Consider the following 196,239-nt stretch of genomic DNA (forward strand, 5'->3'; position numbering starts at 1 on the left):
CCAGCAGGCGCTGAATAAATCGCTGATGAAAATTGCCCCGGGCGAGAAAGAGGTCATCGACCTCGTGGATTACCTGCTCACCAGTTGCTACGTCACCGGCAGAACCTTTGCCGTGGACGGCGGCCGACCGCTGCGCTAGTGAAAGCGGCTCCAGAAGAAAATTAACACCCAGGCGCTGAGCCCCCAGCAGACCACCGCCCCGCCCAGCGCCAGGGGAAGACGCAGAAAACCGGTGAAATACCACAGCGAAAGCAGGTAGAGAAAATACGGGATGATTGACCACATGCCAAACACGATGGTCGTGCGTAACGCTTCCGTGCCGCGTTCAGACGCCACAATATAGTGGGCAATGAGTGCAAAGGTCGGGAAGAGAGGGATCAGCCCGGCAATATAGTAGTTTTTCGTTTTTGCCAGAATGCCAATCAGCAACACCACCAGCGCACCCAGCGCGGCTTTGATCACCAGAGCCATCGTTTTCCTTATAATAATCAACTCACCCTTTGGGCCAGAATAACGGAACCGGCGTTAATTTTGAAAGATTAATGGAAGGTTAAGGTTTCGCGGTGTATGTTGGCTTTTTTCACGAAAACAGACGCTGTATGAATAAGATTGTTTATGTTGAAGACGAACCCGAAGTCGGGCAGCTGATCGCCGCCTATCTGGGTAAACATGATATGGACGTCATTGTTGAACCTCGTGGCGATCGTGCCGAAGAGGTGGTCGTCCGTGAAAACCCGGATCTGGTGCTGCTGGATATCATGTTGCCGGGCAAAGACGGCATGACGCTCTGCCGCGACCTGCGCGCCCGGTGGGAGGGCCCTATCGTCCTGCTCACCTCACTGGACAGCGATATGAACCATATTTTGTCGCTGGAGATGGGTGCCAATGATTACATTCTGAAAACCACACCGCCTGCCGTCCTGCTCGCTCGCCTGCGCCTCCATTTACGCCAGCACGCCAGCATCGAACGCGAAGCACCGGCGCCGTCTCTGACGCCGCACAAAGCGATGCGCTTCGGTACGCTGTCTATTGATCCGATTAACCGTCAGGTGCTGCTCTCTGGCGAGCTTATCGCCCTTTCCACCGCAGATTTTGACCTGCTGTGGGAGCTGGCAACGCATGCCGGGCAGATCATGGATCGTGACGCGCTGCTGAAAAACCTGCGTGGCGTAAGCTATGACGGAATGGACCGCAGCGTGGACGTGGCGATTTCGCGTCTGCGCAAAAAACTGCAGGATAACGCCACCGAGCCCTACCGCATTAAAACCGTGCGTAACAAGGGCTATCTGTTTGCCCCACATGCGTGGGAAACCTGATCGCCGGACAGGATAACCTGCGCGAAATAAAGGCATTATGCGAGAATGCCCTTCTTTCGCGCGTTTATTTTTACGTTTGCGCAACAATTAACTTGCTAAGCACGCAAACTATTCCATAATTACCTTCTCGACTCTCCTTTCTTCAGCTCGCCCCGCTCTTGCGATTGTTTTACTCATTTTCGCCGTGAAGCTTTCACGACATCTCTCCAATAAATCTTGAAATGAGGATTTAAGCTCATGAATTATGTATAGCTACGGTCAGGTAGAAGCGATAAAAACCAATCTTGAGTGGATTGTTAATCAGGCAACCCTGAACCACGCCTCCCCCTCACGCACCGATCAAAAAGCGCTCTTTGACCTGCTGGAACTCATCCAGTCTTACGAAATACTGCTGGATCTCATCAGCGAATACGGAACGGATGTGATTGATACGCACATTGCAGAAGGCCTGGCCGTGACGGAAAAATTCATCGCCAAGGTAAAAAACAGCGCGAAAGCCGTCTAACACGCTCGACAGACGTGAAAAACGCGAAGGGTTTTCATGTATATTCTGCACATAGCGTTTTTGCGGTGAGATCCAATGAAAAAGCTGTTTGTGCAGTTTTATCTTTTACTGTTTGTCTGCTTCCTGGTGATGACCATGCTGGTCGGCCTGGTCTATAAATTTACCGCCGAACGCGCGGGCAGGCAGTCTCTGGACGACCTGATGAAAAGCTCGCTCTATCTGATGCGCAGCGAGCTGAGAGAGATCCCGCCACACGACTGGGCGAAAACCCTGAAAGAGCTGGATCTCAATCTGTCATTCGATTTACGCATCGAGCCGTTGAAAGATTTCGATCTGGACCCGCCCGCCATGCAGCGTCTGCGCGACGGGGATATCGTCGCGCTGGATGAGAAATACACTTTTATCCAGCGAATTCCGCGCAGCCATTACGTGCTGGCCGTCGGGCCGGTGCCCTATCTCTATTATCTGCATCAGATGCGCCTGCTGGACATGGCGCTGATGGCCTTTATCGCCATTTCACTCGCGTTTCCGGTTTTTATCTGGATGCGCCCGCACTGGCAGGACATGCTGAAACTCGAATCCGCCGCACAGCGTTTTGGCGAGGGGCATTTTACAGAGCGTATTCACTTCGTCAGCGGTTCCAGCTTTGAACGTCTGGGCGTGGCCTTTAACCAGATGGCCGATAACATCAATGCCCTTATCGCCAGCAAGAAACAGCTGATCGACGGAATTGCGCACGAGCTGCGCACGCCGCTGGTACGCCTGCGCTATCGTCTGGAGATGAGCGAGAACCTGACGGAAGCAGAGTCTCAGGCGCTTAACCGCGACATTGGCCAGCTTGAGGCGCTGATTGAGGAGCTGCTGACCTACGCGCGCCTCGATCGCCCGCAAAACGAGCTGAACCTCAGCACGCCGGATCTGCCCGCCTGGCTGCAAACCCACATTGACGACGTTCAGAGCGTGAACCCGCAGCGCACGCTGTTGACGCGCGTCACGCCGGGTGACTACGGCGCGCTCGATATGCGCCTGATGGAGCGCGTGCTGGACAACCTGATGAACAACGCCATGCGCTACAGCGAAAGTACGCTGCAGATTGGGCTGGATCTGCAGGGCAATCAGGCCCGCCTGACGGTAGAGGATGACGGACCGGGGATTGCCCCGGAAGCACGCGAAACCGTGTTTGAACCGTTTGTCCGCCTCGATCCCAGCCGCGATCGCGCCACCGGCGGATGCGGTCTGGGGCTAGCAATCGTCCACTCTATCGCGCAGGCGATGGGCGGCACGGTGCATTGCGAAGAGAGCGAGCTCGGCGGCGCGCGCTTCTGCTTTAGCTGGCCGGTGTACCATAACATCGCCCTTCCCGTCCCTGCCTGACTTCAACCGCACGCTGGCCTGACCCGGCGTGCTGTGCTATATGATAAGTATGTTGTAACTAATGAGAGTGCTTATGGCGACCTACGATCTTATCGAACGGCTGAACAGCACGTTTCGGGAAATAGAACATGAGCTGCTGGCCCTGACAGAACGTTTGCAGACCTGCCGCCTGCTGGCCGCGCGCGTCTTTACCCTGCCCGAGGTGGCCAAAGGGGCCGAGCACGATCCGCTGGACACCATCGACGTGAAGCAGCACATCGGCAAGGCCGCACTGGAGCTGGCGATGAAGCACTATCGCCATCTTTTTATCCAGCAGCAGTCTGAACAGCGCAGCAGCAAGGCGGCCGTACGGCTGCCGGGCGTGATCTGTCTGCAAACCGATGCAGTAGCGCGCGAGGCGCTGGAAAGCCAGATTGCCCATATCAACAGTCTGAAAGCGGCATTTGAGAAAATCGTTACCGAAGAGTCGGGCCTGGCCCCCGCCGCCCGGTTTGAGTGGGTGCACCGTCAGCTTCCGGGGTTAATTACCCTGAATGCCTATCGCACGCTGACGGTTCTGCGCCATCCCGCCACGCTGCGCTTCGGCTGGGCGAATAAGCACATCATTAAAAACTTCACCCGGGATGAAATTCTGGCGCAGCTGGAAAAGAGCCTGAAGACGCCGCGCACCGTCGCGCCGTGGTCGCGTGAGCAGTGGATCGAGCGCCTGGAGCAGGAGTACCACAGCATCGCCTCGCTGCCAGCTGATACGCGCCTCAAAATTAAGCGCCCGGTGAAGGTGCAGCCTATCGCCCGCGTCTGGTATTCCGGCCAGCAAAAACAGGTGCAGTATGCCTGTCCAACGCCGCTGATTGCGCTTTATGATGCCGACCAGGGGGCTATCGTGCCGGATATTGGTGAGTTGCTGAATTACGATGCTGAAAATGTCCAGCACCGTTACCGACCTCAGGCGCAGCCGCTTCAGCTCATTATTCCGCGACTGCACCTGTACGTGGCGAGTTGATTATTTCAGACTGCCAACCATCGCCTCAGGGCGCACCCAGGCATCAAACTCCGCCTCCGTCAGATAGCCCAGCGCCAGGGCGGAGGCTTTCAGCGTCAGCCCCTCCTTATGCGCTTTTTTGGCGATTTCGGCGGCTTTGTCGTAGCCGATATGGGTATTGAGCGCGGTGACCAGCATCAGCGACTCATTTAACAGCTGGCTGATGCGCTCGCGGTTTGGCTCGATCCCCACCGCGCAGTGTTCGTTAAAGCTCTCCATGCCGTCCGCCAGCAGACGAATCGATTGCAGAACGTTGTGGATCACCATCGGGCGATAGACGTTCAGCTCGAAGTTGCCGGATGCACCGCCCAGGTTGACGGCCACGTCGTTGCCCAGTACCTGACAGCAGAGCATGGTCATGGCTTCGCACTGGGTCGGGTTGACTTTACCCGGCATAATGGAGCTGCCCGGCTCGTTTTCCGGAATGCTGATTTCACCGATGCCGCAGCGCGGGCCCGAGGCCAGCCAGCGCACGTCGTTGGCGATTTTCATTAGCGACGCCGCCAGCCCTTTCAGCGCGCCGTGGGTGTGGACCAGCGCATCGCAGGTCGCCAGCGCTTCGAATTTGTTGGGCGCCGTGACGAACGGCTGTCCGGTTATGGCCGCAAGCTCCTCCGCCACGCGCACCGCATACTCCGGATGGGTGTTTAACCCGGTGCCGACCGCCGTGCCGCCGAGCGCCAGCTCCGCCAGGTGCGGCAGGCTGTTTTCAATATGCTTCAGGTTATGTTCCAGCATCGCCACCCAGCCGGAAATCTCCTGGCCGAGCGTCAGCGGCGTGGCGTCCTGCAGGTGCGTACGGCCAATTTTGACGATATCGCGGAAGGCCTGCGCTTTCTCGTTGAGCGTGGATTTGAGGACGTTGAGCTGGGGGATAAGCTGCTCGCGGATAGCAATCACCGCCGCCACGTGCATGGCCGTGGGGAAGACGTCGTTAGAACTCTGGCTCTTGTTGACGTCATCGTTCGGGTGAACCTTGCGCTCCATGCCGCGCACGCCGCCCAGCAGTTCGCTGGCCCGGTTCGCCAGCACTTCGTTCATGTTCATGTTGCTCTGGGTGCCGGAACCGGTCTGCCAGATGGCGAGCGGAAATTCGTCGGGATGCTTGCCCGCCAGCACTTCGTCGGCGGCATTTATGATGGCGGTGGCCTTGTCTGCCGCCAGCAGGCCTAAATCCTGGTTCACTTTCGCGGCTGCGCGTTTGGTGAGCGCCAGCGCCTGAATCAGCGAGACGGGCATTTTTTCGGTCGAAATACGGAAGTGCTCCAGCGAACGCTGGGTTTGCGCGCCCCATAGCTTGTCGGCCGGGACGTCGATGGCGCCCATCGAGTCTTTCTCATGGCGTACCGTGGTCATTACTTTCTCCTTGATAACACTGTCGGGATTGCTCACATGCTTAAGGGGTAAGTATTGATGACTTCTGAGAAACGGTATGGCGCTTTGTGCGCTCTTTTTGGTGTCGGGTGGCGGCTTCGCCTTACCCGACCTACGAGAATGTAGGCCGGGTAAGCGTCAGCGCCACCCGGCATTTTCTTCAGACTACTTCACACACGCCGAACACTGAGAGGACTGGATCTGCTTGAAGAAGTCGTTGCCTTTGTCATCCACGAGGATAAACGCCGGGAAGTCTTCCACCTCAATTTTCCAGATCGCTTCCATGCCCAGTTCCGGGTATTCCACGCACTCCAGGCTCTTGATGCTGCCCTGCGCCAGCACCGCTGCCGGGCCGCCGATGCTGCCGAGGTAGAAGCCGCCGTGCTTGTGGCAGGCGTCCGTTACCTGCTGGCTGCGGTTGCCTTTCGCCAGCATGATCATGCTGCCGCCGTTAGCCTGCAGCTGGTCGACGTACGAGTCCATACGGCCCGCCGTGGTTGGGCCTAATGAGCCAGAGGCATAGCCTTCAGGCGTTTTCGCCGGGCCCGCGTAGTAGATCGGGTGATCTTTTATGTACTGCGGCAACCCTTCGCCGTTGTCCAGACGCTCTTTCAGCTTCGCGTGCGCAATGTCGCGGCCCACGATAATCGTGCCGTTCAGGGAGAGACGGGTCGAGACCGGATACTGAGACAGCTGCGCCAGGATCTCTTTCATCGGACGGTTCAGATCCACGCGAACCGCTTCCCCCTCGCCCGCTTTACGCAGTTCTTCCGGGATGTATTTGCCCGGGTTGTTTTCCAGCTTTTCGATCCAGATGCCGTCGCGGTTGATCTTGGCCTTGATGTTGCGATCCGCAGAGCAGGAGACGCCCATCCCGACCGGACAGGATGCACCGTGACGCGGCAGACGGATCACGCGCACGTCGTGGGCGAAGTATTTACCGCCAAACTGCGCGCCGAGCCCCAGATTGCGCGCTTCTTCCAGCAGCTCCTGCTCAAGCTGCACGTCGCGGAACGCCTGCCCGTGCTCGTTACCTTCGGTTGGCAGGCCGTCGTAGTATTTGGTTGAGGCCAGCTTCACGGTCTTCAGCGTGCTTTCCGCCGAGGTACCGCCAATCACAAACGCGATATGGTACGGCGGGCACGCCGCGGTGCCGAGGGTGCGCATCTTCTCAACCAGGTAGTTCTTCAGCTTGCCCGGGGTGAGCAGCGCTTTGGTCTCCTGATAGAGATAGGTTTTGTTGGCCGAACCGCCGCCTTTGGCGATGCAGAGGAATTTGTACTCGTCACCGTCGACGCTATAGAGATCGATCTGTGCAGGCAGGTTAGTGCCGGTGTTGACCTCTTTGTACATGTCCAGCGCCGCGTTTTGCGAGTAGCGCAGGTTGTCTTCGGTGTAGGTGTTATATACGCCGTGCGCCAGCGCCGCTTCATCGCCGCCGCCGGTCCAGACGCGCTGGCCTTTTTTACCGACGATGATCGCCGTACCGGTATCCTGGCAGGTAGGCAGAATGCCTTTCGCCGCGATATCGGAGTTACGCAGGAACTGCAGGGCAACGTACTTGTCGTTTTCGCTGGCTTCCGGGTCGCTCAGAATATCGGCCACCTGCTGCTGGTGCGCAGGACGGAGCATAAACGAGGCGTCGTGGAAAGCATGCTGCGCCAGCAGCGTCAGCGCCTGCGGATCCACCTTGAGGATCTCTTGTCCTTCAAACTCAGAGACGGAGACGTGATCGCGGGTTAACAGGTAATACTCGGTCTGATCCTTACTGAGGGGGAAAGGATCCTGATAATGGAAGGGTTTATTCGACATTGGTCTCTCACTTACTGCTTCGGTCTGTTTATTCAGGGCAGATGTTCCGCTGCCCGGCTTAAAAGCGAGTCAGCTTATCCTACACAATTTTTTAACAAAAACTGAGACTAGTACGACTTTTTACATCCACAGGTTACTTCCATGTGGTTTATTGCTTTAATACCCGGAGTTTATTCCACATTTGAATCAGGGCTTGATAATGCAAAAACTCATTAACTCAGTGCAAAACTACGCCTGGGGAAGTAAAACTGCGTTAACGGATCTCTACGGTATCGCGAACCCGAACAACCTGCCGATGGCAGAACTGTGGATGGGGGCGCACCCGAAGAGCAGCTCAAAAATTGAAGACGCCAGCGGCCAGGCACGCAGCCTGCGTGACGTAATTGACGCCGATAAAGCCGCGCTGCTGGGCGACAAGGTGGCTCAGCGCTTTGGCGAACTGCCGTTCCTGTTTAAAGTACTGTGCGCTGACCAGCCGCTCTCCATCCAGGTTCATCCGAACAAGCAAGCGTCTGAAATCGGCTTTGCGAAAGAGAACGCGGCGGGTATTCCGTTAGACGCCGCCGAGCGTAACTACAAAGATCCTAACCACAAGCCGGAGCTGGTGTTCGCGCTGACGCCGTTCCTGGCGATGAACGCGTTCCGCGAATTTTCAGAGATTATCTCCCTGCTGCAGCCGGTCGCGGGTGCCAATAACGCTATCGCGCATTTCCTTGAAAACCCGAACGCTGAGGCGCTAAGCCAGCTGTTTGCCAGCCTGCTGAACATGCAGGGTGAAGAGAAATCCCACGCCCTGGCGGTGCTGAAAGCCGCCCTGGACAGCCAGCAAGGTGAACCGTGGGAGACCATCCGTCTTATTGCGCAGTTCTATCCGGACGACAGCGGCCTGTTCTCCCCTCTGCTGCTGAACGTGGTGAAGCTGAATCCGGGTGAAGCAATGTTCCTGTTCGCGGAAACCCCGCACGCCTATCTGCAGGGCGTGGCGCTGGAGGTGATGGCCAACTCTGACAACGTGCTGCGCGCGGGCCTGACGCCGAAATACATCGACATCCCCGAGCTGGTTGCCAACGTCAAGTTCGTGGCGAAACCTGCCGCGGAGCTGCTGACTCAGCCGGTGAAAAACGGCGCAGAGCTGGACTTCCCGATTCCGGTTGAGGATTTTGCTTTCTCCCTGCACGACCTGAGCCAGACAGAAACGACCATCGCACAGGAAAGTGCGGCGATCCTGTTCTGCGTGGAAGGCGAAGCGACGCTGCACAAAGGCGAACAGCGTCTGGTGCTTAAGCCCGGTGAATCAGCATTCGTTGCAGCCAATGAGTCTCCGGTTAGCGTAAGCGGCACCGGTCGACTGGCGCGCGTTTTCAATAAGCTTTAAGCACTTACTGAATTTTTTAACAACTCTTGCTAAGCTAGTTGCAGGCTTAATATCTCCAGGCGGTTTTTACCGCCTGGTTTCATTTTAGGGATAGTCGCAATGAAAAAATCGGTCGTAGCGGTAGGAGTGATTGTAGCGTTAGGCGTGGTCTGGACGGGTGCCTCCTGGTTTACCGGGAAACAGCTGGAAGGACGCCTGGCTGAGATGGTGGCGCAGGCTAACGGAGAGATTAAGCGCAGCGCGCCGGAAGCGGGCCTTGAGCTGAGCTACCAGAATTATCAGCGCGGCGTGTTTACCAGCCGTATGCAGGTTGTGGTGAAGCCGGTTGCCGGTACGGAAAACGGCTGGCTGAAACCGGGTCAGAGCGTGGTGCTGGATGAAGTGGTCAGCCACGGTCCCTTCCCGCTGGCGCAGCTAAAGTCGTTTAACCTGATCCCGTCAATGGCGTCCGTTCACACGGTCCTGGTGAATAACGACGTCACCAAACCGCTGTTCGACCTGGCAAAAAATACCTCACCTTTCGAAATCGACACCCGCATCAGCTATGCCGGTGACACCAGTTCCGATATCGCGCTGAAAGCGCTGAACTACGAGAAAGAGAATGAGAAAGTCGCCTTTAGCGGTGGTCACTTCAAACTTGACGCGGACCGCGACGGGAACGTGTTCTCCCTGACGGGTGAAGCGGAAAGTGGCCTGGTCAACGCCGTGAACGAATACAATCAAAAAGTTCAGCTCACCTTCAACAACCTGAAGGCCGACGGCAACAGCCGCATGACCGATTTTAAAGAGCGTATCGGCGATCAGAAACTGTCTCTCGATAAAGTCGCCATTGCGGTTGAAGGCAAAGAGATGGCCGTGCTGGAAGGCATGGACGTCAACGGCAAATCCGACGTGTCCAAAGACGGTAAGAGCATCAATACCCAGCTGGATTACACGCTGAAGAGCCTGAAAGTGCAGAATCAGGATCTGGGCACCGGCAAACTGTCGCTGAAGATCGGCAATATCGACGGCCAGGCGTGGCACGAATTTAGCCAGAAATACAGCAAAGAGAGCCAGGCGCTGCTGACCGATGCCGCGCTGCAGCAGAACCCGGAAGTCTACCAGCAGCAGGCGATGGCAGTGCTGTTCAACAACCTGCCGATCCTGCTGAAAGGCGAGCCGGTGATCACCGTTGCGCCGCTGAGCTGGAAAAACAGCAAAGGTGAAACCAGCTTCAACCTGTCTCTGTTCCTGAAGGATCCGGCCACCGCCACGGGTGAACCGCAGACGCTGGCGCAGGAAGTGGATCGCAGCGTGAAGTCGCTCGACAGCAAGCTGACCATCCCGATGGATATGGCGACCGAGTTTATGACCCAGATTGCGAAGCTGGAAGGCTACGGCGAAGAAGACGCCGGCAAGCTGGCGAACCAGCAGGTGAAAGGTCTGGCGGCCATGGGCCAGATGTTCCGCATCACGAAGGTGGACAACAACACGATTTCCACCAGCCTGCAGTACGCCAACGGCCAGGTCACGCTCAACGGCGACAAAATGCCGCTGGAGGATTTTGTCGGCATGTTTGGCATGCCTGCTCTGGGGATGCCGGAACCGGCTGAACCGGCAGCGCCAGCCGAACCGGCGGCACCGCAGCAGTAAACGTCAAAACCCCTCGCATGAGGGGTTTTTTATTGCCGGGTGGCGCTGACGCTTACCCGGCCTACGATTCCGGGCCGTTGTAGGCCCCCGCAAGCGCAGCGCCGCCGGGCGATATTATTTCACCGTCACTAACCGCGCCGCCACAATCTGGTGCCCGGCCTGAACGTCCGTATTGTCGATGCGCTGCATGATCCTGTCCGCCAGGGTGTAGCCCATCTCCCGCGCTGGGGTCGTGGCCCAGACGATCGGCAGATCGTCGAGCGCGTTTTCACCGACGTCGGCGAACGCCCCCAGCGCCACCTGGTGGCCGAAGAAGGTTTCAACACCCCCTTCACCGCTCTGACGCCCGGCGCGGATCAGGCCAAACCAGGCGCCCATGGCGATCACATCGTTATAGCAAATGACGGCGCTGATGGTCGGGCTGCTGCGCAGTAGCGCGCCTATCGCTTCCGCCGCCATCTTCTGGCTGGACTCACACTCAACAACCCACTCGCTGTGGAACGGCAGGCCGTATTTAATCAGCGTCGCGCAGTAGCCGCCGACCCGTTCGGCGCGGGTCAGGGACGAACTTTTGCCGCCCAGCCAGGCAATGCGCTGATGGCCGCGACGAATAAGATGCTCGGTCAGCATTTGCGCCGCCTGCATGTTATCCGGGCGCAGCGTATCGGCTTCATCGAGGTAGCTGGCGCGTGAAGCAAACACCAGCGGCACGCCTTTTTCAGCGGCACGCTCGCACAGCTCGCTGCCCACGCCCGACGCCCCGGCGACGATCACCCCGTCCACACCCTGATTCAGCAGCATATCGAGCCGGGAAAGCAGCTGATCGGCCTCGCGACCGCCGTGAAGCAGAAAGACCATCCGCCCCTGCGCTTCAAGCGCTTCGGTTAAGCCGGCGGTCAGCTCCGCATAAAAAGGTGACGTCAGGTCACGGACAATCAGGCCAATCACCCCGCTTTGCCCGCCGCGCAGCGCCGACGCCTGACGGTTTCGCACAAAGCCCAACTGCTCAACCGCCTCGTTTACCCGCTGACCGGTCGCGGGAGAGATGCGTCCTTTGCCGCTGAGTACCAGAGAAACGGTGCTGACGGAAACCCCCGCCGCCAGCGCGACATCGTTGATGGTGACTTTTTTCGCTACAGCCATGTGTTGGCGTGACTCCCTGAAAAATGAGATCGGTAAAACGTTTTATCAATACGTTATCTTTATACTACCAGTCAAAGCCTGAGAATGTGATTTAGCGCGCACTAAACTTTGATAAAACGTTTTATCTTCTCGCAGCATTGAAGCAGACAAACTGATTTTAACAATAAAGGAGTCGTTTTATGACGGCGAAAGCAGCACAAAAAATATCGCTGTGGGAATTTTTCCAGCAACTGGGTAAAACCTTTATGCTGCCCGTGGCGCTTCTCTCGTTCTGCGGGATCATGCTCGGGATCGGCAGTTCGCTCAGCAGTAAAGACGTCATCACGCTGATCCCCTTCCTCGGCGCGCCCGTGCTGCAGGCGATCTTTATCTGGATGAGTAAAGTCGGCTCCTTTGCCTTCAGTTTCCTGCCCGTGATGTTCTGTATTGCAATCCCGCTGGGCCTGGCCCGCGAGAACAAAGGCGTCGCGGCGTTTGCCGGTTTTGTGGGCTACGCGGTGATGAACCTGGCGGTTAACTTCTGGCTGACCGCGAAAGGCATACTGCCGACCACCGACGCTGCCGTGCTGAAGGCCAACAACATTCAGAGCGTGATTGGTATTCAGTCCATCGACACCGGGATCCTCGGGGCGGTGATCGCCGGGGTAATTATCTGGATGCTGCACGAGCGCTTCCACAATATCCGCCTGCCGGATGCCCTGGCTTTCTTCGGCGGCACCCGCTTTGTCCCGATCGTGACCCTGGTCGTTATGGGTCTGTTTGGTCTGATTATTCCGCTGATTTGGCCAGTTTTCGCTATGGGCATCAACGGCATTGGCCGCATCATTAACGGCGCGGGAGATTTTGGTCCGATGATCTTCGGCACCGGCGAGCGTCTGCTGCTGCCGTTTGGCCTGCAGCATATCCTGGTGGCCCTGATTCGCTTCACCGAAGCGGGCGGCACCATGGAGGTGTGCGGTCACGACGTGAGCGGCGCGCTGACTATCTTCCAGGCGCAGCTGAGCTGCCCGACGACACACGGCTTCTCCGAAAGCGCAACCCGCTTCCTGTCTCAGGGTAAAATGCCTGCCTTCCTCGGCGGCCTGCCGGGTGCTGCGCTGGCAATGTACCACTGCGCGCGCCCGGAAAACCGTCATAAAATTAAAGGCCTGCTGATTTCCGGCGTGATCGCCTGCGTCGTGGGCGGTACCACCGAGCCTATCGAGTTCCTGTTCCTGTTCGTCGCACCGGTGCTGTACCTCATCCATGCGGTGCTGACCGGTCTGGGTTTCACCGTGATGGCGGTGCTGGGCGTCACCATCGGCAACACTGACGGCAACGTGATCGACTTCGTGGTGTTCGGGATCCTGCACGGCCTGTCGACTAAGTGGTATCTGGTCCCGGTCGTGGCGGCAATCTGGTTTGCGGTGTACTACGGGATCTTCCGCTTCGCCATCACCCGCTTTAACCTGAAAACGCCAGGACGCGATATCGATACGGCCACCAGCGTTGAACAGGCGGTTGCCGGTACCGTGGGCAAATCCGGCTATAACACCCCTGCCATTCTGGCGGCGCTGGGCGGTGCGGATAACATCACCTCGCTGGATAACTGCATTACCCGCCTGCGTTTGTCGGTGGCGGATATGTCAAAAGTGGATACTAACGCCCTCAAGGCCAACCGGGCCATCGGCGTGGTACAGTTAAACCAGCACAATTTGCAGGTGGTTATCGGCCCGCAGGTACAGTCAGTGAAAGATGAACTGGCGACCCTGATGCGAACAGTAGAAGCCTGATGCCTCAGCCCCCTCACCATGAGGGGGTTTTACGTTAAGGATTAAAGCATGTTTGATTTCTCAACCGTCGTGGATCGACACGGCACCTGGTGTACGCAGTGGGACTATGTCGCCGACCGCTTTGGCGCGGCGGATCTGCTGCCCTTCACCATCTCGGATATGGATTTCGCCACCGCCCCCTGCATAACCGACGCGCTGCAACAGCGCATTCATCACGGCGTGTTTGGCTATAGCCGCTGGAAAAACGACGCGTTTCTCGCCGCCGTCGCGCACTGGTTCCAGCAGCGCTTTAACACCCGAATTGATACCGAAAGCGTGGTTTATGGCCCCTCCGTCATCTACATGGTCTCGGAACTGATTCGCCTCTGGTCAAAACCCGACGACGGCGTGGTGGTTCACACCCCGGCATACGATGCCTTTTACAAAGCCATAGAGGGAAACGGGCGTCGTGTTGTGGCGGTTGAAATGGAAAAACAGGCCGCTGGCTGGCAGGGCAATATGGCAGCCCTGGAAGCGGCGCTGGCGAAACCGGAAAACAAAATTTTGCTGCTGTGCAGCCCGCAGAATCCGACCGGCAAGGTCTGGACGCGGGATGAATTGACGCAGATGGCGGAACTCTGCGAGCGCTATGACGTGGCGGTTATCAGCGATGAAATCCATATGGACATGGTGTGGGGAGAACATCGTCACACGCCGTGGACCGCAGTGGCGCGGAGCAAATGGGCGCTTCTGACCTCCGGTTCGAAAAGCTTTAACATTCCGGCGCTGACGGGGGCTTATGGCCTGATCGGCGATGAAGAGAGCCGTAACGGCTATCTCAGCGCGTTAAAAGGTCGGGACGGGCTCTCTTCCCCTTCCGTGCTGGCGCTAACGGCACATATCGCCGCCTATCAGCAAGGGGGGCCGTGGTTGGATGCCCTGCGGGGTTATCTGGAAGACAATCTGTTGTATATCGCTCAGGAAGTAAACCGCGCTTTTCCGAAACTCAACTGGCAGCCGCCGGAAGCGACCTATCTTGCCTGGATCGATCTGCGTCCGCTGAACATTGACGATCGGGCGCTGCAAAAAGTGCTGATCGAGCAGCAAAAGGTCGCCATCATGCCGGGATATACCTATGGAAAAGAGGGAAATGGCTTCGTACGCCTGAATGCAGGCTGCCCGCGCAGCAAGCTCGAGCAAGGGGTTCAACGCCTGATTGCCGGCATTAATACGCTTCTGTAATCAATTTGCGCAACGGAATATTCCCTTGCGCAAATAGCTTTTTACCCCGTTTTGTTTTTATAATATGGCGCACTTTAACCAGAAAAGAGTGCGACCATGATTGATACACGCCTGCCTTTAACTGATATTCATCGTCACCTTGACGGTAACATTCGTGCCCAAACCATCCTCGATCTTGGCCGCCAGTTCAATTTAACGCTTCCTGCTCAGACCCTTGAGTCCCTGATCCCTCACGTGCAGGTGACCTCTAATGAACCGGACCTGGTCAGCTTCCTGAGCAAACTCGACTGGGGCGTGAAAATGCTGGCGTCGCTGGATGCCTGCCGCCGCGTGGCGTTTGAGAACATCGAAGATGCCGCCCGCAACGGCCTGCACTACGTCGAGCTGCGCTTCTCGCCGGGCTACATGGCGATGACCCACAACCTGCCCGTTGCAGGCGTCGTGGAAGCCGTCATTGAAGGCGTCCGCGAAGGGTGTAAAACCTTCGACGTTCAGGCTCGCCTGATCGGCATCATGAGCCGTACCTTCGGTGAAGCCGCCTGCCTGCAGGAGCTGGAAGCGCTGCTGGCCCATCGCGATGCCATCACCGCCGTCGATCTCGCCGGTGATGAACTGGGCTTCCCGGGCAGCCTGTTCCTCTCCCACTTCAACCGCGCGCGCGATGCCGGCTGGCACATTACCGTGCACGCGGGTGAAGCGGCTGGCCCGGAAAGCATCTGGCAGGCCATCCGCGAGCTGGGCGCCGAACGTATCGGTCACGGCGTGAAGGCGGTAGAAGACCGCGCCCTGATGGATTTCCTGGCGGAGCAGCGTATCGGGATTGAGTCGTGCCTGACGTCTAACATTCAGACCAGCACCGTAGCATCGCTGTCGCAGCACCCGCTGAAAACCTTCCTCGAGCACGGCGTGCTGGCCTCGCTGAACACGGACGATCCGGCGGTTCAGGGCGTGGATATCATCCACGAGTACAACATCGCCGCACCGCAGGCGGGATTGAGCCGCGAGCAGATCCGTCAGGCGCAGATCAACGGGCTGGAGATCGCCTTCCTGACGCCTGCAGAGAAGCAGGCGCTGAAAGATAAAGTGGCTCGCGGTTAACACCGTTGCCGGGTGGCGCTGACGCTTACCCGGCCTACAAAATATTAAAAAACTATGCCAGACAGAGCGTCGCGCGATGTTTGGCAGATTCGATCCCCAGCTCAATCAGCTCCATAATCTGTATTGCCTGGCTGGCCGGAACCGGATTCTCTCCCGTGCCGTTCAGCGCATCGCGGATAGCGGCATAATACGCCGGATAGTTACCCGGTATCGTCAGCAAGGTCTCCTCGACCAGCTCCTCGCCTTCCACCCGCGTGACGACGCCGTCGCGCATATCATAGCCCCAGTCTTCCTGCGGCAGACGCTCACCGTTTTTCAGCCTGTCTTCCTGCGGATCGAGACCAAACTTCACGTAGCTGCCGCGCGTGCCGTGAATAATGTAACGGGCAGATTCTGCCGCCGCGACCATCGTCCCGTGCAGCACAATTCGCCGCTGCGGGTAACTGAGCACCGCGTGGAAGTAATCGGTCGTCTGCGCACCGGGCCTGAGCTGGGCCAGATCGACCGTCATGCTCACCGGCAGGCCAAACAGATTGACGGCCTGATCCAGCAGATGCGGGGCTAAATCATACCAGATACCGCTGCCAGGACCGGCCTGCTCGCGCCAGCGGTTTCGTACCTGCGGGCGAAAGCGGTCAAAGTGCGACTCAAAAAAGAGGATCTCCCCTAACGTACCTTCACTGAGAAGCCGTTTTACCGTCAGAAAATCACTGTCCCAGCGGCGGTTATGGAACACCGACAGCAGCCTGCCCAGACTCTTTGCCAGCGCATCCAGCTCGCGAGCCTGTGACAGTGTCACAGTAAAGGGCTTATCGACAACCACATGCTTCCCGGCTTCCAGCACGGCCTTTGCCAGCGGAAAGTGGGTATCGTTCGGCGTGGGAATGACGATTAAATCAATGTTTGGATCGTTGAAAAGATGTTTTGGCTCGGAGACAACCGGCACAGAAGGCCAGTCTGCATGGACTTTAGCAGCGTCGCTGCTGGATACCGCCGCCAGCGCCATCCCCGGCGTCCCGGCTATCAGAGGCGCATGAAACGTTTTGCTCGCGTACCCGTAACCAATAAGCCCAACGCGGATATTATCACTCATAGTGTCATCCTCTTTTAAGTCGTTCTTATTTCACACTGGCTAGTCTGGCATTATCACGGATTAATAATGTGCCGTATGACGTAAAATAGCAGGTTATACGGATTGTTTTTGTTACATAGTATTAACCTACTGATTTTGTTTAAGGGAACCGTTCCCAAAGCCCTTGCCGTCAGGGAAACGTCGCTGTAACATTTGCGCCCTGTCTTTATGGATAAAGTACAATTACACATCATGACGTCAATTATTAATCGAATCATTGAATTAGCGGGATGGATTGTCCTTGGGGTGTCGGTCATTTTGCTGGGCGTTGCCAGCCATATCGATAACTACCAGCCGCCGGAGCCTGTCACCGTCGCTCAACCTAAGTAACCGGTTACTGCAATAAAGAGTGACATAATATGTCAGTTACTTATTGCCAGCCCTGGTGAACACGGTTAACCTTCTCTTCCAGGCATCGTCTGATGCCTGAATTTCAGCAAAGAAAACTCCTAATTTCGTCGCGTTACCTGAGTGGGCTGTTTACGTCTTTATTAATCCGTTTATTATTCGAACGAATTACCTTAACTGGTATTACTCACTTTTATATGGAAACTTATTAATATGACAGTTCAGGACTATTTATTAAAATTTCGCAAGATCAATTCGCTTGAGAGCCTGGAAAAACTGTTTGACCATCTGAACTACACCCTGTCGGATAATCAGGAAATCATTAATATGTATCGCGCCGCTGACCATCGCCGTGCGGAGCTGGTCTCCGGTGGCCGTTTGTTCAACGTCGGCGAAGTGCCAAAGTCCGTGTGGCGTTACGTTTTATAAGAAAGTAGCCATCCGCGCGAAATGTTATATACTCTCCGCCCTGCCAACTGGCTGTACAACATTTCGCGCAGATTATGGGAGAGTTCATGACCGCAACGCCTGGAGAACGCATTGGAGGCTGGTTAATCGCCCCACTGGCATGGCTGCTGGTTGCCTTATTAAGCGCATCACTTGCGCTGCTGCTTTATACCACCGCACTGATTACCCCTCACGCCATTCAGACCCTGTTGTCGCAAAGCGTGCTTAATATTGCTTTGTGGTTTGTGTCGTTCGTTTTCGCGATTGGGATGTGGTACTACACGCTGTGGCTGACCATCGCCTTCTTTAAGCGCCGTAAGAATGTGCCTAAGCACTACATTATCTGGCTGCTGGTTTCGGTCCTGCTGGCGGTGAAGGCGTTTGCTTTTTCGCCCGTTTCAGACGCGCTGGCCGTTCGTCAGCTGCTTTTCCCGTTGCTGGCCGCGGCGCTGCTGGTGCCCTACTTCAAGCGTTCGACGCGGGTGAAAAACACCTTCGTGAACCCGTAATAACCCTACAGATAACCTGTTGTCGCCTGCCTGGGTTTGTCCGATAATAGGCGGCTTTTTTATTTCAGGCTAAATAATGACCGATTACTTACTGCTCTTTGTCGGCACCGTGCTGGTTAACAACTTCGTTCTGGTGAAGTTCCTTGGCCTGTGCCCGTTTATGGGCGTTTCCAAAAAGCTGGAAACGGCAATGGGTATGGGGCTGGCGACGACCTTCGTCATGACGCTGGCGTCCATCTGCACGTGGTGGATTGATACCTGGATCCTCATCCCGCTGGGGTTAACCTATCTCCGTACGCTGGCCTTTATTCTGGTTATCGCGGTGGTGGTGCAGTTTACCGAAATGGTGGTGCGCAAAACCAGCCCGGCGCTCTATCGCCTGCTGGGCATCTTCCTGCCGCTGATCACCACTAACTGCGCCGTTCTCGGCGTGGCGCTGCTGAACATCAACCTGGGTCATAACTTTATGCAATCGGCGCTGTATGGTTTTTCTGCGGCTGTCGGTTTCTCTTTGGTCATGGTGCTGTTTGCCTCTATTCGCGAGCGCCTGGCAGCAGCGGATATTCCTGCGCCCTTCCGCGGTAACGCGATTGCGCTGGTCACCGCCGGTTTAATGTCTCTGGCCTTTATGGGCTTTAGTGGTCTGGTGAAGTTGTAATGAATGCTATCTGGATTGCCATCGCCTCTATCAGCGTCCTGGGGTTGGTGTTTGGCCTTATCCTGGGTTACGCCTCCCGCCGTTTCGCGGTAGAGGACGATCCCGTTGTTGAGAAAATTGATGAGCTTCTGCCGCAAAGCCAGTGCGGGCAGTGTGGCTACCCGGGCTGCCGCCCTTACGCTGAAGCGGTAGGCATCCAGGGCGAAAAAATTAACCGCTGCGCCCCCGGCGGCGAAGCAGTCATGCTGAAAATTGCCGCCCTGCTTAACGTTGATCCGCAGCCGGTTGATGGCGACGCGGACGTGCAGGATCCGGTCCGCGCGCTGGCCGTGATCGACGAAGCGAACTGCATCGGCTGTACCAAATGTATTCAGGCCTGCCCGGTCGACGCCATTGTTGGCGCCACGCGCGCCATGCACACCGTGGTGGCGGACCTGTGCACCGGCTGTAACCTCTGCGTAGCCCCCTGCCCGACGCAATGTATCGAGCTGCGCCCGGTTGAAACGACTACCGAAAGCTGGAAATGGGATCTTCAAACCATTCCGGTTCGCAATATTCCTGTGGAACAACATGCTTAAGTTATTTTCTGCTTTCAGAAAAGAGAAGATTTGGGACTTTGACGGGGGTATTCACCCACCGGAGATGAAAACCCAGTCTAACGGCACGCCGCTGCGTCAAATACCGCTGGCGACCCGTTTCGTCATGCCGCTCAAGCAGCACATTGGCGCGGAGGGTGAGCTGTGCGTGAAAGAAGGCGATACGGTTCTTCGCGGCCAGCCGCTGACCTTTGGTCGCGGACGTATGCTGCCGGTGCACGCCCCCACCTCCGGTAAGGTGGTCGCTATCGCGCCTCATACGGTGGCGCATCCGTCAGCGCTCGCAGAGCTGAGCGTGATTATTGAAGCCGACGGCGAAGACCGCTGGATCGACCGCGATGGCTGGAGCGACTACCGCTCCCGCAGCCGCGAGGCGCTTATCGAACGCATTCATCAGTTCGGCGTTGCTGGCCTGGGTGGCGCAGGCTTCCCGACCGGCGTCAAGCTGCGCGGCGGTGGCGAGAACATTCAGACGCTGATTATCAACGCCGCCGAATGCGAACCGTACATCACCGCCGACGATCGTCTGATGCAGGACTGTGCCGCCCAGGTGGTGGAAGGCATCCGCATCCTTGCGCACATTCTGCAGCCGCGAGAAGTGCTGATCGGTATCGAAGACAATAAACCACAGGCTATCTCAATGCTGCGCGCCGTGCTGGCGGGAAGTCACGATATTAGCCTGCGCGTTATCCCGACCAAATACCCCTCTGGCGGTGCTAAACAGCTGACGCAAATTCTCACCGGTAAGCAGGTTCCGCACGGCGGACGCTCTTCAGATATCGGCGTGCTGATGCAGAACGTCGGGACCGCGTACGCCGTGAAGCGCGCGGTGATCGACGGCGAGCCGCTGACCGAACGCGTGGTAACGCTGACCGGGGAAGCGGTCTCTCGTCCGGGCAACGTCTGGGCGCGTCTGGGTACGCCGGTGCGTCACCTGCTGGAGCAGGCTGAGTTTTGCCCGTCAAGCGACCAGATGGTGATCATGGGCGGCCCGCTGATGGGCTTTACCCTGCCGTGGCTCGATGTGCCGGTAGTCAAAATCACCAACTGCCTGCTCGCCCCTTCCCCGACCGAGATGGGTGAAGAGCAGGAAGAAAAAGGCTGTATTCGCTGCAGCGCCTGTGCCGACGCCTGCCCGGCGGATCTGCTTCCGCAGCAGCTGTACTGGTACAGCAAAGGCCAGCTGCACGACAAGGCGACAGCCCATAACCTGGCCGACTGCATCGAATGCGGCGCCTGCGCCTGGGTCTGCCCTAGCAACATTCCTCTGGTGCAGTATTTCCGCCAGGAGAAGGCGGAAATTTATGCCATCTCCATGGAAGAAAAACGCGCGGCGGAAGCCAAGGCACGCTTTGAAGCGCGCCAGGCACGACTGGAGCGTGAAAAAATCGCCCGTCAGGAGCGCCATAAGCAGGCCGCCGTTCAGCCCGGCGAGAAAGATCAGGATGCGATTAACGCCGCACTGGCCCGCGTTCGCGAGAAAAAAGCGACCGCGGCGCAGCCTGTGGTGATCCCGGCTGGCGAGAAGCCGGACAACAGCGAAGCCATTGCGGCGCGTGAAGTGCGTAAAGCTCAGGCTCGCGCCCGTCAGGCTGAAAAAGCGCAAACGGTCCAGACGGATGCTGAGATCGACCCGCGTAAAGCGGCCGTTGAAGCGGCAATAGCCCGTGCCAAAGCGCGCAAAGCCGGCGAGCAGAACGTGGTGGTTGAGCAGGAAGCGGTCGACCCTCGCAAAGCGGCCGTTGAGGCAGCGATTGCCCGTGCCAAAGCCCGCAAAGCGGCGCAGCAGACGCCAACCGCAGAACCCGACGCGCCGGTCGATCCGCGTAAAGCCGCCGTCGAAGCGGCGATTGCCCGCGCTAAAGCACGCAAAGCGGCGCAGCAGGATGAGCAGCCGCAGGCCGCCAACGATGACCCGCGCAAAGCCGCCGTCGCCGCCGCCATTGCGCGCGTTCAGGCAAAGAAAGCCGCACAGCAAGCAGTTAACGAGGATTAAATGGTTTTCAGAATCGCAAGCTCCCCTTACACCCACAATCAGCGCCAGACATCGCGCATTATGATGCTGGTCTGCCTGGCGGCGCTGCCGGGCATTGCCGTTCAGTGCTGGTTTTTCGGCTGGGGAACCCTGTTCCAGATAATCCTGGGCTGTGCCAGCGCCTTAGCGGCGGAAGCCCTTGTCCTTAAGCTGCGCAAGGCGGCGGTCTCCCGCATTCTGGCTGATAACTCCGCGCTGCTGACCGGGCTGCTGCTGGCGATCAGTATCCCGCCGTTTGCTCCATGGTGGATGGTGGTCCTCGGCACCGTGTTTGCCGTGATCATTGCCAAACAGCTGTATGGTGGACTGGGCCATAACCCGTTTAACCCGGCGATGATTGGCTACGTGGTGCTGCTGATCTCCTTCCCGGTACAGATGACCAGCTGGCTGCCACCGCACGAGATTGCGGCCACGGTTCCGGGCTTCATGGATGCTCTGCACGTGATCTTTACCGGCCATACGGCGCTCGGTGCGGATATGAACGCGCTGCGTATGGGCGTGGACGGGATCAGCCAGGCGACGCCGCTTGATACCTTTAAAACGTCCCTGCATGCCGGACACAGCGTTGAGCAGATCATGAAATCCGCCATCTACAGCGGCGTACTGGCGGGTGCCGGCTGGCAGTGGGTCAACCTGGCGTATCTGCTGGGCGGCCTGTTCCTGCTGCAGCAGAAAGCCATCCGCTGGCATATTCCGGTCAGCTTCCTCGTGACGCTGGCGGTCTGCGCCACGCTGGGCTGGGTATTCTCTCCTGAATCACTGGCCAGCCCGCAGCTGCACCTGCTCTCCGGGGCGACCATGCTGGGTGCCTTCTTTATCCTGACGGATCCGGTGACGGCCTCAACGACTAACCGCGGGCGCCTGATCTTCGGCGCGCTGGCAGGCCTGCTGGTCTGGCTCATCCGCAGCTTTGGCGGGTACCCGGACGGCGTGGCTTTTGCCGTCCTGCTTGCCAACATTACCGTTCCGCTCATCGACTATTACACGCGTCCGCGCGTGTACGGCCATCGCTAAGGGTCTCGCCATGTTCAAAACGATGCAAAAACACGGCGTCACGCTGGCTGTCTTCGCCGCGGTCCTGACAGGGCTTACGGCGCTGGTAAATGCGCTGACCAAAACGACCATTGAAGAACAGGCCTCGAAGCAGCAAAAGGCCCTGTTCGATCAGGTGATCCCGTCCGACTTCTACGATAACGACCTGCAAAAAAGCTGCTTCGTGGTAGACGCGCCGCAGCTTGGGAAAGGCCCGCACCGCCTCTTCATTGCCCGCAAAGGGGATAAACCGGTCGGCGCGGTGATGGAAGCGACGGCGCCTGACGGCTATTCCGGTGCCATTCAGCTGCTTGTGGGCAGCGATTTCTCCGGCACCATACTGGGCACCCGCGTGACGGAACACCATGAAACGCCGGGTCTTGGCGATAAAATTGAAACCCGTCTGAGCGACTGGATTTTGCACTTTGCCGGTAAAGTGATCCATGGTGAAGATGACACCGCGTTTGCGGTGAAGAAAGATGGCGGCGAGTTTGACCAGTTCACCGGGGCGACCATCACCCCACGTGCGGTGGTGAATGCCGTAAAACGAGCCGGGCTATACGCTGAAACGCTGCCCGCGCAAATCAACAATCTTCCGGCCTGTGAGGAGTAATCATGAGCCAGGTTAAAGAGGTTATTGTCCAGGGGTTGTGGAAAAACAACTCCGCGCTGGTACAGCTTCTGGGCATGTGCCCACTGCTGGCGGTGACATCCACCGCCACCAACGCGCTCGGTCTGGGTCTGGCAACCACGCTGGTATTGACCCTGACCAACCTCTCCATCTCTGCCCTGCGCCGCTGGACGCCGTCGGAAATTCGTATTCCTATTTACGTCATGATCATTGCGTCGGTGGTCAGTATTGTTCAGATGCTGATTAACGCCTACGCGTTTGGTCTGTACCAGTCGCTCGGGATCTTCATTCCCCTTATCGTCACCAACTGTATCGTGGTCGGGCGTGCGGAAGCCTTTGCGGTGAAAAACAGTCCGGCCATGTCGGCGCTGGACGGTTTTTCTATTGGCATGGGTGCCACCTGCGCCATGTTCGTGCTGGGCTCGCTGCGCGAGATCCTCGGCAACGGTACGCTGTTCGACGGCGCTGATGCGCTGCTGGGCGGCTGGGCCAAAGCGCTGCGTATTGAAGTATTTCACACCGATACGCCATTCCTGCTGGCGATGCTGCCGCCTGGCGCGTTTATTGGTCTTGGCATGATGCTGGCGATAAAATACCTGATTGACGAGAAACGTAAGCGCCGCGCGGCTGAGCGCAGCGTTCTGGAAGGGACACCCGAGAAGGCCTCATGAATAAAGAAAAGCGCATTGCGATCCTGACCCGTCTGCGGGACGAGAACCCGCACCCGACGACGGAGCTGAATTTTACCTCCCCGTTTGAGCTGCTGATCGCCGTGTTGCTCTCTGCACAGGCTACCGACGTGAGCGTCAATAAAGCCACCGCCCTGCTCTATCCGGTCGCCAATACGCCGAAGGCCATGCTGGAGCTGGGCGTGGAAGGCGTGAAGTCCTATATCAAAACCATCGGCCTGTTTAACAGCAAAGCCGAGAACGTCATCAAGACCTGCCGAATTTTGCTGGAGCAGCACGGAGGCGAAGTGCCGGAAGACCGCGCTGCGCTGGAAGCCTTGCCGGGCGTGGGTCGTAAAACCGCGAACGTAGTACTCAATACCGCGTTTGGCTGGCCCACTATCGCCGTAGATACGCATATCTTTCGCGTGTCTAACCGGACCAACTTCGCGCCGGGAAAAAATGTCGAGCAGGTCGAAGAGAAGCTGCTGAAAGTGGTTCCGGCAGAATTTAAGGTTGATTGCCATCACTGGCTGATTCTGCACGGTCGTTACACATGTATTGCCCGTAAGCCTCGCTGCGGCTCCTGCATTATTGAAGATCTCTGCGAATACAAAGAAAAAGTGTACCCCTGAGGCATCTCAATCCCCTGACTAAAGAAGGGCTTTCAAACGCTCTTCTTTTGACCGTTATTTGTCCGCCTTTCGTTTCGCCTCACCTGTCACTTATTCGGCTCTTTAACGCTGAAACAGGTTAATACTTTTTTCATAGCCGAAAATTTCTATACATCTGTGATCGCGATCACCCTGATAACTTCATGTTGTATTTTTGTTGTCAAAATCGACCTAAACCCTTTATCTGACAAGACACTCCTCTTTCTTTGCCGACGATAAGACCAGCTATTTTTCAGAATATGGGCTATATCACTGCCACAAGCGGCAAATAGCAGAACATATCGCCAACAGCCCGTACTGACCGGTGATTACCAGTCGAAAAAACTACCTTTACTCAGCGTATGAAATTTAACGCTGAATAACATTTGCATGAACCGACGATTATACCATTCAGGATATATGTAACAGATTATTACAAACGTATTGCCAGATGGGGCAGGATAGTGAACATTACCCGCCGTTTCTCCTCCCAATATAACTATAAGGCGTATGGACTACGGCCATCACGCTATGAACACCCCCGTTAATATGGGATGTAAAAAAAGAGGTATATGTGTCGACTGCAAACAATAAACCAACAGATGAAAGCGTGAGTCTGAACGCTTTTAAACAACCTAAAGCGTTCTATCTCATCTTCTCTATCGAGTTATGGGAGCGTTTTGGTTACTACGGCCTGCAAGGGATCATGGCGGTTTACCTGGTGAAACAGCTGGGTATGTCCGAAGCCGATTCCATCACGCTGTTCTCCTCCTTCAGTGCTCTGGTGTACGGTCTGGTCGCTATCGGCGGCTGGCTGGGCGATAAAGTCCTCGGAACTAAACGTGTCATCATGCTGGGCGCCATTGTTCTGGCGATTGGCTATGGACTGGTAGCATGGTCAGGGCATGATGCCGCTGTCGTGTATATGGGCATGGCCACGATCGCCGTGGGTAACGGTCTGTTCAAAGCGAACCCGTCTTCCCTGCTCTCTACCTGCTACAGCAAAGATGACCCGCGTCTGGACGGTGCATTTACCATGTACTACATGTCCATCAACATCGGTTCGTTCTTCTCGATGCTGGCAACCCCATGGCTCGCAGCGAAATTCGGCTGGAGCGTGGCGTTTGCACTGAGCTTCGTCGGTATGCTGATCACCGTGGTGAACTTCCTGTTCTGCCGCAGCTGGGTTAAAAACTACGGTTCAAAACCAGACTTCGAGCCTGTGCATATGGGCAAACTGCTGGCGACCATCGTAGGCGTTGTGGTCCTGGCGGCCATCGCTACCTGGCTGCTGCACAACCAGGGTATCGCACGTGCCGTTCTGGGCGTTGTGGCGCTGGGTATCGTGGTTATCTTCGCGAAAGAAGCATTCGCTATGCAGGGTGCTGCCCGTCGTAAGATGATCGTGGCCTTCATTCTGATGCTGGAAGCGATTATCTTCTTCGTGCTGTACAGCCAGATGCCAACCTCTCTGAACTTCTTCGCCATTCGTAACGTTGAGCACTCTATTCTGGGCATCGCGTTCGAACCGGAGCAGTATCAGGCACTGAACCCGTTCTGGATCATGATTGGTAGCCCGATTCTGGCCGCGATCTATAACAAGATGGGCGACCGTCTGCCAATGCCGCACAAGTTTGCTATCGGTATGGTGCTGTGTTCCGGCGCGTTCCTGGTACTGCCGCTGGGTACCAAATTTGCTACCGACGCCGGTATCGTATCCGTTAACTGGCTGATCCTGAGCTACGCGCTGCAGTCTATCGGCGAACTGATGATCTCTGGTCTGGGTCTGGCAATGGTTGCACAGCTGGTTCCGCAGCGTCTGATGGGCTTCATTATGGGTAGCTGGTTCCTGACCACTGCCGGTGCAGCAATTATCGCCGGTAAGATTGCGAACCTGATGGCCGTGCCGGAAAACGTCACTGACCCACTGGTTTCCCTGAACGTCTACGGTACCGTGTTCATGCAGATTGGTATCGCGACTGCCGTTATTGCCGCTCTGATGCTGCTGACCGCACCGAAACTGAATCGCATGACTCAGGACGACGACAAGACCGCTAAGGCGACCAAAACCGCTACTGCGTGAAATCCGTGAGAAACGACTGACCAGAAGCCGCTAATTGATTAGCGGCTTTTTTTTTATCCGTTTGCGCACTAACATAGCTGAAACCTCAGCGAAAAGGAGTTACCGATGAAACTGTTCTACAAACCGGGCGCGTGCTCTCTTGCTTCCCATATCACCCTGCGCGAGAGCGGCAAAGATTTCACGCTGGATGGCGTTGATCTGATGAAAAAACGTCTGGAAAACGGCGATGATTTTCTTGCCATTAACCCGAAAGGACAGGTTCCGGCGCTCCTGCTGGATGACGGTACCCTGCTGACCGAAGGCGTGGCGATTATGCAGTTCCTGGCCGATAGCGTGCCCGATCGCCAGCTGCTGGCCCCGGTCAGTACCATTTCTCGCTATAAAACGCTGGAATGGCTGAACTACATTGCCACCGAGCTGCACAAAGGCTTTACGCCGCTGTTCCGCCCGGATACGCCGGAAGAGTTTAAGCCGACCCTGCGCGCCCTGCTGGAGAAAAAGCTGCAGTACGTTAACGAATCGCTGAAAGACGAACAGTGGATTGGCGGCTCACGCTTCACGATCGCTGATGCGTATCTGTTCACCGTGCTGCGCTGGGCACGTGCGGTTAAGCTGAATCTGGAAGGGTTAGACCACATTGCATCGTATATGAAACGCGTGGCTGAACGTCCTGCGGTGGCTGCAGCGCTGAAAGCGGAAGGTCTTAACTAATATCGCCGGCGGCACTGCGCTGGCACGGGCCTACGGGTTTTGTAGGCCGGGTAAGCGCAGCGCCACCCGGCATCGTTTAAAGCTGGGTTGCGCTGAAATAGTGCTCCGGCTTCGCGATACGATCCTGTGCCGCGACCACCTGCAGTTCATATTCCTGCATCTCTTTCGTCGCAATCATAATTTCGTACACCGCTGCCGTAACGTGCTCCAGCGCGTCCCTCACCGTTGCACCCTGAAGCAGTTTCACCAGCAGCAGCCCGCTGGTCACATCGCCCACGCCCACCGGCTGACGCGGGCCAAAATCCACCAGCGGACGGCTGATATGCCAGGCATCATCCTTCGTCACCAGCAGCATCTCAAAGCGATCCTGGCTTAGCCCTGCGCGCGCGAGGTGTTTTACCAGCACAACCTCAGGCCCCTGCGCGATCAGCTCGCGTGACGCGCTTACGGCCTCTTCTACGCTGTTAACCGGATGCTCGCAGAGAATTTCCAGTTCGACCAGGTTTGGCGCAATGATATCGCTGGCGGGCAGCGCGTGCCGGACGTGGAATTCTGCCACGCCTGGCGCCACGATACAGCCTTTTTCCGGATGGCCCATGACGGGGTCGCAGAAGTATTTTGCCGACGGGTTGGCAGCCTTTACCTGACGCACGATGCCGAGGATATGTTCCCCCTGCTCCGCTGAACCAAGATAACCGCTCAATACGGCGTCACAGCGCTTGAGCTGGTCGATATCGGCAATGCCCTGCACAACCTCGGTGAGGTGCGAAGGCGGCATCACGCAGCCGGTCCATTTTCCATACTGCGTGTGGTTAGAGAACTGAACGGTATTGAGGGGCCAGACGTTGACGCCGAGGCGGCGCATCGGGAATTCCGCAGCGCTGTTGCCAGCATGTCCAAAAACAACGTGGGACTGAATGGCGAGGATGTTCTTCATTTTATGCTTACCCAACCCTGAAAAAACAAAAGGGGCGTGGTTTCCCACGCCCCTCGAGACTGTTAATTATTTCCAGCAGACAAGGCAGTAGTTTTTCTTACCGCGACGCAGCAGGGTGTAGCGGCCATACAGACGGTCGCCATCAACAAAGGTGTATTCCGGGTCAGCCTGCTTTTCACCGTTGATGGTGATCGCGTTTGAGGCGATGGTTTTACGCGCCTGACCGCGGGAAGGCTGGAGCTCAGAGTCCACGAGCGCCTGCATCAGGTCAGCCCCTTTCTCCATCTCAACCATTGGCACGCCGTCCTGCGCCAGCTGTTCGAAGTCCGCTTCGCTCAGATCGCTCAGGGTACCGTTGAACAGGCTTGCGGTAATGCGTTTTGCCGCAGCCAGACCTTCTTCACCGTGAACCAGTTTGGTCACTTCATCTGCCAGCACGTACTGCGCGCGTGGCGCTTTACCGCTGTTCTTGTCTTCTTCTTCCAGCGCATTGATGTCTTCAATATCCATAAAGGTGAAGAACTTCAGGAAGCGATAAACATCGGCATCCGCCGTGTTGATCCAGAACTGGTAGAATTTGTACGGGCTGGTTTTCTTCGGATCGAGCCATACCGCGCCGCCTTCGGTTTTACCAAATTTGGTACCGTCAGCTTTGGTAATCAGCGGAACGGTCAGACCAAAGACCTGATTCTGGTGCAGGCGACGGGTCAGGTCGATACCGGAGGTGATATTACCCCACTGGTCAGAACCGCCAATCTGTAGGGAAACACCGTGCAGTTTGTTCAGGCAGGCAAAGTCATACCCCTGCAGCAGGTTGTAGGAGAACTCGGTAAAGGAGATACCCTGGTCGTCACGGTTCAGACGCTGCTTCACGGCCTCTTTGTTAATCATCTGGTTAACAGAGAAGTGCTTGCCGATGTCGCGCAGGAAGGTCAGCACGTTCATGCTGCCAAACCAGTCGTAGTTGTTCGCGGCAATCGCGGCGTTATCGCCACAGTTGAAGTCGAGGAACGGTGCAACCTGTTTGCGGATCTTATCGACCCACTCCTGCACGGTATCTTCGGTGTTCAGTTTACGCTCAGCGGCTTTGAAGCTTGGGTCACCAATCAGACCGGTCGCGCCGCCCACCAGGGCAACAGGCTTATGGCCCGCCATCTGGAAGCGTTTCAGGCATAACAATGGAACAAGATGCCCCAAATGCAAGCTGTCAGCGGTGGGATCGAAGCCGCAATAGAGCGCGATCGGGCCTTGCGCCAGTCGCTCTGCTAACGCTTCCTCGTCCGTCACCTGGGCCACGAGGCCCCGCTCTTGCAATTGTTTAATCAAGTTACTGCTTGCCATCAAATTCTCCATGTATAAACGACTGCACCTTTGCCGGTACACGACTTTTCGCCTGATGCGAAAGGACCATAGAATAAAGCGCAAGCGCGGTGTGCGCTAGCGCTTAAATCAACAAATTTCGGGGATTACGGCGCCAGTCTGTCGATTTTCCAGCCGCCATTCTCGCGCTGGTATAAAAAGCGGTCGTGCAGGCGATGTTCGCCCCCCTGCCAGAATTCGATTTGCTCAATCGGGATGCGGAAACCACCCCAGAAGCTCGGCAGCGGGATTTCACCCTGCTGGAACTTCTGCTTCAGCTCGAGAAATTTACTTTCCAGCACGCCGCGGGCGGAAATGCGGCTGGACTGTTTTGATACCCAGGCGCCAATCTGGCTGTCACGCGGACGACTGTGGAAATACTTCACCACTTCCAGCGTCGAGAGACGTTCCGCTTTGCCGGTCACCATCACCTGACGTTCCAGCATGTGCCACGGGAACAGCAGGCTGATACGCGGATTGTTTTCCAGATGATGCGCTTTGCGGCTGCCAAGGTTGGTATAGAACACCAGCCCTTTCTCGTCATAATGCTTGAGCAATACGATACGCTGATACGGTTGACCGTTTTCATCTACCGTTGCGACAACCATCGCCGTTGGGTCGGCAAGTTTCGCTTCGCAGGCCTGTTTCAGCCAGCGTTCAAAAAGCACGAGGGGTTCAGCGGGAAGATCCTGGCGACGCAGGCCGCCTTTGGTGTATTCACGGCGCAGATGCGCAATTTGCTGCAGTTCGTCGTTATCTGACATGGCGTTAGCTGACATTGAGAGTGGGTGGCGCTATTGTGCGCCGCCCCTGTAAAAATCTCAACGCTTCGGATTTTCGAGCTGGCAATTGTTCAGCACAATACGGTCGCGTTTGTAGACCGTGGCGCTGTCGCCTTTCGACCAGAAGACATAGATACCGTCGGTGTAGCGTGCGCCCGAGGCCGAAATGCCCTGCTTCAGCGTCAGCAATTTATTGTCGTAAACAAAACTGGCTTCCTGGCGCGGATTGTTCAGCTTCACGGTCAGCGGTTTTTCGTCGCAGCGATACTCCAGGGTATCGGTCTGCATGCGCTCAACGAGCTGGTTGTAGACGCTGCATCCTGACAGCAGCAAAGGGGCGGCAATAAGAAGAAGTTTTTTCATGGGCATATTCCGAAGACTATCCTGGTCCTGGAGGGCATGGCTGCCCCCCTGTTTCGTTCCATTCTAACGACGACGCGCCGCGCTGAATTTCAGTTAACTCTGATTATGACGCGGATTTGCCGGGAAAATCGCCCCTAGCACGCTCGCCTCGCGCGCGCCGGTTACCGACGGTAAATTGCCCGGCAGCCCGGCAACGGTGCGCCAGGCAAGCCAGGCAAAGGCCAGCGCCTCCATATCATCCCCGCTGATGCCGGCCTCATCGGTCGTCGACACTTCGGTACCCGGCAGCAGCCCGGCAAGACGCGCCATCACCAGCGGGTTACGGCTTCCCCCGCCGCACACCAGCAGGCGTTCACATCCGCCGCTAAGCAGCACCTGTTCAGAAATCGACACGGCCGTAAGCTCGGCAAGCGTCGCCTGAACATCCTGCGGCGCGAGCGCCGGGAATGACGCCAGCTGGCGCTCAAGCCAGCCAAAGTTGAAGTATTCACGCCCCGTGCTTTTCGGTGCCGGTAAGGCAAAATAAGGATCGCTCAGCATGGACTGCAGCAGCGGGAGAATCACCTTACCCTCACTCGCCCACTCCGCGTTTTTATCATACGGTTGACCGCACTGACGCCAGATCCAGGCATCCATTAACATATTGCCCGGGCCGGTATCGTAGCCCCGGACCGGCTGCCCCGGAATAAGCATCGACAGATTGGCGATCCCACCAATGTTGAGCACCATACGCCGTTCTGAAGGGTGCGCCAGTAGTGCCTGATGAAACGCGGGCACCAGCGGTGCGCCCTGTCCGCCAAGGGCAATATCGCGACGACGGAAATCGCCGACCACCGTGACGCCCGTTTTCGCCACAATCTGGTTGTTATCGCCGATTTGCAGGGTGTGCGGGGCATCGCCGATGGGTTCATGCCAGACCGTTTGTCCGTGACACCCGATGGCCACCACATCCTGCGGACGAAGATGTTCTTTTTGCATCAAAGCCTGCACCGCATCCGCAAACAGCGCCCCCAGGCGGACATCCAGCTGTCCAAGCTGCGAAAGGGTCAGCTGCTGCCCCTGACAGATACTGAGAATATCCTCTTTCAGTGAAATGGGGATTGGCCAGGTCAGGCTCGCCTGCTGCGCCACCATGTTCTCATCAATGGCGGCCAGAACGACATCTACCCCATCCAGACTGGTGCCTGACATCACACCAATGTAGCGACCCGATTTCATGCGCTTTCCTTACGTTGCGTGGGCTAAGGATATCCACTCAACCATAAACGGCGTCGCTTTGCCATCCGGCAATAATATTTTTTAACAATGTCAGACGGGTAGCGTGGGCGGATCCTGTTTATGTCTCGTTAAGTCAAATTCAAGTACAATTTTCCTATTGTTAGTGCAAAGATATGAACGATGGCCCTTTATGCCATATAATTTAGCCATAACGGATGCCCCCCATCGGGCGTTTTTGGTGAACAGGAGATTCAAATGATTTTACGTGTACTGGGCGTTTCGCTGATTGGTTTAACTCTGGCTGGCTGTGTGAATGACAGTTCACTTTCTGGCGACGTTTATAGCGCTTCTGAAGCGAAACAGGTTCAGAACGTGACTTACGGTACCGTTGTTAACGCACGCCCTGTACAGATTCAGGGTGGTGATGAAAACAACGTGATGGGCGCCATCGGCGGTGCCGTTCTGGGTGGTTTCCTGGGTAATACCGTCGGCGGCGGTACGGGCCGTTCTCTGGCAACAGCCGCAGGCGCAGTGGCCGGTGGTGTAGCAGGCCAGGGTGTTCAGGGTGCGATGAACAAAACTCAGGGCGTCGAGCTGGAAATTCGTAAAGACGACGGCAGCACCATTATGGTTGTTCAGAAACAAGGCAGCACACGCTTCTCCGCAGGTCAGCGCGTTGTGCTGGCAAGCAACGGAAGCCAGGTGACCGTTTCTCCACGTTAATTAAAAATGGATGTGGCCATTGGGCCACATCCATTTACAATATACATCACTTATACGAATATTTTTACAAAATATATTCGCCCCACAAATATTTAATCTCATCGTATATTGTCTCCGCGCAAAGTATTTATTGGATTACTTGCTTAGACTCTTCGCAATTACCTCTTCATAATTTATTTCTCATTTTGTAAAAACTTATATGCTTGCGAATAGTCGTTGTCTAAAAGGTCGTTATATCTCGTTCTGTTTCGGTTGCCTTGTCGTCATCGGAATATTACAAGCTCTCTTTTCAAAAGTGGTTGAATGGGTTCCCTCCTTCTCGCCTCTTTTGTTCCCTACGCTCACCATTTTTTTACTCGTGTTTCACCTGTTTATTGCCTGCTTTATGGCAATGAAATACTGGTGTGATAAGCGGCGGCTCTATCTGGTTGCGATCACCTTTGCCTTTGCCGGTTCGGCACTGTTGATGGTCGGAACGCTGTCCAGCTTTCCAGCATGGCTGAACCTCTATCAGTTCAACGTCGTGAACTACAACGATGCGATGATCTACTTTATGTTCCGCCACTTTTTAATGGCGGTGTTGTTCATCGTTGCGGCAATACTCTATCCTACGCGCGATTTCCCCTTTTCACGGTTGGCGCATATCTCAATTGTGAGCGGGGCGTTTCTCTTTACCGCCTGCGTTGTGGGACTGGCCTGGATATATTCCAGTCACTCGCCCTTGTTATCCATTGACCTGGTTGATAACGAAACCCGTCAGTTTATGGTGCTCTGGAGCCAATGCATAAATATTTCTTTAATTGTCTTCTGGGTGGTTTCATTAGTAACGCTGATGTTTGTCACGCGCGTGCGCAATTTATTCTGGGTAGGCGGAAATTTCCTGTGCGTTTGCTATATCGTCACGCTCGCCATGCTGTTAGTAGGCGGACATGCTGAAGATATATCGTGGTATCGCGCCCGGCTATTTGAAACCGTCGCTACGCTGATGATTATTTTTGTACTGCTCTACGACGTCTTCATGCTGTACCGTGATTCCCATTTAAAATATCAGCAGTCATATCAAAATTCGATTCGCGATCCGCTTACGCGCCTTTATAACCGTAGCTATTTTTATGAATCGTTAAACCAGGCGCTGGACATGGCGAAACCCAGCCGCCCAGTTTCGGTTATCGTCAGCGATCTCGACCGCTTCAAGCGTATCAACGATAACTATGGCCACCTTCAGGGAGACAAAGTCTTACAGTTTGTCGCCAATCTGCTGATGGATTCCGTACGCCCGCAGGACATCGCGGCTCGAATCGGCGGTGAGGAGTTTGTGCTGATGCTGGCCAACACCTCTTCAGATGCAGCCCACCAGGTGGCGGAACGCATTCGGTTGAAGCTAAGCAGCTTTGATAAAACCAGCAGCGGAGGGCAGCTACCTGAGCCGATTACCATCAGCATGGGAGTATTTACGGCGACGTCATCGTCCGTGACCGCAGAAGCGTGCGTGGAGAGTGCCGACAAGGCGATGTATGAGGCGAAGGAGACAGGCCGTAATCGAGTGGTGGTCTTTAAGTAAAAAAAGGCCTTGCTGTTGCAAGGCCTTAGTGTTGATCAGTCGCGAGACTGTAGCTCATGGATGTTTTGCTCAAGGCGAGCAATGAGGCTAATGAGCATTTCCAGCTCCGCCGGTGAAACGCCTGAAAGGATTTCACCGCGCGTTTTGGTAATCACAGCTTCCATTTCAGTAATGATAGGCGCCGCTTTCTCAGTGAGTTTTATCCGCTTGGCGCGACGATCGCTGGCGCAGGTTTGTCGGGAGATCAGCCCCTTCTCTTCCAGCTGGTCAAGCGTGCGCACCAGTGACGGTTGCTCAATGCCTATCGCTTTTGCCAGTTGAATTTGCGACTGGTCGGGCGGCAGCTGATGAATGTTGTGCAGCGTGACCCAATGCGTCTGCGTCAATTCCAGAGGTTTCAGGCGATGGTCAATCAGAGCACGCCAGACGCGTACCAACCTTGCCAGATCAGAACCTAATGGCGATTCCAATTTCATCTCCTTATAATTAGCTTGCTAAGTTATTATACTGATTTTAGAATAGTGTGCAGCATTTGTAATGGCAAAACAAATGCAATACTGCATTCATCTAACTCAAAAGTATGACTTACACTGAATTGTGATGCTTCTTCATACTCAGACAAGCCAACACGGCATTCTGTTCACTGCAAAGGATCTCTGCTCGTGACCTTTTTTCATCGCTCAGAGGGTTTACCCCTCCAGGACCTGATCTTCGGTGCGTCAGTCTACTTTCCCCCTCTGTTTAAGGCCGTGCTGGTGGGCTTTATTCTCTGGCTCATCGCGCATCGCCTGCTTCGCGACTGGATGTATTCCGGCGAAATCTGGCATCCCATGCTGATGGATCTTTCCCTGTTTGCCCTCTGTGTATGCCTGGGCCTTGCTGTTCTGATCGTGTGGTGACTATGCCCCTGAAAACGCTGAAGTACTTTTCCACCCTGTTTGTTCTGGTCCTTGCGCTGGTTGCCGGATGGTGGCTATGGAATTATTACATGCAGTCACCCTGGACGCGTGACGGTAAGATTCGCGCTGAGCAGGTCAGCATTACCCCGCAGGTATCGGGAAGCATTACGTCGCTGCTGGTTAAGGATAACCAGTACGTTAAAAAGGGAGAGGTTTTATTCCGAATCGACGACACGCCGTACCATATCGCGATTCTGAATGCCCAGGCGCAGCTGGCAAAAGCCCAGTCTGATCTGGCAAAGGCCAACAACGAGGCCAACCGCCGCCGTCACCTGTCGCAAAACTACATCTCCGCGGAAGATTTAGACACCGCCAACCTCAACGTTAAGGCGATGCAGGCGAGCGTCAACGTGGCTGAGGCGACGCTGAAGCAGGCGCAGTGGGAGCTGACCCAAACCGTGATTACCGCCCCTGTCGATGGATGGGTGACCAACCTTTCCGCCCGCGTGGGTAACTATGCCACCACGGGACAGCCCGTTTTTGCCCTGGTCGACAGCCACTCCTTCTACGTAGTGGGCTACTTCGAAGAGACCAAGCTTCGGCATATTCGCGAGGGATCGCCAGCAGCGATTACGCTGTACAGCGGCCCGCAAAGGTTACAGGGTCACGTATCCAGCATTGGTCGCGCCATTTACGACCAAAGCGTTGAAACAGATTCTGGCCTGGTGCCGGATATCAAGCCGAACGTCCCCTGGGTGCGTCTCGCTCAACGCGTGCCTGTTCGCGTGGAGTTTGACCATTTACCGCAGGGCATCACGCTGGTATCCGGCACCACCTGCACTGTCTCCATCGGAACCCCTTAATGAAGCTGCAGGCGCTCTCCTGGCAAAACTCGCCGTGGATGAAAGCGACGCGTCCTCAGTGGCGCTACGCGCTGCGTAACGGCATTGCCATGTGTCTGGCGCTGACCGTCGCCTATTACCTGAACCTGGATGAGCCGTACTGGGCGATGACCTCTGCCGCAGTGGTGAGTTTTCCCACCGTTGGTGGGGTGATCAGTAAAAGCCTTGGGCGTATCGCCGGCAGCCTGCTGGGTGCCACGGCGGCGTTAATTATCGCCGGCCACACTCTGAACGACCCATGGCTGTTCCTGCTGAGCATGGCGGCATGGCTGGGATGCTGTACCTGGGCCTGCGCCCATTTCACCAACAACGTCGCCTACGCTTTCCAGCTGGCGGGCTATACCGCCGCCATTATTGCCTTCCCGGTGGTGAATGTGCTCGATACCACCGAGCTGTGGGATATTGCACAGGCGCGCGTCTGCGAAGTGATTGTCGGGATCCTCTGCGGCGGATTTATGATGATGATCCTCCCCAGCACTTCCGACGGCACCGCACTCATCACCGCCCTTAAAACCATGCACACCCGGCTGCTTGAACACGCGAGCCTGCTGTGGCAACCGGATACCAGCGATGAGATCCGTCTCGCCCATGAAAAGGTGATAGGACAGATCCTGACAATGAATCTGCTGCGTATTCAGGCGTTCTGGAGCCACTACCGCTTTCGCCGTCAGAACACCCTGCTTAACTATTTGCTGCACCAGCAGCTGCGCATGACCAGCGCCATCTCCAGCCTGCGCCGGATGCTGCTCAACTGGCCAACGCCGCCGGAAAACACGCGCGCGGTGATTGAAACGCTGCTCGCGACCCTTGCGCGCCCGGATGCAGACATCTACACGGTCGCGCGAATAATCGCCCCGCTCGCCCCGGTGGATGAATATGATTATCGCCATCGCGCCTTCTGGCAGCGGTTGAATTACTTTTGCCGCCTCTACCTGCGCAGCAGCCGCTGGATTAACGCGGTAGAGAACGCCACCCCGGTTACGGAGTTCAACGTTCCCGGGAGCCCGGCTCTCGCCCGCCATACTGACTACCTGGAGGCGCTGTGGAGCGGTTTTCGCACCTTTTGCGCGCTGATGCTGGTGGGCGCGTGGAGTATCACCACGCAGTGGGAGTCCGGTACGGCGGCCCTGACGCTCGCCGCCATCAGCTGCGTGCTTTACTCCGTCGCGGCCTCGCCGTTTAACTCGCTGACGCTCCTGCTGCGCACCCTGGTGCTGCTGTCGCTGTTCAGTTTTGTGGTGAAGTTTGGCCTGATGGTGCAGATAAGCGATCTCTGGCAGTTCCTGCTGTTCCTCTTTCCGCTGTTGACCACCATGCAGCTACTCAAGCTGCAGATGCCGAAGCTGGCGGGACTGTGGGGACAGCTGATTGTCTTTATGGGCTCGTTTATCTCCGTGACGAATCCACCGGTGTACGATTACGCCGATTTTCTCAATGACAACCTCGCAAAGATCCTCGGCGTGGGGCTGGCGTGGCTGGCCTTCGCGGTGCTGCGTCCCGGCTCCGATGCCCGCAAAAGCCGCAGGCATATCCGGGAGTTACGCCGGGGGTTTGTCGATCAGCTCAGCCGCAAACCGCATCTTCGTGAGAGTGAATATGAATCGCTGGTTTATCATCACGTCAGCCAGCTCAATAACAGCCAGGACGCGCTTTCCCGGCGCTGGCTGCTGCGCTGGGGCGTGGTGCTGCTGAACTGCTCGCACGTGGTCTGGCAGCTTCGCGGGTGGGAAACGCGTTCCGACCCGCTGTCGCAGGTGCGTGACGTTTGCATCTCCCTGCTGCGCGATGTCATGAGCGAACGCGGGGTCCAGCAGCGGCCGCTGGAAGCCACGCTGAATGAACTGCAGCGGATCTGCGATACGCTTGCACGACATCATCTCCCCGCCGCCCGCGATTTGGCCTCGATAATCTGGCGGCTACACTGCTCGCTGTCGCAGCTGGAACAGGCACCACCGCCGGGTACGATTGGGGATCAGATCACGCCGCAGGCATAACGCGCCCCGCCGCCGCCAAGCGGTTTAGGCTGATCGGACATATTGTCGCCGCCGACGTGGATCATCAGCGCTTTGCCTTTCACCTCATCCAGCTTTTTCAGACGCGGCGCGACAACGGGATCGGTGGCTTTACCGTCGTTATTGACCACCAGCACGGGCAGATCGCCCAGATGTCCCATGCCTTCCGGGCCCTCATGCTTGCCGGAGTGCTGCGGGTCAAGGTGACCGCCTGCCGCTTCCGCAGCCGACGGTTTCCCCTCTTTTAACGCGGGCTGGCAGCTTCCTTTGGCGTGAACATGAAAACCATGCTCACCGGGCGGGAGTGCTTTAAGATTCGGGGCGAATTCCAGTCCTTTATCGGTTTCCGTGATTTTCACCGTACCGATGGACTGACCCACACCCTGAGAGGTGACGAGATTCATTTCCACTTCGTCGCTGGCTGCCTGCGCCCCTGCGCAAACAACCAGCGCGACCATTGCCAGAGCAAAACGCTTCATATGACCTCCGCTGGTTATTTTTTGCCCCTTAAGTGTATACCAGGGGCAAAGATTTCACCGGAAAGTCATCTTCTGGCGGTTTATGGCACGTCGTAACCCAGCGCAGCCTTGCGGATGCGGAACCACTGCTGGCGGGTCATCTGCAGCTCTTCAGCGGCCAGTGCAGAACGCACGCGTTCAATTTTGCCAGAACCAATAATCGGCAGCGGTTTTGACGGCAGACGCAGGATCCAGGCGTAAACCACCTGTTCGATGCTCTCCGCGTTCAGCTCGCGGGCGATGGTGTCCAGCTCGTTACGCAGCGGCTGGAATTCATCATCATTGAACAGGCGTCCGCCTCCCAGGCATGACCAGGCCATCGGGCGAATGCGCAGCTGCTGCAGCTGGTCGAGCGTACCGTCCAGCAGCAGCGGCTGGTGTACCGGGGAGATCTCCACCTGGTTGGTGGCCAGGGTAAACGGCAGACGAGACTGAAGCAGTGCAAACTGCGCCGGGGTAAAGTTGGAAACGCCAAAGTGACGCACTTTGCCGCTCTGATGCAGGTTCAGGAAGGCTTCTGCCACCTCATCGGCATCCATGAGCGGGTCCGGACGATGGATTAACAGCAGGTCGATACGGTCGGTCGCCAGATTGACCAGCGACTGCTCAGCGCTCTTGATGATATGCGCGCTGTCGGTGATGTAATGCCCAAGGGCGTGTTCCGGTTTTGCCGTGGTGGCAATCCCGCACTTCGTGACGATCTCCATGCGGTCGCGGAGTGCCGGAACCAGCTTGAGCGCCTCGCCGAATGCGGCTTCACACTGATAGCCACCGTAAATATCCGCATGGTCGACCGTGGTAACGCCCAGATCGATATGCTCTTCAATAAAGCTCGCCAGCTGGAGGGGGGACATATTCCAGTCCATCAGGCGCCAGTAGCCCATCACAAAACGGGAGAATTCTGGCCCCTGGGGGGCAAGGGTAATTCGCTGAACCATAACATTTTCCTCAAGGACGTGATGTCATGAGTATACGCAATTACCGTGTTAAAAAAGTGAAGGTTGCTGGGGTTCTTCGGTCTCACCGGCTTTGTTTGCGCGTATTTTGCGCAGAAGACGCTGACGGCAGAGGCGTAACACCTCCTGCTTTTGCGTGTCGCTAAAGTTTTGCCAGTTAAAACGCTCGTCGCGGGTACGCATGCACCCGCGGCAATATCCGCGTTCATCCACCTGACAAATCCCCCGGCACGGGCTCTGGATGGGGAAAAACTCCAGCTGCTCTGCCACACTCACCTCCGGATAACCACTCTCACCTACAGTGAAGACGCTAAACGCGCCACGTGCAAGGCCCATACCACAGATTTGTGGCATTAAGGTTTCACTAATCTTCCTTCTTTATACTCGGCCCATCATGACAATGACAGGTTTACCGATCGATGTGGTTAATCAAAAAGTTACAATGTAACGACATTAAATTTACTCTGGGCTGTGCACTCTTTTTTACGTTGATTAATGGGCTGTTTATCCAGCGCAGCTGGGCCATTATTGCCCCTGCGCACCTGCACGACATCCTCTTTGCCGCGTCCGTACCGCTGGTGCTGTTTTGCGGCTGGGTGATTGTCTTTAGCCTGCTGAATATCCCCTATATCCGTAAGCCGCTGCTGATCGTCTTAACGGTCGGATGCGCCGCGGCCACCTACTTTATGTACACCTACGGCGCGGTGATCGATCAGAATATGATTGTGAACGTGTTCGAAACCAACTCTCAGGAAGCGACAGCCCTGGTGACCCCGCAGATGATTCTGTGGATTGTTATCGCAGGCCTCGTTCCCTCCGTGGTGCTGGCGTTGACCCGCATTCGTACCGGGAAATGGTGGTATGCCCTGCTGACGCGCGTCGCCGCGATGCTCGGTGCCCTGCTGGTGATTATCCTGATTGCGGCGCTGTTTTATAAAGATTACGCGTCGCTGTTTCGCAACAACAAAAGCATCGTCAAAATGGTGACCCCGGCCAACTATGTCAGCGCCGTGGTGAAGTACAGCAAAATGCGCTGGTTTGCAGGCGATCAAACGCTGGTGCGCATTGGCGAAGATGCCCATAAAGGACCGTTGATTACCGGCCAGCAAAAGAAAACCGTTCTGGTGCTGGTCGTTGGGGAAGCCTCTCGCGCGGCGAACTACTCCCTGAATGGTTACAATCGTGAAACGAACCCGGAGCTGAAAAAGCAGGATGTGATTAACTTCCCGCAGGCCTCCTCTTGCGGCACCGAAACCGCCGTTTCCGTTCCGTGCATGTTCTCGGGCATGACGCGCAGCAAATACGATGCCGACCTGGCTCACCATCAGGAAGGTCTGCTCGATGTGCTGAAGCATGCGGGGATCAACCTGCTCTGGCGCGACAACGACGGCGGCTGTAAAGGCGCCTGCGATCGCGTGCCGCATACCGATATGACGCAGTGGAATCTGGATCAGTTCTGCAAAGACAAATCCTGTATTGATGATGTGAATTTCTACCGTCTGGACAACGTGCTGGATGGTCTGAAGCAGGACACGGTGCTGGTTATCCACCTGATGGGGAGCCACGGTCCGGCATACTATCGCCGTTACCCGGACAATTTCCGTAAATTTACCCCAACCTGCGACACCAATGAAATTCAGGATTGCGACCATCAGGCGCTGATGAATACCTATGACAACACCATCCTGTATACCGACAGCATGGTCAGCAAAACCATTGATGCGCTGAAAGCGCGCCAGGCAAGCATGAACACCGCCCTGATTTATCTCTCGGATCACGGTGAGTCACTGGGTGAAAGCGGCATTTATCTGCACGGTACGCCGTACATGCTGGCGCCGGAGCAGCAAACGCACATTCCGTTTATGTTCTGGCTGTCACCCGACTACGCGAAAAACTTTGGCATCAATGAACAGTGTTTACGCGACCACGCTGCAAAAAATGCGGTTTCCCAGGACAATTTGTTCTCGACCGTACTGGGTATGATGGACGTGAAATCAAACGTTTATCAACAGCAGCTGGATATTCTGAGCGCATGTCGGCAATAAACTCGCTTGCATTAGACCGAACGGTCTATTAGAGTGCGGCCATGAGCAGAAATACTGAACACGATACCCGCGATCATCTCCTGGCAACCGGCGAGCGTCTTTGCATGCATCGCGGGTTTACCGGTATGGGGTTGAGCGAGTTATTAAAAACCGCTGAGGTACCGAAGGGGTCGTTTTATCACTACTTCCGGTCCAAAGAAGCCTTTGGCGTGGCAATGCTGGAGCGTCATTACGCGGGCTACCACCAGCGTCTGGCGACCCATTTTGCGTCGGGTGAAGGAAACTATCGGGATCGTGTTCTGAACTACTATCAGGAAACGCTGAACCAGTTCTGTCAGCAGGGCATTATCAGCGGATGCCTGACGGTCAAGCTGTCTGCCGAGGTGTGCGATCTTTCCGAAGATATGCGCTCGGCGATGGATAAGGGTGCCCGCGGCGTGATCGCCCTGCTGGCCCAGGCGCTGGAAAAAGGCCGCGACGAAAAAACGCTGGCCTTTACCGGCGACCCCTTAATGCAGTCTCAGGTGCTCTATTCCCTGTGGTTAGGGGCCAATCTGCAGGCAAAAATTTCGCGCAGTGCCTTGCCGCTGGAAAGCGCGCTGGCACATGTGAAAAACAGCATTACTGCGCCTGGCGTATAACGGGCGCTTTTTATTTACTTTATTACTAGTCGACTGGTCTACTCAGGAGTCTTTATGTCAGCTGAAAAACTGTTTACCCCATTGAAAGTGGGTGCCGTCACGGCGCCAAACCGCGTGTTCATGGCTCCGCTGACCCGTCTGCGCAGTATTGAGCCGGGTGACATCCCCACTCCATTGATGGGCGAATACTACCGTCAACGCGCAAGCTCTGGCCTGATCATCACGGAAGCCACGCAGATCTCTGCTCAGGCGAAGGGTTACGCCGGTGCGCCGGGCCTCCATAGCCCGGAACAGATCGCGGCATGGCAGAAAATCACCGCGGGCGTTCACGCTGAAGAGGGTCGTATTGCGGTCCAGTTGTGGCATACCGGTCGTATCTCACACAGCAGCATCCAGCCTGGCGGTCAGGCACCGGTCTCCGCGTCGGCCCTGAGCGCCAATACCCGTACGTCCCTGCGCGATGAAAACGGCAATGCGATCCGCGTGGATACCTCTATGCCACGCGCGCTGGAGCTGGACGAAATCCCGGGGATTGTTAACGACTTCCGACAGGCCGTGGCCAACGCCCGTGAAGCCGGTTTTGATCTGATTGAGCTGCACTCCGCGCATGGCTATCTGCTGCACCAGTTCCTGTCACCGTCGTCAAACCATCGCACCGATCAGTACGGCGGCAGCGTCGAAAACCGCGCCCGTCTGGTGCTGGAAGTGGTGGATGCGGTATGCAAGGAGTGGAGCCCGGACCGTATCGGCATTCGCGTTTCCCCAATCGGGTCTTTCCAGAACGTCGACAACGGCCCGAACGAGGAAGCGGACGCGCTCTATCTGATTGACGAGCTGGCCAAGCGCGGTATTGCCTATCTGCACATGTCCGAGCCTGACTGGGCTGGCGGTAAGCCTTACACTGAAGCCTTCCGCCAGAAAGTGCGCGAGCGCTTCCACGGCGTGATCATCGGTGCAGGTGCTTATACGCCTGAGAAAGCCGAAGATCTGATCAATAAAGGGCTGATCGATGCCGTCGCGTTTGGCCGCGACTACATCGCCAACCCGGATCTGGTTGCTCGTCTGCAGAAAAAAGCGGCACTCAACCCGCAGCGTCCGGAAAGCTTCTACGGCGGCGGCGCGGAAGGCTACACCGACTACCCTTCTCTGTAATCTCGCCATTGTTCATTGATAGCGGCGACACTTCGCCGCTATACTAAAACATCGTTTCTGTTCAAAAAGCTTTTTTATTCCATTGGTTAATGAGGAAATTATGCGCCTACTTCACACCATGCTGCGCGTTGGCGACCTGCAACGTTCAATCGATTTCTACACTAACGTCCTGGGCATGAAGCTGCTGCGCACCAGCGAAAACCCGGAATACAAATACTCGCTGGCATTCGTGGGTTACGGCCCGGAAACGGATGAAGCGGTGATCGAGCTGACCTACAACTGGGGCGTTGACAGCTATGAGCTGGGCACGGCCTACGGCCATATCGCGCTGGAAGTGGACAACGCGGCCGACGCGTGCGAACGCATTCGCAAAAATGGCGGTAACGTTACGCGCGAAGCGGGCCCGGTAAAAGGCGGCACCACCGTGATTGCGTTTGTGGAAGATCCGGACGGTTACAAAATCGAGCTGATTGAAGCCAAAGACGCCGGTCGCGGTCTGGGCAACTGATCCCTCAGGGCGCAACGTGCGCCCGTAGTTTTACTGCATCACCCCGCAAAATTTGCCATAATGCGCTCTGCTTTTTCCCCATGTAAGAGACCCTGATGTCCGATAACGCTCAATTTAGCGGTCTGTGCGACCGTTTTCGTGGTTTTTATCCCGTTGTCATTGATGTAGAAACAGCCGGATTTAACGCTAAAACCGATGCGCTGCTCGAAATTGCCGCCATCACGCTGAAGATGGATGAACAGGGCTGGCTTACACCGGACACCACGCTGCATTTCCACGTTGAACCTTTCGAAGGGGCAAACTTACAGCCGGAAGCGCTGGCGTTTAACGGTATCGATCCGCATAACCCGCTGCGCGGTGCCGTCAGTGAATATGATGCGCTGCACGCCATTTTTAAAATGGTGCGCAAAGGCATGAAGGAGAGCAACTGCAGCCGCGCCATTATGGTGGCTCATAACGCCACCTTCGATCACAGCTTTACCATGGCCGCCGCCGAGCGGGCCGCGCTCAAGCGCAACCCCTTCCACCCGTTTGTGACCTTCGATACCGCCGCGCTGAGCGGCCTGGCGCTGGGACAAACGGTGTTATCAAAGGCCTGTATTACGGCTGGCATTCCGTTCGACGGCACGCAGGCGCACTCCGCGCTGTATGACACGGAGCGTACCGCAGAGCTGTTCTGTGAGATCGTCAACCGCTGGAAGCGTCTGGGCGGCTGGCCGCTGCCGATGGATGATGAGGCCGAGCGCCAATCGTAGGTCGGGTAAGCGCAGCGGCACCCGACAAAAAAAAAGCGACCACATAGCAGGTCGCTTTTTTATTTCCGCAGAAAGTTACTCTGCGTCCGGCTCTTCCGTTTTGTACTTCGCCGCGGTTTCTTTGATCAGCTGCTGCAGTTCGCCGCGCTGATACATTTCAATCAGGATATCGCAGCCGCCAACCAGTTCACCGTCAACCCACAGCTGTGGGAAGGTCGGCCAGTTCGCGTACTTAGGCAGCTCAGCGCGGATGTCCGGGTTCTGCAGGATATCAACGTAAGCAAAACGCTCACCACAGGCAGACAGCGCCTGAACCGCTTGCGCGGAGAAGCCGCAGCTTGGCAGCTTTGGAGAACCTTTCATATACAGCAGAATCGGGTTTTCAGCGATCTGGCGCTGGATTTTTTCAATAGTGGTGCTCATGTCTTGCTTCCTTTAACTTCTGTTACGGCATTCGTCTGACATTGTAGCGGTTCAGACTGGCATCGGAAAATAACATTTTTGTCACGTATAGACATTCTACTCCGAGTGATGAAAAGTTGCATTGCAAATGGTGTTTACCCCTGCGTCAGTCAGGGTTTTGCTTAGGGAATGGGCAAATGTACGACAGAACGATGAATTTTTTTGCACTTGCTAACGAAACAGGATTAGAGATTGAAAAATGGTATTAACTTTCTGGCTTTTTATGGATTAGAATCGACGGGCTTTGTAAATCACACGCGGGTATTATTGATGACCTGCATTTATCAGGGGACTGCCCAGTGGCGCGGATAAATAAAATCTCGATCACGCTCTGTGCTTTACTGTTTACTTCACTCACCTTCACGCCAGTGGCAAACGCCTCTCAGCAGGCGCGGCATTCTGCTGTACAAAAAAACCATCTGGTGAAAGCCACAGAACGTAAGAAAAAAACCACCGCTAAGAACGACAAGAAAAAGACAAACACACAGACTAAAAAAACTGCTTCCAGCAAGACGAAAACCACCTCTTCCCGCACAGCCCACACCGTCAAAAGTAAAGCTTCGCAAACCGCCGCTAACCTCGTGACTGAAAAATGCATCGCGCGTAAAGGCCATAAGGCGAAATGCACCAAGGTCACAAAAATAGCGGAAGTGCATAAAGTGCGCGTCCAGAAAGCGCAAAAAACCGCAATGAACAAGCTGATGGGGCAGATTGGCAAACCGTATCACTGGGGCGGGACTTCGCCACGTACCGGTTTTGACTGCAGCGGCCTCGTCTATTACGCCTATAAAGATCTGGTCAAGTTCCGCATTCCGCGCACCGCCAACGAGATGTACCACCTGCGCGATGCTTCCCCGGTCAACCGAGGAGAGCTGGAGAACGGCGATCTGGTCTTCTTCCGCACGCAGGGTCGCGGGACGGCTGACCACGTTGGCGTCTATGTCGGCAACGGAAAATTCATCCAGTCACCGCGTAGCGGCCAGGATATTCAGATCACCTCGCTCAGTGAAGACTACTGGGTGCGCCATTACGTCGGCGCGCGTCGCGTGATGACGCCGAAAACCATTCGCTAACCCCTGCCCTGCCACACCCGTGGCAGGGTAAGTTCCTCTTTTGCATACCCTTTCAATTTGCTATCCTGTCCTTGTTGTCTGTGTGGTTATTGACAACACAAAATACAATAAGGAGAGAAGCAATGTCGTTCGAATTACCTGCACTACCGTATGCAAAAGACGCCCTGGCCCCGCACATTTCTGCGGAAACCCTGGAATATCACTACGGCAAGCATCACCAGACGTACGTCACCAACCTCAACAACCTTATCAAGGGCACCGATTTTGAAGGCAAAACGCTGGAAGAGATCGTCCGCAGTTCTGAGGGTGGTGTATTCAACAACGCCGCTCAGGTGTGGAACCACACCTTCTACTGGCACTGCCTGGCGCCGAATGCCGGTGGCGAACCTGCCGGTGAACTGGCTACCGCCATCAACGCCGCCTTTGGCAGCTTCGCGGAATTCAAAGCGAAATTCACCGATGCCGCCATCAAGAACTTCGGTTCAGGCTGGACGTGGCTGGTCAAAGAGGCGGATGGCAAACTGGCTATCGTGTCTACCTCTAACGCAGGCACCCCGCTGACCACCAGCGCGAAGCCGCTGATGACCGTGGACGTATGGGAACACGCTTACTACATCGATTACCGTAACGCGCGCCCTAACTACCTGGAGCACTTCTGGGCACTGGTTAACTGGGACTTTGTGGCGAAGAACTTCACCGCGTAAGAGACACGCAGAAGGGTTCGCCCTTCTGCGTTTTTGGTTTATTCCGCAGCGCAGGCTGCTTCTGGCTGTTTACGACCCGACATCATCACCAGCAGCAGACCGAGCGCGGCAATAATCGCCCCCATCACCGGCACAAAACTGTACCCCAGCCCACCGGAAATCACGGCCCCACCGGCCGCCGCACCGAGCGCATTGCCCAGGTTGAAAGCACCAATATTGACCGAGGATGAGAGGCCCGGCGCTTCATGCGCGACACGCATCACGCGCATCTGCAGCGGTGGCACCACCGCGAACGTTGCAGCCCCCCAGACGACCATTGCGATCGCAGCACCAAACTCGTTGCGCGCCAGCCACGGAATGGCGATCATGATAACAATCAGCAGGGTTAAGAAGCCCTTCAGCGTTCCGCTCACGGAACGGTCGGCAAATTTCCCGCCGAGATAGTTGCCAATCGAGAAGCCCACGCCAATCAGCACCAGCATCGCGGTCACAAAGAGAGGCGTTGCGTGGGTGATGTCATGCAGCACAGGTGAAATATAGGTGTAGAGGGTAAACATCGCCCCTGCCCCCAGCACGGTGGTCAGCAGCGCAGAGAGCACCTGCGGGCGCATCAGCACCGCCAGCTCCTTACGCACTTCCGGACGTTCTCCGGCATTGCCCTTTGGCAGGGAGAAGAACAAGGCCACCATCGCGACCACGCCCAGTCCGGCCGTCGCCAGGAAGGACATCCGCCAGCCAATGACCTCGCCCAGCCAGGTTGCCGCAGGAACGCCGCCGATGTTAGCGATGGTCAGGCCCATAAACATGGTGGCTACGGCGCTGGCCTGCTTGTGTTTCGGCACCACGCTTGCCGCCACAACCGACCCCAGCCCAAAGAACGCGCCGTGGTTAAGGCTGGTCAGAATACGGGACAGCATCAACGTGGTGTAGTCCGGCGAAATGGCCGAAAGCACGTTGCCGAGGGTGAAAATCGCCATCAGGAAAATCAGCGCATTGCGGCGCGCGCGGTGTGAAAGAAGAAGCGTCATCAGCGGCGCCCCCACCATCACGCCAATGGCGTAGGCGCTGATTAACATGCCGGCCGCAGGGATCGAGACGTCCACGCCGCGGGCGATAACGGGCAGTAACCCCATCGGGGAAAATTCAGTGGTGCCAATCCCAAAAGCGCCAATCGCCAGGGCCAGCAGGGGAAAATTGATTTTCATGCGTCAACTCCGGATGCCGTGTCATGTGGTGACACAGAACAAAGAAGCGGAAAGCATGACATCAATCACAAAAAATGAGAAGTTAACAAAATGGCAAAAGATTTTTGCCTTAGGAGTAACAATCGGGGGGAGCGGGAGGGAGAAGTCTCTCCCTCCGCGTAAATCAGTGCAGCGCGGCCGTCAGACCCGCCGCGACAATCAGAGCCAGCACAACCACGGTGGTGAACAGCGAAAACTTCAGATCGGAACTCATCAATTTTTCTCCTTTTAATCCCCCCACGAAAAGTGAGCCTGCTCATTTTTGCATAATTTACGTCAAAAATCTTCCTGGATTTAGGCTGATAAACACTTTACCTCTTCCCCTTTTCATCAAGATAGGACAAAATTCCACGCTAAATTTATTAGCGTACCGGCCATTGACCCCCTCCTGACGTCCCGTGTCGTTTTCCCGGCGTGCCGCAATTCAAGATTGCGTGATAAGGGTGAGAGAAGGCAAACGTTTACCTTCAAGTTTTTCAGGAGTTTAGGATATGGTCTGGAGTGACATTTAATGGCAACAATTAAAGACGTAGCAAAACGCGCAAACGTTTCCACTACAACCGTATCACATGTAATTAACAAAACCCGCTTCGTGGCGGAAGAGACGCGCAACGCCGTCTGGGCAGCGATCAAAGAGCTGCACTATTCGCCAAGTGCGGTTGCGCGCAGCCTCAAGGTTAATCACACCAAATCCATTGGATTGCTGGCCACCAGCAGTGAAGCGGCCTATTTTGCCGAGATCATTGAAGCGGTAGAGAAGAACTGCTTCCAGAAAGGCTATACCCTGATTCTGGGCAACGCATGGAACAGCATAGAAAAACAGCGTGCCTACCTGTCGATGATGGCGCAGAAGCGCGTGGATGGCCTGCTGGTGATGTGTTCCGAGTACCCGGAATCCGTGCTGTCGATGCTCGAAGAGTATCGCCATATCCCCATGGTGGTCATGGACTGGGGTGAAGCGCGCGCGGACTTCACCGACTCCGTTATCGACAACGCCTTCGAAGGCGGTTACATGGCGGGTCGTTACCTGATCGAACGCGGTCACCGCGAGATTGGCGTGATCCCCGGTCCGCTGGAGCGTAACACCGGCGCGGGCCGTCTGGCCGGTTTTATGAAAGCGATGGAAGAAGCGCTCATCACCGTGCCGGAAAACTGGATCGTGCAGGGCGACTTTGAGCCGGAATCAGGCTACCGCGCGATGCAGCAGATCGTTTCCCAGCAGCACCGCCCGACCGCCGTTTTCTGCGGCGGTGACATCATGGCCATGGGCGCACTCTGCGCCGCCGATGAACTGGGTCTGCGTGTACCGCAGGATATTTCCGTGATCGGGTATGACAACGTGCGTAACGCGCGCTTCTTCACCCCGGCGCTGACAACCATTCACCAGCCAAAAGATTCGCTGGGCGAAACGGCCTTCAATATGCTGTTGGACAGGATCGTCAACAAGCGCGAAGAGTCGCAGTCCATTGAAGTTCACCCGCGCCTGATTGAACGCCGTTCCGTTGCGGACGGTCCGTTCCGCGACTACCGTCGTTAATCCCTTTACGGGGCCAGCTACGCTGGCTCCCGTAACCATTCCCGGTTTAGGGTTTCGCTGTCTCCCAGATAATCCAGCAGCCAGGCCATGGCGGGCGAGACATCATTTTGTTGCCAGGTCAGGCAGCAGGCCGCGTCCGGGAACGGATTCTCCAGCGTCAGTTCAACCCATTCTCCGGTATCGATGCGCGGACGCGCAAAATGAGCGGGCACCATCGCGACGCACAGCCCGGCGCTGAGGCACGTCGCCGATGATTCCCAGTCAGGAGCCACCACCCGCCGCTGGTTATCCAGAAGCCAGGTGATACGCTTGGGCAATGAACGCGACGTATCCTCCAGCACCAGAGACGGCCAGTTGCGCAGCGTATCGTCGCTCAGCGGACCTTCCATCGCTGCCAGAGGATGATCGCTGGCCACCACGCATTTCCAGCTCAGCATCCCCATGTCGCGAAAGGCGTAACGTCCCCCGACCGGGATCGCCTGCGTCGCGCCAATCGCCATCTCCGCCCTGCCGTCCGCCAGCGCATCCCAGACGCCGTTGAACACCTCCTGCGAGACCCGTAGCTCGACGTCAGAGAAATGACGATAGAAATCCACGATCATTTGTCGGGTGCGTTCCGGCTTCACGATGTTATCTACCGCGATGGCGAGATGCCCCCGCCAGCCGTTGGCGATCTGCTGACACTGTTCGCGGGTGATCTGCATTTTTTTGATAACAGAACGCCCTTCTTTCAAAAACCATGCTCCGGCGGGCGTTAATTCCACGTCGCGATGCCGCCGTTCAAACAGCGGAACCGCCAGCCACTCCTCAAGCTGACGCACCGTGTAGCTGATGGCCGAAGGGACGCGGTGCAACTCCTGCGCTGCACCGCTAAAGCTGCCGTTACGCGCAACAGCATCGACCACTTCAAGAGAATAATCTGACCACATTTTCTGCCTGCAAAAAATTTGAATGCACCCGCCAAATATTAGCGTTTCACAAGCCGCTTTGCACTCCCTACACTCTGCGCCAACGTACACCTGCCTCCTCAGGAGAATAAAAGAATGCAACCCAGGAAAGGATTTTTAGTCTGGCTCGGCGGCTTAAGCGTGCTGGGCTTTTTGGCCACCGACATGTACCTGCCCGCGTTTGCCGCGATGCAGGAAGACCTGCAAACCCCTGCCGCGGCCATCAGCGCCAGCCTGAGCCTGTTCCTTGCCGGTTTTGCTTTCGCGCAGCTGCTCTGGGGACCGCTCTCGGATCGCTTCGGCCGTAAACCGGTGCTGCTGCTGGGTCTGGCCATTTTTGCCGTGGGCTGCCTGGGGATGCTGTGGGTGCGCGATGCTACCTTGCTGCTGGTGCTGCGCTTCGTTCAGGCCGTGGGCGTCTGTGCTGCGGCGGTGACCTGGCAGGCGCTGGTGACCGACTACTACCCGGCTAACCGCACAAACCGTATTTTCGCCACCATTATGCCGCTGGTGGGCCTCTCCCCTGCCCTGGCTCCGCTGCTGGGCAGCTGGATCCTCGCGCACTTTGACTGGCAGGCCATTTTTGCCACGCTGTTTGCCATCACGCTGGTGCTGATGCTGCCGGCGTTTGCCCTTAAACCCGCGCATAAAAAAGAGGCGCATGCCGACGCGACGCCGATTACCTTCACCTCCCTGCTGAGCGCCAAGGCGTATCGCGGGAATGTCCTGATTTATGCCGCCTGTTCGGCCAGCTTCTTCGCGTGGCTCACCGGCTCGCCGTTTATTCTGCACGATATGGGCTACAGCCCGGCGGCCATCGGTCTGAGCTATGTTCCGCAGACCATCGCGTTCCTGGTGGGCGGGTACGGCTGCCGCGCGGCGCTGCAAAAATGGGAAGGTCAGCAGATGCTGCCATGGCTGCTGGTGCTCTATGCGCTGAGCGTCATCGGTACCTGGGCCGTCGGGTTTATTCCGGGCGCGGGCCTGGCTGAAATTTTGATTCCCTTCTGCGTGATGGCCGTGGCGAACGGGGCGATTTACCCGATCGTGGTGGCACAGGCGTTACGTCCGTTCCCGCAGGCGACAGGCCGCGCCGCCGCGCTGCAAAATACCCTGCAGCTGGGTCTGTGCTTCCTGGCAAGCCTGGTGGTCTCGGCGCTGATTGCGACGCCGCTTTTGACCACCACCAGCGTGATGCTGGTCACCGTTGCGCTGGCGGTATTGGGTTACCGCATGCAGGCGTCCGCGCAGCGTGAGCAGGATAGCGGTGCGCAGGTGGAAACCTCGCATGCCTGATTGCGCCAGAAATCATGTTACATTTCAGTGATTAGGTTGCTAACAATTTTCTATTGAATCACCAAATTTTGAGGCCTATACTAAATTTGGTTCGATTAAATACGATAAATATTAAGTGTTAACGGGAGCCGGAGTGCTCCCGTTTTACCATGGAAGGCATTTCGGCAAGGGTTATCTCCCTTCCTCTGTTCTACGTCGGATACTAGCCTCGCGGTATTTACCGTGAGATTTCTCACAAACCAAAAAAAGCGTCTACGCTGTTTGAAGGTTCTGATCACATCAGGGTGATGGAGAAGCTATGAGTTCATCGTGTATAGAAGAAGTCAGCGTTCCGGACGACAACTGGTCCCGGATCGTCAGTGAACTGTTAGGTCGAGCAGGCATCACTATCAACGGATCTTCGCCATCCGATCCCCAGGTTAAACATCCCGACTTTTTTAAACGCGTGTTGCGGGAAGGGTCGTTAGGCCTGGGAGAAAGTTATATGGACGGCTGGTGGGAATGTGAACGGCTGGATATCTTTTTTGCCAGCGTGTTGCGTGCCGGTCTGGAAAATCAACTCCCCCGCAATCTGAAAGACACCCTGCGTGTCGCCTCTGCCCGACTGTTTAACTTGCAAAGTAAAAAACGCGCCTGGATCGTCGGCAAAGAACATTACGATCTCGGCAACGACCTGTTCAGCCGCATGCTGGACCCTTTCATGCAATATTCCTGCGCCTACTGGAAAGACGCGTCGACGCTTGAGGAAGCACAGCAGGCCAAGCTGCGCCTGATCAGCGAGAAGCTGCAGCTACAGCCCGGCATGCGCGTGCTGGATATCGGCTGCGGCTGGGGCGGGCTGGCGTATTTTATGGCGAAGCACTACGGCGTCAGCGTGGTCGGCGTGACGATCTCAGCGGAACAGCAAAAAATGGCGCGGGAGCGCTGTCAGGGTCTTGACGTGGATATCCGGCTGCAGGACTACCGTGACCTGAACGAGCAGTTCGACCGGATCGTTTCCGTCGGCATGTTCGAGCACGTGGGGCCAAAAAACTACGACACCTACTTTGAGGTGGTGGATCGTAATTTGAAACCGGACGGCCTCTTCCTGCTGCACACCATCGGCTCTAAGCGGACCGACAACAACGTTGACCCGTGGATCAATAAATATATCTTTCCGAATGGCTGTTTACCGTCCGTTCGCCAGATTGCCAATGCCAGTGAATCCCATTTCGTGATGGAAGACTGGCATAACTTTGGCGCGGACTACGACACCACCTTAATGGCATGGCATGAACGTTTCCAGAAAGCCTGGCCCGAGATTGCGGACAACTATTCAGAACGATTTAAACGGATGTTTAGCTATTATCTGAATGCCTGCGCGGGGGCGTTTCGCGCACGGGATATTCAGCTCTGGCAGGTGGTATTCAGCCGGGGGATTGAACACGGACTGCGTGTCGCACGCTAAAAAAATAACCCCGGATAGCCGGGGTTATTTTTTATTCTTCTTCTGCGGTCTTTATTATTGCGGCTTCTTTTGCTGCCAGCACGCGCTCCACCGTATCAACCACGGCCTGGGTTTGCGGATCGATTTCGATATTCACGCGATGCCCCAATTTTTTCGCGCCCAGCGTGGTGCGCTGCAGCGTTTCAGGAATTAAATGCACGCAAAAACGCGTTGGCGTCACTTCTCCCACCGTCAGGCTAATCCCGTCAATGCCAATAAATCCTTTATAGAGGATGTATTTCATTAATGACGGGTCCTGCATTTTAAACCAGATTTGACGGTTATTTTCCGAGGTCACGATTTTCGCCACTTCGGCAGTGGTCATGATGTGCCCGGACATCAAATGGCCGCCAATCTCATCGCTGAACTTCGCCGCGCGCTCAACGTTGACGGTATCGCCTACCACCAGCTCGCCCAGGTTAGTGATCCGCAGCGTCTCTTTCATTAAATCAAAGCTAATCTGGTTGCCGTTAATTTCGGTCACGGTCAGGCAGCAGCCGTTATGGGCAATCGAGGCACCGGTTTCGATGCCCTCAAGCATATATTCCGGCAGCTCAACAACATGAGTACGGAAATTAGGTTTTTCATCAATGGACACCACTTTGGCAGTGCCCTGCACAATACCAGTAAACATGCTTACAACTCCTGTTTTTTCCGAACGGTGATGACACCGTTTAATCCCTCCACAATAACAGTTGGAAAAACAGGTTGCCAGCGGAGCGCATTTTCTGGCGATTTTTTCACTAGATAAATAGCTAAAGCCCGCTACAATAGCTGGCACCCCCCTGCATTTTCTTCTTGCTGCCCGTTTCGGCGGCTTTTTTAGTCTCTCATATAACTACAAAATAAAGGTGTTCACGTGCAGAAGTACATGAATGAAGCGCGCCAGTTATTGGCACTGGCTATACCCGTGATCGTCGCGCAGGTGGCCCAGACCGCAATGGGATTTGTGGATACGGTAATGGCAGGTGGCTACAGCGCCACCGACATGGCGGCCGTTGCTATCGGCACGTCAATCTGGCTTCCGGCCATCCTGTTCGGCCACGGTCTGCTGCTCGCGCTCACGCCTGTTATCGCTCAGCTCAATGGCTCGGGGCGCCGCGAGCGCATTGCCCATCAGGTCCGCCAGGGTTTCTGGCTGGCCGGGTTTGTCTCTGTGCTGATCATGGTCGTGCTCTGGAACGCGGGCCATATCATTCGCGCTATGCATAACATTGACCCGGCCCTGGCGGACAAAGCCGTGGGCTATCTGCGCGCCCTGCTCTGGGGGGCGCCTGGATATCTCTTCTTCCAGGTGGCGCGTAACCAGTGTGAAGGTCTGGCGAAAACCAAGCCCGGCATGGTGATGGGCTTTATCGGGTTGCTGGTCAACATTCCCGTTAACTATGTTTTTATTTACGGTCATTTCGGGATGCCGGAGCTGGGCGGTGTCGGCTGCGGCGTGGCGACGGCCGCCGTTTACTGGGTCATGTTCTTCTCAATGCTTACCTTCGTGAAGCGCGCCCGCTCCATGCGCGATATTCGTAACGAGAACAGATTCAGCACGCCGGACTGGAACATCATGACGCGCCTGGTGCAGTTAGGGTTGCCGATTGCCCTTGCGCTGTTCTTTGAGGTGACCCTGTTTGCCGTGGTCGCCCTGCTGGTCTCCCCGCTGGGCATTGTGAACGTCGCCGGGCACCAGATTGCGCTCAACTTCAGCTCCCTGATGTTTGTCCTGCCGATGTCGCTGGCCGCAGCAGTGACGATTCGCGTGGGCTTCCGCCTGGGGCAAGGCTCGACGCTCGATGCGCAAACCGCCGCGCGCACCGGACTGGGCGTCGGCGTCTGCATGGCCATTTGCACGGCGCTTTTTACCGTGGCGCTGCGCGAGCAGATTGCCTTGCTCTACAACGACAATCCGGAAGTCGTCGCGCTGGCCTCGCACCTGATGCTGCTGGCCGCGATTTACCAGATTTCGGACTCCATCCAGGTGATTGGCAGCGGGGTGCTGCGCGGCTATAAAGACACGCGTTCCATTTTCTTTATCACCTTCATCGCCTACTGGGTGCTGGGTCTGCCGTGTGGGTATATTCTGGCCCTGACCGACCTGGTGGTTGACCGCATGGGACCGGCGGGGTTCTGGATGGGCTTTATCATCGGCCTGACGTCGGCGGCAATTATGATGATGTTGCGCATGCGCTTCCTGCAGCGCCAGCCATCAACGATCATTTTGCAACGCGCTGCACGTTAAATACGCAGTAGCCGCCCCCCGGCGGCTACTTTCTCTTCACTTTGCGCGGTAATACAGCAATCGCGTGAAATCAGAGAGAAAATTGCATTTTCCCTCTTGCCACCTCGGTGCTGTGCCGCTAATATTCGTCCCCGTTGTCACCGACAACACGTTGCGTTCATAGCTCAGTTGGTTAGAGCACCACCTTGACATGGTGGGGGTCGTTGGTTCGAGTCCAATTGAACGCACCATTCTGCGTCCGTAGCTCAGTTGGTTAGAGCACCACCTTGACATGGTGGGGGTCGGTGGTTCGAGTCCACTCGGACGCACCATTTCAGTCCTGAAATGGTGCAAATTCTCCTCAGTTACCCTGAATTTTCTTAATCCCTTATTTTCATCATTATTCTCCTGCTACGCTTTTCCTATGGAAAGAAACACAGGAAACGTGTTGATGAAGAAGATCGCGATTATCGGCTCCGGCCCCACGGGAATTTACACCTTTTATCATCTGCTTAATAACAATACCCCACTCTCCGTTTCCGTCTTTGAACAGGCCGATGAAGCTGGCGTGGGCATGCCCTATAACGATGACGATAATTCCCGGCTGATGCTGGCGAACATTGCGAGCATTGAAATCCCGCCCATTTTTATGACCTACCTCGACTGGCTTAAGGAGCAAAGCGACGACCATCTGGCGCGTTTTAAAGTTGATAAAGCCAGCCTGCACGATCGGCAGTTCCTGCCCAGGCTCCTGTTGGGAGAGTATTTTCGCGACAGCTTTCGTTCAATCGTAAAAGAGGCGAAAAAGCTGGGGTTCCAGGTTGAGGTCCATGAATCCGCGAAGATAACGGACATCAACCCTTCGACAACCGGCGTGACGATTTCGGTCAATGACCGCACATTAGCGGATAAATTCGACCTGGCGGTTATTGCCACCGGCCACGTCTGGCCAGAGGAGGATGAAGCCACGCGCACGTTCTTCCCAAGCCCGTGGTCCGGCCTGATGGACGCCCGCATTCCCCCTTGCCGCGTGGGCATTATGGGCACCTCGTTGAGCGGTCTGGACGCGGCTATGGCGGTGGTGATGCAGCACGGCGAGTTTCGTGACGGTAAATTCATCCTCGACAGCGGCAGCGAAGGGTTAAACATTACGCTGATGTCCCGGACGGGCATTCTGCCGGAAGCCGATTTTTACTGCCCCATCCCTTATGAACCGCTGTCGGTATTGACCGAATTCGTAGTGGAAAGCGAGATAGCCAAAGGACCGGATGGCCTGCTTGACCGAGTCTTTGCCCTGATGGTGAAAGAGCTTGAACTCGCCGACCCGGCGTGGTGCGAGAAAATGTCTCTGCATACGCTGAATGCGGACACCATTCGTGAGGCCTGGTTTGAGGATCGTAAGCGCCACGGGCCCTTTACCTGGGCGGAAGAGAATCTCAACGAGGTTGAACGCAATAAACGCGAACGGCGCACCGTGGCCTGGCGCTATACCGTCCTTCGACTGCATGAGGTGGTTCAGGAGATTGTGCCCCACCTCAACGAAGAGGACAGAGAGCGCTTTAAGCAGGGCCTCGCCCGCGTGTTTATCGACAACTATGCCGCCATCCCGCCGCAGTCTATCCGCAGGCTGCTTGCGCTTCGCGAGGCCGGCATCATTAGCGTGGCGGCGCTCGGCGATGATTACACGCTTGATGCCGGCAGCGATCGGACAGTCATCACCACACAAGAGACCGTTTATCGTTTCGACGTCTTTATTGATGCGCGCGGGCAAAAGCCGCTTAAAACAAACGATCTGCCTTTCCCATCGCTGCGCAGACAGCTTGAGGAGACGGGCGATGAGATCCCCGACATCGGCGAGGATTACACGTTAAAAGCGCCAGAAACGGTTCGTGGGCGCATCGCCTTCGGTGCAATACCGTGGCTGATGCACGATCGTCCCTTCGTTCAGGGGCTGGCAGAGTGTGCGGAGATTGCAGAAGCGATGGCGAAGGCGGCTGAAAAACCGGCCTCAGGTATACGGCGTCGGTTACCGTACGTGGAGAACTGACAGGGCTTCCATGCCCTGCAACGCGAGATTATTCGAAGAACACTTCCGGGTTTTCCGACAGCGAGACGAAGGTTTTCGTCGCTTTATCCAGGGCGAGAATTTTGCCGCTTTCAATGTCGTATACCCAGCCGTGCAGGCGAAGCGAGTTATTACGCAGGCCCACCGCGACGGACGGGTGGGTCTTGATGTTGCTGAGCTGCGCAAAGACGTTTTCCTGCACCATCGCATTCACTTTATCGATCGGCTTATCCCAGCTTTTTTTCTCTACCACGGCTTTTGCCGCGTCGGAATAGCGCAGCCAGTGCGATACAGCAGGCATCGGCTCCAGGTTCGCGTTATCGGCAATCGCCTTCATCGCGCCGCAGTTGGAGTGGCCGCAGATCACGATGTCGGTCACGCCCAGCGCCACTACCGCGTACTCGATAGTGGCAGAGACGCCGCCTGGCTCCGGCCCGAACGGTGGAACAATGTTGCCAGCATTACGAATAACAAAGAGTTGTCCCGGCTCTTGCTGGGTGACCAGTTCAGGGACCAGACGGCTGTCGGAGCAGGAGATAAACAGCGCTTTGGGATTCTGGCTGGACGCTAAACTGCGAAAGAGCTCTTTACGTTGCGGGAAAATCTCTTTTTGAAAGCTGAGAAAACCTTCAATGATATGTTGCATAGCAATTTCTCTTTTATCTGTTTTCGTTTAGGCATGATCGAGATCACACTCGCAAAGTTTACCCACCGTGCTTCACTTGAGACAAGCAATATATTTCTGGCCCGACCGCTGCACGATGTCATCGGCGTTTGCCGGAATGTTCTGCCCTTCGAACGCGCCGTAAAGACGGGCGAACGATTTTCCCGCCAGGCGCCGGGTAACGTCCTCAACCGTACGGGCAGGCAGCGGAAGCATATTCGGGTAGCTCCACATGAACGACACGGCCTCTTTCCCTGGGGTCACCTGCAAAATGTCTCCCGCCAGTAAAACGCCCTCGCCCTCCTGCCAGTGCAGTACCGTTCCGCCCGCAAAATGCCCGCCGAGACGCAGCAGCGTAACCGACGGTACTATCTCCAGCGCATCGCCCTCCCAGAAATGAATCGCCGGGCTGTCGCGCATCACCCATTCGCTATCGCTCACGTGCAGATAGACCGGCGCGTCGAAAGCCGCGGCCCACTCCTGCATCGTGGTGTAATAGTGCGGATGCGAAATCGCAATCGCGCGAAGGCCGCCGAGTGCGGCGATGAGCGTTTGGGTTGCAGGATCAAGGTTGGCGATGCAGTCCCAGAGAATGTTACCGTGGGGGGTACGCAGGAGGAGTGCCCGCTGGTTAATGGCAAAAGCGGGTACCGTCTTGATACTGAATAACTGCGGCTCCAGCTGCTGCCATTTGTTGGCGTGTGTCGCCGTTACCGTCGCGTAATCGATCCACGCCTGGCCGCTGGCCGGAACATACTGACGTTCATCCTCGCAAATGGCACATCTCTCCGGCGTTCCCTCATAGGAAGTACCGCAGGTTCTACAGAGTGTAATCATGAGCGCTCCTCAGTGATAAAGCACTGAGTATGGCAGGGATTATCCTTATGTGCTGCGAGGTACATTGCTGGCGTTTTTTACCCTATACTGTGCCAGTATCAAAAACCGAACAGAGCAGGTGCAACATGGAAATTGATCTCGATAACTTAGTTTTTAACGGTCTGGATGAAGCGGAAGAGCGAAACGCAGAACGTCTGGACGATGCGGATAAAAAAGCGCAGGCGATTATTGCCGACGACGACTGCGGCGACGCCTGCAAGATCTGATAAAAAAGCACCGGAAAACCGGTGCTTTTTTCATTGCGGGGAAGATTACAGCTCAGGCGTCTTTTTAAACCCCGTTAGCATCAGAACCAGGCTTTCTGATGAAGACGCCGGTTCGAACTGGTAATGATTCCCCTGGCGGTCACCGCCGATATACCACGAGATTTCGGTTTTTCCTTCCGCCAGCGCCTTGCGCACGGCTTTGTCCACGTTCACCATCCGGTATTCACGAGAATGGTTCAGATAGAGCACTGCGTCGGAGCGATACTTACAGGCCGGACGCGAGGCCCATCTTACGGTAGCAGGATCCCAGTCATTGCTGGCCGGATAGAAGAAGATCTGATCGGCACCGTTAGTTTCCACTTTGCCGCCATAAATCCGCACGCGGTACGTAAACTGCGAAGGATCCTGCCCGGCAGGCAGAGGGGGAATGTGGAACTTCACCAGCGACAGCGTTTCGCTGTTTTTCGTGCGCCCCCCGTTCTGCCAGTTATCCTGCACCAGTAAAACCTGCGGTTCGGGCTGGGAGAGGTCTGGCTCCAGGCTGCTGAGCCAGACGTTGGCCTTCGCTCTGGAATAACCATACGGGACGGTGGTGCCACAATCTAACCCGCGGTTCATGCACAGGTCAGTCATAAAGCGCGCGGCGTCTTCCGTCCAGCCGTTCATAAAATCTGCATGCGCCGTATACAGGCTACCCCACCGCTCTTCTCGCTCATCGCCGTGCATGATGGGGTCCATGGAGAGCTGCACTTTGCTGGTATCAAGCGAGCTAATCGTCGGGAGTACGTAAGCAATGTTCATGTTCACGGTGGGAATTTTCACCGGGAAGGTGGACGGGCACTGCCCCTTGACGTCGTAGGTGGCGTTAATCAGACCATGGGCAGGCTTCAGGTTCACTCCATCCCAGCAGTTAGGAAACTGAATGCCGATATTAAACTGCACGGCATCGTTCGCCTTGCGCAAGCCGCAGACCTCACCGGTTTTGGTGGTGTAACCCTTGCCGTTGGCACATAAAAAGGTGATATGTGGATTCGGCGCACTACCGTGATGGTCGCCCGCCAGCAGCGACAGCCCCGCCGGGAAAGGGTGTAGCGGCCAGGCGTCCACGTTCGATGCCTGATAATAGGTTTTTTGATACGCCGGTTTGACGACCGTGCCGTCAGGCAGGCGAAGCGAAGGTGCCCAGTAGGCAGAGCTGTCGGCTTTGTTATCGCAGGTGGTCTTTTCATCCCGGCGCAGGGATTCACGGCTGGAGTCAGCATCCGTTTGCACGTTGCCGAAGAAGTCGTGCAGCATGGCCTCGTTGGGCATGCCGTACATCATAATGGCGTCATCGCCAAGGGTATGGGAATAGCCGCAAACAACATGCGCCTGCGGTGCGGCGTGTGCCGCATGAATTGTGAAAAGTAGCGCAGGGACAGAAAGCGCGCGTGTTAACGTGGTCCGTTTCATCATTTTCTCCATGACTGAAAGGACACATTGGTAACAAAAGCGGGCTAATTAACCGAATGATTCAGAGCGTACTTTTCCGTCTTTTGAGGCTTTACAGACGTCACGCACACCTCATTCCAGTACGTTTCGCGCGTGCGGCGCAGTTCAGCGTGGCGTTTTATCATGGAACCACTCCGGGTCAATGTTGGCAACGTCTACGCCATACAGGCTGGCGACAGGCAGTATCGACTCAAGAACACGTTGCGCGCTGTTCTCAGCATTCGCTGGTCGGGTCGCAAAAAACCGCCGTAACGTGCTGATCCATTTTTTCATCGTTTTACCCTCTCTCGCCGTATCTGCCTTCAGTTAAGCACCCCACTCCCGTGCAGGGGAAATACCAAAATCCACTGTCGATGTGCAGGATCTGCAAATAGCGCCCCGTCCTTTTCACGCTTCATTAACACCTTGTTCACTAATGCTTTTTTGCTCATAGCAAAGAACGATTTCTTATTTGGCGATAGCTTTCCCTTATGGGAGCGTAACGGGGTAAAACAAAAACAACGGGATGGCGTATGACTATGGCAGCAAAAATGAAAGGGTTTAAAAAACGGACGCTGGTTCTGGGCGTAGTGGCAGCCTGGGGCCTGTTTTCAGCGCAGGCGCAGGCCGATCAGCTGGCGGATATCAAGGCAGCAGGGGTGGTGAAAGTCGCCACGTTTGATGCCAACCCGCCGTTTGGCTCGATTGATGCCAAAACGCATGAGATCGTGGGTTACGACGTGGACTTTGCCAAAGCGCTGGCAACATCGCTCGGCGTGAAGCTTGAACTGGTTGCCACCAATCCGGCCAACCGCATTCCGCTGCTGCAGTCCGGCAAAGCCGACCTGATTGTGGCGGATATCACCATCACGCCGGAACGCGCGCAGGTGATTGATTTCTCGACGCCTTACTTCGTTACCGGCCAGCAGTTCCTCGTTCCGGCGAAATCTCCGGACAAGCTCGATGACTACAGCCGGGCGCGCATTGGCGCGGTCAAAGGCACGACGGGCGAGCAGGCGCTGCACCAGCGCTTCCCGCAGTCCCGCGTCCTCTCTTATGACGATATTCCGCTGGCGCTGACCGCGCTGCGCAACGGCAACGTACAGGCCATCACTCAGGACAGCACCATTCTGGCCGGTCTGCTGGCGCAGGCGCCGGATAAAGCCAACTTCAAAATCCTGCCCGACCTGCTGAGCAAAGAAGAGATTGGCGTCGGGGTGAAAAAAGGTGAAACGGCGCTGCTGAAAGCCGTCAACGATGAGCTGGTCAATCTCGAGAAGAACGGCCAGGCGGCTAAAATCTACGACGTCTGGTTTGGTCCAGGCACCCCAGCCCCACAGCCTCGCGCCTTTAAAATAGAAGCTAAGTAATATGCTCTCAGGTTTATTTTCCCACTCCGCGGCCGGTGCCGCGGATTTTTCACATCTGGAACAGGCCAGCGTCGAGTTTCGCCACGTGGACAAACGCTACGGTGACCATCAGGTTTTGAACGACATTAACCTCACTATCACGCCCGGTGAAGTGGTTGCCATCCTCGGCCCGTCGGGTTCCGGTAAATCCACCCTGATTCGTCTTATCAACCAGCTTGAACCCCTGAGCGGCGGGGAGATCCTGGTCGACAACAAGCCTACCGGCAGGCTCTCCGGTAGCGGGCTGCGCCAGCTGCGAAGCCGCGTGGGGTTTGTGTTTCAGCAGTTCAATCTTTATGCCCACCTCACCGCCAGCCAGAACATCACCCTGGCGCTTGAGCACGTCCACGGCTGGAAGCCGCTGCCCGCTCAGGCGCGCGCGCTGGCCCTGCTGGAGAAAGTCGGGATGCTGGAAAAAGCCCACCATTACCCGGCTGAGCTTTCCGGTGGACAGCAGCAGCGGGTGGCGATTGCCCGCGCCCTGGCCTCGTCACCGCAAATCATTCTCTTTGACGAGCCGACGTCGGCACTCGATCCCGAGATGATTGGTGAAGTGCTGTTTGTGATGAAAGCCCTCGCCCACAGCGGGATCACGATGATCGTGGTGACCCACGAGATGCAGTTTGCCCGGGAAATCGCCGACCGGATTGTCTTTATCGACGGCGGGCAAATTCTGGAAACCGCGCCGCCGGCGCAGTTTTTCAGCCAGCCATCGCATCCGCGCGCGCAGCGGTTCCTGCAAAAGGTGCTGGACCCGCTGCATCAGGAGCATCTGTAATGCCCGCGCTCGACTGGCAGGGAGTACTGGCCGGACAGCCTCTGCAGTGGATACTTTCCGGATTTCTCACCACCCTGTGGGTGACGCTGGCGGGGATCGCGCTGGCCAGCCTGCTCGCACTGCTCTTTATGCTCCTGCGCCTTTCAGGCGGACGCGTCGGGAAAGCGATCGTCAGCGGCTGGGTATCGCTGTTTCGCAATACGCCGCTGCTGGTGCAGCTGCTGTTCTGGTATTTTGCCGCCTGGAACGGGCTGCCGCAGGCGTTTCGCGACGCGGTCAACGCCGATCACAGCTGGTCCATTCTGCCCGGCGACGTCTGGTGGTTTACGCCCGAATTTTTATGTTCTGCCTGGGGGCTGGGCGTATTTACCTCGGCGTTTTTAATCGAAGAAGTGGAATCTGGCTTGCGGTCTGTGTCAGCCGGGCAACGGGAGGCGGCGCTCGCCCAGGGTTTCTCTACGTGGCGCGTGTTTCGCTACATCCTGCTGCCGCAGGGGCTGGCTAACGCCTGGCAGCCGGTTGTGGGACAGTATCTCAACCTGATGAAGCTCTCCTCGCTCGCCAGCGGGATTGGCTTCGCCGAGCTCACCTATCAGGTCAGGCAGATCGAAAGCTATAACGCGCACGCGCTGGAGGCATTTACCCTCGGTACCGCACTCTATCTCCTGACCGGTCTGGTCATGGGAATGGTGCTGGTTCGCCTTGGGCCGCAGGCGAAACGTAAACGTCCGATCGTCGCTACCGCAGGGAGTGAAAAACATGATTGCCGGACTTAATGTCATCACCGATAACCTCGATTATCTGCTGTGGGGACGCGCGGCAGCCGGTGAACCGGGGGGCGTGTTGCTCTCGCTGATGATGGCGACTGGAGCAGCCGTTATCGCCCTGCCCGCGGGGATTGCGCTCGCGTGCCTGGCCTGGCGCTTTACCGGGCTCGTGCGCAAAGCCCTCTTTTTATGGGCAGAGCTGATTCGCGGGATCCCGCTCATCTTCGTGATTTTCTGGATGTGGTATCTCCTGCCGCTCATCACCGGGGGCGATCTGCCGGGAGCGCTGACCGTCACGCTGGCGCTGGCCTGGTTTACGGCGGCCACCGTGATGCACTCGGTGCTGGCCGGGCTGAGCGCGCTGCCGACCGGGCAGTACGAAGCCGCGCTGTCACAGGGATTCAGCACGCAGCAAACCCTGAGGCGCGTGCTGCTGCCGCAGGCGCTGGGGAATATTTTGCCGTCTCTGGTGGGGATTTTTATCAGCCTGCTGAAGGATACGTCGCTGGCGTTTATCGTGAACGTCCCGGAGCTGACCACGGTGGCGGGACAGGTCAACAACCGGGTGCAAATCTACCCGGCGGCCATTTTTATCTTTACGGGCGTGGTCTATTACCTGCTCTGCTGCTCGCTTGAGCAGCTTGCGAAGCGCTGGCGCCTTACCCGGCCAGCGCTTTAACCACCGTTTCCATCGCTTCGGTTGTCAATTCACTGCGTTTCACGCGCTGGTTCGCCAGCGCGGTACGCAGAACACCGGCAATGACAATATGCTTTGGCTCCTGCCCTAAATCACGCATCTCAAGCACCACCTTTCCGACCACCCGGCACATCTCCTGGTACAGCGCTTCATCTTTGGTCACGTTACCCATCGTCATCACTCCATTGCCTGTTAAACGTTGAGCTTAAATGATTCTCCTGCCGGATACAAAAAAGAAGCCCGGCGAGAGACTCGCCGGGCTTCATCTGTAAAATCAGTCAATTAGTTGTTTACTGGAATGACCGCGCCTTTGTACTTGGTGCGGATCCAGTCCTGAATCTCTTTCGAGTGCAGCACGTTCACCAGCGCGACGATGTCTTTCTTCTTCTCGTCACCGCGATGCACGGTAATGATGTTAGCGTACGGGTTGTTTTCACCGCTCTCTACCGCAATCGGGTCATGAACCGGATCCAGACCGGCGTCAATCGCGTAGTTGGCGTTAATCACCACCGCGTCGCCTTCGTTATTGTTGTACATCTGCGGCAGCAGAGACGCTTCCACGTTAGGCGTAAACTTCAGTTTTTTCGGGTTCTCGACGATGTCGCTGATGCGCGCGGTGACTTTATCGATGCCCGGCTTCAGCTTGATCACGCCCTCTTTCTCGAAGATGGAAAGAATACGCCCCTCTTCCGAAACCGCGTCACGCATGATGATCTTGCCACCTTCCGGCAGGTCTTTCAGCGACTTGTATTTTTTGGAGTAGATGCCGATTGGCTCAATGTGGATCGCGCCCGCACTGACAAAATCGTAGTCTTTATCGCCCGCATGATCTTTCAGCACGCTGTTCAGGTAAGGAATGTGCTGGAAATAGTTCGCGTCGATGTCATGACCCGCCAGCGCGGTGTTCGGCAGAATGTAGTCCTGGAACGGTTTAATCTCCAGGTCGATACCCTGCTTCGCCAGAATCGGCTTTGCCTGCTCCAGAATTTCCGCATGCGGCGTGTTGGACGCGCCCACGGTCAGGGTGTCGGCCCAGGAGGCGAAGCTCAGGGCGCTCAGGGTTGCTGCGGCGATCAGTGTCAGTGTCTTTTTCATGATGTGGTTCCTGTGTGTTGTTGTTACCCTAAATAGTTCGAGCCACAGGAAGGCGGCAAGTGAGTGAATCCCCAGGAGCTTACATACAGTAAGTGACTGGGGTGAACGAATGCAGCCAACGCGCCTGAGGCTCGAAATATGACGGGTATTAGCGTTTATCTAACAGTGAAGTAATGACATCGCCGCAGAACTGGATAATGAAAACGATGATCAGAATGGTCACCGTTGCCACCAGCGTGACGTCACCATGGTTGCGCTGGAATCCTTCCAGATAAGCCAGATTTCCCAAACCACCGGCGCCAATCACCCCCGCCATGGCGCTGTAGCTCACCAGCGCAATCAGCGTCACCGTAATACCCGATACCAGTGCAGGTGATGATTCCGGCAGTAAAACCCGAAATACGAGCGTGCTCAGTCGTGCACCCATCGAGCGCGTCGCTTCAATCACGCCTTTATCCACTTCACGCAGGGCGATCTCCACCAGGCGTGCGTAGAACGGTGCGGCCCCCACAATCAGGGCCGGCAGCGCCGCGTTGGCGCCAAGAATGGTGCCGACAACGGTCTTGGTGAACGGGATCAGCAGCACAATCAAAATGATGAACGGAATCGAGCGGAACACGTTCACCACAATCGAAATGACGCTATACACCGTGCGGTTGTGGAACAGTCCGCCGCGCGCGGTTAAAAACAGCGCCAGACCCAGCACGATGCCCAGGACGAAAGTTGCCACGCCGGACAGCGCGGTCATGTACAGCGTCTCCAGCGTCGCCGCCCAGAGCTGATCCCACTTGAGATGCGGAAAGAGATTCTCAGCCATGTTTAATCACCTCGCCTTCAATATCGCTGTGCTGCAGGTCGGCGAGGATATTGTTCAGTTGTTCATCAGATGCCACGACGTGCACCCAGAGCTGACCAAACACGCCGTGAGCGGTTTGGGTCATTTTTCCGTGCAGAATGTTAAACGGCAGGCCGTAGCGCAGCGTGAGCTCACCCACAATCGGTTTATGCGTGCTGTGCCCGGTAAAGGTCAGCCTGATGACCGTCCCTTCCAGTTCGTTTGCCAGTTCGGTATTGAACGTTTCTTCTTCAGCGTACTGGCTCACCTGACGGACAAACTGCTGCGTAATCGGCTGCTGCGGATGGGAAAAGACGCTCAGCACGTCGCCCTCTTCCACCACTTTACCGTTCTCCATCACCGCCACGCGGTCGCAGATTTTGCGCACCACGTGCATCTCGTGCGTGATCAGCACGATGGTCAGCCTGAAACGACGGTTAATATCCAGCAGCAGATCGAGGATCTGATCGGTGGTCTGCGGGTCAAGCGCGGAGGTGGCTTCATCGCAGAGCAGCACATCCGGGCGATTAGCCAGCGCACGAGCAATGCCCACGCGCTGCTTTTGCCCACCGCTCAGCTGTGATGGGTAGGCATGCTCGCGACCTTTCAGGCCAACGAGTTCAATAAGCTCGGCCACGCGGGCCTTAATGTCGGCTTTCGGTACGCCGGCAATTTGCATCGAGAACGCAATATTCTCGCTGACCGTGCGCGACCACAGCAGGTTGAAGTGCTGAAACACCATGCTGATCTTCAGACGCGCCTGGCGCAGGGCTTCACCTTTTGCGGCAGAAATGTTCTGCCCGTTAATGGTTACGCTGCCGCTGCTCGGTTTTTCCAGACCATTCAGCAAGCGAATAAGCGTACTTTTACCTGCGCCGCTGTAACCGATGATCCCGTATATTTGTCCCTGTGCTATCGTCAAATTGACATTATCAACGGCCGTGAGCGCCACCTTTCCGTTGTCAAAAACCTTCGAAATATTGCTGAGAACTATCATTCTTATTCGTTATCCGTGCCGCCCGTGGCGGTTTAGCAGTATGGATGTCCAAACGATAGTAAACAGGCGTTATCAGCTTTTAAATGAACAAAAAAGAATGTGTTATAACTTTGGGGAATAAATAGCGGATTTACCGGGTGGGAAGCATTTAGATGAATTTCAGCAATGATTATCTGCCTGATGTATATCTGCTGGCTGACACCCTGCAAAAACGCTCATTTTTGCAGCATTTTATGCGGATATAGCCATCCTCACATCCAGACAACTTTACGTCTTGCTGTCCTGACATCCAAAAACATCATTTATATTCCTTTCTGTTCTAAAAAGCAGTGAATGGTTCTTTCTTGAGAAAATTTCACCGCCCTATCATCCCGTCATGACATCCAGAAAGGAAAACATCATGACGATTTATCACTCCGTCACTGAACTGATTGGTCGTACCCCGCTGATCCAGCTGCATAAGCTTGATACCGGTCCCTGCTCGCTCTTTCTGAAGCTGGAAAACCAAAATCCGGGCGGGTCGATTAAGGATCGCGTTGCGCTGTCGATGATTAACGAAGCGGAACGTACCGGTAAGCTGCAGCCTGGCGGCACGATAATTGAAGCCACGGCGGGCAATACCGGTCTCGGCCTGGCCCTGATTGCCGCCCAGAAAGGCTACTCGCTAATCCTGGTGGTGCCGGACAAAATGAGCCGCGAGAAGATTTTCCACCTGCGCGCGCTGGGTGCCCAGGTGGTGCTGACCCGCTCCGACGTCAACAAAGGCCATCCTGCCTATTACCAGGATTACGCCCAGCGTCTGGCGAACGAACTGCCGGGCGCGTTTTACATCGACCAGTTCAACAACGAAGCCAACCCGCTGGCGCACCGCACCACCACGGCGCCAGAACTGTATGAACAGCTTGACGGCAGGATCGACGCCATCGTCGTGGGCGTCGGCTCAGGCGGCACGCTGGGCGGCCTGCAGGCGTGGTTCGCCGAGCACTCTCCGCACACGGAATTTGTCCTGGCTGACCCGGCCGGATCCGTTCTCGCCGACCAGGTGGAAACCGGACGCTACCACGACGCGGGCTCCTGGCTGGTTGAGGGAATTGGCGAAGACTTTATTCCTCCGCTGGCCCACATTGAAGGGGTGAATCGCGCCTGGCGCATCACCGACCGCGAAGCGTTCACCACCGCGCGCGAGCTGCTGAAAACGGAAGGCATTCTGGCGGGCTCCTCCAGCGGCACGCTGCTGGCGGCCGCGCTGAAGTATTGCCAGGCGCAGGCCACGCCGAAGCGCGTGGTGACCTTCGCCTGCGACAGCGGCAATAAATATCTCTCGAAGATGTTTAACGACGACTGGATGCGACAGCAGGGGCTCATCACGCGTCCTCAGGCCGGCGATCTCTCCGACTACATCGCCCTGCGCCACGACGAAGGTGCCACCGTCACCGCCGCCCCGGACGACACGCTCTCCACCGTGCTGGCGCGCATGCGTCTGTATGACATCTCCCAGCTGCCGGTGCTGGAGAACGGCAAGGTGGTGGGCATTATCGACGAGTGGGATCTCCTGCGGCATATCGGCGGCGACGGCGATCGCTTCGCGCTGCCGGTGACGGCAGCCATGACGCGTCAGGTCGAGTTCCTTGACAAGCACGCGCCGGAAAGCGCCCTGCACGCCATCTTCGACCGCGGCCTGGTGGCCGTCATTAATGACAACGACCGTTTTCTCGGTCTGATTACGCGCAGCGACGTTCTGACCGCCTGGCGCAACCGTCTACAGCAATAAAGGAATCAATGATGAAAAATCTGGCCACCCTCAGCGTCCACAGCGGCGAATTTAACGACCAGCACGGCGCCGTCATGCCGCCGATTTACGCCACCTCGACGTTTGCGCAACCCGCGCCCGGGGAGCATACCGGCTATGAGTACTCCCGCAGCGGCAACCCCACCCGCCATGCGCTGGAAACCGCCATCGCCGAACTGGAAGGCGGCACGCGCGGCTACGCCTTCGCTTCCGGTCTGGCGGCCATCTCCACGGTGCTCGAACTGCTGGATAAAGACAGCCATATTGTCGCCATTGATGACGTATACGGCGGGACGTACCGCCTGATTGAAAACGTGCGCAAGCGCAGCACCGGGCTGCAGGTCAGCTGGGTCAAACCGGACGACCTGGCCGGGCTCGAGGCCGCCATTCGCCCGGAAACGCGTATGGTCTGGGTCGAAACGCCAACCAACCCGCTGCTGAAGCTGGCCGATCTGGCGGCCATCGCGGCGATCGCCCGTCGCCATAACGTCATCAGCGTGGCGGATAACACCTTCGCGTCGCCGGTGATCCACCGTCCGCTGGAGTCCGGGTTCGATATCGTGGTGCACTCGGCCACTAAATACCTTAACGGCCACTCTGACGTCGTCGCCGGGCTGGCGGTGGTGGGCGATAACAAGGCGCTGGCGGACAAGCTCGGCTATCTGCAAAACGCGGTGGGCGGCGTTCTGGATCCGTTCAGCAGCTTCCTGACGCTGCGCGGTATTCGCACGCTCGCGCTGAGGGTCGAAAAGCACAGCACCAACGCGCTGGCGATTGCGCAATGGCTGGAGCAGCATCCGCTGGTCGAAAACGTGTACTATCCAGGACTGGAATCGCATCCGCAGTACCAGCTTGCCCGCACGCAGATGGCGCTGCCCGGTGGCATGATTTCCGTCGTGGTAAAAGGCGATGCGCAACGCGCCACCGAGGTGATTCGCAACCTGAAGTTGTTCACCCTTGCGGAAAGCCTGGGCGGCGTGGAAAGTCTGGTGAGCCAGCCTTACAGCATGACCCACGCCTCAATTCCGCTTGAGCAACGTCTGGCGAACGGCATTGTGCCGCAGCTGATACGCCTGTCGGTGGGGATTGAAGATCCTAAAGACCTGATTGCCGACCTCAGCCAGGCGCTGCAAAAATAAGCAAAGTGCGGCAGGTCCCTCACCTGCCGCGATAAGTTGTCATCATGGCTTAACGCCTTGATAACAATATTCTGTGAAACAGCACAGATTATTTCTGAAACACCGTTTCCATTTTCCTTTTATCTTAAAATCAGCGTATAATGCGCGCCTAATCCCTGGTGAATGGTTTCAGCGCTTGGAATACAAAAAACAACGTACAACTTCTCCTCTCCTTCGTTGGGCTGTCACTCAGGCACACTTTCTTCTGCACGCTCATTTGATGTCTCCTATCCTTAGTGCGTGTCATATACTCTTTTGCAACACAGGTTTGACTCCGCGGCGGTGCGCCCCCGGAGCGAGATTTCCATATCCTTCCCAACTTAAAGACTAAGACTGTCATGAAAAAGACGAAAATTGTTTGTACTATCGGCCCGAAAACCGAATCTGAAGAGATGCTGAGCAAAATGCTGGACGCCGGCATGAACGTGATGCGTCTGAACTTCTCCCACGGTGACTACGCAGAGCACGGCCAGCGCATCCAGAACTTGCGCAACGTGATGAGCAAGACCGGTAAAAAAGCGGCCATCCTGCTGGATACCAAAGGTCCAGAAATCCGTACCATCAAACTGGAAGGCGGTAACGACGTCTCTCTGAAAGCGGGCCAGACCTTCACCTTCACCACCGACAAATCCGTCGTCGGCAACAGCGAAATCGTTGCAGTGACCTACGAAGGCTTCACCAGCGATCTGTCCGTTGGTAACACCGTGCTGGTCGACGATGGCCTGATCGGTATGGAAGTCACCGCTATCGAAGGCAACAAAGTTATCTGTAAAGTGCTGAACAACGGCGACCTGGGCGAAAACAAAGGCGTTAACCTGCCGGGCGTCTCCATCGCGCTGCCAGCCCTGGCTGAAAAAGACAAACAGGACCTGATCTTCGGCTGCGAGCAAGGCGTTGACTTCGTCGCGGCCTCCTTCATCCGTAAGCGTTCCGACGTGGTTGAAATCCGTGAGCACCTGAAAGCACACGGCGGCGAGAAGATCCAGATCATCTCCAAAATCGAAAACCAGGAAGGCCTGAACAACTTCGACGAAATCCTCGAAGCGTCTGACGGCATCATGGTTGCACGTGGTGACCTGGGCGTTGAAATCCCGGTTGAAGAAGTGATCTTCGCGCAGAAGATGATGATCGAGAAGTGTGTGCGCGCGCGTAAAGTGGTTATCACCGCCACGCAGATGCTGGACTCCATGATCAAAAACCCACGCCCAACCCGCGCTGAAGCAGGCGACGTGGCAAACGCCATTCTCGACGGTACTGACGCAGTAATGCTGTCCGGTGAATCCGCGAAAGGTAAATACCCGCTGGAAGCGGTCGGCATCATGGCGACCATCTGTGAACGTACTGACCGCGTGATGACCAGCCGTCTGGACTTCAACAACGACAGCCGCAAGCTGCGTATCACCGAAGCAGTATGCCGCGGTGCGGTAGAAACTGCTGAGAAACTGGAAGCACCACTGATTGTGGTTGCTACTCAGGGCGGTAAATCTGCGCGCGCCGTGCGTAAATACTTCCCGGATGCGACCATCCTGGCCCTGACCACCAACGAAACCACTGCTCGTCAGCTGGTGCTGAGCAAAGGCGTCGTTGCGCACCTGGTTAAAGAGATCGCCTCTACTGACGATTTCTACATTCAGGGTAAAGCACTGGCTCTGGAAAGCGGTCTGGCACAGAAAGGCGACGTTGTGGTCATGGTTTCTGGCGCCCTGGTACCAAGCGGCACCACCAATACCGCATCTGTTCACGTGCTGTAATAATTCCCGAACGAATTAATTTGGATAAAAAGCGCCCATTGGGCGCTTTTTTTATTCCCGGCATTAGCCAAACGCATTCAAAATGCAAATCGGGTTTTTCTATTTAATTGCGAATTATCTAAGATGAATCCGATGATAAATGCCTTTTTTTCCTTAGATTTTTGCCTGAAAAGGGCTGATTCGGTGCTTCTTTGAGCGAACGATCAAAAATAGGTGTATTCCCATCAAAAAAATATTCTCAACCCAAAAAACTTTGTGTAATACTTGTAACGCTACATGGAGATTAACTCAATCTAGAGGGTATTAATAATGAATCGTACTAAACTGGTACTGGGCGCGGTAATCCTGGGTTCTACTCTGCTGGCTGGTTGCTCCAGCAACGCTAAAATCGATCAGCTGTCTTCTGACGTTCAGACTCTGAACGCTAAAGTTGACCAGCTGAGCAACGACGTGAACGCAATGCGTTCCGACGTTCAGGCTGCTAAAGACGACGCAGCTCGCGCTAACCAGCGTCTGGACAACCAGGCTACTAAATACCGTAAGTAATAGTACCTGTTAATAAAATGGCGCACATTGTGCGCCATTTTTTTTGCCTGCGTCAAACGCCTACTGCGTCACCCTCTCCCCTTCATCTTCCGCCACCGCAGCAGACACCCGGCTGTTCTGCACCGACAACACGCTATTGCTGGCTGACGGGCCGCTACCGGACGACACGATAACCGGGATCCCGGCACGACGTGACAGCGCTTTATCAATCAGCGCCTTATCGCTTCCTGCCTGAGAAACAAAGGCCGCAAAGTCGGCGGAATGGGTAATGGGCGAGACCTGCGGATTTTCCCCTTCTACCTGCGCCAGCGGACGGTGGACCTCAATATAGCGTTTACCATCCGGCTCCACGGAGAACTTCACGGGTTCATTGATAATCTGCACCCGCGTGCCCACCCGCACCTGTTCGAACAGCGCCTTAATGTCCGGGGCGTTCATCCGCATACAGCCAGAGCTGACACGCAGGCCAACGCTGTCCGGCGCGCTGGTGCCATGAATGAGATATTCCCCATTCCCCACGCCTAAACGCAGTGCGAAGCGTCCTAGTGGGTTATTTGGCCCGGCAGGGACCACCGGAGGCAGTTTAATGCCCTGCTCCAGAGAACGTGCTCGTATGCCCGGCGTGGGTGTCCAGGTGGGATTCGGGATCTTCTGGCTCACCCGCGTGGTCGTCACCGGCGTTTCCAGCCCCAGCTGACCAATGCCCAGAGGATAAACCTGAACAATATTTTGCCCCGGCGGGAAGTAGTAGAGCCGAAGCTCAGCAAGATTCACCACAATCCCCTCGCGGGGCGTATCCGGCAACAGCATTTGCGACGGAATGGTAATCACGGTGCCCGGCGCAGGGTTTACCGGCGCAATGGTATTGTTGGTTTCCAGGAGCACCTGCGCCGCCGTATTAAACCGGCGGGCGATGGTCTGCAGCTTATTATCCCCTTCCTGTATCGTGTAGGTTTGATTTTGCCCAATCAGACGACTGCCTGCGGGCGGCAACGGATAGTCCATCGCGCGGGCCGAATGAAGGGCGCCGAGCGAACTGAGGAGTAATAGAGTAATGAGAGACGCGCGCTTCATGCTGAGATTCCTTATTCACTGACAGAACGCCAGAAAGCTGAAAAACCAGCGAGGCGGGAACCACCTCGCGAAACAGAATGAATGCTGTTCTGTAAGTCTAGCTAAGGATTGCAGCTTTGGCGCGAATGGCGCGAATCATCGCTTCCAGTCCCTGTGAACGGGACGGGGTGAGGTGTTGGGTTAAGGCCATTTTTTCAAACCACGGACGAACATCGAACGCGACGATATCCTGCGCCGACATCTGCTGGTAAAGGCTAAAGACGACCGCAATAAGCCCTTTTACAATGGCGGCATCGCTGTCGCCGCGCAATTCGATCGTGCCGTCATCCGACTGCGCCATCACAATCCACACCTGGCTCTGGCAGCCCTGAATACTGTTCTCCGGGCTGTGCGCCTCTTCACCGAGCGGCGGCAAACGCTGTCCCAGCTCGATGATATAGAGATACTTCTCTTCCCAGTTTGCGCAACGCGAGAAGTTGCGCAGTAATTTATCTTTGTCCGGCAGCTCTGCCATCTTTCGCCTCTCCGTTAGCCCAGCAGCTGATGAATGCGCTTCAGCCCCGCCACCAGCCTGTCGACCTCTTCCGTCGTGTTGTACATCACCAGCGATGCGCGGCACATTGCCGGTACCTGGTAAAACGCCATCAGCGGCATGGCGCAGTGGTGCCCGGTGCGGACCGCCACGCCGTAGTTATCGAGGAAACTGCCCACGTCATAGGCGTGGTGTTTCCCAAGATTAAACGCGATTACCCCTTGCCGATCGGCAGGCCCGTAGAGGGTTAAATCCGGCACGCTGGCAAGCTCTGCAAGCGCGTAGTGCATCAGCAGCTGTTCATACTCCTGAATGCTTTCAAGGCCGATCGCGGAAACGTAGGAAACCGCGGCCCCCAGCCCGATAATGCCCCCGGTGTTGGGCGTGCCCGCCTCAAAACGCCACGGGGCGCGCGCGTAGGTTGTGCCTTCCGTCAGGCTGACGGTGGCGATCATCGACCCGCCCCCTTCCCACGGCGGCATCGCCTGCAGGATCTCTTCTTTCACATACAGCACGCCAATCCCGGTCGGCCCGTAGAGCTTGTGGCCTGAAAAGACGTAGAAATCACAGTCCAGCGCCTGGACGTCAACCGCGTGGTGCATCACCGCCTGCGCGCCGTCAATCAGGACCTTTGCGCCCGCCTGATGGGCCTTGTCGACGATCTCCGCCACCGGGTTTTCGGTCCCCAGCACGTTGGAGACCTGGGTAACCGCCACCAGCCGCGTGCGGTCGTCCAGCAAGAGGTCAAGCTGCTCAAGCTGAAGCGTCCCGTCAGCGTTTAGCGGGATCACCCGCAGCTGCGCCCCTACGCGCTCGCAGAGCATCTGCCACGGCACGATATTGGCGTGGTGCTCCATCTGGGTGATGATGATGTTATCCCCCGCGTGGACCTGCGCGTTGCCCCAGCTGTTAGCAACAAGGTTGATCCCTTCGGTGGTCCCGCGAACAAAGACCAGTTCTTCCGGCGAGCGGGCGTTAAGGAAGGCAGCAAGCTGCGTACGCACGTTTTCCATACGCTGGGTCGCCTCGGCGCTCAGGGTATGGATACCGCGATGTACGGCGGCATAGCCGTGGCGATAGAACTCGGCTTCGGCATCCACCACCTGATTAGGCTTCTGCGCGCTGGCCGCGCTGTCCAGGTAGGCCAGCGGCAGACCGTTTACTTCACGGGTCAGAACCGGGAAATCTGCCCGTACTTTTTCGACGGGAAAACTCATGCTTCGCCTCCAGGCAGGCGCTGACCGATCCGATCCAGCACCTGCAGTTTTAACTGACCATCGTGCAGCGCTTCCGTCAGTTCGGCGGCAAACGCGTAGATAATCATTTTCTGCGCCGCCTGCTGGTCGATGCCGCGCGAGCGCAGGTAGAACATCTGCTCGTCGTCGATTCGCCCGACCGTCGCACCGTGGCTGCATTTCACGTCGTCGGCGTAGATCTCCAGCTGCGGCTTGGTGTCCACCTCTGCAAGGCGACCTAACAGCAGATTGTTGTTGGTCATCTGCCCGTCGGTTTTAATGGCGTGCTGCGCCACGTTAATCAGGCCGTTAAACACCGCACGCCCTTTATCACTCACGATGGTTTTATGCAGCTGGCGGCTGTTGCAGTAGCCTTTGTTGTGTTCCAGCCAGGTGCGCGTGTCACACACTTCTGATTTAACCGGCATCGCCAGGCTGTTGATGCGCAGCGTGGTGTTTTCACCGTTAAGCTGCGTGCTGGTGTTGTGGCGCAGCACCGCCCCGCCGAGCAGGAAGCTGTGGCTGTACGCGGCGGCATCCTGTCCCAGGACAATGTCGTTATGGGCAAAGTGGTGGCTCTGCGCATTCTCAAACGCCAGCTTGATGTGGTGTAGCTGGGCATTCGCCGCCACGTTCATCGTCAGTCGCGACCCGGTAAAGTGACGTGTCTCATTGAGGCTGACGTAGTGTTCGATGACCGTGGCCTCCGCCCCCTCTGCCAGCTCAAGATGGTGGCGATAGTGCGCGGTATTGATTTCGGCGCCGTCCAGACCCTGAGTGATGTGCATCAGCAGCAGCGGTTTGGCCGGGCGCTGGTTACGCTTCACGCCGATATGCGTCACGCTGCGGGCCAGGCTTTCGGTCAGGTGGAGAAATACTTCCGGCTGAACCGGGGCGTTCAGGCGCTGGCGATCGTCGTTTATCTCAATCTCAAATCCGCTCTCCTGGAGCGTGTCGCTCAGCTCAGGGCGGAACTGACCGTCGACAAACACCAGGCGCACGGCACCCACGCCCACAGCCAGCGCGTCGCGCTGCGCAGGCGTGAGATCCGCCAGACGGGTAACAAACTCAGCGTTCAGCAAGCTATCGAGCGGGGTGTATTTCCAGTTCTCATGCTTGCGCGTCGGCAGGCCAAGACGCAGCATCTGCTGCAGATGCTGCTGCGCCTGCTCGGAGCGCGTATTACCCTGCGCCTCAAACAGCCGGTGCCACTGCTGGAGCGCATTACTGCTGTTCGGTAAGCCAGCCATAACCCTGCTCCTCCAGTTGTTTAACCAGCGTAAAATCACCGGATTTCACAATGCGCCCCTGGTAAAGCACGTGGACGTAATCCGGCTTGATGTAGTCCAGAATGCGCTGGTAGTGGGTGACGATAATAAACGAGCGCTTGCCGTCGCGCAGGGCGTTCACCCCGTCGGCGACAATCTTCAGGGCGTCAATATCCAGACCGGAGTCGGTCTCATCCAGAATGCACAGCTCGGGCTCCAGCACCGCCATCTGCAGAATGTCGTTACGCTTTTTCTCACCGCCGGAAAAACCGACGTTCACCGAGCGGGTCAGCAGATCTTCCGGCATTTTCAGCAGCTTGATTTTCTCTTCCATTAAATCCTGGAAGTCGAAGCGGTCGAGCGCCTCCAGCCCCCGGTATTTCCGCACCGCGTTGAGCGCGGTTTGCAGGAAGAACTGGTTGCTGACGCCGGGGATTTCTACCGGATACTGGAAGGCCATAAAGATGCCCTCGCCCGCGCGGTTTTCCGGCGACATCTCCAGCAGATCTTTGCCGTTAAATTCGACCGAGCCGTGGGTCACCTCATAATCTTCGCGTCCCGCCAGCGTCGCAGAAAGCGTACTTTTCCCGGAACCGTTCGGCCCCATGATGGCGTGGACTTCGCCCGGCTTGACGTCAAAATTGAGGCCACGCAGGATGGCTTTATCTTCTACGCTGACCTGTAAATCTTTAATGCTTAACATGTGCTTTCCTTAACCGACGCTGTGTTCAAGACTAATGGCGAGGAGTTTCTGGGCTTCAACGGCAAATTCCAGCGGCAGTTCAGAGAACACGTCCTTACAGAAGCCGTTTACGATCATCGAGATGGCATCCTCTTCGCTGATCCCGCGCTGCAGGCAGTAGAAGAGCTGATCTTCCCCAATCCGTGACGTGGTCGCCTCGTGCTCCAGCTGGGCCGTGTTATTACGGCATTCGACGTATGGGAAGGTATGCGCCCCGCAGTCAGCGCCAATCAGCATCGAGTCACACTGGGTGAAGTTTCGCGCATTGGTCGCCGTCGGCATGATTTTCACCAGCCCGCGATAGCTGTTCTGGCTGTGTCCGGCGGAAATCCCTTTCGAGATGATGGTCGATCTGGTGTTTTTACCAATGTGGATCATCTTGGTGCCGGTGTCCGCCTGCTGATGGCCGCTGGTGAGCGCCACCGAGTAAAACTCGCCGATGGAGTTATCCCCGCGCAGGATGCAGCTCGGGTATTTCCAGGTGATGGCCGAGCCGGTTTCGGACTGGGTCCACGACATCTTGCTGTTTTCGCCTTCGCACAGCGCACGCTTGGTCACGAAGTTCAGGATGCCGCCGGTATTGCCGTCGCCCGGGAACCAGTTTTGCACCGTCGAGTATTTCACCTCGGCGTCTTTATGGATGATGACCTCCACCACCGCCGCGTGCAGCTGATAGCTGTCGCGCACAGGAGCGGAACACCCTTCGATGTAGCTGACGTAGCTGCCTTCATCCGCGACCAGAATGGTACGTTCGAACTGGCCGGTTTTTTCGGCATTGATGCGGAAATAGGTGGAAAGCTCCATCGGACAGCGCACGCCTTTCGGCACGTAAATAAAGGTGCCGTCCGAGGCCACCGCCGCGTTAAGCGCCGCAAAGAAGTTGTCGTTAGAGGGCACCACGGTTCCGATGTACTTTTTCACCAGTTCAGGATGATCGTGAATCGCTTCGCCGAAGGAGCAGAAAATGATCCCCTGCTCTGCCAGCTTCTCGCGGTAGGTGGTGGCCACCGAGACCGAGTCAAAGATAGCGTCCACCGCCACCTCTTTCCCTTCGCGCACCGGTACGCCCAGCTGGTCAAACGCCTCTTCTACCTCTTTGCTGAGGAAACTGTTCTCCGCGCCGGTTTGCTGCACCGCGCCGGGCTGCGAGGCGCAGGTGTCATCGCAGCTGCCGCAGGAGGGCGCGGAGTAGTAGCTGTAGTCCTGATAGTTCAGCTTGTCATAATGCGCTTTCAGCCAGTGCGGCTCTTCCATCTCCAGCCAGGCGCGGTAGGCGCTCAGGCGAAACTCCAGCATCCACTCGGGCTCGTTACGTTTCGCCGAGATCGCCCGCACGACATCTTCATTGATGCCTTTTGCCAGCTCATCGGTCTGCAGCTGCGTGAAGAACCCCTCTTTATAGTTGAGGTGCCCGCCGCTCCAGGTATTTACTTCACTCGTTGCTTCAGTATTACGAGACATAGTTCCGCCTATACCCCAAAGCTTTCGCCGCAGCCGCATTCGTTCTGGGCTTTCGGGTTATGAAATTTGAATAACTGATTTAAGCCTTCGCGGACGTAGTCCACTTCGGTGCCATCGATAAAGGGCATGGCCTGCAGCGCGACGTACAGTTTTGCGCCGTCGGTCTCAAACACCAGGTCATCTTTCTCGGGTTCGGTGACGGTATCAAGCACGTAACCGAAACCTGCGCAGCCGGTCTGTTTGACACCTAAACGCACGCCGAGGATCTCGGGCTTTTTCGCCACCAGCTCGTGAATATGTGCCGCCGCCGCTGGCGTGAGCGTTAACCCGCGCCAGGCAAAATCGGCAGGATTAAAGGTTTCTGAATGCAGTTCCATAGGTCCACCTCATCTGATAAGCCATCAGGGCATAACACCATGTTAGTGATAACGATTATCACTTCAACCCTCTGTCAGCAGGGGCATTCGGCTAAACCGCCCTTTTTGCCTACTTTTATTAAGCATAGACCCTGTTACAAGATGCAGGCAGGATGGATTTAATTGTTCAATGCATTGATTAATAATGCATTTCGTTGTGGCATTCGGGCAGGAGAGGAGAAACGTAAAATATGCATTGGAAATGCCTATTTTTGAGATAGCTTTTGCATGGAAAGTGACAAAAATAAAAAAAGGCCCTCAAGGCCTCTTACACTTAATGATGAAATGAGACAGCAAACCCCTGTTCACGCCAGTGGTCGAGCTGTTCCTGCTGTCGAGGCGTTGGCGATTTCCCCGTCCAGACGAAGATTTTTTGCCCCGGGAACAGTTCAGGACGCGGCGAATCAATCGGTTCTGCCAGGACGTCAATGTGCCAGCCCTTCTGCGCTAAGCGCGCGGCTTCGAGCCACAGATGGGTGCGGTCATCGCACTCCCAGCCGATCAGGAGAGCGTCTTTACCGGCTTTCTTACGGGACTCCGCCAGGCTTGCAATCGCGAATTCAATCAGGACTCCGTCTAACAGGCTCGCCATGTGCCGCACGGTATTTTGGTCCTGGTTCATCCGCTGACGGACGGGAGAAATGATATTGTCAATCAGGTAATCTATCGGGTGATCGCGGCGGAACTCGCCAATTTTGGCGCGCAGCTTTGCCGGGCTGGCGTAGCGCAGAACGGTCATCATCTCTTCCTGGAACGAGACCCAGTTGCCCTGAGTCAACACTTCCTTGTTTTCCAGCAAGGCTTTTACTTTCCCGACCGAAACGCCGCTCTTCATCAGGCGTTTGATCTCTTCTATACGCAGGATATCTTCATCGTCAAACTGACGATGGCCCCCTTCGCTGCGCTGCGGCTTCAACAATCCATAACGGCGCTGCCAGGCACGCAGCGTAACGGGGTTGATACCGCATCGTTCGGCCACTTCGCCGATACTGTAATAGGCCATTAACTCCCTCACGCTCAGAACTTCCATACCTAACTGCACCAACCTTATCAGATTGTACAAACCATTTGTATAACTAAGACCGCATTTTGAACGGGTGAATGGCTTACCACCCCATCCACCTGTTAATACATTGTTGTATAAAATTTACCGTTCGTACAGTAACGTCTGCCAGATTGTGTACAGCTTTATCACAATTCGAACTTTTTCTCCGGCCAGGCAATGGCTGGAATCCCGCCGTGCCGGGGGCTGGCAAAAAGATGCCCCTGGAACTGGGAAATTCCCGCAGATTCCAGCCACATCCACTCTTCTGCCTTCTCTACCCCCACCGCGCAGAACTGGATTTCAAGCGAGGAACAGCATTTGATGATCGCCTGAATGATGGCCTGTCGGGGGCCACTTTTATGCACGTTCGCGACCAGATCGCGATTAATCTTAATTCTGTCAGGCTGGAAGTGGGCCAGCAGCTGCAGCCCGGCAAAACCGGCACCAAAGTGATCGATCGTCACGCTGATACCCGCGCTTTTTAACTGCCTGACCGAATCCGTGAATTCATCAAAACGGGAAATGGCTTCGCTCTCGGTGAACTCCACCACGATTTGCTCAGGTACAAAACCGTTTGCTTCAATCGCGGTGAGCAGAAAATCCACGGCGTTGGGAATGTTAACCAGCGTCATAGGCAGCAGGTTCAGGGATAACGTCTGGTCCTGTAACCCCAGCGCGCTGGCCATAGACAGAGCCACCTGCTTGCTCTGCAAATCAGAGGTGTACACTTCCTCCTGCGGAAGGCTGGCGAAATAGGCCCCCGGCGAGTCGCCGGACGGGGTGCGGAGAAGCGCCTCCCAGGAGACAACCTGCTGCATAAATGGATCGACTATCGGCTGGAACGCGAAGCTGCAATCCGCCCCCTTCGCGACCACCTCAGGCTGCGCGGACAAGCGCGTTTCTTCGCGAACGAATTCCCATGAGTCCGCAGGCGGCAGTTCAAAATAGTTCGCTTTTTCCGTGGCCTCGACAAAGGTGCGGAAAAACTGCAGAGGGCGATCGTTATAGGCCAGCTGGTAGCGTGTCGTCCCCTTATTAAGTATCTGCTGCAGCACCTCGTCCCGGTCGAAGTGGCGCAAATCAAAAAGCTCCATACCCACGTTGCCAAAACGCCGGACAGGGCCGTGATCGCGCATCAACTCGACTACGTTATGGTGGCGCGGGTCGTTGCAGATCTGCTCATAGATAGCCGAAACGTGCTCCACCGGCCCTTCAAGCAGTTGAAAAAAATGTGTGCCGTTAAACAGCAGGATCCCCGTGACATTGGATTGCCGATTTTTACGATTTGCAGCAGCGACCATTGCTTCCAGCGCTTTCACTGGAACGTCCTCGCAGATATGACTGCGGTAAATGATGGTTGTGAGCATGCTATTCCTGGGGGGTTAGGGTTTTGGCCACAAAAGACGTGGGGAATGTTTATTTATAGCACATTAATTGCCTGACAAATAATTTACATCTCAACCATTTACGGCAGTTAATGAGACCGTTTGACTCGGCTGTACAACTTACCAGCACATGCGCTTTTTGTACAATATATCCTGCACTCTACCCCCATCACAACGTCAACCCAACGCAATGAAAAATAAATGATTTATAAGATATATCGAAAAAAAATCTAAAAATCTGTACATTTTAGATGTACAGATTTGGAAATTGTGTATACCTTAAATGTAACGTTACTGATTACAAAATTTTACAGGAGCGAAACATGCAGCAGAAAGGTTACGTCGCAGATTCCGCAGCAGCAATCGCACAGTACTTCGAAAAAGCCGCGCTTCCGACCCAACAGGAAACGCTGGGCCAGGTGGTTGTTGAAATTCTCAGCGACGGGCGAAACCTTAATCGCAAATCGCTTTGTACAAAATTGCTCAGCCGCCTCGAAAAGGCCGATGGGCCGGAAGAGGAAGAGCATTACCACATGCTGCTTGGTCTGCTCTTCGAACGGTAAGGATATGAATCGCAGTAACGCAGACCGACTGATAGACCAGCTTATCGGTGAAGCCGTTCTCTCTCTTCTGAAAGAGCGGGGGCCGGTGACAACAGAAGGCTTGCTACAGCGTCTGCGGGTCATGAAAGAACATGAAAAGGATCCCCAGCGGCGGGAGACACTTGCGATGGTGATTGCCGAGATCGGCTCAAACAGCATCGCCTTTACACGTCGCAGAACCGCGCAAGGACGAACAAAAAGAGAGGGATCTCTCAATGATAACCGAGACAATGTAGTGCCGTTATTTGGAAGTGGAAAACCGTCCGATCCCAAAAAAATACATTGACTGCAATTTAACAGCTACGGTGAGAACAAATGAGACAAAATATTCAGCTTCAACCCGAATATCACTCTGCTTTTTTAGACAGTGCGCTGGCGGAGTATTTCCGCCATGCAGGCGATCGTTTTGCTGAAGAGTCCGCTATTTTTTCTACTGCAGTACGCTGTGTTCTGGCCTCCGAAGGTCATCTTTCCAATAAAGCGATCATCCTCTGGCTCATTCAGACGCTGGAATCCACCAACGACGTGGTTCAGGCCGATGTGATTCGTAAGACGCTGGAAATCGTGGTGGGTTACACCATGGACGATCTCTGAGTTCCTGCCCGCCGCGCCCCCTAACGTGTCATCGTCAAAACTGACGATCGGCCTGACGATGACACGCGCCCTCCCCCATAACACCCTGTAATTCACGCAAAGCCAACCTGGCACGCTTTCTGCTTATCTCCGCATACGGGACTGGTTTTTCCAGTCAACTTTGCTTCATTTCTTAACAGGTCTGTTATTGATGAAAAAGATCGCCAGCGTCTGCCCGTACTGCGGTGCAGGCTGTAAATTGAACCTTGTCGTTGAAAATAACCGTATCATCCGTGCCGAAGCGGCAGAGGGGGTCACAAACCAGGGCACCTTATGTCTGAAAGGGTTTTACGGCTGGGACTTCCTCAACGACACCCGTCTTCTCACCCCCCGCCTTACCCAGCCCATGATCCGCTACCGCAAAGGCGAAGCCTTCACCCCCGTTACCTGGGAAGAGGCGATCCGCTACACCGCCCACAGGCTCAGCAGCATTAAAGCGCAGCATGGGCCGCGGTCGATCATGACCACCGGCTCCTCTCGCGGCACCGGCAATGAAACCAACTACGTGATGCAAAAGTTTGCCCGCGCGGTGCTGAACACCAACAACGTGGACTGCTGCGCGCGCGTCTGTCATGGCCCGTCCGTGGCGGGTTTACAGGAAACGCTCGGCAACGGCGCGATGAGCAACTCCATTAATGATATTGAAAACTCAAAATGCCTGCTGGTGTTTGGCTATAACTGCGCGGACTCCCACCCTATCGTTGCCCGCCGCGTGCTGAAAGCGCGTGAAAACGGCGCAAAAATTATCGTCTGCGATCCGCGCCGTATTGAAACGGCGCGTATTGCCGACCAATATCTTCAGCTGAAAAACGGCAGCAACATGGCGCTGGTGAACGCCTTTGGCTATGTGCTGCTGGAAGAGGATCTGTACGACAAAAGCTACGTGGCGCGCTTTACGGAAGGGCTTGAGGCCTACCGGCAAACGGTAAAAGACTATGCGCCTGAGAAGGTCGAACATCTTACCGGCATCCCCGCCCGTGATGTCCGCCAGGCGATGCGCACCTTTGCGGCGGCTCCTTCCGCTACCGTGATGTGGGGAATGGGCGTGACCCAGTTTGGTCAGGCCGTTGATGTGGTCAAAGGGCTGTCCAGCCTGGCGCTGCTGACCGGGAATCTCGGTCGCCCCGCCGTCGGCGTCGGGCCGGTGCGCGGTCAGAACAACGTCCAGGGTGCCTGCGATATGGGCGTCCTGCCGAATATGTTCCCCGGCTATCAGGATGTGACCGACCCGGCGGTCCGGCAGAAGTTCGCCGATGCCTGGGGAATTGATGTCAATAAAATGGACGATCGCGTCGGGACGCGCATTACCGAAGTGCCGCATCTTGCGCTGGAAGGCAAGGTCAAAGCCTATTACATCATGGGAGAAGATCCGCTCCAGACGGAAGCCGATCTCGGCCTGGTGCGCAGCGGTTTTGAGGCACTCGAGTTTGTCGTGGTTCAGGACATCTTTATGACCAAAACGGCAGAGGTGGCGGACGTTCTGCTTCCGGCTACCTCATGGGGTGAACACGGCGGCGTCTTTACCTGTGCCGATCGCGGCTTCCAGCGTTTTGGCAAAGCCATTGAAGCCAGCGGCAACGTGAAGCGCGACTGGGAGATCATCAGCCTGCTCGCCACCGAGATGGGCTACCCGATGCATTATGACTCCAACCAGCAGATCTGGGACGAGATGCGCGAGCTGTGCCCGCTCTTCTACGGCGTGACGTATGAAAAAATGGGCGAGATGGGTCACGTTCAATGGCCGTGCCCGACGCTGGATCATCCCGGTACGCCGTACCTGTACAAAGATAATCAGTTTGATACCCCAACCGGTAAAGGGCAGCTCTTTGCCGCACCGTGGCGCGCGCCGGCGGAAACTCCGGATGCGGATTTCCCGCTGGTGCTCTGTACGGTCCGCGAGGTGGGCCACTACTCCTGCCGCTCCATGACCGGGAACTGCGCCGCGCTGCAAAGCCTGGCCGACGAGCCGGGCCGGGTGCAAATGAACCCTGCCGATGCGGACAAGCTGGGCATTACCGACGGACAGCTGGTCTGGGTGCGCTCCCGCCGGGGGAAAGTAATTTCCCGCGCCAGCATCAGCGAGCGCATCAACGCCGGGGCCGTTTATATGACCTATCAGTGGTGGATTGGCGCCTGCAACGAGCTAACCCAGGATAACCTCGATCCCATCTCCAAAACCCCGGAAACGAAGTACTGCGCGGTGCAGCTGGAGGCGATTGAGGACCAGCGCTGGGCGGAGGACTATGCCGCGTCGGCGTATCAGTCCATGAAGTCGCGGCTGATAAGTGCGGCGAACGTCTGAGGAAAATGCCGGGTGCCGTAACCGCCACCCGGCAATCGCGTACGGAATCATGCAATAACAAGCAACTCGCTTACCCGTCCCAAAGAGAAGCGCTATAATTAGCCAGGTTTTTTTTAAGGCTGTCGGCAACCATGTCCCTTCCAGAAAAGTCTCAGCGGGGTTCTCCCCACGCGCAAGCGCTTATTTCACACCTGTTACCTGATTGCACAACGCGACATACCGCCCGCGGCGAGCGGCTGGACCTGCAGGTCAATGGTCAGGGCATGTGCTATTTAATTCTTGAAGGAACCATCGCCGTCTACAGAAGAAGCGATAACATGATGCTGTCTACGGCCCGTAGCCCTGCTGTTTTCGGCCTCGCTAACCTCACTGATATCTATTTTAGTGATTATCTTAAGACCGTCAGCCCGTGCCTGATCGGGACGATCACCACAGAAAGGGTGAATGCCATTATTAAAGAGAAGGCGCTTTGGGGACTGCTCTCTCAACAGCTCATGTATGTGTATAGCCGTCTCTATAACAACGTGATGCCGCAGGGCGCGCCGACGGCGTATGAGATGATTCGCCAGCAGTTAATGAAGCTGACGGAGGAAGAGGAGGGTTATCGGCTCAGCGTGACGGCGGAAAAGTATATCAGGGAGAAAACCCACCTCTCCCGCAGCGGCGTGATGCGCATTCTGGCGGATTTGAAAACCGGCGGATTTATCGAAATGGAAGAAGGCAGGCTTATCAAAATCAACAAGCTCCCCGCTAAATACTGAATCTCAGGCACAAAAAAGACCGCAGTTGCGGCCTTTTCAACATTACTCTCTCAATGGACGTGAACGCCCAACCGCCAGGCAAAGTAGATCTCTTCTTTCAGCTCATTCGAAGAGAGCGCCAGCAAATCTGTAAATTCCAGCTCAAGCTGTTTCAGCTTTTTCAGGTACTGCGCCGGGGACAGATTGCTCTTATCGCGACGTAAATATTCAATTGCCAGCTGTGTTGGGGTTATTTCAGTATCCATGATGTCCTCGCTTATGTACAAAACCTGACCAGTATATCACAACCCACTGGCTAGTTTTTGACCAAAGGCAAAACATCCGAAAACTTTACACAACCGCTGTCGTCAACCTTGAAGAGCAGCACAGGCGATCCTGCTCGTCGAGAATGTCAATCTGCCACACCTGGTGGCGACTACCGGCGTGCAGCGCGCGGCACACGCCGCGCACGCGCCCGCTGCGTACCGAGCGGATATGATTAGCATTCACCTCGAGTCCGACCACCTTCTGCTCCCCTTCGGTACAGAGATATCCCGCCACCGAGCCCAGGGTTTCGGCCAGCACGACGGACGCCCCGCCGTGCAATAAACCAAACGGCTGGTGGGTGCGACGATCGACAGGCATGGTGGCCTCAATGTCATCGTCGCCAATGCGGGTGAACTGGATATCCAGCAGCCCCACCATATTCCCCTCGCCCATGGTGTTCAGCGCCTGCAGCGTCACGGCACGTTTCCAGATCATCCAATTATCTCCAGTAAAGCCTGCAATGGGTGGCGTACGCCGTTACCCTCTACCCGTTTCACCTGGCTGCGGCAGGAGTATCCCGTCGCCAGACAGCGGTTTCGCGGCAAGCGCTGCATCGCCTGATGCCAGGACAGCTCATAAATGCCGAGCGAGTTGGCGTGGTTTTTCACTTCGTGTCCGTACGTGCCGGCCATGCCGCAGCAGCCCACACTAACGCTCTCCAGCTTCGCGCCGAAGCGGGCAAAGACGGACGCCCACTGCGCGGGGGCACCAGGCAGCGCGGTCACTTCCGTGCAGTGTCCGAACAGATACCACGGCTCACCGCTGACGTCCTGAACCGCTTTGTCTTCCAGGGCCGTCGGCAGCCACTCGTGCACCAGCATGACGTGGAAATCACCGCGCTTATCGCCCAGCGTCTGCCTGTATTCATCGCGGTAGCACAGCACCAGCGCCGGGTCGACGCCGACCATCGGTATCCCGAGTTGCGCCACGCGGTTTAAGAAGTCAGATGTTTTCTGCGCGGTCTTCGCAAAGCGCGTCAGGAAGCCTTTAATGTGCTGCGCCTTGCCGTTGGGCGAGAACGGCAGCACAACCGGCTGATAGCCCAGCTTTTCCGACAGGCGGATAAAGTCCGCAACCACCTGGGCATCGTAGTAGCTGGTAAACGGATCCTGCACCACCAGCACCACCTTCGCTTTTTGCTCAGGCGTGAGCGCCTCCAGCTGCTCCAGGGTCATGTTCGCCGAACGATGCCCGACGAGCTGGCGCTGCAGAGACGGCACCGACAGCAGCGGCAGATCGACCATGCCGATATGCTTTTCGGAAAGCTTGCGCACCAGCGGCTGGTTGATAAAGAAGTTGAAGGTCTTCGGCGCGCGCGCCATCAGCGGCGCATAGCTCTCTACCGTCGCCACCAGATGGTCGCGCACCGGACGCAGATAGCGCGTGTGGTAAAGCTGCAGGAAGCGCGAGCGGAATTCCGGGACGTCGATTTTAATCGGGCACTGGGTCGAGCAGGCTTTACAGGCCAGACAGCCGGACATTGCCTCTTTCACCTCATGGGAGAAATCATACTCGCCCTTGTTGGCATGCCAGCTGTTGCGGGTGCGCTCAATCAGCGAGCGCAGGCTGGCCCGTTTTTCCGGCAGCTCCTGCTCCAGCTTCAGGGGATCGACGCCACGGTCCGCCAGCAGACGCAGCCACTCGCGCACCAGCGTCGCCCGCCCTTTCGGCGAATGAATGCGGTTGCTGGTGATTTTCATCGACGGGCACATCGGGCTTTTCACGTCAAAGTTAAAGCACAGGCCGTTGCCGTTGCACTCCATCGCGCCGCGCCAGGAGGAGCGCACCGCAATCGGGATCTGTCTGTCGTAGGTGCCGCGCTTGACGGCATCCACCTGCAGCATGGGGGCGTCCACGCCTTCTGGCGGGCAGATTTTACCCGGGTTGAGGCGGTTATGCGGGTCGAAAGCCGCTTTCACCTTGCGCAGCTCCGCATAGAGCTGTTCGCCGAAGAACGCCGGGCTGTATTCTGCGCGGAACCCTTTTCCGTGCTCGCCCCACAGCAGACCGCCGTATTTAGCGGTTAAGGCCACCACGTCGTCGGAGATCTGCTTCATCAGGATCTCCTGCTGAGGGTCGCACATATCCAGCGCCGGACGCACGTGCAGCACCCCGGCATCGACGTGACCAAACATGCCGTAGCTCAGGCCGTGGCTGTCCAGCAGGGCGCGAAACTCGACGATATAATCCGCCAGATGCTCAGGCGGCACGCAGGTATCTTCGGCGAAGGGAATCGGCTTCGCCGCCCCTTTCGCATTGCCGAGCAGACCCACGGCTTTTTTACGCATCGCATAGATACGCTCAATCCCGGCCAGATCGTTACAGAGTTGCCAGCCGATCACGCCGCCTTCGCCCTGCGAAATCAGCTCATCCAGCCGCTGGCAGAGCGTGGTGACCTGGCTCTCAATCAGCTCCGCGTCGTCGCCAGCAAATTCCACGATGTTAAGACCGAGCATCTCTTTGTCCGGCACGTCGGTAATGAGATCGCTGACGGAGTGCCAGACAATATCTTCCCGGGCCAGGTTGAGCACTTTGGAGTCGACCGTCTCAACCGACAGCGCTTTCGCCTCCACCATAAACGGCGCATTGCGCAGCGCGGAGTCGAAAGAGTCATATTTGACGTTCACCAGACGACGCACCTTCGGCAGGCGGGTGATATCCAGCCGCGCCTCGGTGATAAACGCCAGCGTCCCTTCGGAACCGGTGAGCACGCGGGTTAAATCGAACTGGGTCAGGTCGTCGTTAAAGACGTGGCGCAGGTCGTAGCCCGTTAAGAAGCGGTTCAGTTTGGGGAATTTGTCGAGAATAAGCTGGCGGTTGTCGCGGCAGCGCTCCAGCACGGTACGGTAGATGCGTCCGCTGGCGGTGTTATCTTTCCCCAGCGTTTCCGCCAGTTCGACCGGCATCGGCTGCGTATCGAGAATATCGCCGCCCAGCAGAACCGCACGCACGCCCAGCACGTGATCGGAGGTTTTGCCGTAGACCAGCGAGCCCTGACCGGAGGCATCCGTGTTGATCATCCCGCCGAGGGTCGCGCGGTTACTGGTGGAAAGTTCCGGGGCAAAAAAGTAGCCGTAAGGCTTGAGGTACTGGTTAAGCTGATCTTTGATAACGCCCGCTTCGACCCGCACCCACCCCTCTTCCGGGTTGATCTCAATGATGCGGTTCATATAGCGCGACATATCAACAATGATGCCCTGGTTCAGCGCCTGACCGTTGGTCCCGGTGCCGCCGCCGCGCGGCGTAAAGACCAGCGAGGCAAAGCGCTCCTGCGTGGCGAGTCGGGCAATCAGCGCCACGTCGGCCGTAGAACGAGGGAAAACGACGGCATCGGGAAGAAGCTGGTAAATACTGTTATCGGTTGCCATCGTCAGCCTGTCGGCATAGTTCGTGGCGGTATCACCTGTAAAACCCTGTTGCTCCAGTGCCTGCAAAAAATTAAGCACCAGCTGAACGACGCCGGGTGCCTGGGAAATCTGTGGGATCATGACTGTCGACCCTAATTAGAGTAATGTGAAATCGTTTGCGTTGTGTCCGGAAAGTTTTATCACATTTTTTTCTTATGTGCTTCGTAGAATTACGGGCAAAATCCGCCTGTCAAAAACCGCTGAGATCATTAATGATTAAAGAGATGCGGTTTTCCGTTCCCGCCAGCCGCGCTGGCGTTCTTTTAAGGAAAGTTTCATTTATGGTCAATCTTCGCCAGCCCAGGGATGTTGCGCAAATTTTGCTGTCGGTGCTGTTCCTGGCCCTCATGATCATTGCGTGTCTGTGGATTGTTCAACCCTTTATTCTTGGCTTCGCCTGGGCCGCGACCGTTGTCGTTGCCACGTGGCCTCTGCTGCTGCGCTTGCAGAAGCTGCTGTTCGGCCGCCGCGGGTTAGCGGTGCTGGTCATGACGCTGCTGCTGTTCCTGCTGTTTATTATTCCCATTGCGCTGCTGGTAAACAGTCTCGTCGACTCCAGCGGCCCGGTGATCCGCGCCGTGACCAGCGGCGATCTCACGCTGCCGGATCTCGCCTGGCTGAACAGCATTCCGGTCGTGGGCGCCAAGCTCTACAGCGGCTGGCACAGCCTGCTGGAGATGGGCGGCAGTGCGCTGATGGCAAAAGTGCGCCCGTATATTGGCACCACCACCACCTGGTTTGTGGGTCAGGCGGCGCATATTGGCCGCTTTATGATGCACTGTACCCTGATGCTGCTCTTCAGCGCCCTGCTTTACTGGCGCGGTGAGCAGGTGGCTTTGGGCGTTCGTCACTTTGCCACCCGCCTGGCGGGCAAACGCGGTGACGCGGCGGTACTGCTGGCGGCGCAGGCCGTACGCGCGGTGGCGCTGGGCGTGGTGGTCACCGCGCTGGTGCAGGCGGTGCTGGGCGGTATTGGTCTGGCGATTTCCGGCGTACCGTATGCCACGATATTCACCGTTGTCATGCTAATGACCTGTCTTGCACAACTGGGGCCGCTGCTGGTGCTGGTGCCCTGCATTATCTGGCTCTACTGGACGGGAGATACCACGTGGGGAACGGTGCTGCTGGTCTGGAGCTGCGTGGTCGGCACCATGGATAACGTCATTCGCCCGATTCTCATCCGTATGGGCGCCGACCTGCCGCTGATCCTGATCCTCTCCGGGGTGATTGGCGGCTTGATTGCCTTCGGCATGATTGGCCTGTTTATCGGCCCGGTGCTGCTCGCCGTTACCTGGCGTCTGTTCTCCGCCTGGGTGCATGAAATTCCGCCGCCGGGAACCGACCCGGACATGATTTTGAGCGAACTGGAAGAGCTGGAAGAGAAGAACACGCATTAAGTTTTTGCCGGGTGGCGCTAACGCTTACCCGGCCTACATTCCCCCACCCAATACTTTAATGCTGCTAAAGTATTTATTCGTTGCACACTGGTCAGACCCGCAATTTCTGCACTCAATCTGCTCATAACCTCAAGAAATCTTTATATCTCTTTAACTATTGAGACGAATCCGATCGACGCTAAAAGCGGACATGCCTACTATTAGCACACGGTTATAAATCAACACCTTGATTTATAAGCATGGAAATCCCCTGAGTGAAACAACGAATTGCTGTGTGTAGTCTTTGCCCATCTCCCACGATGGGCTTTTTTTTATCCTGACTACGCGCGCGTAACCTCACAGGTACTGAGCATCCGCCACTCGGCAGGCAGCACCCGCGTTTCCCCGGTCACATTGACCGTCACCACCTGGCGGATATCCGCCGACGATGCGCCAACCTGCAGTTCAAACTCGCCCGGCTCAACGATGCGTTTCCCGTCGCGACGGGTGAAGTTGAACATCTCCACCGGCAGCGTAAAGCTGAGCGTGGCGGTTTGGCCCGGCGAGAGCGTGACGCGCTGGAAGGCCTTCAGCTCCTGGAGCGGCCGAACCTGGGTGGCGACCTTATCCCTGACGTAAACCTGCACCACCTCGCTGCCGCTGCGCTCTCCGGTATTGGTGATATCCACGCTCAGCGTCACCTCGCCGTCGACCGGCACGCTGCTTGCAGCGACGCGGGCAGCATTCCAGCGAAACGTCGTCCAGCCGAGGCCGAAGCCAAACGGATAACGTGAACCGAAGTGGAACGCAAACGGCGTGCCGCCGCTTTTGAGCTTGTGATTGTAGTAATACGGCATGGCCCCGGCGCTTTTCGGCACGCTCACCACCAGACGCCCCTGCGGCTCTGCACGTCCCGTTAACACGTCCGCAATGGCCCAGCCCCCTTCCTGCCCCGGTGCCCACGCCACGATCAGCGCGGCCACCTTGTCCTCCAGGCCCTGAAGAGTGTAAGGACGCCCGCCGGTCATCACGACAATCACCGGTTTGCCCGTCGCCACCAGCGCCTCCAGCAGCTGCTGCTGAACACCCGGCAGATTCAGGGAATCGGTGTCGGAACCTTCCCCCACGGTACCGCTCTGGAACAGCCCGGCGAGATCGCCCACGCAGGCCACCACCACGTCACTCTCCTGCGCGGCGTTGACCGCCTCGGGGATAAGGGCGGTACATTGCGACACCGGAGACTGCTGCATCGGTTTACCGCCGCTGTCGCCCGGGAAGACCGGCGCACCCGCCATCCGTTTCTCAATGATGTAACACCCTTTGGCGTAACGGACCTGAGACGCGCCGAGGTAGTGCTCCAGCGCCGCGCGCGGGGTCGTCACCTGCGAGGTCTCCTCCACCATATCGCTGATGATCAGATGCACCGGAAAGCTGTAGCCGCTGAGCAACGCCAGCGGATCGTCTGCCGTCGGCCCCACCAGCGCCACGCGGGGCTGACCGCCGAGCGGTAAAATACCGTTGTTTTCCAGCAGCGTGACCGATTTTGTCGCCACCTCCCGCGCCACCTGGCGGGTCATCTCATTTTGCAGATCGATGCCGTTTTCATCGGCATACGGGTTCTCAAACAGGCCGAGACGGAATTTTTCGGTCAGCACACGGCACACAATCTCATCCACTTTCGCCATAGAGATCAGCCCGCGCTCTACCGCTTCCGCCAGATGCCGCGCGCAGTCATCTTTCGGCAGCTCGACGTCCAGCCCGGCGTTGAAGGCCAGCGCGGCGGATTCGGCCGCATCGTGGGAAATGCCGTGATGCTGGTGCAGCAGGCTGACGCCGCCGTAATCCGCGACAATAATCCCGTCGAAGCCCCACTGTTCGCGCAGGACGGTGGTCAGCAGGAAGCTGTCGCTGTGCCCCGGCTGATTGTCGATATCGTGGTAGGCGGGCATGACCGAACCGGCGTTTGCCAGCTTAACCGCCATTTCAAACGGCAGCAGGAAGGTGTCGTTCAGTTCGCTAAAACCCAGATGTACCGGCGCATGGTTGCGCGCTCCTTCGCTGAACGAGTGGCCCACGTAGTGCTTGAGCGTCGCCAGCAGGTCGCGCTTGTCGCCCTGCAAGCCCTTCACGTAGGCGGTCGCCATCACCCCCACCAGCCACGGATCTTCCCCGAAGGTCTCTTCGGTTCGCCCCCAGCGCACGTCGCGGGAAACGTCCAGCACCGGCGCCAGCCCCTGCAGACAGCCGACGGATCGCGCCTCTTTGCCAATCTGCTCTGCCGCGCGCTGCACCAGTTCCGGATCCCAGGTCGAACCGTAGTTCAGCGACGACGGGAACAGCGTGGCGTCTTTGCACAGCAGCCCCACCAGGCACTCTTCATGGAACAGGGCCGGAATGCCGAGGCGCGTCTCCTCCATCATCAAGCGCTGCAGGCGGTTAGCGGCGCGCACGCCGGTTTTCGCGTCAACGATATGGGTACCCAGCGGACGGGTGAGCTGCCCGACGCCCAACTTCAGCCGTTCGCTCAGCGCGGCCTGCTCGCTCACGCCGGCGAATTCGTCGCTGAGGTCGCTGCGCTCGCGGTGGTTGCCGTTTTCATCGAGGATCAGCCAGTACGCATGCATCTGGGCGAACTTCTCTTCCGGGGTCATACGCGCCAGTAAATCGGCGACGCGCTCGTGCACGGGACGTCCCGCGTCCTTATAGATAGCTGTCATGTTTTACTCCTGTAGTGCGGAAGGGGTTGCCGGGCTGAGCGGCCCTGCTTCGGGTCTCACCTCACGCTTGCTGGCCAGCTCCCGGGCGATGGAATCCACCAGCCGACTGTTAAGCTTGTAGATTGAAAGCAGCGCGACCATGCAGAGGAACAGCGCGCAAGGGATAAGGGTGAACAGGGCGTTGATCGTAGAGAGCACGTGCGGCGCCTGGGCTGCCTGTCCCGGGGCGTAATCCACCATGCCAAGCACCCAGCCGACGACCGCCCCACCCAGCGCCAGCCCAAATTTGATGGCAAACAGCGCGGTAGAGAAAACCAGCCCGTCCAGGCGGCGGCCGCTGCGATGCTCTTCGTAGTCGACCACATCGGAGAACATGGTCCACTGCAGCGGCGTGGTGAGGTTTTGCACAAAGCTAAAGACAATGTTGAGGCCAAAAATCAGCCACACCTGCGAAGGCGGCAGGAAGAAAATCAGCGCCCCGAAAATGACGAAGGAAATAATGGTCCACTGGTAGGCGCGGACGCGGTCAAATTTCCCCAGCAGCCGTTCAGATAATAGTGCGCCGCTTAAGGAGGCGACCATTCCGGAAACAATAAAGGCAAAAACCAGCTCCGGGCGCAACAGCACGTAGTTCACGTAATACATCGTGGCGGAACCGCGCGTTACCACCGCCGTTAACAGCAAAATATTAAACAGGAACACAATGCGCCACTGGCTGTTTCCGGCCAGCAGTTTTAAATCGGTGAGCATCGAGCCGGAAGTATCACTGCGCGGAGAATAACGCTCGCGGGTCATCAGGAAGCAGCAGAAAAACAGCACAATGCCCAGCAGCCCCATCAGGCTCATGGCGTAGAAATAGCCTTTCTGCACGTTGCCCTGTCCTAACAGTGAGACCAGCGGCAGGGCAATCACCGTCACAATCAATCCGCCGATAAACGACAGGCCAAAGCGCCACGACTGCAGGGAGTGACGCTCGCGGGGATCCAGCGTCAGCGCACCGGGCATAGCGCAGTAAGGCACGTTAATCGCGGAGTAAATCAGGCTTAAGATCGCGTAGGTCAGGCAGGCATAAACGATTTTCGCCGTCGGCCCCACGTCCGGTACATAGAAGGTGATGAGGCAGCTTACGCCAAACGGAATGGCAAACCACAGCAGCCAGGGACGGAAACGGCCGTGGCGCGTTTGAGTGCGATCCACCAGCGCGCCAATGCACGGGTCGACAAACGCATCGACCACGCGCACCACTAAAAACATGGTGCCCATGATTGCGGCGGGCAGCCCAAAAACGTCCGTATAGAAATAGGCGAGAAATAACGTTGCCGTTTGCCAGACCAGCGCGCTGGCCATATCACCTAAGCCATAACCTATTTTATCTTTGGTACGCAATACAGAGGAGAGTGTCATTGTTATTTGCCTTTTTATCAGGTTAAAACGTATTTCAACCAGTTGCGCATCATCTGAAGGGAAATGCGCATGTAAGGCTCAAGTATTAGCAACGGTTTGCGCGCTAACAATTGTCTAAATTGACAGGCAAATTATGATATTTAGTTTTTTACTTTATTTGTGATGGGGAGCATATTCGGGCGGAAATAAAAAAGGCGAGGAATAATATCCTCGCCTTTTCGGGTCAGCGTGGCGTTACTTGTTCAGTTCCGCCAGGCTCAGCCAGGTTTGCACCACGGTGTCCGGGTTCAGGGACAGGCTATCGATCCCCTCCTCCATCAGCCAGGCGGCAAAGTCTTCATGGTCGGATGGCCCCTGACCACAAATCCCGACGTATTTGCCCTGCTTCTTCGCCGCGCGGATGGACAGGGAGAGCAATGCTTTCACCGCCTCGTTGCGCTCGTCGAACAGCTCGGAGACCACGCCGGAGTCGCGGTCCAGACCCAGCGTCAGCTGCGTCATGTCGTTCGAGCCGATAGAGAAGCCGTCGAAGTGCTCCAGGAACTGCTCGGCCAGCAGGGCGTTGGACGGGATTTCGCACATCATGATGATCTTCAGCCCGTTCTCGCCGCGCTTCAAACCCTGACGCGCCAGCTCGTCCACCACCGCTTTCGCCTGATCCACGGTACGCACAAACGGGATCATGATTTCGACGTTGGTCAGCCCCATGTCGTTGCGCACGCGCTTCACCGCCTCACATTCCAGCGCGAAGCAGTCGCGGAAGCTGTCGGACACGTAGCGTCCGGCCCCGCGGAAGCCCAGCATCGGGTTCTCTTCTTCCGGCTCGTAGCGCTCGCCGCCGACCAGGTTGGCGTATTCGTTAGACTTAAAGTCAGACAGGCGCACAATCACGCGTTTCGGATAGAAAGCGGCACCCAGCGTGGCGATCCCTTCGGTCAGACGGCCGACGTAGAACTCTTTCGGCGAGTCGTAGCCTTTCATCATCTCGCGGATTTCGTTCTGCAGCTTCGGCTCCTGGTCGTCAAACTCCAGCAGCGCACGCGGGTGAACGCCGATCATACGGTTGATGATAAATTCCAGACGCGCCAGGCCTACGCCTTCGTTCGGCAGGCAGGCGAAGTCAAACGCGCGGTCCGGGTTACCGACGTTCATCATGATCTTCAGCGGCAGGTCCGGCATGGTATCCACGCTGGAGCTCTTCACGCTGAAGTCGAGAATATCGGCATACACGTAGCCGGTATCACCTTCGGCACAGGAGACGGTCACGTTCTGCCCGTCCTTCATGCGCTCGGTGGCGTCACCGCAGCCGACAACCGCAGGAATCCCCAGCTCGCGGGCGATGATCGCCGCGTGACAGGTACGGCCGCCGCGGTTGGTGACGATAGCCGCCGCTTTCTTCATGATCGGTTCCCAGTCTGGGTCGGTCATGTCGGTCACCAGCACGTCGCCCGGCTCAATACGGTTCATCTCGCTGATGTCGTGGATCACCTTCACCGGACCGGCACCGATGCGGTGACCGATGGCACGGCCTTCCGCCACGATTTTGCCCTGGGCGTGCAGCGTGTAACGCTCCATCACCTGGCCGCGTGAGCGAACGGTTTCCGGACGCGCCTGCACGATAAACAGCTTGCCGGTGTTCCCGTCTTTCGCCCATTCGATATCCATCGGACGGCCGTAGTGTTTTTCAATCTGCACCGCCTGCTTCGCCAGCTCCTGCACTTCGGCGTCGGTCAGGGAGAAGCGGTCGCGCTGCTCCTGCGGTACATCTTCAATTTTGACCTGCTTGCCATGCTCCTGGGTCGGGGCATAGATCATGCGGATTTTTTTCGAGCCCATGGTGCGGCGCACCACCGCCGGGCGGCCAGCGGCCAGCGTAGGCTTGTGAACGTAGAATTCGTCAGGGTTTACCGCACCCTGCACGACCATCTCACCCAGCCCCCACGCGGAGGTGATGAACACCACCTGGTCGAAGCCGGATTCAGTATCAATGGAGAACATCACGCCGGATGAGCCCACGTCCGAACGCACCATGCGCTGCACGCCAGCGGAGAGCGCCACGCCGCGATGGTCGTAGCCCTGGTGCACGCGATAGGAGATGGCGCGGTCGTTGAACAGGGAAGCAAACACGTGCTTCACCGCCACCAGCACCGCATCGTAACCCTGGACGTTCAGGAAGGTTTCCTGCTGACCGGCAAACGAGGCGTCCGGCATGTCTTCTGCGGTGGCAGAGGAGCGCACGGCAAAGGAGGCCTGCGCATCGTCAGCGGAGAGCTGGTTGTACGCGTCGTGAATGGCTTTTTCCAGTTCCGGCTGGAAAGGTGTGTCGATAATCCACTGGCGGATCTGCGCCCCGGCTTTCGCAAGCTCGGTCACGTCATCAATATCCGTTTTATCCAGCAGGTCGTAAATGCGCTGGTTAACACCGCTCTGGTCTAAAAACAGGTTAAAGGCATCGGCGGTGGTGGCAAACCCGTTCGGTACGGAGACACCCATACCCGACAGGTTTGTAATCATTTCACCCAGGGAGGCATTTTTGCCCCCAACTCTGTCTACATCATTCATGCCGAGTTGGTTATACCAAAGCACCAGCGGTGACGAGCCATTGTTGGACATCGAAACAATCCTTTTGTGATATTTGATCGGAGTAAGAAACACCTGACTACGTATTTATACTGGCATAATTATTTCCGCTAAAAAAACGGTGAATCGTGTAAGCAATTTAAATTTTCAACTTTTCGGATACTTTCCCATCAACGATTAACCCGATGATTCCTCTATATTCAGCCAGAAACCCCAAAAATAAAGTCGCTATTTGAAAAATGAAATCCACTTTTCAGGAAAATCAAAAACAGCGTTTCATTCATAATTAGGATAAGTTCTTTGCTGTGTAAATTACTTTTTTAATTTATGCTTTCAGACAATTACGTCTGATATTCAGGGTGGATAAAATGGATAGTGCTGTCGATCGTCACGTTTTTTATATTTCTGATGGTACGGCGATCACCGCCGAGGTGCTGGGCCACGCGGTGATGTCGCAGTTTCCCGTATCGATCAACAGCATCACGCTGCCGTTTGTCGAAAATGAGAGCCGCGCCAAAGCGGTGAAGGACCAGATCGACGCCATTTACCAGCAGACCGGCGTTCGCCCGCTGGTGTTCTACTCCATCGTGATCCCCGAGATCCGCGCCATCATTCTGCAGAGTGAAGGCTTCTGCCAGGATATCGTGCAGGCGCTGGTGGCTCCGCTGCAAAGCGAGCTGAAGCTCGACCCAACGCCTATCGCCCACCGAACCCACGGGCTGAACCCCGGCAACCTGACCAAGTACGATGCCCGTATCGCCGCCATCGATTACACCCTCGCGCACGACGACGGCATCTCGCTGCGTAATCTCGACCAGGCGCAGGTTATCCTGCTTGGCGTGTCGCGCTGCGGCAAAACGCCGACCAGCCTTTACCTGGCGATGCAGTTCGGCATTCGCGCCGCCAACTACCCGTTCATCGCTGACGATATGGATAACCTGGTGCTGCCCGCCGCCCTGAAGCCGCTGCAGCACAAGCTGTTCGGGCTGACCATTAATCCGGAGCGCCTTGCCGCCATCCGCGAAGAGCGCCGCGAGAACAGCCGCTACGCCTCCATGCGCCAGTGCCGGATGGAGGTCTCCGAAGTGGAAGCCCTGTACCGCAAAAATCAGATCCCGTGGCTGAACAGCACCAACTACTCTGTGGAAGAAATTGCCACCAAAATTCTCGACATCATGGGGCTTAATCGCCGCATGTACTAATATGCTAGTACATTAGCTCAGATTCAGGTATCATCATCGGCAACCACGGGGCGGTGTCGCCCCGAACTTGAAATCAGCAGGGATTGGTTTAAGGTGATGCCCATCACTTCCCGGTAGTCTGCCGATGAAGCAAAAATTTTCTGAGACATTCCATGAATAAAACCGATGAACTCCGCACTGCGCGCATTGACAGCCTGGTCACGCCGGCTGAACTGGCCCAGCGGCATCCTGTTTCCGCGGCCGTTGCGGAACACGTGACGGCCTCCCGCCGCCGCATTGAAAAAATCCTCAATGGTGAAGACAAGCGTCTTATGGTAGTGATTGGTCCCTGCTCCATCCACGATCTGGATGCCGCGATGGATTATGCAAAACGGCTTCAGGGCCTGCGGGATAAGTACCAGCATCGCCTTGAGATTGTGATGCGAACCTACTTTGAAAAACCGCGGACCGTGGTGGGCTGGAAAGGACTGATTTCCGACCCTGACCTCAACGGCAGCTATCGCGTGAACCACGGCATCGAGCTGGCGCGGAAGCTGCTTTTGCAGGTCAACGAGCTGGGCGTGCCGACCGCCACCGAGTTTCTTGATATGGTGACCGGGCAGTTTATCGCCGATCTGATCAGCTGGGGCGCGATTGGCGCACGCACCACCGAGAGCCAAATCCACCGCGAGATGGCCTCCGCCCTCTCCTGTCCGGTCGGCTTTAAAAACGGGACCGATGGCAATACGCGTATTGCGGTTGATGCCATCCGCGCGGCCCGTGCCAGCCACATGTTCCTGTCGCCGGACAAGAGCGGTCACATGACCATCTACCAGACCAGCGGTAACCCGTACGGGCATATCATTATGCGCGGCGGGAAGAAGCCCAATTATCATGCACAAGATATTGCGGCGGCCTGTGAAACGCTGGCGGAATTCGACCTGCCGGAACATCTGGTGGTGGACTTCAGCCACGGCAACTGCCAGAAGCAGCATCGCCGCCAGCTGGACGTCTGCGATGAGATCTGCCAGCAGATCCGCAGCGGTTCAACCGCCGTTGCAGGGATTATGGCGGAGAGCTTTATCAAAGAAGGCACGCAGAAAATCGTTGCTGGCCAGCAGATGGTGTACGGCCAGTCGATCACCGACCCGTGCCTGAGCTGGGAAGACAGCGAGCTGCTGCTGGAGAAGCTGGCTGCAGCCGTGGACACGCGCTTTTAACATCCTGCCGGGGGGCGGCTTCGCCTTACCCGGCCTACGATTCTTGCCGTTGTAGGCCCGGTAAGGCGAAGCCGCCACCGGGCTTTTCATTGCACAATATTGATCCTCTCACCCTTTTTTCACAAAAACGCTTGCCGTAAATTTGCAGTTTATTGATAATGATTATCATTGTTACATTGATTGTTATTTATAAACATTATGTCACGTACGGATAACAGCGCGGCAACGCCAGCAAAAACAGACACAGCACCAGCCCCTACCGAGCGTCGAATTGACAGCAAAACCCTGCTCGGCGATGCGGGGCGGGTCATTATCGAGCATGACGGCCAGCGCTATCTGCTGCGCCAGACCCATGCCGGAAAACTGATCCTCACAAAATAAACCAAAAACTTCGCCAGCCACCCAGGTGATCCCCAGGCAGCCAGCGCTTTCGATTCTTTATGGAGAGTTGCTATGCCACACCTGCCTTCCGCGTCTTTACGCCCGTCACTTCTGGCGCTGGCGATTGTCAGCACCCTGCCGGGCGTCGCGTTTGCTGCCGCAGATGAAATGACCGTCACCGCCACGGGCAACGCCCGCAGCGCCTTTGAAGCCCCCATGATGGTGAGCGTGATTGATGCCACCGCCCCGGAGAAACAAACCGCCAGCTCGGCGGCCGACCTGCTGCGTAACGTTCCCGGCCTGATGCTGGACGGCACCGGGCGCACCAACGGGCAGGACGTGAACCTGCGCGGCTACGATCGTCGCGGCGTGCTGGTGCTGGTTGACGGCGTGCGTCAGGGCACCGACACCGGCCACCTGAACAGCACGTTCCTCGATCCGGCGCTGATTAAACGTATTGAAGTGGTTCGCGGCCCGTCGGCCCTGCTGTACGGCAGCGGCGCGCTGGGCGGCGTGATTTCCTATGACACCGTTGATGCAAAAGACCTGCTGGAAACGGGTAAAAACAGCGGTTATCGTGTGTTTGGTACGGGGGCGACAGGCGATCACAGTCTTGGCATGGGGGCCAGCGCCTATGGCCGCACCGACACGCTGGACGGTCTGGTGGCCTGGTCCAGCCGGGATCGCGGTGATATCCGCCAGAGCGACGGAGCAACCGCCCCTAACGACGAGTCCATCAATAACATGCTGGCGAAAGGCAGCTGGAAAATCGACCCGGCCCAGACCCTGAGCGGCGCCCTGCGCTACTACAACAACGATGCTCAGGAACCAAAAAACCCGCAAACCACTGGGGCGGACAGCAGTAACCCGATGACCGATCGCTCCACCATCCAGCGTGACGCGCAGGTGGGCTACCGCATCGCCCCGGAAGGTAACGACTGGCTGAACGCCGACGCGAAGGTCTACTGGTCCGAAGCGCGCATTAATGCCCAGAATATCGACAACAGCGGTGAGTTCCGCAAGCAGACCACCAAAGGCGGCAAGGTGGAAAACCGCACCCGCCTGTTCAGCGACACGTTTGCAGCACATCTGCTGACCTACGGTGGGGAATACTACCGTCAGGAGCAGCATCCGGGCGGCGCGACCACCGGCTTCCCGGAGGCGAAAATCGACTTCAGCTCCGGCTGGCTGCAGGACGAAATCACCCTGCGCGATCTGCCGGTCACCCTGCTGGGCGGTACGCGCTATGACAACTACCGCGGCAGCAGCAATGGCTACGACGACGTGGATGCCGATAAATGGTCCTCCCGCGCCGGGTTGACCGTCAGCCCGACCGACTGGCTGATGCTGTTTGGCTCATACGCGCAGGCGTTCCGCGCGCCCACCATGGGCGAGATGTACAACGACGCCAAACACTTCTCTATTGGCCGCTTCTATACCAACTACTGGGTGCCAAACCCGAACCTGCGCCCGGAAACCAACGAAACGCAGGAGTTTGGGTTCGGTCTGCGCTTTGACGATCTGCTGCTTGCCAACGATGCGCTGGAGTTTAAAGCCAGCTATTTCGATACCAAAGCTAAAGACTATATCTCCACCACCGTCAATTTTGCCGCCGCGACCACCATGTCTTATAACGTTCCGAACGCCAAAATCTGGGGCTGGGACATGATGGCAAAATACTCTGCCGACCTCTTCAACCTCGACCTGGCCTATAACCGCACGCGCGGGAAAGACACCGATACGGGCGAGTACATCTCCAGCATCAACCCGGATACCGTCACCAGCAAGCTGGACATTCCGGTGGCGCAGAGCGGTTTTTCCGTCGGCTGGATTGGCACCTTTGTCGATCGCTCAACGCATATCAGCAGCAGCTACAGCAAGCAGCCGGGCTACGCGGTCAATGACTTCTACGTCAGCTATAAGGGTCAGGAGCAGCTCAAAGGCGTGACCACGACGCTGGTGCTCGGCAACGCCTTTGACAAAGAATACTGGTCACCTCAGGGCATTCCGCAGGACGGCCGTAACGGCAAGATTTTCGTAAGCTATCAGTGGTAATTCCCGTCGGGGCAACTCTTCAGAAGGATAAGAAAATGAATCACTACACGCGCTGGCTTGAGCTGAAAGAAGACAATCCGGGTAAGTACGCGCGCGACATCGCAGGGTTAATGAACATCAGCGAAGCAGAGCTGACCTTTGCCCGCGTGGGTCACGACGCCTGGCGACTGCGCGGTGAAATCCGCGAGATCCTGGGCGCGCTGGAAGCGGTGGGCGAAACCAAATGCATCTGCCGCAACAACTACGCCGTTCACGAGCAGGTCGGAAGCTTCACCAACCAGCACCTGAACGGCCATGCCGGGCTGGTGCTGAACCCGCGCGCGCTGGATCTGCGCCTGTTCCTCAACCAGTGGGCAAGCGCGTTTCACATCAGTGAAGCCACCGCCCGCGGCGAGCGGCAGAGCATTCAGTTCTTCGACCATCAGGGCGATGCCCTGCTGAAGGTCTACGCCACGGACAACACCGACCTTTCCGCCTGGGGCGACGTGCTGACCCGTTTTATCTTTGCCGATAATCCATCGCTGGCGTTGAAGAAGCCCGATATGCCTGCTCACGCGGAAAATGCGCAAGCTGCGCTCGTGGACAACGAGTGGCGCGCCATGACCGACGTGCACCAGTTCTTCAGCATCCTCAAACGCCATAACCTCAGCCGCCAGCAGGCGTTTCGCCTGGTGGGGGACGATCTGGCCTGTCGGGTAGAGAACAGCGCGCTGGCGCAGCTGCTGGAGACGGCGCGCCGGGACGGCAATGAAATCATGGTCTTCGTCGGCAACCGCGGCTGCGTACAGATTTTCACCGGCGCGGTGGAAAAGCTGGCGCCGATGAAAGGCTGGCTGAACATCTTCAACTCAACCTTTACCCTGCACCTGCTTGAAGACGCCATTGCGGAGACGTGGGTCACGCGCAAACCAACCGCTGACGGGCACGTCACCAGCCTGGAGCTGTTTGCCGCCGACGGGACGCAAATCGCCCAGCTGTACGGCCAGCGCACCGAAGGCGAGCCGGAGCAAAGCCAGTGGCGCAGCCAGATAGACGCCCTGACGGCGAAAGGGCTGGCCGCATGAAACGGTGGCTTGTCCTGTTCAGCGCCCTGCCCCTACTGGCGTTTGCTGCGCCGCAGGAGAAAATCGTCACGCTCGGCGGCGACGTCACCGAGATTGTCTACGCCCTCGGCGCGGCGTCTTCCCTGGTGGCCCGCGACAGCACCAGCCAGTGGCCGCAGGCGGCGAACGTGCTGCCGGACGTGGGCTATCTGCGTCAGCTCAACGCCGAAGGGATCTTGTCCATGCGCCCCACGCTGGTGCTGGCCAGCGCCCAGGCGCAGCCCTCTCTGGCGCTAAAGCAGGTTGAGCAAAGCCACGTCCGGGTTATCGCGGTTCCAGCCGCTAACGATTTGAGCGTCATCGACGAAAAAGTGCGGATCGTGGCGGAAGCGACGCATCGCGAGGCCGAGGGGGAAGCCCTGCGCGGCAAGCTGCGTCAGGCGCTGTCAACCCTGCCCACATCGCCGCTCAACAAGCGGGTGCTGTTTATTCTCAACCACGGCGGGATGACCGCGATGGCTGCCGGACAACAGACCGGAGCGGACGCGGCCATTCGCGCGGCGGGGCTGCAGAATGCGATGCAGGGGTTCACCCGCTATCAGCCGCTGTCTCAGGAAGGGGTGATTGCCAGCCGGCCCGATCTGGTGGTGATTTCGCAGGACGGCATCAACGCCCTGGGCGGGGAAGCGAATCTGTGGACGCTGCCCGGGCTGGCGCAAACCCCGGCAGGACGTAATAAGCAGGTGCTGGCGATGGATGATATGGCGCTGCTGGGCTTTAGCGTGCGAACGCCGGAAGCCATCCGGCAGCTGCGGGCCAAAGCGGAGCAACTGCCCTGATGTCCCGGCGAGTCGCCTTGTCATTGTGGATGCTGTCCGCGCTGCTGGTCGTCACGACGCTGACGGCCAGCGGTATTGGCGCGCTGCGCCTGCCGGTCAGCCTGCTGTGGAATGGCACCGACGAGGCCCTGCGTCAGATCTGGCTGACGATCCGCCTGCCACGCGTGCTGCTGGCGCTGGCGATCGGCGGTTCACTGGCGCTCGCGGGCTGCGTGATGCAGGGGCTGTTCCGCAACCCGCTGGCGGACCCGGGCCTGCTCGGCATCAGCAGCGGCGCGGCACTTGCCGTCGCGCTGTGGGTGGTGCTTCCGCTCTCGCTGCCTGCACTGGTGATGCTGTATGCCCCGATGCTGGCGGCGTTTCTCGGCGCGCTGGCCGCCACCTTCGTGATTTTCCTGCTCAGCCGTCAGCGTGACGCTTCCCTGTCGCGCCTGCTGCTAGTGGGCATTGCCATCAACGCCCTGTGCGGTGCGGCCGTCGGCGTGCTGTCATGGCTCAGCAATGATGCCCAGCTTCGCCAGCTTTCACTCTGGGGAATGGGCAGCCTTGGCCAGGCGCAGTGGTCGACGCTGCTGGCCGTCGCGTCGCTGATGATCCCCACCGTGCTGGTTATCTGGCGTCTGGCAGGGCCCCTCAACCTGCTGCAGCTGGGCGATGAAGAGGCGCACTATCTCGGCGTGGAGGTGGCCGCCGTGCAGCGGATCCTGCTGCTGTGCAGCGCCCTGCTGGTGGCTGCCGCCGTTGCGATCAGCGGCGTGATCGGTTTTGTTGGCCTGGTGGTGCCGCACCTGGTGCGCATGTGGCTGGGAGCCGACCATCGGGCCACGCTCCCCGGCTCGGTGCTGGCCGGTGCGCTGCTCCTGCTGATGGCCGACACGCTGGCGCGCAGCGTGGTCGCTCCGGCGGAAATGCCGGTTGGCTTATTGACCAGCCTTCTCGGCGCGCCGTGGTTCCTGTGGCTGATGTTTCGTCGTGGAGGTGCGCATGGCTGAACGCTATTGTGCAGAAAACCTTGTTTTTCGCGCCGGGCAACGCACGCTGATTAACGACGTGTCGCTGACCTTATCTCAGGGCGAGCTGGTGGCGTTGATTGGCCCCAACGGCGCCGGGAAATCGACGCTGTTGCGACTGCTTACCGGCTATCTTAAACCTGCTGGGGGACGGTGCAGCCTGGCGGGCACACCGCTTGCGGCCTGGAAACCGGAAAGGCTCTCCCGCTACCGGGCGGTGATGCGCCAGAGCACGCAGATCGGATTTGACTGGCCGGTTGAGGCGGTGGTCGGTATGGGGCGTGCGCCCTGGACCCGCACGCCAGAAGCGTCGGTGATCGAGGAGGTGATGGCCATCACCGGCTGTTTACCGCTGGCGGGCAGGCAGTTTGCTGCGCTCTCCGGCGGCGAGCAGCAGCGCGTTCAGCTCGCCCGCGCGCTGGCTCAGCTCTGGTGCGACGGGGCGCCGCGCGGCTGGCTGTTTCTTGATGAACCGACGTCCGCGCTGGATCTCTATCACCAGCAGCATCTGCTGCGCCTGCTGAAATCCCTGACCAGCCGGGGACATCTGCACGTGTGCGCGGTGCTGCACGACCTCAACCTGGCAGCGCTGTGGGCGGATCGCATCCTGCTCCTGCACAGCGGCAGGATCGTGTCCCAGGGAGAACCGGAAACCGTTTTGCAGGCCGATGCGCTGGCGCGCTGGTACGGCGCACAGGTTCACGTCGGCAGGCATCCCGCTCACGCCGTGCCGCAGGTGTTTCTCGTCCCCTGACCGGGCCGGATTCTGACGACGCCGACTCCGGCCAGACACTAGCTTGAGCAACTGACCTCCAGCCGCTTGCCCCACTCAGGCGGGCGGCTGACGTAATCATCATCCCGGTCGGCAAACGGCGTGCGCAACGCCACGTGCAAACGGTGTAACTCGTCGTACTCGCCCTGCTCGGCCTGCTCAATCGCCCGCTGCGCCAGCCAGTTGCGCAACACCATCGCAGGGTTCGTAGCGTTCATCTGCGCCTGGCGGGTCGCATCATCCACCTGCTCCTGCTGCAGCCGCGCGCGGTACGATGCAAACCAGTCGTCAAACGCCTGTCTGTCAATAAACTCATCGCGCAGCGGCGAGGCGGCACTGTGCTGCTCCGTCTGGCCCAGCATCCGGAAGGTGCGCGTGTAATCGCTGCCCTCGCGCGCCATCAGGGCAAACAGGCCATTGAGGATGTCGTTATCGCCCTTCTCCTGCGTGACTAGCCCCAGCTTGTTGCGCATCAGCGAGCCATACTCTCGCAGTAAGATCGCCTGATAGCTGTCGAGCGCATCATTCAGGGCATCAACGTCGATGAACGGCGACAGGGTTTGCGCAAGCCGCTGCAGGTTCCACAGGCCCACCGCGGGCTGATTGTCAAAACTGTAGCGCCCCTGATAGTCGGAGTGGTTACAGATGTACCCTGGCTGATAATCATCCAGGAAACCAAACGGGCCGTAGTCAAAGGTCAACCCGAGAAGCGACATGTTGTCCGTATTCATGACGCCATGGGCAAAACCTACCGTTTGCCAGCGGGCAATCAGGGCTGCGGTACGGGCCACTACGTCCCTGAACCAGAGAACGTATTGATCCGCGTCGTCCTGCAACTGCGCCCAGTGGTGACGAATGGCAAAGTCAGCCAGCTGGCGCACCTTGTCCGGCTCGCGGCGATAGTAAAAGTGCTCAAAATGACCGAAGCGCAAATGGCTTTGCGCAATGCGCATCAGCATTGCGCCCTTTTCCACGGTTTCGCGCGCAACCGGCGTGTCGCTGGTCACGATCGACAGCGCACGGGTGGTGGGGATACCCAGGGCATGCATCGCTTCGGAGCCCAGGCATTCCCGAATCGTTGAACGCAGAACCGCACGCCCGTCGCCCATCCGCGAATAGGGCGTCAGGCCCGCACCTTTCAGGTGCCAGTCAACCGTCTCCCCGTTGGGAAGCTGTTGTTCACCGAGCAGGATCCCCCTGCCGTCGCCCAGTTGCCCAGCCCAGACGCCAAACTGATGTCCGCTATAGACCTGGGCCAGGGGTTGCATCCCGGCGAGCAGCGTTTCGCCTCCCCAGACGCCAGCGCTCCCTGAACGCTGAAACAGCTCAGGCGGAATGGCCAGTTCTTCTGCCAGCCGATCGTTATGCCAGATAAGGCGTGAATTTTGTAACGGTGTGGGTTTGAGTGCGGTATAAAATCCCGGCAACTCGTCATGCCAGTGAGCAGTAAAAGACAGGGTCATAAGTCCTCCTGCTTTTAGTGTAGAGGGTTTACCCGGACTTAAACACGGGCGAAAGCAAGGGTTATCGCTGCTGAACCAGCGTAGTGACGTGTTCCGCCGAGACGGCAGGCCAGAGTGTTCCCTGCATGGCGCCAAAATTAAAGGACAACACGCGCTGCAACAGACCGTGGTCGTCAATGCCCGAGACAATCACAGACTGGCAGTGTGGCGTGATTTGCCAGAGGATGGCGCGCATAAATGGCTCAAAAGAGAGCTCTGAAGCACGCTGCTGAATGAAGCCTTTATCGAGAATAACCCGTTTAAATAATCCATCGTAGACCGCCTTGAGCGATGCAGCGCCTGCACCAAAGTTTGCCAGCACCAATGGGAAATGGATTGCCATTCTCGCCAGCTGAAGATCGTCCTTTCCGTTATTTAAACCTGGATAATTCTCATTAACAGTAAACTCAAGAAACGGATAACGCTCAAGAATTGAAACAGCGTTTCCATTACTTAATAAAAATTCAACTATTGCAGGTGTAATATTGATCCATGCAATTAACTGATGCTGAATAAAAAACAGTTTGCAGGTATCAAGCAATTGCAGTTTTTCGTTAAACAGCGCTAACTCTTCAGCCGCTGAAAGTCGTGGGATAACAAGCTCAGTGGGGATCCGCACATCGCTGTCGACGCCAGTAAAGTTAACCAGAATTTCTAAACCTTTAAGCTCCCCTGCGCTATTACGGGCAGGCAAAAGCAGCAGTTCAGACTGGTAAGCATTATCTAGCGTAATTATCATTGCACTCGCCCCGCATTAAAGATGAGAGAGGACATCCTGGAGCAATTGCCGACACAATTCCACTGTCTTGATTTTAATAAGATTAATTTCATTAGTTCCGTATTAATTTTCAGATTTTTCCCTGAATCTAAAATAATCTTATCCTGGTTGCAAAATAATAGCCAGTTTTAGATAAAACAGATACATGAGGGATTCGCTAATTTTAGGTAAATTTAACTTTAATCATCTTATTTGAGAAAAAACGGCATGTTTATTCGCTGCCATGCCGTCATAAGAGAGGTATACGACGAAGATTATATACGTCGTGCCTGCCAGAAATTTTTACGCCAGTAAACATTATCAAGAGAAGAGCGCATCACGCCGCGGCTCGTCGAGGCGTGAATGAACTGGTTGTCAGTATCATAAATGCCCACATGAAGTCCGCTTTCCCCCGATCCGGTTTTGAAGAAAACCAGGTCCCCGGGCAGGAGGTCGTCTTTATCAATTTCCGTGCCGATTTCTGCCTGTTTACGCGTTTCACGCGGCAGCTGTAAATCAAACTTGTCGCGAAACGTCATCAGAACGAAGCCGGAGCAATCTACACCGCCACGGCTCATGCCGCCGTAGCGATAAGGCGTGCCGCGCCAGTTGCTCAGCTGATCGTTGAGGCTGGCAATGACGGTGATCGAATCTGAAAGCCGTGGGTTAGGCGGCGGTGCACGATGGCTACTGCATCCCGCAAGAAAAAGTGCGGCCATCAGGAGAAACCAGAATCGCATTTTCAGACGAATCCTCTGCTTTTTTTGTTCTTTTCGTAATTTAGCGTGCAATTGCGCTCACAGGCAAGAAACGCTTACTCCTGCCCGGTCGAAATCAGCATCTTATGGCCCTCAATATCCAGCCTGCGGAACGACATGTTGTACGCGCGGGCAAGATTGGGCGGCGTAAGAACCTGATCCCGCGTACCGCTGGCGATCATCTTCCCCTGCGACAGCAGCCACACCCGGTGGGCATGACGCAAGGTGTGGTTGAGGTCATGACTGCTCATCACCACGGCGATGCCTTTTCGGCTGAGCGCACTTAACAGCGTATCCAGGGCCGCCTGCTGCGCCACATCCAGACCGCTCATCGGTTCATCGAGAAGCAGCATCCGCCCATGAGGATTACCGGCCGGGTGGATCTGAACAATGACAGCCGCCAGACGCACCCGCTGCCATTCGCCGCCGGATAGCTGGCTGACATGCCGGGAGAGTTTATCCTCCAGCCCCAGCGCCGCGGCCACGTCCGTCAGCAGTGCCGTAGAATGTTTGTCGTGCAAATGCAGCATCAGATAGTGCCAGACCGGCATCGCAAAGGGGGGCACCTGCTGCTGCACGAGATAGCTGCGCCGATGCGCCAGCGAGACCGGCGACCACTCGGCCAGCGTATGCTCCAGCAACATTATCTGCCCTTCTCCGGCAGTCATGCCTGCCATCCGTGCCAGCAGCGTGCTCTTTCCTGCGCCGTTTGGCCCGACAAGATGCAGGATTTCTCCCGCATTGACGGCGCCGGTTATCGGCTCCAGACGTCCCTTCTCGGCAACGTCCGTGAGCTGCATCAGCAGCGACATTATTTCGCCAGCGCCAGCTTGATCGATTCCATGACGATCGGATCTTCAGGGGTCATATCCGGTGAAAAACGCTGTACGACCTGGCCGTCGCGACCTATCAGGAATTTTTCAAAGTTCCACAGAATATCGTCCGGATAAAGCGGCGCGCGGCCTTTGCTGGCCATGCGTTCATAAAAACCGCTGCCTTCCGGCGCGACGGCTTTCGGTGCGGCAGCGATCAGCTTCGCATACAGCGGATGGCGGTCTTCACCGTTGACATCGATTTTGCTGAACAGCGGGAACGTTACGCCGTAGGTAGTGCTGCAGAAGGTTTTAATCTCCTCTTCGCTGCCCGGCTCCTGCCCCAGGAACTGGTTGCAGGGGAAGCCCAGCACGGTAAAACCGTCTTTCTCCCAGGCCTTCTGAATGTTTTCCAGCTGCTCGTACTGCGGCGTCAGGCCGCATTTGGATGCCACGTTGACGATCAGCAACACATTGCCTTTGTAGCCTTCCAGCGTGGTTTTATCGCCATCAATGGTGGTCACTTCAGTATTCAGGATATCTGACTGCATAGCATTTCCTCAGGTTGTCGATTTAACGTCCAGCTTTTAATAGTAGCCAGATAAAGACCGGCGCGCCCAGCGTGGCGGTCACCACGCCAATGGGCAGCTCTGCGGCCGTCAGGGCAAGCCTGGCGATGATGTCGGCCACCAGCAGCGTGACGGCCCCGGCAACCGCCGAGGCCGGAAGCAAGGTTCGATGGTCCGTGATTCCGCACAGTCGGAGCATATGCGGAATCACCAGACCGATAAAGCCAATCGCGCCCGCCAGAGCCACGCTGACGCCGACCAGCCAGCCAATGGCGATGACCAGCACATTACGCCAGAACCCAATCGGCATGCCCAGCTGGCGGGCTGAGGTTTCACCCAGCGCGAGCATATTCAACGGCTGCGCCTGCAGGGCAGCCCACACGATGACCGGCACCAGCAGCGCCATCAGCCAGCCCTGCTGCCAGTCGACGCCGCCAAAGCCGCCCATCATCCAGTACATGAGCTGCCGAAGGTCAAAAGAGGTCGAGAAGTAGACCGCCCAGGTCATCAGCGCGCTACAGATGATCCCCAGCGCCACGCCGGCAAGCAGCAGACGGCTGGTCGATAAGTGCCGTCTGGCAAAACGAAGAAGGATGAGCGTTATCAGTAATGCGCCAAGGATCGCGCTCAGGCTAATGCTCCAGCCGGAGAGTTCTCCTCCGCCCAGCATCACCGCTGCAATCAGCCCCACGCCCGCACCGTTAGACACGCCGAGCAGCCCGGGCTCCGCCAGAGGATTCTCAAACAACGCCTGCATAATGGTGCCGCACAGCGCCAGCGCGGCCCCCACCAGCATCACCGCGACGGTACGCGGCAGACGAATTTGCCAGACGAAGAGCTGTCCGTCAGGCCCCCACCAGCTTGCGGGCCCTATCCACCGGTCACCGGCGCAGAGGCTAACGCCTGCGGCGACAATGAGCAGCAGCACCAGAATAAGCAGGTGACGCCGATCGGAACGGTGCTGGAGATGGACATAATCAAGCATGTTTACGGTTTTCGTAGCGAGAGATGTAATTGATTTTACGGCGGGTTTGCCTGAGAGCGCAAAGAAAAAAGGCCGCGTGGGCGGCCTTTTTAGTTAGTTCATATTACTCTGCTTTGGGCGTTGCGTTTTCGACACGGCTTTTTAACTTCTGGCCGGGTCTGAAGGTCACCACGCGGCGGGCTGTAATGGGAATATCTTCCCCCGTCTTCGGGTTGCGGCCCGGACGTTGGTTTTTATCTCGCAAATCAAAATTGCCAAAGCCGGAGAGTTTTACCTGCTCACCATTTTCCAGAGCACGACGGATCTCTTCGAAAAACAGCTCTACCAGCTCTTTGGCATCCCGTTTGCTAAGCCCAAGCTTATCAAACAGATATTCTGACATTTCAGCTTTTGTAAGCGCCATAGGTTCAATCCCTCAATGATGCCTGGAATCGCTCTTTTAATGCCTCTACACATTTGGCGACGGTAGCGGCAATCTCCTCTTCTTCGAGTGTACGGCTGGTATCCTGAAGGATCAGGCTGATAGCCAGGCTCTTAAAGCCCTCTGCTACGCCCTTGCCGCGGTACACGTCAAATAAGTTTACGCCAACTACCTGATTTACGCCAACTTTCTTACATTCGGCCAAAATATCTGCTGCGGGCACATTTTCCGCGACCACAACCGCGATATCACGGCGGTTTGCCGGGAAGCGGGAGACGTCCTGAGCCTGAGGAATCACGCGGTCTGCCACCGGGTTCCATTCCAGCTCAAACACGATGGTACGGCCATTCAGGTCCAGTTTACGCTCCAGCTCAGGGTGAACAACCCCAATAAAACCAATGCGTTTGCCGTCTAAATAGAGGGCAGCGCTCTGGCCTGGATGCAGGGCCGGGATGGCTTCTGCGCGGAATTCAATTTCAGATAATTTACCGGTCAGATCCAGAATCGCTTCCAGATCGCCCTTCATATCGTAGAAATCAACCGTGCCTTTTGCCAGGTCCCAGTGTTCTTCATAACGGTTACCGCTGATGGCGCCAGCCAGCATGAGATCCTGACGGATGCCTAAATTTGCCTGATTATCCGGTACAAAGCGCAAACCGCTTTCGAAAATTCGCACGCGGTTTTGCTGGCGATTCTGGTTATAAACGATAGTGCCCAGCAGGCCCGTCCACAGGGACAGACGCATCGCGGACATTTCGCTGGAGATTGGGCTTGGCAGGATCAGCGCTTCCTGACCCGGGTGGATCAGCTGCTGCAGCTTTGGATCAACAAAGCTGTAGGTGATCACTTCCTGATAGCCTTTGTCGTTCAGCATGGTTTTTACACGCTTCAGGGACAGGTCGGCTTCACGGTGGGTGCCCATCACCAGACCTGCCTGTACCGGCTCGTCAGGGATGTTGTTGTAGCCATAAACACGGGCCACTTCTTCCACCAGATCTTCTTCAATTTCCATGTCGAAACGCCATGACGGCGCAACGGCTTTCCACTCGTCCTGGCCTTCGGTTACGTCGCAACCCAGACGCTTCAGAATATCGGTCACCTGCGCGTCGGCAACGTGGTGCCCAATCAGGCGATCCAGCTTGCTGCGACGCAGGGTGATGGTCGCACGCTTCGGCAGCGTGGCTTCGTTGGTGACGTCGATAACCGGGCCCGCTTCGCCGCCGCAGATGTCGATCAGCAGGCGAGTCGCACGCTCCATCGCTTTGTATTGCAGCGCAGGATCCACGCCGCGCTCGTAGCGGTGGGACGCATCGGTGTGCAGGCCGTGACGGCGTGCGCGACCGGTGATGGAAAGCGGGCTGAAGAACGCGCACTCCAGCAGGACGTTTTGCGTTTCGTCGTTGACGCCCGAATGCTCGCCTCCGAAGATACCGCCCATTGCCAGCGCTTTGCTGTGGTCAGCAATCACCAGGGTGTCGGCGTTCAGTTTCGCTTCGGTGCCGTCCAGCAGAACCAGGGTTTCGCCCTCTTTCGCCATGCGCACCACAATACCGCCTTCAATACGATCTTTATCGAAGGCGTGCATTGGCTGGCCCAGTTCCAGCAGAACGTAGTTAGTCACGTCAACCACGGCGTCGATAGAGCGGATACCGCAGCGGCGCAGCTTCTCTTTCATCCACAGCGGGGTTGGCGCTTTCACGTTGATACCTTTCACCACGCGACCGAGATAGCGCGGGCAGGCATCCGCAGCGTCAACCTGGATAGGCAGCACGTCACTGATGGTCGCTTCAACCGGGGCAATCTCCGGCGCGTTCAGCTCGGTCTGGTTCAGCACGGCAACGTCGCGCGCCACGCCGATGATCCCTAAGCAGTCAGCGCGGTTTGGCGTGACGCTAATTTCGATGGTGTTGTCATCAAGCTTCAGGTATTCGCGGATGTCGGTGCCGATTGGCGCATCCAGCGGCAGCTCAATGATGCCGTTGTGATCGTCGGAAATACCCAGCTCGGAGAAGGAACACAGCATGCCTTCAGACGGCTCGCCGCGCAGCTTAGCCGCTTTGATTTTGAAATCGCCCGGCAGTACCGCACCGACGGTCGCCACGGCCACTTTCAGCCCCTGGCGGCAGTTTGGCGCACCGCAGACGATATCCAGCAGACGGTCGCCGCCTACGTTTACTTTTGTTACGCGCAGTTTGTCCGCGTTAGGGTGCTGGCCGCACTCTACCACTTCGCCGACGACCACGCCGTTGAATGCCCCTGAAACCGGCTCAACGCCGTCCACTTCCAGACCTGCCATGGTAATCTGGTTAGAAAGCGCGTCGCTGTCCAGCGTGGTGTTCACCCACTCGCGTAACCACAGTTCACTGAATTTCATTGTTCTGTCCTGCCCTTATTTAAACTGTTTGAGGAAACGCAGATCGTTTTCGAAGAATGCACGTAAGTCGGTGACGCCATAGCGCAGCATGGTCAGACGCTCCATGCCCATACCGAAGGCGAAGCCGGAGTAAACTTCCGGATCGATACCCACGTTGCGCAGGACGTTTGGATGCACCATGCCGCAGCCCAGCACTTCCAGCCATTTGCCGTTTTTGCCCATCACGTCAACTTCCGCAGACGGTTCGGTGAACGGGAAGTAGGACGGACGGAAACGAACCTGCAGATCTTCCTCAAAGAAGTTGTTCAGGAAATCGTGCAGCGTGCCTTTCAGGTTGGTGAAGCTGATGTTTTTATCAACAATCAGACCTTCCATCTGGTGGAACATTGGGGTGTGGGTCTGATCGTAGTCGTTACGATAGACGCGGCCCGGCGCGATAATACGGATTGGCGGCGCCTGATCCTTCATGGTACGGATCTGAACGCCAGAGGTCTGGGTACGCAGCAGACGCGTCGCGTCGAACCAGAAAGTGTCGTGGTCAGCGCGTGCCGGATGATGGCCAGGAATGTTCAGAGCATCGAAGTTGTGGTAATCATCTTCAATTTCCGGGCCAGTCGCCACGGTAAAGCCGAGCTCACCGAAGAAACTTTCAATGCGATCGATGGTGCGGGTAACCGGGTGCAGACCGCCGTTCTCGATGCGGCGACCCGGCAGAGAAACGTCGATCGTCTCTGCGGCCAGACGCGCATTCAGCACCGCGCTTTCCAGCTCGGCTTTGCGTGCGTTCAGCGCCTGCTGTACCTGCTCTTTGGCTTCGTTAATCACCGCCCCCGCTGCCGGGCGCTCTTCTGGCGGCAGCTCACGCAGGGTTGTCATTTGAAGGGTCAGGTGCCCTTTCTTCCCAAGATATTCGACGCGGACATTGTCTAACGCGGCAACATCTGAGGCCTGATTAATGGCGGCTGTTGCACTGGCAACCAGCTCTGCGAGATGTGACATGATTTTCCTCATTATGTCGGTGCAGACACCGATTTGGTGGAGTTATTCTCTCAAATTCAGGCACAAAAAAAGCCTCCATCGGGAGGCTTATCTGGCGCTGTTTTTCGTTTCATCTTTCACGCGCTAGCCTCCTGAAGTCAGGTGCTAAAGTAAAAGAAGAAGCGGAAAATAGCAGCATTCATGCTTGCGTTACCTTGTTGGGTAAAAACCGTTGAGACCTTATTGAAAAGCCTGCACGGGTAAATGTCAATCTTCTTACAGGGTTATATGAAAAGAGGGAGCCAGGCCCCCTCTCTCAACTGGCTTATGCCAGTGCTGCTTTCGCTTTTTCGACCAGAGCGGTGAACGCTACTTTGTCGAATACTGCGATGTCAGCCAGGATCTTACGGTCGATTTCAACAGAGGCTTTTTTCAGGCCGTTGATGAATTTGCTGTAAGAAATACCGTTCTGACGTGCTGCTGCGTTGATACGCGCAATCCACAGTTGACGGAACTGACGCTTACGCTGACGACGGTCACGGTAAGCGTACTGACCTGCTTTGATAACAGCCTGGAAGGCAACGCGGTATACGCGTGAACGCGCACCGTAGTAGCCTTTAGCTTGTTTCAAAATTTTCTTGTGACGTGCACGTGCAATTACACCACGTTTTACGCGAGCCATGTGTGCTCTCCTGTATCTATTCTAAGTTAAAAAAGTTAAACGAAACGACTTATGCGTACGGCAGGCACGCGATGACCAGGCCCAGATCGCCTTTAGAAACCATGGCTTTTGGACGCAGGTGACGTTTACGCTTGGTAGCTTTCTTAGTCAGAATGTGACGCAGGTTAGCGTGCTTGTGCTTAAAACCACCTTTACCGGTTTTTTTGAAGCGCTTAGCAGCACCGCGTACGGTCTTAATTTTTGGCATTTTAATAACTTCCACTTCGCATTGTTAAATAAACGAAACATAGGCGAACAAAACCTATGAAACCCGAAGGCTCCACAGATTTTGCTGCTTGAAGGCCTTACTGTTTCTTCTTAGGAGCGAGCACCATGATCATCTGGCGGCCTTCGATCTTCGTAGGGAAGGATTCGACTACTGCCAGTTCACTCAGATCGTCACGGACACGGTTAAGCACTTCCATACCAATCTGTTGGTGGGCCATCTCACGACCGCGGAAACGCAGTGTGATCTTGGCCTTATCGCCATCTTCCAGAAAGCGAATCAGGCTGCGGAGTTTTACCTGATAATCGCCATCGTCGGTACCAGGACGGAATTTGATTTCCTTAACCTGGATAACTTTTTGCTTCTTCTTCTGTTCCTTAGAAGACTTACTCTTTTCATAAAGGAACTTGCCGTAGTCCATGATACGACAAACTGGCGGTTCGGCGTTAGGGCTGATTTCAACTAAATCTACTCCAGCTTCTTCAGCCTTTTCGATTGCTTCTCTCAGACTCACAATCCCCAGCTGCTCGCCTTCCAGACCTGTTAAGCGAACTTCCTGGGCGCGAATCTCGCCATTGATACGATTCGGACGTGCCGTTTGAACTCGTTTTCCGCCTTTAATACCTTATTCCTCCAGTTGTTGAAGACTGCGGCTGCGAATCTCTTGTTGCAGCTTCTCAATCACTTCACTTACGTCCAGGCTGCCCAGGTCTTTACCACGGCGGGTGCGAACGGCAACTTTGCCGGCTTCCACCTCTTTATCACCACAGACCAACATATACGGGACACGACGTAAAGTGTGCTCGCGGATTTTAAAGCCAATCTTCTCATTTCTCAAGTCTGCTTTTACGCGAATGCCCGCATTTTGTAGTTTCTGCGTCAATTCTTTAACGTAATCTGCCTGAGAATCGGTAATGTTCATCACCACCACCTGCACCGGCGCAAGCCAGGTTGGGAAGAAGCCGGCGAACTCTTCGGTCAGGATGCCGATGAAGCGCTCCAGAGAACCGAGAATGGCGCGGTGAATCATTACCGGCACCTGACGCTCGTTGTCTTCGCCAACATAAGAGGCGCTTAAACGCTGCGGCAGGGAGAAGTCCAGCTGTACAGTACCGCACTGCCATGCGCGATCGAGGCAGTCATACAGGGTAAATTCAATTTTCGGACCGTAGAATGCGCCCTCGCCCAGCTGGTATTCGAACGGAATGCCGTTCTCTTCCAGCGCCACGGCGAGATCCGCTTCTGCGCGATCCCAGGTCTCATCGCTACCGATACGTTTTTCCGGACGCGTTGAGAGTTTGACCACGATCTTCTCGAAGCCAAAGGTGCTGTACATATCGTAGACCATACGAATACAGGCGTTAACTTCGTCACGGACCTGATCTTCGGTACAGAAGATATGCGCATCATCCTGCGTAAAGCCACGCACGCGCATCAGACCGTGCAGCGCACCTGATGGCTCGTTACGGTGGCAGCTACCGAACTCCGCCATACGCAGCGGCAGGTCACGGTAGGATTTCAGACCCTGATTGAAGATCTGAACGTGGCCCGGGCAGTTCATTGGCTTGATGCAGTATTCACGGTTCTCAGAGGAGGTGGTGAACATCGCATCCTTGTAGTTGTCCCAGTGACCGGTTTTTTCCCACAGCACACGGTCCATCATGAACGGGCCTTTCACTTCCTGATACTGGTACTCTTTCAGCTTGGAGCGTACGAAGGTTTCCAGTTCACGGAAGATGGTCCAGCCGTCGTTATGCCAGAACACCATACCCGGCGCTTCTTCCTGCATGTGGTACAGGTCAAGCTGCTTGCCGATTTTACGGTGGTCACGCTTCGCCGCCTCTTCCAGACGCAGCAGGTAAGCGTTCAGGGCTTTTTTATCGGCCCATGCGGTACCATAGATACGCTGCAACATCTTGTTGTTGCTGTCGCCGCGCCAGTAGGCGCCTGCGATCTTCATCAGCTTAAAGTGATGACAGAAGCGCATGTTCGGCACGTGCGGTCCACGGCACATGTCGACGTATTCTTCGTGATGGTACAAGCCAGGCTTGTCATCATGCGAAATGTTTTCGTCAAGAATCGAGACTTTATAGCTCTCGCCGCGCTTCACGAAGGTTTCACGCGCTTCGTGCCAGCTGACTTTCTTCTTGATGACGTCATAGTTCGTTTCGGCGAGCTCGTGCATACGTTTTTCGAGCGCGTCGATATCTTCCTGAGTCAGGGTATGGTCAAGGTCAACGTCGTAGTAGAAACCATTATCGATAACCGGACCGATCGCCATTTTGGTGTTTGGCCACAGCTGTTTGATGGCATGGCCCAACAGGTGCGCGCAGGAGTGACGAATGATCTCCAGACCTTCTTCATCTTTTGCGGTGATGATGGCCAGTGTCGCATCGTTTTCGATCAGATCGGAGGCATCCACCAGCTCACCGTTGACACGGCCGGCGATGGTCGCTTTCGCGAGACCAGGACCGATGTCCAGGGCAACATCCATTGGGCTAACAGCGCGGTCGAAATGGCGTTGGCTGCCATCAGGAAGAGTAATTACAGGCATTTTATATCCTTATTTGCAGTGATGCCCCACACATAAGAGCATATACAAAGAAAATAATCGTGATTTGACAATAGATTACGACACCATCTGACCAACAATCGTCAAATTGGTTCGTCATCATTCACCTGCCGGAAAATCAGACAACGCCGGATATACGGCAAGCCTTGCAATGTTAACACTAACAAAAGGGAGATTGCACCCTCTGCTGGCAGATTGATGTGCTGGCACTTTCGCATGAATTTGCAGGTTGCATATTCCCGGCGCTCGCAATTTAGAAATGCAGGGCTACTCTTGAACAGGTCTTTAAACCCAAAGGTGCATACCATGAACGTATCCAGTAGAACGGTTGTGATATTGAACATCCTTTCCGCCACAGGTTTATTGTTGATTCTCGCCGAACGATTCCACTGGTTCTGAACCGCCCCCTACGCTGGCATAACCCAATCGTTCCTGCGAAGGGGCATATTCAGGCCCTGTTTGGTAGACTGTGGATATCAACGAACAAGGATTAGGTTATGCCAACAAAACGATTTGCCGTAAAACACTGGAAAATGGTGCTGGTGCTGATTGCCATCTGCGGCGCAATGCTGTTACTCCGTTGGGCGGCGATGATTTGGGGTTAGGGGCGAGTACAGCTCATCAGAAGGGACGTCACAAGATCAGAGAGAATAAACGGGCCGACATGATCATCGGCCCGTCTTTATTACATTCTATAACCCAGTGAAACCGTGGTTCTGCGGTCGGTATGATCCGGTGCAGACTCTGGTGGTGAAGAGTTCCAGGTCACGTTGTAGGCGACTTTCAGACCAAAGTGTTCGTTGATGGCCACGTTGAGCGCCGTCTCAGAGTTCAGCGTCGTGTCGTCGGCACCAAATACAGAAACACCCTGTGTAAATTTGGTGTTATCAGTCATCTGCCAGGCATAGGTACCAGAAGCGTAACCGAGCGGTTGGGTTTTGGTATCGCCATTGGTGTACTCATCATAACGCACACCGGGACCGAATTCAAAACGGAGGCTGTGTACCGGACCGTTCAGGAACTGACGACCATAACCCGCCGTGAACACGTCACGCTGGCGATAACCATTGTAACGGTCGGTTAACCAGCTTGCCTGACCAAACAGGTAGTCATAGTCGGTCATGTTGTAACGGCTACGTCCGCCTACCGCATATTTCTCGGAAGAACGTTCGTCATTAGCGGACGTATTGCTGGCATTACCCCACAGAGACCAGGCGGTGGTATTACCGTACCAGGTGAGCGTACTGTCCGCCGTCAGAGAAGAGCTTTTGGTGTTACCGGATTGTGCCAGGTACCCCGCGTTCAGGTTACCTTCAAACGGTTTTTTCGCGGTGGAGGGATCGTCCATGACAGTAAAAACGGAATCATCGGCGGTCGCGTTCATAGCCGCAAACACGCCACCCGCCAGCATCAGTGCAGCGGGCACTGTCTTTAAAAGCTTCATTTTATTAAGGAGTCCGTACAACAAAAAAAGAGACCACACGGTCCCGGAATCTTTCTTGAGGATCAATGACAAGGCGTCCAGAGAAAGGTAACAAATTATAAAAAGCCGCAAATAACATAGCAATGTTTTCTTATTTCATTTTTTGAATAAGAACGATCCCAAAAAGCGTTTTATTTTATATGTCTCCGGCCTCACTTTTATTCACTATTCATATTTAAAATCATACTGTTATTTACATTGCCTTCCTGACAAATGGTGCCAGACTAAAAGGAACCCATGCTAAAAGGAGGTAATGATGGTTTCTATCTACACCCTGACGCTCTCCCCTTCCCTTGATTCCGCCACCCTGACGCCGCAGATTTATCCGGAAGGTAAATTGCGCTGTAGCGCCCCGGTCTTTGAGCCCGGCGGTGGCGGTATCAACGTGGCGCGCGCCATTACCCACCTCGGCGGCAAAGCCACGGCCATTTTCCCCGCAGGCGGTGCTACCGGTGAACACCTGGTCTCCCTGCTTGCAGATGAACAGGTGGCCGTAGAGACCGTCGAGGCGAAAGACTGGACGCGGCAAAACCTGCATGTCCACGTGGAATCCAGCGGCGAGCAGTACCGGTTTGTCATGCCGGGCGCGAAACTCACCGATGACGAGTTTCGTCAGCTTGAAGAGAAAGTGCTGACGATAGAAAGCGGCGCGCTGCTGGTGGTCAGCGGCAGCCTGCCGCCCGGCGTCAGTACGGAAAAATTAACCGCGCTGATTCAGGCGGCGCAGCAACGCGGTATCCGCTGCATCGTCGACAGCAGCGGCGAGGCTCTGCAGGCGGCCTTAGTGCCGGGCAATCTTGAGCTGGTCAAACCCAACCAGAAAGAGTTAAGCGCGCTGGTCAACCGAGACTTGACGCAGCCTGACGATGTGCGCACCGCCGCGCAGGAGCTGGTACGCAGCGGCAAAGCGCGACGCGTGGTGGTTTCCCTCGGTCCGCAGGGGGCGCTGGCCGTCGATGAAACGTCGTCCGTTCAGGTTGTTCCACCGCCGATGAAGAGCCAGAGCACGGTTGGCGCGGGTGACAGCATGGTGGGCGCGATGACGCTTAAGCTTGCGCAGGGCGCGTCACTGCTGGAGATGACGCGCTACGGCGTGGCGGCGGGTAGCGCCGCCACCATCAACCAGGGCACGCGCCTCTGTTCGCTGGCCGATACGCAAAAAATCGTCGATTACCTGTCCCGAAATTAACGTCTGTTCCCCTTCATCTGCATGGAGGGGAACGTCATCCCCGAGTCGCCAAACGCAAACTATCGACTATGCTAAGAAAACTTCCATGATAACAATGAGGTGAATTATGAGCAGTGGTGACATCACTCGTTATGTCGTAACCGTCAACCTTCATGAAGCATCGCTTACCGAGCTAAATGAGCTCAACAATGCCTTCACCCGGGCTAATTTTCTCCTCACCCTGACGGATGACGAAGGCAATATTCATGATTTAGGCACTCTGGCATTTGGCCTGATCGGCGCGCTGAATAAAGAAGAGGTCCATGCGCTGGCCGCCAGCCTGGTGGAAAGTGTGACCAACAAGCCAGCCGAAATTGACGTCGACACCTGGGAAAGCTGGCAGAAAAAAGAACAATAAGTGCCCTGTATGAAATTAAACCGCTCAGGTGTGCGTTAGTTCGTATTTTTTTACCGCAATAATGCGCTAACTTTATGATCTGGCAGACAACATGGGAGAGTCAACATGTGGCAGGCTATCAGTCATCTTTTAAGTGAGCAGCTGGGTGAAGGTGAAATTGAACTGCGTAACGAACTGCCAGGCGGAGAGATCCACGCCGCGTGGCATTTACGCTACGCAGGGCGCGATCTCTTCGTAAAATGCGATGAACGTGAGTTGCTTCCGATATTTACCGCCGAAGCCGATCAGCTGGAGCTGTTGTCGCGCAGTAAAACGGTGACGGTCCCGCAGGTTCTGGCCGTCGGTAGCGACCGCGATTACAGTTTTCTGGTCATGGAATATCTCCCCGCCCGTCCGCTGGATGCCCATAACGCTTTCATTCTTGGCCAGCAGCTAGCGCGCCTCCATCAGTGGAGCGACCAGCCGCAGTTTGGCCTGGATTTTGACAACGATCTCTCCACCACGCCACAGCCCAATGCCTGGCAGCGCCGCTGGTCGACGTTTTTTGCCGAGCAGCGCATTGGCTGGCAGCTAGAGCTTGCCGCCGAAAAAGGGCTGGAATTTGGCAATATTGATGCCATCGTCGAGCACGTGCAGCAGCGTCTGGCCTCTCACCAGCCTCAGGCGTCTCTGCTCCACGGTGATTTGTGGTCCGATAACTGCGCGCTGGGGCCCAACGGCCCCTATATCTTCGACCCGGCCTGCTACTGGGGTGACCGAGAGTGTGACCTTGCCATGCTGCCGCTGCACCCGGAACAACCGCCGCAGATATACGACGGATATCAGTCGGTTTCTCCCCTGCCGCCCGGCTTCCTCGATCGTCAACCGGTGTATCAGCTTTATACGCTGATGAACCGCGCCATACTTTTTGGTGGGGAACACCTGGTTAACGCCCAGCGAGCGCTTGAGCGCATGCTTGCCGCCTGAGACGCGAACGGGTGGCTTTGCCGCCACCCGTATCGGTTACAGAAAACCGAGCAGTGAGAAGAAGAAGTATCCTGCCACAATGATAATCACGGGAAGGATATAGAGCGGAAAAATTTGCAGGAAAATGGTGTGACGCGGCACAACAATGCGGGATTCAATCTGCTCCCGGCTCATGCCTTCCGGGCCTTTGGCCTGTTCCAGAATGAGCTGGTCCTCAACGCCCTCGCGTAAGAAGCGCGTCTGACGGCTCATTCGCGCGCCAGAGGCCTGCAGCGCCAGCGCAACAAAGATCAGGGCGTAGATCACCCAAAAGCCGATATTCAGCTGATGCTGAAAATCCGGGGTCGGTGAGTTAAACCAGAAGACATTCAAGAATGGCGTATTAAAACGCATCATCTCAATCATCACATGCGCAAAATCAAGCATAACTGCATTGATACCCGGCTGTTTTTCGCTGTGATCGTACATAAATTTGAGTACAGAAATCAGCGTAGAAATGACGGCAGGAATAAAAATCACCCAGCCAGCAATACGTTTTAAGACCGCAATGCGTCCAGCTTGTTGATACGTCATCAGTTCCTCTTCATAAAGACGCGTTATTTGTGCCTAAGTCTACCTGCTGGTCATCAATTTCGCCCGCTCTTTAAAAGCAATATGCTAAATTGCAGAGTGTGCTTAGCACTTATCGTCTGTCGAACACCCTGGATAAGGAGACGTTGTGATGTCGACACCGCGCCAAATTCTTGCCGCAATTTTTGACATGGATGGATTACTGATCGATTCCGAACCGTTGTGGGATCGCGCCGAACTGGAGGTCATGGCCAGCCTGGGCGTGGACATCAGCCGCCGTAATGAACTTCCCGATACGCTGGGCCTGCGCATCGATATGGTGGTTGACCTGTGGTTTGCCCAACAGCCGTGGGCTGGACCGGGTCGTGATGAAGTGACCGCGCGCATTATCAGCCGCGCCATTTCGCTGGTAGAAGAGAGCAAGCCGCTGCTGCCCGGCGTACGTGAGGCCGTCGCGCTGTGTAAAGCCCAGGGACTGAAGGTCGGCCTGGCCTCGGCGTCACCGCTGCATATGCTGGAAAAAGTGCTCATCATGTTTGAACTGCGCGACAGTTTCGACGCGCTGGCGTCCGCTGAGAAATTGCCTTACAGCAAGCCGCACCCGCAGGTCTATCTCGACTGTGCCGCTAAGCTCGGCGTGGATCCCCTCAACTGCGTTGCGCTGGAAGATTCCGTTAACGGCATGATAGCGTCTAAAGCCGCGCGGATGCGCTCCATTGTGGTGCCTGCGGAAGAAGGCCGCCACGATCCCCGGTTTGCCCTTGCCGATGTGAAGCTGATTTCACTGGCAGAACTCACGGCGCATCACCTCCGGGGCGGTTAAGACCCTCCTGCAGTTTGTGACAAACAGTTACACCGTCACCTCTTCCGCCTACTGTATAAAAACCCTATACTGTATGAATTGACAGTTTTATGGGTTTTATCATGACGGCGGAAGGCCACCTGCTTTTTTCTATCGCGTGCGCAGTATTTGCCAAAAACGCTGAACTCACCCCCGTGCTGGCACAGGGGGACTGGTGGCATATCGTCCCTTCCGCCGTATTGACCTGTCTGCTGCCCGACATCGATCACCCCAAGTCGTTCCTCGGACAGCGCCTGAAGTGGGTATCGAAACCCATCGCCCGCGCGTTCGGCCACCGGGGGTTTACGCACAGCCTGCTGGCCGTGTTTGGCCTGCTGACGCTTTTCTATTTAAAAGTGCCCGAAAGCTGGATCGTCCCCGCCGATGCCATTCAGGGGATGGTGCTGGGCTATCTGAGCCATATTCTGGCCGATATGCTGACGCCTGCGGGCGTACCGCTGCTGTGGCCCTGCCGCTGGCGGTTCCGTTTTCCCATCCTCGCACCGCAGAAAGGGAACCAGCTTGAGCGCGTCTTGTGCATGGCGCTGTTTGCTTACGCCGTCTGGATGCCGCAAACGTTGCCCGAAAACAGTGCAGTCCGCTGGTCTTCCCAGATGATTAATTCGCTACAATTTCAGTTCAATCGCTTTATTCACCACCAGATTGAACAGTAAACCAACAAAACTATCCCATTTGTCATAACCCATTCCATTTGGATATAAGCGCGACATCACACTTCTGCTAACCTTCCGCCAACAGGATCGGTAAAAACCGACCCGATAATAAATCAGGAGAACGGGGATGAATTTTCCACTCATCGCGAACGTCGTTGTGTTCGCTGTATTGCTATTGCTTCTCGCGCAGGCGCGCCATAAACAGTGGAGCCTCGCGAAAAAGGTGCTGGTTGGTCTGGCCATGGGTGTCGTATTTGGTCTGGCATTACAGGCTATTTATGGCTCCGATAATCCAGTACTGAAAGATTCCATTCAGTGGTTCAACATTGTCGGTAACGGCTATGTTCAGCTGCTGCAGATGATCGTTATGCCGCTGGTATTCGCCTCTATTCTGAGCGCCGTTGCCCGCCTGCATAACGCGACCCAGTTGGGAAAAATCAGTTTCCTGACCATTGGTACGCTACTGTTCACCACGCTGATTGCCGCGCTGGTGGGTGTGCTGGTCACTAACCTGTTTGGCCTGACCGCAGAAGGTCTGGTTCAGGGGACCGCTGAAACGGCGCGTCTGACCGCAATTCAGACCAACTATGTGGGTAAAGTGGCTGACCTGACCGTGCCGCAGATGGTGCTCTCCTTCATTCCGAAGAACCCGTTTGCTGACCTGACCGGTGCGAGCCCAACCTCCATCATCAGCGTGGTTATTTTCGCCGCGTTCCTGGGCGTGGCGGCGCTGAAGCTGCTGAAAGACGATGCGCCAAAAGGCGAACGCGTGCTGACCGCGATTGATACCCTGCAAAGCTGGGTGATGAAGCTGGTTCGTCTGGTTATGCAGCTCACCCCTTACGGCGTGCTGGCGCTGATGACCAAAGTGGTTGCCGGCTCTAACCTGCAGGACATCATTAAGCTGGGCAGCTTCGTTGTCGCCTCTTACCTGGGCCTTGGCATTATGTTTGTGGTGCACGGCATCCTGCTGGGCGTGAACGGCGTCAGCCCGCTGAAGTACTTCCGTAAGGTCTGGCCGGTACTGACCTTTGCCTTCACCAGCCGTTCCAGCGCCGCGTCTATCCCGCTGAACGTTGAAGCGCAAACCCGTCGTCTGGGCGTGCCTGAATCCATCGCCAGCTTCTCTGCCTCCTTTGGTGCCACCATTGGTCAGAACGGCTGTGCGGGTCTGTACCCGGCGATGCTGGCGGTAATGGTTGCTCCTACAGTCGGCATCAACCCGCTGGATCCGGTCTGGATCGCCACGCTGGTCGGGATTGTCACCGTAAGCTCCGCAGGCGTTGCGGGTGTTGGCGGCGGCGCAACCTTCGCCGCGCTGATTGTGCTGCCTGCGCTGGGTCTGCCCGTGACGCTGGTCGCCCTGCTGATCTCCGTTGAGCCGCTGATCGACATGGGTCGTACCGCGCTGAACGTGAGCGGCTCCATGACCGCCGGTACGCTGACCAGCCAGTGGCTGAAGCAGACCGACAAAGCGATTCTGGAAAGTGAAGACGACGCCGAACTGGCGCACCGCTAAACAAGTTAGAAATAAAAAAACCGCCTGATGGCGGTTTTTTTATGGCTGTTATTCTTCAACCTCTTCATCCTGGCGGATTTGCATCGCCCACCGCTGTGCGGACTCCGGCACCGTAAAGGTGGGAGAGCGACGGAAATGCTCGCCGACCAGCACAAAGGCCACGTATTTCCCCCGTAACTGCCACACATCGCGAAAGCCCTCCACTTTCAGGGCATGGTCTGGCGGCGCGGGCTCAACGCGGGGCACATAGCTAATAACCTGGCGGTTTTGTTGACGAAGAGGTTTCATAAGCAACGGATTCACTAAAGCAAATTCTTGAAGCAGGAAAATTCTATGATAGCCGATCCTGCTGCCTTCCGTCGCGCTCCGAGTGGGTGAGATGGCTCCTTTCGCTAATCACGGCATATGAAAACTCTTAGTTCGCGAACCATGCCGCGACATTGTTCTATCCTTAATAGGGTTTTTAGCAATGGATAAAGGAGAAGCGTGCAATGTCGAACAAAGATAAAACACATCAATCACCCATTCATGGCACTGAAGAATCTCAACCGGGTATGGACTCTCTCGCCCCCGCTGACGGCTCTCACCGCCCCTCCCCTGGTCCCTCCGCACCGGGCGAACAGCCTACCGCACCGGGAAGCATGAAATCGCCGGACACGGGAAACGACAAGCTGAAATCGCTTGAACCACACCGAAAAGGCGGTGAAGGTTTCGCGCTCACGACCAATCAGGGCGTACGCATTGCTGACGATCAAAACTCCCTTCGCGCAGGCACGCGCGGGCCGACCCTGCTGGAAGACTTTATCCTGCGGGAAAAAATCACCCATTTTGACCACGAGCGGATACCAGAACGCATCGTCCACGCGCGCGGTTCCGCGGCGCACGGCTACTTTCAGCCCTACAAGAGCCTGAAAGCGATCACCAAAGCGGATTTCCTCTCCGACCCGGATAAAATCACCCCGGTGTTTGTGCGTTTCTCCACCGTGCAGGGCGGCGCGGGGTCGGCAGATACCGTCCGGGATATCCGCGGCTTTGCCACCAAGTTTTATACCGAAGAGGGTATTTTCGATCTGGTCGGCAATAACACGCCGGTGTTTTTCATTCAGGATGCGCATAAATTTCCTGACTTTGTCCATGCGGTAAAACCGGAGCCCCACTGGGCCATACCGCAGGGACAAAGTGCGCACGACACCTTCTGGGACTATGTCTCCCTGCAGCCTGAAACCTTACACAACGTGATGTGGGCGATGTCAGACCGCGGGATCCCCCGCAGCTACCGCACCATGGAGGGGTTTGGCATCCATACCTTCCGGATGATCAACGCCGAGGGGAAAGCCACGTTTGTCCGTTTCCACTGGAAGCCGGTGGCGGGTAAAGCCTCGCTGGTGTGGGACGAGGCGCAGAAGCTGACCGGGCGCGATCCGGACTTCCATCGCCGCGAGCTCTGGGAATCCATTGAAGCGGGTGACTTCCCGGAATACGAGCTGGGCCTGCAGCTCATCCCGGAAGAGGACGAATTTAAGTTCGATTTCGACCTTCTGGACCCGACGAAGCTGATCCCGGAAGAGCTGGTGCCGGTGCAGCTGGTGGGTAAAATGGTGCTCAACCGCAACCCGGATAACTTCTTTGCCGAAAACGAGCAGGCCGCGTTCCACCCGGGGCATATCGTGCCGGGGCTGGACTTCACCAACGATCCGCTCCTGCAGGGACGCCTGTTCTCCTATACCGATACGCAGATCAGCCGTCTTGGCGGGCCGAACTTCCACGAAATTCCGATTAACCGCCCAACCTGCCCGTACCACAACTTCCAGCGCGACGGGATGCACCGTCAGGATATTGATACCAACCCGGCGAACTATGAGCCGAACTCCATCAACGATAACTGGCCGCGTGAAACGCCTCCCGGACCGAAACGCGGTGGATTCGAATCCTATCAGGAGCGTATCGATGGCAATAAAATTCGCGAGCGCAGCCCCTCGTTCGGCGAGTATTACGCCCACCCTCGCCTGTTCTGGAACAGCCAGACGCCGATTGAGCAACAGCACATCATCGGCGGCTTCAGCTTTGAGCTGAGTAAAGTGGTGCGCACCTACATCCGCGAGCGCGTGGTCGATCAGCTGGCGCATATTGATGTTCAGCTTGCCCAGAGCGTCGCGGACAACCTGGGCATTACGCTGACCGACGAGCAGCGTAACCTCGCTCCGCCGAAAGAGGTTAACGGCGTGAAGAAAGATCCGTCGCTGAGCCTGTATGCGGTGCCGGGCGGCTCGATTAAAGGCCGCGTGGTTGCCATTCTGCTGAACGACAAAACCCGCGCCAGCGACGTGCTGGGGATCATGCAGGCGCTAAAAACCCAGGGCGTGCATGCCAAACTGCTCTATTCCCGCATGGGTGAGGTGACGGCCGACGATGGTTCTGTGCTGCCGGTCGCGGCGACCTTTGCCGGTGCGCCATCGCTCACCGTCGATGCGGTGATTGTGCCAGGCGGAGATCTTGCCAGTCTGCTGACCAACGGCGACGCCGTCTATTATCTGCTGGAAGCCTATAAGCACCTGAAACCGATCGCGCTGTCCGGCGACGCGCGACAGTTTAAAGCGCAGCTGAAGGTGGCCGATCAGGGTGAGGACGGCATTGTCGAGGGCGATAACGTTGACGATGCCTTCATGACTAAGCTGTTTGATTTGCTCGCCGCGCACCGCGTCTGGTCACGCAGCTGTAAGATCGATCAGATTCCGGCGTAAAAAAAGCCGGGTGGCGCTCGCGCTTACCCGGCCTACATTCGATTGGTTTTGTAGGCCCGGTAAGGCGAAGCCGCCACCGGGCTTTATTTCAAAGATCCCTAAACGTCCCCAACCGATACCCGCGCTCGGCAATCGCGTATTTCAGCGAGGCCGACGTCAGCACGTCCAGCTCCGCCAGACGCGGCCAGCAGTAGGCGCTTTTACGCACGGTGTTATCGACAAAGGCAGGATGTGCCATGACCTCCAGCGACCGTTCACCCCGTGCGGCGGAATCATCCAGCACCTTCAGGAACAGCGCGTCGTCGATCTCGTCGCCGTAAAACGCGCTGCTGAACCCCTCAGTGGATGTAACGGTGCAGTCCGGCAATCCGTGCACCTCGCGATCCACGCGCATCGCCACGCCTTTGCGCTGTGCAAACCCGGCGACAAGCGGGAAAATCGCCGGGATCATATGCACGTGGTGATGGCTGTCGATATGCGTCGGCGTCTGACCAAACACATCAACGAAGCGGTTGAACTGGCACTCCAGCTCGCGGGCAATCTCTTCGAGCGGCAGAGCCCCCTGCTCCGCCCGTTCCCAAATCCATTTACCCAGCTGGCCGTCGCGCGTCAGGCCCGGCATTGGCGAAAGCGGCATCCCGAGCGTCAGCGCAAAATGCATGCCGACGCCCAGCTCTGGCACCTCGCGGCTCAGCTGCGCCGCGTGTTCAAACGCCTCAGCGTTAACCAGGGCCGTTGTAGAGGTCACAACCCCCCGGCGGCAGGCTTCAATAATGCCGTAGTTCTGACCTTTCGAGAGACCAAAATCATCAGCATTAACGATCAGCAGGTTTTCCATTGTGCGCCCTCTTATTGCTGTTTGAACTTCAGCTTCTCGATCGTGGCGGCAAAGTTCGGCAGCCATTTTTCATGCGCCAGAATCATCTCGCTGGCCAGCTGCTCCGCGTCACGGTCAGAATGCACCAGCGGGCTGAGGTTCAGGGCCAGCAGCACGTCATTGAGCTCCCCGCTCAGCGCCGCGTTGCTTGCTGCCACTTCAAAGCCTTTGATGGTATGAATCAGCCCCATGACCTTGTCATCGAAGTGGGTGATACGGGGATGCGGTTTAGCCCCCTCGCGCCCCAGGATGCAGGTCATTTCAACGGCCCAGTCAGCCGGAATATTGTCGACATGGCCGTGATGCGGGACGTTGACATAGTGCTCAGCCTGCTTGTCGTTGTAGATGGCGTTGATCACTTCACACGCCGCATCGGAGTAGTAGGCCCCGCCGCGCTGCTCCAGCTCTTTCGGTTTGACGTTCAGGTTCGGGTCTTTATACAAATCGAACAGCTGCTTTTCGACCTTCTGAACGATCTGCGCACGCGCGCCGCCCTTATAATACTCGCCCATTTCGATGGCCAGCATCTCTTTCTGCTTGAAGTAGTAAAGCAGGTACGAGCAAGGCAGCAGATTCAGCGAGCGGATCAGCCCTTCGCTGAACGGCAGGTCAAAGATGTTTTTCACCGATGCCGCCGTCAGACGACCTGAGGCCACGCCGTCGAGAAGCTCGGCAAAGCGCGATTCCCCGTTCACGATGACATCTTTAATAAACACCATGTGGTTCAGGCCGAACAGATCGATGGAGAGATCGTCGCTGTCGGTCAGCGCCAGCACGTCGCGGATGAACATCTTCATGCCGATCGGAATGTTGCAGACGCCGATAAAGCGCTTGAAGTTCGTATGACGATAGACCGCCTCGGTCACCATACCGGCCGGGTTGGTGAAGTTAATGACCCACGCGTTCGGGCAGATCTCCTGCACGTCTTTGACGATGTCGAAAATGACCGGGATGGTGCGCAGGCCTTTAAACAGGCCGCCCGCGCCGTTGGTCTCCTGCCCCAGATACCCGTGGCTCAGGGGAATACGCTCGTCCAGCTCACGCGCTTTCAGCTGGCCGACGCGCAGCTGGGTGGTGACGAAATCCGCATCTTTCAGCGCCAGACGACGATCGAGGGTTTTATGCACGGCCAGAGGCACGCCCGCTTTTTCCACCATGCGCTTGCACAGGTCGAAAATAATATTCAGCTTCTCCTGACCTTCCTCAACGTCCACCAGCCATAATTCGCTGACCGGTAATTCATGATAACGTTTCAGGAAACCTTCGAGTAATTCCGGGGTATAGCTGCTGCCGCCACCAATGGTTACGACTTTTAATTTCTTCTGCATAATATCTCCCTTAGCGTATCAGGTTAATCGCCTGCAAGGTATAGCGTGCTCTTCCCGCTATTTGGGCAAGCCATTAAAGCAATATTCGTGGCGGGTAATCCGCCGACAGTTAATTAATTACCGTCAAATTTTTCCGGTAACTGTTCGGTGTGAATGACGTCAATTTCTTAAAGGTTTTAATAAACAGGCTGGGGCTGCTGTATCCTGACTCGTATGCAATATCGGTGACAGAATAGTTGGTAATTTCCAGCTGTTTTTTAGCAAAATTAATGCGGATTTCATTAATAATTTGCACGGGCGTTTTACGGTAATAACGCTGCGTCGCGCGGGTCAGATATTCCTGGGATTTGCCCGACAGGGAGACCATATTTTCCAGCGCATTTTCGCTGAACTGGCTTTTATCGTGCATCAGCTCAACGGTGCTGCGCAGCCATTGCGGAATATCATCCGTCACCTGCTGCTCTTCACGATGATGGCGCAGCCGGTTCATCACGTAGAAGGTCACCGTTTCAATCCAGGTCATGAACTCGTTTTTGACGCGATAAACCTGGGAGGCCACAAAGCAGAACGGCACCAGCGGCAGATAGTGCTTCTCGAAGAAACGTCTGCTGACGCCCACATTCAGAATGCGGGTGGCACCAAATTCGTAAAAGCTCTGGTGATAAGACCCCATCGGCAGGAAGACAAAATCCCCTCGTTCAAGCAGAACGCGCTTACCGTTGATCTCCTGGTAGTAGCGGCCGGTCAGAACAATCGTGAACTCGTAGTAGTCATGCTGATGCAGACCGCTGGCGCTCTCCGTCTTGTTGTAGATAACCACGTGAAAATTTTTGCCATTAAACAGCTGCTGTTCAAGTGCGGTTTTAATTTCCATCGTGCTGACCTCCTGCTACTCAGTCTGACTTACTGCATCTTCTCGTGAAGCTCAATGAGCTCCGCCACCAGCTCACGTGCCAGCATCGAGGTCATCAGGTGATCCTGCGCGTGGACCAGCACCAGGCTGACCTTCATCTTCCCTTCGCCCTGATCGCTTTCAATCAGCTTTGTCTGCACCAGGTGCGCTTCGTTCAGCGCCGTGCGGGACTGTTCCATCATGGTTTTCGCCGCGGCGAAATCCCCCTGCTTGGCCTGCTTCAGCGCGGCGTAGGCCAGGCTGCGGGCCTGCCCGGAGTTGATGATAAGCCCCATCACCACTTCTTCGAGATCGTTCTCGACGGCTTCGTCTGCGACAATATTATCCAAATCTAACATCTTTAAGCTCCTTGTGGCTGGCGCGGGTCTCCCCGCGCCGTCAATCTTAGAATTTCAGTGAGAGGGCGATATCCTCTTCGCTCTCTTCTTCATCAATGATGGTGGCGGCTTTGTTCGCAATCGCCACGAACGGCATGTACAGCAGGGTGGCAATCCCGAGGTTAAATATCGCCAGCAGGAAGGCTGCGACGCTGCCGTTGGTGTTGAAGAAGGCACCCAGACCCGCTGGCATGGTCCACGGTGCAATGTTGGTGACCGGAGGAATGATGCCCATGTAATACGCCGTCAGGGTGATAGCGGCCAGCAGCGGCTGAACCAGGATGAACGGAATGAACATGACCGGGTTCATGATGATTGGCAGACCGAACAGAATCGGTTCGTTAATCTGGAAGATGCCTGATGGCAGCGCCAGCTTCGCGACCTGACGGTAGTCTGCGCGACGAGAGACAATAAAGACCGCGATGATCAGACCCAAGGTTGCCCCGGTACCGCCCAGGAAGATATAGGAGTCAAGCATCGGCTTCGCCCACACATGGAAAGTTTTACCCGCTGCCAGCGCCGCGTCAACGGAGCCGTACTGCTGATACAGTGCAACGTTTTCCAGTGCCCACGGGGTCATAATTCCGCTGTCCAGCGCGGCCAGTGCCAGTGAACCATGCACGCCAAAGAACCACAGCAGAGAGGTGAAAATCACGTACGCCCAACCGACCACGCCACCCATAGACGCCAGCGGCGTAGAGATAGAGTCCATGATGATCTGGTGGAAGTTCGTGCCCCAGTGAGAGAGCGCCCAGGCGATAATCCCCATGATAGAGAGAATAATGAAGCCTGGAATCAACGCGGAAAATGAACGGGAAACGGAGGCCGGTACGCTATCCGGCAGACGGATCACCCAGTTGCGACGGATAATAAAGGTGAACATCTCTGCCACCACCAGGCCGATAACAATACCGGAGATGATGTTAGCCCCACCCAGCCAGTTGGCGCCCACAGCATAGGCTTCACCGACGCTGTACGGGGTCACTGTCATAAAGGCGGCGACGGATAATAACCCGGCGGCCAGCGGGTCCACCTTACGCTCTTCTGCCAGCGCCATCCCAATAAAGAAAGGCGCCATCAGCGACATAATCCCCAACGTACCGTTATAGACGTTGCCGCCGATGGCTTTAAAACCATTAAGGGTTTCAATTGTGGAAGCGTCTAACCGAATTCCTAATGAATAAAAGAAGGAACCTTCACCAAAGCTCAGAAAAACGTTGTTAATTAAAACGAACATGGCCCCGGCCAGCGTCAACGGCATTAATTTAATAAAGCCGTTTTTGATGGCATTAACGTGAGGCTGCTTTCCTATTTTAACAGCAAAAGGAAGGAGTACCTTTTCAAGTGAAGCGATGACTTTACTCATAGGAAAATACCCTTAAATGCCGTAACGCATGTTACGGCGTATTGTGTGTGAAATAACTCTTTGACGGGAAAAATAAAAATTAATTAGCAGCTTTTTTAATCGCTGCCACAGCAGCTTTAAGAACACCTAAACCATCAATCTTGCCGTACAGCCCCGAGTCGATCACTTCGACCGGTTTATTGGGTAACAGTCGTTGAATTTCGGGCAACATATAGGCAATTTGCGGTCCCAGTAAAACAACATCGGCTGTCTGACCTTTTTCGCCCGCCAGCGTTTCCGGGAACGCTTCGATCACCACAGGGACTTCATACTTTTCAGCCTGCGCACGCATCTTTGACACCAGAAGCGAGGTTGACATGCCCGCTGAGCAGAACAGGTAAATATGTTTCTTTTCCATCGTAATTTCCCTCTTGTATGACTACCTGCCGTCGCGTTCTCACTCGACTCGCTGTCCCGGCAGACAGGTAGTTTGCGTACTGTTGTTTATCGTTGGAGTGAGTATACGCAATGGTACAGACAGGGGATAATTCTGAACAGGCTCAAATTGTCTCTCATTGACCTGGCTTGTTGACTACCCTCACATTTCGGGCAAATAATTCGCGAAAAGAAATAAGATTTTCCGATGCATAAAAAAACCGGCCTCAGGGCCGGTTTGTTAACATCCTCAGGCAAGCAGGGTGACTACGCCTTAGGTGCCTGCGGGTCAGTATCGTATTCAGCACAGGTCTGATAGCCGGAGTTGATCACATGACCGGTATCATCCAGGGCGACAAAGTAGGTTTCTGCCTTACCATCACGTTGACCCAGGATGTAGGTCTGGCAGGTGCCTTTCGCATGAATCATGGTGACTTCGGAAGAAGGTTTACCGGCAATCGCAGCGACCTGCGAACGGGTCATCCCTTTTTTGACATCTTTTACTACGGGCTGCGTAAACTGATCCTTGGTGCGATCGTAAGCCGTACACCCTGCCAGCATAGTCAGTACCGCCGCTGCGCTAAGAATTCCTGCTACGTTCTTGTTCATATTCCGTCCTCTTGTTTATCAGCGTGTTATCTAAGCATGGGATAAAAAGTACTATTGTTCAACTTTGTGCGTTACGCCAGACGAATTTCGGAAAATTCTAATAAAACAACGATAACCTGCTAAAACGGCGTAAATTAGCGCACTCGAAACTGTGATCCTTGTCGTTTTACGTCCAAAGGGTTAGTTTTAACAGTTAACACATTCTGTTTATGGAGAGCGTGATGACTCTGCAACAAGAGATTATCCAGGCGCTGGGCGCGAAGCCTGCGGTAGATGCAAATGAAGAGATCCGCCGCAGCGTGGATTTTTTAAAAGCGTATTTAAAGAAGAACTCTTTCCTGAAATCTCTGGTGCTGGGCATCAGCGGCGGCCAGGATTCAACGCTGACCGGTAAGCTCTGCCAGATGGCAATTTCAGAGCTGCGCGAGGAGACGGGAGATGAAACCCTGCAATTTATCGCCGTGCGTCTTCCATATGGCGTACAGGCGGACGAGCAGGATTGCCAGGATGCAATCGCCTTCATTCAGCCTGACCGCGTGCTGACCGTCAATATTAAAGGCTCCGTGCTGGCAAGCGAGCAGGCGCTTCGCGAAGCGGGCATTGAGTTAAGCGATTTTGTTCGCGGCAACGAGAAAGCCCGCGAGCGCATGAAAGCGCAGTACAGCATTGCCGGGATGACCAAAGGCGTCGTGGTCGGCACCGACCATGCGGCAGAAGCGATCACCGGTTTCTTCACCAAGTACGGCGACGGCGGCACCGACATCAACCCGATCTTCCGCCTGAACAAGCGTCAGGGTAAGCAGCTGCTTGCCGCGCTGGGCTGTCCTGAGCATCTGTATAAGAAAGCGCCGACGGCCGATCTGGAGGACGATCGCCCTTCCCTGCCGGATGAAGCGGCTCTTGGCGTCACCTACGACAACATTGATGATTATCTGGAAGGCAAAAAGCTGGATGAGAGTACCGCGAAGATCATCGAAGGCTGGTATCTGAAAACCGAGCACAAGCGCCACACGCCAATTACGGTGTTTGACGACTTCTGGAAATAAACGCAAAACGGTAACCCCGTTTTGTAGGCCGGGTAAGGCGTCGCCGCCACCCGGCTCTTTTTTAACCACCACACTCCTGCTACACTGTATACCTGAACAGTATATGGAGCAGTATGTGAGCAGGCGTCAATCCGCCCCGCGTCTTGAGTTTGAAGCGGCGGCTATCTACGAATATCCCGAGCACCTTCGCCCCTGGCTTGAGGCACTGCCTAAACAGCCGGGCGTGTACATCTTTCACGGCGAAAGCGACACCCTGCCGCTTTACATCGGCAAGAGCGTTAACATTCGCAGTCGGGTGTTATCCCATCTGCGTACCCCGGACGAGGCCGCCATGCTGCGCCAGTCGCGACGCATTACCTGGTTCCAGACGGCAGGAGAAATGGGCGCGCTGTTGCTGGAGGCGCGTTTGATTAAAGAGCAGCAGCCGCTGTTCAACAAGCGCCTGCGCCGCAACCGTCAGCTCTGCTCCCTGCAGATCAACGAAGGCAAGCCGCAGGTCGTCTACGTGCGCGACGTCGATTTTTCTCATGCCCCGAATCTCTATGGACTGTTCGCCAATAAACGTGCGGCACTTCAGGCGCTGCAGACGCTGGCGGACGAGCTCCAGCTTTGTTACAGCCTTTTGGGCCTGGAGGCAACCACGCGCGGACGCGCCTGTTTCCGATCCGCGCTGAAGCGCTGTGCCGGTGCCTGCTGTGGGAAAGAGAGCGTTGAGGCGCACCACGCCCGGCTCCTCGCCGGTCTGGCGGCCATCAGCGTGAAGTGCTGGCCCTGGGAAAGCGCCGTAGCGCTAAAAGAAGTGGGTGACGCGATGACCCAATATCACATCGTCAATAACTGGCTCTGGCTGGGCGCTGTCGACGATATCAACGACGCGGCAACCCTGCTGCGCACGCCCGCCGGATTTGACCACGATGGCTACAAAATTCTCTGTAAACCTGTCCTGGCCGGTAAGTTTGAAATCATTGAGCTCAATGGCCTGGCAGCCACGTGATTTCGCTGAACAATAAGGTACCCTGAGCCTCCAGCAGACGCAGCGTATGGGTACCCTCCTCCCAGCTGGCGCCCTGATCGGCCGTCAGCAATTTATCACCCAGCTGCCACGCCCCGCTTAACACAAACACCACGCCCCCGCGTGTGCCAAAGGTGGTAAAGGTACGGTCAGCCACGCGCACCTTCGCCCGGCAGCAGTCGCGACGGGTCATGATGTTGAAGTCCATCGCCATCCGCCCATCGGACAGCAGCGCTTTCACCGGCAGGTCGCCGGCAAAGCTGTAGGGCTGATGGTGCTTCAGGGTATGGAAGAACGCCTGGCCCGCATCCAGCGTCACCTCCCCGCCTTCCAGCAAGGTAATTACCCGATCGACGCCGGGAAAAGAGGAAAATTCGCCGTTGCTGGCGATAGTTGCGATACTGGCGCGCCAGTGAAAATCGCGCGTTGTGGGAGGGAAACAACAAATCTCACGCGTTTCACCCGCACCATTGCGCCAGAGGCTGACCGGCATCTTACGGATATCAAAGAACTCCATCACCACTCCTGAATGGCACAACCCGTGCCAGGGCAAGGATATTGCTATCGTTGCTGTCTTGTTTGTTATCGTTAGGTATTCACAACACAGTATCGGCAGCAGAGCGGGCAGGCCTTAGCGGAACGTTAATAAAAATTCTAACGCCATGACTCTACAAACATTCTCTGATGCGACTACAGGAGCATACCGCGCTGGCGGCGGCAGACAAGAGGGCAGGAAAGAAAAACCGCCGGTCCTGTCCACAGCGATTGCGCTTTTGTGGACAGGATCCCGGCGGTCTTAAGAGAGTGAACCGATTATTCGGTTGGTGCTGGCATTTTACCTTCCATCGCCGGACGTTCTGTCAGACGCTTCTCAAAATTCGCATTAAATTGTTTTTTCTGTTCCGGGGTCAGAATGTTGTAGATCTTGTTCTGGGTTTCCAGGTGAGCCAGCATACGGGCTTTGTGCTGCTCGGCCATTTTGTCGATCTGCGCTTCGGCTTTCGCCTTGTCGAAGCTGTCGCTGGCGATGATGTCATGCATGGCACGACGCTCTTCCAGCGGCGGACGTTTCATCTGGTCGCGTTCGCTTTTCCGGATATCGCGGATCTGCTGTTTCTGCGCATCCGTCAGGTTGAGATCCTTAAACATCATCATCTCGTTGTGCATACCCGGGCCTTTATGATGCATCATCATTTTGCCTTCAGCAGGCGCGGCAGCGGTGGTGGTCGCAGTATCTGCGGCGAACGCCATGCTGGTAGCGCCCAGAGCCAGGGTAGAAGCAACAAACAGTGCAGTAAACTTACGCATAATTTATTTCCTTTCTTTCAGTTATTCTTCGGCGCTATGCCGTGTTGACGAGATTAACTTTACGGGGTTTATCGTCAATTAGTCAGAGCAACGGTAAAACAATGAAAGTGTAAAAAACAAATTTTCGCCAAATGTGGAGGAAATAAGGATAAAGCGTGGAGAGTTGCAACCAAAAATATTCAATACGATGATTTTAAAGCGATTTAGCAAAAGTATAACGGAGTGAAGGTGAATAATAAAGCAATTCACCAGGAATATTCTGCAAAACACGTTCACGCGCTTTAATTGCTAAGAAAAGGTATTTAACTTCCCCTCCCGGATGATGAGAGGGGAAAGGTTCAGGATATTTTTTCCAGCATCAGCCCGGCACGCAGGCCAAACGCGACGGTTGGGTTAGGGAATAAAACATACTCGGTGGTTTTCTGCACCTCGTAACGTTCCTCGCCATCCTCGGCCAGCAGCGCCCCTTTGCGGAACGGGGTGAAGTTGAGGGTGTGTGCGGCCATGTGGAGCAGGAAGGCGTCGCTGCGGCGCGTGATCTGCTGTACGACCCGGTAACGCTCAACGGTCTGGTGCGTAGGCTCGGGAGCCGACCCGCCCAGCAGCGCCCGCAGGGCGAGATGCGTTGGCGCAAAGCGGGTGAGATCGTTTTGCCCAAACGGCAGCGCTTTCCCCAGCTCCAGCGTACAGGACAACGCACCAAAGTGCTCACAGGTGAAGTGCGTAAAGGTTCCGCCCGGCGACTGGTGAAACACCAGCGCCTCCAGCCCGGCATCTCCCAGCCAGCTCAGAAAACCTTCCTCCCACGGCTGATTGCGCTGCGGCAGCACGCCGAAGCGGACATGGTAGGACGCGCGGATGGCCGTATGCAGATCCAGATGCCAGCGCACGGGACCCGCAGCGGCAAAGAACGCGGTCACCACATTCTCCAGCCACGCCGCCCGCGCCGTTTCGTCACTCTGCGGAAACTGCGACCAGCGCCCGCCGAACATGCGGTTAATGTCGCTCACCAGATACCGTTTATTTTGCGCCAGCGCAGGGGGATTGCCGAGCACCACCAGCACGCGGCACTTCAGGGCAATTTCATTGCGATACAGCGCGCGCAGCAGCAGATCGACAATCTCAACGGGCGCCGTTTCATTCCCGTGAATGCCCGTTGAAAGCAGCAGCGAGAGATCGCTCTTTGCGGTCGGCGTCAGCTCAAGCACCCCGCGCCCCAGCCACCGCCAGCGAAATGAGGGGCCATCCCCCTCTTTCTGTTCCGGCGTTTCATCGGCCAGGGTCAGCGCCAGTAAATTTTCCATACCCACTCCTTTAGCGCTGGAACGGATAAACCGATCCCAGCTGCAGGATTGTCGACAACGCGTCCAGTGCCTCGCGACCTTCGCGCAGAAGCTGCGGGTCAACCAGATCGGCCTGCGTTAGACGGTCGCGATAGTAGCGATCGACCCAGTCATTCAGGCGCGTAAAGAGCGTATCGTTCATCATGACCGCCGGGTTAACCGCCTGCATTTCGTCCTGAGTCAAGACCACGCGCAGACGTAAACAGGCTGGACCACCGCCGTTGGCCATGCTTTCACGCAGGTCAAACACGCGGAGTTCGTCAATCGGGTTATCCGCCTTCACCAGCTCGGTCAGGTAGCGCCATACGCCCTGATGATCCCGGGACTCCTGCGGCAGGACCAGCATCATGCTGCCGTCATCGCGGCTGAGCAGCTGGCTATTGAACAGATACGTTTCAACCGCGTCCTGCACGCTCACCGCCTCCGTTGGCACCTGGACAGGCGTGAAGCCGCGCACGCGCTCATGCAGCGTGGCGAGCAGCTTTTCCTGATGGGCAAACGCCTGCTCGTGGCAGAACAGCACCTGGCGGTTAGAAACGGCAATCACGTCGTTGTGGAACACGCCCTGGTCGATCACATGCGGGTTCTGCTGGGCAAAAATCACCTGGGAAGGATTCACCTGGTTCAGGCGGGCAACCGCCTGGCTGGCCGCCAGCGTCTGGCGGGCAGGATAACGGGTTGGCGCGACGTGGCCCCCCTCTTCTCGCCCGTAAATAAACAGCTGCACACCCGGCTCGCCATAATCGCCCCCCAGGCGGTTATGGTTGGCCGCACCTTCGTCGCCAAACATCGCCACCTGCGGCAGGGCCTGATGCACCGCGAAATGGGCGTCCTGGTTGAAAATGGCGCGCAGCACGCGCTCGGTGGTTTCCGCTTCGGTGGCGCGGTGAAACTTGTTATTCAGGTTCGCCACCGTCAGGTGGACTTTGCCATCCAGCGTATCGGCTGACGGCGCGACGGTTGCCGCGTTGGCGACCCACATCGAAGAGGCGGAGCTTGCCGCCGAGAGCAGGTGCGGCGTCTGCGTCCCCGCTTTTTCGACCACCTGCTCATCGGTACCGCTAAAGCCGAGCTGACGCAGCACCGCCACGTTCGGACGCTCCTGCGGCGGGATCACCGCCTGCGGGAAACCGGCATCCGCCAGCGCTTTCATCTTAAGCAGCCCCTGCTTCGCCGCCAGCTTCGGGTTGGAAACCTGAAAACGGTGCTTCGTGGAGGCTTCATTACCAAAAGAGAGACCGGCGTAGTGGTGCGTCAGCCCCACCAGCCCGTCAAAGTTGACTTCACGCGCTTTCATGACGGTCCCCTCCGGTAAAGTCCAGCCCCGGATTAAGCGTCTCCGGCAGCGTCAGCGCCGGGGTTTCCAGGCTCGCCATCGGCCAGGCACAGTAATCGGCGGCATACCACGCGCTGGCGCGATGGTTGCCCGACGCGCCCACGCCGCCAAACGGCGCGGTGCTCGCGGCCCCGGTCAGCGGTTTATTCCAGTTCACAATCCCGGCGCGCGCTTCCAGCAGCAGTTGGTCAAACTTCTCGCGATGCGGCGAAATCAGCCCACTCGACAGGCCGTAGCGGGTGTTATTGGCCATCGCAATCGCCGCATCGAAATCGTCATAGCGCCAGACGCACAGCAGCGGGCCAAAGACCTCTTCATCCGGCACGTTGCTCGCGCCGCTCATCTCAACGATGCCCGGCGTCAGGAGCGAGGCACCCGGCTGAACCTGCTTCGGCTCGAGCAGGGTTTTCGCGCCGCGCGCAACGTGGTCCTGCCAGGCCTTCAGCACGTTCAGCGCGGCCTGTTCGGAAATCAGTCCACCGATAAACGGCTGCGGATCGGCATCCCACGCGGCTGGCACCAGGCGCGCGCTCACCTCTACCAGACGTTTGAGGAAAGCATCACCCTGCGCGCCTCTTTTCACCAGCAGGCGGCGGGCGCAGGTGCAGCGTTGTCCGGCGGTAATAAAGGCGGACTGAATCGTCAGGTGCACCGCGGCGTCGATATCGTCAGGGTCTTCCACAATCAGCGGGTTGTTGCCGCCCATCTCGAGAGCAAGGATTTTTTCCGGCTGCCCCGCCAGCTGGCGATGCAGCTGATAGCCCGTCCCGGCGCTGCCGGTAAACAGCAGGCCGTCGATATCGCTCAGCGCGCTCAGCGCCTGGCCGGTTTCGCGTCCGCCCTGCACCAGGTTCAGCACGCCCGGCGGCAGGCCAGCCTGTTCCCACAGCTTAACCACCGCCTCGCCGGTTAATGGGGTGAGCTCGCTCGGCTTGAAAATCACGGTATTACCCGCCAGCAGCGCGGGCACAATGTGGCCATTCGGCAGATGCCCCGGGAAGTTATACGGGCCAAACACCGCCAGCACGCCGTGCGGACGGTGGCGCAGCGTGGCCGCGCCGTCCGGCATCTCGGTGTGCTGTTCGCCGGTGCGGGTGTGGTACGCCTTCACCGAAATGGCGACTTTGTTGATCATCGCCATCACTTCGGTTGCCGCTTCCCAGCGCGGTTTACTGGTTTCAGACGCGATGATGCGCGTCAGTTCGGCCTTATTTGCCTCCAGCAGCCCGGCAAACTTTTCAACAAGCGCCTGGCGCACGGCGAAAGGCTGTTTTGCCCACGCCGGGAACGCGCGGCGAGCGGCATGGCAGGCCTGTTCCACCTGCGCGGCGCTGGCGTCGTTCCCCTTCCAGAGCACCTCTTTTCCTACCGGATTGGTCTTTACGCGCTGTTCGCCTTCGCCCGTGACCCAGTCACCGTTAATCCATAATGTCATGCTGTTTTCTCCTCAGGGCAGAGACGCACCAGGCGAACCTTATCGCCGGCGTTACATTTCAGGGCATCCAGCTCTGCAGCCGTCAGCACCAGACGTTCACATTTCGGGTTGGTCCGCACCAGCATCGCACGGAAGTTGGCATAATTTTCGTTCGCCACCAGGCATGCCGGCCAGTCGCCCGGCGCGGGCTGGCCTTCAGAGACCTCAACCAGCCGGCTTTTACGGATAGCGCGCACGCGGTCGATATCGCACTCAAGCGTGGGCCCGCCGTCAAAGATGTCGACATAGTTGCGGTAGCGGAACCCTTCTTTCTCCAGCACCGCGCGGGCTGGCGCGGTTTGCGGATGCACTTCGCCGATCACCGCCTGCGCTTCCGGGCTGAGGAAATGGGTATAGATAGGATGCTTCGGCATCAGTTCGGCAATAAAGGCTTTCTGACCCGTGCCGCAGAGATAGTCCGCCCGGCTGAACTCCATAGAGAAGAAGCGCTCGCCCAGGCTCTCCCAGAACGGTGAATAGCCGGTGTCGTCGATCACGCCGCGCATCTCCGCAACCACCTTTTCGTTAAAGCGATCGCGGAAGGCGGCCATAAACATAAAGCGCGATTTGGAGAGCAGATAGCCGTTGCCCTCCTTGCGCCACGCCGGGTCGAGGAACAGCGTGCAAAGCTCGCTGGCGCCCGTGTGGTCATTGCAGAGGAACAGCGTCGGCAGCGCGTTATAGACGTTCAGCTCTTTCGAGGCATGAACCATGGTGCCGACGCGGTAGTTGTACCACGGGTCGTTAAGCCCGACGGCCACTTCAATGGCGCAGATCCCGGCCACGGTCCCCGTGTCGGTGTCTTCCAGCACGAACACATACCCCTGTTCGCTTTTTGGCAACGTCCCCTGCCAGGTTTGAAGGGCGCGCTCAATGCGCGCCGACAGCGTTTTTTCATCGGCAGGAAGCGAGGTCAGCCCGCCTCCCGTCTTACCGGCAAGCTGCATGAGCCCGGCGAGATCGCCGCGCTCAACGGGACGGATGACCATCATGATGACACCCCGGATTTCACCTTTTCACACGCCAGCGCAAAGCGGTCCAGACCGGTTTGCACCTCTTCCTCGCTGACAATCAGCGCGGGAGCAAAACGCACGACGTTGGCACCGGCAATCAGCACCATCACGCCCACTTTTGCCGCTTCCTGTGAAATAAGTTTAGCTTTTCCGGCAAACTCAGCGGTGAGCTCGCAGCCGATTAACAGCCCCAGGCCACGAATTTCTTTAAACAGGCCAACCTTGCCGTTGATGGCATTCAGGCGCTCAACAAACCAGTCGTGGCGCTGCTTAACGCCCTTCAGCACCTCAGGGGTATTAATGATGTCGAGCACCTGTCCGGCAACGGCAGTGGCCAGCGGGTTGCCGCCGTAGGTGGTGCCGTGGGTACCGACGGTCATCACGCTGGCGAATTTATCGGTGGTCAGCGTTGCGCCAATCGGGAAGCCGCCGCCCAGCGCTTTGGCGGTCGACAGCACGTCCGGCGTGACGCCGTAGTGCATATAGGCATACAGCTCGCCGGTGCGGCCCACGCCGGTCTGCACTTCGTCGAAAATCAGCACCGCGTTATGACGATCGCACAGCTCGCGCAGCCCCTGCAGGAATTCCTTTTTCGCCGGAAGCACGCCACCCTCACCCTGCATCGGCTCGACGATCACCGCACAGGTGGTGTCGTTAATCAGCTCGCTCGCAGACTGCAGATCGTTATAAATACCGTGACGGATATCCGGCGGCAGCGGTGCGAAATCCTGCGAGTAGGAAGGCTGGCCACCCGCGCTGACGGTAAAGAGCGTGCGTCCGTGGAAGGCATTTTTAAACGCCACGATACCGCTCTTGTGGGTACCAAACTTATCGTGCGCATATTTGCGCGCCAGCTTCAGCGCCGCTTCGTTGGCTTCCGCCCCCGAGTTACAGAAAAAGACTTTTTCGGCAAACGTCGCGTCGATCAGTTTTTTGGCCAGGCGCAGCGCAGGCTCGTTGGTAAAGCCGTTGCCGGTATGCCAGAACTTCGCCGCCTGGTCATTGAGCGCCTGACGCAGCGCCGGGTGGGCATGCCCCAGCGCGTTCACCGCAATCCCACCGGCAAAGTCGATATACTCTTTACCCTGCTGATCCCACAGGCGCGAGCCTTCCCCACGAACCGGAATAAAAGCCGCCGGAGCGTAAACCGGCATCATCCATTCATCGAAATTTTCACGCGTAATTGACAGAGACATAGCGACCTCATCCGGTAAATAAAAGGTTATTTGAATGTTAAATAATTGAGTGTTTGCACTGTGAATGTAGATTGCAGCCTTCGTGCCAGCCAGCGATAAAAATGCATAAACAGGTTGAGAGAACAGAATATCAATAAGTTACAACATGGAGTTATTCACTGTTATTGCATAAAAAGTGAATATTTTTACGACAAGCGGCGCTTTGCCGCATGAAAATCAGAAAGAGTATGCACAGGCCAAATATAATTCTGGAATTGTGATCGCTCGCGAAATTTATCGGCCATTTACGCCCTCTTTGGGGGCGAAGCGCGTCAGAATGGTGCAAATATTGCACCACCGGCATTATCTGTTGCAGTTATTGGTCGAACCCGGTAACAGTTGACGCAAATTCTGCTACCATCCTTGCACTATTCACCTTGCACTGGCAGCGACTATGAAATTTGTCTCTTTTAATATCAACGGCCTGCGTGCCCGCCCTCATCAGCTTGAAGCTATCGTTGAGCAACATCAGCCAGATGTGATCGGCCTGCAGGAGACAAAGGTTCACGACGACATGTTCCCCCTCGAAGAGGTGGCGAAACTCGGCTACAACGTCTTTTATCACGGCCAGAAAGGTCACTACGGCGTCGCGCTGCTGACCAAAGCGCCACCGGTTTCCGTGCGTCGCGGCTTCCCGGGCGACGGTGAAGAAGCACAGCGTCGCATTATCATGGCGGAAGTCCCTTCTGCGATCGGCAATATCACGGTCATCAACGGCTATTTCCCGCAGGGTGAGAGCCGTGACCATGAGACCAAATTCCCGGCTAAAGCGAAGTTTTATCAGGATCTGCAGGACTACCTGACCACCGAACTCAAAAAAGAGAATCCGGTGCTGATCATGGGCGACATGAATATCAGCCCGACGGATCTCGATATCGGTATTGGCGAAGAGAACCGCAAACGCTGGCTGCGCACCGGCAAATGCTCCTTCCTGCCGGAAGAGCGTGAGTGGATGGAGCGCCTGCTGGGCTGGGGCCTGGTGGATACGTTCCGCAATGCCAACCCGGAAACGCAGGATCGCTTCTCCTGGTTTGATTACCGCTCCAAAGGCTTTGACGACAACCGCGGCCTGCGTATCGATCTGCTGCTGGCCAGTTCCCCGCTGGCCGAGCGCTGCATCGAAACCGGGATCGACTACGACATCCGCAGCATGGAAAAACCGTCTGACCACGCGCCGGTGTGGGCTAAATTCAAGCTGTAATGACGCGTGAACCTTTCAAAAACACTCTTCCTGTGCGCCCTTCTGGGCGCCTTTATTCTGGCGTTTATCATGCTTCCGCCGGGAACCCTCTCCCTGGAAGGGATTAAAACGCATCAGCAGTCATTACTCTCCTATGTCGACCACTCGCCGCTGCGCAGCGCGCTGATCTTCTTTGCGGTCTATGTGGCGGTCTCCGCCCTCTCGATCCCCGGCGCGGCGATCCTGACCCTGCTGGGCGGGACGTTGTTTAGCCTGTGGGAAGGCACCGTGCTGGTCTCGTTTGCCTCCACGCTTGGGGCCACGCTGGCGATGCTCGCCAGCCGCTATCTTTTGCGCGACTGGGTGCAACGGCGGTTTGCCCGGCAGATGGGTACGGTGAATACCGGCATGGCGCGCGACGGCGCGGGCTATCTTTTTGCCCTGCGCCTGATGCCGCTGTTCCCGTTTTTCCTGGTGAATTTGCTGATGGGGCTGACCCGGATTGGTGTATTTCGCTACTGGTGGGTGAGCCAGGTCGCCATGCTGCCCGCCACGATTATCTTTCTGAACGCCGGGCGCGAGCTGGGAAAAGTGACCTCGGTGCGCGATATTTTGTCGCCGGGCATGCTATTCGCCTTTACACTATTGGGGTTATTGCCGCTGGTCACCCGCCGGCTGTTTTCCCGTTATCTCCCGTCTGCTAAAAAGTGAGGCATTATGCGCCGTGTGCGTTTTTGCACGTTTCTGACCGGTCTGCTGCTGGCGGCCCCTCTGTATGCCGCCGACGGCTGGCAGGCTATTCAGCAACAGGCCAAAGGCCAGACCGTCTGGTTTAACGCCTGGGGCGGCGATCCGGCGGTCAACCGCTATCTGGAGTGGGTCAGCGGCGAGATGCAAACGCACTATGCCATTATCCTTAAAATTGTCCCGCTGGCGGATGCTGCCGACGCGGTAAAACGTATTCAGACCGAAGCCGCCGCGGGGCGCAAGACCAACGGCTCCGTTGACCTGCTGTGGGTTAACGGCGAGAACTTCCGCACGCTGAAAGAGGCAAACCTGCTGGAGACCGGATGGGCGCAGACGTTGCCCAACTGGCGCTATGTCGATACCCGCAAGCCCGTCACGGAGGATTTTGCTATCCCCACAGACGGCGCGGAATCGCCGTGGGGCGGCGCGCAGCTGACCTTTATCGCCCGCAAAGCCAGCATGCCGACGCCGCCTGTGGATCCTCAGGCACTGCTGGCTTACGCGCAGCAGCATCCGGGCAAGATCAGCTATCCTCGCCCGCCCGATTTTACCGGCACGGCATTTCTTGAGCAGCTGCTGATGACGCTAACCGCTCACCCGGAGGCGCTGCAAAAGGCCCCCGATAGCACCTTTGCCGAGGTCACGGCCCCGCTCTGGGATTATCTGGACACGCTCCACCCGCTGCTGTGGCGCGAAGGGAAAGATTTTCCCCCTTCTCCTGCACGGATGGATGCCCTGCTTGCCAGCGGCAGCCTGTACCTGTCGCTGACCTTTAACCCGGCCCATGCGCAGCAGAAAGTGGCGAGCGGCGAACTGCCCGCCGACAGCTACAGCTATGGTTTTCAGGGCGGGATGCTCGGCAACGTCCATTTTGTGGCGATTCCGGCCAACGCCAGCGCGAGCGCGGGAGCGAAAATAGTCGCCAATTTCCTGCTGTCGCCGCAGGCGCAGATCCGTAAAGCTGACCCGGCCATCTGGGGCGATCCGAGCGTGCTGGATGCGAAAACGCTGCCCGAAGAAGAAGCCAGACAGCTGCTGGCCCACACGACTCAGGGGCTGCCGGAGGTGCTTGCCGAGCCGCAGTCCGCCTGGGTGAACGCGCTGGAGCAGGAATGGCTGCGTCGTTACGGCACCCGCTGAGCGGGCTCGTCTGGCTGGCGATGGCGGTGATTTATCTGCCGATCCTGCCCGCCGGCGCCATGCTGCTTGCCCCGGCGTTTTCGCTGACAAACTGGCAGCGGCTGCTGAACGATCCGCAGCTCCCGCAGGCGGCCGTCGCCACGCTGGTCTCAACGCTCATCGCCACGCTGGGGGCGTTATTCATTGCCCTTCTCCTCGTCAGCCTTCTCTGGCCCGGAAAACGCTGGCGACGTCTCACAACCCGTCTGCCGTGGCTGCTGGCGATACCCCATGTGGCGTTCGCCACCGGCGCGCTACTGCTGTTTGCCGAGGGCGGACTGTTTTATCAGGTCTGCACCGTCTGTTCGCCGCCGTTTGACCGCTACGGCGTCGGGCTGGGGCTGACGCTCGCGGTCAAAGAGAGCGCGTTTGTCCTGTGGGCGATTTATGCCGTACTGCCGGAAAAACGGCTCGCGCAGCAGAAGATCGTCCTGCAGACGCTCGGCTACGGGCGTTTTCAGACGCTGAGCTGGCTGATTCTGCCAGCTATCGCGCCCGTCCTCGGGGCAGTCATGCTGGCGGTGCTGGCATGGTCGCTGTCGGTCGTGGACGTGGCGATCGTTCTCGGGCCCGGCAACCCGCCTACCCTGGCCGTGCTGGCCTGGCAGTGGTTAAGCCAGGGCGACGCACAGCAGCAGGCAAAAGGGACGCTGCTGTGCCTGCTTCTCCTTCTGCTGCTGGCCGCGCTTGCCGCTCTGGGATACGGACTCTGGAAGGCATGGGTTCGCACACTAGCGGACCTCACCGGAACGCGTCCCCGGTCGCAGCGCGTCCTGCCTGAGCGGGCACTGAGCGGGTTTCTGCCCGCCTGCGGCGTCCTGTGCGCCGCGGTACTGCTGATGCTGGCGCAACGGGATGACGTTGGCCCGGTGGGAACCAGCCTTTCCTTCGGTCTGCTTTCAGCCCTGATTGCCCTGGTCGTCGGGTTACTCTGGCTGGAGTGGGGCCCGCAGCGCGGCACGCTGTGGGTATGGTTACCGCTCGCCCTTCCGGCCCTCCCGCTCGTCACCGGCCAGTATGCCATTGCGTTGCACCTGGGCATCGACGGGCACTACGCCGCCGTGCTTTGGAGCCACCTTCTGTGGGTATTGCCGTGGATGCTGCTGGTACTGCAACCCGCCTGGCGACGGATCGATCCCCGGCTTATCCTCACCGCCAGAACCCTCGGCTGGCGACGGACAAAAATCTTTTTACTGCTGAAATGCCCGCTGCTGGTGCGCCCTGCGCTACTGGCCTTTGCCACCGGCTTTTCCGTCAGCATGGCGCAATATATGCCGACGCTGTGGCTGGGCGCGGGGCATTTCGCCACGCTGACCACCGAAACCGTGGCGCTCAGCAGCGGGGGCAGCATCCCGATTCTCGCTAACCGGGCGCTGGGATTACTGCTGGTCACGGGCACGGTATTTGGTCTTGCCGCCCTGCTATCCCGGCTCGTGGGCTGCTACCGACAAGGGTTACGTTAATGCTGAAGGTAAAAAATCTCACCATCGAACCGCTTTTCCGCGAGGTCAGTTTTTGCGTGCCCCGCGGGGAGATCGTCACCCTGATGGGGCCGTCCGGCAGCGGAAAGTCGACCCTTTTTGCCTGGATGGTCGGCGCGCTGTCAGACGATTTCCAGGCGCGGGGCGAACTGTGGCTCGACGCGCGTCGCTGCGACGCGCTTCCCGTGGAGTCCCGCGGGCTGGGTATTCTCTTTCAGGATGCGCTGCTGTTCGACCAGTTCAGCGTCGGGCAAAATTTGCTGCTGGCGCTGCCCGAGCGCATCGCCGGGCGCGCGCGTCGGGAGGCGGTCGCGCAGGCGCTGGATTCCGCCGGGCTGAGCGGCCATTACGCCAGCGATCCGGCCACCCTCTCCGGCGGGGAGCGTGCCCGGGTCAGCCTGCTGCGGGCCCTGCTCGCGGAGCCGCAGGCGCTGCTGCTGGATGAACCGTTCAGCCGCCTCGATAAAGCGTTACGGGCCACGTTTCGGGCATGGGTATTTGACGCCGTCCGCGCGCGCAATATTCCGGCGGTGCTGGTCACGCACGATGAGGACGATATTCCACCCGGCGGCGAGCTGATTGAGATTTCTCGCTGGCAATAATGTGCTAACGCAATGTTTTCCGTTTCGGGAGAGACGACAATGCCCCCCTCTTTTACTGACGTCAGGTTATTCGATGAAACGTGTTTCTCAACTGACCGCGCTGGCCCTGCTCTGCGGCCTCGCTTCCTTTTCCTCGCTGGCGGCTGATATGCCCAACGCCATCACGCTGTCTCAGCTTCAGGCACAGCACGGCACGCCTGTCGACACACGCGCCAGCGCCTTCTATAACGGCTGGCCGCAGACGCTCAGCGGCCCCTCCGGGCATGAACCCGCCGCGCTCAACCTTGCTGCCGCCTGGCTCAGCGCCATGAGCGACGAGCAGATTGCGCTGTGGGCAAAACAGCATCAGCTTACCCCTGCGACGACCATCGCCCTGTACGGCGACGAGAACGATAACCAGGCGGTGAAAGCCCGCCTGGAGAAAGCCGGGTACCGCCACGTTTCGCTGCTCAGCGATGCTCTGCAGACGCCCGAGCGCCTTCAGCGCCTGCCTCACTTTGAACAGCTGGTTTACCCGCAGTGGATCCACCGGCTCCAGCAGGGTAAACCCGTGGCTGCCGCGCCGGCGGGCGACTGGAAAGTGATTGAGGCCGCCTGGGGTGCACCGAAGTTTTACCTGCTGAACCACATTCCCGGCGCGGGCTATATCGACACCAACGAGGTGGAAAGCGAACCGCTGTGGAATAAAGTCTCCGACGACAAGCTGAGAGCGATGCTGGCGAAGCACGGGATCCGTCACGATACCACCGTCATTTTGTATGGCCGCGACGTCTACGCCGCCGCGCGCGTGGCGCAGATTATGCTGTATGCGGGCGTGAAGGATGTGCGTATTCTCGACGGCGGCTGGAAGGCGTGGTCAGATGCAGGCCTGCCGGTTGAGCGCGGTACGCCCGGTAAAGTGACGCCCGCCCCCGATTTCGGCGCGCCGATCCCTGGTCAGCCGCAGCTGATGGTGGATATGGAACAGGCGCGTGGCATGCTGCACCGTCAGGATGCCTCTCTGGTCAGCATACGCTCGTGGCCGGAGTTCATCGGCGAAACCAGCGGCTACAGCTACATCAAGCCAAAAGGTGAAATTGCCGGTGCCCGCTGGGGTCACGCGGGCAGCGATGCCACCCACATGGAGGATTTCCATAACCCGGATGGCACCATGCGCAGCGCTGACGACATCGCCGCCCAGTGGAAGCGCTGGAATATTCTGCCGGAACAGCACGTCGCGTTTTACTGCGGCACCGGCTGGCGGGCGTCCGAAACCTTTATGTACGCCCGGGCGATGGGCTGGAAGAATATCGCCGTCTATGACGGCGGCTGGTACGAATGGAGCAGTCACCCGCAGAACCCGGTGACGACCGGTGAGCGCGGGCCAGAAAGCGCGTTCTAAGCGTTAAGTGACTTCAGCGTCACGTAGCCGCTCCAGATGCGCGTTGTGGTGGTCAGCCAGCACAGCGCGCCAAATACCCACGCGAAAAGCGTAAAGTGTGCAGGAAAAAGGCAGCACAGCGCAAACAGCGCGATGGTCTCCGTCCCTTCCGTTAACCCGCCGATGTAATAAAACGACTTGTGCGCATAGCCGGGGTTCTCGATGTCGTGCTTCGCGGCCAGGGCCGCGAACGCCAGAAAACTGCTGCCGGTCCCGATAAACGCGAACAGCAGCCAGGCGGCCGCCAGCGCATTTTCCGCCGGTGCTGCCAGCGCAAAGCCAAACGGCACCAGGGCGTAGAACAGAAAGTCGAGCGCGATATCGAGAAATCCCCCCGCATCGGTCAGGCCTCTGCGGCGCGCCAGCGCCCCGTCCAGACCGTCCAGCAGGCGGTTAAGCACGATGGCGACCAGCGCCGCCGGATACCAGCCGAGGGCCAGAAACGGCAGCGCCAGCACGCCGATGGCAAACCCGGTCAGGGTTAATCCGTCTGGCGTGATGCCCGGCCTGTCCAGCATAGAGACCAGACGATTCAGCGCCGGTTTTATCCGCGGGTGAAGATGGCGATCAAGCATGGGGCGTCTCGTTAAAGGTGGCGCATAGCCCCTGCGCCGGAATATCCAGCGCGGCGTTAAAGCGGGCAGAGAGATTCTGAAAGGCAATGAGCGCCGTCATCTCGGTGATGGCGTCTTCCGTAAAGTGGCGCTTCAGCGCCGTTCTGATGGCCTCATCCGCCCGGGGCGGCGTGGCGGTCACCGCCTCGGCGTAGGCCAGCGCCGCGCGCTCCTGCTCCGTGAACAAGGCGGATGCCTGCCAGTCGCTCACGGCCTGCACCTTTTCCAGCGCCCCGCAGCGCTCGGCCAGCCGCAGGCTGTTGGCATCAATACAGAAAGCGCAGTGGCAGAGCTGGGACACCCGCGTCATGAGCAGCGAACGCAGCACGGGCGTCAGGCGCGCGTGACGACGCTCCAGAAAACCGACGAACAGCGCGACCAGCCAGAACAGACGCGGCATGCGCCCCCACCAGCGCGTGGGATTCAGCACGGCGCCAAAATGCTTTTTCTGCATCACGGCAATGGGTTTAAGGCTGGCGGGAAGGGATTCGATAGGGGCAACCCAGGCGGTAGTCTCTTTCACCTGATTCTCCTGATTACTGGACTCTGAGAAAGGGCACGATAATATGTCTTTTTTCGCTATCAATTATTGACGACCATGCTGAAAACACTCGATGTCGTTGCCGCCATCATCGAAAAAGACGACAAAATTTTACTGGCGCAGCGCCCTGCCCACGCCGACCAGCCGGGCATGTGGGAATTTGCAGGCGGCAAAGTCGAGGCGGGTGAAACCCAGCCCGAGGCGCTTATCCGCGAGCTGCGTGAAGAGTTGGGTATTGAAGCGCGGCCTGCGCAATACGTGGCAAGCCACCAGCGCGAGGTCTCGCAGCGCTTAATCAACCTGCACGCCTGGCACGTTCCTGCGTTTAGCGGTGCGCTCACGGCGCACTACCACAGCGCGCTGGCGTGGTGTACGCCGGAAGAGGCGTTTGGCTACGCCTTAGCCCCCGCGGATATTCCTCTGCTGGAGGCGTTTATTGTTTTACGCGACGCCAGACCAGCGGGTTCGTGCTGATGGCGCGCTCGTCGCGCTGGCACTGCAACAGCACGCCCTCCGCTTTCACCACGGCCCCTTCCGAGTAGTTCTGATTCTGATAGATGCAGCAATGATTACAGGGCTGCACCGTTTGATTCTGGCCGCTGGAGGTAAACACTTCCGGCGGCACATTCACTTCCACATCCGGGCGAATGCGGTCAGCCTGCGCGCCTGCGGTAAAGATCGCACATAACGCGGTAAGTACATAACGGTTCATAGACACATCTTCCTGTTGTTCCCTTGATAATGACTATAACGGTAAACCGGCGCGGAACCTTTAATTTATCTCGTCATCGCTTTTGGTTATGACGCAGCACCTGTCATTAATTTCCCTTTCGTCCTGAATTTCTGCTTGCCACACAAAGCGGTACGGGTGGTATAGTCAAAAAAACAACACAAAACGCATAAGTCATATACAAACATTATTATAAGAGGTTCTTATATCTATGGATCAGACACGCTCTCTGGAAAGTTTCCTTGCCCATGTTCAGCAGCGCGACCCGCACCAAAGCGAGTTCGCCCAGGCCGTGCGTGAAGTGATGACCACCCTGTGGCCCTTCCTTGAACAAAACCCGCGCTATCGCCAGATGTCGTTGCTCGAACGCCTGGTCGAGCCAGAGCGCGTGATCCAGTTCCGCGTGACCTGGGTGGACGATCGCAATCAGGTGCAGGTTAACCGCGCGTGGCGCGTCCAGTTTAACTCCGCCATCGGCCCGTTTAAGGGCGGCATGCGTTTCCACCCTTCCGTGAATTTGTCCATTTTGAAATTCCTCGGCTTTGAGCAGACCTTTAAAAACGCGCTGACCACGCTGCCCATGGGCGGCGGAAAAGGCGGCAGCGATTTCGACCCGAAAGGCAAAAGCGAAGGTGAAGTGATGCGTTTCTGCCAGGCGCTGATGACCGAACTCTACCGTCACCTCGGCCCCGATACCGACGTGCCTGCCGGTGATATCGGCGTGGGCGGACGTGAAGTGGGCTTTATGGCCGGGATGATGAAAAAGCTTTCCAACAACAGCGCCTGCGTCTTTACCGGCAAAGGGCTGTCGTTTGGCGGGAGCCTGATCCGCCCGGAAGCGACCGGGTACGGCCTGGTTTACTTCACAGAGGCCATGCTCAAGCGTCACGGCTTAGGCTTCGAAGGCATGCGCGTAGCCGTTTCCGGCTCCGGTAACGTGGCGCAGTACGCGATTGAAAAAGCGATGCAGTTTGGCGCTCGCGTGGTGACCGCCTCTGACTCCAGCGGAACGGTGGTGGATGAAGCGGGCTTCACGGCAGAGAAGCTGGCGCGCCTGTGTGAAATCAAAGCCAGCCGCGATGGACGCGTAGCGGATTACGCCCGGGAGTTTGGCCTGACCTATCTCGAAGGTAAACAGCCGTGGGGCGTGCCGGTGGATATCGCCCTGCCGTGCGCCACGCAGAACGAGCTGGATGCTGAAGCCGCGCGCACGTTGATTAGCAACGGCGTAAAAGCGGTCGCCGAAGGGGCAAACATGCCGACCACCATCGACGCGACGGACCTGTTCCTGGAGGCAGGCGTGCTGTTTGCACCGGGCAAGGCCGCCAACGCGGGCGGCGTGGCAACCTCCGGCCTCGAGATGGCGCAAAACGCCGCGCGTCTCGGCTGGAAGGCAGAGAAAGTGGATGCGCGCCTGCACCATATCATGCTGGATATTCACCACGCCTGCGTGGAGTACGGCGGTGAAGCATCGCAAACCAACTACGTGCGTGGGGCGAATATCGCCGGGTTCGTGAAGGTAGCGGATGCGATGATTGGGCAGGGTGTGATTTAAGTTTTCGCGGCGTTCTCGCCCTGTAGGCCCGGTAAGCGTTAGCGCCACCGGGCTTTTTTCAGGCCGCAGAGCTGTCTTTCGCCGGGTGGCGGCTTCGCCTGACCCGGCCTACGGGTTAAGAAGCGGCCGCGCTCTTTTTCTTTTTAAACGGTTTCTTCGCGCCACCACCGGGTGCAACCATCCCTCTGAACGTTTTCACCGGCGTGCTGCGCGCCTGATCGATCAGCTGGTAAAGCGTCCCCACCAGCGGCTGCATAAAGTCCTGATAGCGGCACTGCTTCTCGCTGATCTGCGTCAGCACCGATTCCCAGTGCGCGGTCATGTCCGGCCTGGCGGCCAGCTCCGGCAGGGAGTGAATCAGCGCGCGGCCCGGCTCGGTCGAATGGATATAGCGCCCCTTTTTCTCAAGAAAACCGCGCTTAAAGAGCAGCTCGATGATCCCCGCGCGGGTTGCCTCCGTACCCAGACCGTCGGTGGCGCGCAGGATCTTCTTCAGATCTTTATCCTGCACGAACCGGGCGATGCCGGTCATCGCGGAAAGCAGTGTCGCATCGGTAAAATGGCGCGGCGGCTGGGTCTGGCGTTCTACCACTTCCCCTTTCTCGCACAGCAGCTCATCGTCTTTGGCGACCACGGGCAGCGGCGTGCCGTCGTTCTCTTCGTCACGCTCTTTGTTGCCGAGCAGCGTGCGCCAGCCTGCTTCCGCGAGGAAACGGGCTTTGGCGATAAACTTCCCTTTTTCGATTTCCAGCTCGATCACGCATTTGCGGAACACCGCGTCCGGGCAGAACTGCATCAGGTACTGACGGGCGATCAGGTTGTAGACCTTCGCTTCGTTATCCGTCAGGTTGACGCTGCTGGCGCGCGCCGTCGGGATAATCGCGTGGTGGGCGTCCACCTTTTTGTCGTCCCAGCAGCGGTTATGGGTATCTGGGTTCACCACCGGCTGCGGCAGCAGATCCGGCGCGTGCACGCTAATGGCGTTCATCACCGAATGACGACCGGCAAAATGCTCTTCCGGCAGGTACCGGCTATCCGAACGCGGATAGGTGATCAGCTTATGGGTTTCATAGAGCTTCTGGCAGATGTCCAGCACGTTCTGCGCGCTGAGGCCAAAGCGCTTTGCGGCCTCGATCTGCAGGGCCGACAGCGAGAACGGCAGCGGCGCGGGTTCTGATTCCCGTTTATCGTTATAGCTGGTGACGATAGCGGGCTGTCCGGTAATGCGGTTAACCACATGATCCGCCAGCGGACGGTGCAGCAAACGCCCCTCTTCATCCTGATATGACTCGCAGGCATCGCTCGGCTGCCAGACGGCGGTAAAGCGTTCGTCTTTAGGCGTGACGATATGCGCTTTCACTTCAAAGAAATCTTTGGCGACGAAGTTCTCAATCTCTTCATCACGACGCACGACCAGCCCCAGCACCGGCGTCTGCACGCGCCCCACGGAGAGCACGCCCTGATAGCCCGCGTTGCGCCCGAGGATGGTGTAGGCGCGGGTCATGTTGATACCGTACAGCCAGTCGGCGCGGGCACGCGCGAGCGCCGAGACGCACAGCGGAATAAACTCGCTGTTGGCGCGCAGGCGCGAGATCGCACGCTCCACCGCCTGCGGGTTGAGGTCGTTGATCAGGCAGCGCTGCACCTGCTGGCGCTTTTCCGGCGCCAGTTCAAGATAGTCCAGCACCTCATCCACCAGCAGCTGTCCTTCCCTGTCCGGGTCACCCGCGTGCACGATTTCATCGGCTTCATGCAGGAAGCGCTTGATCACGTTGAGCTGTTTGGTCACCGAAGGTCGGGGCTGCAGGCGCCATTTTTCCGGCACGATGGGCAGATCGTTTAAATTCCAGCGGGCGTAGCGGCTGTCATAGACATCCGGCTGCGCCTGCTCAAGCAGGTGACCGATACACCAGGTAACCACCTGCCCGTTACCGCATTCGATAAAGCCGTCGCCTTTGCGATGCGGCTTGGGCAGCACATCGGCAATGGCACGGGCCAGGCTCGGCTTTTCGGCAATAAACAACCGCATCGAATTAACGGATCTCAATCATCGGTCGGCCACCGCGCGCGGTCACCAGCTCGCCGATCGCCGTCAGGGTAATGCCGAACTCGGCGGCCGTGGCCTGAACCTCGGCTTCGGATTCCGGCGTGACCGCCAGCAGCAGGCCGCCGGAGGTTTGCGGATCGCACAGCAGGTTGCGCCATTCTTCTGGCATTTCGCCCATCAGGTGACCATAGCTGGCGAAGTTACGCTGGGTACCGCCCGGGACCGCGCCCTGAGCAATATACTCTTCCACGCCCGGTAGCTTCGGCACGTCCTGATACCAGACCTGCGCCTGCACACCCGCGCCCTGACACACTTCGGAGAGGTGCCCCAGCAGACCAAAACCGGTCACGTCGGTCATCGCCTTCACGCCGTCGATATTGGCGAACGCCGCACCCGCGAGGTTCATCTGGCACATGACTTCGGTTGCCAGACCCTGGTGCTCTGGCTTCAGCAGGGATTTTTTCTCGGCGGTGGTCAGCACGCCAATGCCCAGCGGCTTGGTGAGGAACAGCTTGCAGCCCGCCTGCGCGGTACTGTTGCGCTTCACGCGCTCGGTCGGGACCACGCCGGTAACGGCCAGGCCGAAGATAGGCTCCGGCGCATCGATAGAGTGACCACCGGCCAGCGCAATCCCCGCCTGCTGGCAGGCGAAACGGCCGCCATCAATCACTTCACGGGCTACTTCCGGCGGGATGGTGTTGATCGGCCAGCCCAGAATAGCGATCGCCATAATCGGTTTGCCGCCCATGGCGAAGATATCGCTGATGGCGTTAGTGGCCGCAATACGCCCGAAATCGAACGGGTTGTCGACAATCGGCATAAAGAAGTCGGTGGTGCTGATAATGCTGGTGCCGTTACCCAGGTCATAAACCGCTGCATCGTCACGCGTTTCGTTGCCGACAAGCAGGTTCGGGTCGACAAACTTCGCCTGTTCGCTGTGCAGGATGGTCTCCAGCACTTTAGGGGAAATTTTACAACCGCAACCGGCTCCGTGGCTGTACTGCGTTAAACGAATGGTTTGCTCGCTCATGGACGTCTCCTGTCATCTCAATCGCGCTATGGTAGCGCTCATTCCATAAAGAGGTAAGTATGACTGTCTGAATTCTGCGGCAGATGCTCAGAATCCAGACAGTTTAGCGTGCGTTATCAGAAGCGGCTGACGAAAGGCGTGGTGTCCGGCACGCTGATAGTGCTGGAGGCTTTAAGCTGCGGAGTACCGAGATAGAGGAAACCGACAATTTTGTCATGCTCACCGCAGGCAAAACCGTCCCGGACCGCCGGGCTTTCGGTCAGCGCACCGGTGCGCCAGATACCGTTAAAGCCTTGCGCGACGGCGGCCATCTGCATCGCCATCACCGCACAGCCCGCAGACATTTCCTGTTCCCAGACCGGGACTTTATGATCCGCCTGGCATTTTGCCACGACAGCGATGATCATCGGGGCGCGGAACGGGGCATTACGCGCCTTCTCGATTCCTTTCTCATCCTGCCCTGCGGCCACCGCTCCCTGCTCCAGCAGTTTACTGAAACGATCGCGGCCTTCGCCTTCAATCACAAAGAAGTGCCACGGCTGCAGCGTGCCATGATCGGGGGCACGCATGCCGGCACGCAGAATGTTCTCCAGCTGCTCGCCTGCCGGGGCAGGTTCGGCCAGACGGGAAGCGCTACGGCGGTTAACAAGCAGTTCGAGTGCGTCCATTGGTTAACTCCTTTCTTGAAATTTACTCACAAAATTAACACGACGGCAGATTTTGTTACAGCCTGGCAGGCGATTCCTGCTGACAAGTGGCGGTTGGGTCATTACGATAACCCAACATTACCGTCCAGTGGCGACGGAAACAGTCATTTTCTGGTTAGGGAGAATACATGCGAACCCTTTGGCGAATTATTGCCGGTTTCTTTAAATGGACGTGGCGACTGCTCAACTTCGTCCGCAACCTGGTGATGAACATCTTCTTCATCTTCCTGGTTCTGGTTTGCGCGGGCATCTGGATGCACATCAGCAACGCAAATCAGGCGCAGCATTCGACTCGCGGGGCCCTGTTACTCGATATCACCGGCGTCATCGTTGATAAACCGTCAGCCAGCAACCGTCTGGGTGTGATCAGTCGCCAGCTGTTTGGCGCCACGTCCGACCGCCTGCAGGAAAACTCCCTGTTCGATATCGTCGATGCCATCCGTCAGGCGAAAGATGACCGCAACATCACCGGCATCGTGCTGGATCTGAAAGATTTTGCTGGCGGCGACCAGCCGTCTATGCAGTACATCGGTAAAGCGCTGCGCGAATTCCGCGACAGCGGCAAGCCGGTCATTGCCGTGGGCGACAGCTACAGCCAGGGGCAATATTATCTGGCGAGCTTCGCCAATAAGATCTGGCTCTCCCCACAGGGTACGGTCGATCTGCACGGCTTTGCCACCAACGGCCTGTACTACAAATCGCTGCTCGACAAGCTGAAGGTTACCACCCACGTCTTCCGCGTCGGCACGTACAAATCCGCCGTGGAGCCGTTTATCCGCGACGATATGTCACCTGCCGCCCGCGAAGCGGACAGCCGCTGGATTGGCGAGCTGTGGCAGAACTATCTCGGCACCGTTGCCGCGAACCGTCAGATTACGCCTGAGCAGGTGTTCCCTGGCGCGCAGGGCGTGCTGGAAGGCCTGCGTAAGGTTGACGGCGATACCGCGAAATATGCGCTCGATAACAAACTGGTTGATGCCCTGGGCACCAGCGCCGAGATTGAAAAATCCCTGAGCAAACAGTTTGGCTGGAGCAAAGAGGACAAAAATTACAGCGCCATCAGCATGTATGATTACTCGACGAAGAAACCGGATGAGAACGGGGACAGCGTCGCGGTGGTCTTTGCCAACGGTGCGATCATGGACGGTCAGGAGACCCCGGGGAACGTGGGCGGCGACACCACCGCGTCACAAATCCGCGATGCGCGCCTCGATCCGAAAGTGAAGGCGATTGTCCTGCGGGTCAACAGCCCTGGCGGTAGCGTCAGCGCCTCCGAAGTGATCCGCGCTGAACTGGCCGCGGCCCGCGCCGCCGGTAAGCCGGTCGTCGTCTCAATGGGCGGAATGGCCGCCTCCGGGGGGTACTGGATCTCCACGCCAGCCAACTACATCGTGGCGAACCCAAGCACGCTCACCGGCTCGATTGGCATCTTCGGGGTGATCAACACCGTAGAAAACAGCCTGGATTCTCTGGGCGTGCATACTGACGGCGTAGCGACCTCTCCGCTCGCGGATGTCGCGGTGACCAAATCCCTGCCGCCGGAAGTCTCTGAGATGATGCAGCTCAGCATTGAGAACGGCTATAAACGCTTTATCACCCTGGTCGCCGACTCGCGCAAAAAGACGCCTGAGCAGATCGACCAGATTGCGCAGGGCCACGTCTGGACCGGTCAGGATGCGAAGAGCAACGGACTGGTGGACAGCCTGGGCGACTTCGATGACGCGGTGAAGAAAGCCGCCGAACTGGCGAAGCTGAAGCAGTGGCATATCGAGTATTACCAGGACGAACCGTCGTTCTTCGATATGGTCATGGACAGCATGTCCGGCTCGGTACGCGCCATGCTGCCGGAGGCGCTGCAGGCTTATCTGCCTGCGCCGGTCGCCACGGCGGCAAAAGCGATGAAGGCAGAAAGCGATAAGCTTGCGGCCTTTAACGATCCACAGAGTCGTTACGCGTTTTGCCTGACCTGCGCGAACGTCCGTTAAAAACCGTCCCCTCTTCCTACGAAGAGGGGATTTTTTTCTTTTGAAGAACAAGAACTCACTACCATGCAGAAGAAATCGATTTATGTAGCCTACACTGGCGGTACCATCGGTATGCAGCGCTCTGAAAACGGCTATATCCCCGTCTCCGGCCACCTGCAGCGTCAGCTTGCGCTGATGCCCGAATTCCACCGTCCGGAAATGCCTGACTTCACCATCCACGAATACGAGCCGCTGATGGACTCCTCCGACATGACGCCGGAAGACTGGCAGCACATCGCGGATGATATTAAAGCCCATTACGACCAGTACGACGGCTTCGTGATCCTGCACGGTACCGACACCATGGCGTTTACCGCCTCGGCGCTCTCCTTCATGCTGGAGAACCTGAGCAAGCCGGTTATCGTCACCGGATCGCAAATTCCGCTGGCGGAGCTGCGCTCTGACGGGCAGATCAACCTGCTGAACTCCCTGTACGTGGCGGCGAATTACCCGATTAACGAAGTGTCGTTGTTCTTTAACAACCGTCTGTATCGCGGGAACCGCACCACCAAAGCCCACGCCGACGGCTTTGACGCCTTTGCCTCACCCAACCTGCAGCCGCTGCTGGAGGCCGGGATTCATATCCGCCGTCTGGGAACCCCTCCTGCGCCGAACACAGCGGGCGAGCTGATTGTGCATCCGATTACCCCGCAACCGATTGGCGTGGTGACCATTTATCCGGGTATCTCTGCGGACGTGGTGCGTAACTTCCTGCGCCAGCCGGTGAAGGCGCTGATCCTGCGCTCCTATGGCGTGGGCAATGCGCCGCAAAACGGCGAGTTTCTGAAAGAGCTTCAGGAAGCCAGCGAGCGCGGAATTGTGGTGGTAAACCTGACCCAGTGTATGTCCGGTAAAGTGAATATGGGCGGCTATGCCACCGGCAACGCGCTGGCGCATGCGGGCGTGATCAGCGGTTTCGATATGACCGTTGAGGCAACGCTGACTAAACTTCACTATTTATTGAGTCAGGATCTGGACATTCAGTCCATTCGCAGCGCGATGATGCAAAACCTGCGCGGCGAACTGACACCTGACGAATAAGGAGGTCTCATGAAGCAACGCGCCCTGCTCCTGGTCGATTTGCAAAATGATTTCTGCGCGGGCGGTGCGCTGGCCGTCGCCGAAGGTGACAGCACCGTTGACGTGGCCAACACGCTGATTGACTGGTGCAAAGCCCGTGGTGAAGCAGTTGTCGCAAGCCAGGACTGGCACCCGGCAAATCACGGCAGCTTTGCCAGCCAGCACAATGTCGAGCCCTTCACCCAGGGTGAACTCGACGGGCTGGCGCAAACTTTCTGGCCGGATCACTGCGTACAGCAAACGGAAGGCGCGGAGTTACATCCGCTCCTGAACCAGAAAGCCATCGACGCGGTGTTCCATAAAGGTGAAAACCCGGCTATCGACAGCTATAGCGCGTTTTTTGATAACGGGCATCGCCAGAAAACGGCGCTGGACGCCTGGTTACGTCACCATGAAATCACCGAGCTGATTGTGCTGGGGCTGGCAACGGACTACTGCGTGAAGTTCACCGTGCTGGATGCGCTTCAGCTTGGCTACACCGTCAGCGTCATCACCGACGGCTGCCGCGGGGTGAACATTCACCCGCAGGACAGCGCTCAGGCGTTTATGGATATGGCTGCGGAAGGCGCGACGCTGTATACGCTCGAAGACTGGCTGGAAACGCAGGCGTAGTCTTTTAAGCCGGGTGGCGGCTGCGCCTTACCCGGCCGACTTCTTTGGTTTTAGGCCGGGTAAGCGTCAGCGCCACCCGGCAAAACTCCCCCTCCGATCCCCATAAAGTGAACTCCCTCGCAACCTCAGCGAAGCGGCAATGCTATTCTCTTCAGGCTGTTTTTTCGCCACGCCTTTTCCGTGGCGTGGTTATTTTTATTAAGTCAAAGAGGAACTTGTATGAAACGTTTGCCCTTGCTGGCAGCCTTACCCTTGCTTTGCGCGTCAGTTGCCTCCGCCAGTTCCCTGATGTCCGTGGGCTACTTTAACGGAGGTGGCGACGTCACCGCCGGACCGGGTGGCGATATCAATAAGCTGGACGTTCGCCAGATCACCCACCTGAACTACTCGTTTGGTCTGGTCTATAACGACGAAAAAGACGAAACCAACGCCGCGCTGAAAGATCCGGCGAAGCTGCATCAAATCTGGCTATCGCCAAAAGTGGCGTCCGATCTGGCCTTAATCCCCACGCTGCGTAAGCAAAACCCAAATCTTAAGGTCCTGCTCTCCGTCGGCGGCTGGGGCGCGCGTGGTTTCTCTGGCGCAGCAGCAACCCAAGAGAGCCGCACGGTGTTCATCCGCTCCGCGCAGGAGATTGTTGAAAAATATGGTCTGGACGGGATCGACCTCGACTGGGAGTATCCGGTCAACGGTGCCTGGGGCCTGGTGGCAAGCCAGCCCGCCGACAGGGATAACTTTACCGCCCTGCTGAAGGAGATGCGCGACGCGTTCGGGCATAAAAAGCTGGTGACCATTGCGGTAGGCGCGAACGCGGAAAGTCCGAAAAGCTGGGTGGATGTGAAAGCCATTGCCCCCCTGCTCGATTACATCAACCTGATGACCTACGACATGGCGTACGGCACGCAGTATTTCAATGCCAACCTGTACGACTCCAGCGCCTGGCCGACGGTGGCCGCCGCGGACAAATACAGCGTCGATTTTGTGGTGAACAACTATCTGGCCGCCGGGCTGAAGCCGCAGCAGATGAATCTCGGGATTGGTTTCTATGGCCGCGTGCCGAAACGCGCCGTGGAGCCGGGCATTGACTGGACGAAACCCGATGCGCAAAAAAATCCGGCCACTCAGCCCTACTTCGGGCCGCAGGAGATCGGGTTGTTCAAGTCGCTCGGCTACGACCTGACCAAAGATACCTACGTGAAGTACAACGATATCGTCAAAAAGCTGCTGAACGATCCGCAGAAACGCTTTACCGAGCACTGGGACGACCAGGCGAAAGTGCCGTGGCTTTCGGTGAAGGGTGCCGATGGCAACGCGCTGTTTGCGATTTCGTATGAGAACCCGCGATCCGTGGCGATCAAAGCGGACTACATCAAAGAGAAAGGTCTCGCCGGGGCGATGTTCTGGGAGTACGGCGCGGATGATGAAAACCAGTTAGCGAAGCAGCTGGCGGCGTCGCTCGGGATCCCGCACTAAAGTGTAGCGTGCCGGGTGGCGCTAGCGCTTACCCGGCCTACATGAGAGCATTATTTGAAAGTCGCAATCGGCTTCGGGGTGATACCAAAGTCCTCTTTCAGCTCACGCTTGCTCTTCATCACCATTTGACCATGGGTGTCGATCGTCATGTGCTGCGCGTCGGTGTTGTTGCGCGCCTGCCACAGCATCACCAGCTGCAGGCTGTTTTCTTTCTGCTCCGGGGTCAGCGCGACGCCATCGGGCCATTTTCCCAGCTCTACGGCGGTGACCAGACGCTGATAAATCTCCGGCGTCATACCGCTAATCATGTCTTCAATATTCACAATCCCGCCCTTTTAAAGGAATAATTTGCTGAATCGTTTTTTCAACCCTTGATCTGGTCGCCGTTTTCGTCGTCAGTGAAGCTCATTGAGGCTGAATTCACGCAGAAACGCTCGCCCGTTGGCTGAGGGCCATCCGGGAAGACGTGTCCAAGGTGCGCATCGCAGTTGCCGCAGCGAATTTCGGTGCGCACCATACCGTAGGACGAGTCGGTCAGATAGCGGATAGCCTCATCGCTCACCGGCTCGTAAAAGCTCGGCCAGCCGCAGCCCGAATCAAATTTCGTTTGGGAATTGAACAGCGGAGCATCACAGACCAGGCAGTGGTAGACGCCGTCTCGCTTGTTGTGCAGTAAACGCCCGGTGAACGGCGGTTCCGTCCCGTGGTTTTGCGTCACGTAAAACTGCATTTCTGTGAGGTTTTTTTTCAAATCGTCGGGGTTACGTTGGTTCGACATATGCTTACATCTCGCTGTAGAAACAGACATCTTTTACCCCGCATTCTAACAAAACATTAACACCCTTGCGTGCACTTTTGATCTAAACTTATGTGTCGCGAAAAGGCGGTCAGGCAATTGTGATCATATTCACATTTTTATCCTGCGAGGACTTTAAAATTCCGGGCGCAGCCCCCATGTGGTTGCAAGCTCAAAGGGAAAGTGAGGCGAGTCAGTCGCACAAACGTTAGTCACAGGATTGATTTGTCGCAATGATTGACACGATTCCGCTTGACGCTGCGTAAGGTTTTTGTAATTTTACAGGCAACCTTTTATTCACTAACAAATAGCTGGTGGAATATATGACTATCAAAGTAGGTATCAACGGTTTTGGCCGTATCGGCCGTATTGTTTTCCGTGCTGCTCAGAAACGTTCTGACATCGAAATCGTTGGTATCAACGATCTCCTGGACGCTGAATACATGGCGTACATGCTGAAGTACGACTCAACTCACGGTCGTTTCGACGGCACCGTTGAAGTGAAAGACGGCCACCTGGTTGTAAATGGCAAAACCATCCGCGTTACTGCTGAGAAAGACCCAGCTAACCTGAAATGGAACGAAATTGGTGTTGACGTTGTTGCTGAAGCAACCGGTATCTTCCTGACCGACGAAACTGCACGTAAACACATCACTGCGGGTGCGAAGAAAGTTGTTCTGACGGGTCCTTCCAAAGACAACACTCCAATGTTCGTTCGTGGTGCAAACTTCGAAACTTACGCTGGCCAGGACATCGTTTCCAACGCATCCTGCACCACCAACTGCCTGGCACCGCTGGCTAAAGTTATCAACGACAACTTCGGCATCATCGAAGGTCTGATGACTACCGTTCACGCAACCACCGCTACTCAGAAAACCGTTGATGGCCCGTCTCACAAAGACTGGCGCGGCGGCCGTGGCGCGGCTCAGAACATCATCCCATCCTCTACCGGTGCGGCTAAAGCTGTAGGTAAAGTACTGCCAGAACTGAATGGCAAACTGACTGGTATGGCGTTCCGCGTTCCAACTCCTAACGTATCCGTTGTTGACCTGACCGTTCGTCTGGAAAAAGCTGCTTCTTATGAAGAAATTAAGAAAGCAATCAAAGCTGCTTCCGAAGGCCCAATGAAAGGCGTTCTGGGTTACACCGAAGACGACGTTGTTTCTACCGATTTCAACGGCGAAGTGTGCACTTCCGTGTTCGATGCTAAAGCTGGTATCGCACTGAACGACAACTTCGTTAAACTGGTATCCTGGTACGACAACGAAACCGGCTACTCTAACAAAGTACTGGACCTGATCGCTCACATCTCCAAATAAGTTGAGATGAGTGTTTGATCCAAAAAGGCGACTTCGGTCGCCTTTTTTATTTATAAGACAGAGGATTGCTTAATGATTAATAAAATTTTTGCACTTCCGGTAGTCGAACAACTTACCCCTGTGCTCTCCCGCCGCCAGATTGACGGTGCTGACGTTATCGTCGTTGACCATCCGCGCGTTAAGGCCTCCGTGGCGCTGAACGGCGCCCACCTGCTCTCCTGGAAGCCGGAGGGTGAAGTTGAGGGATTGTGGCTCAGTGATGCGACCTCCTTCAAAAAAGGGGCTGCAATCCGTGGTGGCGTACCGATCTGCTGGCCGTGGTTCGGCCCGTCCGCACAGCCGGGTTTGCCTTCTCACGGTTTTGCCCGTAACCAGCAGTGGACCCTGAAAGCGCATAACGAAGACGACAGCGGCGCCGTGCTGACCTTTGAGCTGCAGGCTAATGACGAAACCCGCGCCCTGTGGCCGCACGATTTCACCCTGTACGCCCGCTTTAAGCTGGGTAAAACCTGTGAAATCGAACTGGAAGCCCACGGCGAGTTCGAAACCACCTCCGCCCTGCACACCTATTTCAACGTGGGTGACATCAGCGCTGTGAAGGTGAGTGGCCTTGGCGATACCTTTATCGATAAAGTCGACAACGCGAAAGAAGGCAAACTCAGCGACGGCGTTCAGGCGTTTCCTGACCGTACCGACCGCGTCTATCTGCATCCGGAAGCATGCAGCATGATCCACGACGGTGCCCTGAACCGCGGCATTGAGGTAGTACATCACCATCACAGCAACGTGGTGGGCTGGAACCCGGGTCCTGCACTGTCTGTCAGCATGGCCGACGTGCCTGACGACGGTTATAAAACGTTTGTCTGCGTGGAAACGGCCTGCGTGACTACCCCGCAGAAAGCGAGTGAAGAAAAGCCATCTCGTTTAGGGCAGACGATCCGCATTATTAAGCGATAATCTCGCTGCACCACACTGAAGCAAACGGGGCGCAAGCGCCCCGTTTTGATGCACCAATTGCACAATATAAGTGCGCAATCAGAACTTGTAGGTCACACCGACAGAGAAGATGCCTGCCCAGGACTTATCGACCATCGGGCTGTCTTTCACTTCATCGCTCAGACGCTCATAACGGCCAGTACCGTACACGCTCCAGTCGCCAAGGAAGTTATAGCTCGCGGTCAGCTCCAGGTACGGATCCCAGCCGTCATCTGCGTTGTAGCTCTTCAGACCGCTACGACGGGACTCGTTTTTAGAGACGCCATAATAGTAGTCATTGTAGTTCTCGCTGTTGTACTGCACACCAATACCCGGCGTCAGGGTCAGACCACCGTTGGTGTAACGGTACAGCCACGCCAGATCCCAGATAAAGCCGTTGCTGTTATCCAGCGTATCGCCTGCCAGGGCCGTACGCAGGAAGCCATACTGGGTGTTATGCACATAAGAGAGGCCGGCCATCATCGAGCTTTTACGCTTGTCGAGCTGGCGAAGCGCGTGGCTGTCGCTGTCACCCGGCTTGAAGTGCGTAGGATCGTAGTACGCCATGATGGAAAGCTTATCGGCCGTATCGTTCCACAGATAGTAGCCGCCGCCGAGCCCACGGAACCAGACGTTATCGCCTTCATAGGTGATAACCGGGACAGGATAAACATCACGGTCATACTGTTTGTACGGGCTGTTAATGACGCCAACACCCGCGCCAACCGTCCACTGACTTTCCGCCTGTGCGGTGCTTACTGCGGTCGCGGCAAGGATGCCTAATGCCAGAAGTTTGAGTTTGGTCACAATCCATTCTTTCCTGTAGTCAAATAATCAGCGGGTGAAGTGTAACCGCCATTCCCGTACATCCCAAAATTTTTTGCCTGCTAATCAGTCTGATTAACCCATTATTTTTAACTTATCAGATGACAACCGGCTTTCATTTACATGACCGCTGAATGAAAAATGTGCTTTTGCCTTATTACCAGAGTGGAAATTTTTGGATGAGTTATTGATATGTCATTGAAAGTAGATTTTATGGGCATGCAAGTTTTGCAAATGCCATCTACGCTTTAATTTAAGAAGAGTTTTCCTGAACACCCTGCGGTTCTTAGCGTCTGACCTGGCACACAGGTTGCTGCTCTGGCAGTGAGGTGCGAGAGATTCTCTTCCGGGAGCCTCCACTACTCATACGAACGGCTCTTATCCTGTGCTAAAAAACGAAAGGACGGCATGCCATGAATATATTCGATCACTATCGCCAGCGCTATGAAGCTGCCAAGGACGAAGAGTTCACACTGCAGGAGTTTCTTACCATCTGTCGGCAAGATCGCAGTGCCTATGCCAATGCGGCAGAACGGCTATTGATGGCTATTGGTGAGCCAAACATGGTTGACACTGCCCTGGAACCCCGGCTTTCCCGTCTCTTTTCGAATCGGGTGGTCGCCCGATACCCGGCGTTTGAAGAGTTCTATGGCATGGAAGATGCCATAGAGCAGATTGTCTCCTACCTGAAGCATGCCGCTCAGGGTCTGGAAGAGAAGAAACAGATCCTCTATTTACTCGGCCCCGTGGGCGGCGGTAAATCCTCGCTGGCGGAACGCCTGAAGTCGCTGATGCAGCGCGTGCCTATCTATGTGCTGAGCGCCAACGGCGAGCGCAGCCCGGTGAATGACCACCCGCTGTGCTTGTTCAATCCGCAGGAAGATGCGCAGATTCTGGATAAAGAGTACGGCATCCCGCGTCGCTACCTCGGCACCATCATGTCGCCGTGGGCGGCAAAACGCCTGCATGAGTTTGGTGGCGACATCACCAAATTCCGCGTGGTGAAAGTCTGGCCGTCTATCCTGGAACAGATCGCCATCGCCAAAACGGAACCCGGTGATGAGAACAACCAGGATATTTCGGCGCTGGTCGGTAAGGTCGACATCCGCAAGCTGGAAAACTTCGCGCAAAACGACCCGGATGCCTACGGTTACTCCGGCGCGCTGTGCCGGGCTAACCAGGGGATTATGGAATTCGTCGAGATGTTTAAAGCGCCCATCAAGGTGCTGCATCCGCTGCTGACGGCCACTCAGGAAGGAAACTACAACGGGACGGAAGGTATCTCCGCCCTGCCGTTTAACGGGATCATTCTTGCCCACTCGAACGAATCTGAATGGGTGACCTTCCGTAACAACAAAAACAATGAGGCTTTCCTTGACCGCGTGTACATCGTTAAGGTGCCTTACTGCCTGCGGATCTCCGAAGAGATCAAAATTTACGAGAAACTGCTTAACCACAGTGAGCTGGTGCATGCGCCGTGCGCGCCGGGCACGCTGGAAACGCTGTCTCGCTTCTCCATCCTGTCGCGCCTGAAAGAGCCGGAAAACTCCAGCATCTACTCGAAAATGCGCGTCTATGACGGTGAGAGCCTGAAGGATACCGATCCGAAAGCGAAGTCGTATCAGGAGTATCGCGACTACGCCGGGGTGGATGAAGGGATGAACGGTCTGTCCACGCGCTTCGCGTTTAAGATCCTCTCCCGCGTCTTTAACTTCGACCATGCGGAAGTGGCGGCCAACCCGGTGCATCTGTTCTACGTGCTGGAGCAGCAAATCGAGCGCGAGCAGTTCCCGCAGGAGCAGGCTGAACGCTACCTTGAGTTCCTGAAAGGTTACCTGATCCCGAAATACGCCGAGTTCATTGGCAAAGAGATCCAGACGGCCTACCTGGAATCCTATTCAGAATACGGGCAGAACATTTTTGACCGTTATGTCACCTACGCTGACTTCTGGATCCAGGATCAGGAGTACCGCGACCCGGATACCGGCCAGCTGTTTGACCGTGAATCCCTGAACGCGGAGCTGGAAAAAATCGAGAAGCCTGCCGGGATCAGCAACCCGAAAGATTTCCGTAATGAGATTGTGAACTTCGTCCTGCGCGCCAGAGCGCATAACAACGGGCGCAATCCGAACTGGACCAGCTACGAGAAGCTGCGCACGGTCATTGAGAAGAAAATGTTCTCCAATACCGAAGAGCTGCTGCCGGTGATCTCGTTTAACGCCAAAACCTCAACCGATGAACAGAAAAAACACGACGATTTTGTCGACCGTATGATGGAAAAAGGCTACACCCGCAAACAGGTCCGCCTGCTCTGCGAATGGTACCTGCGCGTGCGTAAATCGTCTTAAAACAAGTGCCCGGCGGCGGTTAGCGCCTGCCGGGCCTACAAAATGCAAGTTGGCAAATGCAGTACGGGGGGTATATGACCTGGTTTATTGACCGGCGTCTTAACGGCAAAAACAAGAGCACGGTGAACCGCCAGCGCTTCTTGCGTCGTTATAAAGCGCAAATTAAACAGTCTATCTCCGAGGCCATCAACAAACGCTCGGTGACCGACGTCGACAGCGGCGAGTCTGTCTCCATCCCCACCGATGACATCAGCGAACCGATGTTTCATCAGGGGCGAGGCGGCCTGCGCCATCGCGTACACCCAGGTAATGACCACTTCGTTCAGAACGACAGAATTGAGCGCCCTCAGGGCGGCGGCGGTGGTTCAGGAAGCGGTCAGGGACAGGCCAGCCAGGACGGTGAAGGTCAGGACGAATTTGTCTTCCAGATCTCAAAAGATGAATATCTCGACCTGCTGTTCGAAGACCTGGCGCTGCCGAATCTGAAAAAGAATCAGCATCGTCAGCTTAATGAATATAAAACCCACCGCGCGGGCTATACAGCCAACGGCGTGCCCGCCAACATCAGCGTCGTGCGTTCGTTGCAGAACTCGCTGGCGCGACGCACGGCCATGACGGCAGGCAAACGTCGCGAACTGCGCGAGCTGGAGAGCAGCCTGAAGGTGGTGGAAAATACGGAACCGGCGCAACTGCTGGAAGAGGAGCGCCTGCGTAAAGAGATTGCAGAGCTGAGGGCGAAGATCGAACGGGTCCCGTTTATCGACACCTTTGACCTGCGCTACAAGAACTACGAAAAACGCCCTGAGCCCTCCAGCCAGGCGGTGATGTTCTGTCTGATGGACGTGTCCGGCTCGATGGACCAGGCCACGAAGGATATGGCGAAGCGTTTTTATATCCTGCTCTACCTGTTCCTGAGCAGAACCTATAAGAACGTCGAGGTGGTCTATATCCGTCACCATACTCAGGCAAAAGAAGTGGATGAACATGAGTTCTTCTACTCGCAGGAAACCGGGGGCACCATCGTCTCGAGCGCGCTGAAGCTGATGGATGAAGTGGTCAAAGAGCGCTACGACCCGGCACAGTGGAACATTTATGCCGCGCAGGCGTCGGATGGCGATAACTGGGCCGACGACTCGCCGCTGTGTCACGAGATTCTGGCGAAGAAAATTCTGCCGGTCGTGCGTTACTACAGCTATATCGAAATCACCCGTCGTGCGCACCAGACCCTGTGGCGGGAGTATGAGCATCTGCAGTCGATGTTCGATAATTTTGCCATGCAGCATATCCGTGACCAGGATGACATTTATCCGGTGTTCAGGGAGCTGTTCCACAAGCAGTCTGCTACCAGCAACGCATAATCCCACAGCCAGCGAACCCGCTGGCTGTTTTCTTTCGACCCCGTTCATCCCGTGCTAATGTAGACCCCTGCATACTGGATTATCACCGGGAAAATCGTTATGACTGATGACGTTATTGGAACAGGAACCCACCAGCAGCTCATTACCTTACTCACCGAGCAGGGCGCGCGTTTTCGCGTCATGGAGCACGAGGCGGTCGGGAAATGTGAAGCGGTAAGTGAAATTCGCGGAACCGACCTGCGGCAAGGCGCTAAAGCCCTGGTCTGCAAGGTGAAGGGAAACGGCGTAAAGAAACATGTTCTGGCGATCCTCGCCGCCGACCTGCAGGCTGACCTGAGCCAGCTTGCCAGCCATTTTGGCGGGCTAAAGGCCTCCCTCGCCAGCCCTGCCGAAGTCGATGCCCTGACCGCCTGCGTTTTCGGCGCTATCCCGCCCTTTAGCTTCCATCCTGACCTGGCGCTGGTTGCGGACCCGCTGCTGTTCGAGCGCTTTGACGAAATCGCGTTTAACGCCGGCCTGCTGGAGAAATCCGTGATTATGGATACCCAGGATTACCTGCGCATCGCCCGTCCTGAGCTCGTCACCTTCCATAAAGCCTAACTGCAACGGCTGACGCCCTGTCAGCCTTTTCGTTCCAGGAACAGCACGGAGGCAACAAGAATAACGGCAATAGCGAAAAACGATGAGGAGATAATCAGCGTTTCCACAAACATGTGATCGTTCATGATGGCGACCCTTTAGCGATATCTGCTTTCGTTTTAATCCGCGTAAATGACAAGGTTATGACAACGATAAAATCTTTTTAACACTGTTCTCTGCCGCGTTTGCGCGTACAGTAAACAGGACCATTATTCTGGCAAGGATTCCCTATGTTTGACCCTACTCTGCTCATTCTTCTGGCACTCGCCGCGCTCGGCTTTATCAGCCATAACACCACCGTCGCCATCTCGATTCTGGTGCTGATTATTGTGCGCGTGACCCCGTTAAATACCTTTTTCCCGTGGATAGAAAAACAAGGCCTCACCATCGGGATCATCATCTTAACCATCGGGGTAATGGCGCCCATCGCCAGCGGCACGCTTCCCGCCTCCACGCTGCTGCATTCGTTTGTAAACTGGAAATCGCTGGTGGCGATCGCGGTGGGGATATTTGTGTCGTGGCTGGGCGGACGCGGCGTCACGCTGATGAGCAGCCAGCCCTCGCTGGTGGCGGGTCTGCTGGTGGGCACCGTGCTGGGCGTGGCGCTCTTTCGCGGCGTGCCGGTCGGCCCGCTGATTGCGGCAGGCCTTGTCTCGCTGTTTATCGGGAAGTCGTAGTCAGGCTGGCCATATAACGCACCGGCGTCTGGCCCAGTCCCTTCCTGAACATGGTGATAAACGCGGTGGTCGAGTCATAGCCCAGTGACTGGGCCACCTGCTGCACCGATTTGCCGCTTATTAAATGCTGTAACGCCACAATCAGCTGCAGCTGATGACGCCAGCGGCGGAAGCTTAGACCGGTCTCTTTCACCACCAGCCGCGCCAGATTGCGCTCGCTCATGGCGAAGTGGCTCGCCCACTGCGTTAGCGTCTGCCAGGCGGCGGGCTCTTCCGCCATCTTCTCGCTCATCAGCCTGATTTTGGGATGGGGCGACACGGGCAGCTGCAGATGCTCCTGTCGCTGGAGCGGCAGCTCGTCAAACAGGACGTCCACCAGACGCGAGGTGGCCGCGAGCTGCAGCTGTTCACGTGATTTTTCCGCGAGCGATAAAATCAGCTCCCGCACCAGGGGGGAGATTTTCAGGGTACAGCAGCGCTCGGGCAGGCTGGCAGCCCCCGGCTCAATGAACAGAAAGCAGAGCTGCGCGCCCGGCGTGGCCCTGTTACTGTGCGGCATCTGTCCAGGGATCCAGACGGCATACTGGGGCGGCACCATCAGCATGGCATTTTCCACTTCACAGGTGATTGCGCCGCCGAGGGCCAGAATCAGCTGCCCCTTACGGTGGTGATGAAGCGGAATATATTGTTCCTCCGCCACTACCTGAATGCGAAATGCGACGGCCGCATCGTACTGGCTATCTGGATCGTAGCCTTCCAGTCCCAGACCAATCATCAGTTTGTCCGATATGAGCGATAAACTGTCATTTTAGCCTGATTTCAACCGCTGAGAAAATCGGTATTGTGTGCGCTCGCTTGAACGTATGAGAACATAATGACTACTGCTATTCGCACCTCAGGAAAACACGGCGCGCTGTTGATTGCAGGCATCCTGATGATTGCCACCACGCTTCGCGTCACCTTTACTGGCGCAGCGCCGCTGCTCGATACCATTCGTCTTGATTATGGCTTAAGCACGGCGCAAACCGGTCTGCTGACCACCCTGCCCCTGCTGGCTTTCGCCCTCGTCTCGCCGCTCGCCGCAGGCGTTGCCCGGCGTATCGGCATGGAGCGCAGTCTGTTTATCGCCCTGCTGCTCATTTGCGCCGGGATTGCCGTTCGCTCGCTGCCTTCCGCCGCTTTGCTTTTCATCGGAACGGCGATCGTCGGCTGCGGTATTGCGCTCGGGAACGTGCTGTTACCGGGATTAATTAAGCGTGATTTTCCGGGCCAGGTGGCGAAGCTCACCGGCGCCTATTCCCTGACGATGGGCGTCTCGGCGGCGTTTGGCTCAGCGATGATCGTTCCCCTTGCACAGGGGAGCGCGGGCTGGCATGGCGCGCTGCTGATGCTGATGGCGTTTCCGCTGGTCGCACTGCTGCTCTGGCTGCCGCAGTGGCGTCAGAAACACGTCGCAACGGTAACGGGCGCAGGCGCGCTGCAAAACCGTGCGCTCTGGCGCTCGGCCCTCGCCTGGCAGGTAACGCTCTTTTTAGGAATTAACTCGCTGATCTACTACGTCATCATCGGCTGGCTGCCGGCGATATTGCTGAGCCACGGCTACAGCGAAGCGCAGGCTGGCTCGGTGCACGGTCTGTTGCAGCTGGCCACGGCCGTGCCGGGACTCGCCGTTCCGCTGATCCTCCACCGCCTGAAAGATCAGCGAGCGATCGCAGGCTTAGTGGCCCTGATGTGCGCGATAAGCGCGGCAGGATTATGGTTTATGCCCGGAATGGCGGTGATGTGGACGCTGATGTTTGGCTTTGGCACAGGGGCAACAATGATCCTCGGCCTGACGTTCATCGGCCTGCGCGCCAGCTCTGCGCACCAGGCGGCGGCGCTCTCCGGAATGGCACAGTCGATTGGCTACCTGCTTGCCGCCTGCGGCCCGCCGCTGATGGGGAAAATTCACGATACCGCAGGAGACTGGCAAATCCCGCTTCTGGGCTGTGCGCTGGCCGCTGTGATAATGGCTATCTGCGGTGTGTTAGCCGGGCGAGACCGGGAGATCGCGCCCCGTTAAATCCTGAGGCAGACCAACGGGTCTGCCTTTTTTACCCGCGCGCTGCGCGCAGCATCGCCTGCACCAGCACGACCGGGCGTCCTTCCAGCGCGGCACGTTCATGCTGGAATAAGGTGATCACGAAGAACGGGTGCGTCACCAGCTCCGCGGCACGAATTTCACCCTGATCGTCCCAGCCCGTTACATGCATATCACCGCTTTCCAGCGCCTGCGCAAACGCCGGCGACACGCCATAGTTACAGTGATACCCCTCTTCAATTTCGGGCTTGCCGTACGCTTTGGCGATCAGCGTATTATTGCGCAGCTCAATGGCATCCGTTTTTTCCACCAGCGAGCAGGTCAGCGGCGCAATCACCATGGTGCCTTCGGTATCCGTCTCAGCGTGTGCCGCATCAGCCCAGCCCAGCACGTTTCGGGCATACTCAATCAGCGCATGCTGGAACCCGCCGCAGGTGCCCAGGAACGGGATGCCGTTCTCACGGGCGTAGCGCGCGGCAATAAAAGCGGCCGCCGTGTTTTTATAGGGGCTGGCAGGAACCAGCCAGATGGCATCGTAGCCCACCAGATCTTCAGCGCTTGTTAGCTCCGTCGTGGCCAGCCAGTCGTAATCGGCGGTGAGGTCAAGCACTGCGGCGGCGTCGTCAATGGCCAGCGGGATAGCCTGATGCGCAATAACATTGGGATTGTAATCGCCAACCAGCGCAATGCGCAGCGTTGTTTTAACCGGGAGGTGTTCCATGAAAGGTTCCTTATGCCAGAGTATTATCAGATAACATAAGGAACCTCAGACTACCGATCTTTTGCAATTATCACAATACCTTAAATTGGGAGGGTGGAATCATGATTCAGTGCAAACGGGTCTACGAACAGGCAAGCCCTGACGACGGCTATAGGATACTGGTGGACAGGCTGTGGCCGCGCGGGCTGAAGAAAACGGATCTCGCGTATGACGAATGGTGTAAAGCGCTCACGCCTTCGAATGAACTACGAAAGGCTTTTCACAGCGACACGATTGATTTCGCCGCCTTCAGTCAGGCCTATCGGGAAGAGCTGGCGCAGCAGGCTGACGAGGGCGTGCGTCTGGCGACGCTGGCGCGCAGGCAGACCGTCACCCTGCTCTTTGCTACCAAAAACACGGAGCAAAATCACGCTCTGGTCTTAGCCGACTGGCTGCGCCATCTGTGATCAGCCGATCGCCAGTTCATCCAGAATTTGCGGCGCTTCATCCGGGGTGAGCGGCATCAGATGTTCGGCGCGGACAAACGCAAAGCCGTGCTGGTTGTCAAATGCGTAGACATCACCCGTCACCAGCCAAAGCGCGCGATCTGCGGTGACCGGTAATTGCGTCATCACGCCGTTGACCGGGTTAACAAAACGCAGGCCAGGCTGGCAAAGGCCAAACAGCTCAACGGATTTACCAATATTGCGACGGCCTGACGCCGTGCGGGCGCCAACGATCATCGCCATGCTGCCCGGTTTTAGCTGAAACATACTTCTCTCACGATAACGAACGCCAGGAACTGGCTAAGAATAATCTTAAAGAGAAGTGTATCGCAGGCAATATTACTTTGTCACCTGGCGGGTTGCGGATGGTCGCGACGATAGAGCGTCCATTCATCAATCACTTCGCCGCCCGGTAATTTGCACTCGGTACGCACGCCCTGCGGGCTTTGAACCGGGACCTGTTCCCCGCCTTTCTCCAGACAGTAGACGGAAGCTGGGTTCGCCATACCGATAACGTGCGGCGGTTTCGGTGCATCAGGTGGCGTGGTTTTGGCGGTGCAGGCGGCCAGGGGAAGCGCCAGCGCCAGAAGCAGAAATCTCATCTCATTGATCCTTTTGACGTCATCAGAGTCTAAGGGTAACGGGTCATCGCCACGTTCTCCATGATTTCTCCATTTTAACTGCACTTTTCAGCACTATAGTGTGGCATGTTCTCGATATGACCAGAGAACATCATTCCGTAATCAAGATGTCTTTGCCCCGGTCTCAACAACGGGGCTTTTTTTCTCGCCTGCTGCCCGCCCCCTGCATATATTAAATTTTATGTATTCATGTTTTACTATGTCTGAAGCCTAAAAATTCAGCATAACATGCAGATGCAGACGTCTTCTGCCTGGGAGTTATTCTACGTCATGTCGGATCTTATCCTCGCTCGCGTTTCAGAAACCCTTGCCACCGAGCAATCCCTTGAAAGCCTCGTTCGCCAGCTGCTGGAGATGCTGGAGATTGTCACCGACATGGAGTCGACCTACCTGACGAAGGTGGATATCGAAGCGCGGCTACAGCACATTCTCTATGCCCGCAACAGCAAGCAGATGACGATCCCGGAGGGGCTGAGCGTCCCATGGGATGAGACGCTGTGCAAGCGCGCGCTGGATAGTGACACGATATTCAGCAATGACGTGCCCGAGCGTTGGCCCGAGTGTGAAGCAGCGAAAGCACTTGGCATTACCACCTACATGAGTATTCCTGTCCATCTTGCGGATGGTTCACTTTACGGAACGCTCTGTGCCACCAGCACGGCCAGAAAGCCGCTGAGCGAGCGCGGTGAACAGGTCCTGAAGCTCTTCGCCGGGCTGATCGCCCAATCCATTCAGAAAGAGTCGCTGGTCACCCAGCTCCGCGAAGCCAATGCGGCCCTCATCGCGCACTCCTATACGGATGCCCTTACCGGTTTACCCAACCGTCGCGCCATTTTTGAAGATCTGACGACCCTCTTTTCTCTGGCCCGGCATCTTAAGCGTAACGCCATCATCGCATTCATCGATCTGGATGATTTCAAACTGATTAACGATCGTTACGGCCACGAGGCTGGCGACCAGTTCCTGATAGAAGTGGGCAAGCGTTTGACGGAAGAGAAACAGCAGGACGATATTATCGGTCGTCTGGGAGGGGATGAATTTCTGGTGGCGTCGCTAAGCCAGCCCCACCAGGACGGGGATAACGCGCAGCTTACGCTGCTCAAAACGCGCCTCAGCGCCTGCATCGCTGGCGAATACTGGCTGGGCAGCGTTCATATTATTTATCCGGGCGCCAGCTTCGGCGTGATCGAAGTGGACCCTGCCGCAACCGATCCTGACAGCGCGTTACGCGCTGCGGATGTCGCGATGTATCAGGATAAGAAAGGAAAAAGCAAATCACGCTTTCTCACCATTGATTAACCCCGTACACTCTACGGCGTTACAGAAACCGAAACAGGTGATGGTATGAGAATAGGGATCCTCTTCCCGGTCGTTATATTTATAACGGCGGTGGTATTTTTAGCGTGGTTTTTTGTCGGCGGTTACGCGGCGCCGGGGGCATAAATGCGGAAGACAACCGTCATTATGCTGATCGTTGCCATCGCGGCGTTTGCCGGCACGCAGCTTGGCTCGTGGTAAACGCCAGTACGTAAAAAGGCCGCCATCTGGCAGCCTTTTTCAACGCTTTCAGACCTTAGCTTTTGATCTTTCTGTAGATAAACAGAACAACCAGCGCACCGATCACCGCGACGGCGAAACTGCCGAAGTTAAAGCCATCGACCTTGCCAAAACCGAACAGCGTACTGATCCAGCCGCCGACTACCGCGCCGACAATACCCAGTATTACGGTGACGATAAACCCACCGCCATCTTTGCCCGGCATGATCCACTTCGCCAGAATACCCGCAATAAGCCCAAAGATAATCCAGGATAAAATTCCCATAACTTTCCTCTCTGTATGGTTTTTGTCATTAAATCAACGACACAAAAAAGAATAGCACAGGATTCCAGAAAGGAAATTTGTGATAAGCATCACAATGAGAGAGTGGGGAATTATTCATCAAAAAAATGTACGGGCCACAGAAACTGTGGGGTTGCATCTTTTGTTGAGAAAGATTATCTTTCTCAACACTGAATAGTTGAGAGAAACACTCAAGTATTCAGTACGACATTGCTCACATTGCTTCCAGTATTTCTTGCCCACTCCTGAGTGGGCTTTTTTTATGCTCATACCCCAACAAACGCGTACCGGTTTCGTCCCGCGCGTTTCGCCTGATAGAGCGCCTGGTCTGCGGCAATAATGATATTTTGCTGGCTGCCTGCAATGTCGACGGCACGGGCGGTGGAAATTCCGACGCTTACCGTCACCCGGCCGAAGGGGCTAAAGGCATGCGCGATTTGCAGCGAGAACACATTGCGAATAATCGTCTGGGCCAGACGAAGTGCCTCCTGAATATCCGCATCCGGCAATATCAGCGCAAACTCCTCTCCGCCGTAGCGCGCCACAAGCTGATTATCACGGGTAAGGCTCTCCCTGAGGCTGTTTCCGAGCATTGCCAGACACCGGTCCCCTTCAGGATGACCATAGTTATCGTTGTATTTTTTGAAGTAGTCCACGTCCACGATCAGTACCGAAATCGGCGCGTCATGTGCGGCGCACGTAGCAATTTCCGAGAGGATTTTTTCATCAAAGACGCGGCGGTTGTACAGCCCGGTCAACGCATCTTCTGAAGCGATAATCTTCAGCGCTTTGTTATCCCGTGTTTTTCGGGACAGGTCGGAATACAGGAAGTACGACGCCACGATGAGTATCGCCGTAAACACGAAAATGAGTACCGCCAGCTGAATCGCCTGCTTGCGCCAGGGTGCAAGAGCTTCATCAATGCTGACGGCTACTGTGGTGACCAGTCCGTAGCGTCGGTTTTTCTCATAGGCATAGATGCGCTCGATTTTATCAAACCGTGAGATGGAGCTGGCTATCCCCGTATTTTGTACTTTGAGATATTTCCTGAAGAGCGGTGAATCAGAAACAATCGTGCCGATATAGGTATTTTTAAAGGGATAACGGACCAGCAGTACGCCTGATTGCGTCGTTAAGCCGATGACGCCCGAGTGGCCGATATTAATCTGCCCGTAGAGTGCCAGAAAATTTTCAATACCGAGCGTCACCACCACGACACCGTTAAATGCCCCGGACTGGGTTTCAAGGCGCCGACTGAGGGTGATAACCCATTTGCCATTGGTTCTGCTTACCACCGGCTCCCCAATAAAGACCTGCTGAGTTTTATTTTCCTTGTGATAGATAAAAAACTCTCTGTCCGAGCCTTTGCGTGGCCCCGTGAAACTTTCATGCAGCGCGGTGAAGATATCGCCCTGAGCATCGTAAACAACCACATTATTAATCTGGGTAAGAAGGTTATCCTGATTATGGATCATGTGCTGAATATTGGTCGCCTGCTGCGGGGTCATGCCATAAATTTCGATTATGTCGGAAACGGTAGTAATTAACATTTCACTCTGGCGCATGATCCCTTCAGTATAAACATCCAGGGTGTGGCTAAGATTAGCGACGCTGGTATTAATTTGCTGGATTGACTGCTGTCTGGACGTGGCAATTTGGACGGCAAGCGCCAGCGAGATGATCAATGAGACAATGATGACGGTAATGGTTGTTGTGTAAAAAGTATTTTTCACATGCACGAGCTTTTCCACCTTATCACGCCTGATATCCCTGGCTGACAACTCTTGTCACTGTAACAAAGCTCAGGATAAGAGGAAAATGAATTGCACTTAAGCATACAACAGAAGCTCGTCTTTATTTTGTGTTTCACCGCCAGGCAACACGCTCTATTCCTGATTTTTTACACCGCCTGACGTTTTACAGCATCACGGCCTCCCTGGGCTTAGATAAAATGACTTTAATAAAATCGATATAGGAGACGGGTTTACCAAAATAATACCCCTGCAACAGGGTAATTTCATTACGGTTGAGGTACTCCAGCTGCTCTTTCGTTTCTACACCTTCGGCCACGATACGTAATGACAGTTTTTTCGCCAGGTCAATAACGCAGTCCAGCAGGATCGTTGAGTCCTTTTCCTCAGAAACCCGGTTAACAAAGCTTTTATCAATTTTAATATAATCTATGGCAAGCGCATTAAGACATGACAGCCCGGAATACCCCGTACCAAAATCATCCAGTGCAATGACAAAACCGGCGTTATGCAGCGCGTTGAGGTTTTCCACCAGATGAGGATTATCGATCAACGGTTCACGCTCGGTCACCTCGAGAACCAGCTTCACGGCTTTACCCTGAAACCCCTTGCCGAAGAGACGACAGTCACCGATGAAGGAAGGGGCATCAATGTGTCTGGCGCTGATGTTCACCCCGATATGGAACCCATCCGGTAGCTTCGGCAACAGCGGCTTAAGCTGTGTGACCACTTTCGCCATCAAGCCTTTGGTCAGCGGAATAATCAACCCGCTACGTTCAGCAATCGGAATAAAGACATCCGGCGGGATAAACCCAGACTTTGGATGCTTCCACCTTGCCAGGACTTCAACCCCGTATAACCCGCCGGTGTCCCCGTTCACGATCGGCTGGTAGTAAGGCACGATCTCTCCCTGCAAAATGGCCTTACGCAAATCGTCTTCAAAGGTGGTGCTTTTTCCCTTGTATCGGCGGATCAAAATGCCCACCGCCAGGGATAGCGCGAGAATCAGCAGTATCAGGCTCCAGCCCTGGTGTAGTAGCCGCGTCAGGCTAAAAAAGGCAGGCGGTTGCCAGGCCAGACTAAAGGGGAATTGCGAAGATGCCGTAAGTGAACCCGTCCACGAGGCCGCTTTCCAGCCGGTCACGTCACCGTTGCGCGTAAACATGCTTTCGCCGACAACCAACCCCAGGTCAACGCTGTTTGATGCATTCGCGATGACGTCCTGCAAATGCGCATCGCTGACGCTGACGATGATGCGCCCGCCCGCGATGGGCATCTGGAAGACAAGTACCGGGATGCCGTTCACCAGTCGATTACCGGGGAGCAGCATTAATTCTTTTTCAGGTAGCGTCTCCGGATGAACAATCAATACGCCATTCCCCGGAAGGGATGTACAGATGATTTGCCCCTGCTGCTGGATCATGATGGCGCGCAGATGCGGTTTTAGCGCAGCTTCTGTCCCCAGCGCCAGCTGCCCGCTGCTGGTACACCCCTGCTCCGCAACGCGCTTCGCCGTGTTGGCCGCACTGACGGCTTCCGACAAAATGCTTTCTATTTTCTGGGTGCTTACCGTGGCGGTATGAACGTTATTCATTTTCGCCATCTGCCATAACTGCCAGTTAATAATCAGTATGCCGATCAGAAAAAGAAACAGGGCACTGAGAATAGGGATCATCACGTTGCGCACGATGTTTTCCTTAATAGAATAAACAAGCATGAAGGATCTGAAAGAAGAAACCGTGGTTTACCTGACGTTGCCGATCGCAATGAAAATAGCTTAGCTGAGAATTGTCTTAAAAAACTGATGCTTTCGTATGAGTTCACCCGCCCGAATTTGCTCACCCGGCGTGACTATCAGGCTTGTGCCTTGCCCAGGCTGTGTTAAGATTTATGAATTCAGGGAGCGGACAGGATAACCGGAAAATGAAAAAGCGCATTGCCGTTGCGATCGTTTCAACGCTTCTGGTCATCCTGTCTCTTTATGCGGTCAATGCGGTTATCCTTGGTCAGCAAAAAACCAAACAGCTTGAAATATCCCGGACCCTTTTACATTATTCCGAAGACCTGTCCCAAAACGTGGCGCTGGGCCTTAAAAGCATAACGACGCAGGGGTGTGATAAAACCAGCCTTGATAGCTACAGACAAATAAAGCTTAACAACCTCTATTTCGGCGATATCGGTTTTATTGAAAAAGGAAAAATTATCTGTACTGCTTTTTGGGGTAAACTCGCGACGCCCGTTCCACTTCCGGCGGAACTGCATAAAACGCCGAGAGGTTTTCTCCTCGCGCAGTTTTCAAGAAAAGACTTTTTCACGGGCAATGCGGCCATTTATAATAATATTATTATCTTCACCTCCCGCTATGCTTACGATAAATTCACCCCGGTTACCGCAAGCTATTCTCTGAGTGCCACCACAAAGGACTTTGGCCGGATCTTTTTTTCGGCTGCCCCCGACCTGCGAGCGCGGAGCTGGCTGCACTCCACGTTGTTCACCCTGACCATTACACAGTGCAGCGCCGTGTGGGATTTATGCGTGATTGTAAAACATCACGATGCGGGACTGGCCTCGTTACCCCCGTTTATCTTGACGTTTCTCGCGATCATTCTCTACTTTATCTGGGTCGCGATAACGTTATTTATCTTCCGTATCCATGAAGACCGTTTTTCGCTGGAACGTACGCTAATCAAAGCCGTGATAACAAATACCTTCAGCGTTAACTATCAGCCCATTATTCGCATTCGCGATCAAAAAATCGTGGGTGTGGAAGTTCTGTCGCGATGGCGCGATCAAAAACACGGAGACGTCTCGCCGGAGCTGTTTATCCCATTAATTAAGAAAATCGGGCTGTATAAAAGATATTATGGCAATGTTATCGGTAAATCTCTCTCAGAAATTGCCCCGCTGGCGATTAAGCATCAGCTGATCGTTTCAATCAACGTTGGGCGGAAAGAAATTGAAGACGGACAGTTTATTAACATTTTGCGTCGCGAGTGCTTAGTCAACAACCTTCCCCTTTCCCTGATGAAGGTCGAGCTTTCTGAGAAAGCCGTTTCCACGGCGGATATCCTTGAGGGATTCTGCCAGGAACTAAAATCGCTTGGCGTTAAAATTTCAATCGATGATTTCGGCGTGCAAAATTCAAATCTGGCGCGGCTGTCGCAGCTTGAATATGATGAAATCAAAATTGACAAATCGCTGGTGGATGGCATCAGCGAAGATTATAAGCAAAACATCTTTGTTATCTTCAGCGATGCCCTCGCGAAGTTGAATAAAACCCTTGTGTTCGAGGGCGTGGAAAATGAAACTCAGTATCGCTTTATTGCGAACAGATATCCCGACGCGCTGATCCAGGGATGGTATTTTTCAAAAGCACTCACCCGGAGCGAGCTGGCGAAGCGACTCACCGGCGTCGCCCCCTAACATGAAGCCTGTCCTGCTCGTTTTTTTACACTCGGACGTTTCCATTTTTTCCGCCAAAACATATAGTCGTCATATTCAGACGGTAGATTACCCTGAAGCACACTCTTATTTTGGTTAAAAACGTGAAATTATCCTTAGTTTTTCCAGCAGTACTCTTTTTTCTGATCGTTATTTTCGCGCTGCTTGTCGATAAACCCGCTTCGCCTATTCTGCGGAAAAAATGCATGTGGTCCGATAGCGTGATGCTGAGCTGTATCGCAAAGCATCACCATAACGGTTTTTGAGGCAGGCTATTCATTTCCCCACTGATTGAGGAAGTTCGCAACATCATCAATGCGACCCGCACGGATCCCGGCTTCTGTGGCCATCTCCTGCTGGGCTTCCTCGCTGATCTCCTCATTATTCGCTAAGCGGGTGAGCAGCAGCTGGAAATAGTGTGCCAGCGCGTCGCGCTCTGATTCCGCGACTTGCTCTGCGGCCTCCGTCGCGTACTCATCGGCAATATCATAATATTTCAGGGGGATATCGTTGCGCATAACAGTCTCGTCTCTGGTCAATAAAGGTAACGTCACGAGTATATCGGACGCATTATCTCAACCAAAGCATTGCTTCAGATGAGTAACGCAAGCAGCGCAGCGAGCGCGGGAATGGCCTGCACGTACAAAATTTTACGGCTGGCGGTGGCTGCGCCAAAAAGCCCGGCGATCAGCACGCAGGTCAGGAAGAAGATGGCCACCTGAATCCCGTTTTCGCCGAGCCAGAGGCTCCACAGCAGGCCCGCCGCCAGGAACCCGTTATACAGCCCCTGATTCGCCGCCAGCACGCGGGTGTCGCGTGCAAAATCAGGACGCAGATTAAAGGCCTTGTGTCCTGTTTTGGTATTCCACAGGAACATTTCCAGCACAAGAATGTAGAGATGAATAAGTGCAACGACAGCGATAAGGACAGTGGCTAACATCGGGTTGTCTCCCGCGGGCAGAGGCAAAAAAAACGGGAACCCTCAGGCCCCCGCTCTTGTTTAACCCAGAATCTGGATTACATGTTCGCGATAATCGCGTCGCCAAACTCTGAACATTTCAGCAGCTTAGCGCCTTCCATCAGACGTTCAAAGTCATAGGTGACGGTTTTCGCATTGATTGCGCCTTCCATACCTTTAACGATCAGGTCTGCGGCTTCGAACCATTCCATATGACGCAGCATCATCTCTGCGGACAGGATGATAGAGCCCGGGTTCACTTTGTCCTGGCCTGCGTATTTTGGTGCAGTACCGTGGGTAGCTTCGAACAGGGCGCACTCGTCACCGATGTTCGCGCCAGGGGCGATACCGATACCGCCAACCTGAGCTGCCAGGGCGTCAGAGATGTAGTCACCGTTCAGGTTCATACAGGCAATCACGTCGTATTCCGCAGGACGCAGCAGGATCTGCTGCAGGAACGCATCGGCGATCACATCTTTAATGACGATCTCTTTGCCGGTGTTCGGGTTTTTGATCTTCTGCCATGGGCCGCCGTCGATCAGCTCACCGCCGAACTCTTCTTTCGCCAACTGGTAGCCCCAGTCTTTGAACGCGCCTTCGGTGAACTTCATGATGTTGCCTTTGTGAACCAGGGTCACAGAGTCACGGTCGTTGGTGATCGCATATTCGATGGCCGCGCGCACCAGACGCTTGGTCCCTTCTTCGGAGCACGGCTTAATGCCGATACCGCAATGCTCAGGGAAGCGAATTTTCTTCACACCCATCTCTTCGCGCAGGAATTTAATCACTTTCTCTGCATCAGCAGAGTCCGCTTTCCATTCGATACCCGCGTAGATGTCTTCTGAGTTTTCGCGGAAGATGACCATGTCGGTCAGTTCTGGGTGCTTAACCGGGCTTGGGGTGCCCTGATAGTAACGAACCGGACGCAGACAGACGTACAGGTCCAGCTCCTGACGCAGTGCCACGTTCAGGGAACGGATACCGCCGCCAACTGGCGTCGTCAGTGGGCCTTTGATAGCAACGCGGTAGTCGCGGATCAGGTCCAGCGTTTCTGCTGGCAGCCAGACGTCCTGGCCATAAACTTGCGTCGATTTCTCACCGGTGTAAATTTCCATCCAGGAAATTTTACGCTCGCCTTTGTAGGCTTTCTCAACAGCGGCATCAACCACTTTCAGCATTGCCGGGGTAACGTCTACACCGATACCATCACCTTCGATGAATGGAATGATCGGATTGTGAGGAACGTTAATCTTGCCGTTTTGCAGGGTGATCTTTTTACCTTCCGCCGGAACAACTACTTTGCTTTCCATTAACCTCTCCTTCGAGCGCTTCTGGTTGTTACTGATCTTATGTTAATAAATTGTAATGAGCCCTTCGATAGTACCTGATTGTCCGACGCCATGAAAGGTCTTCGTTATTAGGCTATAATGCGGCAATTGATAACGCCTGAAAATACCATGAAGAAAACTTCTTTTACAAAACACCGGGTTGAGCGATTCAGCTCGCGACAAGCCGCCAGACGACCGCAAGAAACCCAGCCAAAGCGGGTGATTCTGTTCAATAAACCCTACGATGTTTTGCCGCAGTTCACCGACGAAGCCAGACGCAGCACGCTTAAGGACTACATCCCGGTTCAGGGGGTCTACGCGACCGGGCGTCTGGACCGCGACAGCGAAGGCCTGCTGGTCTTGACCAACGACGGCGCGCTGCAGGCGAAGCTCACGCAGCCGGGGAAACACACCGGCAAAATTTACTTCGTCCAGGTAGAAGGCGAGCCGGATGACGAGACGCTGGAAAAATTGCGCAAAGGCGTCACGCTCAACGACGGTCCCACCCTGCCGGCAGGTATTGAACGCGTGAATGAACCGGAGTGGCTGTGGCCGCGTAACCCGCCTATCCGCGAACGCAAATCGATTCCGACAAGCTGGCTCAAAATCACCCTTTATGAAGGCCGCAACCGCCAGGTTCGGCGCATGACCGCACACGTCGGCTTCCCCACCCTGCGCCTGATTCGTTACGCCATGGGTAACTACACCCTGGAAACGCTGGCAAACGGTGAATGGCGGGACGTTACCTCTTAAGGAGTCACTATGTTTAAACCTCATGTCACGGTTGCCTGCGTGGTCCACGCCCGGGGGAAATTCCTGGTTGTCGAAGAGAGCATTAACGGCAAAGCGCTGTGGAACCAGCCTGCCGGGCACCTGGAAGCCAATGAGACCCTCCTGCAGGCGGCAAAACGCGAGCTGTGGGAAGAGACCGGCATTCACGCCGAGCCCCAGCACTTCATCCGTATGCACCAGTGGATTGCACCCGACAGCACTCCCTTCCTGCGCTTTTTATTTGCCGTTGAGCTTAGCGAAACGTGCGCCACAGAGCCGCAGGATGACGATATCGACCGCTGTCTGTGGGTGACCGCCGACGAGATCCTGAACGCGCGAAACCTGCGCTCGCCGCTGGTTGCGGAAAGCATTCGCTGCTGGCAGTCTGCCGACCGCTTGCCCCTGGATGTCATCGGCGCTTTTAACTGGCCGTTTACAGAGGGTGCCAATGGTGGGGGGGCGTGATAGAATACGCCGCCTTGAAGTTCAATGTCGTGAGTATTCCATGTCAGATAACAGCCAGAAAAAAGTGATCGTCGGCATGTCCGGCGGTGTCGATTCCTCCGTTTCCGCCTACCTGTTACAGCAACAGGGCTATAAGGTGGAGGGCCTGTTCATGAAGAACTGGGAGGAAGATGACGGCGAGGAATACTGCACTGCCGCAGCGGATCTCGCCGATGCGCAGGCCGTGTGCGATAAGCTCGGCATTGAACTGCACACCGTTAACTTTGCCGCAGAATACTGGGACAACGTGTTTGAACTCTTCCTCGAAGAGTACAAAGCGGGCCGTACGCCGAACCCGGATATTCTGTGCAACAAAGAGATCAAATTTAAGGCCTTCCTGGAATTCGCCGCGGAAGATCTGGGCGCAGACTACATTGCGACCGGTCACTACGTGCGTCGCGCTGACGTGAATGGCAAAAGCCAGCTGCTGCGCGGTCTGGACGGCAACAAAGATCAAAGCTACTTCCTCTATACGCTGAGCCACGAGCAAATCGCCCAGAGCCTGTTCCCGGTTGGCGAGCTGGAAAAGCCGCAGGTGCGTAAAATCGCCGAAGAGCTGGACCTGATCACCGCGAAGAAAAAAGACTCTACGGGTATCTGCTTCATCGGCGAGCGCAAATTCCGCGATTTCCTCGGACGTTACCTGCCCGCACAGCCGGGTAAAATTGTCACCGTCGATGGTGAAGAGATTGGCCAGCATCAGGGGCTGATGTACCACACCTTAGGCCAGCGTAAAGGCCTGGGTATCGGCGGGACGAAAGAAGGTAGCGAAGATCCGTGGTACGTGGTCGACAAAGATGTCGAAAACAATATTCTGGTTGTTGCTCAGGGCCATGACCATCCGCGTCTGATGTCCGTTGGCCTGATCGCGCAGCAGCTGCACTGGGTCGATCGTGAGCCGCTGAAAGGCACGCTGCGCTGCACGGTGAAAACACGCTACCGTCAGACCGATATTCCTTGCACCGTTACCGCGCTTGATGACGACCGCATTGACGTGCGCTTCGACGAGCCGGTCGCCGCCGTCACCCCGGGTCAGTCCGCTGTCTTCTACAGCGGCGAAATCTGCCTGGGCGGCGGGATCATTGAACAGCGCCTGCCGCTGCCCGCTGTTTAACAGCGTTTGCACACATAAAGGAGACCGTGTGGCGAAGAACTACTATGACATCACCCTGGCGCTGGCGGGAATTTGCCAGTCAGCCCGTCTGGTGCAACAGCTGGCGCATCAGGGTCATTGCGACGCTGATGCCCTGCACGTTTCACTCAATAGCGTTATCGACCTCAACCCCGGTTCGACCCTGGGCGTGTTCGGTGGCAGTGAAACCAATCTTCGTCTCGGTCTTGAAACCCTGCTTGGCGTGCTTAACGCCAGCAGCCGTCAGGGGTTAAACGCAGAGCTGACCCGCTACACGTTGAGCCTGATGGTGCTGGAGCGTAAGCTGAGCGCAGCAAAAGGCGCGCTTAATACCCTGGGCGATCGCATTGCCGGGTTACAGCGTCAGCTTGACCATTTTGACCTGCAGTCCGACACGCTGCTGAGCGCCATGGCCGGCATTTATGTTGACGTCATCAGCCCGCTGGGCCCACGGATTCAGGTCACCGGCTCCCCTGCCGTGCTGCAAAGCCCGCAGGTACAGGCAAAAGTACGCGCCTCCCTGCTGGCAGGGATCCGTGCCGCCGTACTGTGGCACCAGGTTGGCGGTGGCCGCCTGCAGTTAATGTTTTCTCGTAATCGCCTGACCACTCAGGCAAAACAAATTCTTGCTCATTGTTAACCTCCCGGAGTTGCGAATTATGGAATTATCCTCACTGACCGCCGTATCCCCTGTCGATGGACGCTACGGCGATAAAGTCAGCGCGCTGCGCGGGATCTTCAGCGAATATGGTTTGCTGAAGTTCCGTGTTCAGGTTGAAGTACGCTGGCTGCAAAAGCTGGCCGCCCAGGCAGCAATCAAGGAAGTTCCTGCTTTTGACGAAAAGGCAAACGATTACCTTGATAAAATCGTTGCCGAGTTTAGCGAACAAGACGCCGCGCGCATTAAAACCATTGAGCGCACCACCAACCACGACGTGAAGGCGGTTGAGTACTTCCTGAAGGAGAAAGTGGAAAGCGTTCCTGCGCTGCACGCCGTGTCTGAGTTCATTCACTTCGCCTGTACGTCTGAAGACATCAACAACCTCTCTCATGCGCTGATGCTCTCCACCGCGCGCAAAGAGGTGGTGCTGCCTTACTGGCGTAAAATCATCGACGCGGTGAAAGCGCTGTCCGTGGAATACCGCGACATTCCGCTGCTCTCCCGTACCCACGGCCAGCCAGCCACCCCATCCACGATGGGTAAAGAGATGGCGAACGTCGCGTACCGTATGGAGCGCCAGTACCGTCAGCTGGAACAGGTTGAAATTCTGGGCAAAATCAACGGCGCGGTCGGTAACTATAACGCCCACATCGCCGCGTATCCGGAAGTGGACTGGCACCAGTTCAGCGAAGAGTTCGTGACCTCGCTGGGCATTCAGTGGAACCCGTACACCACCCAGATTGAGCCGCACGACTATATTGCGGAGCTGTTTGACTGCATCGCGCGCTTTAACACCATCCTGATCGACTTCGATCGTGACGTGTGGGGCTACATCGCCCTGAACCACTTCAAGCAGAAAACCATCGCCGGTGAAATCGGCTCTTCCACCATGCCGCACAAAGTGAACCCGATCGACTTCGAAAACTCCGAAGGTAACCTGGGTCTGGCGAACGCCGTGCTGCAGCATATGGCGAGCAAACTGCCGGTATCCCGCTGGCAGCGCGACCTGACCGACTCCACCGTACTGCGTAACCTGGGCGTGGGCATCGGCTACGCGCTGATCGCGTATCAGTCCACGCTGAAAGGCGTGAGCAAGCTGGAAGTGAACCGCGATCGTCTGCTGGACGAACTGGATCACAACTGGGAAGTGCTGGCGGAGCCGATTCAGACCGTGATGCGTCGTTACGGCATCGAAAAACCGTACGAGAAGCTGAAAGAGCTGACCCGCGGCAAACGCGTTGATGCCGAAGGTATGAAGCAGTTTATCGACGGTCTGGCGCTGCCGGAAGAAGAGAAAACCCGCCTGAAGGCGATGACTCCGGCGAACTACATTGGCCGCGCCATCACCATGGTTGACGAGCTGAAATAATCCCTTCTCCCCCCTTTCCGCCCGGAAAGGGGGTTGCTTTTCCCCGGTTTACTCAATGTTTATCCCCACAGCAACATAATCAGCGTTAAACTATTCATACTATTTATTCTGGGAGAAAAGATGATGCGCGTACTGGTTGTTGAGGATAACGCATTGCTACGCCATCACCTGAAGGTTCAGCTTCAGGAGATGGGACATCAGGTGGACGATGCTGAAGATGCAAAAGAAGCCGATTATTATCTCAATGAACACCTGCCGGATATCGCCATTGTCGATTTAGGGTTGCCTGACGAAGACGGCCTGTCGTTGATTCGCCGCTGGCGCAGCCACGATGTTTCCCTGCCGGTTCTGGTGCTGACCGCTCGTGAAGGCTGGCAGGATAAGGTTGAAGTGCTGAGCGCGGGGGCAGATGATTACGTCACTAAGCCGTTCCATATTGAAGAGGTGGCGGCCCGCATGCAGGCGCTGCTCCGTCGCAACAGCGGGCTGGCGTCGCAGGTTATTTCCATCCCGCCTTTCCAGGTCGATCTCTCCCGCCGCGAGCTCTCAATTAACGATGAAGTCATCAAGCTGACCGCATTCGAATATACGATTATGGAAACGCTGATCCGCAACAGCGGCAAGGTGGTGAGTAAAGATTCTTTAATGCTTCAGCTCTACCCTGACGCTGAACTGCGCGAGAGCCATACCATTGACGTGCTGATGGGACGACTGCGTAAGAAAATTCAGGCCCAGTACCCGCAGGATGTGATTACCACCGTCCGCGGCCAGGGCTACCTGTTTGAATTACGCTAAATGAGACGGATTTTGCGTCATCTTCTGCCCCTCTCACTGCGGGTTCGTTTTTTACTGGCAACGGCTGCGGTGGTGCTGGTGCTGTCGCTCTCCTACGGCATGGTCGCCCTGGTGGGGTACAGCGTCAGCTTCGATAAAACGACCTTTCGTCTCTTACGCGGCGAAAGCAATCTGTTTTATACCCTGGCGAAATGGGAAGATAACCGAATCACCGTCGAAATGCCGGAAAACCTTAATCAGCAAAGCCCCACCCTGGCCCTGATTTACAACGAAAAGGGGAAGCTGCTGTGGGCGCAGCGCGACATTCCGTGGCTGGTTAAAAGCATTCGTCCGGAGTGGCTTAAAACCAACGGGTTTCACGAAATTGAAGCCGATCTCAACACCACCAGCTCGCTGATCCGTGAAGATCGTTCCCTGCAGCAAAAGCTGAACGAGATCCGCGCCGACGACGCCGAAACGGAGATGACGCACTCCGTTGCGATTAACCTTTATCCGGCGACGCTAAATATGCCGCAGCTGACCATCGTGGTGATCGACACCATTCCGGTCGAGCTGAAGCGTTCTTATATGGTCTGGAGCTGGTTCATCTACGTTCTGGCGGCAAATCTGCTGCTGGTGATCCCGCTGCTGTGGATAGCGGCGTGGTGGAGCCTGCGCCCCATTGAATCACTGGCGAAAGAGGTTCGCGAGCTGGAAGAACATCATCGCGAAAAGCTTAACCCGGAAACCACCCGCGAGCTCACCAGCCTGGTGCGAAACCTCAACCGCCTGCTGAAAAGCGAACGCGAACGCTACGATAAATACCGTACGACGCTTACCGATCTGACCCACAGCCTGAAAACCCCGCTCGCGGTGATGCAAAGTACCCTGCGTTCCATGCGCAGTTCGAAGCTGAGCGTCGACGATGCCGAGCCGGTGATGCTGGAGCAGATCAGCCGTATTTCTCAGCAAATTGGCTATTACCTCCACCGCGCCAGCATGCGTTCCGGCAGCGCCCTGCTGAGCCGCGAGCTGCATCCGGTCGCCCCGCTTCTGGATAACCTCACGTCCGCCCTCAACAAGGTGTATCAGCGTAAAGGGGTAAACATCAGCCTCGATATCTCGCCAGAGATAAGCTTTGTGGGTGAAAAAAATGACTTCATGGAAGTGATGGGCAACCTGCTGGATAACGCCTGCAAATACTGTCTGGAGTTCGTGGAAGTGTCGGCGCGCCAGACGGATAACGAACTGCATATCATCGTGGAGGATGATGGCCCGGGGATCCCGCGCAATAAACGTGATGTGGTGTTCGATCGCGGTCAACGCGCCGATACGCTACGTCCTGGCCAGGGCGTTGGATTAGCCGTCGCCCGTGAGATTGTCGACCAGTACGACGGGAAAATCGAAACCAGCGAAAGTTTGCTGGGCGGCGCGCGAATGGAGGTCATTTTTGGTCGCCAGCAGCCCACATCGAACGATAGTTAACCCGTTATGTGAAAAATGCGAGGATCTCGCAGCCGGGGGGCTGAGCTTCCGTTATAATCCGAGTCAGTAAGAGCCTGCGGAATAAAAAAATATGGATTATCACTTAACGCTTAACTGGCCCGAGTTTATTGAACGTTACTGGCAAAAACGCCCGGTCGTTCTGAAACGCGGGTTCAGCAATTTTGTCGACCCTATCTCGCCTGACGAGCTGGCCGGTCTGGCCATGGAAAACGAAGTCGACAGCCGCCTGGTCAGCCACCAGGACGGGAAATGGCAGGTTAGCCACGGTCCTTTCGAAAGCTACGATCATCTCGGTGAAAACAACTGGTCGCTGCTGGTACAGGCGGTCAACCACTGGCATGAGCCGACGGCCGCATTAATGCGTCCGTTCCGCGCCCTGCCCGACTGGCGCATGGACGATCTGATGATCTCCTTCTCCGTACCGGGTGGCGGCGTGGGTCCGCATCTGGACCAGTACGATGTGTTCATCATTCAGGGTACGGGCCGCCGCCGCTGGCGCGTGGGCGAAAAAGTGCCGATGAAGCAGCACTGCCCGCATCCGGACCTGCTTCAGGTTGATCCGTTTGACGGGATTATCGACGAAGAGCTGGAGCCGGGCGACATTCTCTACATCCCGCCGGGATTCCCTCATGAAGGCTACTCCCTGGAGAACTCCCTCAACTACTCCGTCGGGTTCCGCGCGCCAAGCGGCCGCGAGATGATCAGCGGATTTGCCGACTATGTTCTGCAGCGCGAGCTGGGCAGCTATCGTTACAGCGATCCCGACGTGCCTGCGCGTGAGCACCCGGCAGACATCCTGCCTGCGGAGCTGGATAAGCTGCGCGGCATGATGCTGGATCTGATCAACGAGCCGGAACATTTCCGTCAGTGGTTTGGCGAGTTCATCAGCCAGTCCCGCCACGAGCTGGACGTTGCGCCTCCGGAGCCGCCGTATCAGGCGGACGAGATTTACGATGCGCTTCAGCAAGGCGACAAGCTGACGCGCCTGGGCGGGTTGCGCGTGCTGCGCATTGGTGAGGACGTGTTCGTCAACGGCGAGAAGCTGGACTCTCCGCACCGACCAGCGCTGGAAGCGATTGCCAGCCATCTGGTGCTGACTGCGGATACCTTTGGCGATGCGCTGGAAGACCCGTCCTTCCTCGCGATGCTGGCCGCGCTGGTCAACAGCGGGTACTGGTTCTTTGAGGACTGAGTCGCTTTAGTGCCCGGTGGCGCTTCGCTTACCGGGCCTACGGGATCGAGCTTTTGTAGGCCGGGTAAGGCGTAGCCGCCACCCGGCTTTTCACTTCCGCTCCCCCGCGGCAAAATCCTCAATCTCTCCTGCCCAATCCACCGGATACAACCCTTCAGCCACGTCCCGATGAAACGTTGAATACGGCCAGTCGCTGACTTTACCCACATAGCCGTGCTTCAGCGGATTGACATAAATGTAATCCACATGCCTCCGGTAGTCCTCTTCGTTGCGGATAGTGTGCTCCCAGAATCGTGGCTGCCAGATATAGCGCATGTCGATGCTGCGGCTGAATGTCTTTTTGATATCCCGCCAGCGGGCGGAAAAATCACTGTCCCCGTCCGGTAGGGTCCAGATACAGTGCATATGTTCAGGCAAAATAACCCACGCGTTGATGGTGAAGGGCTTCGCACGCTTAACCGTTGAGGTGGCGGAACGCAGGTTATCGATATGGCGGGTAAGCAAATCGCTCTGACGGTTTTGCAGGTTGACGGTGAAGAACCAGGTTCCACCGGGGACGTAATGGCGACGGTAGTTTGACATGGGCACTCCTTGCCTCATTGCCGGGTGGCGGCTTTGCCTTACCCGGCCTACATTCGGATCGTAGGCCCGGTAAGCGCAGCGCCACCGGGCATTTTTTAGCGTTTAGCGGTCAACTCCGCGATCCGCACTATCACCTTCACCGCCTTTTCCATCCCTTCCAGCGTCACAAACTCATGTTTACCGTGGTAGTTATAGCCACCGGTAAACAGGTTCGGGCACGGTAGTCCCATAAACGACAGCTGAGAACCGTCGGTACCGCCGCGAATCGGTTTTAATATCGGTTCAATATCGCAGTCGCGCATCGCCTGCTGGGCGATATCGAGAATATGCGGATGGGCCATCACCTTCTCGCGCATATTGTAATAGCTGTCTTCGATGATGAGCTCAATATAGCAGTCAGGATGTAATCCTTTACCAACCTTCTTAGCGATCTCCATCATCTTACGCTTGCGCGCCTCAAAGGCTTTACGGTCAAAATCGCGGATGATGTAGTGCATCTGCGCGCTGTCCACGGTGCCTTTGATGCTGGTCAGGTGGTAGAAACCTTCATACCCTTCGGTCTGTTCGGGGCTCTCTTCCGCCGGGACTTCCGCGTGAATTCGCGACGCCAGCGACAGCGCGTTGACCATGACGCCTTTGGCAGAGCCTGGGTGGACGTTGTTGCCGACAATTTTGATCGTGACTGACGCGGCATTGAAGTTTTCATACTCCAGCTCACCGACGCCGCCACCGTCGACGGTGTAGGCCCACTGGGCGTTAAAGGCGTCCACGTCGAAGTGCTTCGCGCCCTTGCCGACCTCTTCATCCGGCGTAAAGGCCACGCGGATATCGCCGTGCGGAATATCGTTGCCCTTCAGCACCGCCAGCGCCGTCATGATCTCCGCGATGCCCGCTTTGTCATCCGCTCCCAGCAGCGTTTTACCATCGGTGGTGATCAGCGTCTGACCGAGCAGCTGGTGCAGCACCGGGAACATCACGGGCGAGAGCACTTCGTCGCCAATGCCCAGCGCAATGTCGCCGCCGCGGTAGTTTTCAACAATCTGCGGGTTCACATGTTTACCGCTAAAATCCGGAGAGGTGTCGACATGGGAGATAAAGCCAATCGCCGGGATATCCCCGTCGACATTCGCCGGCAGCGTTCCCATCACAGTGCCTTTCTCGCTTAACGTGACGTTGACCAGCCCCATGGCGTCAAGCTGCTCTTTAAGCAGGTTTAATAGCTTCCACTGGCCTTCGGTGCTCGGCACCTGGCGAACACCCGGCTTAGATTGGGTATCCAGCGAAACGTACTGTAAAAAACGCTCAAGTAATTTATCCATGCAGTCACCCTCACTTTTTGTGACAACATTATCAATAAGCATCAAAACGCAAATATTGCGTCAGGTCACTTTTATCCCGCAAACGAGAATATTTAATGAGATGGTCACTCCCTCCTTCCCAGTACTATGCTGAGGACAGGCTTTCATTCGGAGAACCATCATGGAAAAC

Annotated in this window: 201 protein-coding genes, 2 tRNA genes, 1 other RNA gene and 1 other annotated feature (1 of these 205 cut by a window edge); of the genes, 108 read left to right on the forward strand and 96 right to left on the reverse strand. The window is 56.4% G+C overall.

Annotated features, from left to right (window positions below):
* Positions 1-139 carry the 3' portion of a dihydromonapterin reductase gene (gene folM / locus C6A40_RS04555; protein WP_021241156.1) on the forward strand. 584 nt of this gene lie to the left of the window's left edge, so only the last 139 of its 723 coding nucleotides appear in the window; its start codon lies beyond the left edge, outside the window; its stop codon occupies positions 137-139.
* Here the strand turns inward: folM and C6A40_RS04560 are convergent.
* A complete protein-coding gene (locus C6A40_RS04560; RefSeq protein WP_021241155.1) occupies positions 136-471 on the reverse strand; it encodes a GlpM family protein in 336 nt (111 codons plus the stop codon). The genes folM and C6A40_RS04560 overlap by 4 nt on opposite strands.
* Positions 472-599: 128 nt before the next feature.
* On the opposite strand from C6A40_RS04560, the gene rstA reads away from it, so the two are divergent.
* The 4 genes from rstA to tus all read left to right on the forward strand — a co-directional run bounded on the left by rstA (position 600) and on the right by tus (position 4,198).
* Positions 600-1,316, forward strand: coding sequence for a two-component system response regulator RstA (rstA, locus tag C6A40_RS04565; protein ID WP_021241154.1), 717 nt, complete (start codon positions 600-602; stop codon positions 1,314-1,316).
* 244 nt (positions 1,317-1,560) lie between these two features.
* Entirely contained in the window at positions 1,561-1,821 is a 261-nt protein-coding gene (locus C6A40_RS04570; RefSeq protein ID WP_008500551.1) for a hypothetical protein, read from the forward strand.
* A gap of 75 nt (positions 1,822-1,896) precedes the next feature.
* Positions 1,897-3,195 carry a two-component system sensor histidine kinase RstB gene (rstB, locus tag C6A40_RS04575; RefSeq protein WP_114191242.1) on the forward strand — a complete coding sequence of 433 codons (1,299 nt, stop codon included), beginning with the start codon at positions 1,897-1,899 and terminating at the stop codon, positions 3,193-3,195.
* 73 nt (positions 3,196-3,268) lie between these two features.
* Positions 3,269-4,198, forward strand: coding sequence for a DNA replication terminus site-binding protein (gene tus, locus C6A40_RS04580; RefSeq protein ID WP_045336050.1), 930 nt, complete (start codon positions 3,269-3,271; stop codon positions 4,196-4,198).
* Here the strand turns inward: tus and fumC are convergent, their stop codons facing one another.
* Positions 4,199-5,593 carry a class II fumarate hydratase gene (fumC, locus tag C6A40_RS04585; protein WP_025911542.1) on the reverse strand — a complete coding sequence of 465 codons (1,395 nt, stop codon included), beginning with the start codon at positions 5,591-5,593 and terminating at the stop codon, positions 4,199-4,201. It lies immediately after the preceding gene.
* A 183-nt stretch (positions 5,594-5,776) separates the two neighbouring features.
* Entirely contained in the window at positions 5,777-7,423 is a 1,647-nt protein-coding gene (gene fumA / locus C6A40_RS04590) for a class I fumarate hydratase FumA (protein WP_044596731.1), read from the reverse strand.
* 199 nt (positions 7,424-7,622) lie between these two features.
* Between fumA and manA the strand changes: the two genes are divergently transcribed.
* Together manA and C6A40_RS04600 are read left to right on the forward strand one after the other, a co-directional pair.
* The gene (gene manA / locus C6A40_RS04595) at positions 7,623-8,798 is read left to right on the forward strand and encodes a mannose-6-phosphate isomerase (RefSeq protein WP_021241150.1); all 1,176 of its coding nucleotides are present in this window, start codon (positions 7,623-7,625) and stop codon (positions 8,796-8,798) included.
* Between the two features lie 99 nt (positions 8,799-8,897).
* The gene (locus C6A40_RS04600) at positions 8,898-10,430 is read left to right on the forward strand and encodes a YdgA family protein (RefSeq protein ID WP_058657388.1); all 1,533 of its coding nucleotides are present in this window, start codon (positions 8,898-8,900) and stop codon (positions 10,428-10,430) included.
* A 114-nt stretch (positions 10,431-10,544) separates the two neighbouring features.
* On the opposite strand, the gene C6A40_RS04605 is transcribed toward C6A40_RS04600, so the two are convergent.
* Positions 10,545-11,573 carry a Mal regulon transcriptional regulator MalI gene (locus tag C6A40_RS04605; protein WP_021241148.1) on the reverse strand — a complete coding sequence of 343 codons (1,029 nt, stop codon included), beginning with the start codon at positions 11,571-11,573 and terminating at the stop codon, positions 10,545-10,547.
* A gap of 179 nt (positions 11,574-11,752) precedes the next feature.
* Here C6A40_RS04605 and malX point away from each other — a divergent pair, with 179 nt between their 5' ends.
* From malX to add, 3 genes are all read left to right on the forward strand, one after another.
* Positions 11,753-13,345 (forward strand): maltose/glucose-specific PTS transporter subunit IIBC, encoded by a 1,593-nt coding sequence (gene malX / locus C6A40_RS04610; RefSeq protein ID WP_023343984.1) that lies wholly within the window; start codon positions 11,753-11,755, stop codon positions 13,343-13,345.
* A 48-nt stretch (positions 13,346-13,393) separates the two neighbouring features.
* Positions 13,394-14,566, forward strand: coding sequence for a MalY/PatB family protein (locus tag C6A40_RS04615; RefSeq protein ID WP_045336054.1), 1,173 nt, complete (start codon positions 13,394-13,396; stop codon positions 14,564-14,566).
* Positions 14,567-14,662: 96 nt separating this feature from the next.
* Positions 14,663-15,664 carry an adenosine deaminase gene (add, locus tag C6A40_RS04620; protein ID WP_023327220.1) on the forward strand — a complete coding sequence of 334 codons (1,002 nt, stop codon included), beginning with the start codon at positions 14,663-14,665 and terminating at the stop codon, positions 15,662-15,664.
* Between the two features lie 52 nt (positions 15,665-15,716).
* Here the strand turns inward: add and C6A40_RS04625 are convergent, their stop codons facing one another.
* On the reverse strand, positions 15,717-16,757 hold the full coding sequence (locus C6A40_RS04625; protein WP_045336055.1) for an oxidoreductase: 1,041 nt from the start codon (positions 16,755-16,757) through the stop codon (positions 15,717-15,719).
* 243 nt (positions 16,758-17,000) lie between these two features.
* Between C6A40_RS04625 and blr the strand changes: the two genes are divergently transcribed.
* The 12 genes from blr (at position 17,001) to gstA (ending at position 27,167) form a co-directional block, all read left to right on the forward strand.
* Positions 17,001-17,126 (forward strand): division septum protein Blr, encoded by a 126-nt coding sequence (blr, locus tag C6A40_RS04630; RefSeq protein WP_168112406.1) that lies wholly within the window; start codon positions 17,001-17,003, stop codon positions 17,124-17,126.
* 231 nt (positions 17,127-17,357) lie between these two features.
* Positions 17,358-17,573, forward strand: a complete 216-nt coding sequence (gene ydgT / locus C6A40_RS04635) for a transcription modulator YdgT (protein WP_006174966.1) — start codon at positions 17,358-17,360, stop codon at positions 17,571-17,573.
* 86 nt (positions 17,574-17,659) lie between these two features.
* Positions 17,660-18,100, forward strand: a complete 441-nt coding sequence (locus C6A40_RS04640) for a DUF2569 domain-containing protein (protein ID WP_021241142.1) — start codon at positions 17,660-17,662, stop codon at positions 18,098-18,100.
* A 76-nt stretch (positions 18,101-18,176) separates the two neighbouring features.
* A complete protein-coding gene (rsxA, locus tag C6A40_RS04645) occupies positions 18,177-18,758 on the forward strand; it encodes an electron transport complex subunit RsxA (protein ID WP_114191243.1) in 582 nt (193 codons plus the stop codon).
* Positions 18,758-19,336 carry an electron transport complex subunit RsxB gene (rsxB, locus tag C6A40_RS04650; protein ID WP_045336056.1) on the forward strand — a complete coding sequence of 193 codons (579 nt, stop codon included), beginning with the start codon at positions 18,758-18,760 and terminating at the stop codon, positions 19,334-19,336. Before rsxA ends, rsxB begins: the two co-directional genes overlap by 1 nt.
* A complete protein-coding gene (gene rsxC / locus C6A40_RS04655; RefSeq protein WP_045336057.1) occupies positions 19,329-21,350 on the forward strand; it encodes an electron transport complex subunit RsxC in 2,022 nt (673 codons plus the stop codon). Before rsxB ends, rsxC begins: the two co-directional genes overlap by 8 nt.
* Positions 21,351-22,403, forward strand: a complete 1,053-nt coding sequence (rsxD, locus tag C6A40_RS04660) for an electron transport complex subunit RsxD (RefSeq protein ID WP_008500567.1) — start codon at positions 21,351-21,353, stop codon at positions 22,401-22,403. It abuts the gene before it with no gap.
* Positions 22,404-22,413: 10 nt separating this feature from the next.
* Positions 22,414-23,034 (forward strand): electron transport complex subunit RsxG, encoded by a 621-nt coding sequence (gene rsxG / locus C6A40_RS04665; RefSeq protein WP_023327216.1) that lies wholly within the window; start codon positions 22,414-22,416, stop codon positions 23,032-23,034.
* 2 nt (positions 23,035-23,036) lie between these two features.
* Complete coding sequence (locus tag C6A40_RS04670) at positions 23,037-23,723, forward strand: electron transport complex subunit E (protein WP_008500569.1); 687 nt, start codon at positions 23,037-23,039, stop codon at positions 23,721-23,723.
* Positions 23,720-24,355: an endonuclease III gene (gene nth, locus C6A40_RS04675; RefSeq protein ID WP_008500570.1), complete on the forward strand. Its 636-nt coding sequence runs from the start codon at positions 23,720-23,722 to the stop codon at positions 24,353-24,355. Before C6A40_RS04670 ends, nth begins: the two co-directional genes overlap by 4 nt.
* A gap of 592 nt (positions 24,356-24,947) precedes the next feature.
* On the forward strand, positions 24,948-26,456 hold the full coding sequence (dtpA, locus tag C6A40_RS04680; RefSeq protein ID WP_008500571.1) for a dipeptide/tripeptide permease DtpA: 1,509 nt from the start codon (positions 24,948-24,950) through the stop codon (positions 26,454-26,456).
* Positions 26,457-26,561: 105 nt separating this feature from the next.
* Positions 26,562-27,167: a glutathione transferase GstA gene (gstA, locus tag C6A40_RS04685; protein ID WP_008500572.1), complete on the forward strand. Its 606-nt coding sequence runs from the start codon at positions 26,562-26,564 to the stop codon at positions 27,165-27,167.
* Positions 27,168-27,243: 76 nt separating this feature from the next.
* Here gstA and pdxY read toward each other — a convergent pair whose 3' ends face one another.
* The 5 genes from pdxY to anmK form a co-directional block, all read right to left on the reverse strand.
* Complete coding sequence (pdxY, locus tag C6A40_RS04690) at positions 27,244-28,104, reverse strand: pyridoxal kinase PdxY (RefSeq protein ID WP_045336060.1); 861 nt, start codon at positions 28,102-28,104, stop codon at positions 27,244-27,246.
* A 66-nt stretch (positions 28,105-28,170) separates the two neighbouring features.
* Positions 28,171-29,445 (reverse strand): tyrosine--tRNA ligase, encoded by a 1,275-nt coding sequence (gene tyrS, locus C6A40_RS04695; protein ID WP_008500574.1) that lies wholly within the window; start codon positions 29,443-29,445, stop codon positions 28,171-28,173.
* A 125-nt stretch (positions 29,446-29,570) separates the two neighbouring features.
* Positions 29,571-30,227 (reverse strand): pyridoxamine 5'-phosphate oxidase, encoded by a 657-nt coding sequence (pdxH, locus tag C6A40_RS04700; RefSeq protein WP_008500575.1) that lies wholly within the window; start codon positions 30,225-30,227, stop codon positions 29,571-29,573.
* A gap of 57 nt (positions 30,228-30,284) precedes the next feature.
* Positions 30,285-30,614, reverse strand: a complete 330-nt coding sequence (gene mliC / locus C6A40_RS04705; protein ID WP_085930290.1) for a C-type lysozyme inhibitor — start codon at positions 30,612-30,614, stop codon at positions 30,285-30,287.
* Between the two features lie 87 nt (positions 30,615-30,701).
* On the reverse strand, positions 30,702-31,826 hold the full coding sequence (gene anmK / locus C6A40_RS04710) for an anhydro-N-acetylmuramic acid kinase (RefSeq protein WP_023343975.1): 1,125 nt from the start codon (positions 31,824-31,826) through the stop codon (positions 30,702-30,704).
* A gap of 255 nt (positions 31,827-32,081) precedes the next feature.
* Here anmK and slyB point away from each other — a divergent pair, with 255 nt between their 5' ends.
* Entirely contained in the window at positions 32,082-32,549 is a 468-nt protein-coding gene (gene slyB / locus C6A40_RS04715) for an outer membrane lipoprotein SlyB (RefSeq protein WP_008500578.1), read from the forward strand.
* A 199-nt stretch (positions 32,550-32,748) separates the two neighbouring features.
* The gene (locus C6A40_RS04720; protein WP_045336061.1) at positions 32,749-34,110 is read left to right on the forward strand and encodes a sensor domain-containing diguanylate cyclase; all 1,362 of its coding nucleotides are present in this window, start codon (positions 32,749-32,751) and stop codon (positions 34,108-34,110) included.
* A 35-nt stretch (positions 34,111-34,145) separates the two neighbouring features.
* Here C6A40_RS04720 and slyA read toward each other — a convergent pair whose 3' ends face one another.
* The gene (slyA, locus tag C6A40_RS04725) at positions 34,146-34,586 is read right to left on the reverse strand and encodes a transcriptional regulator SlyA (RefSeq protein ID WP_021241135.1); all 441 of its coding nucleotides are present in this window, start codon (positions 34,584-34,586) and stop codon (positions 34,146-34,148) included.
* A 186-nt stretch (positions 34,587-34,772) separates the two neighbouring features.
* Between slyA and C6A40_RS04730 the strand changes: the two genes are divergently transcribed.
* The 3 genes from C6A40_RS04730 to C6A40_RS04740 are packed head-to-tail and all read left to right on the forward strand — an operon-like array spanning position 34,773 to position 37,905.
* Entirely contained in the window at positions 34,773-35,009 is a 237-nt protein-coding gene (locus C6A40_RS04730) for a DUF1656 domain-containing protein (RefSeq protein WP_008500581.1), read from the forward strand.
* Positions 35,010-35,011: 2 nt separating this feature from the next.
* Positions 35,012-35,872 carry an efflux RND transporter periplasmic adaptor subunit gene (locus C6A40_RS04735; protein ID WP_045336062.1) on the forward strand — a complete coding sequence of 287 codons (861 nt, stop codon included), beginning with the start codon at positions 35,012-35,014 and terminating at the stop codon, positions 35,870-35,872.
* Complete coding sequence (locus tag C6A40_RS04740; protein WP_023292628.1) at positions 35,872-37,905, forward strand: FUSC family protein; 2,034 nt, start codon at positions 35,872-35,874, stop codon at positions 37,903-37,905. The genes C6A40_RS04735 and C6A40_RS04740 overlap by 1 nt, the downstream gene beginning before the upstream one ends.
* On the opposite strand, the gene sodC is transcribed toward C6A40_RS04740, so the two are convergent.
* From sodC to C6A40_RS04755, 3 genes are all read right to left on the reverse strand, one after another.
* Positions 37,884-38,402, reverse strand: coding sequence for a superoxide dismutase [Cu-Zn] SodC (sodC, locus tag C6A40_RS04745; RefSeq protein ID WP_008500584.1), 519 nt, complete (start codon positions 38,400-38,402; stop codon positions 37,884-37,886). The genes C6A40_RS04740 and sodC overlap by 22 nt on opposite strands.
* A gap of 80 nt (positions 38,403-38,482) precedes the next feature.
* A complete protein-coding gene (locus C6A40_RS04750; RefSeq protein WP_021241132.1) occupies positions 38,483-39,379 on the reverse strand; it encodes an aldo/keto reductase in 897 nt (298 codons plus the stop codon).
* A gap of 48 nt (positions 39,380-39,427) precedes the next feature.
* On the reverse strand, positions 39,428-39,667 hold the full coding sequence (locus C6A40_RS04755; RefSeq protein ID WP_008500587.1) for a DUF1289 domain-containing protein: 240 nt from the start codon (positions 39,665-39,667) through the stop codon (positions 39,428-39,430).
* 149 nt (positions 39,668-39,816) lie between these two features.
* Between C6A40_RS04755 and eptA the strand changes: the two genes are divergently transcribed.
* From eptA to rnt, 5 genes are all read left to right on the forward strand, one after another.
* Entirely contained in the window at positions 39,817-41,442 is a 1,626-nt protein-coding gene (gene eptA, locus C6A40_RS04760) for a phosphoethanolamine transferase EptA (protein ID WP_032674626.1), read from the forward strand.
* A gap of 41 nt (positions 41,443-41,483) precedes the next feature.
* The gene (locus tag C6A40_RS04765; RefSeq protein WP_032651603.1) at positions 41,484-42,083 is read left to right on the forward strand and encodes a TetR/AcrR family transcriptional regulator; all 600 of its coding nucleotides are present in this window, start codon (positions 41,484-41,486) and stop codon (positions 42,081-42,083) included.
* 54 nt (positions 42,084-42,137) lie between these two features.
* Complete coding sequence (gene nemA, locus C6A40_RS04770) at positions 42,138-43,235, forward strand: alkene reductase (protein WP_021241129.1); 1,098 nt, start codon at positions 42,138-42,140, stop codon at positions 43,233-43,235.
* Positions 43,236-43,335: 100 nt separating this feature from the next.
* Positions 43,336-43,743 carry a lactoylglutathione lyase gene (gene gloA, locus C6A40_RS04775; protein ID WP_008500591.1) on the forward strand — a complete coding sequence of 136 codons (408 nt, stop codon included), beginning with the start codon at positions 43,336-43,338 and terminating at the stop codon, positions 43,741-43,743.
* A gap of 95 nt (positions 43,744-43,838) precedes the next feature.
* Complete coding sequence (gene rnt, locus C6A40_RS04780; RefSeq protein ID WP_008500592.1) at positions 43,839-44,498, forward strand: ribonuclease T; 660 nt, start codon at positions 43,839-43,841, stop codon at positions 44,496-44,498.
* Positions 44,499-44,573: 75 nt separating this feature from the next.
* On the opposite strand, the gene grxD is transcribed toward rnt, so the two are convergent.
* Positions 44,574-44,921, reverse strand: a complete 348-nt coding sequence (gene grxD, locus C6A40_RS04785) for a monothiol glutaredoxin 4 (protein WP_003832760.1) — start codon at positions 44,919-44,921, stop codon at positions 44,574-44,576.
* A 338-nt stretch (positions 44,922-45,259) separates the two neighbouring features.
* Between grxD and C6A40_RS04790 the strand changes: the two genes are divergently transcribed.
* Both C6A40_RS04790 and sodB read left to right on the forward strand, forming a co-directional pair.
* A complete protein-coding gene (locus C6A40_RS04790) occupies positions 45,260-46,033 on the forward strand; it encodes a C40 family peptidase (RefSeq protein WP_045336066.1) in 774 nt (257 codons plus the stop codon).
* Between the two features lie 122 nt (positions 46,034-46,155).
* Positions 46,156-46,737, forward strand: a complete 582-nt coding sequence (gene sodB, locus C6A40_RS04795) for a superoxide dismutase [Fe] (protein ID WP_045336068.1) — start codon at positions 46,156-46,158, stop codon at positions 46,735-46,737.
* 38 nt (positions 46,738-46,775) lie between these two features.
* Here the strand turns inward: sodB and C6A40_RS04800 are convergent, their stop codons facing one another.
* The gene (locus C6A40_RS04800; RefSeq protein ID WP_045336070.1) at positions 46,776-47,942 is read right to left on the reverse strand and encodes an MFS transporter; all 1,167 of its coding nucleotides are present in this window, start codon (positions 47,940-47,942) and stop codon (positions 46,776-46,778) included.
* A gap of 163 nt (positions 47,943-48,105) precedes the next feature.
* Complete coding sequence (cydH, locus tag C6A40_RS04805) at positions 48,106-48,195, reverse strand: cytochrome bd-I oxidase subunit CydH (RefSeq protein ID WP_008500596.1); 90 nt, start codon at positions 48,193-48,195, stop codon at positions 48,106-48,108.
* Positions 48,196-48,492: 297 nt separating this feature from the next.
* On the opposite strand from cydH, the gene purR reads away from it, so the two are divergent.
* A complete protein-coding gene (gene purR, locus C6A40_RS04815) occupies positions 48,493-49,518 on the forward strand; it encodes an HTH-type transcriptional repressor PurR (protein WP_014883552.1) in 1,026 nt (341 codons plus the stop codon).
* A gap of 17 nt (positions 49,519-49,535) precedes the next feature.
* On the opposite strand, the gene punR is transcribed toward purR, so the two are convergent.
* The gene (gene punR / locus C6A40_RS04820; protein WP_008500598.1) at positions 49,536-50,447 is read right to left on the reverse strand and encodes a DNA-binding transcriptional activator PunR; all 912 of its coding nucleotides are present in this window, start codon (positions 50,445-50,447) and stop codon (positions 49,536-49,538) included.
* Between the two features lie 114 nt (positions 50,448-50,561).
* On the opposite strand from punR, the gene punC reads away from it, so the two are divergent.
* Entirely contained in the window at positions 50,562-51,761 is a 1,200-nt protein-coding gene (punC, locus tag C6A40_RS04825; protein WP_045336072.1) for a purine nucleoside transporter PunC, read from the forward strand.
* Between the two features lie 298 nt (positions 51,762-52,059).
* Entirely contained in the window at positions 52,060-53,208 is a 1,149-nt protein-coding gene (gene cfa, locus C6A40_RS04830; protein WP_008500601.1) for a cyclopropane fatty acyl phospholipid synthase, read from the forward strand.
* Between the two features lie 31 nt (positions 53,209-53,239).
* Here cfa and C6A40_RS04835 read toward each other — a convergent pair whose 3' ends face one another.
* Positions 53,240-53,881, reverse strand: a complete 642-nt coding sequence (locus C6A40_RS04835; protein ID WP_008500602.1) for a riboflavin synthase — start codon at positions 53,879-53,881, stop codon at positions 53,240-53,242.
* Positions 53,882-54,106: 225 nt separating this feature from the next.
* Between C6A40_RS04835 and mdtK the strand changes: the two genes are divergently transcribed.
* The 4 genes from mdtK to C6A40_RS04855 all read left to right on the forward strand — a co-directional run bounded on the left by mdtK (position 54,107) and on the right by C6A40_RS04855 (position 57,506).
* Positions 54,107-55,480, forward strand: coding sequence for an MdtK family multidrug efflux MATE transporter (gene mdtK, locus C6A40_RS04840; RefSeq protein WP_021241123.1), 1,374 nt, complete (start codon positions 54,107-54,109; stop codon positions 55,478-55,480).
* A gap of 153 nt (positions 55,481-55,633) precedes the next feature.
* Positions 55,634-55,710, forward strand: a tRNA-Val gene (locus C6A40_RS04845).
* 4 nt (positions 55,711-55,714) lie between these two features.
* A tRNA-Val gene (locus C6A40_RS04850) sits at positions 55,715-55,791 on the forward strand.
* Positions 55,792-55,910: 119 nt separating this feature from the next.
* Positions 55,911-57,506 (forward strand): FAD-NAD(P)-binding protein, encoded by a 1,596-nt coding sequence (locus C6A40_RS04855; RefSeq protein WP_045336074.1) that lies wholly within the window; start codon positions 55,911-55,913, stop codon positions 57,504-57,506.
* 28 nt (positions 57,507-57,534) lie between these two features.
* On the opposite strand, the gene C6A40_RS04860 is transcribed toward C6A40_RS04855, so the two are convergent.
* Together C6A40_RS04860 and C6A40_RS04865 are read right to left on the reverse strand one after the other, a co-directional pair.
* Positions 57,535-58,170, reverse strand: a complete 636-nt coding sequence (locus C6A40_RS04860) for a carbonic anhydrase (protein ID WP_023292639.1) — start codon at positions 58,168-58,170, stop codon at positions 57,535-57,537.
* A gap of 72 nt (positions 58,171-58,242) precedes the next feature.
* Complete coding sequence (locus tag C6A40_RS04865) at positions 58,243-59,025, reverse strand: MBL fold metallo-hydrolase (RefSeq protein WP_045336076.1); 783 nt, start codon at positions 59,023-59,025, stop codon at positions 58,243-58,245.
* 125 nt (positions 59,026-59,150) lie between these two features.
* Between C6A40_RS04865 and C6A40_RS04870 the strand changes: the two genes are divergently transcribed.
* Positions 59,151-59,291, forward strand: coding sequence for a hypothetical protein (locus tag C6A40_RS04870; protein WP_008500607.1), 141 nt, complete (start codon positions 59,151-59,153; stop codon positions 59,289-59,291).
* 45 nt (positions 59,292-59,336) lie between these two features.
* Here C6A40_RS04870 and C6A40_RS04875 read toward each other — a convergent pair whose 3' ends face one another.
* Together C6A40_RS04875 and C6A40_RS25080 are read right to left on the reverse strand one after the other, a co-directional pair.
* Positions 59,337-60,743 carry a DUF1996 domain-containing protein gene (locus tag C6A40_RS04875; RefSeq protein ID WP_045336078.1) on the reverse strand — a complete coding sequence of 469 codons (1,407 nt, stop codon included), beginning with the start codon at positions 60,741-60,743 and terminating at the stop codon, positions 59,337-59,339.
* Between the two features lie 144 nt (positions 60,744-60,887).
* Positions 60,888-61,055, reverse strand: coding sequence for a hypothetical protein (locus tag C6A40_RS25080; RefSeq protein ID WP_008500610.1), 168 nt, complete (start codon positions 61,053-61,055; stop codon positions 60,888-60,890).
* 245 nt (positions 61,056-61,300) lie between these two features.
* Between C6A40_RS25080 and C6A40_RS04880 the strand changes: the two genes are divergently transcribed.
* The 4 genes from C6A40_RS04880 to C6A40_RS04895 are packed head-to-tail and all read left to right on the forward strand — an operon-like array spanning position 61,301 to position 64,394.
* Positions 61,301-62,131 (forward strand): ABC transporter substrate-binding protein, encoded by an 831-nt coding sequence (locus C6A40_RS04880; RefSeq protein WP_021241119.1) that lies wholly within the window; start codon positions 61,301-61,303, stop codon positions 62,129-62,131.
* A gap of 1 nt (position 62,132) precedes the next feature.
* Positions 62,133-62,948, forward strand: coding sequence for an amino acid ABC transporter ATP-binding protein (locus C6A40_RS04885; protein WP_045336080.1), 816 nt, complete (start codon positions 62,133-62,135; stop codon positions 62,946-62,948).
* The gene (locus tag C6A40_RS04890; protein ID WP_045336082.1) at positions 62,948-63,724 is read left to right on the forward strand and encodes an amino acid ABC transporter permease; all 777 of its coding nucleotides are present in this window, start codon (positions 62,948-62,950) and stop codon (positions 63,722-63,724) included. Before C6A40_RS04885 ends, C6A40_RS04890 begins: the two co-directional genes overlap by 1 nt.
* Positions 63,708-64,394 carry an amino acid ABC transporter permease gene (locus C6A40_RS04895; RefSeq protein ID WP_032674617.1) on the forward strand — a complete coding sequence of 229 codons (687 nt, stop codon included), beginning with the start codon at positions 63,708-63,710 and terminating at the stop codon, positions 64,392-64,394. Before C6A40_RS04890 ends, C6A40_RS04895 begins: the two co-directional genes overlap by 17 nt.
* Here the strand turns inward: C6A40_RS04895 and fumD are convergent.
* The 4 genes from fumD to C6A40_RS04915 all read right to left on the reverse strand — a co-directional run bounded on the left by fumD (position 64,375) and on the right by C6A40_RS04915 (position 67,339).
* Entirely contained in the window at positions 64,375-64,584 is a 210-nt protein-coding gene (fumD, locus tag C6A40_RS04900; RefSeq protein ID WP_008500615.1) for a fumarate hydratase FumD, read from the reverse strand. The genes C6A40_RS04895 and fumD overlap by 20 nt on opposite strands.
* Positions 64,585-64,694: 110 nt before the next feature.
* Positions 64,695-65,507 (reverse strand): MetQ/NlpA family ABC transporter substrate-binding protein, encoded by an 813-nt coding sequence (locus tag C6A40_RS04905; RefSeq protein WP_008500616.1) that lies wholly within the window; start codon positions 65,505-65,507, stop codon positions 64,695-64,697.
* 148 nt (positions 65,508-65,655) lie between these two features.
* Complete coding sequence (locus C6A40_RS04910) at positions 65,656-66,324, reverse strand: methionine ABC transporter permease (protein ID WP_008500617.1); 669 nt, start codon at positions 66,322-66,324, stop codon at positions 65,656-65,658.
* Positions 66,317-67,339 carry a methionine ABC transporter ATP-binding protein gene (locus C6A40_RS04915; protein WP_045336084.1) on the reverse strand — a complete coding sequence of 341 codons (1,023 nt, stop codon included), beginning with the start codon at positions 67,337-67,339 and terminating at the stop codon, positions 66,317-66,319. Before C6A40_RS04915 ends, C6A40_RS04910 begins: the two co-directional genes overlap by 8 nt.
* A 400-nt stretch (positions 67,340-67,739) precedes the next feature.
* Here C6A40_RS04915 and C6A40_RS04920 point away from each other — a divergent pair, with 400 nt between their 5' ends.
* The 5 genes from C6A40_RS04920 to lpp all read left to right on the forward strand — a co-directional run bounded on the left by C6A40_RS04920 (position 67,740) and on the right by lpp (position 72,603).
* A complete protein-coding gene (locus C6A40_RS04920) occupies positions 67,740-69,110 on the forward strand; it encodes a pyridoxal-phosphate dependent enzyme (protein WP_032651589.1) in 1,371 nt (456 codons plus the stop codon).
* An 11-nt stretch (positions 69,111-69,121) separates the two neighbouring features.
* The gene (locus C6A40_RS04925; RefSeq protein WP_021241113.1) at positions 69,122-70,267 is read left to right on the forward strand and encodes a trans-sulfuration enzyme family protein; all 1,146 of its coding nucleotides are present in this window, start codon (positions 69,122-69,124) and stop codon (positions 70,265-70,267) included.
* Positions 70,268-70,340: 73 nt separating this feature from the next.
* Positions 70,341-70,637 (forward strand): protein YnhH, encoded by a 297-nt coding sequence (gene ynhH / locus C6A40_RS25590; protein WP_418251755.1) that lies wholly within the window; start codon positions 70,341-70,343, stop codon positions 70,635-70,637.
* A gap of 7 nt (positions 70,638-70,644) precedes the next feature.
* Positions 70,645-72,057: a pyruvate kinase PykF gene (pykF, locus tag C6A40_RS04935; protein ID WP_045284943.1), complete on the forward strand. Its 1,413-nt coding sequence runs from the start codon at positions 70,645-70,647 to the stop codon at positions 72,055-72,057.
* Between the two features lie 309 nt (positions 72,058-72,366).
* Positions 72,367-72,603 carry a murein lipoprotein Lpp gene (gene lpp, locus C6A40_RS04940; protein WP_001082307.1) on the forward strand — a complete coding sequence of 79 codons (237 nt, stop codon included), beginning with the start codon at positions 72,367-72,369 and terminating at the stop codon, positions 72,601-72,603.
* 60 nt (positions 72,604-72,663) lie between these two features.
* On the opposite strand, the gene ldtE is transcribed toward lpp, so the two are convergent.
* The 9 genes from ldtE to C6A40_RS04990 all read right to left on the reverse strand — a co-directional run bounded on the left by ldtE (position 72,664) and on the right by C6A40_RS04990 (position 81,743).
* A complete protein-coding gene (gene ldtE, locus C6A40_RS04945) occupies positions 72,664-73,677 on the reverse strand; it encodes a L,D-transpeptidase LdtE (protein ID WP_045336088.1) in 1,014 nt (337 codons plus the stop codon).
* Between the two features lie 97 nt (positions 73,678-73,774).
* On the reverse strand, positions 73,775-74,191 hold the full coding sequence (sufE, locus tag C6A40_RS04950; RefSeq protein ID WP_008500626.1) for a cysteine desulfuration protein SufE: 417 nt from the start codon (positions 74,189-74,191) through the stop codon (positions 73,775-73,777).
* Between the two features lie 14 nt (positions 74,192-74,205).
* Positions 74,206-75,426 (reverse strand): cysteine desulfurase SufS, encoded by a 1,221-nt coding sequence (gene sufS, locus C6A40_RS04955; RefSeq protein WP_045336090.1) that lies wholly within the window; start codon positions 75,424-75,426, stop codon positions 74,206-74,208.
* Positions 75,423-76,694 (reverse strand): Fe-S cluster assembly protein SufD, encoded by a 1,272-nt coding sequence (gene sufD, locus C6A40_RS04960; protein WP_114191244.1) that lies wholly within the window; start codon positions 76,692-76,694, stop codon positions 75,423-75,425. Before sufD ends, sufS begins: the two co-directional genes overlap by 4 nt.
* Positions 76,669-77,415 carry a Fe-S cluster assembly ATPase SufC gene (gene sufC, locus C6A40_RS04965; RefSeq protein WP_058657389.1) on the reverse strand — a complete coding sequence of 249 codons (747 nt, stop codon included), beginning with the start codon at positions 77,413-77,415 and terminating at the stop codon, positions 76,669-76,671. Before sufC ends, sufD begins: the two co-directional genes overlap by 26 nt.
* 9 nt (positions 77,416-77,424) lie before the next feature.
* Positions 77,425-78,915 carry a Fe-S cluster assembly protein SufB gene (sufB, locus tag C6A40_RS04970; RefSeq protein ID WP_045336097.1) on the reverse strand — a complete coding sequence of 497 codons (1,491 nt, stop codon included), beginning with the start codon at positions 78,913-78,915 and terminating at the stop codon, positions 77,425-77,427.
* Between the two features lie 8 nt (positions 78,916-78,923).
* The gene (gene sufA / locus C6A40_RS04975) at positions 78,924-79,292 is read right to left on the reverse strand and encodes a Fe-S cluster assembly scaffold SufA (RefSeq protein WP_008500631.1); all 369 of its coding nucleotides are present in this window, start codon (positions 79,290-79,292) and stop codon (positions 78,924-78,926) included.
* 313 nt (positions 79,293-79,605) lie between these two features.
* Positions 79,606-80,334, reverse strand: coding sequence for a MerR family transcriptional regulator (locus tag C6A40_RS04985; RefSeq protein WP_045336099.1), 729 nt, complete (start codon positions 80,332-80,334; stop codon positions 79,606-79,608).
* 188 nt (positions 80,335-80,522) lie between these two features.
* A complete protein-coding gene (locus tag C6A40_RS04990) occupies positions 80,523-81,743 on the reverse strand; it encodes a diguanylate phosphodiesterase (protein WP_045336101.1) in 1,221 nt (406 codons plus the stop codon).
* Positions 81,744-82,084: 341 nt separating this feature from the next.
* On the opposite strand from C6A40_RS04990, the gene ycgZ reads away from it, so the two are divergent.
* The 5 genes from ycgZ to C6A40_RS05015 all read left to right on the forward strand — a co-directional run bounded on the left by ycgZ (position 82,085) and on the right by C6A40_RS05015 (position 86,059).
* Complete coding sequence (ycgZ, locus tag C6A40_RS04995) at positions 82,085-82,324, forward strand: regulatory protein YcgZ (protein WP_008500634.1); 240 nt, start codon at positions 82,085-82,087, stop codon at positions 82,322-82,324.
* 4 nt (positions 82,325-82,328) lie between these two features.
* Positions 82,329-82,649 carry a hypothetical protein gene (locus C6A40_RS05000; protein WP_021241105.1) on the forward strand — a complete coding sequence of 107 codons (321 nt, stop codon included), beginning with the start codon at positions 82,329-82,331 and terminating at the stop codon, positions 82,647-82,649.
* A gap of 29 nt (positions 82,650-82,678) precedes the next feature.
* Positions 82,679-82,957, forward strand: a complete 279-nt coding sequence (locus tag C6A40_RS05005; RefSeq protein WP_008500635.1) for a biofilm/acid-resistance regulator YmgB/AriR — start codon at positions 82,679-82,681, stop codon at positions 82,955-82,957.
* A 190-nt stretch (positions 82,958-83,147) separates the two neighbouring features.
* Positions 83,148-85,298 carry a formate dehydrogenase subunit alpha gene (gene fdhF / locus C6A40_RS05010; RefSeq protein ID WP_045336103.1) on the forward strand — a complete coding sequence of 717 codons (2,151 nt, stop codon included), beginning with the start codon at positions 83,148-83,150 and terminating at the stop codon, positions 85,296-85,298.
* 131 nt (positions 85,299-85,429) lie between these two features.
* Positions 85,430-86,059 (forward strand): helix-turn-helix domain-containing protein, encoded by a 630-nt coding sequence (locus C6A40_RS05015; protein WP_025911639.1) that lies wholly within the window; start codon positions 85,430-85,432, stop codon positions 86,057-86,059.
* Positions 86,060-86,109: 50 nt separating this feature from the next.
* Here the strand turns inward: C6A40_RS05015 and C6A40_RS05020 are convergent, their stop codons facing one another.
* From C6A40_RS05020 to ydiJ, 3 genes are all read right to left on the reverse strand, one after another.
* On the reverse strand, positions 86,110-86,304 hold the full coding sequence (locus C6A40_RS05020) for a YdiH family protein (RefSeq protein ID WP_003857766.1): 195 nt from the start codon (positions 86,302-86,304) through the stop codon (positions 86,110-86,112).
* Between the two features lie 85 nt (positions 86,305-86,389).
* A complete protein-coding gene (gene menI, locus C6A40_RS05025; RefSeq protein ID WP_045336105.1) occupies positions 86,390-86,800 on the reverse strand; it encodes a 1,4-dihydroxy-2-naphthoyl-CoA hydrolase in 411 nt (136 codons plus the stop codon).
* Positions 86,797-89,853 (reverse strand): D-2-hydroxyglutarate dehydrogenase YdiJ, encoded by a 3,057-nt coding sequence (gene ydiJ, locus C6A40_RS05030; protein WP_045336106.1) that lies wholly within the window; start codon positions 89,851-89,853, stop codon positions 86,797-86,799. The genes menI and ydiJ overlap by 4 nt, the downstream gene beginning before the upstream one ends.
* Before the next feature lie 200 nt (positions 89,854-90,053).
* Here ydiJ and ydiK point away from each other — a divergent pair, with 200 nt between their 5' ends.
* Together ydiK and rprA are read left to right on the forward strand one after the other, a co-directional pair.
* A complete protein-coding gene (gene ydiK, locus C6A40_RS05035; RefSeq protein WP_045336108.1) occupies positions 90,054-91,169 on the forward strand; it encodes an AI-2E family transporter YdiK in 1,116 nt (371 codons plus the stop codon).
* Between the two features lie 207 nt (positions 91,170-91,376).
* Positions 91,377-91,484: antisense sRNA RprA (rprA, locus tag C6A40_RS05040), an RNA gene on the forward strand.
* 5 nt (positions 91,485-91,489) lie between these two features.
* Here rprA and C6A40_RS05045 read toward each other — a convergent pair.
* The 3 genes from C6A40_RS05045 to ppsA form a co-directional block, all read right to left on the reverse strand.
* Positions 91,490-93,865, reverse strand: coding sequence for a glycoside hydrolase family 3 N-terminal domain-containing protein (locus tag C6A40_RS05045; RefSeq protein WP_045336111.1), 2,376 nt, complete (start codon positions 93,863-93,865; stop codon positions 91,490-91,492).
* A 3-nt stretch (positions 93,866-93,868) separates the two neighbouring features.
* A complete protein-coding gene (locus C6A40_RS05050) occupies positions 93,869-95,269 on the reverse strand; it encodes an MFS transporter (protein ID WP_023292663.1) in 1,401 nt (466 codons plus the stop codon).
* Positions 95,270-95,503: 234 nt separating this feature from the next.
* Positions 95,504-97,882: a phosphoenolpyruvate synthase gene (gene ppsA / locus C6A40_RS05055; protein WP_008500643.1), complete on the reverse strand. Its 2,379-nt coding sequence runs from the start codon at positions 97,880-97,882 to the stop codon at positions 95,504-95,506.
* Between the two features lie 335 nt (positions 97,883-98,217).
* Between ppsA and ppsR the strand changes: the two genes are divergently transcribed.
* The 8 genes from ppsR to C6A40_RS05095 all read left to right on the forward strand — a co-directional run bounded on the left by ppsR (position 98,218) and on the right by C6A40_RS05095 (position 106,332).
* Entirely contained in the window at positions 98,218-99,051 is an 834-nt protein-coding gene (gene ppsR / locus C6A40_RS05060) for a posphoenolpyruvate synthetase regulatory kinase/phosphorylase PpsR (RefSeq protein WP_008500644.1), read from the forward strand.
* A 152-nt stretch (positions 99,052-99,203) separates the two neighbouring features.
* Positions 99,204-100,250, forward strand: coding sequence for a 3-deoxy-7-phosphoheptulonate synthase AroH (gene aroH, locus C6A40_RS05065; RefSeq protein ID WP_045336112.1), 1,047 nt, complete (start codon positions 99,204-99,206; stop codon positions 100,248-100,250).
* Between the two features lie 198 nt (positions 100,251-100,448).
* Positions 100,449-100,631 carry a hemin uptake protein HemP gene (gene hemP, locus C6A40_RS05070; RefSeq protein ID WP_021241095.1) on the forward strand — a complete coding sequence of 61 codons (183 nt, stop codon included), beginning with the start codon at positions 100,449-100,451 and terminating at the stop codon, positions 100,629-100,631.
* Positions 100,632-100,703: 72 nt separating this feature from the next.
* Entirely contained in the window at positions 100,704-102,686 is a 1,983-nt protein-coding gene (locus tag C6A40_RS05075) for a TonB-dependent hemoglobin/transferrin/lactoferrin family receptor (RefSeq protein WP_023327178.1), read from the forward strand.
* A gap of 35 nt (positions 102,687-102,721) precedes the next feature.
* Positions 102,722-103,750 carry a hemin-degrading factor gene (locus tag C6A40_RS05080; RefSeq protein WP_045336113.1) on the forward strand — a complete coding sequence of 343 codons (1,029 nt, stop codon included), beginning with the start codon at positions 102,722-102,724 and terminating at the stop codon, positions 103,748-103,750.
* Complete coding sequence (locus C6A40_RS05085) at positions 103,747-104,568, forward strand: heme/hemin ABC transporter substrate-binding protein (protein ID WP_045336114.1); 822 nt, start codon at positions 103,747-103,749, stop codon at positions 104,566-104,568. The genes C6A40_RS05080 and C6A40_RS05085 overlap by 4 nt, the downstream gene beginning before the upstream one ends.
* The gene (locus C6A40_RS05090) at positions 104,568-105,560 is read left to right on the forward strand and encodes a FecCD family ABC transporter permease (RefSeq protein WP_045336115.1); all 993 of its coding nucleotides are present in this window, start codon (positions 104,568-104,570) and stop codon (positions 105,558-105,560) included. The genes C6A40_RS05085 and C6A40_RS05090 overlap by 1 nt, the downstream gene beginning before the upstream one ends.
* Positions 105,553-106,332, forward strand: coding sequence for a heme ABC transporter ATP-binding protein (locus C6A40_RS05095; protein ID WP_045336116.1), 780 nt, complete (start codon positions 105,553-105,555; stop codon positions 106,330-106,332). Before C6A40_RS05090 ends, C6A40_RS05095 begins: the two co-directional genes overlap by 8 nt.
* Positions 106,333-106,370: 38 nt before the next feature.
* Here the strand turns inward: C6A40_RS05095 and selO are convergent, their stop codons facing one another.
* The 14 genes from selO to thrS all read right to left on the reverse strand — a co-directional run bounded on the left by selO (position 106,371) and on the right by thrS (position 119,007).
* A complete protein-coding gene (selO, locus tag C6A40_RS05100; protein WP_045336117.1) occupies positions 106,371-107,813 on the reverse strand; it encodes a protein adenylyltransferase SelO in 1,443 nt (480 codons plus the stop codon).
* 61 nt (positions 107,814-107,874) lie between these two features.
* On the reverse strand, positions 107,875-108,591 hold the full coding sequence (locus C6A40_RS05105) for an EAL domain-containing protein (protein ID WP_008500649.1): 717 nt from the start codon (positions 108,589-108,591) through the stop codon (positions 107,875-107,877).
* A gap of 293 nt (positions 108,592-108,884) precedes the next feature.
* A complete protein-coding gene (locus C6A40_RS05110; RefSeq protein ID WP_008500650.1) occupies positions 108,885-109,349 on the reverse strand; it encodes an NlpC/P60 family protein in 465 nt (154 codons plus the stop codon).
* Positions 109,350-109,423: 74 nt separating this feature from the next.
* Positions 109,424-110,179, reverse strand: coding sequence for a vitamin B12 ABC transporter ATP-binding protein BtuD (gene btuD, locus C6A40_RS05115; RefSeq protein WP_008500651.1), 756 nt, complete (start codon positions 110,177-110,179; stop codon positions 109,424-109,426).
* Complete coding sequence (locus C6A40_RS05120; RefSeq protein WP_021241087.1) at positions 110,179-110,730, reverse strand: glutathione peroxidase; 552 nt, start codon at positions 110,728-110,730, stop codon at positions 110,179-110,181. Before C6A40_RS05120 ends, btuD begins: the two co-directional genes overlap by 1 nt.
* Positions 110,731-110,752: 22 nt before the next feature.
* Positions 110,753-111,733, reverse strand: a complete 981-nt coding sequence (gene btuC, locus C6A40_RS05125; RefSeq protein WP_032674592.1) for a vitamin B12 ABC transporter permease BtuC — start codon at positions 111,731-111,733, stop codon at positions 110,753-110,755.
* Between the two features lie 103 nt (positions 111,734-111,836).
* Complete coding sequence (ihfA, locus tag C6A40_RS05130) at positions 111,837-112,136, reverse strand: integration host factor subunit alpha (RefSeq protein WP_003857805.1); 300 nt, start codon at positions 112,134-112,136, stop codon at positions 111,837-111,839.
* Positions 112,137-112,140: 4 nt separating this feature from the next.
* The gene (gene pheT, locus C6A40_RS05135; protein WP_045336119.1) at positions 112,141-114,528 is read right to left on the reverse strand and encodes a phenylalanine--tRNA ligase subunit beta; all 2,388 of its coding nucleotides are present in this window, start codon (positions 114,526-114,528) and stop codon (positions 112,141-112,143) included.
* A 15-nt stretch (positions 114,529-114,543) separates the two neighbouring features.
* Positions 114,544-115,527 (reverse strand): phenylalanine--tRNA ligase subunit alpha, encoded by a 984-nt coding sequence (gene pheS, locus C6A40_RS05140; RefSeq protein ID WP_021241084.1) that lies wholly within the window; start codon positions 115,525-115,527, stop codon positions 114,544-114,546.
* Positions 115,528-115,589: 62 nt separating this feature from the next.
* Positions 115,590-115,714, reverse strand: a sequence feature (Phe leader region).
* Positions 115,665-115,709, reverse strand: a complete 45-nt coding sequence (gene pheM, locus C6A40_RS24960; protein ID WP_001386830.1) for a pheST operon leader peptide PheM — start codon at positions 115,707-115,709, stop codon at positions 115,665-115,667. Its footprint overlaps the feature before it by 45 nt.
* A 117-nt stretch (positions 115,715-115,831) precedes the next feature.
* Positions 115,832-116,188 carry a 50S ribosomal protein L20 gene (gene rplT, locus C6A40_RS05145; protein ID WP_000124850.1) on the reverse strand — a complete coding sequence of 119 codons (357 nt, stop codon included), beginning with the start codon at positions 116,186-116,188 and terminating at the stop codon, positions 115,832-115,834.
* Positions 116,189-116,237: 49 nt separating this feature from the next.
* Complete coding sequence (gene rpmI, locus C6A40_RS05150; protein ID WP_001124225.1) at positions 116,238-116,435, reverse strand: 50S ribosomal protein L35; 198 nt, start codon at positions 116,433-116,435, stop codon at positions 116,238-116,240.
* 97 nt (positions 116,436-116,532) lie between these two features.
* Positions 116,533-117,075, reverse strand: coding sequence for a translation initiation factor IF-3 (gene infC / locus C6A40_RS05155; RefSeq protein WP_023616141.1), 543 nt, complete (start codon positions 117,073-117,075; stop codon positions 116,533-116,535).
* A 3-nt stretch (positions 117,076-117,078) separates the two neighbouring features.
* Positions 117,079-119,007, reverse strand: coding sequence for a threonine--tRNA ligase (thrS, locus tag C6A40_RS05160; protein ID WP_008500657.1), 1,929 nt, complete (start codon positions 119,005-119,007; stop codon positions 117,079-117,081).
* Positions 119,008-119,331: 324 nt separating this feature from the next.
* On the opposite strand from thrS, the gene yncL reads away from it, so the two are divergent.
* Complete coding sequence (gene yncL / locus C6A40_RS05170) at positions 119,332-119,424, forward strand: stress response membrane protein YncL (protein WP_021241082.1); 93 nt, start codon at positions 119,332-119,334, stop codon at positions 119,422-119,424.
* Positions 119,425-119,522: 98 nt separating this feature from the next.
* Positions 119,523-119,630 (forward strand): small membrane protein YniD, encoded by a 108-nt coding sequence (gene yniD / locus C6A40_RS05175; protein WP_008500658.1) that lies wholly within the window; start codon positions 119,523-119,525, stop codon positions 119,628-119,630.
* 80 nt (positions 119,631-119,710) lie between these two features.
* On the opposite strand, the gene C6A40_RS05180 is transcribed toward yniD, so the two are convergent.
* Positions 119,711-120,469 (reverse strand): DUF481 domain-containing protein, encoded by a 759-nt coding sequence (locus tag C6A40_RS05180; RefSeq protein ID WP_021241081.1) that lies wholly within the window; start codon positions 120,467-120,469, stop codon positions 119,711-119,713.
* A 295-nt stretch (positions 120,470-120,764) separates the two neighbouring features.
* Between C6A40_RS05180 and pfkB the strand changes: the two genes are divergently transcribed.
* From pfkB to C6A40_RS05195, 3 genes are all read left to right on the forward strand, one after another.
* Positions 120,765-121,697, forward strand: a complete 933-nt coding sequence (gene pfkB / locus C6A40_RS05185; protein WP_045336121.1) for a 6-phosphofructokinase II — start codon at positions 120,765-120,767, stop codon at positions 121,695-121,697.
* A 106-nt stretch (positions 121,698-121,803) separates the two neighbouring features.
* A complete protein-coding gene (gene ghoS / locus C6A40_RS05190; RefSeq protein WP_045336123.1) occupies positions 121,804-122,094 on the forward strand; it encodes a type V toxin-antitoxin system endoribonuclease antitoxin GhoS in 291 nt (96 codons plus the stop codon).
* Positions 122,095-122,199: 105 nt separating this feature from the next.
* Positions 122,200-123,060: a fructosamine kinase family protein gene (locus C6A40_RS05195; RefSeq protein ID WP_008500662.1), complete on the forward strand. Its 861-nt coding sequence runs from the start codon at positions 122,200-122,202 to the stop codon at positions 123,058-123,060.
* 36 nt (positions 123,061-123,096) lie between these two features.
* Here C6A40_RS05195 and C6A40_RS05200 read toward each other — a convergent pair whose 3' ends face one another.
* Positions 123,097-123,633, reverse strand: coding sequence for a YniB family protein (locus C6A40_RS05200; RefSeq protein ID WP_008500663.1), 537 nt, complete (start codon positions 123,631-123,633; stop codon positions 123,097-123,099).
* 148 nt (positions 123,634-123,781) lie between these two features.
* Between C6A40_RS05200 and hxpB the strand changes: the two genes are divergently transcribed.
* From hxpB to C6A40_RS05215, 3 genes are all read left to right on the forward strand, one after another.
* Positions 123,782-124,453 (forward strand): hexitol phosphatase HxpB, encoded by a 672-nt coding sequence (gene hxpB / locus C6A40_RS05205; protein ID WP_021241077.1) that lies wholly within the window; start codon positions 123,782-123,784, stop codon positions 124,451-124,453.
* Between the two features lie 101 nt (positions 124,454-124,554).
* A complete protein-coding gene (locus C6A40_RS05210; RefSeq protein WP_014883483.1) occupies positions 124,555-125,145 on the forward strand; it encodes a metal-dependent hydrolase in 591 nt (196 codons plus the stop codon).
* Positions 125,146-125,272: 127 nt separating this feature from the next.
* Complete coding sequence (locus C6A40_RS05215; protein ID WP_045336125.1) at positions 125,273-126,664, forward strand: L-cystine transporter; 1,392 nt, start codon at positions 125,273-125,275, stop codon at positions 126,662-126,664.
* Between the two features lie 48 nt (positions 126,665-126,712).
* On the opposite strand, the gene cedA is transcribed toward C6A40_RS05215, so the two are convergent.
* Positions 126,713-126,988, reverse strand: coding sequence for a cell division activator CedA (gene cedA, locus C6A40_RS05220; protein ID WP_258526576.1), 276 nt, complete (start codon positions 126,986-126,988; stop codon positions 126,713-126,715).
* 167 nt (positions 126,989-127,155) lie between these two features.
* Between cedA and katE the strand changes: the two genes are divergently transcribed.
* On the forward strand, positions 127,156-129,405 hold the full coding sequence (gene katE / locus C6A40_RS05225; protein ID WP_045336130.1) for a catalase HPII: 2,250 nt from the start codon (positions 127,156-127,158) through the stop codon (positions 129,403-129,405).
* 88 nt (positions 129,406-129,493) lie between these two features.
* On the opposite strand, the gene chbG is transcribed toward katE, so the two are convergent.
* The 7 genes from chbG to osmE all read right to left on the reverse strand — a co-directional run bounded on the left by chbG (position 129,494) and on the right by osmE (position 135,289).
* Positions 129,494-130,243, reverse strand: coding sequence for a chitin disaccharide deacetylase (chbG, locus tag C6A40_RS05230; protein WP_045336132.1), 750 nt, complete (start codon positions 130,241-130,243; stop codon positions 129,494-129,496).
* Between the two features lie 11 nt (positions 130,244-130,254).
* Entirely contained in the window at positions 130,255-131,610 is a 1,356-nt protein-coding gene (locus C6A40_RS05235; RefSeq protein ID WP_045336134.1) for a 6-phospho-beta-glucosidase, read from the reverse strand.
* 109 nt (positions 131,611-131,719) lie between these two features.
* Positions 131,720-132,484, reverse strand: a complete 765-nt coding sequence (gene chbR / locus C6A40_RS05240) for a transcriptional regulator ChbR (RefSeq protein ID WP_114191245.1) — start codon at positions 132,482-132,484, stop codon at positions 131,720-131,722.
* Between the two features lie 29 nt (positions 132,485-132,513).
* On the reverse strand, positions 132,514-132,861 hold the full coding sequence (gene chbA / locus C6A40_RS05245; RefSeq protein WP_021241072.1) for a PTS N,N'-diacetylchitobiose transporter subunit IIA: 348 nt from the start codon (positions 132,859-132,861) through the stop codon (positions 132,514-132,516).
* A gap of 46 nt (positions 132,862-132,907) precedes the next feature.
* Entirely contained in the window at positions 132,908-134,266 is a 1,359-nt protein-coding gene (gene chbC, locus C6A40_RS05250; protein WP_008500675.1) for a PTS N,N'-diacetylchitobiose transporter subunit IIC, read from the reverse strand.
* 79 nt (positions 134,267-134,345) lie between these two features.
* Entirely contained in the window at positions 134,346-134,663 is a 318-nt protein-coding gene (gene chbB, locus C6A40_RS05255; RefSeq protein WP_008500676.1) for a PTS N,N'-diacetylchitobiose transporter subunit IIB, read from the reverse strand.
* Positions 134,664-134,947: 284 nt separating this feature from the next.
* Positions 134,948-135,289, reverse strand: coding sequence for an osmotically-inducible lipoprotein OsmE (gene osmE, locus C6A40_RS05260; RefSeq protein WP_008500677.1), 342 nt, complete (start codon positions 135,287-135,289; stop codon positions 134,948-134,950).
* Positions 135,290-135,510: 221 nt separating this feature from the next.
* Between osmE and nadE the strand changes: the two genes are divergently transcribed.
* A complete protein-coding gene (gene nadE, locus C6A40_RS05265; RefSeq protein ID WP_045336137.1) occupies positions 135,511-136,335 on the forward strand; it encodes an ammonia-dependent NAD(+) synthetase in 825 nt (274 codons plus the stop codon).
* Between the two features lie 103 nt (positions 136,336-136,438).
* Positions 136,439-137,329, forward strand: coding sequence for an excinuclease Cho (cho, locus tag C6A40_RS05270; RefSeq protein WP_193550752.1), 891 nt, complete (start codon positions 136,439-136,441; stop codon positions 137,327-137,329).
* Here cho and ves read toward each other — a convergent pair.
* The 7 genes from ves to astC form a co-directional block, all read right to left on the reverse strand.
* A complete protein-coding gene (ves, locus tag C6A40_RS05275; protein WP_045336139.1) occupies positions 137,307-137,864 on the reverse strand; it encodes an environmental stress-induced protein Ves in 558 nt (185 codons plus the stop codon). The two genes, cho and ves, sit on opposite strands and share 23 nt — an antisense overlap.
* A gap of 296 nt (positions 137,865-138,160) precedes the next feature.
* On the reverse strand, positions 138,161-138,655 hold the full coding sequence (gene spy / locus C6A40_RS05280; protein ID WP_008500682.1) for an ATP-independent periplasmic protein-refolding chaperone Spy: 495 nt from the start codon (positions 138,653-138,655) through the stop codon (positions 138,161-138,163).
* A 338-nt stretch (positions 138,656-138,993) separates the two neighbouring features.
* Entirely contained in the window at positions 138,994-139,959 is a 966-nt protein-coding gene (gene astE / locus C6A40_RS05285; protein ID WP_045336141.1) for a succinylglutamate desuccinylase, read from the reverse strand.
* Positions 139,960-139,969: 10 nt separating this feature from the next.
* Complete coding sequence (gene astB / locus C6A40_RS05290) at positions 139,970-141,295, reverse strand: N-succinylarginine dihydrolase (protein WP_021241067.1); 1,326 nt, start codon at positions 141,293-141,295, stop codon at positions 139,970-139,972.
* Positions 141,282-142,769: a succinylglutamate-semialdehyde dehydrogenase gene (astD, locus tag C6A40_RS05295; RefSeq protein ID WP_045336143.1), complete on the reverse strand. Its 1,488-nt coding sequence runs from the start codon at positions 142,767-142,769 to the stop codon at positions 141,282-141,284. The genes astB and astD overlap by 14 nt, the downstream gene beginning before the upstream one ends.
* Complete coding sequence (astA, locus tag C6A40_RS05300) at positions 142,766-143,800, reverse strand: arginine N-succinyltransferase (protein ID WP_008500686.1); 1,035 nt, start codon at positions 143,798-143,800, stop codon at positions 142,766-142,768. Before astA ends, astD begins: the two co-directional genes overlap by 4 nt.
* A complete protein-coding gene (astC, locus tag C6A40_RS05305) occupies positions 143,797-145,017 on the reverse strand; it encodes a succinylornithine/acetylornithine transaminase (RefSeq protein WP_008500687.1) in 1,221 nt (406 codons plus the stop codon). Before astC ends, astA begins: the two co-directional genes overlap by 4 nt.
* A gap of 433 nt (positions 145,018-145,450) precedes the next feature.
* Between astC and xthA the strand changes: the two genes are divergently transcribed.
* The 6 genes from xthA to C6A40_RS05335 all read left to right on the forward strand — a co-directional run bounded on the left by xthA (position 145,451) and on the right by C6A40_RS05335 (position 151,626).
* Positions 145,451-146,257 (forward strand): exodeoxyribonuclease III, encoded by an 807-nt coding sequence (gene xthA, locus C6A40_RS05310; protein ID WP_008500688.1) that lies wholly within the window; start codon positions 145,451-145,453, stop codon positions 146,255-146,257.
* Positions 146,258-146,326: 69 nt separating this feature from the next.
* A complete protein-coding gene (locus C6A40_RS05315; RefSeq protein WP_240905706.1) occupies positions 146,327-146,947 on the forward strand; it encodes a TVP38/TMEM64 family protein in 621 nt (206 codons plus the stop codon).
* Positions 146,948-146,962: 15 nt separating this feature from the next.
* Positions 146,963-148,123, forward strand: coding sequence for an ABC transporter substrate-binding protein (locus C6A40_RS05320; RefSeq protein ID WP_045336187.1), 1,161 nt, complete (start codon positions 146,963-146,965; stop codon positions 148,121-148,123).
* The gene (locus tag C6A40_RS05325) at positions 148,096-149,625 is read left to right on the forward strand and encodes a thiamine ABC transporter permease (protein ID WP_045336147.1); all 1,530 of its coding nucleotides are present in this window, start codon (positions 148,096-148,098) and stop codon (positions 149,623-149,625) included. The genes C6A40_RS05320 and C6A40_RS05325 overlap by 28 nt, the downstream gene beginning before the upstream one ends.
* Positions 149,625-150,245: an ATP-binding cassette domain-containing protein gene (locus tag C6A40_RS05330; RefSeq protein ID WP_008500693.1), complete on the forward strand. Its 621-nt coding sequence runs from the start codon at positions 149,625-149,627 to the stop codon at positions 150,243-150,245. The genes C6A40_RS05325 and C6A40_RS05330 overlap by 1 nt, the downstream gene beginning before the upstream one ends.
* Positions 150,246-150,318: 73 nt before the next feature.
* Positions 150,319-151,626 (forward strand): sulfurtransferase, encoded by a 1,308-nt coding sequence (locus C6A40_RS05335; RefSeq protein ID WP_045336148.1) that lies wholly within the window; start codon positions 150,319-150,321, stop codon positions 151,624-151,626.
* Here the strand turns inward: C6A40_RS05335 and C6A40_RS05340 are convergent.
* Both C6A40_RS05340 and C6A40_RS05345 read right to left on the reverse strand, forming a co-directional pair.
* On the reverse strand, positions 151,623-152,240 hold the full coding sequence (locus C6A40_RS05340; RefSeq protein WP_045336150.1) for a CDP-alcohol phosphatidyltransferase family protein: 618 nt from the start codon (positions 152,238-152,240) through the stop codon (positions 151,623-151,625). The genes C6A40_RS05335 and C6A40_RS05340 overlap by 4 nt on opposite strands.
* A complete protein-coding gene (locus C6A40_RS05345) occupies positions 152,233-152,802 on the reverse strand; it encodes a carboxymuconolactone decarboxylase family protein (protein ID WP_032663734.1) in 570 nt (189 codons plus the stop codon). Before C6A40_RS05345 ends, C6A40_RS05340 begins: the two co-directional genes overlap by 8 nt.
* 75 nt (positions 152,803-152,877) lie before the next feature.
* On the opposite strand from C6A40_RS05345, the gene C6A40_RS05350 reads away from it, so the two are divergent.
* On the forward strand, positions 152,878-153,294 hold the full coding sequence (locus C6A40_RS05350; protein ID WP_028015711.1) for a pyrimidine (deoxy)nucleoside triphosphate diphosphatase: 417 nt from the start codon (positions 152,878-152,880) through the stop codon (positions 153,292-153,294).
* Here the strand turns inward: C6A40_RS05350 and C6A40_RS05355 are convergent.
* Positions 153,254-153,532: a DUF1496 domain-containing protein gene (locus C6A40_RS05355; protein WP_045336152.1), complete on the reverse strand. Its 279-nt coding sequence runs from the start codon at positions 153,530-153,532 to the stop codon at positions 153,254-153,256. The two genes, C6A40_RS05350 and C6A40_RS05355, sit on opposite strands and share 41 nt — an antisense overlap.
* Positions 153,533-153,761: 229 nt before the next feature.
* On the opposite strand from C6A40_RS05355, the gene gdhA reads away from it, so the two are divergent.
* Positions 153,762-155,105: an NADP-specific glutamate dehydrogenase gene (gene gdhA, locus C6A40_RS05360; protein ID WP_008500700.1), complete on the forward strand. Its 1,344-nt coding sequence runs from the start codon at positions 153,762-153,764 to the stop codon at positions 155,103-155,105.
* Between the two features lie 115 nt (positions 155,106-155,220).
* Here gdhA and C6A40_RS05365 read toward each other — a convergent pair whose 3' ends face one another.
* From C6A40_RS05365 to C6A40_RS05375, 3 genes are all read right to left on the reverse strand, one after another.
* Positions 155,221-157,134 (reverse strand): DNA topoisomerase III, encoded by a 1,914-nt coding sequence (locus C6A40_RS05365; RefSeq protein ID WP_045336155.1) that lies wholly within the window; start codon positions 157,132-157,134, stop codon positions 155,221-155,223.
* A gap of 4 nt (positions 157,135-157,138) precedes the next feature.
* Positions 157,139-158,182: a selenide, water dikinase SelD gene (selD, locus tag C6A40_RS05370; RefSeq protein ID WP_023616289.1), complete on the reverse strand. Its 1,044-nt coding sequence runs from the start codon at positions 158,180-158,182 to the stop codon at positions 157,139-157,141.
* A gap of 116 nt (positions 158,183-158,298) precedes the next feature.
* On the reverse strand, positions 158,299-158,850 hold the full coding sequence (locus C6A40_RS05375; RefSeq protein WP_023343915.1) for an NAD(P)H nitroreductase: 552 nt from the start codon (positions 158,848-158,850) through the stop codon (positions 158,299-158,301).
* Positions 158,851-159,017: 167 nt separating this feature from the next.
* On the opposite strand from C6A40_RS05375, the gene sppA reads away from it, so the two are divergent.
* The 4 genes from sppA to C6A40_RS05400 all read left to right on the forward strand — a co-directional run bounded on the left by sppA (position 159,018) and on the right by C6A40_RS05400 (position 164,078).
* Positions 159,018-160,874, forward strand: coding sequence for a signal peptide peptidase SppA (gene sppA / locus C6A40_RS05385; RefSeq protein WP_032674570.1), 1,857 nt, complete (start codon positions 159,018-159,020; stop codon positions 160,872-160,874).
* A 63-nt stretch (positions 160,875-160,937) separates the two neighbouring features.
* Complete coding sequence (gene ansA / locus C6A40_RS05390; protein ID WP_008500705.1) at positions 160,938-161,954, forward strand: asparaginase; 1,017 nt, start codon at positions 160,938-160,940, stop codon at positions 161,952-161,954.
* A 9-nt stretch (positions 161,955-161,963) separates the two neighbouring features.
* Positions 161,964-162,605, forward strand: coding sequence for a bifunctional nicotinamidase/pyrazinamidase (gene pncA, locus C6A40_RS05395; RefSeq protein WP_021241052.1), 642 nt, complete (start codon positions 161,964-161,966; stop codon positions 162,603-162,605).
* A gap of 219 nt (positions 162,606-162,824) precedes the next feature.
* On the forward strand, positions 162,825-164,078 hold the full coding sequence (locus C6A40_RS05400; RefSeq protein ID WP_045336158.1) for a glycoside hydrolase family 18 protein: 1,254 nt from the start codon (positions 162,825-162,827) through the stop codon (positions 164,076-164,078).
* A gap of 50 nt (positions 164,079-164,128) precedes the next feature.
* Here the strand turns inward: C6A40_RS05400 and C6A40_RS05405 are convergent, their stop codons facing one another.
* Positions 164,129-164,401, reverse strand: a complete 273-nt coding sequence (locus C6A40_RS05405; protein ID WP_021241050.1) for a YeaC family protein — start codon at positions 164,399-164,401, stop codon at positions 164,129-164,131.
* Positions 164,402-164,442: 41 nt separating this feature from the next.
* Positions 164,443-164,856: a peptide-methionine (R)-S-oxide reductase MsrB gene (msrB, locus tag C6A40_RS05410; protein WP_045336160.1), complete on the reverse strand. Its 414-nt coding sequence runs from the start codon at positions 164,854-164,856 to the stop codon at positions 164,443-164,445.
* A 341-nt stretch (positions 164,857-165,197) separates the two neighbouring features.
* On the opposite strand from msrB, the gene gapA reads away from it, so the two are divergent.
* Positions 165,198-166,193 carry a glyceraldehyde-3-phosphate dehydrogenase gene (gapA, locus tag C6A40_RS05415; RefSeq protein ID WP_006809136.1) on the forward strand — a complete coding sequence of 332 codons (996 nt, stop codon included), beginning with the start codon at positions 165,198-165,200 and terminating at the stop codon, positions 166,191-166,193.
* A gap of 72 nt (positions 166,194-166,265) precedes the next feature.
* The gene (locus tag C6A40_RS05420; RefSeq protein ID WP_021241049.1) at positions 166,266-167,150 is read left to right on the forward strand and encodes a D-hexose-6-phosphate mutarotase; all 885 of its coding nucleotides are present in this window, start codon (positions 166,266-166,268) and stop codon (positions 167,148-167,150) included.
* Positions 167,151-167,228: 78 nt separating this feature from the next.
* Here C6A40_RS05420 and C6A40_RS05425 read toward each other — a convergent pair whose 3' ends face one another.
* Entirely contained in the window at positions 167,229-167,975 is a 747-nt protein-coding gene (locus C6A40_RS05425; RefSeq protein ID WP_045336162.1) for a MipA/OmpV family protein, read from the reverse strand.
* Positions 167,976-168,406: 431 nt separating this feature from the next.
* Here C6A40_RS05425 and yeaG point away from each other — a divergent pair, with 431 nt between their 5' ends.
* The 3 genes from yeaG to C6A40_RS05440 all read left to right on the forward strand — a co-directional run bounded on the left by yeaG (position 168,407) and on the right by C6A40_RS05440 (position 172,299).
* Positions 168,407-170,341 (forward strand): protein kinase YeaG, encoded by a 1,935-nt coding sequence (yeaG, locus tag C6A40_RS05430; RefSeq protein WP_008500713.1) that lies wholly within the window; start codon positions 168,407-168,409, stop codon positions 170,339-170,341.
* A 74-nt stretch (positions 170,342-170,415) separates the two neighbouring features.
* Positions 170,416-171,699: a YeaH/YhbH family protein gene (locus C6A40_RS05435; RefSeq protein WP_023292702.1), complete on the forward strand. Its 1,284-nt coding sequence runs from the start codon at positions 170,416-170,418 to the stop codon at positions 171,697-171,699.
* Positions 171,700-171,798: 99 nt separating this feature from the next.
* Positions 171,799-172,299 (forward strand): YbaK/prolyl-tRNA synthetase associated domain-containing protein, encoded by a 501-nt coding sequence (locus C6A40_RS05440; RefSeq protein WP_008500735.1) that lies wholly within the window; start codon positions 171,799-171,801, stop codon positions 172,297-172,299.
* A 20-nt stretch (positions 172,300-172,319) separates the two neighbouring features.
* Here the strand turns inward: C6A40_RS05440 and yoaI are convergent, their stop codons facing one another.
* Positions 172,320-172,424: a small membrane protein YoaI gene (gene yoaI / locus C6A40_RS05445; RefSeq protein WP_010430055.1), complete on the reverse strand. Its 105-nt coding sequence runs from the start codon at positions 172,422-172,424 to the stop codon at positions 172,320-172,322.
* 144 nt (positions 172,425-172,568) lie between these two features.
* Between yoaI and C6A40_RS05450 the strand changes: the two genes are divergently transcribed.
* On the forward strand, positions 172,569-173,015 hold the full coding sequence (locus C6A40_RS05450; RefSeq protein ID WP_008500737.1) for a DUF441 domain-containing protein: 447 nt from the start codon (positions 172,569-172,571) through the stop codon (positions 173,013-173,015).
* On the opposite strand, the gene C6A40_RS05455 is transcribed toward C6A40_RS05450, so the two are convergent.
* Positions 172,999-173,790 (reverse strand): AraC family transcriptional regulator, encoded by a 792-nt coding sequence (locus tag C6A40_RS05455; RefSeq protein WP_045336980.1) that lies wholly within the window; start codon positions 173,788-173,790, stop codon positions 172,999-173,001. The two genes, C6A40_RS05450 and C6A40_RS05455, sit on opposite strands and share 17 nt — an antisense overlap.
* A 99-nt stretch (positions 173,791-173,889) precedes the next feature.
* Here C6A40_RS05455 and C6A40_RS05460 point away from each other — a divergent pair, with 99 nt between their 5' ends.
* Complete coding sequence (locus C6A40_RS05460) at positions 173,890-175,077, forward strand: CynX/NimT family MFS transporter (protein ID WP_021241045.1); 1,188 nt, start codon at positions 173,890-173,892, stop codon at positions 175,075-175,077.
* A 31-nt stretch (positions 175,078-175,108) separates the two neighbouring features.
* On the opposite strand, the gene C6A40_RS05465 is transcribed toward C6A40_RS05460, so the two are convergent.
* Positions 175,109-175,816: a CTP synthase C-terminal region-related (seleno)protein gene (locus C6A40_RS05465; RefSeq protein WP_021241044.1), complete on the reverse strand. Its 708-nt coding sequence runs from the start codon at positions 175,814-175,816 to the stop codon at positions 175,109-175,111.
* A 101-nt stretch (positions 175,817-175,917) separates the two neighbouring features.
* Here C6A40_RS05465 and C6A40_RS05470 point away from each other — a divergent pair, with 101 nt between their 5' ends.
* On the forward strand, positions 175,918-176,262 hold the full coding sequence (locus tag C6A40_RS05470) for a DUF488 domain-containing protein (RefSeq protein WP_021241043.1): 345 nt from the start codon (positions 175,918-175,920) through the stop codon (positions 176,260-176,262).
* Here the strand turns inward: C6A40_RS05470 and C6A40_RS05475 are convergent, their stop codons facing one another.
* Both C6A40_RS05475 and C6A40_RS05480 read right to left on the reverse strand, forming a co-directional pair.
* The gene (locus C6A40_RS05475; protein ID WP_021241042.1) at positions 176,263-176,568 is read right to left on the reverse strand and encodes a hypothetical protein; all 306 of its coding nucleotides are present in this window, start codon (positions 176,566-176,568) and stop codon (positions 176,263-176,265) included.
* An 80-nt stretch (positions 176,569-176,648) separates the two neighbouring features.
* The gene (locus C6A40_RS05480; protein WP_008500743.1) at positions 176,649-176,903 is read right to left on the reverse strand and encodes a putative hemolysin; all 255 of its coding nucleotides are present in this window, start codon (positions 176,901-176,903) and stop codon (positions 176,649-176,651) included.
* A 309-nt stretch (positions 176,904-177,212) separates the two neighbouring features.
* Here C6A40_RS05480 and C6A40_RS05485 point away from each other — a divergent pair, with 309 nt between their 5' ends.
* On the forward strand, positions 177,213-178,241 hold the full coding sequence (locus C6A40_RS05485; protein ID WP_031274981.1) for a sensor domain-containing diguanylate cyclase: 1,029 nt from the start codon (positions 177,213-177,215) through the stop codon (positions 178,239-178,241).
* A gap of 45 nt (positions 178,242-178,286) precedes the next feature.
* Complete coding sequence (locus C6A40_RS05490; protein WP_014883431.1) at positions 178,287-178,385, forward strand: YoaK family small membrane protein; 99 nt, start codon at positions 178,287-178,289, stop codon at positions 178,383-178,385.
* Here the strand turns inward: C6A40_RS05490 and C6A40_RS25485 are convergent.
* From C6A40_RS25485 to C6A40_RS05505, 4 genes are all read right to left on the reverse strand, one after another.
* Positions 178,364-178,486, reverse strand: a complete 123-nt coding sequence (locus C6A40_RS25485; protein WP_275061030.1) for a hypothetical protein — start codon at positions 178,484-178,486, stop codon at positions 178,364-178,366. The genes C6A40_RS05490 and C6A40_RS25485 overlap by 22 nt on opposite strands.
* 29 nt (positions 178,487-178,515) lie before the next feature.
* Positions 178,516-178,764: a GlsB/YeaQ/YmgE family stress response membrane protein gene (locus C6A40_RS05495; RefSeq protein ID WP_008500746.1), complete on the reverse strand. Its 249-nt coding sequence runs from the start codon at positions 178,762-178,764 to the stop codon at positions 178,516-178,518.
* A gap of 284 nt (positions 178,765-179,048) precedes the next feature.
* Positions 179,049-180,533 (reverse strand): sensor domain-containing diguanylate cyclase, encoded by a 1,485-nt coding sequence (locus C6A40_RS05500; RefSeq protein WP_021241040.1) that lies wholly within the window; start codon positions 180,531-180,533, stop codon positions 179,049-179,051.
* Between the two features lie 166 nt (positions 180,534-180,699).
* On the reverse strand, positions 180,700-182,220 hold the full coding sequence (locus C6A40_RS05505; RefSeq protein ID WP_084832323.1) for an EAL domain-containing protein: 1,521 nt from the start codon (positions 182,218-182,220) through the stop codon (positions 180,700-180,702).
* A 236-nt stretch (positions 182,221-182,456) separates the two neighbouring features.
* Between C6A40_RS05505 and C6A40_RS05510 the strand changes: the two genes are divergently transcribed.
* Positions 182,457-183,956: an EAL domain-containing protein gene (locus C6A40_RS05510; RefSeq protein WP_021241038.1), complete on the forward strand. Its 1,500-nt coding sequence runs from the start codon at positions 182,457-182,459 to the stop codon at positions 183,954-183,956.
* Positions 183,957-184,246: 290 nt separating this feature from the next.
* Here C6A40_RS05510 and C6A40_RS05515 read toward each other — a convergent pair whose 3' ends face one another.
* From C6A40_RS05515 to icd, 3 genes are all read right to left on the reverse strand, one after another.
* Positions 184,247-184,492: a DUF2543 family protein gene (locus tag C6A40_RS05515; RefSeq protein ID WP_023292710.1), complete on the reverse strand. Its 246-nt coding sequence runs from the start codon at positions 184,490-184,492 to the stop codon at positions 184,247-184,249.
* A gap of 74 nt (positions 184,493-184,566) precedes the next feature.
* On the reverse strand, positions 184,567-184,914 hold the full coding sequence (locus C6A40_RS05520; RefSeq protein ID WP_045336978.1) for a DUF1304 domain-containing protein: 348 nt from the start codon (positions 184,912-184,914) through the stop codon (positions 184,567-184,569).
* 77 nt (positions 184,915-184,991) lie between these two features.
* Positions 184,992-186,242 carry an NADP-dependent isocitrate dehydrogenase gene (icd, locus tag C6A40_RS05525; RefSeq protein WP_023292761.1) on the reverse strand — a complete coding sequence of 417 codons (1,251 nt, stop codon included), beginning with the start codon at positions 186,240-186,242 and terminating at the stop codon, positions 184,992-184,994.
* A gap of 117 nt (positions 186,243-186,359) precedes the next feature.
* On the opposite strand from icd, the gene rluE reads away from it, so the two are divergent.
* The 8 genes from rluE (at position 186,360) to C6A40_RS05565 (ending at position 194,169) form a co-directional block, all read left to right on the forward strand.
* Positions 186,360-187,013, forward strand: coding sequence for a 23S rRNA pseudouridine(2457) synthase RluE (rluE, locus tag C6A40_RS05530; RefSeq protein WP_114191246.1), 654 nt, complete (start codon positions 186,360-186,362; stop codon positions 187,011-187,013).
* A 9-nt stretch (positions 187,014-187,022) separates the two neighbouring features.
* A complete protein-coding gene (locus C6A40_RS05535; RefSeq protein WP_023327130.1) occupies positions 187,023-187,496 on the forward strand; it encodes an NUDIX hydrolase in 474 nt (157 codons plus the stop codon).
* 40 nt (positions 187,497-187,536) lie between these two features.
* Positions 187,537-188,649: a tRNA 2-thiouridine(34) synthase MnmA gene (gene mnmA / locus C6A40_RS05540; RefSeq protein ID WP_021241033.1), complete on the forward strand. Its 1,113-nt coding sequence runs from the start codon at positions 187,537-187,539 to the stop codon at positions 188,647-188,649.
* 28 nt (positions 188,650-188,677) lie between these two features.
* Entirely contained in the window at positions 188,678-189,307 is a 630-nt protein-coding gene (gene hflD / locus C6A40_RS05545; protein WP_008500756.1) for a high frequency lysogenization protein HflD, read from the forward strand.
* A 19-nt stretch (positions 189,308-189,326) separates the two neighbouring features.
* Positions 189,327-190,697, forward strand: coding sequence for an adenylosuccinate lyase (gene purB, locus C6A40_RS05550; RefSeq protein WP_008500757.1), 1,371 nt, complete (start codon positions 189,327-189,329; stop codon positions 190,695-190,697).
* Between the two features lie 123 nt (positions 190,698-190,820).
* Positions 190,821-191,492 (forward strand): two-component system response regulator PhoP, encoded by a 672-nt coding sequence (phoP, locus tag C6A40_RS05555; protein ID WP_025911763.1) that lies wholly within the window; start codon positions 190,821-190,823, stop codon positions 191,490-191,492.
* Positions 191,493-192,956 (forward strand): two-component system sensor histidine kinase PhoQ, encoded by a 1,464-nt coding sequence (phoQ, locus tag C6A40_RS05560; protein ID WP_008500759.1) that lies wholly within the window; start codon positions 191,493-191,495, stop codon positions 192,954-192,956.
* Between the two features lie 91 nt (positions 192,957-193,047).
* On the forward strand, positions 193,048-194,169 hold the full coding sequence (locus tag C6A40_RS05565; protein ID WP_032663761.1) for a ribosomal protein uL16 3-hydroxylase: 1,122 nt from the start codon (positions 193,048-193,050) through the stop codon (positions 194,167-194,169).
* 90 nt (positions 194,170-194,259) lie between these two features.
* On the opposite strand, the gene C6A40_RS05570 is transcribed toward C6A40_RS05565, so the two are convergent.
* Together C6A40_RS05570 and pepT are read right to left on the reverse strand one after the other, a co-directional pair.
* Positions 194,260-194,751, reverse strand: a complete 492-nt coding sequence (locus tag C6A40_RS05570) for an REP-associated tyrosine transposase (protein WP_045336974.1) — start codon at positions 194,749-194,751, stop codon at positions 194,260-194,262.
* A 95-nt stretch (positions 194,752-194,846) separates the two neighbouring features.
* Positions 194,847-196,070, reverse strand: coding sequence for a peptidase T (pepT, locus tag C6A40_RS05575; RefSeq protein ID WP_021241029.1), 1,224 nt, complete (start codon positions 196,068-196,070; stop codon positions 194,847-194,849).
* Positions 196,071-196,239 lie beyond the last annotated feature (169 nt).

It is taken from the genome of Enterobacter sp. GER_MD16_1505_Eko_090, from assembly GCF_003331015.1.
GTDB classification, from domain to species: Bacteria; Pseudomonadota; Gammaproteobacteria; order Enterobacterales; family Enterobacteriaceae; genus Enterobacter; species Enterobacter roggenkampii.

What these genes read in the sequence shown, in the direction of transcription:
- C6A40_RS05480 (WP_008500743.1), bottom strand. Translation starts at nt 176,903, where the DNA reads ATGAGATTTCTGCTTCTGGCGCTGGCGCTTCCCCTGGCCGCCTGCACC.
- rsxG (WP_023327216.1), top strand. Translation starts at nt 22,414, where the DNA reads ATGTTCAAAACGATGCAAAAACACGGCGTCACGCTGGCTGTCTTCGCC.
- sufB (WP_045336097.1), bottom strand. Translation starts at nt 78,915, where the DNA reads ATGTCTCGTAATACTGAAGCAACGAGTGAAGTAAATACCTGGAGCGGC.
- sufD (WP_114191244.1), bottom strand. Translation starts at nt 76,694, where the DNA reads ATGGCTGGCTTACCGAACAGCAGTAATGCGCTCCAGCAGTGGCACCGG.
- C6A40_RS04925 (WP_021241113.1), top strand. Translation starts at nt 69,122, where the DNA reads ATGAAAAATCTGGCCACCCTCAGCGTCCACAGCGGCGAATTTAACGAC.
- ppsA (WP_008500643.1), bottom strand. Translation starts at nt 97,882, where the DNA reads ATGTCCAACAATGGCTCGTCACCGCTGGTGCTTTGGTATAACCAACTC.
- yeaG (WP_008500713.1), top strand. Translation starts at nt 168,407, where the DNA reads ATGAATATATTCGATCACTATCGCCAGCGCTATGAAGCTGCCAAGGAC.
- C6A40_RS05515 (WP_023292710.1), bottom strand. Translation starts at nt 184,492, where the DNA reads ATGCGCAACGATATCCCCCTGAAATATTATGATATTGCCGATGAGTAC.
- astD (WP_045336143.1), bottom strand. Translation starts at nt 142,769, where the DNA reads ATGACATTATGGATTAACGGTGACTGGGTCACGGGCGAAGGCGAACAG.
- C6A40_RS05340 (WP_045336150.1), bottom strand. Translation starts at nt 152,240, where the DNA reads ATGCTTGATCGCCATCTTCACCCGCGGATAAAACCGGCGCTGAATCGT.
- slyA (WP_021241135.1), bottom strand. Translation starts at nt 34,586, where the DNA reads ATGAAATTGGAATCGCCATTAGGTTCTGATCTGGCAAGGTTGGTACGC.
- C6A40_RS04875 (WP_045336078.1), bottom strand. Translation starts at nt 60,743, where the DNA reads ATGAAACGGACCACGTTAACACGCGCGCTTTCTGTCCCTGCGCTACTT.
- malX (WP_023343984.1), top strand. Translation starts at nt 11,753, where the DNA reads ATGACGGCGAAAGCAGCACAAAAAATATCGCTGTGGGAATTTTTCCAG.
- eptA (WP_032674626.1), top strand. Translation starts at nt 39,817, where the DNA reads ATGTGGTTAATCAAAAAGTTACAATGTAACGACATTAAATTTACTCTG.
- purR (WP_014883552.1), top strand. Translation starts at nt 48,493, where the DNA reads ATGGCAACAATTAAAGACGTAGCAAAACGCGCAAACGTTTCCACTACA.
- C6A40_RS05020 (WP_003857766.1), bottom strand. Translation starts at nt 86,304, where the DNA reads ATGGATACTGAAATAACCCCAACACAGCTGGCAATTGAATATTTACGT.
- C6A40_RS04870 (WP_008500607.1), top strand. Translation starts at nt 59,151, where the DNA reads ATGGAAATTGATCTCGATAACTTAGTTTTTAACGGTCTGGATGAAGCG.
- C6A40_RS04750 (WP_021241132.1), bottom strand. Translation starts at nt 39,379, where the DNA reads ATGGTTCAGCGAATTACCCTTGCCCCCCAGGGGCCAGAATTCTCCCGT.
- C6A40_RS04740 (WP_023292628.1), top strand. Translation starts at nt 35,872, where the DNA reads ATGAAGCTGCAGGCGCTCTCCTGGCAAAACTCGCCGTGGATGAAAGCG.
- cfa (WP_008500601.1), top strand. Translation starts at nt 52,060, where the DNA reads ATGAGTTCATCGTGTATAGAAGAAGTCAGCGTTCCGGACGACAACTGG.
- C6A40_RS04855 (WP_045336074.1), top strand. Translation starts at nt 55,911, where the DNA reads ATGAAGAAGATCGCGATTATCGGCTCCGGCCCCACGGGAATTTACACC.
- yniD (WP_008500658.1), top strand. Translation starts at nt 119,523, where the DNA reads ATGCCAACAAAACGATTTGCCGTAAAACACTGGAAAATGGTGCTGGTG.
- sufE (WP_008500626.1), bottom strand. Translation starts at nt 74,191, where the DNA reads ATGGCAGAGCTGCCGGACAAAGATAAATTACTGCGCAACTTCTCGCGT.
- sufC (WP_058657389.1), bottom strand. Translation starts at nt 77,415, where the DNA reads ATGTTAAGCATTAAAGATTTACAGGTCAGCGTAGAAGATAAAGCCATC.
- C6A40_RS05015 (WP_025911639.1), top strand. Translation starts at nt 85,430, where the DNA reads ATGTCCCTTCCAGAAAAGTCTCAGCGGGGTTCTCCCCACGCGCAAGCG.
- C6A40_RS05520 (WP_045336978.1), bottom strand. Translation starts at nt 184,914, where the DNA reads ATGTTAGCCACTGTCCTTATCGCTGTCGTTGCACTTATTCATCTCTAC.
- fumA (WP_044596731.1), bottom strand. Translation starts at nt 7,423, where the DNA reads ATGTCGAATAAACCCTTCCATTATCAGGATCCTTTCCCCCTCAGTAAG.
- C6A40_RS05180 (WP_021241081.1), bottom strand. Translation starts at nt 120,469, where the DNA reads ATGAAGCTTTTAAAGACAGTGCCCGCTGCACTGATGCTGGCGGGTGGC.
- C6A40_RS04890 (WP_045336082.1), top strand. Translation starts at nt 62,948, where the DNA reads ATGCCCGCGCTCGACTGGCAGGGAGTACTGGCCGGACAGCCTCTGCAG.
- manA (WP_021241150.1), top strand. Translation starts at nt 7,623, where the DNA reads ATGCAAAAACTCATTAACTCAGTGCAAAACTACGCCTGGGGAAGTAAA.
- ldtE (WP_045336088.1), bottom strand. Translation starts at nt 73,677, where the DNA reads ATGAAGCGCGCGTCTCTCATTACTCTATTACTCCTCAGTTCGCTCGGC.
- C6A40_RS05315 (WP_240905706.1), top strand. Translation starts at nt 146,327, where the DNA reads ATGCTTCCGCCGGGAACCCTCTCCCTGGAAGGGATTAAAACGCATCAG.
- rstB (WP_114191242.1), top strand. Translation starts at nt 1,897, where the DNA reads ATGAAAAAGCTGTTTGTGCAGTTTTATCTTTTACTGTTTGTCTGCTTC.
- selO (WP_045336117.1), bottom strand. Translation starts at nt 107,813, where the DNA reads ATGACCCTGTCTTTTACTGCTCACTGGCATGACGAGTTGCCGGGATTT.
- C6A40_RS05565 (WP_032663761.1), top strand. Translation starts at nt 193,048, where the DNA reads ATGGATTATCACTTAACGCTTAACTGGCCCGAGTTTATTGAACGTTAC.
- ansA (WP_008500705.1), top strand. Translation starts at nt 160,938, where the DNA reads ATGCAGAAGAAATCGATTTATGTAGCCTACACTGGCGGTACCATCGGT.
- C6A40_RS04895 (WP_032674617.1), top strand. Translation starts at nt 63,708, where the DNA reads ATGATTGCCGGACTTAATGTCATCACCGATAACCTCGATTATCTGCTG.
- C6A40_RS05495 (WP_008500746.1), bottom strand. Translation starts at nt 178,764, where the DNA reads ATGGGAATTTTATCCTGGATTATCTTTGGGCTTATTGCGGGTATTCTG.
- ydiK (WP_045336108.1), top strand. Translation starts at nt 90,054, where the DNA reads ATGGTCAATCTTCGCCAGCCCAGGGATGTTGCGCAAATTTTGCTGTCG.
- gdhA (WP_008500700.1), top strand. Translation starts at nt 153,762, where the DNA reads ATGGATCAGACACGCTCTCTGGAAAGTTTCCTTGCCCATGTTCAGCAG.
- punC (WP_045336072.1), top strand. Translation starts at nt 50,562, where the DNA reads ATGCAACCCAGGAAAGGATTTTTAGTCTGGCTCGGCGGCTTAAGCGTG.
- C6A40_RS04910 (WP_008500617.1), bottom strand. Translation starts at nt 66,324, where the DNA reads ATGGCTGAGAATCTCTTTCCGCATCTCAAGTGGGATCAGCTCTGGGCG.
- fdhF (WP_045336103.1), top strand. Translation starts at nt 83,148, where the DNA reads ATGAAAAAGATCGCCAGCGTCTGCCCGTACTGCGGTGCAGGCTGTAAA.
- spy (WP_008500682.1), bottom strand. Translation starts at nt 138,655, where the DNA reads ATGCGTAAGTTTACTGCACTGTTTGTTGCTTCTACCCTGGCTCTGGGC.
- C6A40_RS04990 (WP_045336101.1), bottom strand. Translation starts at nt 81,743, where the DNA reads ATGCTCACAACCATCATTTACCGCAGTCATATCTGCGAGGACGTTCCA.
- C6A40_RS04570 (WP_008500551.1), top strand. Translation starts at nt 1,561, where the DNA reads ATGTATAGCTACGGTCAGGTAGAAGCGATAAAAACCAATCTTGAGTGG.
- rsxC (WP_045336057.1), top strand. Translation starts at nt 19,329, where the DNA reads ATGCTTAAGTTATTTTCTGCTTTCAGAAAAGAGAAGATTTGGGACTTT.
- phoP (WP_025911763.1), top strand. Translation starts at nt 190,821, where the DNA reads ATGCGCGTACTGGTTGTTGAGGATAACGCATTGCTACGCCATCACCTG.
- C6A40_RS05095 (WP_045336116.1), top strand. Translation starts at nt 105,553, where the DNA reads ATGGCTGAACGCTATTGTGCAGAAAACCTTGTTTTTCGCGCCGGGCAA.
- ydiJ (WP_045336106.1), bottom strand. Translation starts at nt 89,853, where the DNA reads ATGATCCCACAGATTTCCCAGGCACCCGGCGTCGTTCAGCTGGTGCTT.
- selD (WP_023616289.1), bottom strand. Translation starts at nt 158,182, where the DNA reads ATGAGCGAGCAAACCATTCGTTTAACGCAGTACAGCCACGGAGCCGGT.
- sodB (WP_045336068.1), top strand. Translation starts at nt 46,156, where the DNA reads ATGTCGTTCGAATTACCTGCACTACCGTATGCAAAAGACGCCCTGGCC.
- chbB (WP_008500676.1), bottom strand. Translation starts at nt 134,663, where the DNA reads ATGGAAAAGAAACATATTTACCTGTTCTGCTCAGCGGGCATGTCAACC.
- rsxB (WP_045336056.1), top strand. Translation starts at nt 18,758, where the DNA reads ATGAATGCTATCTGGATTGCCATCGCCTCTATCAGCGTCCTGGGGTTG.
- yncL (WP_021241082.1), top strand. Translation starts at nt 119,332, where the DNA reads ATGAACGTATCCAGTAGAACGGTTGTGATATTGAACATCCTTTCCGCC.
- C6A40_RS04605 (WP_021241148.1), bottom strand. Translation starts at nt 11,573, where the DNA reads ATGGCTGTAGCGAAAAAAGTCACCATCAACGATGTCGCGCTGGCGGCG.
- chbG (WP_045336132.1), bottom strand. Translation starts at nt 130,243, where the DNA reads ATGGAAAACCTGCTGATCGTTAATGCTGATGATTTTGGTCTCTCGAAA.
- rpmI (WP_001124225.1), bottom strand. Translation starts at nt 116,435, where the DNA reads ATGCCAAAAATTAAGACCGTACGCGGTGCTGCTAAGCGCTTCAAAAAA.
- C6A40_RS04865 (WP_045336076.1), bottom strand. Translation starts at nt 59,025, where the DNA reads ATGATTACACTCTGTAGAACCTGCGGTACTTCCTATGAGGGAACGCCG.
- C6A40_RS05090 (WP_045336115.1), top strand. Translation starts at nt 104,568, where the DNA reads ATGTCCCGGCGAGTCGCCTTGTCATTGTGGATGCTGTCCGCGCTGCTG.
- nth (WP_008500570.1), top strand. Translation starts at nt 23,720, where the DNA reads ATGAATAAAGAAAAGCGCATTGCGATCCTGACCCGTCTGCGGGACGAG.
- C6A40_RS05475 (WP_021241042.1), bottom strand. Translation starts at nt 176,568, where the DNA reads ATGTTTCAGCTAAAACCGGGCAGCATGGCGATGATCGTTGGCGCCCGC.
- C6A40_RS05350 (WP_028015711.1), top strand. Translation starts at nt 152,878, where the DNA reads ATGCTGAAAACACTCGATGTCGTTGCCGCCATCATCGAAAAAGACGAC.
- nemA (WP_021241129.1), top strand. Translation starts at nt 42,138, where the DNA reads ATGTCAGCTGAAAAACTGTTTACCCCATTGAAAGTGGGTGCCGTCACG.
- C6A40_RS05440 (WP_008500735.1), top strand. Translation starts at nt 171,799, where the DNA reads ATGACTGATGACGTTATTGGAACAGGAACCCACCAGCAGCTCATTACC.
- lpp (WP_001082307.1), top strand. Translation starts at nt 72,367, where the DNA reads ATGAATCGTACTAAACTGGTACTGGGCGCGGTAATCCTGGGTTCTACT.
- C6A40_RS05510 (WP_021241038.1), top strand. Translation starts at nt 182,457, where the DNA reads ATGAAAAAGCGCATTGCCGTTGCGATCGTTTCAACGCTTCTGGTCATC.
- C6A40_RS05195 (WP_008500662.1), top strand. Translation starts at nt 122,200, where the DNA reads ATGTGGCAGGCTATCAGTCATCTTTTAAGTGAGCAGCTGGGTGAAGGT.
- slyB (WP_008500578.1), top strand. Translation starts at nt 32,082, where the DNA reads ATGATTTTACGTGTACTGGGCGTTTCGCTGATTGGTTTAACTCTGGCT.
- C6A40_RS05120 (WP_021241087.1), bottom strand. Translation starts at nt 110,730, where the DNA reads ATGCAGTCAGATATCCTGAATACTGAAGTGACCACCATTGATGGCGAT.
- C6A40_RS05080 (WP_045336113.1), top strand. Translation starts at nt 102,722, where the DNA reads ATGAATCACTACACGCGCTGGCTTGAGCTGAAAGAAGACAATCCGGGT.
- hemP (WP_021241095.1), top strand. Translation starts at nt 100,449, where the DNA reads ATGTCACGTACGGATAACAGCGCGGCAACGCCAGCAAAAACAGACACA.
- C6A40_RS05210 (WP_014883483.1), top strand. Translation starts at nt 124,555, where the DNA reads ATGACGGCGGAAGGCCACCTGCTTTTTTCTATCGCGTGCGCAGTATTT.
- C6A40_RS05215 (WP_045336125.1), top strand. Translation starts at nt 125,273, where the DNA reads ATGAATTTTCCACTCATCGCGAACGTCGTTGTGTTCGCTGTATTGCTA.
- C6A40_RS05085 (WP_045336114.1), top strand. Translation starts at nt 103,747, where the DNA reads ATGAAACGGTGGCTTGTCCTGTTCAGCGCCCTGCCCCTACTGGCGTTT.
- C6A40_RS05465 (WP_021241044.1), bottom strand. Translation starts at nt 175,816, where the DNA reads ATGGAACACCTCCCGGTTAAAACAACGCTGCGCATTGCGCTGGTTGGC.
- osmE (WP_008500677.1), bottom strand. Translation starts at nt 135,289, where the DNA reads ATGAACAAGAACGTAGCAGGAATTCTTAGCGCAGCGGCGGTACTGACT.
- C6A40_RS05420 (WP_021241049.1), top strand. Translation starts at nt 166,266, where the DNA reads ATGATTAATAAAATTTTTGCACTTCCGGTAGTCGAACAACTTACCCCT.
- C6A40_RS04600 (WP_058657388.1), top strand. Translation starts at nt 8,898, where the DNA reads ATGAAAAAATCGGTCGTAGCGGTAGGAGTGATTGTAGCGTTAGGCGTG.
- C6A40_RS05400 (WP_045336158.1), top strand. Translation starts at nt 162,825, where the DNA reads ATGAAACGTTTGCCCTTGCTGGCAGCCTTACCCTTGCTTTGCGCGTCA.
- sodC (WP_008500584.1), bottom strand. Translation starts at nt 38,402, where the DNA reads ATGAAGCGTTTTGCTCTGGCAATGGTCGCGCTGGTTGTTTGCGCAGGG.
- chbA (WP_021241072.1), bottom strand. Translation starts at nt 132,861, where the DNA reads ATGTTAGATTTGGATAATATTGTCGCAGACGAAGCCGTCGAGAACGAT.
- astA (WP_008500686.1), bottom strand. Translation starts at nt 143,800, where the DNA reads ATGATGGTCATCCGTCCCGTTGAGCGCGGCGATCTCGCCGGGCTCATG.
- C6A40_RS05470 (WP_021241043.1), top strand. Translation starts at nt 175,918, where the DNA reads ATGATTCAGTGCAAACGGGTCTACGAACAGGCAAGCCCTGACGACGGC.
- ghoS (WP_045336123.1), top strand. Translation starts at nt 121,804, where the DNA reads ATGAGCAGTGGTGACATCACTCGTTATGTCGTAACCGTCAACCTTCAT.
- C6A40_RS04765 (WP_032651603.1), top strand. Translation starts at nt 41,484, where the DNA reads ATGAGCAGAAATACTGAACACGATACCCGCGATCATCTCCTGGCAACC.
- sufA (WP_008500631.1), bottom strand. Translation starts at nt 79,292, where the DNA reads ATGGAACTGCATTCAGAAACCTTTAATCCTGCCGATTTTGCCTGGCGC.
- icd (WP_023292761.1), bottom strand. Translation starts at nt 186,242, where the DNA reads ATGGAAAGCAAAGTAGTTGTTCCGGCGGAAGGTAAAAAGATCACCCTG.
- xthA (WP_008500688.1), top strand. Translation starts at nt 145,451, where the DNA reads ATGAAATTTGTCTCTTTTAATATCAACGGCCTGCGTGCCCGCCCTCAT.
- C6A40_RS04560 (WP_021241155.1), bottom strand. Translation starts at nt 471, where the DNA reads ATGGCTCTGGTGATCAAAGCCGCGCTGGGTGCGCTGGTGGTGTTGCTG.
- C6A40_RS04915 (WP_045336084.1), bottom strand. Translation starts at nt 67,339, where the DNA reads ATGATAGTTCTCAGCAATATTTCGAAGGTTTTTGACAACGGAAAGGTG.
- tyrS (WP_008500574.1), bottom strand. Translation starts at nt 29,445, where the DNA reads ATGGCAAGCAGTAACTTGATTAAACAATTGCAAGAGCGGGGCCTCGTG.
- katE (WP_045336130.1), top strand. Translation starts at nt 127,156, where the DNA reads ATGTCGAACAAAGATAAAACACATCAATCACCCATTCATGGCACTGAA.
- C6A40_RS04835 (WP_008500602.1), bottom strand. Translation starts at nt 53,881, where the DNA reads ATGTTTACTGGTATTGTGCAGGGCACTGCCAAAGTGGTGTCCATTGAT.
- C6A40_RS04735 (WP_045336062.1), top strand. Translation starts at nt 35,012, where the DNA reads ATGCCCCTGAAAACGCTGAAGTACTTTTCCACCCTGTTTGTTCTGGTC.
- nadE (WP_045336137.1), top strand. Translation starts at nt 135,511, where the DNA reads ATGACTCTGCAACAAGAGATTATCCAGGCGCTGGGCGCGAAGCCTGCG.
- pheS (WP_021241084.1), bottom strand. Translation starts at nt 115,527, where the DNA reads ATGTCACATCTCGCAGAGCTGGTTGCCAGTGCAACAGCCGCCATTAAT.
- C6A40_RS04625 (WP_045336055.1), bottom strand. Translation starts at nt 16,757, where the DNA reads ATGAGTGATAATATCCGCGTTGGGCTTATTGGTTACGGGTACGCGAGC.
- C6A40_RS05435 (WP_023292702.1), top strand. Translation starts at nt 170,416, where the DNA reads ATGACCTGGTTTATTGACCGGCGTCTTAACGGCAAAAACAAGAGCACG.
- rnt (WP_008500592.1), top strand. Translation starts at nt 43,839, where the DNA reads ATGTCCGATAACGCTCAATTTAGCGGTCTGTGCGACCGTTTTCGTGGT.
- astC (WP_008500687.1), bottom strand. Translation starts at nt 145,017, where the DNA reads ATGTCTCTGTCAATTACGCGTGAAAATTTCGATGAATGGATGATGCCG.
- C6A40_RS04640 (WP_021241142.1), top strand. Translation starts at nt 17,660, where the DNA reads ATGACCGCAACGCCTGGAGAACGCATTGGAGGCTGGTTAATCGCCCCA.
- btuD (WP_008500651.1), bottom strand. Translation starts at nt 110,179, where the DNA reads ATGTCGCTGCTGATGCAGCTCACGGACGTTGCCGAGAAGGGACGTCTG.
- C6A40_RS05045 (WP_045336111.1), bottom strand. Translation starts at nt 93,865, where the DNA reads ATGACAGCTATCTATAAGGACGCGGGACGTCCCGTGCACGAGCGCGTC.
- C6A40_RS05335 (WP_045336148.1), top strand. Translation starts at nt 150,319, where the DNA reads ATGAAACGTGTTTCTCAACTGACCGCGCTGGCCCTGCTCTGCGGCCTC.
- rsxA (WP_114191243.1), top strand. Translation starts at nt 18,177, where the DNA reads ATGACCGATTACTTACTGCTCTTTGTCGGCACCGTGCTGGTTAACAAC.
- aroH (WP_045336112.1), top strand. Translation starts at nt 99,204, where the DNA reads ATGAATAAAACCGATGAACTCCGCACTGCGCGCATTGACAGCCTGGTC.
- C6A40_RS05105 (WP_008500649.1), bottom strand. Translation starts at nt 108,591, where the DNA reads ATGATAATTACGCTAGATAATGCTTACCAGTCTGAACTGCTGCTTTTG.
- thrS (WP_008500657.1), bottom strand. Translation starts at nt 119,007, where the DNA reads ATGCCTGTAATTACTCTTCCTGATGGCAGCCAACGCCATTTCGACCGC.
- C6A40_RS05450 (WP_008500737.1), top strand. Translation starts at nt 172,569, where the DNA reads ATGTTTGACCCTACTCTGCTCATTCTTCTGGCACTCGCCGCGCTCGGC.
- C6A40_RS05005 (WP_008500635.1), top strand. Translation starts at nt 82,679, where the DNA reads ATGAGACAAAATATTCAGCTTCAACCCGAATATCACTCTGCTTTTTTA.
- rluE (WP_114191246.1), top strand. Translation starts at nt 186,360, where the DNA reads ATGCGGCAATTGATAACGCCTGAAAATACCATGAAGAAAACTTCTTTT.
- C6A40_RS05535 (WP_023327130.1), top strand. Translation starts at nt 187,023, where the DNA reads ATGTTTAAACCTCATGTCACGGTTGCCTGCGTGGTCCACGCCCGGGGG.
- pfkB (WP_045336121.1), top strand. Translation starts at nt 120,765, where the DNA reads ATGGTTTCTATCTACACCCTGACGCTCTCCCCTTCCCTTGATTCCGCC.
- ydgT (WP_006174966.1), top strand. Translation starts at nt 17,358, where the DNA reads ATGACAGTTCAGGACTATTTATTAAAATTTCGCAAGATCAATTCGCTT.
- anmK (WP_023343975.1), bottom strand. Translation starts at nt 31,826, where the DNA reads ATGAAATCGGGTCGCTACATTGGTGTGATGTCAGGCACCAGTCTGGAT.
- sppA (WP_032674570.1), top strand. Translation starts at nt 159,018, where the DNA reads ATGCGAACCCTTTGGCGAATTATTGCCGGTTTCTTTAAATGGACGTGG.
- ihfA (WP_003857805.1), bottom strand. Translation starts at nt 112,136, where the DNA reads ATGGCGCTTACAAAAGCTGAAATGTCAGAATATCTGTTTGATAAGCTT.
- C6A40_RS04885 (WP_045336080.1), top strand. Translation starts at nt 62,133, where the DNA reads ATGCTCTCAGGTTTATTTTCCCACTCCGCGGCCGGTGCCGCGGATTTT.
- ycgZ (WP_008500634.1), top strand. Translation starts at nt 82,085, where the DNA reads ATGCAGCAGAAAGGTTACGTCGCAGATTCCGCAGCAGCAATCGCACAG.
- C6A40_RS05110 (WP_008500650.1), bottom strand. Translation starts at nt 109,349, where the DNA reads ATGCGATTCTGGTTTCTCCTGATGGCCGCACTTTTTCTTGCGGGATGC.
- C6A40_RS04860 (WP_023292639.1), bottom strand. Translation starts at nt 58,170, where the DNA reads ATGCAACATATCATTGAAGGTTTTCTCAGCTTTCAAAAAGAGATTTTC.
- gloA (WP_008500591.1), top strand. Translation starts at nt 43,336, where the DNA reads ATGCGCCTACTTCACACCATGCTGCGCGTTGGCGACCTGCAACGTTCA.
- punR (WP_008500598.1), bottom strand. Translation starts at nt 50,447, where the DNA reads ATGTGGTCAGATTATTCTCTTGAAGTGGTCGATGCTGTTGCGCGTAAC.
- astE (WP_045336141.1), bottom strand. Translation starts at nt 139,959, where the DNA reads ATGGAAAATTTACTGGCGCTGACCCTGGCCGATGAAACGCCGGAACAG.
- chbC (WP_008500675.1), bottom strand. Translation starts at nt 134,266, where the DNA reads ATGAGTAAAGTCATCGCTTCACTTGAAAAGGTACTCCTTCCTTTTGCT.
- pheT (WP_045336119.1), bottom strand. Translation starts at nt 114,528, where the DNA reads ATGAAATTCAGTGAACTGTGGTTACGCGAGTGGGTGAACACCACGCTG.
- mliC (WP_085930290.1), bottom strand. Translation starts at nt 30,614, where the DNA reads ATGCCCATGAAAAAACTTCTTCTTATTGCCGCCCCTTTGCTGCTGTCA.
- msrB (WP_045336160.1), bottom strand. Translation starts at nt 164,856, where the DNA reads ATGTCGAACCAACGTAACCCCGACGATTTGAAAAAAAACCTCACAGAA.
- C6A40_RS05485 (WP_031274981.1), top strand. Translation starts at nt 177,213, where the DNA reads ATGTCGGATCTTATCCTCGCTCGCGTTTCAGAAACCCTTGCCACCGAG.
- pdxH (WP_008500575.1), bottom strand. Translation starts at nt 30,227, where the DNA reads ATGTCAGATAACGACGAACTGCAGCAAATTGCGCATCTGCGCCGTGAA.
- C6A40_RS04800 (WP_045336070.1), bottom strand. Translation starts at nt 47,942, where the DNA reads ATGAAAATCAATTTTCCCCTGCTGGCCCTGGCGATTGGCGCTTTTGGG.
- fumD (WP_008500615.1), bottom strand. Translation starts at nt 64,584, where the DNA reads ATGGGTAACGTGACCAAAGATGAAGCGCTGTACCAGGAGATGTGCCGG.
- mnmA (WP_021241033.1), top strand. Translation starts at nt 187,537, where the DNA reads ATGTCAGATAACAGCCAGAAAAAAGTGATCGTCGGCATGTCCGGCGGT.
- C6A40_RS25080 (WP_008500610.1), bottom strand. Translation starts at nt 61,055, where the DNA reads ATGAAAAAATGGATCAGCACGTTACGGCGGTTTTTTGCGACCCGACCA.
- rstA (WP_021241154.1), top strand. Translation starts at nt 600, where the DNA reads ATGAATAAGATTGTTTATGTTGAAGACGAACCCGAAGTCGGGCAGCTG.
- C6A40_RS04615 (WP_045336054.1), top strand. Translation starts at nt 13,394, where the DNA reads ATGTTTGATTTCTCAACCGTCGTGGATCGACACGGCACCTGGTGTACG.
- pncA (WP_021241052.1), top strand. Translation starts at nt 161,964, where the DNA reads ATGAAGCAACGCGCCCTGCTCCTGGTCGATTTGCAAAATGATTTCTGC.
- chbR (WP_114191245.1), bottom strand. Translation starts at nt 132,484, where the DNA reads ATGGAAATTAAAACCGCACTTGAACAGCAGCTGTTTAATGGCAAAAAT.
- cydH (WP_008500596.1), bottom strand. Translation starts at nt 48,195, where the DNA reads ATGAGTTCCGATCTGAAGTTTTCGCTGTTCACCACCGTGGTTGTGCTG.
- ves (WP_045336139.1), bottom strand. Translation starts at nt 137,864, where the DNA reads ATGGAGTTCTTTGATATCCGTAAGATGCCGGTCAGCCTCTGGCGCAAT.
- hxpB (WP_021241077.1), top strand. Translation starts at nt 123,782, where the DNA reads ATGTCGACACCGCGCCAAATTCTTGCCGCAATTTTTGACATGGATGGA.
- C6A40_RS04880 (WP_021241119.1), top strand. Translation starts at nt 61,301, where the DNA reads ATGGCAGCAAAAATGAAAGGGTTTAAAAAACGGACGCTGGTTCTGGGC.
- gapA (WP_006809136.1), top strand. Translation starts at nt 165,198, where the DNA reads ATGACTATCAAAGTAGGTATCAACGGTTTTGGCCGTATCGGCCGTATT.
- C6A40_RS05075 (WP_023327178.1), top strand. Translation starts at nt 100,704, where the DNA reads ATGCCACACCTGCCTTCCGCGTCTTTACGCCCGTCACTTCTGGCGCTG.
- C6A40_RS05355 (WP_045336152.1), bottom strand. Translation starts at nt 153,532, where the DNA reads ATGAACCGTTATGTACTTACCGCGTTATGTGCGATCTTTACCGCAGGC.
- menI (WP_045336105.1), bottom strand. Translation starts at nt 86,800, where the DNA reads ATGATCTGGAAACGTGCCGTGACGCTGCAGGCGCTGAACACCATGGGC.
- yoaI (WP_010430055.1), bottom strand. Translation starts at nt 172,424, where the DNA reads ATGAACGATCACATGTTTGTGGAAACGCTGATTATCTCCTCATCGTTT.
- grxD (WP_003832760.1), bottom strand. Translation starts at nt 44,921, where the DNA reads ATGAGCACCACTATTGAAAAAATCCAGCGCCAGATCGCTGAAAACCCG.
- ppsR (WP_008500644.1), top strand. Translation starts at nt 98,218, where the DNA reads ATGGATAGTGCTGTCGATCGTCACGTTTTTTATATTTCTGATGGTACG.
- C6A40_RS05235 (WP_045336134.1), bottom strand. Translation starts at nt 131,610, where the DNA reads ATGCAGAAGAAATTAAAAGTCGTAACCATTGGTGGCGGCAGCAGCTAT.
- tus (WP_045336050.1), top strand. Translation starts at nt 3,269, where the DNA reads ATGGCGACCTACGATCTTATCGAACGGCTGAACAGCACGTTTCGGGAA.
- C6A40_RS05200 (WP_008500663.1), bottom strand. Translation starts at nt 123,633, where the DNA reads ATGACGTATCAACAAGCTGGACGCATTGCGGTCTTAAAACGTATTGCT.
- cho (WP_193550752.1), top strand. Translation starts at nt 136,439, where the DNA reads ATGGAGCAGTATGTGAGCAGGCGTCAATCCGCCCCGCGTCTTGAGTTT.
- add (WP_023327220.1), top strand. Translation starts at nt 14,663, where the DNA reads ATGATTGATACACGCCTGCCTTTAACTGATATTCATCGTCACCTTGAC.
- rsxD (WP_008500567.1), top strand. Translation starts at nt 21,351, where the DNA reads ATGGTTTTCAGAATCGCAAGCTCCCCTTACACCCACAATCAGCGCCAG.
- C6A40_RS05050 (WP_023292663.1), bottom strand. Translation starts at nt 95,269, where the DNA reads ATGACACTCTCCTCTGTATTGCGTACCAAAGATAAAATAGGTTATGGC.
- C6A40_RS04985 (WP_045336099.1), bottom strand. Translation starts at nt 80,334, where the DNA reads ATGGCCTATTACAGTATCGGCGAAGTGGCCGAACGATGCGGTATCAAC.
- C6A40_RS05460 (WP_021241045.1), top strand. Translation starts at nt 173,890, where the DNA reads ATGACTACTGCTATTCGCACCTCAGGAAAACACGGCGCGCTGTTGATT.
- C6A40_RS05490 (WP_014883431.1), top strand. Translation starts at nt 178,287, where the DNA reads ATGAGAATAGGGATCCTCTTCCCGGTCGTTATATTTATAACGGCGGTG.
- purB (WP_008500757.1), top strand. Translation starts at nt 189,327, where the DNA reads ATGGAATTATCCTCACTGACCGCCGTATCCCCTGTCGATGGACGCTAC.
- C6A40_RS04670 (WP_008500569.1), top strand. Translation starts at nt 23,037, where the DNA reads ATGAGCCAGGTTAAAGAGGTTATTGTCCAGGGGTTGTGGAAAAACAAC.
- pepT (WP_021241029.1), bottom strand. Translation starts at nt 196,070, where the DNA reads ATGGATAAATTACTTGAGCGTTTTTTACAGTACGTTTCGCTGGATACC.
- gstA (WP_008500572.1), top strand. Translation starts at nt 26,562, where the DNA reads ATGAAACTGTTCTACAAACCGGGCGCGTGCTCTCTTGCTTCCCATATC.
- phoQ (WP_008500759.1), top strand. Translation starts at nt 191,493, where the DNA reads ATGAGACGGATTTTGCGTCATCTTCTGCCCCTCTCACTGCGGGTTCGT.
- fumC (WP_025911542.1), bottom strand. Translation starts at nt 5,593, where the DNA reads ATGACCACGGTACGCCATGAGAAAGACTCGATGGGCGCCATCGACGTC.
- C6A40_RS04905 (WP_008500616.1), bottom strand. Translation starts at nt 65,507, where the DNA reads ATGAAAAAGACACTGACACTGATCGCCGCAGCAACCCTGAGCGCCCTG.
- C6A40_RS05000 (WP_021241105.1), top strand. Translation starts at nt 82,329, where the DNA reads ATGAATCGCAGTAACGCAGACCGACTGATAGACCAGCTTATCGGTGAA.
- astB (WP_021241067.1), bottom strand. Translation starts at nt 141,295, where the DNA reads ATGAAAGCGCGTGAAGTCAACTTTGACGGGCTGGTGGGGCTGACGCAC.
- C6A40_RS05375 (WP_023343915.1), bottom strand. Translation starts at nt 158,850, where the DNA reads ATGGACGCACTCGAACTGCTTGTTAACCGCCGTAGCGCTTCCCGTCTG.
- rplT (WP_000124850.1), bottom strand. Translation starts at nt 116,188, where the DNA reads ATGGCTCGCGTAAAACGTGGTGTAATTGCACGTGCACGTCACAAGAAA.
- C6A40_RS04920 (WP_032651589.1), top strand. Translation starts at nt 67,740, where the DNA reads ATGACGATTTATCACTCCGTCACTGAACTGATTGGTCGTACCCCGCTG.
- C6A40_RS05325 (WP_045336147.1), top strand. Translation starts at nt 148,096, where the DNA reads ATGGCTGCGTCGTTACGGCACCCGCTGAGCGGGCTCGTCTGGCTGGCG.
- C6A40_RS04720 (WP_045336061.1), top strand. Translation starts at nt 32,749, where the DNA reads ATGCTTGCGAATAGTCGTTGTCTAAAAGGTCGTTATATCTCGTTCTGT.
- btuC (WP_032674592.1), bottom strand. Translation starts at nt 111,733, where the DNA reads ATGCTTGATTATGTCCATCTCCAGCACCGTTCCGATCGGCGTCACCTG.
- sufS (WP_045336090.1), bottom strand. Translation starts at nt 75,426, where the DNA reads ATGAGTTTTCCCGTCGAAAAAGTACGGGCAGATTTCCCGGTTCTGACC.
- C6A40_RS05365 (WP_045336155.1), bottom strand. Translation starts at nt 157,134, where the DNA reads ATGCGGTTGTTTATTGCCGAAAAGCCGAGCCTGGCCCGTGCCATTGCC.
- C6A40_RS05330 (WP_008500693.1), top strand. Translation starts at nt 149,625, where the DNA reads ATGCTGAAGGTAAAAAATCTCACCATCGAACCGCTTTTCCGCGAGGTC.
- pdxY (WP_045336060.1), bottom strand. Translation starts at nt 28,104, where the DNA reads ATGAAGAACATCCTCGCCATTCAGTCCCACGTTGTTTTTGGACATGCT.
- C6A40_RS05455 (WP_045336980.1), bottom strand. Translation starts at nt 173,790, where the DNA reads ATGATTGGTCTGGGACTGGAAGGCTACGATCCAGATAGCCAGTACGAT.
- C6A40_RS05570 (WP_045336974.1), bottom strand. Translation starts at nt 194,751, where the DNA reads ATGTCAAACTACCGTCGCCATTACGTCCCCGGTGGAACCTGGTTCTTC.
- pykF (WP_045284943.1), top strand. Translation starts at nt 70,645, where the DNA reads ATGAAAAAGACGAAAATTGTTTGTACTATCGGCCCGAAAACCGAATCT.
- C6A40_RS25485 (WP_275061030.1), bottom strand. Translation starts at nt 178,486, where the DNA reads ATGGCGGCCTTTTTACGTACTGGCGTTTACCACGAGCCAAGCTGCGTG.